This is a genomic window from Arthrobacter sp. W4I7, from assembly GCF_030816215.1.
Taxonomy (GTDB): Bacteria; Actinomycetota; Actinomycetes; order Actinomycetales; family Micrococcaceae; genus Arthrobacter; species Arthrobacter siccitolerans_A.
The window spans coordinates 972159-1201778 of sequence record NZ_JAUSXU010000001.1 but is presented as its reverse complement, the minus strand read 5'-3'; the positions used below and the strand labels follow the sequence as shown (position 1 = coordinate 1201778).

Annotated in this window: 213 protein-coding genes, 4 tRNA genes and 11 pseudogenes (2 of these 228 running past the window's edge); 87 read left to right on the top strand and 141 right to left on the bottom strand. The window is 64.5% G+C overall.

Annotated features, from left to right (window positions below):
- The 6 genes from treZ to glmS form a co-directional block, all read right to left on the bottom strand.
- A protein-coding gene (treZ, locus tag QF047_RS05570; RefSeq protein ID WP_307274716.1) for a malto-oligosyltrehalose trehalohydrolase crosses the window boundary here: on the bottom strand, window positions 1–183 show its beginning. The gene continues 1587 nt to the left of window position 1, outside the view; 183 of the gene's 1770 nt are visible here — the first part of the coding sequence; its start codon is at window positions 181–183; its stop codon lies off the left edge, out of view.
- Window positions 180–2507, bottom strand: a complete 2328-nt coding sequence (gene treY / locus QF047_RS05565; RefSeq protein ID WP_307274714.1) for a malto-oligosyltrehalose synthase — start codon at window positions 2505–2507, stop codon at window positions 180–182. The genes treZ and treY overlap by 4 nt, the downstream gene beginning before the upstream one ends.
- Window positions 2504–4759: a glycogen debranching protein GlgX gene (gene glgX / locus QF047_RS05560; protein WP_307274712.1), complete on the bottom strand. Its 2256-nt coding sequence runs from the start codon at window positions 4757–4759 to the stop codon at window positions 2504–2506. The genes treY and glgX overlap by 4 nt, the downstream gene beginning before the upstream one ends.
- A 66-nt stretch (window positions 4760–4825) precedes the next feature.
- Window positions 4826–6421, bottom strand: a complete 1596-nt coding sequence (locus tag QF047_RS05555) for an NAD(P)H-hydrate dehydratase (RefSeq protein ID WP_307274710.1) — start codon at window positions 6419–6421, stop codon at window positions 4826–4828.
- Between the two features lie 25 nt (window positions 6422–6446).
- Window positions 6447–6794, bottom strand: coding sequence for a holo-ACP synthase (locus QF047_RS05550; protein WP_050054357.1), 348 nt, complete (start codon window positions 6792–6794; stop codon window positions 6447–6449).
- A gap of 120 nt (window positions 6795–6914) precedes the next feature.
- Entirely contained in the window at window positions 6915–8801 is a 1887-nt protein-coding gene (gene glmS, locus QF047_RS05545; RefSeq protein WP_307274708.1) for a glutamine--fructose-6-phosphate transaminase (isomerizing), read from the bottom strand.
- A 97-nt stretch (window positions 8802–8898) separates the two neighbouring features.
- Between glmS and coaA the strand changes: the two genes are divergently transcribed.
- Entirely contained in the window at window positions 8899–9906 is a 1008-nt protein-coding gene (gene coaA, locus QF047_RS05540) for a type I pantothenate kinase (protein ID WP_307274706.1), read from the top strand.
- 10 nt (window positions 9907–9916) lie between these two features.
- Here the strand turns inward: coaA and QF047_RS05535 are convergent, their stop codons facing one another.
- A complete protein-coding gene (locus tag QF047_RS05535) occupies window positions 9917–10120 on the bottom strand; it encodes a hypothetical protein (protein WP_307282132.1) in 204 nt (67 codons plus the stop codon).
- Here QF047_RS05535 and QF047_RS05530 point away from each other — a divergent pair.
- Both QF047_RS05530 and mscL read left to right on the top strand, forming a co-directional pair.
- Window positions 10041–10784, top strand: a complete 744-nt coding sequence (locus tag QF047_RS05530) for a D-alanyl-D-alanine carboxypeptidase family protein (RefSeq protein ID WP_307281776.1) — start codon at window positions 10041–10043, stop codon at window positions 10782–10784. The two genes, QF047_RS05535 and QF047_RS05530, sit on opposite strands and share 80 nt — an antisense overlap.
- Window positions 10785–10807: 23 nt before the next feature.
- Window positions 10808–11212, top strand: coding sequence for a large conductance mechanosensitive channel protein MscL (gene mscL, locus QF047_RS05525; RefSeq protein ID WP_307274704.1), 405 nt, complete (start codon window positions 10808–10810; stop codon window positions 11210–11212).
- 76 nt (window positions 11213–11288) lie between these two features.
- Here mscL and QF047_RS05520 read toward each other — a convergent pair whose 3' ends face one another.
- Window positions 11289–13115 (bottom strand): hypothetical protein, encoded by a 1827-nt coding sequence (locus tag QF047_RS05520; RefSeq protein WP_307274703.1) that lies wholly within the window; start codon window positions 13113–13115, stop codon window positions 11289–11291.
- A 94-nt stretch (window positions 13116–13209) separates the two neighbouring features.
- Window positions 13210–14571 (bottom strand): phosphoglucosamine mutase, encoded by a 1362-nt coding sequence (gene glmM, locus QF047_RS05515; RefSeq protein ID WP_307274701.1) that lies wholly within the window; start codon window positions 14569–14571, stop codon window positions 13210–13212.
- Between the two features lie 147 nt (window positions 14572–14718).
- Between glmM and QF047_RS05510 the strand changes: the two genes are divergently transcribed.
- Window positions 14719–16533, top strand: a complete 1815-nt coding sequence (locus QF047_RS05510; RefSeq protein WP_307274699.1) for a glycosyltransferase family 39 protein — start codon at window positions 14719–14721, stop codon at window positions 16531–16533.
- A 97-nt stretch (window positions 16534–16630) separates the two neighbouring features.
- Here QF047_RS05510 and rpsI read toward each other — a convergent pair whose 3' ends face one another.
- Both rpsI and rplM read right to left on the bottom strand, forming a co-directional pair.
- Window positions 16631–17137: a 30S ribosomal protein S9 gene (gene rpsI, locus QF047_RS05505; RefSeq protein WP_050684362.1), complete on the bottom strand. Its 507-nt coding sequence runs from the start codon at window positions 17135–17137 to the stop codon at window positions 16631–16633.
- Window positions 17138–17175: 38 nt separating this feature from the next.
- A complete protein-coding gene (rplM, locus tag QF047_RS05500) occupies window positions 17176–17619 on the bottom strand; it encodes a 50S ribosomal protein L13 (RefSeq protein ID WP_009358699.1) in 444 nt (147 codons plus the stop codon).
- 303 nt (window positions 17620–17922) lie between these two features.
- Between rplM and QF047_RS05495 the strand changes: the two genes are divergently transcribed.
- The 21 genes from QF047_RS05495 to QF047_RS05395 all read left to right on the top strand — a co-directional run bounded on the left by QF047_RS05495 (window position 17923) and on the right by QF047_RS05395 (window position 34172).
- Complete coding sequence (locus QF047_RS05495; RefSeq protein ID WP_307281770.1) at window positions 17923–18579, top strand: prepilin peptidase; 657 nt, start codon at window positions 17923–17925, stop codon at window positions 18577–18579.
- A 277-nt stretch (window positions 18580–18856) separates the two neighbouring features.
- Window positions 18857–19057, top strand: coding sequence for a Flp family type IVb pilin (locus QF047_RS05490; protein ID WP_307274696.1), 201 nt, complete (start codon window positions 18857–18859; stop codon window positions 19055–19057).
- A gap of 115 nt (window positions 19058–19172) precedes the next feature.
- Window positions 19173–19373 (top strand): Flp family type IVb pilin, encoded by a 201-nt coding sequence (locus QF047_RS05485; RefSeq protein ID WP_307274695.1) that lies wholly within the window; start codon window positions 19173–19175, stop codon window positions 19371–19373.
- A 109-nt stretch (window positions 19374–19482) separates the two neighbouring features.
- Window positions 19483–19875, top strand: a complete 393-nt coding sequence (locus QF047_RS05480) for a TadE/TadG family type IV pilus assembly protein (protein ID WP_307274692.1) — start codon at window positions 19483–19485, stop codon at window positions 19873–19875.
- Window positions 19863–20846 (top strand): pilus assembly protein TadG-related protein, encoded by a 984-nt coding sequence (locus QF047_RS05475; RefSeq protein ID WP_307274690.1) that lies wholly within the window; start codon window positions 19863–19865, stop codon window positions 20844–20846. Before QF047_RS05480 ends, QF047_RS05475 begins: the two co-directional genes overlap by 13 nt.
- A 120-nt stretch (window positions 20847–20966) precedes the next feature.
- Window positions 20967–21653: a Flp pilus assembly protein CpaB gene (locus QF047_RS05470; RefSeq protein ID WP_307274688.1), complete on the top strand. Its 687-nt coding sequence runs from the start codon at window positions 20967–20969 to the stop codon at window positions 21651–21653.
- Window positions 21650–22855: an AAA family ATPase gene (locus QF047_RS05465; protein WP_307274687.1), complete on the top strand. Its 1206-nt coding sequence runs from the start codon at window positions 21650–21652 to the stop codon at window positions 22853–22855. Before QF047_RS05470 ends, QF047_RS05465 begins: the two co-directional genes overlap by 4 nt.
- On the top strand, window positions 22852–24336 hold the full coding sequence (locus tag QF047_RS05460) for a CpaF family protein (RefSeq protein WP_307274685.1): 1485 nt from the start codon (window positions 22852–22854) through the stop codon (window positions 24334–24336). Before QF047_RS05465 ends, QF047_RS05460 begins: the two co-directional genes overlap by 4 nt.
- A gap of 2 nt (window positions 24337–24338) precedes the next feature.
- Window positions 24339–25289, top strand: a complete 951-nt coding sequence (locus QF047_RS05455; RefSeq protein ID WP_307274683.1) for a type II secretion system F family protein — start codon at window positions 24339–24341, stop codon at window positions 25287–25289.
- Between the two features lie 12 nt (window positions 25290–25301).
- Window positions 25302–26177 carry a type II secretion system F family protein gene (locus QF047_RS05450; protein ID WP_307274680.1) on the top strand — a complete coding sequence of 292 codons (876 nt, stop codon included), beginning with the start codon at window positions 25302–25304 and terminating at the stop codon, window positions 26175–26177.
- A gap of 12 nt (window positions 26178–26189) precedes the next feature.
- The gene (locus QF047_RS05445; RefSeq protein ID WP_307274678.1) at window positions 26190–26402 is read left to right on the top strand and encodes a Flp family type IVb pilin; all 213 of its coding nucleotides are present in this window, start codon (window positions 26190–26192) and stop codon (window positions 26400–26402) included.
- A gap of 267 nt (window positions 26403–26669) precedes the next feature.
- Complete coding sequence (locus QF047_RS05440) at window positions 26670–26876, top strand: Flp family type IVb pilin (protein WP_307274676.1); 207 nt, start codon at window positions 26670–26672, stop codon at window positions 26874–26876.
- A gap of 91 nt (window positions 26877–26967) precedes the next feature.
- Window positions 26968–27342, top strand: coding sequence for a TadE family protein (locus tag QF047_RS05435; protein WP_307274674.1), 375 nt, complete (start codon window positions 26968–26970; stop codon window positions 27340–27342).
- Window positions 27330–27965 (top strand): pilus assembly protein TadG-related protein, encoded by a 636-nt coding sequence (locus tag QF047_RS05430; protein WP_307274672.1) that lies wholly within the window; start codon window positions 27330–27332, stop codon window positions 27963–27965. The genes QF047_RS05435 and QF047_RS05430 overlap by 13 nt, the downstream gene beginning before the upstream one ends.
- A 73-nt stretch (window positions 27966–28038) precedes the next feature.
- Window positions 28039–28296 (top strand): hypothetical protein, encoded by a 258-nt coding sequence (locus QF047_RS05425; protein ID WP_307274670.1) that lies wholly within the window; start codon window positions 28039–28041, stop codon window positions 28294–28296.
- Between the two features lie 39 nt (window positions 28297–28335).
- Window positions 28336–29091: a Flp pilus assembly protein CpaB gene (locus tag QF047_RS05420; protein WP_307274669.1), complete on the top strand. Its 756-nt coding sequence runs from the start codon at window positions 28336–28338 to the stop codon at window positions 29089–29091.
- Window positions 29088–30284: an AAA family ATPase gene (locus QF047_RS05415; RefSeq protein WP_307274667.1), complete on the top strand. Its 1197-nt coding sequence runs from the start codon at window positions 29088–29090 to the stop codon at window positions 30282–30284. The genes QF047_RS05420 and QF047_RS05415 overlap by 4 nt, the downstream gene beginning before the upstream one ends.
- Entirely contained in the window at window positions 30284–31780 is a 1497-nt protein-coding gene (locus QF047_RS05410) for a CpaF family protein (protein WP_307274664.1), read from the top strand. The genes QF047_RS05415 and QF047_RS05410 overlap by 1 nt, the downstream gene beginning before the upstream one ends.
- A gap of 8 nt (window positions 31781–31788) precedes the next feature.
- Window positions 31789–32721 carry a type II secretion system F family protein gene (locus QF047_RS05405; protein ID WP_307274662.1) on the top strand — a complete coding sequence of 311 codons (933 nt, stop codon included), beginning with the start codon at window positions 31789–31791 and terminating at the stop codon, window positions 32719–32721.
- A 7-nt stretch (window positions 32722–32728) separates the two neighbouring features.
- Window positions 32729–33613, top strand: a complete 885-nt coding sequence (locus QF047_RS05400) for a type II secretion system F family protein (RefSeq protein WP_307274660.1) — start codon at window positions 32729–32731, stop codon at window positions 33611–33613.
- A 226-nt stretch (window positions 33614–33839) separates the two neighbouring features.
- Window positions 33840–34172 carry an Hpt domain-containing protein gene (locus tag QF047_RS05395; protein WP_307274658.1) on the top strand — a complete coding sequence of 111 codons (333 nt, stop codon included), beginning with the start codon at window positions 33840–33842 and terminating at the stop codon, window positions 34170–34172.
- Between the two features lie 32 nt (window positions 34173–34204).
- Here QF047_RS05395 and QF047_RS05390 read toward each other — a convergent pair whose 3' ends face one another.
- Window positions 34205–34996, bottom strand: a complete 792-nt coding sequence (locus QF047_RS05390; RefSeq protein ID WP_307274656.1) for a response regulator transcription factor — start codon at window positions 34994–34996, stop codon at window positions 34205–34207.
- Window positions 34997–35251: 255 nt separating this feature from the next.
- Between QF047_RS05390 and QF047_RS05385 the strand changes: the two genes are divergently transcribed.
- The gene (locus QF047_RS05385) at window positions 35252–36919 is read left to right on the top strand and encodes a cell wall metabolism sensor histidine kinase WalK (RefSeq protein WP_307274654.1); all 1668 of its coding nucleotides are present in this window, start codon (window positions 35252–35254) and stop codon (window positions 36917–36919) included.
- A 46-nt stretch (window positions 36920–36965) separates the two neighbouring features.
- Here the strand turns inward: QF047_RS05385 and QF047_RS05380 are convergent, their stop codons facing one another.
- The 31 genes from QF047_RS05380 to rpsJ all read right to left on the bottom strand — a co-directional run bounded on the left by QF047_RS05380 (window position 36966) and on the right by rpsJ (window position 55924).
- Entirely contained in the window at window positions 36966–37856 is an 891-nt protein-coding gene (locus QF047_RS05380) for a tRNA pseudouridine(38-40) synthase TruA (RefSeq protein WP_307274652.1), read from the bottom strand.
- Window positions 37857–37888: 32 nt separating this feature from the next.
- Window positions 37889–38473 (bottom strand): 50S ribosomal protein L17, encoded by a 585-nt coding sequence (rplQ, locus tag QF047_RS05375; RefSeq protein WP_307274650.1) that lies wholly within the window; start codon window positions 38471–38473, stop codon window positions 37889–37891.
- A 68-nt stretch (window positions 38474–38541) separates the two neighbouring features.
- Window positions 38542–39552 carry a DNA-directed RNA polymerase subunit alpha gene (locus QF047_RS05370; RefSeq protein ID WP_013601812.1) on the bottom strand — a complete coding sequence of 337 codons (1011 nt, stop codon included), beginning with the start codon at window positions 39550–39552 and terminating at the stop codon, window positions 38542–38544.
- Between the two features lie 131 nt (window positions 39553–39683).
- Complete coding sequence (rpsK, locus tag QF047_RS05365) at window positions 39684–40085, bottom strand: 30S ribosomal protein S11 (RefSeq protein WP_018769149.1); 402 nt, start codon at window positions 40083–40085, stop codon at window positions 39684–39686.
- Between the two features lie 54 nt (window positions 40086–40139).
- A complete protein-coding gene (rpsM, locus tag QF047_RS05360) occupies window positions 40140–40514 on the bottom strand; it encodes a 30S ribosomal protein S13 (RefSeq protein ID WP_275212255.1) in 375 nt (124 codons plus the stop codon).
- 176 nt (window positions 40515–40690) lie between these two features.
- The gene (gene rpmJ / locus QF047_RS05355; RefSeq protein WP_009358722.1) at window positions 40691–40804 is read right to left on the bottom strand and encodes a 50S ribosomal protein L36; all 114 of its coding nucleotides are present in this window, start codon (window positions 40802–40804) and stop codon (window positions 40691–40693) included.
- 70 nt (window positions 40805–40874) lie between these two features.
- Window positions 40875–41096: a translation initiation factor IF-1 gene (gene infA / locus QF047_RS05350; protein WP_009358723.1), complete on the bottom strand. Its 222-nt coding sequence runs from the start codon at window positions 41094–41096 to the stop codon at window positions 40875–40877.
- Window positions 41097–41268: 172 nt separating this feature from the next.
- Entirely contained in the window at window positions 41269–42264 is a 996-nt protein-coding gene (locus QF047_RS05345; RefSeq protein WP_307274646.1) for a P1 family peptidase, read from the bottom strand.
- A gap of 101 nt (window positions 42265–42365) precedes the next feature.
- Window positions 42366–43193: a type I methionyl aminopeptidase gene (gene map / locus QF047_RS05340; protein ID WP_307274644.1), complete on the bottom strand. Its 828-nt coding sequence runs from the start codon at window positions 43191–43193 to the stop codon at window positions 42366–42368.
- A gap of 69 nt (window positions 43194–43262) precedes the next feature.
- The gene (locus QF047_RS05335; protein WP_306639125.1) at window positions 43263–43832 is read right to left on the bottom strand and encodes an adenylate kinase; all 570 of its coding nucleotides are present in this window, start codon (window positions 43830–43832) and stop codon (window positions 43263–43265) included.
- A gap of 5 nt (window positions 43833–43837) precedes the next feature.
- Complete coding sequence (gene secY, locus QF047_RS05330) at window positions 43838–45148, bottom strand: preprotein translocase subunit SecY (RefSeq protein WP_306634832.1); 1311 nt, start codon at window positions 45146–45148, stop codon at window positions 43838–43840.
- Between the two features lie 215 nt (window positions 45149–45363).
- On the bottom strand, window positions 45364–45855 hold the full coding sequence (gene rplO, locus QF047_RS05325; RefSeq protein WP_306634834.1) for a 50S ribosomal protein L15: 492 nt from the start codon (window positions 45853–45855) through the stop codon (window positions 45364–45366).
- Window positions 45856–46062, bottom strand: coding sequence for a 50S ribosomal protein L30 (gene rpmD, locus QF047_RS05320; protein WP_306634836.1), 207 nt, complete (start codon window positions 46060–46062; stop codon window positions 45856–45858).
- Between the two features lie 2 nt (window positions 46063–46064).
- Window positions 46065–46787: a 30S ribosomal protein S5 gene (rpsE, locus tag QF047_RS05315; RefSeq protein ID WP_306634838.1), complete on the bottom strand. Its 723-nt coding sequence runs from the start codon at window positions 46785–46787 to the stop codon at window positions 46065–46067.
- Entirely contained in the window at window positions 46784–47167 is a 384-nt protein-coding gene (rplR, locus tag QF047_RS05310) for a 50S ribosomal protein L18 (RefSeq protein ID WP_079596676.1), read from the bottom strand. The genes rpsE and rplR overlap by 4 nt, the downstream gene beginning before the upstream one ends.
- 2 nt (window positions 47168–47169) lie before the next feature.
- Window positions 47170–47706: a 50S ribosomal protein L6 gene (gene rplF / locus QF047_RS05305; RefSeq protein ID WP_306634839.1), complete on the bottom strand. Its 537-nt coding sequence runs from the start codon at window positions 47704–47706 to the stop codon at window positions 47170–47172.
- An 18-nt stretch (window positions 47707–47724) separates the two neighbouring features.
- Entirely contained in the window at window positions 47725–48123 is a 399-nt protein-coding gene (gene rpsH / locus QF047_RS05300) for a 30S ribosomal protein S8 (RefSeq protein ID WP_104042534.1), read from the bottom strand.
- Between the two features lie 85 nt (window positions 48124–48208).
- Window positions 48209–48790 carry a 50S ribosomal protein L5 gene (rplE, locus tag QF047_RS05295; RefSeq protein WP_163161901.1) on the bottom strand — a complete coding sequence of 194 codons (582 nt, stop codon included), beginning with the start codon at window positions 48788–48790 and terminating at the stop codon, window positions 48209–48211.
- Complete coding sequence (gene rplX / locus QF047_RS05290; protein WP_013601824.1) at window positions 48790–49152, bottom strand: 50S ribosomal protein L24; 363 nt, start codon at window positions 49150–49152, stop codon at window positions 48790–48792. Before rplX ends, rplE begins: the two co-directional genes overlap by 1 nt.
- Window positions 49153–49155: 3 nt before the next feature.
- Entirely contained in the window at window positions 49156–49524 is a 369-nt protein-coding gene (gene rplN, locus QF047_RS05285; protein ID WP_024366126.1) for a 50S ribosomal protein L14, read from the bottom strand.
- A gap of 1041 nt (window positions 49525–50565) precedes the next feature.
- Window positions 50566–50871 (bottom strand): 30S ribosomal protein S17, encoded by a 306-nt coding sequence (gene rpsQ, locus QF047_RS05280; RefSeq protein WP_091415064.1) that lies wholly within the window; start codon window positions 50869–50871, stop codon window positions 50566–50568.
- Complete coding sequence (rpmC, locus tag QF047_RS05275) at window positions 50868–51197, bottom strand: 50S ribosomal protein L29 (RefSeq protein WP_018760452.1); 330 nt, start codon at window positions 51195–51197, stop codon at window positions 50868–50870. The genes rpsQ and rpmC overlap by 4 nt, the downstream gene beginning before the upstream one ends.
- A gap of 2 nt (window positions 51198–51199) precedes the next feature.
- Window positions 51200–51616, bottom strand: a complete 417-nt coding sequence (rplP, locus tag QF047_RS05270) for a 50S ribosomal protein L16 (RefSeq protein ID WP_013601829.1) — start codon at window positions 51614–51616, stop codon at window positions 51200–51202.
- On the bottom strand, window positions 51617–52450 hold the full coding sequence (rpsC, locus tag QF047_RS05265; RefSeq protein WP_307274639.1) for a 30S ribosomal protein S3: 834 nt from the start codon (window positions 52448–52450) through the stop codon (window positions 51617–51619).
- Window positions 52451–52816 (bottom strand): 50S ribosomal protein L22, encoded by a 366-nt coding sequence (gene rplV / locus QF047_RS05260; protein ID WP_306634843.1) that lies wholly within the window; start codon window positions 52814–52816, stop codon window positions 52451–52453.
- 38 nt (window positions 52817–52854) lie between these two features.
- Window positions 52855–53136 carry a 30S ribosomal protein S19 gene (gene rpsS, locus QF047_RS05255; RefSeq protein ID WP_011692805.1) on the bottom strand — a complete coding sequence of 94 codons (282 nt, stop codon included), beginning with the start codon at window positions 53134–53136 and terminating at the stop codon, window positions 52855–52857.
- Window positions 53137–53148: 12 nt separating this feature from the next.
- Entirely contained in the window at window positions 53149–53988 is an 840-nt protein-coding gene (rplB, locus tag QF047_RS05250) for a 50S ribosomal protein L2 (RefSeq protein ID WP_066293289.1), read from the bottom strand.
- 29 nt (window positions 53989–54017) lie between these two features.
- Window positions 54018–54323, bottom strand: coding sequence for a 50S ribosomal protein L23 (gene rplW / locus QF047_RS05245; RefSeq protein WP_011692807.1), 306 nt, complete (start codon window positions 54321–54323; stop codon window positions 54018–54020).
- Window positions 54320–54943 (bottom strand): 50S ribosomal protein L4, encoded by a 624-nt coding sequence (gene rplD / locus QF047_RS05240; protein ID WP_306634846.1) that lies wholly within the window; start codon window positions 54941–54943, stop codon window positions 54320–54322. The genes rplW and rplD overlap by 4 nt, the downstream gene beginning before the upstream one ends.
- Before the next feature lie 4 nt (window positions 54944–54947).
- Entirely contained in the window at window positions 54948–55598 is a 651-nt protein-coding gene (gene rplC, locus QF047_RS05235) for a 50S ribosomal protein L3 (RefSeq protein WP_013601833.1), read from the bottom strand.
- A 17-nt stretch (window positions 55599–55615) separates the two neighbouring features.
- Window positions 55616–55924, bottom strand: a complete 309-nt coding sequence (gene rpsJ, locus QF047_RS05230) for a 30S ribosomal protein S10 (protein WP_043119398.1) — start codon at window positions 55922–55924, stop codon at window positions 55616–55618.
- A 383-nt stretch (window positions 55925–56307) separates the two neighbouring features.
- On the opposite strand from rpsJ, the gene QF047_RS05225 reads away from it, so the two are divergent.
- Window positions 56308–57744: a GH1 family beta-glucosidase gene (locus QF047_RS05225; protein WP_307274634.1), complete on the top strand. Its 1437-nt coding sequence runs from the start codon at window positions 56308–56310 to the stop codon at window positions 57742–57744.
- Between the two features lie 9 nt (window positions 57745–57753).
- On the opposite strand, the gene QF047_RS05220 is transcribed toward QF047_RS05225, so the two are convergent.
- The 8 genes from QF047_RS05220 to QF047_RS05185 all read right to left on the bottom strand — a co-directional run bounded on the left by QF047_RS05220 (window position 57754) and on the right by QF047_RS05185 (window position 71118).
- Window positions 57754–57879: a hypothetical protein gene (locus QF047_RS05220; protein WP_255470686.1), complete on the bottom strand. Its 126-nt coding sequence runs from the start codon at window positions 57877–57879 to the stop codon at window positions 57754–57756.
- A 102-nt stretch (window positions 57880–57981) separates the two neighbouring features.
- Window positions 57982–59172, bottom strand: a complete 1191-nt coding sequence (tuf, locus tag QF047_RS05215) for an elongation factor Tu (protein ID WP_104042541.1) — start codon at window positions 59170–59172, stop codon at window positions 57982–57984.
- 262 nt (window positions 59173–59434) lie between these two features.
- Window positions 59435–61549: an elongation factor G gene (fusA, locus tag QF047_RS05210; protein ID WP_307274631.1), complete on the bottom strand. Its 2115-nt coding sequence runs from the start codon at window positions 61547–61549 to the stop codon at window positions 59435–59437.
- Window positions 61550–61618: 69 nt separating this feature from the next.
- Entirely contained in the window at window positions 61619–62089 is a 471-nt protein-coding gene (rpsG, locus tag QF047_RS05205) for a 30S ribosomal protein S7 (protein ID WP_026531948.1), read from the bottom strand.
- A 1-nt stretch (window position 62090) separates the two neighbouring features.
- Window positions 62091–62465, bottom strand: a complete 375-nt coding sequence (gene rpsL, locus QF047_RS05200; protein ID WP_306634852.1) for a 30S ribosomal protein S12 — start codon at window positions 62463–62465, stop codon at window positions 62091–62093.
- A 333-nt stretch (window positions 62466–62798) separates the two neighbouring features.
- On the bottom strand, window positions 62799–66698 hold the full coding sequence (locus QF047_RS05195) for a DNA-directed RNA polymerase subunit beta' (RefSeq protein WP_306634853.1): 3900 nt from the start codon (window positions 66696–66698) through the stop codon (window positions 62799–62801).
- A 142-nt stretch (window positions 66699–66840) separates the two neighbouring features.
- Window positions 66841–70350: a DNA-directed RNA polymerase subunit beta gene (rpoB, locus tag QF047_RS05190; RefSeq protein ID WP_306634854.1), complete on the bottom strand. Its 3510-nt coding sequence runs from the start codon at window positions 70348–70350 to the stop codon at window positions 66841–66843.
- Window positions 70351–70656: 306 nt separating this feature from the next.
- On the bottom strand, window positions 70657–71118 hold the full coding sequence (locus tag QF047_RS05185; protein ID WP_307274627.1) for a hypothetical protein: 462 nt from the start codon (window positions 71116–71118) through the stop codon (window positions 70657–70659).
- 237 nt (window positions 71119–71355) lie between these two features.
- Here QF047_RS05185 and QF047_RS05180 point away from each other — a divergent pair, with 237 nt between their 5' ends.
- Window positions 71356–72555 (top strand): acetyl-CoA C-acetyltransferase, encoded by a 1200-nt coding sequence (locus QF047_RS05180; protein ID WP_307281767.1) that lies wholly within the window; start codon window positions 71356–71358, stop codon window positions 72553–72555.
- Window positions 72555–73040: an aminoacyl-tRNA deacylase gene (locus QF047_RS05175; RefSeq protein WP_307274625.1), complete on the top strand. Its 486-nt coding sequence runs from the start codon at window positions 72555–72557 to the stop codon at window positions 73038–73040. Before QF047_RS05180 ends, QF047_RS05175 begins: the two co-directional genes overlap by 1 nt.
- A 77-nt stretch (window positions 73041–73117) precedes the next feature.
- On the opposite strand, the gene rplL is transcribed toward QF047_RS05175, so the two are convergent.
- The 9 genes and pseudogenes from rplL to QF047_RS05130 form a co-directional block, all read right to left on the bottom strand.
- Entirely contained in the window at window positions 73118–73492 is a 375-nt protein-coding gene (rplL, locus tag QF047_RS05170; RefSeq protein ID WP_306634857.1) for a 50S ribosomal protein L7/L12, read from the bottom strand.
- 77 nt (window positions 73493–73569) lie between these two features.
- Entirely contained in the window at window positions 73570–74154 is a 585-nt protein-coding gene (gene rplJ / locus QF047_RS05165) for a 50S ribosomal protein L10 (protein ID WP_307274621.1), read from the bottom strand.
- 295 nt (window positions 74155–74449) lie between these two features.
- Window positions 74450–75568: a GNAT family N-acetyltransferase gene (locus tag QF047_RS05160; protein ID WP_307274619.1), complete on the bottom strand. Its 1119-nt coding sequence runs from the start codon at window positions 75566–75568 to the stop codon at window positions 74450–74452.
- 7 nt (window positions 75569–75575) lie between these two features.
- Window positions 75576–76709, bottom strand: coding sequence for a GNAT family N-acetyltransferase (locus QF047_RS05155; RefSeq protein ID WP_307274617.1), 1134 nt, complete (start codon window positions 76707–76709; stop codon window positions 75576–75578).
- 150 nt (window positions 76710–76859) lie between these two features.
- Window positions 76860–77567: a 50S ribosomal protein L1 gene (gene rplA, locus QF047_RS05150; protein ID WP_306634861.1), complete on the bottom strand. Its 708-nt coding sequence runs from the start codon at window positions 77565–77567 to the stop codon at window positions 76860–76862.
- A gap of 130 nt (window positions 77568–77697) precedes the next feature.
- A complete protein-coding gene (gene rplK / locus QF047_RS05145; protein WP_018773647.1) occupies window positions 77698–78129 on the bottom strand; it encodes a 50S ribosomal protein L11 in 432 nt (143 codons plus the stop codon).
- Between the two features lie 129 nt (window positions 78130–78258).
- Window positions 78259–79084: pseudogene (nusG, locus tag QF047_RS05140) on the bottom strand (transcription termination/antitermination protein NusG).
- A 114-nt stretch (window positions 79085–79198) separates the two neighbouring features.
- Complete coding sequence (gene secE / locus QF047_RS05135) at window positions 79199–79483, bottom strand: preprotein translocase subunit SecE (protein ID WP_306634864.1); 285 nt, start codon at window positions 79481–79483, stop codon at window positions 79199–79201.
- 81 nt (window positions 79484–79564) lie between these two features.
- A tRNA-Trp gene (locus tag QF047_RS05130) sits at window positions 79565–79637 on the bottom strand.
- Between the two features lie 278 nt (window positions 79638–79915).
- Here QF047_RS05130 and QF047_RS05125 point away from each other — a divergent pair.
- Complete coding sequence (locus QF047_RS05125) at window positions 79916–81133, top strand: pyridoxal phosphate-dependent aminotransferase (RefSeq protein ID WP_307274613.1); 1218 nt, start codon at window positions 79916–79918, stop codon at window positions 81131–81133.
- A 142-nt stretch (window positions 81134–81275) separates the two neighbouring features.
- Here the strand turns inward: QF047_RS05125 and QF047_RS05120 are convergent, their stop codons facing one another.
- Together QF047_RS05120 and QF047_RS05115 are read right to left on the bottom strand one after the other, a co-directional pair.
- Window positions 81276–81965 carry a response regulator transcription factor gene (locus QF047_RS05120; protein ID WP_307274612.1) on the bottom strand — a complete coding sequence of 230 codons (690 nt, stop codon included), beginning with the start codon at window positions 81963–81965 and terminating at the stop codon, window positions 81276–81278.
- A complete protein-coding gene (locus QF047_RS05115) occupies window positions 81962–83395 on the bottom strand; it encodes an ATP-binding protein (RefSeq protein WP_307274610.1) in 1434 nt (477 codons plus the stop codon). The genes QF047_RS05120 and QF047_RS05115 overlap by 4 nt, the downstream gene beginning before the upstream one ends.
- Before the next feature lie 124 nt (window positions 83396–83519).
- Here QF047_RS05115 and QF047_RS05110 point away from each other — a divergent pair, with 124 nt between their 5' ends.
- The 5 genes and pseudogenes from QF047_RS05110 (at window position 83520) to QF047_RS05090 (ending at window position 87670) form a co-directional block, all read left to right on the top strand.
- Window positions 83520–85136, top strand: coding sequence for a PspC domain-containing protein (locus QF047_RS05110; protein ID WP_307274608.1), 1617 nt, complete (start codon window positions 83520–83522; stop codon window positions 85134–85136).
- A 1-nt stretch (window position 85137) separates the two neighbouring features.
- On the top strand, window positions 85138–85437 hold the full coding sequence (locus QF047_RS05105) for a hypothetical protein (protein WP_307274606.1): 300 nt from the start codon (window positions 85138–85140) through the stop codon (window positions 85435–85437).
- A 3-nt stretch (window positions 85438–85440) separates the two neighbouring features.
- Window positions 85441–85698 (top strand): PspC domain-containing protein, encoded by a 258-nt coding sequence (locus QF047_RS05100; protein ID WP_307274603.1) that lies wholly within the window; start codon window positions 85441–85443, stop codon window positions 85696–85698.
- Window positions 85699–85881: 183 nt separating this feature from the next.
- Window positions 85882–86908, top strand: a pseudogene (locus tag QF047_RS05095) (ATP-dependent 6-phosphofructokinase).
- A gap of 45 nt (window positions 86909–86953) precedes the next feature.
- Window positions 86954–87670: a GNAT family N-acetyltransferase gene (locus QF047_RS05090; RefSeq protein WP_306634876.1), complete on the top strand. Its 717-nt coding sequence runs from the start codon at window positions 86954–86956 to the stop codon at window positions 87668–87670.
- Here QF047_RS05090 and QF047_RS05085 read toward each other — a convergent pair.
- The 6 genes and pseudogenes from QF047_RS05085 to QF047_RS05060 form a co-directional block, all read right to left on the bottom strand.
- Window positions 87632–89141, bottom strand: a pseudogene (locus tag QF047_RS05085) (DHA2 family efflux MFS transporter permease subunit). The gene QF047_RS05090 and the pseudogene QF047_RS05085 sit on opposite strands and share 39 nt — an antisense overlap.
- A gap of 49 nt (window positions 89142–89190) precedes the next feature.
- Window positions 89191–89616, bottom strand: coding sequence for an ankyrin repeat domain-containing protein (locus tag QF047_RS05080; RefSeq protein ID WP_307274601.1), 426 nt, complete (start codon window positions 89614–89616; stop codon window positions 89191–89193).
- A complete protein-coding gene (locus tag QF047_RS05075) occupies window positions 89616–90698 on the bottom strand; it encodes a folate-binding protein YgfZ (RefSeq protein WP_307274599.1) in 1083 nt (360 codons plus the stop codon). The genes QF047_RS05080 and QF047_RS05075 overlap by 1 nt, the downstream gene beginning before the upstream one ends.
- A gap of 101 nt (window positions 90699–90799) precedes the next feature.
- A complete protein-coding gene (locus QF047_RS05070) occupies window positions 90800–91555 on the bottom strand; it encodes a flavodoxin family protein (RefSeq protein WP_307274597.1) in 756 nt (251 codons plus the stop codon).
- A 38-nt stretch (window positions 91556–91593) separates the two neighbouring features.
- A complete protein-coding gene (locus tag QF047_RS05065; protein WP_306634885.1) occupies window positions 91594–92202 on the bottom strand; it encodes an FABP family protein in 609 nt (202 codons plus the stop codon).
- Between the two features lie 168 nt (window positions 92203–92370).
- A complete protein-coding gene (locus QF047_RS05060; protein ID WP_307274593.1) occupies window positions 92371–93138 on the bottom strand; it encodes a permease in 768 nt (255 codons plus the stop codon).
- Between the two features lie 339 nt (window positions 93139–93477).
- Here QF047_RS05060 and QF047_RS05055 point away from each other — a divergent pair.
- The 14 genes and pseudogenes from QF047_RS05055 (at window position 93478) to asd (ending at window position 105057) form a co-directional block, all read left to right on the top strand.
- A pseudogene (locus QF047_RS05055) lies at window positions 93478–94177 on the top strand (winged-helix domain-containing protein).
- A gap of 49 nt (window positions 94178–94226) precedes the next feature.
- Window positions 94227–95195 (top strand): mycothiol synthase, encoded by a 969-nt coding sequence (mshD, locus tag QF047_RS05050; protein ID WP_307274591.1) that lies wholly within the window; start codon window positions 94227–94229, stop codon window positions 95193–95195.
- Between the two features lie 130 nt (window positions 95196–95325).
- Window positions 95326–97576: pseudogene (locus tag QF047_RS05045) on the top strand (RNA degradosome polyphosphate kinase).
- Between the two features lie 11 nt (window positions 97577–97587).
- Window positions 97588–98556 carry an NUDIX hydrolase gene (locus tag QF047_RS05040; protein ID WP_307274589.1) on the top strand — a complete coding sequence of 323 codons (969 nt, stop codon included), beginning with the start codon at window positions 97588–97590 and terminating at the stop codon, window positions 98554–98556.
- 47 nt (window positions 98557–98603) lie between these two features.
- Window positions 98604–99407, top strand: coding sequence for a thymidylate synthase (locus QF047_RS05035; protein WP_307274587.1), 804 nt, complete (start codon window positions 98604–98606; stop codon window positions 99405–99407).
- Window positions 99404–99988 carry a dihydrofolate reductase gene (locus QF047_RS05030; protein WP_307274586.1) on the top strand — a complete coding sequence of 195 codons (585 nt, stop codon included), beginning with the start codon at window positions 99404–99406 and terminating at the stop codon, window positions 99986–99988. Before QF047_RS05035 ends, QF047_RS05030 begins: the two co-directional genes overlap by 4 nt.
- A gap of 7 nt (window positions 99989–99995) precedes the next feature.
- The gene (locus tag QF047_RS05025; RefSeq protein WP_306634900.1) at window positions 99996–100214 is read left to right on the top strand and encodes an NF038396 family protein; all 219 of its coding nucleotides are present in this window, start codon (window positions 99996–99998) and stop codon (window positions 100212–100214) included.
- Between the two features lie 88 nt (window positions 100215–100302).
- Complete coding sequence (locus QF047_RS05020) at window positions 100303–101370, top strand: WXG100 family type VII secretion target (RefSeq protein WP_307274583.1); 1068 nt, start codon at window positions 100303–100305, stop codon at window positions 101368–101370.
- Window positions 101371–101394: 24 nt separating this feature from the next.
- Entirely contained in the window at window positions 101395–102036 is a 642-nt protein-coding gene (locus QF047_RS05015; RefSeq protein ID WP_307274582.1) for a hypothetical protein, read from the top strand.
- A complete protein-coding gene (locus QF047_RS05010) occupies window positions 102033–102443 on the top strand; it encodes a hypothetical protein (protein ID WP_307274580.1) in 411 nt (136 codons plus the stop codon). Before QF047_RS05015 ends, QF047_RS05010 begins: the two co-directional genes overlap by 4 nt.
- A gap of 86 nt (window positions 102444–102529) precedes the next feature.
- Window positions 102530–102973, top strand: coding sequence for a hypothetical protein (locus tag QF047_RS05005; protein ID WP_307274578.1), 444 nt, complete (start codon window positions 102530–102532; stop codon window positions 102971–102973).
- Window positions 102974–102976: 3 nt separating this feature from the next.
- Entirely contained in the window at window positions 102977–103408 is a 432-nt protein-coding gene (locus QF047_RS05000; protein WP_306634910.1) for a hypothetical protein, read from the top strand.
- A gap of 9 nt (window positions 103409–103417) precedes the next feature.
- Window positions 103418–103837 carry a hypothetical protein gene (locus QF047_RS04995; protein ID WP_307274576.1) on the top strand — a complete coding sequence of 140 codons (420 nt, stop codon included), beginning with the start codon at window positions 103418–103420 and terminating at the stop codon, window positions 103835–103837.
- An 89-nt stretch (window positions 103838–103926) separates the two neighbouring features.
- Window positions 103927–105057 carry an aspartate-semialdehyde dehydrogenase gene (gene asd / locus QF047_RS04990; RefSeq protein ID WP_307274574.1) on the top strand — a complete coding sequence of 377 codons (1131 nt, stop codon included), beginning with the start codon at window positions 103927–103929 and terminating at the stop codon, window positions 105055–105057.
- Window positions 105058–105141: 84 nt separating this feature from the next.
- Here asd and QF047_RS04985 read toward each other — a convergent pair whose 3' ends face one another.
- From QF047_RS04985 to QF047_RS04945, 9 genes are all read right to left on the bottom strand, one after another.
- Window positions 105142–106272 (bottom strand): winged helix DNA-binding domain-containing protein, encoded by a 1131-nt coding sequence (locus QF047_RS04985; protein ID WP_307274572.1) that lies wholly within the window; start codon window positions 106270–106272, stop codon window positions 105142–105144.
- Window positions 106273–106298: 26 nt separating this feature from the next.
- Window positions 106299–107366: a UDP-N-acetylmuramate dehydrogenase gene (locus QF047_RS04980; RefSeq protein WP_307274569.1), complete on the bottom strand. Its 1068-nt coding sequence runs from the start codon at window positions 107364–107366 to the stop codon at window positions 106299–106301.
- A gap of 39 nt (window positions 107367–107405) precedes the next feature.
- Window positions 107406–107843, bottom strand: coding sequence for a MaoC family dehydratase (locus tag QF047_RS04975; protein ID WP_307274567.1), 438 nt, complete (start codon window positions 107841–107843; stop codon window positions 107406–107408).
- 2 nt (window positions 107844–107845) lie between these two features.
- Window positions 107846–108307 (bottom strand): MaoC family dehydratase N-terminal domain-containing protein, encoded by a 462-nt coding sequence (locus tag QF047_RS04970; RefSeq protein WP_050054266.1) that lies wholly within the window; start codon window positions 108305–108307, stop codon window positions 107846–107848.
- A gap of 55 nt (window positions 108308–108362) precedes the next feature.
- The gene (locus tag QF047_RS04965) at window positions 108363–108587 is read right to left on the bottom strand and encodes a DUF3188 domain-containing protein (RefSeq protein ID WP_307274565.1); all 225 of its coding nucleotides are present in this window, start codon (window positions 108585–108587) and stop codon (window positions 108363–108365) included.
- Between the two features lie 75 nt (window positions 108588–108662).
- Window positions 108663–109601 carry a DUF2797 domain-containing protein gene (locus QF047_RS04960; protein WP_307274563.1) on the bottom strand — a complete coding sequence of 313 codons (939 nt, stop codon included), beginning with the start codon at window positions 109599–109601 and terminating at the stop codon, window positions 108663–108665.
- A 29-nt stretch (window positions 109602–109630) separates the two neighbouring features.
- Window positions 109631–110494, bottom strand: coding sequence for a CoA ester lyase (locus QF047_RS04955; RefSeq protein WP_306634925.1), 864 nt, complete (start codon window positions 110492–110494; stop codon window positions 109631–109633).
- Window positions 110495–110590: 96 nt separating this feature from the next.
- Window positions 110591–111685 (bottom strand): HoxN/HupN/NixA family nickel/cobalt transporter, encoded by a 1095-nt coding sequence (locus QF047_RS04950; RefSeq protein WP_307274560.1) that lies wholly within the window; start codon window positions 111683–111685, stop codon window positions 110591–110593.
- 12 nt (window positions 111686–111697) lie between these two features.
- A complete protein-coding gene (locus QF047_RS04945) occupies window positions 111698–112210 on the bottom strand; it encodes a cupin domain-containing protein (protein ID WP_307274559.1) in 513 nt (170 codons plus the stop codon).
- A 78-nt stretch (window positions 112211–112288) separates the two neighbouring features.
- Between QF047_RS04945 and QF047_RS04940 the strand changes: the two genes are divergently transcribed.
- Window positions 112289–112936 carry a TetR/AcrR family transcriptional regulator gene (locus QF047_RS04940; protein WP_307274557.1) on the top strand — a complete coding sequence of 216 codons (648 nt, stop codon included), beginning with the start codon at window positions 112289–112291 and terminating at the stop codon, window positions 112934–112936.
- Window positions 112937–112997: 61 nt separating this feature from the next.
- On the opposite strand, the gene QF047_RS04935 is transcribed toward QF047_RS04940, so the two are convergent.
- Both QF047_RS04935 and QF047_RS04930 read right to left on the bottom strand, forming a co-directional pair.
- On the bottom strand, window positions 112998–113939 hold the full coding sequence (locus QF047_RS04935; RefSeq protein WP_307274555.1) for an aldo/keto reductase family oxidoreductase: 942 nt from the start codon (window positions 113937–113939) through the stop codon (window positions 112998–113000).
- Between the two features lie 31 nt (window positions 113940–113970).
- Window positions 113971–115683 carry a glycoside hydrolase family 13 protein gene (locus QF047_RS04930; protein WP_307274553.1) on the bottom strand — a complete coding sequence of 571 codons (1713 nt, stop codon included), beginning with the start codon at window positions 115681–115683 and terminating at the stop codon, window positions 113971–113973.
- Between the two features lie 96 nt (window positions 115684–115779).
- On the opposite strand from QF047_RS04930, the gene QF047_RS04925 reads away from it, so the two are divergent.
- Entirely contained in the window at window positions 115780–116982 is a 1203-nt protein-coding gene (locus tag QF047_RS04925; protein ID WP_307274551.1) for an ROK family transcriptional regulator, read from the top strand.
- Here QF047_RS04925 and QF047_RS04920 read toward each other — a convergent pair.
- From QF047_RS04920 to QF047_RS04875, 10 genes and pseudogenes are all read right to left on the bottom strand, one after another.
- Window positions 116975–117631, bottom strand: coding sequence for an SDR family oxidoreductase (locus QF047_RS04920; protein ID WP_306634939.1), 657 nt, complete (start codon window positions 117629–117631; stop codon window positions 116975–116977). The two genes, QF047_RS04925 and QF047_RS04920, sit on opposite strands and share 8 nt — an antisense overlap.
- Window positions 117632–117700: 69 nt before the next feature.
- Window positions 117701–118507 carry a hypothetical protein gene (locus QF047_RS04915; RefSeq protein ID WP_307274548.1) on the bottom strand — a complete coding sequence of 269 codons (807 nt, stop codon included), beginning with the start codon at window positions 118505–118507 and terminating at the stop codon, window positions 117701–117703.
- Between the two features lies 1 nt (window position 118508).
- Window positions 118509–120224, bottom strand: a complete 1716-nt coding sequence (locus QF047_RS04910; RefSeq protein ID WP_307274546.1) for a multicopper oxidase family protein — start codon at window positions 120222–120224, stop codon at window positions 118509–118511.
- A 201-nt stretch (window positions 120225–120425) separates the two neighbouring features.
- A complete protein-coding gene (locus tag QF047_RS04905) occupies window positions 120426–120983 on the bottom strand; it encodes a dihydrofolate reductase family protein (RefSeq protein ID WP_307274544.1) in 558 nt (185 codons plus the stop codon).
- A gap of 54 nt (window positions 120984–121037) precedes the next feature.
- Window positions 121038–121850, bottom strand: a pseudogene (yidC, locus tag QF047_RS04900) (membrane protein insertase YidC); the annotation flags it as partial.
- Between the two features lie 123 nt (window positions 121851–121973).
- On the bottom strand, window positions 121974–124346 hold the full coding sequence (locus tag QF047_RS04895; protein WP_307274540.1) for a phytase: 2373 nt from the start codon (window positions 124344–124346) through the stop codon (window positions 121974–121976).
- 549 nt (window positions 124347–124895) lie between these two features.
- Window positions 124896–124969: transfer RNA gene (locus QF047_RS04890), tRNA-Met, on the bottom strand.
- A gap of 62 nt (window positions 124970–125031) precedes the next feature.
- Window positions 125032–125103 (bottom strand) — tRNA-Thr (locus QF047_RS04885).
- A gap of 394 nt (window positions 125104–125497) precedes the next feature.
- On the bottom strand, window positions 125498–127645 hold the full coding sequence (locus QF047_RS04880; protein WP_307274538.1) for a DEAD/DEAH box helicase: 2148 nt from the start codon (window positions 127643–127645) through the stop codon (window positions 125498–125500).
- 405 nt (window positions 127646–128050) lie between these two features.
- Window positions 128051–128707 (bottom strand): MOSC domain-containing protein, encoded by a 657-nt coding sequence (locus QF047_RS04875; RefSeq protein WP_307274536.1) that lies wholly within the window; start codon window positions 128705–128707, stop codon window positions 128051–128053.
- Between the two features lie 200 nt (window positions 128708–128907).
- Between QF047_RS04875 and QF047_RS04870 the strand changes: the two genes are divergently transcribed.
- The 4 genes from QF047_RS04870 to QF047_RS04855 are packed head-to-tail and all read left to right on the top strand — an operon-like array spanning window position 128908 to window position 133490.
- Entirely contained in the window at window positions 128908–129570 is a 663-nt protein-coding gene (locus QF047_RS04870) for a Tat pathway signal protein (RefSeq protein WP_307274534.1), read from the top strand.
- Window positions 129571–129572: 2 nt separating this feature from the next.
- Window positions 129573–130781, top strand: a complete 1209-nt coding sequence (locus QF047_RS04865) for a glutathionylspermidine synthase family protein (protein ID WP_307274532.1) — start codon at window positions 129573–129575, stop codon at window positions 130779–130781.
- A gap of 31 nt (window positions 130782–130812) precedes the next feature.
- Window positions 130813–132318 (top strand): APC family permease, encoded by a 1506-nt coding sequence (locus tag QF047_RS04860; RefSeq protein ID WP_306634951.1) that lies wholly within the window; start codon window positions 130813–130815, stop codon window positions 132316–132318.
- Window positions 132315–133490, top strand: coding sequence for an acyl-CoA dehydrogenase family protein (locus QF047_RS04855; protein ID WP_307274529.1), 1176 nt, complete (start codon window positions 132315–132317; stop codon window positions 133488–133490). Before QF047_RS04860 ends, QF047_RS04855 begins: the two co-directional genes overlap by 4 nt.
- A 77-nt stretch (window positions 133491–133567) precedes the next feature.
- On the opposite strand, the gene QF047_RS04850 is transcribed toward QF047_RS04855, so the two are convergent.
- From QF047_RS04850 to QF047_RS04825, 6 genes are all read right to left on the bottom strand, one after another.
- Complete coding sequence (locus QF047_RS04850; RefSeq protein WP_307274527.1) at window positions 133568–134338, bottom strand: SDR family oxidoreductase; 771 nt, start codon at window positions 134336–134338, stop codon at window positions 133568–133570.
- Window positions 134339–134373: 35 nt separating this feature from the next.
- The gene (locus tag QF047_RS04845) at window positions 134374–135684 is read right to left on the bottom strand and encodes an MFS transporter (protein ID WP_307281765.1); all 1311 of its coding nucleotides are present in this window, start codon (window positions 135682–135684) and stop codon (window positions 134374–134376) included.
- A gap of 116 nt (window positions 135685–135800) precedes the next feature.
- The gene (locus tag QF047_RS04840) at window positions 135801–136310 is read right to left on the bottom strand and encodes a helix-turn-helix domain-containing protein (protein WP_307274525.1); all 510 of its coding nucleotides are present in this window, start codon (window positions 136308–136310) and stop codon (window positions 135801–135803) included.
- A gap of 47 nt (window positions 136311–136357) precedes the next feature.
- The gene (locus tag QF047_RS04835) at window positions 136358–137521 is read right to left on the bottom strand and encodes a cystathionine gamma-synthase (protein WP_306634963.1); all 1164 of its coding nucleotides are present in this window, start codon (window positions 137519–137521) and stop codon (window positions 136358–136360) included.
- A 72-nt stretch (window positions 137522–137593) separates the two neighbouring features.
- Window positions 137594–138979, bottom strand: a complete 1386-nt coding sequence (locus QF047_RS04830; protein WP_306634965.1) for a cystathionine beta-synthase — start codon at window positions 138977–138979, stop codon at window positions 137594–137596.
- 20 nt (window positions 138980–138999) lie between these two features.
- Window positions 139000–139404 (bottom strand): VOC family protein, encoded by a 405-nt coding sequence (locus tag QF047_RS04825; RefSeq protein WP_306639128.1) that lies wholly within the window; start codon window positions 139402–139404, stop codon window positions 139000–139002.
- 154 nt (window positions 139405–139558) lie between these two features.
- On the opposite strand from QF047_RS04825, the gene QF047_RS04820 reads away from it, so the two are divergent.
- Window positions 139559–140542, top strand: a complete 984-nt coding sequence (locus tag QF047_RS04820; RefSeq protein ID WP_307274521.1) for a DNA-3-methyladenine glycosylase — start codon at window positions 139559–139561, stop codon at window positions 140540–140542.
- A gap of 46 nt (window positions 140543–140588) precedes the next feature.
- Here the strand turns inward: QF047_RS04820 and QF047_RS04815 are convergent, their stop codons facing one another.
- Together QF047_RS04815 and QF047_RS04810 are read right to left on the bottom strand one after the other, a co-directional pair.
- Window positions 140589–141296: a response regulator transcription factor gene (locus QF047_RS04815; protein WP_307274519.1), complete on the bottom strand. Its 708-nt coding sequence runs from the start codon at window positions 141294–141296 to the stop codon at window positions 140589–140591.
- Entirely contained in the window at window positions 141289–143325 is a 2037-nt protein-coding gene (locus QF047_RS04810; protein WP_307274517.1) for a sensor histidine kinase, read from the bottom strand. Before QF047_RS04810 ends, QF047_RS04815 begins: the two co-directional genes overlap by 8 nt.
- Window positions 143326–143503: 178 nt before the next feature.
- Between QF047_RS04810 and QF047_RS04805 the strand changes: the two genes are divergently transcribed.
- Complete coding sequence (locus QF047_RS04805) at window positions 143504–143971, top strand: hypothetical protein (protein ID WP_307274516.1); 468 nt, start codon at window positions 143504–143506, stop codon at window positions 143969–143971.
- Window positions 143955–145424 carry a multicopper oxidase family protein gene (locus QF047_RS04800; RefSeq protein WP_307274514.1) on the top strand — a complete coding sequence of 490 codons (1470 nt, stop codon included), beginning with the start codon at window positions 143955–143957 and terminating at the stop codon, window positions 145422–145424. The genes QF047_RS04805 and QF047_RS04800 overlap by 17 nt, the downstream gene beginning before the upstream one ends.
- Here QF047_RS04800 and QF047_RS04795 read toward each other — a convergent pair.
- Window positions 145412–147145 carry an AMP-binding protein gene (locus QF047_RS04795; RefSeq protein ID WP_307274512.1) on the bottom strand — a complete coding sequence of 578 codons (1734 nt, stop codon included), beginning with the start codon at window positions 147143–147145 and terminating at the stop codon, window positions 145412–145414. The genes QF047_RS04800 and QF047_RS04795 overlap by 13 nt on opposite strands.
- 114 nt (window positions 147146–147259) lie before the next feature.
- On the opposite strand from QF047_RS04795, the gene QF047_RS04790 reads away from it, so the two are divergent.
- Complete coding sequence (locus QF047_RS04790; RefSeq protein ID WP_306634977.1) at window positions 147260–147538, top strand: putative quinol monooxygenase; 279 nt, start codon at window positions 147260–147262, stop codon at window positions 147536–147538.
- A gap of 81 nt (window positions 147539–147619) precedes the next feature.
- Here QF047_RS04790 and QF047_RS04785 read toward each other — a convergent pair whose 3' ends face one another.
- Window positions 147620–148036, bottom strand: a complete 417-nt coding sequence (locus tag QF047_RS04785; protein WP_306634978.1) for a co-chaperone YbbN — start codon at window positions 148034–148036, stop codon at window positions 147620–147622.
- A 156-nt stretch (window positions 148037–148192) separates the two neighbouring features.
- Between QF047_RS04785 and QF047_RS04780 the strand changes: the two genes are divergently transcribed.
- Both QF047_RS04780 and QF047_RS04775 read left to right on the top strand, forming a co-directional pair.
- Window positions 148193–149116, top strand: coding sequence for an ABC transporter ATP-binding protein (locus QF047_RS04780; RefSeq protein ID WP_307274508.1), 924 nt, complete (start codon window positions 148193–148195; stop codon window positions 149114–149116).
- Entirely contained in the window at window positions 149113–149913 is an 801-nt protein-coding gene (locus tag QF047_RS04775) for an ABC transporter permease subunit (protein WP_307274506.1), read from the top strand. The genes QF047_RS04780 and QF047_RS04775 overlap by 4 nt, the downstream gene beginning before the upstream one ends.
- Window positions 149914–149941: 28 nt before the next feature.
- On the opposite strand, the gene QF047_RS04770 is transcribed toward QF047_RS04775, so the two are convergent.
- A complete protein-coding gene (locus tag QF047_RS04770) occupies window positions 149942–150487 on the bottom strand; it encodes a thioesterase family protein (RefSeq protein WP_307274504.1) in 546 nt (181 codons plus the stop codon).
- 416 nt (window positions 150488–150903) lie between these two features.
- Between QF047_RS04770 and QF047_RS04765 the strand changes: the two genes are divergently transcribed.
- Window positions 150904–151896: a LysM domain-containing protein gene (locus QF047_RS04765; protein ID WP_307274501.1), complete on the top strand. Its 993-nt coding sequence runs from the start codon at window positions 150904–150906 to the stop codon at window positions 151894–151896.
- A 147-nt stretch (window positions 151897–152043) separates the two neighbouring features.
- On the opposite strand, the gene QF047_RS04760 is transcribed toward QF047_RS04765, so the two are convergent.
- A complete protein-coding gene (locus QF047_RS04760) occupies window positions 152044–152475 on the bottom strand; it encodes a CBS domain-containing protein (RefSeq protein WP_307274499.1) in 432 nt (143 codons plus the stop codon).
- A gap of 997 nt (window positions 152476–153472) precedes the next feature.
- On the bottom strand, window positions 153473–154261 hold the full coding sequence (locus QF047_RS04755) for a trypsin-like serine protease (RefSeq protein ID WP_307274497.1): 789 nt from the start codon (window positions 154259–154261) through the stop codon (window positions 153473–153475).
- A gap of 1058 nt (window positions 154262–155319) precedes the next feature.
- On the opposite strand from QF047_RS04755, the gene istA reads away from it, so the two are divergent.
- On the top strand, window positions 155320–156840 hold the full coding sequence (gene istA / locus QF047_RS04750; protein ID WP_307274495.1) for an IS21 family transposase: 1521 nt from the start codon (window positions 155320–155322) through the stop codon (window positions 156838–156840).
- Window positions 156837–157625: an IS21-like element helper ATPase IstB gene (gene istB, locus QF047_RS04745; RefSeq protein WP_307274492.1), complete on the top strand. Its 789-nt coding sequence runs from the start codon at window positions 156837–156839 to the stop codon at window positions 157623–157625. Before istA ends, istB begins: the two co-directional genes overlap by 4 nt.
- 866 nt (window positions 157626–158491) lie before the next feature.
- Here istB and QF047_RS04740 read toward each other — a convergent pair.
- Complete coding sequence (locus tag QF047_RS04740) at window positions 158492–159607, bottom strand: hypothetical protein (RefSeq protein WP_307274491.1); 1116 nt, start codon at window positions 159605–159607, stop codon at window positions 158492–158494.
- A complete protein-coding gene (locus QF047_RS22320; protein ID WP_373427745.1) occupies window positions 159607–160446 on the bottom strand; it encodes an alpha/beta fold hydrolase in 840 nt (279 codons plus the stop codon). The genes QF047_RS04740 and QF047_RS22320 overlap by 1 nt, the downstream gene beginning before the upstream one ends.
- A 207-nt stretch (window positions 160447–160653) precedes the next feature.
- Between QF047_RS22320 and QF047_RS04735 the strand changes: the two genes are divergently transcribed.
- A complete protein-coding gene (locus tag QF047_RS04735; protein WP_307274489.1) occupies window positions 160654–162483 on the top strand; it encodes an ATP-dependent endonuclease in 1830 nt (609 codons plus the stop codon).
- 1956 nt (window positions 162484–164439) lie between these two features.
- Here QF047_RS04735 and QF047_RS04730 read toward each other — a convergent pair.
- The 3 genes from QF047_RS04730 to QF047_RS04720 form a co-directional block, all read right to left on the bottom strand.
- Window positions 164440–164646, bottom strand: coding sequence for a hypothetical protein (locus QF047_RS04730; RefSeq protein WP_307274487.1), 207 nt, complete (start codon window positions 164644–164646; stop codon window positions 164440–164442).
- A 622-nt stretch (window positions 164647–165268) separates the two neighbouring features.
- Window positions 165269–165353, bottom strand: a tRNA-Tyr gene (locus QF047_RS04725).
- Between the two features lie 178 nt (window positions 165354–165531).
- Window positions 165532–165786: a hypothetical protein gene (locus tag QF047_RS04720; protein ID WP_307274485.1), complete on the bottom strand. Its 255-nt coding sequence runs from the start codon at window positions 165784–165786 to the stop codon at window positions 165532–165534.
- A 185-nt stretch (window positions 165787–165971) separates the two neighbouring features.
- Here QF047_RS04720 and QF047_RS04715 point away from each other — a divergent pair, with 185 nt between their 5' ends.
- The gene (locus QF047_RS04715) at window positions 165972–166463 is read left to right on the top strand and encodes a YajQ family cyclic di-GMP-binding protein (RefSeq protein ID WP_050054209.1); all 492 of its coding nucleotides are present in this window, start codon (window positions 165972–165974) and stop codon (window positions 166461–166463) included.
- Window positions 166464–166575: 112 nt separating this feature from the next.
- On the opposite strand, the gene htpX is transcribed toward QF047_RS04715, so the two are convergent.
- Window positions 166576–167445, bottom strand: coding sequence for a zinc metalloprotease HtpX (gene htpX / locus QF047_RS04710; RefSeq protein WP_307274483.1), 870 nt, complete (start codon window positions 167443–167445; stop codon window positions 166576–166578).
- A gap of 33 nt (window positions 167446–167478) precedes the next feature.
- Complete coding sequence (locus QF047_RS04705) at window positions 167479–168750, bottom strand: MFS transporter (protein ID WP_307274481.1); 1272 nt, start codon at window positions 168748–168750, stop codon at window positions 167479–167481.
- A gap of 93 nt (window positions 168751–168843) precedes the next feature.
- Here QF047_RS04705 and QF047_RS04700 point away from each other — a divergent pair, with 93 nt between their 5' ends.
- The 3 genes from QF047_RS04700 to QF047_RS04690 all read left to right on the top strand — a co-directional run bounded on the left by QF047_RS04700 (window position 168844) and on the right by QF047_RS04690 (window position 171579).
- Window positions 168844–169329: a Fur family transcriptional regulator gene (locus QF047_RS04700; RefSeq protein ID WP_306634993.1), complete on the top strand. Its 486-nt coding sequence runs from the start codon at window positions 168844–168846 to the stop codon at window positions 169327–169329.
- 7 nt (window positions 169330–169336) lie between these two features.
- Window positions 169337–170818 (top strand): catalase, encoded by a 1482-nt coding sequence (locus QF047_RS04695; protein WP_306634994.1) that lies wholly within the window; start codon window positions 169337–169339, stop codon window positions 170816–170818.
- A gap of 125 nt (window positions 170819–170943) precedes the next feature.
- Entirely contained in the window at window positions 170944–171579 is a 636-nt protein-coding gene (locus QF047_RS04690; protein WP_307274478.1) for a DUF2461 domain-containing protein, read from the top strand.
- A 21-nt stretch (window positions 171580–171600) separates the two neighbouring features.
- Here the strand turns inward: QF047_RS04690 and QF047_RS04685 are convergent, their stop codons facing one another.
- The 6 genes and pseudogenes from QF047_RS04685 to QF047_RS04660 form a co-directional block, all read right to left on the bottom strand.
- A complete protein-coding gene (locus tag QF047_RS04685; protein ID WP_307274476.1) occupies window positions 171601–173166 on the bottom strand; it encodes an amino acid permease in 1566 nt (521 codons plus the stop codon).
- A 148-nt stretch (window positions 173167–173314) separates the two neighbouring features.
- Window positions 173315–173726: pseudogene (locus QF047_RS04680) on the bottom strand (DUF779 domain-containing protein).
- 3 nt (window positions 173727–173729) lie between these two features.
- On the bottom strand, window positions 173730–175253 hold the full coding sequence (locus tag QF047_RS04675) for an aldehyde dehydrogenase family protein (protein ID WP_307274474.1): 1524 nt from the start codon (window positions 175251–175253) through the stop codon (window positions 173730–173732).
- Between the two features lie 157 nt (window positions 175254–175410).
- Entirely contained in the window at window positions 175411–176751 is a 1341-nt protein-coding gene (locus tag QF047_RS04670) for a GAF domain-containing protein (protein WP_307274472.1), read from the bottom strand.
- Between the two features lie 84 nt (window positions 176752–176835).
- The gene (locus QF047_RS04665; protein ID WP_307274470.1) at window positions 176836–178278 is read right to left on the bottom strand and encodes an FAD-dependent oxidoreductase; all 1443 of its coding nucleotides are present in this window, start codon (window positions 178276–178278) and stop codon (window positions 176836–176838) included.
- Between the two features lie 100 nt (window positions 178279–178378).
- Window positions 178379–179377, bottom strand: coding sequence for a DNA topoisomerase IB (locus QF047_RS04660; RefSeq protein ID WP_306635006.1), 999 nt, complete (start codon window positions 179375–179377; stop codon window positions 178379–178381).
- An 84-nt stretch (window positions 179378–179461) separates the two neighbouring features.
- On the opposite strand from QF047_RS04660, the gene rarD reads away from it, so the two are divergent.
- Together rarD and QF047_RS04650 are read left to right on the top strand one after the other, a co-directional pair.
- Window positions 179462–180529 carry an EamA family transporter RarD gene (gene rarD / locus QF047_RS04655; RefSeq protein ID WP_373427744.1) on the top strand — a complete coding sequence of 356 codons (1068 nt, stop codon included), beginning with the start codon at window positions 179462–179464 and terminating at the stop codon, window positions 180527–180529.
- A gap of 39 nt (window positions 180530–180568) precedes the next feature.
- A complete protein-coding gene (locus QF047_RS04650; RefSeq protein ID WP_307274466.1) occupies window positions 180569–181822 on the top strand; it encodes an NAD(P)/FAD-dependent oxidoreductase in 1254 nt (417 codons plus the stop codon).
- A 124-nt stretch (window positions 181823–181946) separates the two neighbouring features.
- On the opposite strand, the gene gabT is transcribed toward QF047_RS04650, so the two are convergent.
- The gene (gene gabT, locus QF047_RS04645; RefSeq protein ID WP_307274464.1) at window positions 181947–183317 is read right to left on the bottom strand and encodes a 4-aminobutyrate--2-oxoglutarate transaminase; all 1371 of its coding nucleotides are present in this window, start codon (window positions 183315–183317) and stop codon (window positions 181947–181949) included.
- A 56-nt stretch (window positions 183318–183373) separates the two neighbouring features.
- Window positions 183374–184804 carry a gamma-aminobutyraldehyde dehydrogenase gene (locus QF047_RS04640; RefSeq protein ID WP_307274462.1) on the bottom strand — a complete coding sequence of 477 codons (1431 nt, stop codon included), beginning with the start codon at window positions 184802–184804 and terminating at the stop codon, window positions 183374–183376.
- 156 nt (window positions 184805–184960) lie between these two features.
- Here QF047_RS04640 and QF047_RS04635 point away from each other — a divergent pair, with 156 nt between their 5' ends.
- Window positions 184961–186397 (top strand): PucR family transcriptional regulator, encoded by a 1437-nt coding sequence (locus QF047_RS04635; RefSeq protein WP_307274461.1) that lies wholly within the window; start codon window positions 184961–184963, stop codon window positions 186395–186397.
- Between the two features lie 24 nt (window positions 186398–186421).
- Here the strand turns inward: QF047_RS04635 and QF047_RS04630 are convergent, their stop codons facing one another.
- Window positions 186422–187987, bottom strand: a complete 1566-nt coding sequence (locus QF047_RS04630; protein ID WP_307274459.1) for a CYTH and CHAD domain-containing protein — start codon at window positions 187985–187987, stop codon at window positions 186422–186424.
- Window positions 187988–188136: 149 nt separating this feature from the next.
- On the opposite strand from QF047_RS04630, the gene QF047_RS04625 reads away from it, so the two are divergent.
- The 3 genes and pseudogenes from QF047_RS04625 to QF047_RS04615 all read left to right on the top strand — a co-directional run bounded on the left by QF047_RS04625 (window position 188137) and on the right by QF047_RS04615 (window position 191551).
- Window positions 188137–189492 (top strand): CynX/NimT family MFS transporter, encoded by a 1356-nt coding sequence (locus tag QF047_RS04625; RefSeq protein WP_307274457.1) that lies wholly within the window; start codon window positions 188137–188139, stop codon window positions 189490–189492.
- A 6-nt stretch (window positions 189493–189498) separates the two neighbouring features.
- Window positions 189499–190180 (top strand): annotated as a pseudogene (locus QF047_RS04620) (FadR/GntR family transcriptional regulator).
- 123 nt (window positions 190181–190303) lie between these two features.
- On the top strand, window positions 190304–191551 hold the full coding sequence (locus QF047_RS04615; RefSeq protein ID WP_307274455.1) for an AI-2E family transporter: 1248 nt from the start codon (window positions 190304–190306) through the stop codon (window positions 191549–191551).
- Between the two features lie 96 nt (window positions 191552–191647).
- Here the strand turns inward: QF047_RS04615 and QF047_RS04610 are convergent, their stop codons facing one another.
- Complete coding sequence (locus tag QF047_RS04610) at window positions 191648–192184, bottom strand: hypothetical protein (RefSeq protein ID WP_306635030.1); 537 nt, start codon at window positions 192182–192184, stop codon at window positions 191648–191650.
- 154 nt (window positions 192185–192338) lie between these two features.
- On the opposite strand from QF047_RS04610, the gene QF047_RS04605 reads away from it, so the two are divergent.
- From QF047_RS04605 to QF047_RS04595, 3 genes are read left to right on the top strand one after another with little or no spacing between them, the layout of a single operon-like run.
- The gene (locus QF047_RS04605; RefSeq protein WP_142039092.1) at window positions 192339–192629 is read left to right on the top strand and encodes a hypothetical protein; all 291 of its coding nucleotides are present in this window, start codon (window positions 192339–192341) and stop codon (window positions 192627–192629) included.
- Between the two features lie 3 nt (window positions 192630–192632).
- On the top strand, window positions 192633–193460 hold the full coding sequence (locus QF047_RS04600) for a DUF1206 domain-containing protein (RefSeq protein WP_307274452.1): 828 nt from the start codon (window positions 192633–192635) through the stop codon (window positions 193458–193460).
- 29 nt (window positions 193461–193489) lie between these two features.
- Window positions 193490–194797: an SRPBCC family protein gene (locus QF047_RS04595; RefSeq protein ID WP_307274450.1), complete on the top strand. Its 1308-nt coding sequence runs from the start codon at window positions 193490–193492 to the stop codon at window positions 194795–194797.
- A 22-nt stretch (window positions 194798–194819) separates the two neighbouring features.
- Here the strand turns inward: QF047_RS04595 and QF047_RS04590 are convergent, their stop codons facing one another.
- From QF047_RS04590 to QF047_RS04560, 7 genes and pseudogenes are all read right to left on the bottom strand, one after another.
- Entirely contained in the window at window positions 194820–195755 is a 936-nt protein-coding gene (locus QF047_RS04590; protein ID WP_307274448.1) for a TM2 domain-containing protein, read from the bottom strand.
- 205 nt (window positions 195756–195960) lie between these two features.
- Window positions 195961–197428, bottom strand: a pseudogene (locus tag QF047_RS04585) (FAD-dependent oxidoreductase).
- A 98-nt stretch (window positions 197429–197526) separates the two neighbouring features.
- A complete protein-coding gene (gene cobA, locus QF047_RS04580) occupies window positions 197527–198792 on the bottom strand; it encodes a uroporphyrinogen-III C-methyltransferase (RefSeq protein WP_307274446.1) in 1266 nt (421 codons plus the stop codon).
- Between the two features lie 91 nt (window positions 198793–198883).
- Window positions 198884–199330: an SRPBCC family protein gene (locus QF047_RS04575; RefSeq protein WP_307274444.1), complete on the bottom strand. Its 447-nt coding sequence runs from the start codon at window positions 199328–199330 to the stop codon at window positions 198884–198886.
- 112 nt (window positions 199331–199442) lie between these two features.
- Window positions 199443–200510, bottom strand: a complete 1068-nt coding sequence (locus tag QF047_RS04570; protein ID WP_307274442.1) for an ABC transporter permease — start codon at window positions 200508–200510, stop codon at window positions 199443–199445.
- Window positions 200500–201225: an ABC transporter ATP-binding protein gene (locus QF047_RS04565; protein ID WP_050054183.1), complete on the bottom strand. Its 726-nt coding sequence runs from the start codon at window positions 201223–201225 to the stop codon at window positions 200500–200502. The genes QF047_RS04570 and QF047_RS04565 overlap by 11 nt, the downstream gene beginning before the upstream one ends.
- Before the next feature lie 31 nt (window positions 201226–201256).
- On the bottom strand, window positions 201257–202399 hold the full coding sequence (locus tag QF047_RS04560; RefSeq protein ID WP_307281762.1) for an ABC transporter substrate-binding protein: 1143 nt from the start codon (window positions 202397–202399) through the stop codon (window positions 201257–201259).
- A 330-nt stretch (window positions 202400–202729) separates the two neighbouring features.
- Here QF047_RS04560 and QF047_RS04555 point away from each other — a divergent pair, with 330 nt between their 5' ends.
- On the top strand, window positions 202730–203140 hold the full coding sequence (locus tag QF047_RS04555) for an Hpt domain-containing protein (protein WP_306635046.1): 411 nt from the start codon (window positions 202730–202732) through the stop codon (window positions 203138–203140).
- A 15-nt stretch (window positions 203141–203155) separates the two neighbouring features.
- On the opposite strand, the gene QF047_RS04550 is transcribed toward QF047_RS04555, so the two are convergent.
- Entirely contained in the window at window positions 203156–204322 is a 1167-nt protein-coding gene (locus QF047_RS04550) for an RtcB family protein (protein ID WP_307274436.1), read from the bottom strand.
- 86 nt (window positions 204323–204408) lie between these two features.
- Here QF047_RS04550 and QF047_RS04545 point away from each other — a divergent pair, with 86 nt between their 5' ends.
- Complete coding sequence (locus QF047_RS04545) at window positions 204409–204846, top strand: SRPBCC family protein (protein WP_307274435.1); 438 nt, start codon at window positions 204409–204411, stop codon at window positions 204844–204846.
- A gap of 90 nt (window positions 204847–204936) precedes the next feature.
- On the opposite strand, the gene QF047_RS04540 is transcribed toward QF047_RS04545, so the two are convergent.
- The 5 genes from QF047_RS04540 to QF047_RS04520 all read right to left on the bottom strand — a co-directional run bounded on the left by QF047_RS04540 (window position 204937) and on the right by QF047_RS04520 (window position 210775).
- Window positions 204937–206340 carry a sulfate adenylyltransferase subunit 1 gene (locus QF047_RS04540; RefSeq protein WP_307274433.1) on the bottom strand — a complete coding sequence of 468 codons (1404 nt, stop codon included), beginning with the start codon at window positions 206338–206340 and terminating at the stop codon, window positions 204937–204939.
- The gene (gene cysD / locus QF047_RS04535) at window positions 206341–207288 is read right to left on the bottom strand and encodes a sulfate adenylyltransferase subunit CysD (protein ID WP_307274432.1); all 948 of its coding nucleotides are present in this window, start codon (window positions 207286–207288) and stop codon (window positions 206341–206343) included. It abuts the gene before it with no gap.
- Window positions 207285–208010, bottom strand: coding sequence for a phosphoadenylyl-sulfate reductase (locus tag QF047_RS04530; protein WP_307281759.1), 726 nt, complete (start codon window positions 208008–208010; stop codon window positions 207285–207287). The genes cysD and QF047_RS04530 overlap by 4 nt, the downstream gene beginning before the upstream one ends.
- An 83-nt stretch (window positions 208011–208093) precedes the next feature.
- Complete coding sequence (locus tag QF047_RS04525; RefSeq protein WP_306635056.1) at window positions 208094–209839, bottom strand: nitrite/sulfite reductase; 1746 nt, start codon at window positions 209837–209839, stop codon at window positions 208094–208096.
- A 54-nt stretch (window positions 209840–209893) separates the two neighbouring features.
- The gene (locus QF047_RS04520) at window positions 209894–210775 is read right to left on the bottom strand and encodes a sirohydrochlorin chelatase (RefSeq protein WP_307274428.1); all 882 of its coding nucleotides are present in this window, start codon (window positions 210773–210775) and stop codon (window positions 209894–209896) included.
- A 61-nt stretch (window positions 210776–210836) separates the two neighbouring features.
- Between QF047_RS04520 and QF047_RS04515 the strand changes: the two genes are divergently transcribed.
- Together QF047_RS04515 and QF047_RS04510 are read left to right on the top strand one after the other, a co-directional pair.
- Complete coding sequence (locus QF047_RS04515; RefSeq protein WP_307274426.1) at window positions 210837–211505, top strand: trimeric intracellular cation channel family protein; 669 nt, start codon at window positions 210837–210839, stop codon at window positions 211503–211505.
- 13 nt (window positions 211506–211518) lie between these two features.
- Window positions 211519–211944, top strand: a complete 426-nt coding sequence (locus QF047_RS04510) for a hypothetical protein (protein WP_306635060.1) — start codon at window positions 211519–211521, stop codon at window positions 211942–211944.
- Between the two features lie 130 nt (window positions 211945–212074).
- On the opposite strand, the gene QF047_RS04505 is transcribed toward QF047_RS04510, so the two are convergent.
- The 5 genes and pseudogenes from QF047_RS04505 to QF047_RS04485 all read right to left on the bottom strand — a co-directional run bounded on the left by QF047_RS04505 (window position 212075) and on the right by QF047_RS04485 (window position 217383).
- Window positions 212075–212896 (bottom strand): type IV toxin-antitoxin system AbiEi family antitoxin domain-containing protein, encoded by an 822-nt coding sequence (locus QF047_RS04505; RefSeq protein ID WP_307274421.1) that lies wholly within the window; start codon window positions 212894–212896, stop codon window positions 212075–212077.
- Between the two features lie 411 nt (window positions 212897–213307).
- Complete coding sequence (locus QF047_RS04500; protein WP_307274419.1) at window positions 213308–214408, bottom strand: polyprenyl synthetase family protein; 1101 nt, start codon at window positions 214406–214408, stop codon at window positions 213308–213310.
- Window positions 214405–215745 (bottom strand): geranylgeranyl reductase family protein, encoded by a 1341-nt coding sequence (locus tag QF047_RS04495; protein WP_307274417.1) that lies wholly within the window; start codon window positions 215743–215745, stop codon window positions 214405–214407. The genes QF047_RS04500 and QF047_RS04495 overlap by 4 nt, the downstream gene beginning before the upstream one ends.
- Before the next feature lie 3 nt (window positions 215746–215748).
- Window positions 215749–216523, bottom strand: a pseudogene (locus QF047_RS04490) (demethylmenaquinone methyltransferase).
- A gap of 74 nt (window positions 216524–216597) precedes the next feature.
- Window positions 216598–217383, bottom strand: a complete 786-nt coding sequence (locus QF047_RS04485) for an alpha/beta fold hydrolase (protein ID WP_307274414.1) — start codon at window positions 217381–217383, stop codon at window positions 216598–216600.
- Between the two features lie 100 nt (window positions 217384–217483).
- Here QF047_RS04485 and QF047_RS04480 point away from each other — a divergent pair, with 100 nt between their 5' ends.
- From QF047_RS04480 to QF047_RS04460, 5 genes are all read left to right on the top strand, one after another.
- Entirely contained in the window at window positions 217484–218872 is a 1389-nt protein-coding gene (locus QF047_RS04480) for an isochorismate synthase MenF (protein ID WP_307274412.1), read from the top strand.
- Window positions 218873–219041: 169 nt separating this feature from the next.
- A complete protein-coding gene (locus QF047_RS04475; protein WP_307274410.1) occupies window positions 219042–219845 on the top strand; it encodes an ABC transporter substrate-binding protein in 804 nt (267 codons plus the stop codon).
- Between the two features lie 146 nt (window positions 219846–219991).
- The gene (locus QF047_RS04470; RefSeq protein ID WP_306635071.1) at window positions 219992–220783 is read left to right on the top strand and encodes an amino acid ABC transporter permease; all 792 of its coding nucleotides are present in this window, start codon (window positions 219992–219994) and stop codon (window positions 220781–220783) included.
- Window positions 220784–220795: 12 nt separating this feature from the next.
- On the top strand, window positions 220796–221599 hold the full coding sequence (locus QF047_RS04465; protein ID WP_306635072.1) for an amino acid ABC transporter ATP-binding protein: 804 nt from the start codon (window positions 220796–220798) through the stop codon (window positions 221597–221599).
- 291 nt (window positions 221600–221890) lie between these two features.
- Entirely contained in the window at window positions 221891–223117 is a 1227-nt protein-coding gene (locus QF047_RS04460) for an aminotransferase class I/II-fold pyridoxal phosphate-dependent enzyme (RefSeq protein WP_307274407.1), read from the top strand.
- A 63-nt stretch (window positions 223118–223180) separates the two neighbouring features.
- On the opposite strand, the gene menD is transcribed toward QF047_RS04460, so the two are convergent.
- The 4 genes and pseudogenes from menD to QF047_RS04440 all read right to left on the bottom strand — a co-directional run.
- Window positions 223181–224944 (bottom strand): 2-succinyl-5-enolpyruvyl-6-hydroxy-3-cyclohexene-1-carboxylic-acid synthase, encoded by a 1764-nt coding sequence (menD, locus tag QF047_RS04455; RefSeq protein ID WP_307274405.1) that lies wholly within the window; start codon window positions 224942–224944, stop codon window positions 223181–223183.
- A gap of 176 nt (window positions 224945–225120) precedes the next feature.
- A pseudogene (locus QF047_RS04450) lies at window positions 225121–227132 on the bottom strand (PhoX family phosphatase).
- An 86-nt stretch (window positions 227133–227218) separates the two neighbouring features.
- On the bottom strand, window positions 227219–228229 hold the full coding sequence (locus QF047_RS04445) for an o-succinylbenzoate synthase (RefSeq protein WP_307274403.1): 1011 nt from the start codon (window positions 228227–228229) through the stop codon (window positions 227219–227221).
- Between the two features lie 99 nt (window positions 228230–228328).
- Window positions 228329–229620: the 3' portion of an aminotransferase class I/II-fold pyridoxal phosphate-dependent enzyme gene (locus QF047_RS04440; RefSeq protein WP_307274401.1), read on the bottom strand. 172 nt of this gene lie beyond the right edge of the window; the window shows 1292 of its 1464 coding nt (coding positions 173–1464); the start codon falls outside the window, past its right edge; the stop codon is at window positions 228329–228331.

Below are 229620 nucleotides of genomic sequence, written 5' to 3'. Positions count from 1 at the left end.
CAGGTAGCCATAGTCCACGTCGCCGTCGGCGGGGGCGTCCGGGGCGGTCCACCACCCGTCTGCGCCGGGCGCCGTCTCCTTCTTCAGCATGGGATACTGCCGGCCGTTTGCCTGGAGGATCACCGAATGAGCCTCCGGCGCCCAGACGTCGAAGCGTTCGGGCCCAACATTCACGAGCGTCATGCCTTTTCTCCATCCACCGGTACCAGCAAAGCCACCGGGTAGGTACCCAGCACGTCGGCCAACAAAACGGCGCCGGGCCCGTAATCAACACCCGTCAGCTCGTCGCGCATGATTCCGGGAAGTTCGACGGCGGTGTCCCGCCATCCGCCGTCGGCCGCCAGTCCGGCGGGGAGCCGGGTGGCAAGGGTCAGGGCTGCATCCGTCCCGTCCGTACCGCGGCGGAACGCGAGCAGGTGGGCTGCTGCCGGACCGGACGCTGCCACCGGGCTGTAGCCCTGGAACAGTTCGGGCCGGTCACGGCGCAGCCGGAGCGCGCGGGAGGTGACCAGCAGCTTGCTGGTTTCCGTTCCGGCCTCCGGCAGGGTGCCGGCGTCGAGCTTTGCCAGCTCCTCCTGCCGCCGCGCGAAGTCCACTGGCCGCCTGTTATCGGGATCGGTGAGGGACCGTTCCCAGAACTCGCTGCCCTGGTACACGTCCGGCACGCCGGGCATGGTGAGCTGGACCAGTTTGGCGGAGACGGAGTTGGACGCGGCGTAGGAGTCGATCCGTGCGACGAAGCCCTCCACCACTTTTGTGACCCGGGCGTCGTCGAACGCAGCGTCCACGGCCGCCTTGACCGCTGCTTCGAAGTCTTCGTCCGGGGCCGTCCACATGGTGGAGTTTCCGGCTTCCCGCGCGGCCTTTTCCGCGTAGCCCTGGAGCCGCTGCCGGCTCGCGGGCCAGGCACCAACGATGGCCTGCCACAGCAGGTTTTCGTAGGGTCCGTCCGGAATCGGCGCCAGCTCGCGAAGGCTGTTCAGAGTGGCCGTCCACTCCTGCGGCAGCTCTGCGATGACCGAGATCCGGGCCCGGGCGTCCTCGCTGCGCTTGGTGTCATGCGTGGAGAGGGTGGTCATCGAGAGCGGAAGCTCTTCCTGGCGCCGAAGCATCCGGTGGTGGAACTCCTCGGGAGTCACTGCGAACTCCGTCGGTTCGGCTCCTACTTCCGTCAGTGTTCCCAGGCGGGTGTAGCGGTAGAACGCCGTGTCTTCCACGCCTTTGGCCATCACCATCCCGGAGGTTTGCTGGAACCGGACCGCGATCGGGTTGGCCGGGTCCAGGAGAAGCGGCAGCAGCGTCCCCACGGCGACCTCCAGGTCGGGCCGGTGGGCCGCGGCAGACTCGCAGGCTTCCTTGAGGATCCCGGCACCGGTGGGCAGGTATGTCCGGTAGACCGGGAAGGAGGCGATGATTTCCGCGATGGCGTCAGCTGCCTGTTCCACCGAAAGCCCATAGGACACGGGAACCAGGCGGGCCAGCCGCAGCACCTCGGAGCGGAGGATTCCGTCGGCAATCATCCGCTTGGTTCCGCGGATCATCTCGGCGTAGTCCGCCGGGGAAGCGGCCTCCCGGAGCTTTGCGTCCAGGTCGTTGAGCAGCTGCTCTCCGGCGGGGTCGACAAAGATGCGGTCCACATCGGCAAGTGCGTCGTACCCGGTGGTCCCTTCGGTGGCGAAATCCCCGGGCAGAGCTTCGCCCGGCTCGAGGATCTTCTCCACCAGCACATAGGCCCCGCCGCTGAGGTCCTTCAACCAGCGCAGGTACCCTGCAGGGTCGGCCAGGCCGTCGGGATGGTCCACCCGGAGCCCGTCCACGAGTCCTTCGCGGAACCAGCGGCCCACCTCGGCATGCGCTTCCTGGAAGACGTGGGGCGTTTCCACCCTGATCCCTGCCAGTGTGGTCACGGCGAAAAAGCGCCGGTAGTTCAGCTCGGCGTCGGCGCGGCGCCAGCCGATCAGCTCGTAGTGCTGGCGGCTGTGGACTTCCTGGGGGGAGTCACCGTCGGAGTACGTCCCCTCGGCAAGGGGGAACCGGTGGTCGTAGTAGCGGAGTTCCCCGTCCTTGACCTCCAGCTTGTCCAGGTCATCGTCCGAGCCCAGCATGGGCAACCGGATCTTTCCCCCGGCCAGGTCCCAGTCGACGTCGAAGGCTTCGGCGTAGGGCGAGCCCTGCCCTTCCTTCAGGAGGGACCACCACCACGGGTTCTGCGGCGGCGTGGCGACGCCCACGTGGTTCGGCACGATGTCCACGAGGACTCCCATGCCATACTCGCGGGCAGCCTTGGACAGCGCCAGCAGGCCTTCGGCGCCGCCGCGCTCCGGGTCCACGGCGGAGGGGTCGGTCACGTCATAGCCGTGGTCCGAGCCCTGCTCTGCGGTGAGGATGGGCGAGAGGTAGACCCAATCGGCTCCAAGCGATTTCAGGTACGGAACCTGTTCGGCGGCATCAAACAGGGTGAAGCTGCGCCGGATCTGGAGCCGGTAGGTGGAGGCGGGCACCCTCATTTCTTCAGATCCTTCCGCGAGCCCACCTTCGTCGTCTTGCCGGGTTCAGCAACCGGGGGCGTGCTGATGGACTCGGCCTCGCTGCTCGCGGTCTGGGTCAGCGCCGCAAGGGATGCCGCCACGGAGTGATCCGGCTCAACTTCCGGAACGCTGTGGGCGCGCAGGACCACCAGGGACTTGGCCTCCACCGGCAGCAGCTGCCCCGCGTTGACGGGCTCGGTGTCCGCGTTATGCCCCGCGGTGTCGATCATGACGTCCCAGGCGGGCGCGTACTCGTCTGACGGCAGGGTGAACTTGACCGTATCGTCGTGCGCGTTGAAGTACAGCAGGAAGTTCACGTCGGTGATCCGCCGGCCCCGGCTGTCCTTACCCTGGATGCCGTCGCCGTTCAGGAACACACCCACCGACCGGCCAAACCCGGCTTCCCAGGCCTCCGGTTTCATGTTTTCGCCCTCAGGGTCCAGCCATACGATGTCCGGCAGCCGCTCGCCCTCGCCCCGCAGGACGGGCCGGCCGTCGAAGAACCGGCTGCGGCGGAACGTCGGGTGCTTGGCGCGCAGCGCGTTCACCGCGGAGGTGAACTCCACCAGCGGCTGGTCGATGGATTCCCAGTTGATCCAGGTCAGCTCGGAGTCCTGGCAGTACCCGTTGTTGTTGCCCTGCTGGGTGCGGCCCATCTCGTCGCCGTGCAGGAGCATGGGCACGCCCTGGGACAGCAGCAGCGAGGCGATGAAGTTCCGCTGCTGGCGGGCCCGCAGCCCCAGGACTTCGGGATCGTCCGTAGGGCCCTCCACGCCGCAGTTCCAGGAGCGGTTGTGGGATTCGCCGTCGTTGTTGTCCTCGCCGTTGGCGTCGTTGTGCTTCTCGTTATAGGACACCAGGTCCGAAAGGGTGAAGCCGTCGTGCGCGGTGACGAAGTTGATGGAGGCCACGGGGCGGCGGCCGGAGTGCTCGTAGAGGTCCGCAGAGCCGGTGATGCGGGACGCGAACTCGCCCAGGGTGGCGGGCTCGCCGCGCCAGAAGTCGCGGACGGTGTCGCGGTACTTGCCGTTCCATTCGGTCCACTGCGGCGGGAAGTTGCCCACCTGGTAGCCGCCGGGCCCAACGTCCCAAGGCTCGGCGATGAGCTTGACCTGGGAGACCACGGGGTCCTGCTGGATGAGTTCGAAGAAGGTGGAGAGCTTGTCCACGTCGTAGAACTCACGGGCCAGCGTGGAGGCGAGGTCGAAGCGGAAGCCGTCCACGTGCATCTCCGAAACCCAGTAGCGCAGCGAGTCCATCAGCAGCTGCAGGGAGTGCGGCTGGCGGACGTTCAGCGAGTTGCCGGTACCGGTGTAGTCCATGTAGTGCTTCTCGTCGCCCTCCATCAACCGGTAGTAGGCGGCGTTGTCGATGCCCTTGAAGGACAGGGTGGGGCCCAGGTGGTTGCCTTCGGCGGTGTGGTTGTACACCACGTCCAGGATGACCTCGATGCCGGCCTTGTGCAGTGAGCGGACCATGGCTTTGAAGTCCTGGACCTGCTGGCCGGTGTCGCCGGTGGAGCTGTAGGTGTTCTGCGGGGCGAAGAAACCGATGGTGTTGTAGCCCCAGTAGTTGTTCAGGCCCTTGTCCTGCAGGGTGCCGTCATTGACGAACTGGTGCACGGGCATGAGCTCGATGGCGGTGACGCCGAGTTTCTGCAGGTGCGAGATGACGGCCGGGTGCGCCACGCCGGCATATGTGCCGCGCTGTTCCTCGGGGATCTCCGGGTGCAGCTGGGTGAGGCCCTTGACGTGGGCTTCGTAGATCACCGACTGGTGGTAGGGAATCCGCAGGTTCTGGTCACCGTCCCAGTCGAAGAACGGGTTGATCACCACGCCCATCATCATGTGGCTGGCCGAGTCCTCGTTGTTGATGGACTCAGGCTCACCCAGGTTGTAGGTGAACAGCGACGGGTCCCAGTCCACCTGGCCGTGGATGGCCTTGGCGTAGGGGTCCAACAGGAGTTTGTTGGGGTTGAAGCGGTTGCCGGAAGCAGGATCGTAGGGGCCGTGGACCCGGTAGCCGTACTTCTGGCCGGGCTGGATCTGCGGGATGTAGCAGTGCCACACGTACCCGTCCACTTCGTCCAGCGTGATGCGGGTTTCCTTGCCGTCGTCGTCGAAGAGGCACAGTTCCACTTTTTCTGCTCGTTCGCTGAACAGGGCAAAGTTGGTGCCGGTTCCGTTGTACGTGGCGCCAAGGGGATAAGCCGATCCAGGCCAGACTTCCATAATGCTCCTCTTTGTGATTCGGCAGTAGAAGGGCAAGTGCCCCCTGCTGCCGGTGCGAACTACTGCCTACCGTAGCGGCTGGCTGTGACTATTACGTTTCCGGATCCCACCGTTACTAAGCGTGCTTACTTTACCCCAGACATGGGGTAGGGAGTCTGCAATTCCGCCAGCAGCGATCGGCCCGCCGAGGCAGGCGTCCGACGCCGCCCTCCCGGCTTTGCCGTGCAGTGCGGCTCCCAGCGCGGCCACCGCTGCCCAGCGCGCGCCTGGTTCCACGCCAGCCTTACCGAAGTGTTCGACGTCGGAACCCAGCTGTGCGAGCAGCGCGCCAATGACGCCGGCCAGGACATCGCCGCTGCCGGCGGTGGCGAGCCACGGGGTGCCGTCTGACTGGCCGAACACGTCCCCGGCGGGCGCGGCCACCAGCGTAGTGGCCCCTTTGAGCAGGACGGTGGCGCCGGTCAGTGCGGCTGCCCGGCGGACGGCGGCCAGCGTGCCCGCTTCCACAGCGGCCCGGTCCTCGTCGCCGCCCAGCCTCTGCAGGAGTGCGGCGAGCTCGCCGGCGTGCGGGGTCAGGACCACATGCGGAGCCAGAGCGTCGGGAAGGGCGGGCAGCGCACCGGCGTCGGCTACCACGGGCAGGCCGGACTCGACGGCGTCGCGGGCGCGCTGCAGCTGCTCGTGGTCACCGGGCCCCATTCCCGAACCCACCAGCCAGGCCTGCACCCGATTGTCGGCCACGGCGCCGGTACTGCACACAACTTCGGGGCAGGACTGCCGCACCAGGTCCGCGACCTCCGGCGGTCCGAGGTACCGGACCATGCCGACTCCGGCGGCCAGGGCTCCGCGGCACGCGAGGACGGCCGCGCCGGGATAGTCGGCGGAGCCGGCCACCACACCCAGGACTCCTCGCGAGTACTTGTGCGCCCGCCGCTCCGGGTGTGGCAGGAGGGCGGCGATGTCAGCGTCGTCCAGCCGGCGCAGGGCGGGACGCTGGAAGTTTTCCTCGATGCCGATGGGCGCTACTTCCACGCGGCCGGAGAAGTCGGCGCCGGGATCGGCCAGCAGCCCGGCCTTGGCTGCGCCGAACGTCACCGTCAGGTCCGCAGGAAGGACGGGCTGGGCCACCGCACCCGTATCGGCGTCCACGCCGCTGGGCAGGTCGCATGCCACCACAAATCCCGGGCAGGCACCCCCGGTGCGGGCATCAGCAATGGCGGCGATCAATGCGGCGGCACTCCCCCGCAGCCCTCCTTTCGCGCCCGTTCCCAGCACGGCGTCAATGACGACGTCGGCGCGCGCCGCGTCTGCGGCAAGCTCGCCGGGTGCCACCTCAGTAAGGTGCCGGACGCGGCCGCCGGCCCGCTCAAAAGCAGCCAAAGCCTGGGGGTGGGCGGAATCTGAGGTGAGTATCGCCGTCGTACGCATGCCCCGGGCGGCGAGGAAGGCGGCGGCGTAAAGGCCGTCCCCGCCGTTGTTGCCTTTGCCGGTGAGCACCGTAACGGAGGAGCCGTAGACCCGGAGGCCGCGGGCGTTTATTTCGCGGATGACGGCGACGGCCAGTCCGTGTGCTGCGCGCTGCATGAGGACATCGCCGAGCCCGGCAGCGAGGAGTGGTTCCTCGGCATGCCGGACCTGCGTTCCGGTGTAGGCGCTGATCACGGTGTCAGTGGCGGAGTCCGCCGGTTCAGCCTTCGGCCAGGACCGTGGCGGTGGCGATGCCGCCGTCGTGGCTGATGGAGAGGTGCCAGCGCTTGACGCCCTTGGCCTCGGCGACGGCCAGCACGGTTCCCTTGACCTGGACGGTGGGGCCGTTGTGGTCCAGCCCGATCCAGCAGTCCTGCCAGTTCATGCCGGCCGGCGCGCCGAGGACCTTGGCCACAGCTTCCTTCGCGGCGAACCGTGCGGCGAGGGAGCGGATGTTCAGCTCGCGCTCGGCCGGAACGAACAACCGGTCCCGGAGGCCGGGGGTGCGCTCAAGCTGGCGGCCGAACCGCTCGATGTCTACAACGTCTACGCCAATGCCAACAATCATGCGGCTTATTCTACGGTGACGCAGGTTACTGGCCGGACCACCAAGCGGCGCAGGAGACGTTAAAAAGCGGAAACCCCGGGTGGTTAAACCCGGGGTTTCCGCTGTCGGAAGATAAACCGGCTACTCGACCGTGACGCTCTTGGCGAGGTTGCGGGGCTGGTCCACGTCGTAGCCCTTGGCCGCGGCGAGTTCCGCGGCGAAGATCTGCAGCGGGACGGTGGTCAGCAGCGGCATCAGCAGGACCGGTGTTTCGGGGACGTAGAAGACGTGCTCGGCGTAGGCCTTCACGGCTTCGTCGCCTTCCTCGGCGATGACCAGGGTGCGCGCGCCGCGGGCGCGGACTTCCTGGATGTTGCTGATCACCTTGGCGTGCAGCGACTCGCGGCCGCGGGGGGACGGGACCACCACGAACACCGGCTGGCCTTCATCGATCAGGGCGATGGGGCCGTGCTTGAGCTCGCCGGCGGCGAAGCCTTCCGCATGGATATACGCGATTTCCTTCAGCTTCAATGCACCCTCAAGGGCCACCGGGTAGCCGACGTGGCGGCCCAGGAACAGCACCGACTTCTCGTTGGCCATGCTCCGGGCAAGCTCGCGCAGCGGGCCGGCGTTGTCCAGGACGGTCTGGATCTTCGCCGGGATCTTGTTCAGGTCCGCGAGGACGTCCTTGATCTGGCCGGAGAAGATGTTCCCGCGCAGCTGCGCCAGGTACAGGCCCAGCAGGTACGCGGCGGTGATCTGGGCCAGGAACGCCTTGGTGGAGGCCACCGCGATTTCCGGTCCGGCGTGCGTGTAGAGCACGGCATCGGATTCACGCGGGATGGTGGAGCCGTTGGTGTTGCAGATCGAGATGGTCTTCGCGCCCTGTTCCCGGGCGTAGCGGACGGCCATCAGAGTGTCCATGGTCTCGCCGGACTGGCTGATGGACACCACCAGGGTGTTCGCGTCCAGGATCGGGTCCCGGTAGCGGAACTCGTGGGCGAGTTCCACCTCGGTGGGGATCCGGCACCAGTTTTCGATGGCGTACTTGGCCACGGTTCCGGCGTAGGCTGCGGTGCCGCAGGCCAGGACGATGATCTTGTTGACCTGCTTCAGCAGTTCGGGGTCGATCCGGACCTCGTCCAGCGTCAGCTTGCCGTTAATGTCCGAACGGCCCAGCAGGGTCTGCGCCACGGCGTCGGGCTGGTCATGGATTTCCTTCTCCATGAACGAGCTGAACCCGCCCTTCTCGGCGGAGGCCGGGTCCCAGTCCACGTGGTATTCCTTGCCTTCAGCCGGCTTGCCGTAGAAGTCGGTGATCTCCACCGTGTCCGCGGTGATGGTGACGATCTGGTCCTGGCCCAGCTCCACCGCGCGGCGGGTGTAGTCGATGAACCCGGACACGTCCGAGCCCAGGAAGTTCTCCCCCTCGCCCAGGCCCACTACCAGGGGTGAGTTACGGCGGGCGGCGACGACGACGTCGGGCTGGTCAGCGTGGACAGCGAGCAGGGTGAAGGCGCCCTCCAGGCGCTGGCAGGCCAGCTCCATGGCGCGGGTCAGGCCGCCGTTGGAGGTATCGCCGCCGAGCTTGTTGCGGAAAATGTCGCCCAGCAGCGCAGCGGCCACTTCGGTGTCCGTCTCGGAGAGGAACTTCACGCCCTTGTCCAGCAGCTCCAGCTTGAGCTCGGCGAAGTTTTCGATGATCCCGTTGTGGATGACGGCGAGCCTGCCCTCATCGGCCAGGTGCGGGTGGGCGTTCCGGTCGGTCGGCCCGCCATGGGTGGCCCAGCGCGTGTGGCCGATCCCGGTGACGGTCTCCGGCAGCGGGTGTTCTTCCAGCTCGGCAATCAGGTTGCTCAGCTTGCCCGACTTCTTCCGCGATTCAATTACACCCTGGGACACAACAGCGACCCCTGCGGAGTCATAGCCCCGGTACTCCAGGCGGCGCAGTCCCTCAAGGACCACATCCAGCGCACTGTGACTTCCGCCGTTACCAGAACGGCCCACGTATCCTACGATTCCACACATAGGCTCAAGACTATCGGCAGGGGTGCTTGAGATCTAAACCGGGACGCCGTGCACGGGGGCCGCTTTTGTTGCATTGGTCCAGTGTGTTCCAGCGCACATGCATTTCGCTCTCGGCCGGGCTAGGGGCAGAATCTCTAAAGTGACTGTGCAACGCAATGACGCGAACGGCGAAGGTGTCTCCCCGTTCGTTGAGCTGGACCGGCAGACCTGGTCCCGGCTCGCAGATGAGATGGAACAGCCTCTTAATGAGGAGGATATCTTCCGTCTCCGCGGCCTTGGCGACCCGCTGGATTTGAAGGAAGTCCGGGAGGTCTACCTTCCGCTTTCGAGGCTCCTGCACCTGTATGTCGAGGCCGCTGGCCAACTGCATGCCGCCACCACCACGTTCCTTGGCGAACAGACACAGCGCACCCCGTTTGTGATCGGCGTGGCCGGGTCGGTTGCCGTGGGCAAGTCCACTATTGCCCGTGTGCTCCGCGAAATGCTGCGGCGCTGGCCCGGCACCCCGAATGTGGAACTCATCACCACGGACGGTTTCCTGTATCCGCTCGCGGAGCTGAAGCGGCGGCAACTGCTGGAACGCAAGGGCTTCCCGGAGTCCTACGACCGCCGCGCGCTGCTGCGTTTTGTGAGCGAAATCAAGAGCGGCGCCGAGGAAGTGCGGGCGCCCTGGTACTCGCACGTCACCTACGACATCGTTCCCGGCAAGGAAGTGGTGGTCCGCCGCCCTGACGTGCTGATCGTGGAAGGGCTCAACGTCCTGGCACCGGCCCGGCCGCGGCATGACGGCAAGCAGGGGCTGGCGCTGAGCGATTTCTTCGACTTCTCCATCTACGTGGACGCCAAGACGTCCTTTATCGAAGAGTGGTACGTGGACAGGTTCCGCAAGCTGCGCAGCACTGCCTTCGCCCAGCCGGAGTCCTACTTCCACCGGTATGCGAGCCTGTCCGATGATGAGGCTGAGAGCACCGCGCGGGACATCTGGAAGCGCATCAATGAGCCCAACCTGGAGGAGAACGTCCTCCCCACGCGTGGTCGGGCCCAGCTGGTGCTCACCAAGGAGATCGACCACTCGATCCGCCGTATGCTGCTCCGGAAGGTGTAGCACAGGTGTGCTACGACTGCGCTCCCGCCGGACCTGCGCTGGCGGCTGCCAGCAGGCGCAGCTTTGCCCGTTTCCTGGCGGCGGGAGCAGGACTCACTGTCCTGGCTGCCTGCACGCCGGGGGCACCTGAGGCGGTGGCGCCGTCGTCATCCTCCCCTGCCTCCTCACCGTCGACTTCCGTCCCGCCGGTGACCACGACGCCGGAGGGCACCACGGTGGCTCCCCCACCTCCTGAGCCGTCCCCCACGCCGTCGCCGTCCTCCGCCCTGCCGCGGCAGTTCTCCCTCACCGACCCGTCGAGTCCCTGGCTGGTGGTCAACAAGCACCGGCCGCTGGTTCCTGCGGACTATGTGCCTGCTGATTTGGTACAGCCCGCGGTCGCGGCGACTGCGTCCGGGGAGTCCGCGCTGCTGAACAGTACGACGGCGGCAGCGGCCGAGGCGATGTTCGCGGCCGCCGCGCAGGAAGGGGTGGCTATGGTCCTGGCGAGCGGGTACCGCTCCTACGGGACGCAGGTGACCACCTACGGCGGCTACGTTGCCTCCCGCGGCCAGGCCGACGCGGACACGGCCAGCGCGCGGCCCGGCTACTCGGAGCACCAGACGGGCTGGGCATTCGACATCGCCGACGGCGGGGGCGCGTGCAGCTTCCAGCCGTGCTTCGCGGACCAGCCCGCTGCCATGTGGGCGAAGGCGAACGGGCACCGGTTCGGCTTTGTGGTGCGGTATCCGTGGATGTTCCATCCCATCACGGGGTATTACTACGAGCCGTGGCATCTACGGTACATCGGGGTGGAGGCGGCCACGGACATGGTGAACCGCGGCATCAACACGCTGGAGGAGTACTTCGGCGTAGAGGCGGCGCCGGGGTACTTGTGAGGCGATGGGTTAGGTTGGTTCCTATGCTGACTGGATTCAAGAACTTCATTATGAAGGGCAACGTTGTTGACCTTGCCGTCGCCGTCGTGATCGGCACCGCGTTCGGCGCAGTCGTGACCGCACTGGTGAACAAGGTGCTGATGCCCTTCGTTGCGGCGATTGTGGGCTCCCCCAACTTCGACAGCTTCGCGAAGATTGAACTCAACGGCAATGCCATCGAGTTCGGCGTCCTGTTGACGGCGATCGTGAATTTCCTGCTGATCTCTGCGGCCATCTACTTCGTGGTGGTGATGCCGATGAACCTGATGATCGAGCGCCGGAACCGCCGGCTCGGGATCAACCAGGACGTAAAGAAGGACTCGGCGGAGGACCCGCAGATCGCGCTGCTGACCGAAATCCGGGATGCGCTGAAGAGCCGCACGCCTTAGCTTTTGCTGCCTAAACCAGCGGCCCGTCCCCTAGGGGAGGCGGGCCTACTTTTTGGCAGGTGCCCTTTGTCTGGCATTATCGGCCGAGCTTCCACAGGGTCACGGTTTCACTCGATGCTCCGTTGCTATAGGCGCTTTCGCCCACGACAGAACCTATTACTTGCCCCTGCCAGTCTGCCTCACAGCCACTGTCAGTCATCACGTAATCGACGCCTGCCAGTTCAGCGAGCTGCAGATCCAAGACCCCATTCTCCCGTTCTTCGAGCAACGTCCTGTAGGACGGTTCGTTAGTTGGCCACGCCAATCCCAGGTTGTAGTAGGCAGTTGGCGCGCCGGTTAGCGTCTTCAGCCGGAACGGGTCAATGCACGGATCTGGGAGAACGGAACCAACGCCCCTATCCGATAGTTGATCTGCAGTCGCGGAAATGGCACGGGCCTGGCCGTCTTCGAAGGAAGCCGTACCTTGGTTGTGAACGAAGTAGGCAAACCCCACATAGTCAAGGAAACTCAAGGAGACCACGCCCCACAGCAGAATTCCGCCGACCTTCGTCAGCAACGGTGACTTCAATTGCGAAGGCTGCAGCTCTTCCGCCGATTCACCTGAAACCGCTGGCGTGGAAGCCGGCAGAGACGCCTCGGTTGACTTGGAAGATTTCTGGCCCTCAGCGTTGCGCACCAGTACCTGGCCCAGCACCGGCAGGGAAACCGCGGAAGCAAGGAAGAAGCCATCAAGCCAAAGCCGGTAAGGCTCCTGGTTCGCGCCCCACGCATCATTTGTAGCAATGATGGGCCACGCGACAGCGATACCAATGGACAGAGCCAGCCAAACGGGGTTGCCGCTCCTGATGCCCGCCCGGAATATGGTCCACAGTAACAACGCCGGAACTGCAGCAGCTATGATGCCCAACGGAAATGGGACACCTAAATTTTCGGAAGAAAGCGCCCTATATTCGAGGAAAGGGTCACGCTGGGATATACCGGCCAGCGTGGCCAGGATTGTTGGTGCTGCCGCGGCCGCCAGCCCGACTGCCGATGCTCCAACCACTACTGGATGCCGTTTCAGGAGGAGCAACGTACCGGGGACTGCCCCAGCAAGTCCGCAGACAAGGGCAGCCAAGGGGCCAAGGACCTCCGCAATGGAGTGGCCCACGAGGAGAACAACTATGAGCAGCGCCGCGCTGATGATGGCGTACTTGCGCTTGCCCGCCTTCAGCAAACCATATGCGGCTGCTGTATACGACAGGAAGTAGACGGCGGTGAGGAACGAGTAGGTTTGCACATTCGCCAGCATCCCCACGGCGGAACATGCACCTATCACCACAGCCGCCCTAGCGTGCCGTCCTAACCCCGCTCCAACCCTTGATCCCGGAAACGTGAAGCCGATAAGAAGGCAGGCCGCAACGACCGCAACGGTCATGCCAGCCGCTTCTCCGTTCAAAGTGAACGTGGTGCCATACGGTCCCCACAGCACTCCGTGGTTTTCCAGACGGTGGAGCCAGCTGCCGCTGATGGGTGCCGCTAGGACGCCAAAGTTGCTGGGGACAAACCCGAAAAGGCCCAGTAACGCACTGCCGGTCAGGCGGATTAAAAGCCAGCTCACTGTCAGTACCATGGCCAGCTGGAGGGCAATGCCAACAATCTGCCACACTGCGATGACGTCTGCGTCGAACAATCTTGCCAGGTGGCCTAAGAGAACATAATAGAGACGAGGGTAATGGCTCGTTCCGGTTTCAGTGAACGGTTCAACGTTGTCCAGGTTGCCGTTACTGACATTGACCGCAATGGCCAGGTAGGCGTACTGGTCGTGGTCGAAGTACCTCCGGAAATTTGTCCAGCCGAAATCCCTGCTCGTGGCAAGGGGAAGAACATGGAGGCACCAATAGGCAACAACTGATAACAGCATTGACGCCAACGAACTAACGACAAACTTGATTTTCCTGATCTTTATTGCCCTGCTTATATCGGTCCCCTGCGATAGCAACTGGGTGATTCTCCTGTCAGGTCTTGAGCACTGGCTCGGTTAAGCGCGCCTCCACCACAGCGGCAAGGTGCTTGCATATCCTTTCAGCGGTAGGCATATCGGCCGCTTCCACCATGACACGGACCAGTGCCTCTGTTCCGGACGGCCGGAGGAGTACACGACCCGTGTCGCCCAGTTCCGCTGACGCTCGTGTCACAGCATCCAGCACGACTTCATCTGTCCCGGCGCGTGTCTTGTCCACGTTCCTGACGTTGACCATGAGCTGAGGGAGCTTGGTCATTACCGTGGCGAGTTCCTTGAGCGGCCTCCCGGTCAGGGCGATCTGGGCGGCGAGCTGCAGACCAGTGAGGACGCCGTCGCCGGTAGTGGCGTGGTCGGCGAAGATGACGTGGCCGGACTGTTCGCCGCCAAGGTTGAAGCCGCCGTCGCGCATTTCCTCGAGGACGTAACGGTCCCCCACCGCCGTCTCGCGGATGCTGATGCCGGCTTTCTGGAGGGCGATCTTCAGGCCAAGGTTGCTCATGACCGTGGCTACGAGTACGTCGTCCCTGAGCTTGCCGGACTTTTTCAGGGCGACTGCGAGGATGGCCATGATTTGGTCGCCGTCCACTTCGTTGCCTTCGTGGTCCACGGCGAGGCAGCGGTCAGCGTCACCGTCGTGGGCAATGCCGAGGTCAGCGTGGTGCCTGACCACAGCTTCCTTGAGGGGGCCCAAGTGAGTGGAGCCGACGCCGTCGTTGATGTTGTGGCCGTCGGGATCGGCGCCGATCACGACGACGTCCGCGCCGGCGTCCTTGAAGACCTGCGGGGAGCAGCCGCTCGCAGCACCGTGGGCGCAATCGAGGACGACTTTGAGGCCCTCGAGGCTGTGCGGCAGCGTCTGGAGAAGGTGGACAATGTAGCGGTCCTCGGCGTCGGAGAAACGCTGGATGCGTCCGACGTCGGCGCCGACGGGTCGGACGGCCTCTTTGGACATCTGCGCCTCGATAGCGTCCTCCACCTCGTCGGGGAGCTTCTGGCCGCCGCGGGCGAAGAACTTGATGCCGTTGTCCGGCGCCGGATTGTGCGAGGCGGAGATCATCACGCCAAAATCCGCGTCCAGGTCGGCCACCAGGTAGGCCGCCGCCGGAGTGGGCAGGACACCGGCGTCGTACACGTCAATGCCCGAGCTGGACAGCCCGGCTTCCACCGCGGCGGCGATGAACTCACCGCTGGCTCGCGGATCGCGGGCCACCACAGCACGCGGCCGGGACCCGTTAACGTTTCGGTCGTGGCCAAGTACGACGGCGGCGGCCTGGGCCAACTGCATTGCCAGTTCCGCAGTCAACAGACCGTTCGCCAGCCCTCGGACACCATCAGTTCCAAATAATCTAGACATCGACTCAATCTTAGGCGAGACAACGGGCGCGTCCCCGCGCAGGGTTCTCGCACAGACATAGCGGCATCAGGTGGTCCGTCTCCGCCCTATCTGCTGTATCTTCACGTTAGAAGTCTGCGCGTCCGGTGATGAAGTGAAGGTAGGTTAATGACTAATCGGGAAAAACTGGGGTTTTTCGCGTTATTGCTCGGGGCGGCCGTCCTCTACCTGTGGAATCTTTCCGGTAACGGGTGGGGAAATGCCTATTACGCAGCAGCTTCCCAAGCCGGAGCCTCCGACTGGAAGGCGTTTTTCTTCGGCTCCTCAGATGTTGGCAACGGGATCACCCTTGACAAATTGCCCGCCAGCATTTGGGTCAGCTCATTGTCCGTACGGCTCTTCGGGCTAAGCTCATGGAGTCTGCTGGTCCCTCAAGCCCTCATGGGGGTCGGCACCGTGGCGCTCACCTATATGACAGTGCGCCGCCATTTCCACACGACGGCGGCTATGCTCGCGGGCGTCATTACACTTCTGACTCCCGCAGCCGCGGTCCTGTTCCGATACAATAATCCAGATGCTCTGCTGACCCTGCTGCTTGTTATTTCCTTGTATCTGACCTCTCGAGCAGTTGAAGATGGCCGCTGGCGCTGGCTAATATTTGCGGGAATTGCCGTGGGATTCGGATTCCTGACCAAGTCAGCGCAAGCTCTAATTATTCTCCCCGCACTAGGGCTTGTATACCTTTTCGCTGGGCCGGGAAGAACGGCACGCCGGGTGTGGCAACTCCTTGCTTCCTTTGGAATGGTCGTGGTTTCAGCCGGCTGGTGGATCGTGATCGCAGAAAACTGGAACGCGGACAACAGACCCTACGCCGGCGGTTCTTACACCAACAGCTTTGTCGAGGTGATCATTCGACAGAATGGCTTAGGCCGGATCCTCGGAGCTGCTGCTGGTGGTTCTGCACAAGCAGAGGACATCAAAGCAGGGCCCTTGAAGTTGCTGATGTATCCGAGCTTCGGAACGCAGGGATCTTGGTTGCTCATCATCGCGGTGATGGTGCTGGTGACGTCCTTGGTGCTGCTGCGTCGACGCCCCAAGAGCGACCCGAAGCGCGCCGTCCTGCTGCTGGCTGGCGGCTGGCTGCTGGCCTACACAGGAATTTTCAGTTTCATGTCAGGAGTAATCAATCCCTACTACCTGGTTGCGCTGGCTCCTCCTCTGGGCATCGTACTTGGTGCAGGCGCCCAACTATCCTGGGCGGCGCGGCGCTGGGTGGGTTTTCGTCTTGTGCACGCATCAGCGCTCCTCATATCCGCGGTTCTGGCTGCGGGTTATATGGCCATCGGAGGTGGATTTGGCTCGCCTCTAGCGCTCACAGTGCTGATTCTGGGTGCTATCCTCACCGAACTACTGATCTTCCGGATACGAAAACAAGCAGTGGTCCGGGCTACAGCGGCAGCCGCGACCGCCGTGTGCCTGGTTGGTCCCGCACTGTTCACCGTGGCAGGGGTACTCTCCCCCCACTCGGGAATCTGGCCAGCGGCATCCCTACCCGCAACTGCCGTCTTCGATTCGCCACATCCTGAGGCTTGGCCCGAAGGCACACCTCTGGACTTTAGGGGTACAGCAATCGGTCACCACCCAGAAGAGGCTGTGGTCGACCTCCTGGCTGCGGACGCCAACACATCCCGATGGACGGCCGCCACACCCGGGGCGTCAAACGCGGCCCTCTACCAGCTGGAATCGGGAGCTTCGGTCCTGCCAGTCGGGGGCTTCAACGGCAGCTCTCCCTTTCCAACAGTCAACCAGTTCCGCGAATATGTGCGGTCAGGCCAGGTCCACTACTACCTAGTAAGGAGCGATTCCGAGGACATTTCTGCTGAAGCGGACTTCGCCGACGACGTCACGCGCTGGGTCAAGGCCAACTTCAACTCACGCTCTCTCGGGGAGGTCGAACTCTACGACTTGAAAAGTCCTCGGTAACCGGCCGGCAGGGGTACCAGTCCTTCAGATACCCCCTATGAAACAACGCAGAAGCCCGCCCCGCCAATGGCGGGACGGGCTTTCTGTGTAAGCGGATTTAGCGCTTGGAGTACTGCTGAGCCTTGCGGGCCTTCTTGAGACCGGCCTTCTTACGTTCGATGACGCGGGCGTCACGGGAGAGGTAACCGGCCTTCTTGAGGGTGGCGCGGTTGTTCTCGACGTCGATCTCGTTCAGCGAACGGGCGATGCCGAGGCGCAGTGCGCCGGCCTGGCCGGAAATGCCGCCGCCGTGGATACGGGCGATGACATCGTAGGCACCTTCAAGATCAAGGATCTTGAAGGGCTCGTTGACGTCCTGCTGGTGCAGCTTGTTCGGGAAGTAGTTGTCCAGCGCGCGACCGTTGATGGTCCACTTGCCGGAGCCCGGCACCACGCGGACGCGTGCAACGGCTTCCTTGCGGCGGCCAACTGCTGCGCCGGCAACGGTCAGTGCCGGACGCTCCTTCTTCGGCGCAGCGGCGTCAGCAGCTGAGCTTTCAGAGGTGTAGCTGGTCAGGGTTTCCTCAGCCTCGACGGCCTCGGTGGTCTCTTCGTTCTGAGCCACGGTTCTCCTTGTATAGATAAGTTGTTTGGTGGCCAGGACTACTGGGCGACCTGGGTGATTTCGAAAGTCTTGGGCTGCTGGGCGGCGTGCGGGTGCTCAGCACCGCGGTACACCTTCAGCTTGCCCAGCTGCTGGGCAGCGAGAGAGTTCTTGGGAAGCATGCCCTTGATGGCCTTCTCAACGGCGCGGACCGGGTTGGATTCCAGGAGTTCCGCGTAGTTGACGGAGGTCAGGCCGCCCGGGTAGCCGGAGTGGCGGTATGCGCGCTTCTGCTCCAGCTTGGCGCCGGTCAGGGCTACCTTTTCAGCGTTGATGATGATGACGAAGTCGCCCATGTCCATGTGGGATGCATAGGTGGCCTTGTGCTTGCCGCGCAGCAGGATTGCGGTCTGGCTTGCAAGACGACCAAGGACAACGTCTGTGGCGTCAATGACGTGCCACTGGCGGTTGATATCGCCGGGCTTCGGGGTGTACGTACGCACGGTGTTTGCCTCGTTCTTGTTCTGGCGTTCTTGTTTAGGTGTCACTAGCTCGTGCACCTACTGTCTGCGCGCTACCGGAACAGAGGTGAGGGCTCTATGTAACCAGTCATCCTGAGGTTCCGAATGTGCACGTTGAGTAGTCATCCTGCAACCGGATTCTCAAGCGGGCACGCACCATCGGAATAGGACACGCACAACGACTACCAAGATTAGCGCGTAAGGGGGTTCGGGGTCAAAATGGGGTAGCCGGAGGCGGCTCAGCGTCTGCCGGCCTAATGAACGCAGGGGGTCTCGGTGCTTGGAATGGGAAGTCATGGTTCGCCCGACTGGCTCTGGGTCCTTGGTGCCGGCTTCGTGGGATTGATCCTCTCCCCCATCACCGAGATCCTCATCTTCAAGCGCATTCCCAGACTGGGAGCACTGCCCGCCCTTCCCGTCAGAATGACGACGGCGGTACTTACCGCGCTTGTGTGCGCGGCCTTTGGTCTGCGGTTTGGAACGAGCTTTGCGCTGCCAGCTTTCATATTCCTGGGCGTGCTAGGCATGCAACTCGCCAGGATTGACATCTCATTGCATTTGCTGCCGAATCCCCTCGTAATAGCCCTCCTTGCGGGGGGCCTAGTTCTATTTCTAATGCCCGGAGTATTTGATAAGCAGGCTGACAATCTGCTTCGCGCGGTTCTTGGAGCCGTCATTTTGTTTCTTGGCTACCTTATTCTGGGACTAATTTCCCCACGAGGCATCGGGATGGGCGACGTGAAGCTTGCTGCGCCCGTCGGCCTCTTTCTGGGGTACCTAGGTTGGAGCCAACTACTCTACGGGGGACTCCTCGGATTTGTCCTGAACGGCCTAACTACAGTCGTGATTCTCGGCCAAAAAAGCCGGAATAGGGCGACAGAGGTAGCCCATGGGCCCTCGATGCTGGGCGCTACTGCAGCTGTCTGCCTCTTCCTCGTGTAGCTTCCTCCGGCTATATTTCGGGCCCTTGCCTCTGCCAAACCCGCCTTCGCCCAAGTAGTCCGGCTAGTACTCGTCTCCCTTTCTGAGTACTGGCCCGACCCTTCGAGTACGTACTTCTGGCGCATCTTGAGAAAGTCGAGTACCGCTACGCATTGTTGCCTCCACCCCCTGAATGACAATCTCTCCTTAGCGAAATCCAGCCGCTAGAGATTTATGGGGGCAGCTGGAAATTCGTTGAAATCCAATAAACCTATTTCACCGAATTAAGGAAATCACAATGACTTCTCTCATGGTCTCGATGCTCGCATTTGTCGCCGGCGTAAAGGATCGTCTCACTTCCGAAAAGGGCGCAACGGCAACGGAGTATTCCCTCCTCGTCGCGTTCATCGCCTTCATCATCATCGTCGGCGTCACCGCCTTCGGAAACGCGCTCAGCGCTTGGTTCACCAGCCTGGGCACCAAGGTAAGCGGCTGGTAAAGAAGGGGACGCCGGCCGCGATCAGCAGGAGTCTCTACTCCAGTAGTGCATCGCGGCCAGCCAGCCTTATCCCGCCCGGTTGTGGCCGGGCCCACCCTCAACTTAAGGACTGTTAATGTCGACCTTACTGATTTCGATCATCGCAGGCATAGCTGGACTCAGAGACCGGCTGCAACCGGAAAAAGGCGCCACAGCCACAGAATATTCGCTCCTCGTGGCCTTTATTGCCTTCATCATCATCGTGGGAGTTACTGCTTTTGGCAACGCTCTCAGCGCCTGGTTTACCAGCTTGGGGACCACCGTTTCCGGGTGGTAAGAATCGCTCCAGTGTGGCGTGATCTTCCGAAAGTGCGGATCACGCCACATCTGGAAGGGCCGGAAAGGCCGGTGAGATCTTCCAACTTCGATCATCCTTTGGGGAACCCATGACCAGAACCAACAAGAATGAGACGGACAACAAGAGCCGTGGCGCGATCGCCGTCGAGTTCGCCTTGGTCGCCCCGCTACTTCTAGCTCTTATTACCGGCGTCGTTGAGTTTGCAAACATCTTTAACTCCCAAATTTCGGTGACGCAAGCCGCCCGAGAGGCCGCCCGTACGATGGCTGTGAAAAACAGCCAAATCGATGCCAAGGCTGCCGCTGTGGCAGGCGCGCCGGGAATCAACTCTTCCAATTTTGGCTACAGCTTCTCAGCGGCCACCTGCACACCCGATGCGACTGTCAAAATCACCATCACTTACCCAGCACCTACGTTGACGGGGCTCTTTGGCAGCACATTCAACGTGACCGGAGTAGGAGCCATGCGATGCAACGGTTAAGTAAGCCCTCCGACGCCCGGGAACGGGGAGCCGCTGGAGTTTTAGTGGCGGTTATGATGCTTGTCCTCATTGGGGCCGGGGCACTTGCCGTAGACACAGGGCAGATCTATGCGGAGCGGGCTCAGCTCCAAAATGCGGCGGACGCCGGTGCCCTGGCTGCAATGGACCTGTGCTCAGGTTCAGGAGGCTGTACTCAAGCTAATGCAAACGGCGTGGCAACCGCGATTGCCGACGGCAACTCCAATGACGGAAAGTCGACGGTTCAGTCCGTCGACCTTTCTGTCACTGGCCAAGTCACCGTGACGACATCCACCAAGGATGGGGCTACCAGCGCTGGGTTCCTCAGCAAAATGTTTGCTAGCGCACTTAACGCACCGCCGGTAACCGTAGGTGCTACCGCGACGGCCAAGTGGCAGTACATCACTAAGGGAGTCTCCATTCTTCCCCTGGTCTTTGCGCCCTGCGAGTTCCAGAACGACGGGCTGCCGCACAAGATCCTGATCCAAGGCGGCGGGCAGGACTGTAATGGGCTCAATCCGTCAAACCAGGCGTATCGAGGAGGGTTCGCCTGGTTGAAGCCAAACGGGACCCACCCCTGTGAAGTGATTGCCGAAATAGGCTCCTACAGCGATGGCAGCACTGGCGCCGCGGTGCCGTCCGGGTGTCTGGAACTTTTCGACCCAACCATCAATCCCGGCTTGGCCGGAACCACCGTCGCCGTCCCCGTGTACTCGAACACGAACGGTTTAACAGGCAGCAACGCCAAGTACATGATCACGAAGTGGGCGGGATTCAAGATTCAAGCCTGGAATCTAACTGGTCAGGCGAAGTACGACCCAGCCAATATCTTCGGCGGCAGTGAGAAGGGAATCTACGGAACCTTCGTCGGATATTCCGCTGATCCAAGCCTCTTCACCGGAGGTTCAGTCACACCCACCGGCAACGTCATTGTTATCGGCCTTATCAAGTAAGAAAACATCAAAGGGGAGAAATTGAAAACACGCCTACTGGGAGGCATCGCCGCGCTAGTCGTTGCAGTTATCGGCACCGTCCTTCTCATAACATATGTACAAAGCGCAGATCAACGAGCCATGGCTGGGACTGAAACCTCCGAGGTTTTCGTCGTCCAGAAGGCCATCCCGGCGGGAACCCCGGCAAATGAAATCGGGGAATCGGTCGCTAAGAAATCCCTGCCGAAGTCCACCCTCACGGAGGGTACTGTGACTGATCTTGGCGTTCTGGGAACCAAAGTAACCGCAGTATCGCTGGTTCCAGGGGAACAGCTCCTGTTCAGCCGAATGGTGGAAGCGGATTCGTTCCTGGGACCATCAAGGGTTGCAGTGCCTGAGGGCATGCAGGAGCTTTCAATCAAGCTCCCAATAGAACGCGTCGTCGGTGGCAAAATCACGGCGGGCGACACGGTCGGCATCTTCATTTCGCTCGAAGAAACGTCGACGAACGGCGCCGGAGACACATCCAGCCAGTCGGCAGGCACTCAACTGACCTTTCACAAAGTTCTCGTTACCGCTGCTCAGTTCAGCAACGGCAGTGCCGCCCAGCCGGACGCCACACAAGCGAAGCCATCCGATGGATCACTGAATTCGTCAACCAGCGGTCAAAGCGACGGCACATATCTGATTACCGTGGCCCGAAACTCGGTTGAAGCAGAACGCCTTGTTTATGCCGTTGAATTTGGCAAGATCTACCTCTCCAAGGAACCGTCCGACGCGACAGAGGGCAACAACGGCGTAGTCGACAAGACAAAGGTATTCCGATGAGCCGCTTCGTCCTCATTACGCCAAACACCGATTTCGAACGCCGCGTCCGGATGGCTACTGCCGGCATGCCTGGGTCTCTGCAATATTTTCAGGCGGACTACCTACCCCAAGGCCCGGAGGAAGTACTCAAACAGCTTCTTGGTGAACCACCCGAGGTCTTTATCCTCGGTCCGGGACTTCCAGAAGACGACGCCCTGAAGTTCGCGGCAGTCATGGATCTGCAATACCCCGAGATCAGCATGATCCTCGTGGCAGAGGAGTCCTCAGAGGTCGCTATTCAAGCGATGCGGGCCGGTGTGAGGGATCTTCTAGGCTCTGCCGCTGAAGCGGACCATATCCGGATCATCGTGGAGCGCGCCAGCCTTGCCGCGGCAGGTCGTCGTCGGGGGCTCGCTCCAAGCAGTTCCGAGCACCACGAGCACGCTGAAGGCGGACGCATTATCGCCGTAATCTCCCCAAAGGGCGGCGTGGGCAAGACTACCGTGGCTACCAACATCGCCGTCGGGCTTGGTCAGTTCGCTCCCATGGGTGTGGTGATTGTTGACTTAGATCTCCAGTTTGGCGACGTAGCCAGCGGCCTCATGCTCGAACCTGAGCACACCATCACAGACGCTGTTGTGGGGGCAGCCAGTCAGGACTCTATGGTCCTTAAGACCTACCTCAGCGTGCATCCGGCCGGGATTTATGCCCTCTGCGCGCCACGGAACCCGGTTGAAATGGACCGAATCAGTGGGGAGAACGTCACGCATCTGCTGAACCAGCTGAAGCAGGAGTTTCAGTACGTCGTCGTAGACACGGCGCCCGGCCTGGGCGAACACGTCCTAGCCACCCTGGACCTGGCATCGGACGCAGTATGGATCTGCGGAATGGATATCCCAAGCATTCGAGGCCTCCGCACCGGAAGCCAGATACTCGCGGAACTGAACCTCCTGCCGGAACGGCGCCACGTGGTGCTGAATATGGCCGACCGGCGCACAGGCCTGACGTTGCAGGACGTGGAAGCCACCATCGGCGCACCTGTCGACGTTGTCCTGCCCCGTTCGAAGACACTTCCGTTCTCAACCAACAAAGGCGTCCCGCTGCTTCAGGATGGTAGCCGGGATCCCGCTTCCAAAGGACTGCGTCAACTAGTGGACCGCTTCAAGCCACAGTGGGAAGCCAGACCCCATAAAAAACTTCACAGAAGGGCAGTAGTCCAGTGAACCTCTCACGCAGACTAGAAAAAGCGCGCGGTGCAGAGTCTCCCGCCGCTCTGGTCGAAGCCGTTGCATCGAACCCGTTTTCCGGACAGGGTGGCCCGTCGGAGCCGGCAACCCTGGGCCGAATTCACGATGCCAAGGCCGCGGAAACTGCGCACGCAGCGGACGTTGTCGAGCTGACACAAACGGCGGCCGTTGCGAGCGGCGCGCTTGGCGCCCTCAAGGAGCGTGCCAGCCAGGCACTCTATGAGCGATTGGGCGCACGCATCACCGATTCGTCGCTTGAAGAGGCCGAGCTCCATCAGTATGTCAAAGACGAGCTCAAAATCGTCGTCGACGAGGAACAGGTTCCCCTGACTGCGTCTGAGCGCCAACGATTGATCCGTGAAATCATCGACGACGTCCTAGGTCATGGTCCAATCCAGCGTTTTCTTGACGACGCGTCAGTTACCGAAGTCATGGTGAACCGCTTTGACCAGGTTTACGTGGAACGCGGCGGCAAACTCACCTTGGTGGACACGAAGTTTTCATCCGACGATGCCCTGAGGCGGGTTATCGAGCGCATCGTCTCAAAGGTTGGGCGCCGTATCGACGAATCGTCGCCCCTTGTGGATGCTCGCCTCGCTGACGGGTCCCGTGTGAATGCGATCATTCCGCCGCTGGCCGTCAACGGACCCGCACTCACCATCCGAAAATTCGGAGGCGACGCCCTGACTGTCCAGAAACTGATCAGCTTCGGTAGTCTTTCCCCTGAAATGGCTGAGTTGTTGCAGGCGTGCGTACGAGCACGTATGAACATTATTGTTTCAGGAGGTACCGGCACCGGCAAAACCACGCTGCTGAACGCACTTTCGTCGTTCATTCCGGCTACCGACCGCATCGTCACTATTGAGGACGCGGTTGAACTGCAACTCCAACAGGACCATGTGGTCAGACTGGAAAGCCGGCCCGCGAACATCGAAGGCAAAGGCGAAGTTGCCATCCGCGACCTCGTTCGGAACTCGCTCCGTATGCGCCCCGACCGTATTGTGGTCGGCGAGGTCCGTGGCGGCGAATGTCTTGACATGTTGCAAGCCATGAATACCGGCCACGATGGGTCGCTATCCACCGTGCACGCCAACTCGCCAAGAGATGCCATCTCGCGTCTGGAGACCCTGGTCCTGATGGCCGGCATGGACATCCCCTTAAGAGCCGTGAGGGAGCAGGTGGCCTCGGCTGTAAATTTGATCGTCCATATTTCTAGACTCAGGGACGGCACACGTCGCGTGACTCACATCACGGAAGTCCAGGGTATGGAAGGCGACATTGTCACGCTGCAGGATGCATTCGTGTTCGACTATTCAGCGGGGGTAGACGCTAGTGGCCGTTTCATGGGCAAACCGGTCCCGACTGGCGTCCGACCCCGCTTCACAGACAGATTCGCTGAACTAGGCATTCGGATCTCCCCTAACGTTTTCGGCGCCCAGCCTGTTAGGGGACGGTAGCCATGACCGGGGAGATGCCGGTAGCGGCATTCATTGCCGGATTGTTGTTGGTCTATCTCGCCCTTGGCTTGATTTTCGGGGTCGCCCTCCGCGGCAGGGCAGGCGTGCCCTTGTCCCGACGCCGTCCCGGAGCGGTGGAATATTCCTCAAGTTTGACGAGGTTGACTAACCATGCTGTCGGAGCACTCAACCGCGGGCTCAAAAAGCGCCCTACAGGGTTTCTCAACCGCGAAAAATTCGAACAGGCAGGGCTGAACAAGGAACCCGGCGACTATCTCCTCATCGCTGCCGCTGCAACTCTGCTAGCCACTGTTCTTGGGTACTTGCTCGGCGGCCTAAGCATGGGGTTGCTGGCGTTCCTGCTGGCCCCCTTCATCATCTATCTCGCACTAAATTTGTTAGTGGCCCAGCGACGCCGGAAATTCGATGGTCAGGTCCCGGATACGCTGCAGATGTTTGCAGGAGGCCTCCGGGCCGGACACAGTCTCCTTCGGGCAATCGACGGAGCCGCCCAAGAAAGTGAGGCTCCCATGGCGGAGGAGCTCAGCCGGGTTGTGAACGAGACTCGAATTGGTCGAGATCTAGGTGAGTCACTTGCTGACGTCGGACGACGAACGGCCAGTGAAGACTTCTACTGGATTTCTCAGGCTATTGAAATTCACCGGGAAGTGGGCGGCGACCTGGCCGAAGTTCTCGATCATGTCGGCGAAACCATCCGCGATCGAAACCAAGTAAAGGGCCAAGTGCGAGCACTGAGTGCTGAGGGCCGTATCTCAGCCCTCGTCCTGATGGCGTTGCCCATCATCATGTTCATCGGACTCACGCTCTTCAACCCACTCTACGCAAGCGTCTTCACGACTACAGTCATCGGCTTTGTGATGCTTGGCGCAGCCGTGGTTCTTCTTTCCGTTGGCGGATTCTGGCTCAGCCGGATCGTTAAGCCGAAGTACTAGGGGGTAAATCAAATGCAGCCACTTGCGTTGGGAGCAATCCTTGCCATCGTTCTGCCTATCTCGGGAATGATCTGGCTCGCGTTCACGGGTGACAGGGCTGGCCTCCGCAATATTCAAGCCAATCTGGGTCAACGACCACGACAGACCGCCCGGTCCTTGGACGTCAATCAGCAGCTCACGGCCTTGTCCCGCCGTCTAACCCCGCGTAGTTATGAGGCGTGGCTCGACAAGCAGCTCGCAGGAGCTGGCAGACCTAAGCAGTGGCCCCTTGCCCGCGTCATAATGGTCAAGCCGCTGCTAGCCTTTGGCGGGGCTGTTGTTGGACTTCTGGCCTTTGTGGCCGCACCGTCAACAGGGCGATTGGTGCTTTGCATGGCTATACCCGTGCTTTGTTACTTTGTTCCTGACTTGCTTATCCGCAACCGTGCACAGAAGCGTCGCGAGGAGATCAGACTCGAGCTCCCCAACGCATTGGATCAGATGCTCATCTCCGTCCAGGCCGGCCTCGGCTTTGAATCTGCCATGGGCCGTGCAGGAGAAAACGGTCGAGGTCCGTTGGCGGACGAAATGATTCGAACACTTCAAGACATCCAAGTGGGGCGCTCTCGGAAAGACGCCTATCTGGCCCTCTCAGAAAGGGTAGACGTTCCAGATGTCCGGAGTTTCGTTCGAGCTGTTGTCCAAGCCGACACGTACGGCATTGCCATAGCTGGCATTCTCAAGTCCCAGGCCAAGGATATGAGGATAAAAAGGCGGCAACGCGCTGAAGAACATGCCATGAAGATGCCAGTCAAAATGCTCTTTCCGCTGATCTTCTTCATCCTGCCAACATTGTTCATTGTGTTGCTGGGACCGGCCGTGCTCCAAATCATCTCCGCGTTCTCCTAAGGAGCGACCGTCTTGCAGCAATTTGCCGAGTACCTGCAGCGCTTAGGCTCCTTCATCCGCGCCCTCGTATTTGACCAGCGTGGAGCTACGGCAACCGAGTACGGCGTCCTGCTTTCGTTCCTTGCACTCGCAGTGATTCTGGGTGTTACCGCTTTCGGCCAGGCCTTGAATCTGCACTATTTGGGCATGACAACAACCCTTAGAACGGCTCTCGGCATTCCATAACCCGGCAGCCCGCCACACCGCGCCCTCGGCGGCGCCCCAAGAACCGGACCCCCTCGGCACCCAGAACCGAGGGGGTCCGCCTGTGTGCCCGCGCACCCAAGTTCCAGCGTTAACGCAGGGTAAAGCAAGCAAAAGCGCAGGGAAAGTACAGCGGGGAAAGCCTTTACGCAGGATGTCCCAAGATCCGGGATCAGCACCAATTCTGGTTGCTAACTTCGTATCAGTGCTGGTGCAGGGCCAGCCATCCGTCTCGCACAGGAGTCTCAAATGCTTTCTCTATACACCAACGTTATGATCCGCCTTCGCAGCGAAGAGAAGGGCGCGACCGCCGTCGAATACGGCATCATGGTCGCTCTCATTGCCGTCGTCATCATCGTCGCAGTAAGCACCCTCGGCGGCCAACTCGGTACCCTCTTCACCGGCGTTTCGACCGACATCGCGCACCCGGCCACCACCGCAGTCCCCGCTCCATAGTAGCCCCCAGTCCGGTTCCGGACCCCATATCGGAACCGCACCACCCCCCGCTGCAGGGGCAAAACGAGACATTGAAGAGGAGGTGCAGCAGGTGTCACAAGATTCGGAGCGCGGTGCCGCCGCCGTCGAATTTGCAATCCTGCTGCCCCTCCTCTTAATGCTGGTTCTGGGCACCATAGAATTCGGCCGCGCCTACAATGCCCAAATCACCCTTACTAACGCAGCACGCGACGGCGTCCGGGTCATGGCGATCGCCAACGATCCGGCTAGCGCCAAGATTGCGGCCAAGAATGCTGCGGCATCCGTCAGCACCAGCATTCCCACCTCGGACGTCACACTGAGTACTGACGCGTGCAGCACCGGCTCCCAGGTCACGCTCACCATCAAGTACAACCTGTCCACTATCACCGGTATTGCAGGCCCGTTCCCGATGACAGGCAAGGGAGTCATGCTATGCGGCGGTTGACCAGGAAAAAGCAACCCAACGAACACGGTGCAGTCTCTGTTATCGTCGCAATCCTCTTAGTGACCCTCCTCGGCTTCGCAGCGATCGCCGTGGACGTCGGCGTCATCTACTCAGAACGCGCCCAGCTGCAGAACGGCGCGGACGCCTCCGCCATCGCCATTGCCCAGAAGTGTGCAAAGAGCGGGACGGACCCACAATGTTCGAAGACGTCGACCCTCGCTGCAGACCTCGCTAACCAGAACGCCCTGGACGGCATGAGCAAGGTGTACAACATCGAACTCGACAAGACGGCGCGAAAGGTCAGCGTAACAACGTCTGCAAAACAAACCGGCGGAACAGAGAACTCTGTTTCCCTATTCTTCGCCGATGTCCTGGGCATACCCACTAAAGAGGTGGGCACGCGCTCGTCCGCAGTTTGGGGAACGCCTTCGAAAGGTCCCATCATCCTGCCGTTGGCTATCGCACACTGCAAACTAAACATTCCGGCGGGCGGAAACAGCAGGCGCAGAACAAGTACTGGAACAGTCGGTAAATGGATGCGGAGGTATCCCTGGAGGGTTCGGATGGATGGAAACGTCTTCCACGAAATGCTCCATAACCGCAACAGCGGGAGCTTCCAGTAACTCCGGCATCTGGTTCGCCAGCGACACGGGCGCCAGTGTCCCGTCCACATGCACCGCTGCGGACTTCACCCAAATGAATAACCAAACTGTCCTCCTGCCCTTGTACGACATAGCGACAGGGACCGGCTCCAGTGGGAAGTACTACATCAAGGGTTTCGCAGCGTTCCACGTCACCGGCTACCACTTTGCATCTATCAGCTGGACGTCCGGGGGGAATGTTCAAAACAAGGCCATCAGGGGTTACTTCGTAAAATACGTTTCCCTTGCCCAGGGTTTTGAGCTCGGCAACACTACGGACTATGGGGCGTCTGTTGCCCGTCCTGTCCTTTAACCACCAGAACCAGCACCACCCCCTATCCAGGAGTTCAAAGTGAAGTCTCGCCTGCTCGCCGGAACAGCCGCGGTCGCTTTGGCGATTGTGGGAGCCCTCCTCATCGTCTTCTATGCCCAGGGCGCAGACCAGCGGGCAATGGCAACAACGGAACCAGTTCCGGTCCTGGTGGTGAAGACCGCCATCCCGGCCGGCACCCCGGTCAGCGACATGGCGGCCTCACTGGTTGTCGAGAAGATCCCGGCAGCCGGGAAATCAGATACCGCACTCAGCAGCCTAGACAACAAAACGGGAACCGTCAGCGCCGTGGACCTCGTACCCGGCGAACAGCTCCTGGCTGAGCGGCTGGTCGCCCCGGCAGACGTCAAAGCCCAGGGCGCCGTGGAGGTACCCGCGGGTCTGCAGGAAGTTTCCTTCGAGGTGGAACCCAAGCGCGTGGTGGGCGGACGGATCAACGTTGGTGACCATGTTGGCATCTCGCTCAACTTCGAAGCCGGCGCCTACAAGGCCGCCGCCGGTGACGCCACCACCCAGCTCACCCTCCGCAAGGTCCTGGTCACCGCCGTCCAGCGCGCCCCCCAGGCCGCGAGCGCGGAAAAGCCGGCGGACGGAACGGACCCCGCGGACACCACGCTCCCCGAGGGCTCCCTCATGCTGACCGTAGCCGTCAACGACGTCGACGCCGGCAAGATCATCTTCACCTCAATCAACGGCAGCCTCTGGCTCACCAAGGAACCCCTCGACGCCCAGGACAACGGCGCGAAGATCGAACGCAAGGAAGTGGTGTACAAGTGAGCCGCTTCGTCCTCCTCTCCCCCAACGGCGAGTTCGACCAGAAGCTGCGTGCCGCCGTCGCCAACGGCCTCCGCGGATCCGTGCAGACCATCGCGTCGGACATCCTCCCGGCCGGCCCGCAGGAACTGTTCGCCCTCCTCAACCAGGAACAGCCGGAGGTCCTCATCATCGGACCGGACGTCCCCTACGAAGAGGCCCTGCGGTTCGCCAAGGTCTTCGACGTCCAGCTCCCCGGCCTCAGCCTGGTGTTGGTCAGCGACGTGGATCCGGCCCTCCTCCTGCACGCCATGCGCGCGGGTGTCCGGGACATCCTCAGCCCGCAGGCGGACGCCGCCGAAATCAGGGTGCTGCTCGAACGCGCCTGCCAGTCCTTCGCGACCCGCCACCGCGGCCCCGAATCGGCGCAGGTGGAGAACGGCGGCAAGGGCCTGGTGATCGGCGTCTTCTCACCCAAGGGCGGCGTGGGCAAAACCACGCTGGCCACGAACATCGCCATCGGACTGGGTCAGATTGCGCCCATGAGTGTGGTGATTGTGGACCTGGACCTGCAGTTCGGCGACGTCGCGTCCGGCCTGTACCTCAATCCGGAGCACACGGTCACCGACGCCGTCACGCCCGCAGCAGCCCAGGACTCCCTGGTCCTCAAGGCGTTCCTCACCGTGCACCCGGCCGGCATCTACGCCCTCTGCGCGCCGCCCAACCCGGTGGACGCAGACCACATCACGCCCGAACAGGTCAGCCGGCTGGTGGAGCAACTGTCCCATGAATTCCAGTACGTGGTCCTGGACACCGCACCGGGCATGCCCGAAATCGGCCTGGCCGCGATGGAGCAGTGCACAGACGTGGTGTGGGTCAGCGCCATGGACATCCCCAGCCTGCGCGGCCTCCGCTCCGGCCTCGAAGTGCTCCGCCAGCTCGAAATCATGCCCGAATCGCGGCACGTTGTCTTGAACATGGCCGATGCCAAAGCCGGACTCAACGTCCGCGACGTCGAATCCACCATCGGCGCGCCGGTGGACGTGAGCGTCCCCCGGTCCCGGGCCGTGGCACTCTCCACCAACCGCGGTATCCCCGTCCTCCAGGAATCCAAGAAGGACCCCGCCGTGAAAAGCCTCCGCCAACTGGTGGAAAGGTTCAACCCGGCATGGCGCGCCCAGGCCCAACGCAAACTTCACCGAAGGGTGGTCATCTGATGAAGCTCTCCGAACGGATCAGCGCCGTCCAGGACCGCAACCAGCCGCCCGGCAGCAACGTTGCCGTGCTCGAACCGCCGCGCCCCGCCGTCGTGCCCCCCGATCCAGACGGCGAGGCGCGGTACCTTCCCGCGCAGCAGGCTCCTGTAACGCCAACGTACGACGCCGGCACCCCCTCAGTGCCCAAGGCACCCGGTGTGGATGTCTTCGCGGCCATGAAGCTTCGGGCGGCCAGCGCCCTTTTCGAGAAGATGGGGACGCGCTTTAACGACGCGGCCGTCACCGAGAAGGAGCTACGGGCCACCGCCAAGGAGGAACTGACCCGGATCATTGACGCCGAGCAGGTACCCCTCACTCCCGAGGAACGCACCCGGCTGGTCCGCGACGTCGCGGACGATGTGCTGGGCTACGGCCCGCTCCAGCGCCTGCTGGACGATCCCGCCGTCACGGAAATCATGGTCAACCGGATGGACCAGATCTATGTGGAGCGCAAAGGAAAGCTCACGCTCACCGAGTCCCGGTTCAGCTCCGAGGAGCACCTGCGCAAGGTTATCGAACGCATCGTTTCGAAGGTGGGCCGCCGCATCGACGAGTCCTCCCCCTTGGTGGATGCCCGGTTGGAGGACGGCTCGCGTGTCAACGCGGTGATCCCTCCGCTGGCCGTGGGCGGCTCATCGCTGACCATCCGAAAGTTCAGCAAGACCCCGTTGACGGTCCGGAACCTGATCGACTTCGGAACACTGACTCCGGAAATGGCCGAGCTGCTCAACGCCTGCGTCAAGGCCAAGCTCAACATCATCGTGTCCGGCGGTACGGGAACCGGCAAGACCACCCTGCTCAACGTGCTGTCCTCCTTCCTCCCGTCCGACGAGCGGATCGTCACCATCGAGGACGCCGTGGAACTCCAGATCCAGCAGCAGCACGTGGTCCGCCTCGAAAGCAGGCCGCCGAACACCGAAGGCAAGGGTGCCGTAACCATCCGCGAACTGCTGCGCAACTCCCTGCGTATGCGCCCGGACCGGATCGTGGTGGGTGAGGTCCGTGGCGGGGAATCGCTGGACATGCTCCAGGCCATGAACACCGGCCACGACGGATCCCTGTCCACCGTGCACTCCAACTCGCCCCGTGACGCCGTGGCCCGGCTCGAAACGCTGGTCCTGATGGCCGGGATGGACCTGCCGCTGCGGGCCATCCGCGAGCAGATCGCCTCGGCCGTCAACCTCATCGTCCAGATCTCCAGGCTGCGCGACGGTTCACGCCGCATCACGCACGTCACGGAGGTCCAGGGCATGGAAGGGGACATCGTGACCCTCCAGGACGCGTTCGTCTTCGACTACTCCGCCGGCGTGGACGCCCATGGCCGCTTCCTGGGCAAACCTGTAGCCACTGGCATCCGGCCACGGTTCATCGACCGGTTCGAGGACCTGGGCATCCATGTCTCCCCCAGCGTCTTTGCCGGTCCCCAAAACCCCGCAACCCAAACACCCGGAAGATAGGCACCGCCGTGATCCTCGCTGTTGGAGCAGTCATCCTGCTGCTGGCCGTCAGCCTGCTGGGCGTGGCGGTGCTGCTGCCGAGCGCGCCGGAAGTGCCGCTGGACCGCCGCCGTCCCTTTGAACCCGAGCCGCCGTCGTCGATCTCCCGCCTGGCGCTCTCCGGCGTCCGGTCCTTCGAACGGCTCCTGCACGGACGGAACACAACCCTCTTCTCCCGTGCGGAACTGGAAAACGCCGGGTTGCGCCTGAGCCAGGCCGAGTTCTTCCTGCTGGTGGGCATCGGCGCATGCGTCGGAATGCTGGTGGGTGTGGTCACCGTCGGACCCCTGGTTGGAATCCTGCTGGCTCTGCTCGCACCTTTCGTGGGAAAGCTCGTCCTGGGATTCCTGGCCGGAAAACGCCGCACCACGTTCGACGGCCAACTCGGTGATACCCTCCAGCTCCTCTCCGGCGGCCTCCGCGCCGGCCACAGCATCCTCCGCGCCATCGATGCAGCCGCCGCCGAGTCTCAAAAGCCGACGTCGGAAGAGATGCGGCGGGTGATCACCGAGACCAGCCTGGGCCGTGACCTGCTTGCAGCGCTCAACGACACCGCTGAGCGGATGAAGAACGAGGACTTTGTCTGGATTTCCCAGGCCATCCAGATCAACCGCGAAGTGGGCGGCAACCTGGCGGACGTCCTGGACCAGGTGAACGAAACCATCCGCGAGCGCGCTGAAATCAAGGGGCACATCAAGGCTCTGGCGGCCGAGGGCAAGTTCTCCGCCTACATCCTCATCGCGATGCCGTTCGGCATCGTGGCCATGCTCCTGGCGGTGAGCCCGAGCTATATGAACTCGATGTTCACGCACCCCCTGGGCTGGATAATGATCGGTGCATCGTTCGTGCTAATGACCATCGGCGCTCTCTGGATGCGCAAGATCATCGACCTGAAGTTCTGAGGACGCCATGAGCCTGATAGTTCTCCTCTCCGTCCTGCTGGTTTGCGTCCCTGTGGCGGGTCTTGCGTGGTCCATCCTCACAGTGGACAAGCAGGGCCGCGTGGCGGTTACCGATCTCCTGTCCCGCGGCGCCGCGCAGGTGGCGGCCGCGCCCGCTGCCAAACCCGGCCTGCTCGAAGGCATCGGCCGCCGGCTCACTCCTCCTGCCTACGTGGCATTCCTGGACCGGCTGCTTGGCCTCGCCGGCAGGCCCACGTCCATGCCGCTGGGCAAAGTGCTGGGGTCCAAGCTCGGCGTTGGCCTGGCCGGCGTTACCGCAGGGATCTACCTGAGTTCGGTGGGCAGCTCTCCCCTGATGAAACTGGCAGGGCTGTTCCTGCTGTTCCTGGGCTACTTCATCCCGGACCTTCTGCTCTACAGCAAGGGGCTGGAGCGCCAGAAGGTCATCCAGCTGGAACTCGCCAACACCCTGGACCAGATGCTGATCTCCGTTGAGGCAGGCTTGGGCTTTGAGGGCGCGATGGCGCGTGCCGGAGACAACGGGAAGGGGCCGCTGGCGGAGGAACTGGTGCGGACCCTGCAGGACATGCAGGTGGGGCGCAGCCGCCGGGAGTCCTACCTCGCTCTTGCCGAAAGGACCAATATTCCGGAGCTGCGCAGCTTTGTGCAGGCTGTGGTCCAGGCCGACACGTACGGCATCGCTATCAGCCGGGTGCTCCGGGTCCAGGCCAAAGTGATGCGGGTGAAGCGCCGCCAGCGGGCTGAAGAAAAGGCCATGAAGCTTCCGGTGATGATCCTCTTCCCGCTGCTGTTCTTCATTTTCCCGGTCCTGTTCATCGCCATTCTGGGACCGGCGGTCATCAACACCGTGATGACATTCAGCGGCCAATAAGGTCACTTCATAGGATCTTAAGGATCGCTCAAGGTTTACACAGGATCACCTGAAATAGGCCAACCATCGAATTCCAGGAAGTAGCCTTGAAGAATGCAAAGTCCAGATCCCGGCTCCAGCGACAGGAGCGCAGCTGCGGAACCTCCGCAGCCCGGGATCACAGCGCCTGCCAAATCCGCAATCTCACAGGAAGCGGCCGGACTCTTGCCGCTCGTTGACGCCGCCCGTGCTCGAGGAGCTCGAAGACGAGTTGGCCGGCTCCGGCCTCGCCCAGCGTTTCGCCCGCGACTACGCCGCCATGTGGGACCAGCGCTGCGCCCGGCTGGCCGCCGCTGTACACAGCCACGACATGGACTCGGCGCTGGATGCCGCGATCAGCCTGAAAATCAGTTCCGCCATGGTGGGCGGAGTCCGCCTGGCCAAACTGGCGGAGCTGCTGGAGACGCTGATCCGGCAAGGCGACTTCGGCCAGGGCCAGGTATTGATGGAGCGTGTTACCCAAGACGGCGGCCAGACGGTGTCAGAGCTACAGTCCACCTACATCCTCAAAAACGACTGACCCCGGGTAGCGGCGACCAGACGGTCTTGTGGTCAGGCCTGCGCGGCGTCCTGCCTGCTGGGCGCCAGCCGGTACCCCACGCCGCGCACTGTCTGCAGCCAGCGGGGCGTGATGGGATCCTCCTTCAGCTTCCGCCTCAGGTTGCCGATGTGGACCTCAACAGCCCGTTCGTCAGCCTCGCTGATGTAGGTGTCCTCGTCGTAAAAGTCGCCGCGGACTGCCCGCACCAGGTCTTGCCGCGTACAGACTGCCCCGCCGCCGCGGAGGAGCACGTGGAGCAGGTCAAACTCGCTGCGCGTGAGGCCGAGCGGTTCCCCATTGATTTCCACGGTCCGGGTGCGGTGGTTCAGTTCCAGGCCGTTGTGGTGCAGGACCGCTGCGTCGTCGGGACGCACTGCTGCTGCGGGCGCCACCCCCCACCCAGCCAGCGCCGGCTTCTGTCCAGTGATCTCATGCCGCGGCCTGCGCATCATCGCCGCCACCCGGGCCCGCAACTCGCGGGGCCGGAAGGGCTTGGCAATGTAGTCGTCAGCGCCGGCGTTGAGGGCCGACAACAGGTCCGGCTCCTCCGTCCGGCCAGTGAGCATCACAATATAGGCGTTACTGAAGTTGCGGATCCGCCGCAGCACCTCGAAGCCGTCGATGTCCGGCAGCCCGATGTCCAGCGTCACCACGTTGGCCTGCTTGCTGCGGACCACTTCCACGCCGGCACGCCCGTCAACCGCTGTATGCACCTCGAAGCCCGCCTGACTCAACACTCCTTCAAGGAGGTTGCGCACGTCGGCGTCGTCTTCAATAACTACAGCCACACCAAGATCGTCCATTGATATCCCTGCGCCAGGCGGTTATGGCCCCCCATTGACCCAGCGCCAATGCCATACCCGCTCCAACTCTTTATACGCTACAAGTAAGCAGGGCCGATGACACCTGTTTCAAGATTGCATTTGAAAAGTCAATTATTATGACAGAACATGTGGATTACAAGCCGGAGAGGATGCGTGCCAGGTTGCCCTATAGGAATTCGGACGCATCTGCGCCGGAAATTCGTCTCATGGCCCAGTACGGCCAGGGCAGGATTCATGGCTGAGCGCCTTTTTCCCCGCGGATCCGCGCGGGTCTTCCAGCGGCTCGGGCCGCGTTCGCAGGTGGCGCTGTGCCAATTGCCCCTCACCCTTATCGTGGCTGCCCTCGCCGTCGCCACCCCCTTTGCGTGGCCCACGCTGCTGCACAGCCCCCTGTATCTGGCCGGGATCATCCTTTCCGGCGCACTCTTCCTCGGCTGCCTGATGGTCCCGTGGGAACGGCTTGCGCACCGCCCCTACCTGCTGATTCCCATCCTGGACTTTGTCTCCATCGGGCTGCTCCGGAACGGCGCCGCTCCCCTGCTCCCGGGCTTGGCCGTACTCGCCGTCTTCCCGGTCATCTGGCTTTCCGCCTCCGGGATGCTCACGCGAAGCAGCCTTGTGCTGAGTTTCTTTGGCCCCATGTTCATCATGGTTCCCACCCTCGCCGGACGCTTCCCCAACCTGACGGCCTCGGACATCACCAGCACGTTCCTCTTTCCCCTCATGACGCTCGCGGTGTCCCTCGCCATCAGGTTTGCGAGCGCGCACGTCCGGCTGCAGCAGCGTGAGCTGGCAGAGAAGGACAGGGAACTCCGGGAGCTGCTGCGCGAGAGCCGGGAGCGGGAAAAGCTGCTGGAGACAGTTCTGGAAGCCACCGACGTCGGAATCGCCGCCGTCGACCGGTCCGGCCGCTTCCTGGTGTCCAACAGCCGGCAGCGGAATTTCCGCCAGGCCACCCACGCCGACGACGCGGTCCCCGGGCAGGGCCACCAGCTGATCTTCGGCCAGGACAGGCGGACCCTGCTCCCCCCGGAAAAGCGGCCTATCAGCCGGGCCATGGCCGGCGAGTCCTTCGCCGACTATCTGGTGTGGGCCGGGGAGGGAGCCGACCAGCGGGCCGTGACCACAGCCGCCCGTCCACTAATGGGTGAGGACGGCCAGCTGACAGGCGCCGTGGTTGTTTACAGCGACGTGACCGGCTGGGTGGAGGCGCTGGCGGCCAACCAGGAGCTGGTTTCCAACGTGACCCACGAGTTCAAGACGCCGCTGAACTCCATTATCGGCAACGTGGACCTGGTGCTCGACGACGTTGCCGCCTTACCGCCGCAGATAGCCCAGCGCCTCCTGGTGGTCGAGCGGAACGCCGAGCGGCTGCTGGCCCTGGTAGCTGACCTGTCAGCTTCGGCGTCGGCAGCGCTCAACGTCCACCCAAAAAGGACAGACCTCGCCAGCTTGGTGGAAACCAGCATCGGCTCCGCCCAGGCCCAGGCCGAGCTGGCGAACATCCACCTTTCAGCGGACGTTCCCTCGCCTCTGTGGGCCTACGCCGACCCGCTCCGGATCGGCCAGGCGCTGGACAACCTGGTATCAAACGCCATCAAATATTCGCCCGACGGCGGCAACGTCAGCATCAGTGCCCGCAGCAACGAGGAGTGGGTGCAGCTCAGCGTCAGCGACACCGGGATGGGCATCAGCAGCGAGGACAGGGACAGGATCTTCAAGCGCTTCTTCCGGACCGCGTCCGCCAGGGACGCGGCCATTGCCGGCGCCGGCCTGGGCCTGTCCATCACCAAGATGATTGTGGAGCGCCACGGCGGCCAGATTACGTGCGCCAGCGGCGAGGGCCAAGGCAGCACCTTTACGCTGACCCTTCCGGCCGAGGGCCCGCCCCCGGCGTTCTAGGGTCTGGCGGCGGTCGTAACCCCAGGCTCAACCACCGGTGAATAATCTACTCCCGCAGTGCCCGGGTGAGTTCGGCGCGGGCCAGCAGCTCGTCGTCGGACGGGTAGGCCACTTCCTCCAGCACCAGCGGGTGCGGCGCAGCGAGTATGGACTTGGCGTCGCGTTTCCGGGCCAGCAGCCGCTCGTACAGCCAGCCCGGCTCCTCCACGCCCTCCCCCACATACAGGGCAGAGCCGATCAGGGCGCGCACCATGTTGTGGCAGAAGGCGTCAGCCTGGACGGTGGCCACGATGACGCCGTCTTCCATGCGCGCGAACTCGAAGCGCCGCAGCTCGCGAATGGTGGTGGCACCTTCCCGCGGCTTGCAGAAGGACAGGAAATTCTGCAACCCCAGCAGCTTCGAGGCGCCCTCGTTCAGCAGCGAAACATCCAGCGGGTTTTTGTGCCACAGCGTTGAGTACCGGCCCAGGGGATCCCAGAGCGCCGGTCCGTCCGCGATGCGGTAGCTGTACCGGCGCCAGAGGGCCGAGAACCGGGCATCGAAGCCTGCCGGCGCCAGCGAGATCAGGTGCACCTCGACTGCCCCGGTAAGATCCCCGAGAATTCGGCTGAGGGCGCCGCGGAGACGGCGCTGCATCGCGACGGCGGGATCCAGTTCGTGCCCTCGCGGGAGTCCCTGCCACTCGGCGTCTGTCAGGTCCAGGTGCACCACCTGGCCGCGCGCGTGCACCCCGGCGTCCGTTCGGCCGGCGACGGTCACGCGGACCGGGCGCCGGATCAACATGTGCAGGGCTTCCTCCAGGACTCCCTGGACGGTCCGCCTGCCCGGCTGCAATGCCCACCCGCTGAAGGGGCCGCCGTCGTACGACAAATCAAGCCGGACACGCAAAAACCCGCCGCCCCCCAATACGGGGGCCGCGGGTTTTTGGTTGTTCATAGACTCAAGTCTATGCGAAGAAAATCAGCGAATTACTTCGCGTCCTTCTCTTCGGCAGCCGGAGCTTCAGCTTCCTCAGCGGCCGGAGCCTCTTCGGTTGCAGCCTCTTCGGTTGCGGCGTCTTCGGCGGCGGGAGCCTCAGCAGCTTCGGTCTCGACGACCTCAGCCTCAGGGGCTTCCTCGGCAGCCGGAGCAGCCTTGTCCGCATCGCGCTTGGCAGCAGCGGTAGCCTCGGCTACAACAGCCTGCTTGGCGGAAACGGGCTCAAGGACGAGCTCGATGACAGCCATGGGAGCGTTGTCGCCCTTGCGGTTGCCGATCTTGGTGATGCGGGTGTAGCCGCCGTCGCGGTTCTCCACTGCCTGGGCAATGTCGGTGAACAGCTCGTGGACGACGCCCTTGTTGCTGATCAGGCCGAGCACGCGGCGGCGGGAAGCCAGGTCGCCGCGCTTGGCGAAGGTCACCAGGCGCTCTGCGTAAGGCTTCAGGCGCTTGGCCTTGGTCACTGTGGTGGTGATCCGCTTGTGCTCGAACAGGGATGCTGCCAGGTTCGCGAGCATGAGGCGCTCGTGAGCCGGGCCGCCTCCGAGGCGCGGACCCTTAGTGGGGGTAGGCATAATTGTTTCTCCTCATGTGGAAGCCGTGGGCGGCACACCATGGTGCTGCCCGCCGGCCAAGGTCTGGTTTAGAGTTCGTCGTCGCCGAAGGCGGCGTCGTCCTCTTCGATTGCTGCGGCGCGTGCTGCGAGGTCAAAACCGGGAGGCGAGTCCTTGAGGGACAGGCCCAGTTCAACCAGCTTTGCCTTGACCTCGTCAATGGACTTGGCACCGAAGTTGCGGATGTCCATCAGGTCAGCCTCGGAGCGGGCAACGAGTTCACCCACGGTGTGGATGCCCTCACGCTTGAGGCAGTTGTAGGAACGGACGGTGAGGTCCAGATCCTCGATCGGCAGCGCCATGTCGGCTGCCAGGGCAGCGTCGGTGGGCGACGGGCCGATCTCGATACCTTCAGCTGCGGTGTTCAGCTCACGTGCCAGACCGAAGAGCTCCACCAAGGTGGTGCCTGCGGAAGCAACAGCATCGCGCGGGGCGATAGCCTGCTTGGTCTCGACGTCGACAATCAGCTTGTCGAAGTCAGTGCGCTGCTCAACACGGGTTGCTTCCACGCGGAAAGTAACCTTCAGTACCGGCGAGTAGATGGAGTCGACCGGAATACGGCCGATCTCTGCATCGCCGGACTTGTTCTGAGCTGCCGAAACGTAGCCGCGTCCGCGCTCGATGGTCAGTTCGAGTTCGAACTTGCCCTTCGAGTTCAGCGTGGCGATGTGCAGATCCGGGTTGTGGAATTCGACGCCGGCCGGCGGAGCGATGTCCGCGGCGGTGACGACTCCGGGGCCCTGCTTGCGCAGGTAGGCAACAACCGGCTCATCGTGCTCGGAGGAGACCGACAGGCTCTTGATGTTCAGGATGATCTCAGTGACATCTTCCTTGACACCCGGAACCGTGGTGAACTCATGCAGCACGCCATCGATCCGGATGCTGGTTACAGCAGCACCGGGGATGGAGGAGAGCAGGGTACGGCGGAGGGAGTTTCCGAGGGTGTAGCCGAAGCCCGGTTCCAGCGGTTCAATGATGAAACGCGAACGGTTTTCGGAGACTACCTCTTCGGAGAGGGTGGGGCGCTGTGCAATGAGCACTTAGGTTTCCTTTCGGCGAGCATCCGCTATATGACGCAACACAGGTGGTGGAAATTCGGTCTGAAGACTTAACGCGCTGGGCTTGCCCGGACCATCGATGGTCCGGGCAAGCTCAAGCGGCGCTGGAAGCCTTAGACGCGGCGGCGCTTCGGCGGACGGCAGCCGTTGTGGGCAGCGGGGGTGACGTCCTGGATGGAGCCAACCTCGAGGCCGGCGGCCTGCAGCGAACGGATCGCGGTTTCGCGGCCTGAGCCCGGGCCCTTCACGAAAACGTCAACCTTGCGCATGCCGTGCTCCTGGGCGCGCTTTGCAGCAGCCTCGGCAGCCATCTGGGCAGCGAACGGAGTGGACTTACGCGAGCCCTTGAAGCCAACCTCACCTGAGGAAGCCCAAGAGATAACAGCGCCGTTCGGATCCGTGATGGAAACGATGGTGTTGTTAAAAGTGCTCTTGATGTGCGCCTGGCCAAGCGCGATATTCTTCTTGTCCTTCTTACGCGGCTTGCGAACCGCGCCACGAGTCTTCGGGGGCATTATTTCTCCTACAGAAAGTTATTGGGGAAAAGTCCGTTAATCCCGGCGGGGATTTTAACGGGCCTTCTTCTTGCCGGCGACGGTACGCTTCGGGCCCTTGCGGGTACGTGCGTTGGTCTTCGTACGCTGCCCGTGTACGGGCAGGCCTTTGCGGTGGCGAATACCTTCGTAGCTGCCGATTTCAACCTTGCGGCGGATATCAGCTGCCACTTCGCGGCGAAGGTCACCCTCAACCTTGTAGTTGCCTTCAATGTAGTCACGCAGCTCAACCAGCTGGGTATCAGTGAGGTCCTTGACGCGGACGTCAGCGCTGATGCCAGTGGCAGCCAGGGTTTCGTGTGCACGGGTCTTACCCACGCCGTAGATGTAAGTAAGCGCAATTTCCAGCCGCTTTTCGCGGGGAATGTCTACGCCAGCGAGACGAGCCATAGTGGCAGTACTCCTTGATAAACCGGAGGTCGTAGGCAGTACACCCGCACGTTCTGTGCGGCCCCAGCCTCCGACCGGGGGTCAGCTGTCCGGGCTCCATTCGTCCCAGATCAGCTTGTGCTGCCTTTATTTACTTGCGTGGGTTAGCAACCCAGGATTTCCTTCAGGAAAGGAAATTAGCCCTGGCGCTGCTTGTGGCGCGGGTTCTCGCAGATCACCATGACCCGGCCATTACGGCGGATCACTTTGCACTTTTCGCAGATCTGCTTGACGCTCGGCTTGACCTTCATGGCATTCCTTTGCGTGTAACAGTTGGTCAACTGGAGCGGCGTTCAGTTCGCACTGAGGCCGCCCAGCAATTTACTTGTAGCGGTAGACGATACGACCACGGGTGAGGTCGTACGGGCTGAGCTCCACCACTACGCGGTCCTCAGGGAGAATCCTGATGTAGTGCTGACGCATCTTTCCAGAGATGTGTGCCAGTACGATGTGCTTGTTGGTGAGCTCAACGCGAAACATCGCGTTAGGCAGCGCCTCGGTCACAACGCCTTCGATCTCAATGACCCCGTCCTTCTTGGCCATACCCTCCGCTAACTGTTGTTGCCGCAGCCCTGCCGGATTGCACCGGGCATGACCACGAACGTTTTTGTTGGATCGATTGTCAGTTCCAGGCCCCAAAAGGGCGTGGCAGTCCAGACAACCAACAAACAACACTACTCTGTATCGCTGTAAAAGTTAAATCGGCAATAGTAACCTACGCGGCACCGTACGCACCATAATCCCCGGCCGGAGTGCTCACGGCCTCAGCGTTGGCCACGCCATCGAGGATGGCCAGGCGTACGACGTCGGCTGCCGCGCTCTGCAGCGTAATGAGGCTGATCTGCCGGGCAGCTTCGTCCGAGCGGTCAAGTGCCACAGCCTGGGTAGACAGACAGAAAACGGTGTCCCCGTCAGCCAAGGTATGGCTGGGATTGAGAGCCCTTGCAATACCGGCATGGGAAGCAGCAGCAGTCCGCTTACACTCGGCCACATCCAGGAGAGCGTTCGTAGCAACAACGACCAGGGTGGTGTTGAGCGGTGGACCGTGGTGGGCTTCCGCCCCACCAGCCGAAGCCCTCGGCGTGCTCGCTCGTTCCTCGCTTAGATGCACGCTGCCGGGCTCCGCCCGATGGGTCGTTGTGCTGAACGGGAGTCCCAGGGCATTCACCACCGCCAGTGCTCCAACAACAACGCCGTTCTCGAAAATGACGGAGGCTGTTCCGACTCCGCCTTTGTAGGTTCTGGCGATGACTGCTCCGGTGCCGGCACCGACGTTGCCGCGTCCGACGTCGTGCCCTTCCTTCTCGGCAGCGGCGGCGGCAGTTGCCGCGTATCCCATGTCCGCGGTCGGACGCGCTGAAAAGTCGCCGCCCCGGCCCAGGTCGAAGATTGCGGCCGCCGGGACAATCGGCACTACTCCCCCGGGAACGGCGAAACCCCGGTTGTTCTCCTCGCACCAGAGCTGGGCGCCGGACGTCGATGCCAGGCCGTAAGCACTTCCGCCGGTAAGAACCACGGCGTCCACGGCACTGACAAGCGTGGTGGGGTCGAGCGCGTCGGTCTCGTGGGTGGCGGGTCCCCCGCCCTGGACGTCCACCGATCCGACGGTGCCCGGCGGCGGCAGGACCACCGTCACCCCGCTCAGCCAGCCGTCGTCGTTCTTCTGTACGTGGCCAACCCGGATCCCGGGCACATCGGTGATTGCTCCCATGGCACCCATTGTTCCCCCTCCCCCAACTAAGTAGCGCCAAGTGTCGTTTTGAAGGGTCAAAACGACACTTGGCGCTACCTGGTTGGCTGGGCGAGCGGAAACTACGGGATCGGGACCGGGGTGACGCCGAGGGGCACGAGGTGCTCCGCACCACCGTCGGGCGCTGAAAGAACCCAGATGCCCTTCTCGTGGACGGCAACGGAGTGCTCCCACTGGCAGGAGCGCGCGCCGTCGGTGGTGATCACGGTCCAGTCGTCCTCCAGGACCGCTGTCTCGATGCCGCCGCGGACCAGCATGGGTTCGATCGCCAGGCAGAGGCCCGGCCGGATCTTGGGGCCCCGGTGGCTTGTGCGGTAGTTGAGGACGTCGGGGGCCATGTGCATTTCGGAGCCGATGCCGTGGCCCACGTAGTCCTCGAGGATGCCCAGCGGCTTGCCGGGCACGGAGGAAACGTAGTCGTCAATGGCGGCACCGATGTCACCCACGTGCTTGCCGCCGGCCAGTGCCGCGATCCCCCGCCACAGGGCTGCATGGGTCACGTCGGAGAGGCGCTGGTCCTCGGGATCAGCGGTGCCCACGATGACTGTCCGCGCCGAGTCGGAGTGCCAGCCGTTGACAATGGCGCCGCCGTCGATCGAGATGATGTCGCCGTCGTTCAGGACCCGGCTGCCGGGGATGCCATGGACCACTTCCTCGTTGACGGACGTGCAGATGGTGGCAGGGAACCCGTGATAGCCGAGGAAGTTGGACTTGGCGCCGGCCTCGTTCAGGACGGCGGCGAAGACGTCATCCAGGTGCTTGGTGGTGACGCCGGGTACGGCTGCTGCCACAGCGGCGTCCAGGGCGCGGCTGAGGACCAGGCCTGCTTCGTGCATGGTGCGCATCTGGGCGTTGGTCTTGTATTCGATACGGGGCTGGCCGAAGGCCATGGTGCTTCCTTTCAAATGGCTGAGGCTCCTCCCGTGTACCGGGAGGAGCCTCGGAAAAACTTGCCTGGATCAGGCAGCCTGTGCGGCCTTGATGGCCTGCATCACGCGGTCCGTCACTTCGTCGATGGCGCCGATGCCGTCCACCTGGGTGAGGATGCCGCGCTCGGCATACTTGGCCACCACCGCTTCGGTCTGCTCGTGGTACAGGTCAAGGCGGTGGCGGATGACGGCTTCGTTGTCGTCGCTCCGGCCCGTTTCCTTGGCCCGGCCGAGGAGCCGGTGGACCAGTTCCTCGTCGTCGGCAGTCAGCTGCAGGACGACGTCGAGCTTTTCCTGGCCTTTGGCGAGGATCTCGTCGAGGTAATCAACCTGCGCGGTGGTGCGGGGGTACCCGTCCAGCAGGAAGCCGTTTTCGACGTCGGACTCGCTCAGGCGGTCACGCACCATCTTGTTGGTGACGCTGTCCGGAACGAAGTCGCCGTTGTCCATGTACTTCTTGGCCTCAATGCCAAGCGGCGTCTCGCCCTTCACGTTCGCACGGAAGATATCGCCGGTGGAGATGGCCACAACGCCAAGGCGCTCTGAAATCCGCTCCGCCTGCGTTCCTTTTCCGGAACCGGGAGGTCCAATAATCAGCATTCTCGTCATCGCAAAAGCCCTTCGTAGTGACGTTGTTGTAGCTGCGCATCAATCTGCTTGACGGTCTCCAGGCCAACGCCCACCATGATCAGGATCGAGGTGCCACCGAACGGGAAGTTCTGGTTTGCGTTGATCAGTACCAGTGCCACCAGCGGAATCAGCGCCACGAAGCCCAGGTACAGGGCACCGGGCAGCGTGATCCGGGACAGCACATACTGCAGGTAGTCAGCGGTCGGTTTACCGGCGCGGATACCTGGAATGAAGCCGCCGTACTTCTTCATGTTGTCCGAGACCTCTTCAGGGTTGAAGGTGATCGCGACGTAGAAGTAGGTAAAGAAGACGATCAGGATGAAGTAGATCGCCATGTAGATCGGGTGGTCGCCGCGGGTCAGGTTGTTGTTGATCCATTCGACCCACGGCTGGAGCTGCTCGCCCGCCTTCGGCTGGTTGAACTGTGAGATCAGTCCAGGCAGGTAAAGCATCGAGGAAGCAAAAATCACGGGGATCACGCCGGCCATGTTGACCTTGATGGGGATGTACGTGCTGGTACCCCCCACGGTGCGGCGGCCGATCATCCGCTTGGCGTACTGCACCGGGATACGGCGCTGCGACTGCTCAACGAAGACCACCAGGGCCACCGTCAGCAGGCCCACCAGCAGGACAATGAAGAAGGTTCCCGGGCCTTGGGACGTCCAGATGGCGCCCAGCGAGGTGGGGAACTGTGCTGCGATCGAGGTGAAGATGAGCAGGGACATGCCGTTGCCCACGCCCTTCTCGGTGACGAGCTCGCCCATCCACATGATCAGGCCGGTGCCGGCCGTCAGGGTGATGATGATCAGGATGGTGGTGATCACGCTGTTGTCAGGAATGATCGGCAGGTTGCAGCCGGGAAGGAGCTGGCCGGACCGCGCCAGGGATACCAGCGTGGTGGCGTTAAGCAGGCCCAGGGCAATGGTGAGGTACCGGGTGTATTGGGTCAGCTTCGACTGCCCGGCCGCCCCCTCTTCGTAGAGCTCCTGGAAACGGGGAATGACCACCCGGAGCAGCTGGACGATGATGCTGGCCGTAATGTACGGCATGATGCCCAGCGCGAAGATGGATACCTGGAGCAACGCGCCGCCGCTGAACAGGTTAACGAGCTGGTACAGGCCGCCTGCGGTCTGACCGTTCTGCAAGCATTGCTGGACATTCTGGTAGTTCACACCAGGCGAGGGAATGAAGGCACCCAAGCGGAAGATGGTGATGATTCCCAGCGTGAACAACAACTTGCGTCGCAGATCAGGCGTGCGAAAGGCCCGGCCAAATGCGCTAAGCAAGCGTCCTCCTGGTGGTGTGGATATAAGTGTGTGATCGGGATCTAAGAATCCCAACAACCGAGTCTAACGGTTGGATGCGCCATGCGAACAATCCGGGGACACCGGCGTGCGCCCGATGGCGGGAAAAACACGACCGACGGATGTGAAAAACTCCCGGCACCGGGGCCTGGGGCCCCGGTACCGGGAGTTCAACAACGGGCTTTCACCCACCGACTCTAGAGAGCGGTGGTGCTTCCGCCTGCTGCAGCGATCTTTTCAGCGGCGCTGGCCGAGAATGCGTGGACGGTGACGTCTACCTTGACGGTGATGTCGCCGGTGCCCAGCACCTTGACGGGCTGGTTCTTGCGAACGGCGCCCTTTTCGACCAGGTTCTCGACGGTGACAGTGCCACCTTCCGGGAACAGCTCGTTGAGCTTGTCCAGGTTAACAACCTGGAACTCAACGCGGAACGGGTTCTTGAAGCCGCGCAGCTTGGGCAGGCGCATGTGCAGCGGCAGCTGGCCGCCGGCAAAGCCAGCCTTTACCTGGTAGCGGGCTGCAGTACCCTTCGTACCGCGGCCTGCGGTCTTACCCTTGGAACCCTCACCACGACCAACGCGGGTCTTGGCGGTCTTGGCACCCGGGGCGGGACGCAGGTGGTGAACCTTCAGTGCGCTCTGCTTTTCGGCAGCGGCGCTCTGTGCCTTTTCAGGAGTGTTCTCTGCCATTTACTTCGCCTCCTCTACCTTTACCAGGTGCGGAACCGTGTTGATCATGCCAACGGTTACGGCGTCGGCGGTGCGGACAACGGTGTGTCCGATCCGCTTCAGGCCGAGGGACCGCAGGGTGTCGCGCTGGTTCTGCTTGCCGCCAATGGCGGACTTGATCTGAGTGATCTCCAACTGGGCGTCGGAGGGAATCAGGTTCTTAGCCATAACTAGGCACCTGCCTTCGGGCTCAGGAGTGCCTTCACCATTGCCGCCGGAGCGATCTCGTCGAGGGGCAGGCCGCGGCGTGCTGCCACTGCTGCCGGCTCTTCGAGGCGCTTGAGGGCATCAACGGTCGCGTGAACGATGTTGATGGCGTTGGAGGAACCGAGCGACTTGGAGAGGATGTCGTGGATGCCCACGCACTCCAGTACTGCACGGACCGGGCCACCGGCGATAACACCGGTACCGGCGGAAGCCGGACGCAGCATGACGACGCCTGCGGCGGCCTCACCCTGAACGCGGTGCGGGATGGTGTTGCCAATGCGGGGAACGCGGAAGAAGGACTTCTTGGCCTCTTCTACGCCCTTCGCGATTGCGGCAGGAACTTCCTTAGCCTTGCCGTAGCCAACGCCGACCATGCCGTTGCCGTCACCGACGACGACCAGGGCGGTGAAGCTGAAGCGACGACCACCCTTGACCACCTTGGAGACGCGGTTGATGGTGACAACGCGCTCTACGAACTGGCTCTTCTCGGCTTCACGGCCGCCGTCGCGGCCGCCACGGCCACCACGGTCGCCGCGGCCCTGGCCACGGTCGCCACGCTCGCCGCGACGAGCGCCGCCACGGCGGTCGTCGGCAGCTGCGGGGGCAGTGGTCTCAGCGGCAGCTACGGCTTCAGTAGCCTTCTGATCTGCAGACACAGTGTCCTTTTCCTTGTTTGCTTCCGTCACAGTGACAGCCCACCTTCACGTGCACCGTCAGCGACGGCGGCGATCCGGCCGTGGTACTTGTTACCACCGCGGTCGAAGACAACAGCTTCGATACCGGCAGCCTTGGCACGCTCTGCGACGAGTTCGCCAACGCGCTTGGCCTTGGCAGTCTTGTCACCGTCGAATGCACGAAGGTCGGCTTCCAGAGTGGAGGCGCTCGCTACGGTCAGGCCCTTGGTGTCATCGACAACCTGGACGAATACGTGGCGTGCGGAACGGTTGACGACCAGGCGAGGACGTACAGCCGTACCGGAGATGCGCTTACGGATACGAAGCTGGCGGCGGCTGCGCGAAGCAGACTTGCTCTTGTTCGTACGCTTCTTGTTAATTGAGATGGCCATGGTTACTTACCAGCCTTTCCGACCTTGCGGCGGATGACTTCGCCGGCGTAACGGATGCCCTTGCCCTTATAGGGGTCCGGCTTCCGAAGCTTGCGAATGTTGGCAGCAACCTCGCCGACCTGCTGCTTGTTGATACCTGAAACAGAGAGCTTGGTCGGGGTCTCAACTGCAAAGGTGATGCCCTCCGGTGCGGAGACATTTACCGGGTGGCTGAAACCAAGAGCGAACTCAAGGTCAGATCCCTTGGCCTGAACGCGGTAACCGGTACCGACGATTTCAAGCTTCTTCTCGTAGCCCTTGGTAACGCCCTCGATCATGTTGGAGATCAGGGTGCGGGTCAGGCCATGGAGTGAACGGGAGGCGCGCTCGTCGTTCGGGCGGGCGACAGTCAGGGTGTCTGCATCCAGGGAGACCTCGATCGGGCTGGCCACAGTGTGGTTCAGCTCGCCCTTGGTGCCCTTGACGCTGACGACAGAGCCGTCAACCTTGACCTCAACGCCGGCAGGAACGGTGATGGGGAGACGTCCAATACGTGACATTATTCTCTTCCTTTCCCGTTACCAGACGTAAGCGAGGACTTCGCCGCCCACGCCCTTCTTGCCGGCCTGCTTGTCAGTCAGGAGGCCGGAAGAGGTGGACAGGATTGCGACACCCAGGCCACCCAGCACGTGCGGCAGGTTGGTGGACTTTGCGTAAACACGCAGGCCCGGCTTGGAAATACGGCGAACGCCAGCGATTGAACGCTCGCGGTTCGGTCCGAACTTGAGCTCGATGGTCAGCTTCTTGCCAACCTCAGCGTCTTCTTCCTTCCAGCTGGCGATGAAGCCTTCTGCCTTAAGGATGTCAGCAACGCGTGCCTTGAGCTTGCTGTACGGCATGGACACGGAATCGTGGTATGCCGAGTTTGCATTGCGCAAACGCGTAAGCATATCTGCGACAGGATCTGTCATTGTCATGGTGGGCTCTTGCCCTTCCTCATAACGGTTTCCGCGGGCTGGCTTCGGTGTGAAGCCGTACCGCCGGACCTTTTATGTAGTTGGTTTAGTCTTCGGCCTTGAACGGGAAACCAAGCGCTTTGAGCAGCGCGCGGCCTTCGTCATCGGTCTTGGCAGTGGTGACAACCGTGATGTCCATACCGCGGACGCGGTCGATCTTGTCCTGGTCGATCTCGTGGAACATAACCTGTTCGGTCAGACCGAAGGTGTAGTTGCCGTTACCGTCGAACTGCTTGCCGGAGAGACCACGGAAGTCCCTGATGCGGGGCAGTGCGAGGGTCACGAGGCGGTCCAGGAATTCCCACATACGGTCGCCACGGAGGGTAGCGTGTGCACCGATGGGCATGCCTTCGCGCAGCTTGAACTGTGCGATGGACTTGCGGGCCTTGGTTACCTGCGGCTTCTGGCCGGTGATCTGGGTCAGGTCGCGGACAGCGCCGTCGATCAGCTTGGAGTCCTTGGCGGCATCTCCAACACCCATGTTCACAACGACCTTCACCAGGCGGGGAACCTGGTTGACGTTTTCGTACTTGAATTCCTCAATGAGCGTGCTCTTGATGGAATCGGCGTACTTGGTCTTCAGACGAGGAACGATCTTCGTTGCCGGAGTCTCGAGAGTCTCAGTCATTAGATGTCCTTCCCCGAGCTCTTGGCCACGCGGATGCGCACTTCGCGCTGCTTGCCGTTGCGCTCAACGGTTTCAGTGCGGAAGCCGACGCGGGTGGGCTTCTTGGTGGAGGGGTCTACCAGAGCCACGTTGGAGATGTGGATCGGAGCTTCAACAACCTCGATGCCACCGGTCTTGGTGCCGCGCTGCGACTGACCGACCTTGGTGTGCTTGGTGACGCGGTTGATGCCTTCAACCAACACGCGATTGGTGTCGGTGAACACGCGCAGGACCTTGCCCTGCTTGCCGCGGTCGCCGCCGCGCTCAGCCTTGGCGCCAGTGATGACCTGAACGAGGTCACCCTTCTTGATCTTTGCAGCCATGGACTAGAGCACCTCCGGAGCCAGAGAAACGATCTTCATGAACTTCTTGTCACGGAGTTCACGACCAACCGGTCCGAAGATACGGGTACCGCGGGGGTCACCGTCAGCCTTCAGGATCACAGCTGCGTTCTCGTCAAACTTGATGTAGGAACCATCCGCACGGCGGCGTTCCTTCTTGGTACGGACGATGACTGCCTTGACAACATCGCCCTTCTTTACGTTGCCGCCCGGGATTGCGTCCTTGACGGTTGCGACAATGACGTCGCCAATGCCTGCGTAGCGACGGCCAGATCCACCGAGAACGCGAATGGTAAGGATTTCCTTAGCACCCGTGTTGTCGGCGACCTTGAGTCGCGACTCCTGCTGAATCACTATTTACTCCTTGCGTCGCGCCGGTTCTCAGACCGAAAATCTTCCTACGGAATGAGCCTTGCGGAACGGTTGATCGGGGTGTCTCTTGACCTGCCTGGATTTTGCCAGACCAGGCCTAAACGCCCGTGCCAGAAGCAGTTGCTCCCATCCGGTCCAGGACAGGTCCTGGGCGCAAGGGGGCACTATGCCGTGGCACGCTTGTTTACGAGGTTGATGACGGCGCGCGAAAGGCGCCATACAAACTCAATATCCTAGCACGTTTTCCGCCCATCCCCATATCACCGCCAGGGCTCCCCCGCAAGACGGACGACGGCGTCACGCACGGCAACCTTTTAGCCCACTTTTGGTGCCGCTTCCCCCGGAAAGACGCCCCGCCGCCGTCGTCCGTCCCGCAAAAGTTGCGCCACCCTGACCGTCAGACGCGCCATCACCTCCTGCAGGGTTTCCGCCACGCGCCATCACCTCCTGCCGAAAATATTGAGACGCTCTCTCACTCGATGCGCCTTTTCTGCTGACGCTCGCTCACTTTTCTTAGCGAAGTGAGAGAGCGTTGGCCAAAATCCGGTGTTAAGTGAGAGAGCGTTGCGGGGCGGGACGGACGACGGCGTCACGCACGGCAACCTTCTAGCCCACTTTTGGTGCCGCTTCCCCCCGGAAAGACGCCCCGCCGCCGTCGTCCGCCCCGCAAAAGTGGGCCAGCCTGACACCGTCAGACGCGCCATCACCACCTGCAGGGTTTCCCGCCACGCGCCATCACCTCCTGCCACCCCAAAGAGAGGTGATGGCGCGTTCTTCAAAGGGCGACGGGAAGTGATGGGGCGTCCCCTAAAAGGCGACGCGAGGTGATGGGGCGTTGGGGCGGGACGGACGACGGCGTCACGCACGGCAACCTTCTAGCCCACTTTTGGTTCCGCTTCCCCCGGAAAGACGCCCCCGCCGTCGTCGTCCGCCCTGCAAAAGTGGGCCATCGTGACGGCAACCCGGTTAAACGAGGAAGCCCCCGCTCCAAGGGAGCAGGGGCTTCCGGCTAAGCAGCAGGTGCTACTTGGCCTTCTCGAGGATTTCCACGAGCCGCCAGTTCTTGGTGGCGGACAGCGGACGGGTCTCGGCGATGACAACGAGGTCGCCGATGCCGGCGGTGTTCTCTTCGTCGTGTGCCTTGACCTTGGAGGTACGGCGGATGACCTTGCCGTACAGTGCGTGCTTCACGCGGTCTTCAACCTGGACAACGATGGTCTTTTCCATCTTGTCCGAGACCACATAGCCGCGACGCGTCTTGCGGTAACCGCGCTGCTCAGCCGTGGCTGCGGTAGCAGTTTCGGTCACGTTCTGGTCCTTTTCACTCACTTGGCATCCTCCTCGGTCTCAACCGTTTCAGCCTTCTCGGCCTTCTTGGTTGCAGCCTTCTTGGACTTCTTCTCTTCTTTGGCTTCCACAACAGGTGCGGCAACCTCAGCACGAATGCCCAGCTCGCGCTCACGGAGAACGGTGTAGATGCGGGCGATGTCCTTCTTTACCGCGCGCAGCCGACCGTGGTTCTCCAGCTGTCCGGTGGCGGACTGGAAACGCAGGTTGAACAGCTCTTCCTTGGCCTTGCGGAGTTCTTCAACGAGACGCTCGTTGTCGAAACCGTCCAGCTGTGCGGGAGCCAGATCCTTGGATCCTACTGCCATTTCTATTCACCACCTTCGCGACGCAGAATGCGTGCCTTCAACGGGAGCTTGTGGATTGCCAGGCGCAGTGCCTCGCGAGCTACCGATTCTTCGACGCCGGAGATCTCAAAGAGAACGCGACCCGGCTTGACGTTTGCGACCCACCATTCCGGTGAACCCTTACCGGAACCCATGCGGGTTTCGGCAGGCTTCTTGGTGAGGGGACGGTCCGGGTAGATGTTGATCCAGACCTTACCGCCACGCTTGATGTGGCGGGTCATCGCGATACGAGCGGATTCGATCTGACGGTTCGTGACGTATGCCGGGCTCAGGGCCTGGATGCCGTACTCACCGAAGGAGACCTTGGTGCCGCCCGTAGCAGCGCCGGAACGACCCGGGTGGTGCTGCTTACGGTGCTTGACTCGACGTGGGATAAGCATTTAAGCCTGTCCTCCTTCTACTGCCGGAGCAGCAGCTTCAGCGGCCGGAGCCTCTGCAGCAGGAGCTGCGTCGGCGGCCGGACGGTCGTTGCGACGGCGGCGGTCACCACGGTCAGCGCCACCCGGGCGGCCCGGGCGATCGCTGGGGCCACGTCCACGGGACGGGGCGGAAGCGGCCTGCTGGGCCAGTTCCTTGGCGGTGACGTCGCCCTTGTAGATCCAGACCTTCACGCCAATGCGGCCGAAGGTGGTCTTGGCTTCGTAGAAGCCGTAGTCGATGTTCGCGCGGAGGGTGTGCAGGGGCACACGGCCTTCGCGGTAGAACTCCGAGCGGGACATTTCAGCGCCACCCAGTCGACCCGAGCAGGCGATACGGATGCCCTTGGCACCTGCACGCTGTGCGGACTGCATGGCCTTCTTCATAGCGCGGCGGAATGCCACACGTGAAGTCAGCTGCTCAGCAACGCCCTGGGCAACAAGCTGTGCTTCCATCTCGGGGTTCTTGACCTCGAGGATGTTCAGCTGGACCTGCTTGCCGGTGAGCTTTTCGAGCTCGCCGCGGATGCGGTCTGCTTCTGCTCCACGGCGGCCGATGACGATGCCCGGGCGGGCCGTGTGGATGTCCACGCGGACACGGTCACGGGTGCGCTCGATCTCAACCTTGGCGATACCGGCGCGCTCCATGCCCGTGGACATGAGCTGGCGGATGCGGATGTCCTCGCGAACGAAGTCCTTGTACCGCTGGCCAACCTTGGTGCTGTCAGCGAACCAGTGCGATACGTGATCGGTGGTGATGCCGAGTCGGAACCCATGCGGGTTTACTTTCTGTCCCACTTAGCGAGCCTCCTCTTTCTCCGGGGTAGCGACTACCACGGTGATGTGGCTGGTGCGCTTCTTGATCTGAAATGCACGACCCTGGGCACGCGGCTGGAACCGCTTCATGGTCGGGCCTTCATCAACAAACGCTGCGCTGATGATGAGGTCGCCTTCGTCAAACGCCACGCCGTCGCGGTCCGCGAGGACCCGGGCGTTGGAGATTGCCGACTGAACTACCTTGAATACCGGCTCCGAAGCTGCCTGCGGGGCAAACTTCAGAATTGCCAGAGCCTCATTCGCTTGCAAACCACGAACAAGGTTGACGACGCGCCGGGCCTTCATAGGCGTTACGCGGATGTGGCGCGCAATTGCCTTGGCTTCCATTGCTTTCCTTCTCTCGTCTTTGACGTAAGTGCAGGCGCCTAGCGGCGCTTGCCCTTACGGTCGTCCTTGACATGGCCGCGGAATGTCCGCGTGGGAGCGAATTCGCCGAGCTTGTGCCCGACCATCGACTCAGTGACAAACACCGGGATGTGCTTGCGTCCGTCGTGTACGGCGATCGTGTGCCCGAGCATGTCGGGGATGATCATCGAACGGCGGGACCAGGTCTTGATGACGTTCTTGGTGCCCTTTTCGTTTTCCCTGTCCACCTTCACAAAGAGGTGCTGGTCAACGAAAGGACCTTTTTTCAGGCTGCGTGGCATGTGTCCAGGCTCCTATCGCTTGTTCTTGCCAGTACGACGGCGACGAACAATTAGCTTGTCGCTCTCTTTGTTGGGGCGGCGCGTGCGGCCTTCCCGCTTACCGTTCGGGTTGACGGGGTTACGTCCACCGGACGTCTTACCCTCGCCACCACCGTGCGGGTGGTCAACCGGGTTCATGGCGACACCACGGACGGTCGGGCGGACGCCCTTCCAGCGCATACGGCCGGCCTTGCCCCAGTTGATGTTCGACTGCTCGGCGTTGCCCACCTCGCCGACGGTTGCGCGGCAGCGCACGTCAACGTTGCGGATTTCACCGGAAGGCAGACGCAGCTGGGCGAAGCGGCCTTCCTTGGCGACGAGCTGGATGGATGCACCGGCGGAGCGGCCCATCTTGGCGCCGCCACCCGGACGCAGTTCAACTGCGTGGATAACGGTACCCACCGGGATGTTGCGCAGGGGCAGGTTGTTGCCAGGCTTGATGTCAGCGTTGGCACCTGCCTCTACGAAGTCACCCTGGGACAGCTTGTTCGGGGCGATGATGTAACGCTTGGTGCCATCAACGTAGTGCAGGAGGGCGATGCGAGCCGTGCGGTTCGGATCGTACTCGATTTCAGCAACGCGGGCGTCAACGCCGTCCTTGTCGTGGCGACGGAAGTCGATCAGACGGTACTGGCGCTTGTGTCCGCCACCCTTGTGACGGGTGGTGATCTTACCGGTGTTGTTACGGCCGCCCTTTTTGGGCAGCGGACGTACCAACGACTTTTCCGGCGTCGACCGCGTAATTTCGGTGAAGTCCGCTACGCTCGAGCCACGACGGCCCGGGGTAGTCGGCTTGTATTTACGGATTCCCATAATTTATTTCCTCGTTAAAGTGGTCTCCGCTACGCGAGCGGACCGCCGAAGATGTCGATAGTGCCTTCTTTGAGGGTGACAATCGCACGCTTGGTGTTCTTGCGGGTACCCCATCCGAATTTGGTGCGCTTGCGCTTACCGGCACGGTTGATGGTGTTGATCGATTCGACCTTGACGGAGAAAATCTTCTCCACGGCCAGCTTGATCTCGGTCTTGTTCGAACGGGGGTCCACCAGGAAGGTGTACTTGCCCTCGTCGATCAGGCCGTAGCTCTTTTCCGACACGACGGGTGCAAGCACGACGTCGCGGGGATCCTTGATGGTGGCTGCACTCACTTGGCATCCTCCTCGTTCTTTGCCACTGCCTTGCCCGCAACGAATGCTTCGTAGGCAGCCTTGGTGAAGACAACGTCATCAGACACGAGAACGTCGTAGGTGTTCAGCTGGTCTGAGTACAGAACGTGAACACCGGCGAGGTTGCGCACGGACAGTGCAGCAACGTCGTTGGCGCGCTCGATGACAACCAGCAGGTTCTTGCGGTCGGAAACGCCGCGCAGCGTTGCGAGTGCAGTCTTGGCGGACGGCTTGGTGCCCTCAACCAGTTCGGCAACAACGTGGATGCGTCCGTTGCGCGCCCGGTCAGACAGTGCGCCGCGCAGTGCAGCAGCAATCATCTTCTTGGGGGTGCGCTGGCTGTAGTCACGCGGGGTGGGACCGTGGACAACGCCACCGCCGGTCATGTGCGGAGCACGGATGGAACCCTGACGGGCGCGGCCGGTGCCCTTCTGCTTGAACGGCTTACGTCCTGCACCGGAAACTTCAGCGCGGGTCTTGGTCTTGTGGGTACCCTGGCGAGCAGCAGCGAGCTGGGCAACGACAACCTGGTGCAGCAGCGGCACGTTGGTCTGAACGTCGAAGATCTCTGCAGGCAGGTTGACCTGGACAGTGTTAGCCATTGAACTAGGCTCCCTTCACGGCGGTGCGTACGAGGACGACCTGGCCGCGGGCGCCGGGAACGGCACCCTTGATAAGGAGCAGCGACTTCTCGACGTCAACCGCGTGAACCGTGAGGTTCAGCGTGGTGTGACGAACGGCGCCCATGCGGCCGGCCATTTTCATGCCCTTGAAGACGCGGCTCGGGGTGGATGCGCCACCGATTGAACCGGGCTTACGGTGGTTCTTGTGGGCACCGTGGGAAGCTCCAACGCCGTGGAAGCCGTGACGCTTCATAACACCGGCGAAGCCCTTACCCTTGGTGGTGCCGATGACGTCGATCTTCTGGCCGGCTTCGAAGACCTCTACGGAGAGCTCCTGGCCCAGCTCGTACTCGGCAGCATCTGCGGTACGAAGTTCGACGACGTGGCGGCGAGGCGTGACGCCTGCCTTCTCAAAGTGACCAGCCAGCGGCTTGGTGACCTTGCGGGGATCGATCTGGCCGTAGCCGATCTGAACGGCTACGTAGCCATCAGCTTCTGCGTTGCGCAGCTGGGTGATGACGTTCGAATCTGCCTGGACCACAGTGACGGGGATGAGCTTGTTGTTCTCGTCCCAGACCTGGGTCATGCCGAGCTTCGTGCCCAGCAGGCCCTTTACGTTACGGGTTGCGGTCATAGTCTCTCAGCACCTCCCTACAGCTTGATTTCGATGTTCACGTCTGCCGGCAGGTCGAGACGCATGAGCGAGTCAACAGCCTTCGGCGTGGGATCGATGATGTCGATAAGACGCTTGTGCGTGCGCATTTCAAAGTGCTCGCGGCTGTCCTTGTACTTGTGCGGAGAGCGGATCACGCAGTACACGTTCTTCTCCGTAGGCAGCGGCACGGGGCCCACTACCGTTGCGCCTGCGCGCGTGACCGTCTCAACGATCTTCCGTGCTGAAGTGTCAATGACCTCGTGGTCGTATGACTTCAGCCGGATGCGGATTTTTTGTCCCGCCATGTCGCCTGACTCTCTTTCAGTAAATGCTGCTCTGTTTACTTACGTGTTGTATGGCTGCCGAAGCATTTGAAGTCGTAACTACCACCCGCCGCACAAACTGAATCCGGATGAATCCGGGTTCCTCACCTTGCCGGCGCAACCGACCCCCGCGGTCGGGCGTGTCGCGCTTGGCACGCATACAAATCCGCTAATCCATGGGGAGTGGGTTATGTTTGGTCTTCCACTTGGACCCTGACACCCGGCATTATCCGGATCGGGACGCGAAGAAGCGCTTGAACAACTCATCTAGTATGCCGGATATTGGCTCCAGAAGCGAATCGGCCCTATCGGCAGCCGATGGCGGGAACATTGCCAACGGCAACGCCGGAACGGATGATAGGGGCATGACGCTGGAAAGCACCGAATCCGTGACGGAACTGGCCAGCCGCATGCCGCCGTCGTTCACTTTGGGGGTGGCCGCAGCCGCCTTCCAGATCGAAGGAGCGCTGAGCGCCGGAGGCCGGGGACCGTCTGGCTGGGACGCCTTCGCGGAGAAGCCCGGCAGCATTATGGACGGGCACTCCCCCGCCGTGGCCTGCGACCACTACAACCGCCTCCCGGAGGACATCGCCCTGCTGCAGGAGCTGGGCGTGGACTCCTACCGCTTCTCCTTGTCCTGGCCGAGGATCCAGCCGGAGGGCCGGGGAAGCTTCAACGCCGAGGGGCTGGATTTCTATGACCGGCTGATCGACCAGCTGCTGGAGGCCGGGATCTCTCCCATGGCCACGCTGTATCACTGGGACACTCCCCTGCCGCTGGAACACCGCGGCGGCTGGATGAACCGCGAAACAGCCGAACGGTTCGGTGAGTATGCCGCTGCGGCGGGGCAACGCTACGGGGACCGCGTGGCCCAGTGGGTCACGCTCAACGAACCGGTCTCGGTCACGCTGAACGGTTACGCCCTGGGCGTCCACGCCCCGGGCCATACGCTCATGTTTGACGCCCTGCCGTCCATCCACCACCAGCTTCTTGCGCATGGACTCGGGGCGCAGGCGCTGCGCGCTGCCGGAGTCAAGGGGGGTGTGGGTGTCACCAACCTGCACTCGCCGATCCATGCAGCCTCGAAGAAGCCCGGGGACAGGCTGGTGGCCCGGATGTACGACCTGCTGATGAACAGGATCTACGCAGACCCCGTCCTGCTGGGCCGCTATCCCAGCCTGCCGCTGTATGCCAGGCCGTGGCTTCGGTCCATCGGCCGGATCTCCGATGCAGACCTGCGCACCATCCACCAGCCGCTGGATTTCTACGGCCTCAATTACTACTTCCCCGTGAAGGTGGCTCTGGGCCGCGGCGTGACCCCTATTCCGGCTAATACGCACAAGGCCGTGGCCCGGCTCCCCTTCCACGAAGTGGGGTATCCCGAGTACAGCAGCACCGGGTTCGGGTGGCCAGTGGCTCCCGACCACCTTGGCGTCCTGCTGAAGGAGCTGCAGGACCGGTACGGGGAGGCGCTGCCGCCGGTGTACATCACAGAAGGCGGAGCGAGTTTCCCCGAACCTGACCAGGTGTCCGGCCCCCTTCAGGATGAGGACCGGGTGCACTACCTTTCATCGCACCTGCGGGCTGCGCTGGATGCGACGTCTCCCGGCGGCCCCGCGTCAGGGGTGGACCTGCGGGGCTACTACGTGTGGACCCTGATGGACAATTTCGAATGGGCCGCAGGGTACTCCCAACGATTCGGGTTAATTCACGTCGACTTTGAGACGCAGGAGAGAACCCCGAAAGAGTCGTTCTACTGGTACCAGGAGTTGAGCAAGGCCCGGCGGGCCCTTCAGGGTTAGCGTCCCTGCCTACTGGTTTTTGTTCGCCCGGTTGATCCGCTTGGCGCGGTCAATCTCGTGGCGGAAGTGCTTCTTGGCCCAGAACACACCGGCCACCACCGCAACCGCGATGATCAGGAAAATAAGCCATCCCATGATGAACTCCTTTCGGTCCAGCAACAGTATCAGGGGACTGCTTAAACAAAAGGAACGGCCCCGCTGCATAAGCAGCGGGGCCGTCCTTCAGTTCAGCAAGAATTACTTGTTGATCTTGGTAACGCGTCCTGAACCAACGGTGCGGCCGCCTTCGCGGATTGCGAAGCCGAGGCCCTCTTCCATAGCGATGGGCTGGATGAGCGCAACGGTCATCTCAGTGTTGTCGCCAGGCATAACCATTTCCGTGCCCTCGGGCAGGGTGATAACGCCGGTTACGTCCGTGGTACGGAAGTAGAACTGCGGGCGGTAGTTGGAGTAGAACGGGTTGTGACGCCCGCCTTCGTCCTTGGAGAGGATGTAGACGTTAGCCTCGAAGTCGGTGTGCGGGGTGATGGAACCCGGCTTGACGACAACCTGGCCACGCTCGACATCGTCGCGCTTCAGACCGCGGAGCAGGAGGCCACAGTTCTCGCCGGCCCATGCTTCGTCGAGCTGCTTGTGGAACATCTCGATACCGGTAACCGTGGTCTTCTGGACCGGGCGGATGCCGACGATCTCGACCTCGGAGTTGATGGCGAGGGTTCCACGCTCGGCGCGGCCCGTAACAACGGTGCCACGGCCGGTGATGGTGAAGACGTCTTCGATCGGCATCAGGAAGGGCTTGTCGCGGTCGCGGATGGGGTCCGGAACGGACTCATCCACAGCTGCCATCAGGTCCTCAACGGACTTGACCCACTCGGGGTCGCCTTCCAGGGCCTTCAGGCCGGAAACGCGAACAACCGGTGCTTCGTCGCCATCGAAGCCCTGGGAGCTCAGGAGCTCACGAACTTCCATTTCAACGAGGTCCAGCAGTTCCTCATCGTCAACCATGTCGGACTTGTTCAGCGCGACCAGCAGGTAGGGAACACCAACCTGGCGGGCGAGCAGAACGTGCTCGCGGGTCTGTGCCATCGGGCCGTCAGTGGCGGCAACCACGAGGATTGCACCGTCCATCTGGGCAGCACCGGTGATCATGTTCTTGATGTAGTCAGCGTGACCCGGAGCGTCTACGTGTGCGTAGTGGCGCTTCTCGGTCTGGTACTCAACGTGGGAGATGTTGATGGTAATGCCGCGCTGACGCTCTTCGGGAGCAGAGTCGATCGACGCGAAGTCACGCTTCTCGTTGAGAGTCGGGTACTTGTCGTACAGCACCTTGGAAATGGCGGCCGTCAACGTCGTCTTACCGTGGTCAACGTGACCAATGGTGCCGATGTTAACGTGCGGCTTAGTCCGCTCGAACTTTGCCTTTGCCACAGGTTCCTCCTAGAACGTTTTCAAATGACATACCCTTCAACCGCGCTTGTCGCGGCAGAAACTCAGGTAAGTCTACTTGGGGGGCTTTGGATTGGTGAAATTGCAGATTCAGGAACTAATACTAGTCCCTAGAGCCTGTTCGTGCAGATGGCCGGGAACCGGCTTGACCGGATGGATCCGACCGTACCCGGCCACCTGCACCGGCTGTGCTTTCCGTTACCGGCAAGCGCACCCGAATTTGTTCGCTGCGAAAGTCCGAAGACTATTCGCCGCGGGTCTTCTGGATGATCTCGTCGGCAACTGCCTTCGGGACCTCGGCGTAGCTGTTGAACGTCATGGAGTAAACAGCACGGCCCTGGGTCTTCGAACGCAGGTCACCGATGTAGCCGAACATGCCGGACAGCGGAACGTGCGCACGGATAACCTTGACGCCCTGTGCATCTTCCATGGACTGCATCTGGCCACGGCGGGAGTTGAGGTCACCGATAACTTCACCCATGTATTCCTCAGGGGTGCGGACCTCGACATCCATCAGCGGTTCGAGCAGAACCGGGTTCGCCTTGCGTGCGGCTTCCTTGAAAGCCATACGGCCGGCGATCTTGAACGCCATTTCCGAGGAGTCAACATCGTGGTACGCGCCGTCAATCAGCGTGGCCTTGATGCCGACAACCGGGTAACCGGCCAGGACGCCGTCGTTCAGTGCATCCTGGATACCGGCGTCAACCGACGGGATGTACTCGCGGGGAACGCGGCCACCGGTGACCTTGTTCTCGAACTCGTACAGCTCGCCCTCGGAGGTGTCCATCGGCTCGATCGCAATCTGGATCTTTGCGAACTGGCCCGAACCACCGGTCTGCTTCTTGTGCGTGTAGTCGTGGCGTTCGACGGCGCGCTTGATGGTTTCGCGGTAAGCAACCTGGGGCTTGCCCACGTTTGCCTCGACCTTGAACTCGCGGCGCATGCGGTCCACCAGGATGTCCAGGTGGAGCTCGCCCATGCCGGCGATGATGGTCTGGCCGGTGTCTTCGTTGAGGGACACCTGGAAGGTGGGGTCCTCAGCCGAGAGCTTCTGGATGGCCGTGGAGAGCTTCTCCTGGTCACCCTTGGTGTTCGGCTCGATGGCGACCGAGATCACGGGCTCCGGGAAGCTCATGGACTCGAGCACGATCTGGTTGCTGGAATCACACAGGGTGTCACCCGTGGTGGTGTCCTTCAGACCGATGGCTGCATAGATGTGGCCGGCGGTAGCGCCCTCAACAGGCATTTCCTTGTTGGCGTGCATCTGGAACAGCTTGCCGATGCGCTCCTTCTTGCCCTTGGTGGAGTTGACCACCTGGGCGCCTGCTTCCACGTGACCGGAGTACACGCGGATGAAGGTGAGCTGGCCGAAGAAGGGGTGTGCAGCGATCTTGAAGGCCAGAGCGGAGAACGGCTCTTCAGAGGAAGGCTTGCGGGTCAGTTCCTTCTCTTCGTCGCGAGGATCGTGGCCGACCATCGGGGGGACGTCGAGCGGGTTCGGCAGGTAGTCCACCACTGCATCGAGCATGGGCTGAACGCCACGGTTCTTGAACGCGGAGCCACAGAACACCGGGTACAGCTCGGAGTTGATGGTCATCTTGCGGATGCCGGCCTTGAGCTCGTCAATCGAGATCTCTTCGCCTTCGAGGTACTTCTCCATGAGCTCTTCGGAGGACTCTGCAACGGCTTCAACGAGCGCTGCGCGGTACTCCTCAGCCTTTGCCTGCAGGTCAGCCGGGATCTCCTGGATCTCGTACTTGGCACCCATGGTGACGTCACCCTTGGCATCGCCGGGCCACACCAGTGCACGCATGTAGAGCAGGTCCACGACGCCGATGAAGTCGTTCTCGGCACCGATGGGCAGCTGCATAACGAGCGGCTTGGCACCCAGGCGGCTGATGATGGTGTCTACGGTGAAGTAGAAGTCGGCACCGAGCTTGTCCATCTTGTTGACGAAGCAGATGCGCGGAACGTTGTACTTGTCAGCCTGGCGCCAAACGGTCTCAGACTGCGGCTCAACGCCTTCCTTGCCATCGAAGACTGCAACGGCACCGTCGAGGACGCGCAGGGAGCGCTCAACCTCAACGGTGAAGTCAACGTGGCCGGGGGTGTCGATGATGTTGATCTGGTTGTTTTCCCAGAAGCAGGTCACGGCGGCAGACGTGATGGTGATGCCGCGTTCCTTTTCCTGTTCCATCCAGTCAGTCGTCGAAGCGCCGTCGTGCGTTTCGCCGATCTTGTGGTTCACACCCGTGTAGAACAGGATGCGCTCGGTGGTGGTGGTCTTGCCGGCATCAATGTGGGCCATGATGCCGATATTGCGGACCTTACTAAGGTCGGTAAGCACGTCCTGTGCCACGGTGTCTCCCTTTCGGATGGACTACACGTTCGCCGCCGGCCCGTGAGAGCCGGCGGCGTCCGGGAAGTATTACCAGCGGTAGTGTGCGAAGGCCTTGTTGGACTCGGCCATCTTGTGGGTGTCTTCGCGACGCTTCACAGCGGCACCGAGACCGTTGGAGGCATCCAGGATTTCGTTCTGGAGGCGCTCGGTCATCGTCTTTTCGCGGCGGGCCTTGGAGTAGCCAACCAGCCAGCGCAGGGCGAGTGCGGTGGAGCGGCCCGGCTTGACCTCAACCGGAACCTGGTAGGTGGCGCCGCCGACGCGGCGGGAGCGGACCTCGAGGGAAGGCTTGACGTTGTCCATGGCCTTCTTGAGGGCTGCTACGGGGTCGCCGCCGGACTTGGCGCGGGCGCCTTCGAGGGCACCGTAGACGATGCGCTCTGCAGTGGACTTCTTGCCGTCAACGAGCACCTTGTTGATGAGCTGGGTAACCAGCGGGGAGCCGTAAACGGGATCTAGTACGAGCGGCCGCTTGGGGGCCGGACCCTTGCGAGGCATATTACTTCTTCTCCATCTTTGCGCCGTAGCGGCTGCGGGCCTGCTTACGGTTCTTCACACCCTGGGTATCGAGGGCGCCACGGACGATCTTGTAGCGGACACCCGGGAGGTCCTTCACACGACCACCGCGGACGAGCACAATGGAGTGCTCCTGCAGGTTGTGTCCTACACCGGGGATGTAGGCGGTGACTTCAATGCCGCCGTTGAGGCGCACACGGGCCACCTTACGCAGAGCCGAGTTCGGCTTCTTCGGGGTGGTCGTGTAAACGCGGGTGCAAACACCGCGGCGCATCGGGCTGCCGGCAAGCGCGGGAGCCTTGGTCTTTTTGACCTTCGGCGTGCGGCCCTTGCGGACCAGCTGGTTAATCGTAGGCACTCTCGTGTTCTCCGTTGGTTTGATCTCTACCGGCGCATCGAGGCGTCAACCGTCACTGCACCGATTTTGGCGTTGTTCCTGCAGCCTGGATGTCTAGGATTGAACTTAGGCGTGCAAAAGCGTGGCATTCGTTGCGCACCTAGCCCGCAACCCGGAAACAAGCTCACACCCAACATCATGAGAACAAAACCAAAATGATGCTGCGGCGGCCTTCATCCACTGCCACACAAACAATTACATAAATTCTAGCACGGCTTGATCCTGCGGCTTAATTGGGTGTATACGAAAGGCCCCGCCCCCACCGGAGTGGGGACGGGGCCTTCCTAGGGACGCTTAGCGGAAGTCGTTACCCAGGTCGTAGTCATCCAGCGGGATGGCGTGGAACTCAGGAGCTCCGTCGCCGCCCAGGGTGTCGTACGAGAAGTCACTGAACGCGCTGGGGCCGGTGAACAGGTTGGCCTTCGCTTCTTCAGTGGGCTCCACGGTGACCTCGGTGTAGCGCGGGAGGCCCGTGCCGGCCGGGATCAGCTTACCGATGATGACGTTCTCCTTGAGGCCGAGCAGCGGATCGCTCTTGCCTTCCATGGCCGCCTGCGTCAGGACGCGGGTGGTCTCCTGGAAGGAAGCTGCCGACAGCCAGGACTCGGTGGCCAGGGACGCCTTGGTGATACCCATGAGCTCAGGACGTCCGGAAGCCGGAGTCTTGCCCTCGGACACAACGCGGCGGTTGGCCTCCTCGAAGCGGCTGCGCTCGGCGAGCTCGCCGGGCAGCAGGTCCGATTCGCCGGACTCGATGACCGTGACGCGGCGCAGCATCTGGCGCACGATAACCTCGACGTGCTTGTCGTGGATACCGATGCCCTGGCTGCGGTACACGCCCTGGACCTCGTCCACCAGGAACTTCTGTGCCGCACGCGGACCCATGATGCGCAGGACCTGCTTGGGATCGACCGGTCCGTTGATCAGCTTCTGGCCGACGGTGACGTGGTCGCCATCTTCGATCAGCAGGCGTGAACGGCGCAGGACCGGGTAGGCGATCTCTTCGGTTCCGTCATCGGGAGTGATAACCAGGCGCATCTGGCGCTCGGACTCTTCGATGGCGATGCGGCCGGCTGCTTCTGCAATCGGTGCAACACCCTTCGGAGTACGGGCTTCGAAAAGCTCCTGGATACGGGGCAGACCCTGGGTGATGTCGTCGCCGCCGCTGGCGGAAACAGCACCACCGGTGTGGAACGTACGCATGGTCAGCTGGGTACCGGGCTCACCGATGGACTGTGCAGCGATGATGCCCACAGCCTCACCGATGTCCACGGTCTTGCCGGTGGCCAGCGAACGGCCGTAGCACAAGGCGCAGGTGCCGACGCTGGACTCACACGTGAGTACGGAGCGGACCTTGACCTCGGTGATGCCAGCCTTGAACAGTTCATCGATCACCACGTCGCCGCAGTCGGTGCCGGCAGCCGCGAGGACCTTGCCCTCGGAGTCCACGACGTCGACGGCGAGCGTACGTGCGTAGGCACTGTTCTCGACGTTCTCGTCCAGGACCAGCTCACCGTTCGAATCGGCCACGGCGATGGGCGTGACCAGGCCACGCTCGGTGCCGCAGTCCTCTTCGCGGACGATGACGTCCTGGGACACGTCCACCAGACGACGGGTCAGGTAACCCGAGTTGGCGGTACGCAGAGCGGTGTCAGCCAGACCCTTACGGGCACCGTGGGTGGCGATGAAGTATTCCAGCACCGACAGGCCCTCGCGGTAGGAGGACTTGATGGGACGCGGGATGATCTCACCCTTCGGGTTGGCCACCAGGCCACGGATACCCGCGATCTGGCGGACCTGCATCCAGTTACCACGTGCACCGGAGGACACCATGCGGTTGATGGTGTTCATCGGCGACAGGCTGTCACGCATCGCCTGGGCGATCTCGTTGGTTGCCTTGTTCCAGATCTCGATCAGTTCCTGGCGACGCTCGTCGTCGTCGATCAGGCCCTTGTCGTACTGGCCCTGGATCTTGGCGGCCCGCTCCTCGTAACCTGCGAGGATCTGCGGCTTGGCCTTAGGCACCTCAATATCCGAGATCGCAACGGTGACGCCTGAACGGGTGGCCCAGTAGAAACCGGCATCCTTCAGGTTGTCCAGCGTTGCCGCCGTGACCACCTTCGGGTAGCGCTCGGCGAGATCGTTGACGATCGTGGACAGTTCGCCCTTGTCCGCAACGTTCTCAACCCACGGGTAGTCGGCCGGCAGGGTCTCGTTGAAGAGCACCTGTCCGAGGGAGGTCTCGACCAGCGCGGGCTGACCCTGCTCCCAGCCTTCCGGAGCTTCCCATCCGGCGTAAGGGACAAAGCCCTCAAGACGGATTTTGACCTTGGAGTTCAAGTGCAGCTCGTGCAGGTCGTAGGCCATGATGGCCTCGGCTACCGAGCCGAAGACGCGGCCTTCGCCAGCTGAACCGACACGCTTGGTGGTCAGGTGGTAGAGGCCGATGATCATATCCTGCGAGGGCAGGGTGACCGGGCGTCCGTCAGAGGGCTTCAGGATGTTGTTCGAGGACAGCATCAGGATGCGGGCCTCAGCCTGGGCCTCGGGGCTCAGCGGCAGGTGGACTGCCATCTGGTCGCCGTCGAAGTCAGCGTTGAAGGCGCCACACACCAGCGGGTGAAGCTGGATGGCCTTGCCTTCAACAAGCTGCGGCTCGAACGCCTGGATGCCGAGGCGGTGCAGGGTAGGTGCACGGTTGAGCAGCACCGGGTGTTCGGTGATGATCTCTTCGAGCACGTCCCAGACCTGCGGACGGTAACGCTCCACCATGCGCTTGGCCGACTTGATGTTCTGGGCGTGGTTGAGGTCAACCAGGCGCTTCATCACGAACGGCTTGAAGAGCTCCAGCGCCATCTGCTTGGGCAGGCCGCACTGGTGCAGCTTCAGCTGCGGGCCGACCACGATGACCGAACGGCCGGAGTAGTCCACGCGCTTGCCAAGGAGGTTCTGGCGGAAACGGCCCTGCTTGCCCTTGAGCATGTCGCTCAGGGACTTCAGGGGGCGGTTGCCCGGTCCGGTGACCGGACGGCCGCGGCGGCCGTTGTCGAAGAGGCTGTCAACAGCTTCCTGAAGCATGCGCTTCTCGTTGTTGACGATGATCTCCGGAGCACCCAGGTCAAGCAGGCGCTTGAGGCGGTTGTTGCGGTTGATCACACGGCGGTACAGGTCGTTGAGGTCGGAGGTCGCGAAGCGGCCACCGTCCAGCTGGACCATGGGGCGCAGTTCCGGCGGGATCACCGGGACGGCGTCCAGGACCATGCCAAGCGGGCTGTTGTTGGTGGTCAGGAACGCGTTGACCACCTTGAGGCGCTTGAGGGCACGGGTCTTGCGCTGGCCCTTGCCGGTGGCAATGATCTCGCGCAGCAGGTCGGACTCGGCCTGCATGTCGAAGCCTTCAAGGCGCTTCTTGATGGCTTCGGCACCCATGGAGCCTTCGAAGTACATGCCGTAGCGGTCCCGCAGCTCGCGGTACAGGCCTTCGTCACCTTCGAGGTCGGCGACCTTGAGGTTCTTGAAGCGGTCCCAGACCTGCTCGAGGCGCTCGATGTCGGCGTCGGCGCGCTTGCGCACGTTGGCCATCTGGCGGTCGGCGGAGTCGCGGGCCTTCTTCTTGTCGGCAGCCTTGGCGCCTTCACCTTCAAGGCGGGCAATCTCGCCTTCAAGGTCGCGGGCGATGGCAGCGATGTCGCCGTCGCGGTTGTCGATCAGCTGCTTCTTCTCGATGTCGTGCTCAACCTGCAGGTTGGGCAGTTCCTCGTGGCGGGCAGCCTCGTCAACGCTGGTGATCATGTAGGCAGCGAAGTAGATGACCTTCTCGAGGTCCTTCGGCGCCAGGTCAAGGAGGTAGCCCAGGCGGGAGGGAACACCCTTGAAGTACCAGATGTGCGTGACGGGAGCGGCCAGCTCAATGTGGCCCATGCGTTCGCGGCGTACCTTTGCGCGGGTGACTTCAACGCCACAACGCTCACAGATGATGCCCTTGAAGCGCACGCGCTTGTACTTGCCGCAGTAGCATTCCCAGTCCCGGGACGGGCCGAAGATCTTCTCGCAGAAGAGGCCGTCCTTCTCGGGCTTGAGCGTGCGGTAGTTGATGGTTTCCGGCTTCTTAACCTCGCCGTAAGACCAGCCGCGGATGTCTTCCGCGGTGGCGAGGCCGATCTGCATGAGGCCGAAGGAGGATTCGCTGGACATATGGTCCCTGTTCTCTCTTGTTCTCTAAATTCTGAAGTCTTTGCGGCACCGGGGTTTCGACAAACTCAACCACCGGCCGTTTAGGTGCGGGATGAGGAAGGTGAGGTACGACGGCGGGGCTCACCCGCCGTCGTACGCCTCCTTAGACCTCTTCTACGGAACTGGGCTCTGCACGGGACAGATCGATACCCAGTTCCTCCGCAGCCGTGAAGACTGCGTCATCAGAGTCACGCATTTCAATTGTGGTTCCGTCCGTGGAGAGGACTTCCACGTTCAGGCACAGCGACTGCATTTCCTTGATCAAGACCTTGAAGGACTCGGGAACGCCCGGCTCGGGGATGTTCTCGCCCTTGACGATGGCTTCGTAGACCTTCACACGACCGTGGATGTCATCGGACTTGATCGTGAGGAGTTCCTGGAGCGTGTAGGCGGCGCCGTAAGCTTCGAGCGCCCACACTTCCATTTCACCGAAGCGCTGGCCACCGAACTGTGCCTTACCACCCAGCGGCTGCTGCGTGATCATGGAGTACGGGCCGGTGGAGCGCGCGTGGATCTTGTCGTCCACCAGGTGGTGGAGCTTCAGGATGTACATGTAGCCGACCGAGATCGGATCCGGGAACGGCTCGCCGGAGCGGCCGTCGAACAAACGGGTCTTGCCCGAGGAGTTGATCAGGCGTTCGCCGTCGCGGGTCGGGTTGGTGGAGTCCAGCAGGCCCGTGATTTCCTCTTCGCGGGCACCGTCGAACACCGGCGTTGCAACAGTGGTCTGGCCACTTTCGCGCGGCAGGTTCGGCAGCTGCTTGACCCACTCGGGCTCGCCTTCGATCTTCCAACCGGTCTTGGCAACCCAGCCGAGGTGCGTTTCGAGCACCTGGCCCACGTTCATACGGCCCGGGACACCCAGCGGGTTCAGGACGATATCAACGGGGGTGCCGTCGGCAAGGAAGGGCATGTCCTCGATCGGGAGGATCTTGGAGATAACACCCTTGTTGCCGTGGCGGCCGGCGAGCTTGTCGCCGTCGGTGATCTTGCGCTTGGCGGCCACGTAGACACGGACCAGCTGGTTCACGCCCGGGGGCAGCTCGTCGTCGTTGTCGCGGTCGAAGACGCGCACGCCGATGACGGTGCCGGACTCGCCGTGGGGCACCTTCAGGGAGGTGTCGCGGACTTCGCGGGACTTCTCACCGAAGATGGCGCGCAGCAGGCGCTCTTCAGGGGTCAGCTCGGTTTCACCCTTCGGGGTGACCTTTCCGACCAGGATGTCTCCTGCTTCAACCTCGGCACCGATGTGGATGATGCCGCGCTCGTCCAGGCCTGCCAGGACTTCCTCGGACACGTTGGGGATGTCACGGGTGATTTCCTCGGCACCAAGCTTGGTGTCGCGGGCATCGATCTCGTGCTCCTCGATGTGGATGGAGGAAAGAACGTCCTCGGCAACAATGCGCTGCGAGAGGATGATGGCGTCCTCGAAGTTGTGGCCTTCCCATGACATGAATGCCACGAGCAGGTTCTTGCCGAGGGCGAGTTCGCCCTGGTCCGTTGCCGGGCCGTCGGCGATGATGCCGCCAACTTCCAGGCGCTGGCCTTCGTTCACCAGGACGCGGTTGTTGTAGCAGTTGCCCTGGTTGGAGCGTGCGAACTTGTTGATGCGGTAGTTGGTTTCCGTGCCGTCGTCGTTGAGCATGATGACGAGCTCGGCGGAAACCTCGGTGACCACACCGGCCTTCTTCGCGATGGTGACATCACCGGCGTCGACGGCTGCGGCGCGTTCCATGCCGGTGCCCACGAACGGAGCCTCGGAACGGACCAGCGGCACGGCCTGGCGCTGCATGTTGGCACCCATGAGTGCACGGTTGGCATCGTCATGCTCGAGGAACGGGATCAGGGCGGTAGCCACGGACACCATCTGGCGCGGGGAAACGTCCATGAACTCGACGTCGCCGGCGGGAACCAGAACCGGCTCGCCCCCACCACCACGGGCACGCACGAGGACGGTGTCCTCGGCGAACTTCTTGTTCTCGTCCAGCGGCGCGTTGGCCTGGGCGATCAGGACCTCAGCCTCGTCGTCGGCCGTCAGGTACTGGACGTCGTCGGAAACCACGCCCTCCTTGACCAGGCGGTACGGGGTCTCGATGAAGCCGAACGGGTTGATGCGTCCGTAGGATGCCAGCGAACCGATCAGGCCAATGTTCGGGCCTTCAGGAGTTTCGATGGGGCACATACGTCCGTAGTGGGACGGGTGAACGTCACGGACTTCCATGCCGGCACGGTCACGGGACAGACCACCGGGGCCAAGAGCCGACAGGCGGCGCTTGTGGGTCAGGCCCGAGAGCGGGTTGTTCTGGTCCATGAACTGCGACAGCTGGGAGGTTCCGAAGAACTCCTTGATGGCTGCAACCACGGGGCGGATGTTGATCAGGGTCTGCGGCGTGATGGCCTCGACGTCCTGGGTGGTCATACGCTCGCGGACAACGCGCTCCATGCGGGACAGGCCGGTGCGGACCTGGTTCTCGATGAGCTCGCCGACGGCGCGGATGCGGCGGTTGCCGAAGTGGTCGATGTCGTCGATCTCGACGCGGAGGTCAACTTCCTGGCCGTCGCGGGTGCCCTTGATGGTCTTCTCGCCGGCGTGCAGCGCAACGAGGAACTTGATCATGGCAACGATGTCTTCAACGTGCAGGACCGAAGCTTCCTTGTCGCCAAGGGAGCGGTCGATGCCAAGCTTGCGGTTGATCTTGTAACGGCCAACCTTGGCCAGATCGTAGCGCTTGGAGTTGAAGTACAGGTTGTCCAGCAGCGACTGGGCAGCCTCGACGGTGGGGGGCTCGCCCGGGCGCAGCTTCCGGTAGATGTCCAGCAACGCGTCTTCGCGGGTCTCGGTAGCGTCCTTCTCCAGGGTTGCCCGCATGGAGTCGTACTGGCCGAACTCTTCGAGGATCTGGCCTTCGGTCCAGCCGAGGGCCTTCAGCAGTACGGTGACGGACTGCTTGCGCTTGCGGTCAAGGCGGACGCCGACCTGGTCGCGCTTGTCGATCTCGAGCTCGAACCAGGCGCCGCGGGACGGGATGATCTTCGCGGTGAAGATGTCCTTGTCGCTGGTCTTGTCGGCGGCGCGCTCAAAGTAGGCGCCCGGGGAACGGACCAGCTGGGAGACGACGACACGCTCGGTGCCGTTGACGACGAAGGTGCCCTTCTCGGTCATCAGCGGGAAGTCGCCCATGAACACGGTCTGCTGCTTGATTTCGCCCGTGTTGTTGTTCATGAACTCGGCCTTGACGTACAGCGGAGCCGAGTACGTAGCGTCCCGGTCCTTGCACTCGGCCATGGTGTACTTCGGGTCGGCGAACTCCGGATCGGAGAAGCTCAGGGACATGGTGCCCTGGAAGTCCTCGATCGGGGAGATCTCTTCGAAGATGTCCGAGAGACCGGACGTGGTGGCGACGCTAAGATCGTTTTCTTCAACAGCTTTCGCTACGCGTGCCTGCCAGCGCTCGTTTCCGACCAGCCAGTCGAAGCTGTCGGTCTGGAGGGCAAGCAGATTCGGAACGTCAAGAGGTTCGTGAATCTTTGCGAATGAAAGCCGGCGAGTGGCACCATCAGTGCTGTCGGCGGTGTTAGCGGTTTCGTTATTAGAGGTGCTCGAGGCGACCAAGAGGGATCCTTCCACAGACCTTCAGGCGTTTTCAGATCTCCCCCGCTGTGCACCCTGCGGAATGACTCCGCAGTGCTACCATCCGGTTCCGCTATATGACCCGGGGCCGGTGCTGACTATGCTGTGACGTTGTTGACGGCACGTTGATTGCCAGCTGCCAGGCGAAAGCCCACCGCTATATGAAGGCTGAAGGTAAACAGGGAAGACGCAAATATCTACGATACGGCAAAATAACCTACATGTCTATCCCACATCCGGCCCGATTGCAAGCACTGGTTTTCCCGCCTGCTTCCGGCGGTGGTGTGGCTAGAGACGGAGGGTGACGCCTTCCGCGGTGCAGGTCCCGGCATTGGCGAAGACAGCATCCCGGACGGCATCCTTGGATTCCTGCCCCGGCGTTCCGCCGGCTTCCGCTGCCGCAGAGTGGTCGATGGCGAGCAGGCTCAGGGAAGCAAAAAGCCCCTTCAGGTCACCGGGGACAGTGTCCTTGGCGTCTTCAGCCTGCAGGTAGATGTCCTCAAAACCGTCGGCGTCGTCGGCCGGGACCGCCCGGTAGTCCGCGAGGAGGGCGTTGAAGAGTTCGCACGCTTGCCTGGTTCCGCCGGCGGAGGGAGCGGCAGGGGGTTGGCCCGCAGAGGCAGCCCTTGAGGAGGAGGACGACGGCGGCACGGCCGTTCTGCTGCCGGCGGCGGGATCGGCGGTGGGGACGGAGCAGGCGGTGAGTCCCGCGATACCGGCGGCCGCTGCCACGGCCAGGATTTTTTCCACGATGCTGCTCCAAGCGTCCCGGGGCCTGGACCTGCTGCCCCCTGCAAAACTGTCCGCCGTCCAGCCTACGCAGCCCACCGCCGTCGTGCATCCCGCGGAGATGGGGACAACTCCCCTGTGCCAGGGGGCACAGCCCGTGCTGGAATGCCTGTGGCGGTCATGGCGTTGAATAATTGGGTGAGCAGCGTCACGGTAGCCTTGGTGGCCTACCACCGGACCAGATCGGGAGAGATAAACATGGGCAATTCCGCGGACAACACTGACGTTGTCATTCTCGCAGCAGCACGTACGCCACAGGGCCGGATCAACGGGCAACTGGCGAGCTTCACCGCCGTCGAACTCGGCGCGCACGCCATCAGGGCCGCGCTCGATGCGAGCGGCGTGGACGCCGGCCAGGTGGAGGCCGTCATTATGGGCCAGGTGCTCCAGGCCGGTGCCGGGCAGAACCCGGCACGCCAGAGCTCAATCGGCGCCGGCATCGGCTGGAACGTCCCGGCCGTGACCGTGAACAAGGTCTGCCTTTCGGGGCTGACGGCCGTGATCGACGCAGCCCGGATGATCCGCGGCGGCGAGGCATCCGTGGTGGTGGCCGGCGGCCAGGAATCCATGACCCGGGCACCGCATCTGCTGCCCGGCTCGCGGCAGGGCTGGACCTATGGTTCCATCCAGGCGCTCGACGCCGCAGCCCACGACGGACTGACGGACGCCTTCGACGGCCAGTCGATGGGCCTCTCCACCGAAACCCGCAATCTCGCGCTCGGCATCGACAGGCCGTCCCAGGACAACGTGGCTGCACATTCCCATCAGCGGGCGGCGCTGGCAGCCAAGAACGGAACCTTCGACGACGAAATTGTGCCCATCAGCGTCAAGCAGCGCAAGGGCGATCCAATCGTGGTCTCCACCGACGAGGGCGTCCGGCCCAACGCCTCAGTGGAATCAATGGCCGGGCTGCGCGCAGCGTTCGTCACCGACGGCACCATCACCGCCGGCAACTCCTCTCCCCTGTCCGACGGAGCGGCCGCCCTGGTCCTCTCCTCCCGGGCCTTCGCCGAAGAACACGGCCTGGAATACCTGGCGGTAGTGGGCAAGCCCGGGCAGGTTGCAGGGCCGGACAACTCGCTGCACTCCCAGCCGTCCAACGCCATCCAGCACGCCCTGGGACGTGCCGGCTGGACCACCGCAGACCTTGACTTCATCGAAATCAACGAAGCATTCGGCTCCGTTGCGGTGCAGTCGCTGAAGGACCTGGACTACCCCTTGGAGAAGTGCAACATCCACGGCGGAGCCATTGCCCTGGGCCATCCGATCGGGGCATCCGGGGCGCGTCTGGCAGGCCATGCGGCGCACGAACTCAAGCGGCGCGGCAAGGGCAAGGCCGCCGTGTCCCTGTGCGGCGGCGGCGGGCAGGGCGAAGCGCTCCTGCTGTACCGCGACTGATGGGGGACGCAGGAACCGGCGCCGGCAGGGACAGGTTCCTTGCCGACGCCGCGGCGCGCGGGCTGCAGGTGGACGTCGTGGAAAGGCCCGCCGCCAAGAGCCTGGAAGAGGCGGCCGGCATCCTGGGGATCACCCCAGCGGACATCGTGAAGTCGCTGGTGGTCAAGCATAAGGACGGCTCGTTCCTGTTCGCACTGATCCCGGGTGACCGCCAGATTTCCTGGCCAAAGCTCCGCAGCCTTGTAGGCGTCAACAAACTGTCCCTGCCGCCCGCTGACGTGGCGCTCGACGCCACCGGCTACGAGCGGGGCACCATCACACCGCTGGGCAGCACCAACAGCTGGCCCGTCTACGCGGACGCCACCATTACCGGGCGTCGGATTTCCATGGGCGCCGGCGCGCACGGCTACAGCGCCTTCGTGGACGCCGACGCCCTGACCGGCGCGCTCGGTGCCGTGGTCGCGGATATCAGCGACCCCGCCTGACCCGCCGCAAGACCTGCCTGGGCAAGCAAAAAGCCCCGCCCACAAACGTGGACGGGGCTTTTGAGGAAAAGGCGTTGTTACTTAAGGGTAACGGTGGCGCCTGCAGCCTCGAGCTGCTCCTTGGCCTTCTCGGCAGCTTCCTTGGTGGCGCCTTCGAGAACAGCCTTCGGTGCGCTGTCAACCAGGTCCTTGGCTTCCTTGAGGCCGAGGGAGGTGATGGCGCGAACTTCCTTGATCACTGCGATCTTCTTTTCGCCAGCGGATTCGAGGACGACGTCGAAGTCGGTCTTCTCTTCAACCTCTTCTGCAGCAGCGCCGGCGGGGCCAGCAACAGCAACAGCAGCAGCGGTTACTTCGAAGGTCTCTTCGAAGAGCTTGACGAACTCGGAGAGCTCGATGATGGTCAGTTCCTTGAAAGCTTCAATGAGCTCTTCGTTGGTGAGCTTCGCCATGGTAGGCGTCCTTCCTGTTGTGGTGCTCAGCGGCACTGGGCCGTGCGTCGCACCGGAGTCTGGTGGGGTAAAGAGAATTAGTTCTCTTCGGCAGCAGGAGCTTCAGCTGCGGGAGCTTCGGCTTCGGCGGCGGGAGCTTCTTCAGCGGCAGGCGCTTCGGCAGCTGCCGGTGCACCGTTCTCTTCTTCAAGCTTGAGGCGCAGTGCGTCGATGATGCGTGCAGCGGCGGCGGCGGGTGCCTTGAGGACACCTGCAACCTTGGCGAGCTGCAGCTCGCGGGACTCGAGTGCTGCCAGTGCGGCAACCTCGCTGGCGTTCAGTGCCTTGCCCTCGAAGTAACCGGTCTTGATGACCAGCTGCTTGTTGGTCTTGGCGAAATCCGTCAGGCTCTTGGCAGCGGCAACTGCGTCACCCTTGATGAACGCGATTGCAGTGGGGCCGGCAAGCTGGCCGTCGAATGCTTCGACGCCGGCTTCCTTGGCTGCAATGGCGGTCAGGGTGTTCTTGACGACCGAGAACTTGGTGTCCTGGCCGAGAGAAACACGCAGCTGCTTGATCTGTGCAACGGTGAGCCCACGGTATTCGGTCAGGACAGCGGCGTTCGATTCCTTGAAATCGTTAGTGATTTCAGCTACTGCTGAAACCTTTGCAGGCGTTGCCATAACCCTCCTTCCGGGGATAGTGCCGGTATGCGACGGTCCCCGCTCAAGAGAGCTAAAACTAAAAACGCCCCGCGCAGATGCACGGGGCTTGGCTCAACGCGGATTATTCCGTGGAGCTTTGCTTCGTTCACCTGCGCCGGCCGCCCTATGTTAGGGTCCTTCGTCCAGAAATCCACTGCTTCCCCCGCGCACAACTGCAGAATTGAGCGATGCTCGGGAGAGTGGATTTCCAACAACCGACGGTCTTTGGTCCTTCAAGTCTACGGGAGAGCCTTCAGTGCGCCAAATCGGGGCGTTAGCTGGTGCTGGTGTGCAGGTGCGGGAGCTCCTTTTGCCAGATTCCTGTGACCCCGGCCGTCTGGAAGCCCAGCTGCTGGTTGACGGTCAGGAGGTACCGGTTTTCCGGGGCGTTCCACGTGTAGATGATCCGCGCGTCGGGAAACTGCTCGGTGAGCCGCTCCATGTTGGCCACCTTGATGAGCAATCCGAGCTTATTGCCGCGGTGTTCCTGCAGAACCAGGGTGTCGTCCTGGAAAACGACGTCGGCACCGTGCGCCAACACGGTGATGGTGGTCAGGCCCACCAGCGTTCCGGTGGCGAGGTGTTCGACGGCGGTGACCACTGTCCGCCGGCCCTGCGCAATGGCAACCTCTTCGGCCTTACGGAGGATGGCGCCGTCGAACACCATCTCCTGCTCAACGGGCGCATCCAGGGCGGGATCGACGTCGGCCCCCGCCTGGTTCTCCAAGGCTGCGACGGCCTCCAGCCAGCGGTCCGGGCAGGTGTCCGTCCAGTGGTGCAGCCGGTAGCGCCCGTTGTTGGCCTCGTCCGCTTCTGCCTGCAGGTCGGCCACGAGCTTCGAGTCCAGCGGGAGCGCGCACGAGCTGAACTGTTCGATGTGCTGCAGCGTGTACCCGGTGCGCTGGGCGAACTCGACTTCGCGGCTTTCCAGGGGCACGAAGCCCTGCCCCGTACCGGGAACCAGCTGGGCTCGTTCGAATTCATGCAGGGACGCGCCGGGGTGGTTGGTGTCCACGAGGATCATGGTGCGGCCCTCCTCCCGGGCCAGCTGCTCCGCTGCCTGCAGCAGCCGCCGGCCCACCCCCTGGCGCTGGAACTCGGGCAGGATGTCAAGGGTGAACTCCGCCAGGTCCAGGTTGTCGGTGAGGGGCAGGGCGATATCAACGGTGCCCACGATCTCCCCTTCCACCTTGGCGACGAGAATGAGCTGCCGTTCGTAGGGGTCCTGGAACTCGAGCAGCTTCTCCAGGGGACCGTAGGCGAGGTCGTCACTGCCCCAGGTCTGCATTCGGACTTTCCGTCCAACCTCGACGGCGGCAAGGAAGTCCGCTGCGTCCGGCGCGTCCAGCGAGTCGGGAATCCAAAGCTGCTCGATCTTCACGTCTTTTGCCATAGGCGCATCATCCCAGCCGTTTCTGCCACTCGCCTTCAGAACCTGCAGGCTTGAAGCCAAGCGCGATATTTATGGCCAGCATATGTTGGTTTTCGTTGGCATTCCATGTCAGGACCGATCGGGCCGCCGGCCACCTGGCTTGTGCCCGCCGCAGGTTGGCTACTTTGATGAGGATGCCCAGGCGCCGCCCGCGGTGTTCCGACTCCACCAGGGTGTCCTGCTGCCCGATCGAATCCGGGACGCCAGCGCGCCAGTTCAGGACCGTGTAGGCCACCAGTTGACCAGTACTCCTGTGGACGGCAGCTGTCACGGCAGACTGAACCCCGCCGCGTATCAATGCCTGTTCCTCCTCGTGGACCCGGGCGTCGTCCCAGTCCTCGCGTTCCCAGTCCAGCCCGGCAAGGGGAACGTCAGTGCTCATCGTTTCCTTGAGGCGTGCGTAAACATGCACCAGGTCCTCAGGGCAGGTTTCATCCCAGCCGGTAATGGTGTAATCCGCGGCCCGGGGCGCGGCATCGGCCTCCAACCGGTCCAGCACGTCCGGCGGCACGGGCAGTTCAAGGCGGCTGGAGCGCTCAACCTGCTCCAGCTCGTAGCCGGCAGCAACAGCGAAGGCCACAGCCGGCTCGTCCAGCGGCAGTCCCCCTGCCCCGGATTTGGCCGGAAGCAGGGCAGTGCCCTCCGTCCCCCTCAGCGGCACCTCGTGGTAGGCGTCCAGGGAGGTCCTGCCCCGGTTCCGGGCAACTGCTTCCGCATGGTCCAGGAGCGCATGGCCCAGGCCCTGCCGGCGGTGGGCGGGGGCGATCAGGACATCAATTCCGGCGGTGTGGAAGTTCTCGCGCAATGGGAGCGTCACCGAACACATGCCCACGGTTTCCGATCCGAGCCTGGCCAGGTAGAGGTGCCGTTCCTCGTACTCATTGCCCCGCCAATACTCCAGCGCTTCGGGCAGGGTGGGGCACCGGTCCAGGTTGCCCCATACGGCCAGCTCGTGGGCCACCCGCAGGGCATGGCACTCCCGGAAGTCTGCACCGGAATGCCCTGCCCCGGAGGCAATGCCGCTCACTGGCGGGACCTCGACGGCGGCTATTGACAGCCCTGCATTTCCACCCGCGGATGGATCCGGATCCGGTTCGGCCATTTCTACAGCTTAGGCAGGAACCTGCCCCTTCCGGATAGGTGCCAGGAGTTAAAACAAGGCCGCCCGGATAAAACAAAACCGCCCGGCGCGGACGCCGGGCGGTTTTAGTTTGCGGAGGACTGGTCCGCCGCGGAAGCTTCAGACGAGGATTTAGGCCTCGGTCAGAACCTTGGTGACGTTCGGGTCAACGGAGATGCCGGGACCGAACGTGGTGGCAACCGTGGCCTTCTGGATGTAGCGGCCCTTGGAAGCGGACGGCTTCAGGCGAAGCACCTCTTCCAGTGCTGCTGCGTAGTTCTCAGCCAGCTTGATGACGTCGAAGGACACCTTGCCGATGATGAAGTGCAGGTTGGAGTGCTTGTCGACGCGGAAGTCGATCTTTCCACCCTTGATGTCGTTGACGGCCTTGGTGACGTCGGGGGTCACGGTGCCCGTCTTCGGGTTCGGCATCAGGTTACGCGGACCCAGGACCTTACCGAGGCGGCCAACCTTGCCCATGAGGTCAGGGGTGGCAACGGCGGCGTCGAAGTCGGTCCAGCCGCCGGCGATCTTTTCGATCAGGTCGTCGGAACCAACGAAGTCGGCGCCGGCAGCAATTGCCGCCTCAGCCTTGTCGCCCGTGGCGAAAACCAGGACGCGGGCGGTCTTACCGGTGCCGTGGGGCAGGTTGACCGTGCCGCGGACCATCTGGTCAGCCTTACGGGGATCGACGCCGAGGCGGAATGCAACCTCAACGGTGGCGTCGAACTTGGACGGGTTGGTGTCCTTGGCCAGCGTTACTGCCTCGAACGGCGCGTAGAACTTCTCCGCGTCGATCTTGGCGGCTGCTGCCTCATATGCTTTGCTGCGCTTTGCCATGCTGCTTATTTCTCCTTGTGCAGTTGTGGTCTGCGGACCGCGCTGGGCCCTGCCACAGTCGAGGATCCAGTAAGGATCCTGCGACAATCAATGTTTCTGTTACCGGTTGCCCGGTGGTGGAAGGCTGTTATTAGCCTTCGACCGTGATGCCCATGGAGCGGGCAGTGCCGGCGATGATCTTCGCTGCGCCTTCGAGGCTGGTGGCGTTGAGGTCTTCCATCTTGGTGGTGGCGATCTCGTTGACCTGGGCCTGGGTCAGCTTGGCAACCTTGACGGTGTGCGGGGTAGCTGAACCCTTGGCGACGCCTGCAGCCTTCTTGATGAGCTCTGCAGCCGGCGGGGTCTTGGTGATGAACGTGAAGGAACGGTCCTCGTAGACCGTGATTTCCACGGGGATGACGTTTCCGCGCTGGGCTTCCGTCGCAGCGTTGTACGCCTTGCAGAATTCCATGATGTTGACACCGTGCTGGCCAAGCGCAGGACCGATCGGCGGAGCCGGGTTAGCGGCACCTGCCTGGATCTGCAGCTTGATGAGGCCGGTGACCTTCTTCTTGGGAGCCAATGTAGGGTCCTTCTCTCAATAACGTCCTGGGGCACAGGAGCGTGCCTCAGGTTTTTGGCCGCCATGGCGAGGCGGCCGGCCGTTCCGGCGCTGCTAAGCGGGCAGTGCCGGGACGAATTCTTTGGGTTGTCAGATCTTGGTGACCTGGTTGAACGCCAGGGTGACAGGCGTTTCGCGTTCGAAGATGGAAACCAGCACCACGAGGGTCTCGGGACTCGACCTTGATCTCGGAGATGGTGGCGGGAAGGGTTTCGAACGGGCCTTCCTTGACGATGACGGACTCGCCAACTTCGAAGTCGACGTCCACCGGGGCCTGGTGCTGCTTGTTGACCGGCTTGCCCTTCTCGGCCTGCTCTTCTTCGAAGACCGGGGCGAGCATGGAGAAGACCTCGTCCAGGCGCAGCGGCACGGGGTTGTGGGCGTTGCCCACGAAGCCGGTGACGCCGGGGGTGTGCCGGACGGCGCCCCAGGAGGCGTCGGTCAGGTCCATGCGGACCAGGACGTAGCCGGGGATGCGGACGCGGTTGATGACCTTGCGCTGGGCGTTCTTGATCTCAACGACTTCTTCCATGGGCACCTGGATTTCGAAGATGTAATCTTCCATGTCCAGGGTCTGGATGCGGGTCTCAAGGTTGGCCTTCACGCGGTTTTCGTAACCGGCGTAGGAGTGGATGACGTACCAGTCACCTTCCTGGCGGCGCAGCTTGGCCTTGAACTCCTCGGCGGGGTCGACGTCGGCCTTGGCGGCGGCAGCGGCGAGGGCGTCAGCGGACTCTTCCTCGGACCCGGCGTCGTCCGCCTCGGCATCATCATCGGATTCGGCGTCGTCATCGGATTCGGCGTCGCTGGCTTCGGGCGCGGAGGACTCAACCTCAGACTCGTCACCGGCTTCTGCCGTGATGTCCGCGGACTCTTCCAGCTCAGTCTCGGTTACCTCGAGCTCCTGCTCAGACACTTGGTCTCCTGCTTCCTCATTGCCTAACATGCCTATTTAAATGGCTCAATTCCGCACACCGGTGTTTCCCTCCGGTTTTCCCGGGTGGAACACGCAGCTGCGGATGGTTCAGCCTTAGCTGTCCTTGGGGCCGGTACCGCCGAAGATCCAACCGACAGCACTTCCGAAACCGATGTCCAGCAGGCTGACGATGACCATCATGATGGCCACGAATACCAGCACCACGAGCGTGTAATTGATCAGTTCCTTGCGGGTTGGTGCAACAACTTTCTTGAGTTCGCCGATGATCTGGCGGACAAAGAGCGCAATGCGGGCGAAGAAGTTTGCCTTGGCTTCCTTCTTAGCTGGGCGGCCCTTGGAGCTGCTGGCAGCTGTTTCGGTCACCTGGTCCTCGCTCATCTTTGCAATGTTGGATTACCCGGCCCTGATCAGAACCATGGTTGCTGCGCTTGCCCCGGATTTTCACCGGGGCAACTTGCGCAGGGCAGACAGGACTCGAACCTGCAACCTGCGGTTTTGGAGACCGCTGCGCTACCAATTGCGCCACTACCCTATGGATTGAATTTCACCCTGACCGCGACGAACCGCCAGTTTGCACTGGGGCGCACGCCATCATCCGTGTTTTCAACACCGGTGAACCAGTCTACGCAACAACTTCGCGTTCGTCGAACCGGCCCGTTTCCGGCCCTTCATGTTGCCCAGGCGGAACGTTCACTGCGTGGCAGTCACATTCAAAACCGGCAACCCGGAGGGTCCGGTGAACAGCATAGAGTAGAACTCGTCGAATCCCACATTCCAGCCTTCGGGCTGCAAGCGAAGAACGGACCTGCCATGTCTGCCGCCCGCGTTTCCCAGCGCATATCCGCAATTGCCGAATCCGCAACCCTTGCCGTTGACGCCAAGGCGAAGGCGCTGAAGGCAGCTGGCCGGCCGGTTATTGGGTTCGGCGCGGGCGAACCGGACTTTCCCACTCCGGACTACATCGTGCAGGCGGCCATCGAGGCGGCCAGCCAGCCGAAGTACCACAGGTACTCCCCCGCCGGCGGGCTGCCCGAGCTGAAGAAAGCCATTGCCGAGAAGACCCTGCGGGACTCTGGCTACGCCGTCGACGCCTCCCAGGTCCTGGTGACCAACGGCGGGAAGCAGGCCGTCTACAACACCTTCGCCACCCTGGTGGACCCGGGCGACGAGGTCATCGTCCCCACCCCGTTCTGGACCACGTACCCGGAAGCCATCCGGCTCGCCGGCGGTGTGCCTGTTGAGGTTTTCGCCGGCCCCGAGCAGGACTACCTGGTCAGCATCGAGCAGCTTGAGGCGGCCGTTACCGACAAGACGAAGATCCTGCTGTTCGTCTCGCCGTCGAACCCCACCGGTTCGGTTTACTCGCCGGAACAGGTGGCAGAGATCGGCAAGTGGGCCGCTGCCAAGGGCCTGTGGGTGGTGACCGATGAGATCTACGAGCACCTGACCTACGACGGCGTTTCCTTCACCTCCATCGCCACCGCCGCCCCGGAGCTGGGCGACAAGGTGGTCATCCTGAACGGCGTAGCCAAGACCTACGCGATGACCGGCTGGCGTGTGGGCTGGATGATCGGCCCGGCCGACGTCATCAAGGCCGCCACCAACCTCCAGTCCCACGCGACGTCCAACGTCTCCAACATCCCGCAGGTGGCCGCCCTCGCCGCCGTGTCCGGGCCGTTGACCGCAGTGGACGAGATGAAGGTTGCCTTCGACCGCCGCCGCAAGGCCATCGTCGCCGGCCTCAACGCCATTGAAGGCGTGGAATGCCCGACGCCGAAGGGCGCCTTTTACGTGTACGCGGACGTCCGCGCCCTGCTGGGTAAGGAATTCCCGACGGCGTCCGGCACTTCCACGCCGCAGACCTCGGCCGAGCTGGCTGCCTTGATCCTGGATGAGGTTGAAGTGGCAGTGGTTCCGGGCGAGGCGTTCGGGCCGTCCGGGTTCCTCCGCCTCTCGTACGCCCTGGGCGACGAGGACCTCGCCACCGGCGTGCAGCGGCTGCAGGACTTCCTGGGCAAGGCCCAGTAGGACGCTTTCTCACTTAACGCAGGGTAAACCCCAACGCTCTATCACTCTCTTCAAGAGAGTGATAGAGCGTTGGGGTTAAGCCGCATCAAGTGAGAGAGCGTCGGGGAAAAACGGGCGTTAAGTGAGAGAGCGTTTGGCTGGGCTAGAGGAGGCGGCGCTCGGCGGCCCACTTGGTGAGCTCGTGGCGGCTGGACAGCTGGAGTTTGCGGAGCACGGCGGAGACGTGGGTTTCCACTGTTTTGATGCTGATGAAGAGCTCCTTGGCCACTTCCTTGTAGCTGTAGCCGCGGGCAATCAGCCGCATGACCTCGAGTTCGCGGGCGGAGAGCCTGTCCAGTTCGTCGTCGGCTATATCTGCGGGGGCGGTGCCAAAGGCGTCCAGCACGAAGCCCGCAAGGCGCGGCGAGAAGACGGCGTCTCCCCCGGCCACCCTGTATACGGCATCAGTGATTTCGGCCCCGGAGATGGTCTTCGTGACGTAGCCGCGGGCTCCCGCCCGGATCACCGCCACAACATCTTCGGCCGCGTCTGACACGCTGAGCGCAAGAAACCTGGTGGTGGACAACAAGGCGGCCGAGCCGGCGATCACTTCGCGCCCTCCACCGCCCAGGCCGCCGGGCAGGTGGACGTCCAGCAACACCACCTCCGGCCGTTCCCGGGCAATCACGGCAATGGCCTGCTCCACCGTTGCTGCTTCCCCCACCACGTGGATACTCGGATCCAGGTCCGCTTTCAGGCCCGAGCGGAAGATCGCATGGTCGTCGACGATCACCACCCGGACGGGTGTGACGGGCCGGACGGGGCCCGTACCGGCTCCCTGGGTGGTGTTCATGGTTTGCCTTCCGTGGGGTCCGGCGGGGCGGCCGGGTAGCCGAGCCGTACTTCTGTGCCTTCTGTGGTGCTGGTAATAGTGGCCGTGCCGCCGTGGCGGTTCATCCGGCCGATGATGGATTCCCGGACGCCCAGCCGGTCCTCCGGCACGTGCTGCAGTTCGAAGCCCGGGCCCCGGTCCTTGACGAACACTTCCGCCCGGCCGCCGGACACCTCCAGATAAACCGACACCGTCCCGCCACCATGCCGGGAGGCGTTCAGCATTGCTTCGCGGCTGGCCTGGATCAGCGCCTCGTGGCCCTCGCTTACCGTGGTGTCCCCCACACTTACCACCTCCACGGCATGGCCCAGCCGGTCCTCCACCTCGGCAGCAACAGCCTTGATCCGGTCCGACAACTGCCCGGCGTCCTTCTCCGGGTCGGTGAACAGCCAGCCCCGCAGCTCCCGTTCCTGGGCACGGGCCAGCCGGACGACGTCGTGCTCGCTGGACGCCCGCCGCTGGATCAGCGCCAAAGTCTGCAGCACGGAGTCATGGAGGTGGGCCGCAATCTCCGCACGCTCCGTTTCCCGGATCCGGCCTGCACGCTCCGCTTCGAGGTCACGCCAGAATTTCAGCGCCCACGGAAGCAGGACCAGCACCACACCGCCAAGGACAGCCACGGAGGCCAGCAGCGCCAGCCAGGTCTGTTCCCAGGAACCGGAACCGGACACCATCACCAGGACGCCGGCCACTACCAGCGCCAGGCCGGCGGCGAGCCGGGCCCACCCGCCGGCCTGGTCCGCCTTGGTTTTGTCCACGAGCCCGGCGCGGCGTGTTTCGTCCAGCTGCATCCACGCGATGGAGGCCCCGCCCAGAACTGCCGCCGCCGGAATCAGGGTGCCCAGCGGAACGTCCACGCCAAGGATCTGGGCGATCAGGATGCCCGCCACCAGCAGCAGCCCGACGCCGAGCAGGATTTCCTTGCCGTACCGCATGTCCCGGAACCGGAACCAGGGCGGCCGCGGCGCCTCCGGAGTACTTCCTGCGGGGCGCCCCCGTACAGCATCGGAAGGGTCGCCAGGGGTGGGCGCGAAGGGGCTTGGCATACCTGGGGGCGGAACGCCTGGCCCGGCTGCCAGGACACCACCTGGAACACCGGTCCGAACACCGCCACGGGCAACCGCGGGGACAGGCTCCTGGCTCACGGCGGGGGCAATGGGCGACGCCGGGCGGCGCGCCTGCCGCCGCGCGCTTTCGTCCGCCGTGGGCACCATGATCCACAGCCAGGCGTAAAAGACAACGCCGGCACCGCCGGCCAGGCAAGCCAGGGCCATGCCCACCCGGACGTTGCGGACCGGCCAGCCCAGGTGCGCTGCCAGGCCGGAGCACACACCCGCGATAAAGCGGTCGCTGCGCCGGACCAGCGGGGGCCGGATAGGGGCGGTTGTCATGGATCAATCCAAACACGGATCAGGGTCTCCCGGACCCGGTTCCGGCCTGAACCGGGGGCCACTCAGGGACCGTTCAGGGTGTCCCCCAGTAGAGCTGATGCGCTGCGAACGGAAGGATCGAGGTATGAACTCGCAAACCCCCACCCCTGATGACGGCCACCCAACGGAGCCCCTCCCTGAACGGGACAATGCACATCCCACCGAGCCCCTGCCGCCAACCTCCCCGGCGTCCCCGTCCCCGCAGCCGCAGGAACCGGCGCCGGAAGGTGCCAGCGCACCGAGCAGCGGTTCCGCCACAGGATCCAGCAGCGAATCCAGCCAGGACACCCCCGGCGGGGCGTACACCGGCCCGTCCGCCAGTTCCTACTCCGCGCCGAACACCGGCAGCTACGCCTACGCCGGAATGCCCGGCCAGCAGGCCGACTTCTTCGGCTGGGTCCGCAGCCACGGCATCAGCCGCGGCCAGGACCGCTGGATCGGCGGCGTATCCAGCGGTGTTGCCCACCGCATGGGAATCGACCCGCTGATCATCCGCGGCCTCTTCATCGTCCTCACCCTCTTCGCCGGCATCGGCGTCCTCCTCTACGGCCTCGCGTGGGCGTTCCTTCCGGAGCCCGACGGCCGGATCCACGTCCAGGAAGCAGGAGCCGGCCACTGGAGCAGCGGCATGACCGGTTCCCTGATCGCCACAATCCTCGGCTTCAGCGGGCTGGGCGGCGGCTTCTGGGGCTGGGGCAACCACGGCTTCGGCGCCTTCCTCTGGACCATCTTCTGGGTAGGCGGGGCCATCTACCTGATCTACTACCTGGTCCAGCGGAACAAGGCCGCAACCGGGACCCCGGCAGCCGCAGCAGCGGCAGGCACCAACGCCTACGCTTCGGGTACCGCCACAGCAACAACTCCTCCCTACTCCGACGTCGCAGGCACCGGTCCCTTCACCGGAAGCCCCTACGGCGGCACCTCCACCGGAACCCCGTCCGGCAGCGGCTATGACGGCAGCGGGTACGGGAGTGGCGCCTATGGAGGCAGCGGATCCGGCGGCGGCTGGGATAACGGACGGTCCGGCGGCGCCCGGCCGCCCCAAGGTCCCCCACCGGCACGCAGGGTCCGTCCCGCAGGCCCGGGTGCTCCCGCCGTCGCGATCATTGCCGGCAGCGCCCTGCTGGCAGGCGCAGGACTCAAAGCGCTGGATGTCACCAACATCATCAGCCTCGGCGACTCCGCCAATGCCATCGCCTGGGCAAGCGCGGCAGCCGTCCTGGGCCTGGGGATCCTTGCCATGGGCCTGAGAGGCAGGACGTCCGGCATCCTCTCGTTCTTCGCGGTGGCAGCGCTGATCATCGGCGGCATCTTCAACGTGGTGGGCAACAACGGCGACCGCGTCCGCTTCCAGGAAGTCAACTGGACACCCACCACCACGCAGCAGGCGAGCGACGGGCTGAACATCACGGCTGGCCGGGGCACCGTGGACCTTACCGGGCTGGCCCTGGGCGCCCCGCTCCAATCAGAGGTCCTGGTCCCGCTCGATATCACGGCCAGCAACGTCACAGTGGTCATTCCGGACACTGTGCCCGTGGACATCAAGGCCGACATGACCCTCGGCAACCTGAACGAGGGCGGAAGCCAGCGCAGCGGCATCTCCACGCGGCAGAGCAGCTACAACACCGACAAGCCCGGCAGCCACCTGGTGATCCAGATTGACGGCACGGTCAGCAACATCACCATCAAGGAAGGCAACTAAGATGAGCAGCCAAACTCCGGCCCCGGACCCCTACGTTCCGGACCCGTACCTCCCGGGAAGCACGACGGCGGCAGGCACCTCTGCTGCCCCTCCGTCCGGGGCGAGGGTGGGCACCGTGGTGTGGGGCCTGATCGTCCTGGCCCTCGCCGCACTGATCATCATCGCCCAACTGGGAATCGTCACCCTGAACGGGACCTACGTCCTGATCGGCCTGATGATTGGGGCCGGCGCGGCCCTGGTGGTGGGCGGACTCCTTTCCGCCCGGAAACGTGACAACAGCCCCACAACACGGAAGTCTTGAACCATGGACAAGTTTTTCAGCATCGTCAGGGGCCTTGGCCTGAAGCGCGGACCGGAACGCTGGCTTGGCGGCGTGCTGGGAGGAATCGCAGCCAAGGTCAACGTGGACGTGGCGTTCGTCCGGATTGCATTCCTGATCTTCTGCCTGCTCCCCGGGCCGGCCGTCATCTTCTACCTCCTGGCCTGGGTTGTCCTGCCGGACCAGCGCAACGTCATCCCGCTCCAGACCTTCCTCGAGGGGCGGTCCATCAACCGCCCCTGAGCACGCTGGCACGAAAGCTCCCGCTCCATTCCTGGAGCGGGAGCCTTCGCGCGTCCCCGTGACTGCTTCAGCCGGGCCAATGTAACCGGTTTGTGTCGTACCCCACACCCGCCACTAGACTCTATGTGAGCTCAGCGTGGCGCTCTGCCTGTATACCTTCTCCCCAGGATTTGAGCCAGAGACATGAAAATTGGAATTCTCACCAGCGGTGGCGACTGCCCCGGGCTGAACGCCGTGATCCGCGGAGCCGTCCTCAAGGGCATTGCCATCCATGGTCACGAATTCGTGGGTTTCCTTGACGGCTGGCGCGGCGTCGTCGAGGGCGACATCATCGATATCCCCCGCACCATGGTCCGCGGCATCGCCAAGCAGGGCGGCACCATTTTGGGTACGTCCCGCACCAACCCCTTCGAAAACGGTGGCGGCCCCGAGGTCATCAAGGCCCACATGGACCGCCTAGGCATCGATGCGATCATCGCGATCGGCGGGGAGGGAACCCTGGCCGCGGCCAAGCGCCTCACGGACGCCGGGCTGAAGATTGTGGGTGTTCCCAAGACCGTGGACAACGACCTCGACGCCACCGACTACACCTTCGGCTTCGACACCGCTGTGCAGATCGCCACCGAAGCCATCGACCGGCTCCGGACCACCGGCGAATCGCACCACCGCTGCATGATCGCCGAAGTGATGGGCCGCCACGTGGGCTGGATCGCGCTGCACGCCGGCATGGCAGCCGGCGCGCACGCCATCCTGATCCCGGAGCAGAAGGTCAGCATCGAGCAGATCACCGAATGGGTGAATGAGGCCCACGCCCGCGGCCGCGCGCCGCTGGTAGTGGTCGCTGAGGGCTTCGTGCCCGAGCACATGGAAACCCCGCACTCCGAACGCGGCTTGGACACCTTCGGCCGGCCCCGCCTGGGCGGCATCGCAGACCAGCTCGCCCCGGAACTCGAAGCCCGCACCGGCATCGAAACCCGCGCCACCATCCTGGGCCACATCCAGCGCGGCGGCGTGCCGTCAGCCTTCGACCGGGTCCTGGCCACCCGCCTGGGCATGGCCGCCATCGACTCCGTGGTGGAAGGCTACTGGGGCACCATGGTGGCGCTGAAGGGCACGGACATCGAGCACGTGGCCTTCCAAGAAAGCCCTGGGCCAGCTCAAGACCGTGCCGCAGAAGCGATACGACGAAGCCGCCGTCCTCTTCGGCTGAGGTGTCCTGTTCGGCTGCGCCGGCCGCCCGCCCTAGGCTGGGGTTATGACACTTGACCCCGGTTCTGCCGCCATCATCCAGCTTGCGTGGGCCCGGCGCCTGGGACTGGACGACGACGCTTTCGGTACTGCCCTGGCCTCCGGGGAGCGGATTGTCCGTGCCGACGAATCAGCCCGCACCGTGGAGTTCGTGCGGCTCTTTGGCAGTTCAGCGCTGGTGGGTCCGCAGTGGGTCATTGACGCCGCTGCGGACATTCGGGACGAGGAGATGGCCCAGCACGTCACCCTCCTGACGCTGACCCGGTCGCACGGCGGCCACGGGCTCGGCGCCGCGGCGTTGTTCTTCGCGGACGACCTGCCGCTCAAGCAGCCCCCGGAAGAGATGACCGTCTCGCACGGCAACCCGGAAGCCATCGAACTGGAGGGCCGCTGCCCGCCGGATGACGTCAACGAGGTGGGCCTTTCAGACCTCGAGAACCGCTACACCATCGTCCACGAGGTGGAGGGCCGGCGCGTGCCCCTGGCCTGCGGTGCCTACTCTGAATGGGTGGGACTGCTGGCCCACCTTGGCGTGCTGGTGGACCCCGAATGGCGCCGCCGCGGACTGGGCTCGCTCGCCGTGTCCATCGCGGCCCACGAAGCCTTGGCGGCAGGGCTCACGCTGCAGTGGCGCACCGACGTCAGCAACACCGGATCCCTGGCACTGGCCCGGAAGCTCGGCCTGTCAGCCGGCGGAATCCAGACCAGCGTCCACCTTGGCTGAGGGGGCGCCCCAGTGCTGGACCGGCTGGGGTTTGGCAAAGAACAATGCCACGGCGGCGCCCACCAGGATCACTGCGGCGGGCAGCAGGATGGACTGTCCCATCGCCGTCGCGAATCCGCTGTGGAGAGCCTCCGGCAGGCTCCCCGAGAAGCCCATGCCCTCGCCGGCACCCGCCGCCCGGTCCGCCCGAAGGAAGCTCGGCAGCCAGCCGGGACTGGATCAGCACGGCGATGGCAGCGCTGCCCAGCACCGCGCCGATCTGGCGCGTGGTGTTGTAGACCCCTGAGCCGGCGCCGGCCTGCCGCGGCGGAAGGTTGCGCGTGGCGGTGGTGCTGAGCGGCGCCCAGATGCCCGCGTTCGCGAATCCCAGGACAGCACTGGGCAGCAGGAACATCAGGATCGGGGTGTCCGGCTGCATCAGGGCCGAGTTCCAGACCAGCGACACAGCCATCAGGGTCAGGCCGCCAGCGGCAAGATACTTGGGATTGACGCGGTCCACGATCTTCCCCACGACGGGCGCCATGCCGCCGGAGATCAGTGCCATGGGCACCATCAAGAGGGCCGACTGGGTGGGTGTCAGGCCGCGGACCAGCTGATAGTAGAAAATCAGCGGCAGGGTGAAGGCAGTCACCGTGAAGCCCACCAAGGTGATTCCGAGGTTGGCGAGGGAGAAGTTCCGGTCCCGGAAAAGGCCCAGCGGCAACAGCGGTTCGCCCTTGTTGAAGCGCTGCCACAGGACAAACAGGACCAGGACGGCGGTTCCCGCGATGATCAGGCCCCACACGGTGACAGGCCCGGTGATGGTGCCCCAGTTGTACGTCTCGCCTTCCTGGATGCCGAACACCAGCAGGAAGAGTCCGACGGCGCTGAGCAGGACGCCGGGGATGTCGAACCGGTGCGGGTGGGTGCTGAGGACGGGAACATTGCGCCAGGCGAGGATAAAGCCCACAACGCCGACCGGGACGTTGATGAAGAAGATCCATTCCCAGCCCAGGCCGTCCACCAGGACGCCGCCCAGGATAGGCCCGACAAGGGTGGCCATGCCGGCGGTTGCTCCCCATATGGACATTGCCGCCCCGCGGCGGTCCGGCGGGAAGATCCGCGTGATGACGGCCATGGTCTGGGGAGTCATGATCGCCGCGCCAAGCCCCTGCAGCACCCGCGCCGCGATGAGGGTCTCCACGTTGGCGGAAAAACCGCACCACAGCGAGGCCAGCGTAAACACCACCAGGCCGAGCAGATAAAGCTTCCTGGGCCCGAAACGGTCGCCCAGCCTGCCGGTGATCAGCAGCGGCACCGCGTATGCCAACAGGTAGGCGCTGGTCACCCAGATCACCGAGTTGATGTCCGCGCCCAGGCTCTCCATGATCCGCGGGTTTGCCACGGACACGATGGTGCTGTCGATCAGGATCATAAAGAACCCGATCACCAGCGACCAAAGGGCAGGCCACTGCTTTGCTACGTTTTCCACTGGGTCATCTTTCGTCAGGTTGTTGCTGCCGGGCGGGACCCGGAGGTGACTAGCCCAGGAGATCCAGGATCTCTGTCCGGGCGAACATTTGGGCGGCGGCGCGGGCCGACGGCGATCCTGCGTCCGGGTCTGCTCCGGCGTCCAGCAGGACGCGGGCAACCTCGGTGTAGCCCTTGAAGGCGGCTCCCGCCAGCGGGGTCTGGCCCCGGTCGTTGGCGGTGTCCGCCTCGGCGCCGTGTTTCAGGATCAGCTGAACAGTGTCTGCGTGGCCGTGGTAGGCGGCCAGCATCAGCAGGGAATCACCCGCCGCATTCGTCAAAGTGGCGGGAGCGCCGGCGTCGAGATAGGCACGCAGCAGCGCGGAGTCCCCCTCCCTGGCCGCCTGGAAGAGCGTGTGCGCCAAAGCCAGGGCGTCGTCGTCGGGCGCTCCAGCGGCTTCGGGCGGGTCGGACGGTGCAGCGGTGTTGTCAGTCATCAGCGTGGCCCCTTGAGGAATCCGGTCTGGCGCCCCACTACCTGGCCGGCGTCCGGGGCAACAATGAGTTCCTGGGCGGCAGTGTACGGCTCGTCCCCGTCCAGGACCGTCAGTATTTCATCCGCCGCCACGGAACGCTTTATGACCGCCAGGGCAACCGGGCCCATCTCGTAATGCTGGGCCACGGAGGTCACCGTTCCCACCTTCCGCTCCCCCACCAGCACAGGGCTGCCGGCCTGGGGCAGGGTGTGCTGTGATCCGTCCAACTGCAGGAAGACGAGCCGCCGCGGCGGGTGCCCCAGGTTGTGGACGCGGGCGATGGTTTCCTGGCCCTTGTAGCAGCCCTTGGCCAGGTGGACGGCCGTGCGGAGGAGGTCCAGTTCGTGCGGGATGGTCTTGTCGTCCGTTTCCGCGCCGATCCGGGGACGCCAGGCAGCCAGGCGCAGCGCTTCGGCGGCGAGGACCCCGGCCAGCGGTCGTCCTTCCACGGCTTCCTCCAGCTCAGCAGCGGGAATCAGGTACTCGAACCACGGGCGCTCGAACCCGGGATGGTCAGCCGACGGAACAGTGGCGTAGGAGTAGCCGCCGGGCCCGACATTGGGCCAGGGGTCCTGCCAGACGAGCCGTTGCGCCCACTCGGGAATGGCCCTGGTGCTCCCCACCACGGCCCAGCCGGCCGAGACGTCGGCGATCTCCACCCGCAGCATGAACTTCATCCTGTTCAGGAACTCCGCCAGCGGGGCAGCTTCGACGGCCTCCACGATCAGCCAGGTGGTCCCGCCGTCGTCAACCACCCTGGCTTCGAAATCGATCCTGCCCTGCACGCTGAGGAGGAGCAGCTCGCTGGACTCCCCCGCCTGCAGGCCGGTGACCTGCTGGGAGGACAGCGTGTTGAGCCAGCTGAGGCGGTCCGGCCCGGTGACCGTCACCACGCCGCGGTGGGAGAGGTCGACGACGGCGGTTCCGGCTGCGAGGGCGCGCTGCTCGCGCAGCGGCTCGCCGTAGTGGGCTGCGACGCCGGCGTCCGCGCCGGCCGCCTCAACGGCTCCGGGGCGCGACAACAGAGGGCTGGGAGTAGTCATACTGGGGGCAACGTCCTTTGGTCATGGAGTATTCCGGGTTTCGACGGGCTCACTGAGCCAGGGGCCCACGACCGCCGGGTTCCCTGGCCGAGCTTGCGAGGTCAGGGAGCGGTTGGGGAGCGGTATTCCGGATTTTCAAAATCGAAGCGGGTTCCGGCAGCCCACTCCTTGGGGAGGTTGCCGTACGCCGGATAGCCGCCGGCGTCTTTGAGGGTCCGGGCAAGGTGCAGGAGGTTCCAGGTCATGAAGGTGGCGTTCCGGTTGGTGAAGTCGGTTTCGGGACCGCCGGAACCTTCATCCAGGTAGCTTGGACCGGGACCCACGGGCCCGATCCAGCCCGCATCTGCCTGCGGCGGAATGCTGAAGCCGATGTGCTGCAGGCTGTACAGGAGGTTCATGGCGCAGTGCTTGATGCCGTCCTCGTTGCCGGTGATCAGGCAGCCGCCCACCTTGGGGTAGAACGCCCATTGCCCCTTGCTGTTGAGTTCGCCGGAATGGGCGTAGAGGCGTTCGATGAGCTTTTTGGTCTGGGAGGAGTTGTCGCCCAGCCAGATGGGCCCGGCCACCACCAGGATGTCCGCTTCCTGCACCGCCGGGTACAGCTCCGGCCATTCGTCCGTGGGCCAGCCGTACTGCGTCATGTCCGGGTAAACCCCGCTGGCAATATCGTGGTCCACGGTGCGGATCACCCGGGTGCTGACACCCTGCTTTTCCATGATGCGCCGGCTGATCGTGATCAGCCCCTCCGTGTTGGACGTCTGGGGCGACCGCTTCAGGGTCCCGTTGAAGAAGACAGCCTTCAGGTCGCTGTAGTCCTGCGCGTTTCCGGCGGCTTGTGCGGTCTGAGGATCTTCCATGCGGGTGCCCCTCTTTCGTTCCTCCGGACCTGTTGGGGTCAGGAAACTTTTTTGAGGAAAGCAGACGCGTGGGCTTCCAGCCCCTTGCCTTCCTTACCGCCAACGGCCACATCCCAGCGCCAGAGCAGGTTCCCGTCCACCAGGCCGAAGATCCGGGTGGCAGCACTATAGTCCTTGGAGTGGCTCCCGCGCATCACCATGTCCGTGGTGAGCTGGATCTGCGGGCCCTTGATTTGCCCGTAGTACAGCTCCGAAATGCCCCCCGGGTGGGAGATGGACACGGAGATATCAAAGCCGCCCTCGCTGTTGCGCAGGGCTTCCACTTCGTCCGCGCTCTTCAGCACGGGAACTATGTCTGCCGGAATCAGGCCGGGGCCGCCGTCGGCATCCAGCTGTTTGCGCTCCAGTGCCCAGAAGCCGGTCTCGACCGTCAGCGGCCGCAGGCGCGTGCCATCGTCGTCGGTCAACCAGCTCTCCGCACGGTACTGCAGGTACGGCAGCCCGTTGTGTGTGAAGGACACGTGCTGCAGGAAGTGCTCGGAGTCCTCGTCCCCGCTGCCCAGCCGGCCGCGGCCCTCCCACTCACCAATGAGCCAGGAAAGCGGGACAAGTTCTGGAGTCAGGTCTGTGGGAATCTCAATCGGCACAGCAATTACCTCGGAAAACGGCTAGCTCCGGAAAGGGTCTACTTCTGGCCTTTGAAGAGGCGGTAGACCACAAAGCCGGCGAACCAGGCCATGGACAGGCTGGCGATGCCGAGCAGGACAAGGAAGAAAATTTCAAAAGCAAGTACGGACATGATGCCATCCTAACTGTTAGTAGATGAGTAGTTTGTCTATGAAGTAGGCCAGCGAACCCACTGCCGAGACAGGCGCCAGCCCCATGCTAAGGGCAGCGGGGACATTTAGCGGAGCCCCCCGGAGCGTTACAAGGCGGCGGAAGCTCACCAGCACTGCGCCCACCACCACACCAAAGATCGCGGCGGGGAGCACGGCGATGTCGGAGAGAACCAGCCCGGCGAGCGGCCCGGCAAGTCCGGCCAGGACAATTCCCAGGGGCGCCACGATACTGTCGGGCCAGCGGATCAGTCCCGCCAGCAGGGCAACCGCCGCGCTGACGGCTGCCACGAGCAGCATCTCGCGGACGCCGTTGAACCTGGCGCCGGCGATCCATCCGGCCCCCAGGCAAGACAGCAACACACCCACTGAACAGCCGAGCGTGGACTCCAGGCGCTGGGCCTGCCCGGTGCCGCGGATGAGCTGGACCACAAAAACGGCCATGATCCCCAGCGCGATGAAGGGCGGCGTCCAGTCCAGGAACCCGGGAGCCGGGGCGTATGCGGCGGCGAGGGCTGATCCGGCGCCGGCCAGGCCGATCACCGCGGCGAGGGTCTTTTTGGCGGGAATCCTGAGGAAGTGCGGCCAGCCGATGCCGACTCCGGCGGCGATGAGCACGGCCACGGCCACCAGGGCCTCGCGGGACCCATACACCCCGGCGATGATCGCTGCCAGTCCGGCAATGCCCGCCACACCGATGGTCCACGAGCCCACGGAACGCACGGGTGCCTGAAATTCGGCCGTCATTCGGATCCCGGCCGGGGCTTAGTCTGTGCACTCACTGCGCTGCATCCCATCCTGCGTTGACGTTGGAAGGCGGCGCGCGCCCTCAGTGCCAGGGCATCCGGCCCTGCCCCAATCCTGCCTTATGTGAACCGGTTATGTCGCAAAACGTACATTCACCGGGGGCTAATCCATGGCTCCCGCGGACCCGGCGGGTATACTCAAGGCTCAGCTAAGTTCCCTGCTGGGGTGGCCGGATCGTTGCTGTTCGCAGCGGCCCAAAACCGGGGCAGGGAGCCAGTACCGGCCGGTGAGAATCCGGTTCAGTCGCTCAACGATGCGCGGACGGCCCTTGGAGGAACAATGTCGCACATCCTGTTATTGACGAACAGCACCGGTTCTTCGGTGGACATTCTGCCTGCCTTGGAATTGCTGAACCACCGGGTGCACATCCTCCCCGCCGAGCCAACGGCCCTGCTGGAGACTGATCCGTGCGACATCGTGCTGCTCGATGCACGCAAGGACCTGGTGGGTGCCCGGTCCCTCACCCAGCTTCTCAAAGCCACCGGCCTGAGCGCCCCGCTGGTGCTCATCCTGACGGAAGGCGGCATGGCCGCCGTTTCCTCCGCCTGGGCCGTTGACGACATTGTTCTCGAATCAGCCGGGCCCGCCGAGGTGGAGGCCCGCATCCGGCTCTCCGTCGCCAGGGCCGTCCCCGAGCAGGAGGGACACCCCGTCCGAGATCCGGGCTGCCGGCGTCGTTATCGACGAAGCAAGTTATACCGCACGGGTGAACGGTGCGCCCCTGAACCTCACATTCAAGGAATTCGAGCTCCTGAAGTACCTGGCGCAGCACCCCGGCCGGGTGTTCACCCGCCAGCAGCTGCTCACCGAGGTGTGGGGCTACGACTACTACGGCGGCACGCGCACGGTGGACGTCCACGTTCGGCGCCTGCGGGCCAAGCTGGGCGCAGACCACGAAAACCTCATCAGCACTGTCCGCAACGTCGGCTACCGGCTCACCCTGGTCCGGCAGCAGGAAGACGAGCTGACCGAAGCCTGAGCCGCTTCGCCGCGACCGGTATCCGGACGATCCCGTATAGCCTTGCGTCATGACTCCAGCGCACCCTCAGAAGTGGCCCGTCCAGGTATTCCAGGGCGGGGTTGACCAGCAACTCCTCAAAGACTGCCGCAACCTCCTGGCAGCGGCGGAAGAGTCGGACGGCAACCCGTCCATCTCGGAACAGACCCTCATCAGCATGCGGGCCGGGGACTCCTCCGAGCATAAGCTGCTGACCCTGGCACTGTACGCCCCGGACGAGGACTCGGATCCTTCCTCCGGCCAGGACCTGGCCGGGTTCGCCGCCGTGGTGGAACAGCCGGACGGTACCGGCGTGGTGGAGATCGCGGTTCATCCCAGCTACCGCAACCAGGGCGTCGCGGACCGCCTGGTGGGCGCCCTCCAGGACCGGCGCGGGTTCAGCGGATTGAACGCTTGGTCCCACGGCAACCATGAAGCGGCCGCTGACCTTGCCGCCCGTTACGGCTACGTGCCGGTGCGCGAACTATGGAAAATGCGGCTGACGACGGCGGCGGCGGACCTTCCCGACGTCGTCCTTCCGGACGGCGTGAGCATCCGCGCGTTTGTGCCGGGTCAGGATGAGGACGCCTGGCTGGCGGCCAACCGCGCCGCCTTCGCGCACCACCCCGAACAGGGCAGCCTCACCCGGGCGGACCTTGACGCGCGCATGGCCGAATCCTGGTTCGATCCGGCGGGCTTCCTCTTGGCTGTTGACGGGGACGGCCGGCTGCTGGGTTACCACTGGACCAAGGTCCACCCCCGGCACGGCGCCCACCCCGCCATCGGGGAGATCTACGTAGTGGGGGTGACGCCGGAAGCCCAGGGATCAGGTTTGGGCAAGGCCCTCACCGTGGCGGGCATCAAACACCTGCAGGCCCTCGGGCTGCACGCCGTCATGCTGTACGTCGACGCCGACAACGCACCGGCGGTGGCCCTGTACCGCCGGCTGGGCTTCAGCCGCTGGGACATGGACGTGATGTACGGTCCGGCGGCGGGTTAGTCCAATCGCCTGACGCATGCCGGTCCGGGGCACTGAATCAAGGACCTTCCCGCAATGAATGCTTGTAAGGTTGAAACAGAACCGCGCCGGCCGGAAACGGCAGCATCAAGCGCCAGGTAAAGGAGATGCCATGAACCCGGAACCTTCCGGAGCAGCCACGTCCCAAGAGGCGCCAGTCCCGGTGCGTGCGCGCTTCGGCTCCTCGGAGGTACCGGCGTCGCGGGCCACGCAGGACCGGATCGACATCCCCGACTTTGCGCCCAACCTGGAACCGGATGGGGATATCCGGCCGGACCGTTTCCTGGACCGTGAATTGAGCTGGCTCAGCTTCAACTCCCGGGTCCTGGAACTGGCCGAGGACCCTACCCTGCACCTGCTGGAGCGCGTCAGCTTCCTCTCCATCTTCGCGTCCAACCTGGACGAGTTCTTTATGGTCCGCGTGGCCGGCCTGAAACGGCGCATCGCCACGGGGCTCGCTGTCCCCTCCCCCGCCGGCCTGAGCCCGGTGGAAGTGCTGGAAAAGATCGGCGAGGAGGCGCACCGGCTCCAGCAGCGACACGCCCAGGTCTTCGCGGACCAGATCCGCCCGGCTCTGGCCTATGAGCACATTCACCTCATGCACTGGAATGAACTCGATGACGCGGCAAAGCAGCAGCTCAGCCAGATGTTCGCCGAAAAGGTGTTCCCCATCCTGACGCCCCTGGCTGTGGACCCGGCGCACCCCTTCCCCTACATTTCAGGGCTTTCGCTGAACCTGGCCGTGGTGGTCCGGAACCCGGTGAGCGACAAAGAGCTCTTCGCCCGCGTGAAGGTGCCGGACCAGCTGCCGCGGCTCATCTCCATCGACGGCCCGCGTGCCGGTGCTGTGGCCGGCCGGGTGGCCCGCTTCATCGCGCTTGAGGAAGTTATTGCCGTCCACCTGGACAGGCTGTTCGCCGGCATGGAGGTCCTGGAGCACCACACCTTCCGTGTTACCCGGAATGAGGACGTGGAGGTTGAGGAGGACGACGCCGAAAACCTCCTGCAGGCGCTGGAAAAGGAACTCCTGCGCCGGCGCTTCGGCCCACCCGTCCGGCTTGAGGTCACCAACGACATCAACCCCAACATCCGGGCGCTGCTGATCCGCGAACTGGGTGTTGAGGAATCCGAGGTCTACTCGGTCCCCGCACCGCTGGACCTCCGCGGCCTGTCGGTCATCGCCGGCATCGACCGGGCGGACCTGCACTACCCCAAGCACGTCCCGCACACCTCCCGGTACCTCAACGAGTCCGAGACGTCCAAGGCAGCCAACGTTTTCGCGGCCATGCGCCGCCGGGACATCCTGCTCCACCACCCGTACGATTCGTTCTCCACGTCCGTCCAGGCGTTTCTGGAGCAGGCGGCAGCGGACCCCAAGGTGCAGGCCATCAAGCAGACCCTGTACCGCACCTCGGGCGATTCCCCCATCGTGGACGCCCTGATCGATGCCGCCGAGGCCGGCAAGCAGGTCCTCGCCCTGGTGGAGATCAAGGCCCGCTTTGATGAGCAGGCCAACATCTCCTGGGCCCGCAAGCTGGAGCAGGCGGGCGTGCACGTGGTGTACGGCATCGTGGGCCTGAAAACGCACTGCAAGCTCTCGCTGGTGGTGCGCCAGGAAGTGGACGGGCTGCGCCGGTACTGCCATATCGGCACCGGCAACTACCACCCCCGGACGGCCCGCTACTACGAGGACCTCGGCCTCCTGACGGCCAATGACCAGGTGGGCGAGGACCTGTCCAAGCTGTTCAACCAGCTCTCCGGGTATGCGCCCAAGTCGACCTTCAAGCGTCTTTTGGTCGCTCCGCGCTCCGTGCGCTCAGGGCTGATTGACCGGATCGAGACCGAGATCCGCAATGCCCGGGCCGGGCTCCCCGGCCGCGTCCAGATCAAGGTCAACTCGATGGTGGATGAAGCCATCATCGACTCGCTGTACCGGGCATCGCAGGCCGGCGTTAAGGTGGATGTGGTGGTGCGCGGCATCTGCTCGCTGCGCCCGGGCGTTCCGGGGCTCAGCGACCACATCACCGTCCGCTCCGTCCTGGGCAGGTTCCTGGAGCACTCCCGCGTGTTTGCCTTCGCCAACGGCGGGGACCCGGTGGTCTACATTGGCTCGGCGGACATGATGCACCCGCAACCTGGACCGCCGGGTGGAGGCCCTGGTCCAGCTGGCCAGTCCCGACGACATCCAGTATGTCCTTGACCTGATGAAACGGTACATGGCGCCCGAAACCGCGAGCTGGCACCTGGATAACGAAGGCAAGTGGACGCGCCATCATCTGGGCGACGACGGCAGGCCCCTTGAGGATGTCCAGTCCTTCCTGCTGGCATCGCGGCCACGGCAACGCAGCCTGAGCCGACGGTAAGGGCCGCGGTTTTGTCGAGCGACGCACTCGTAGCAGACCAGACAGACCACCCAGGCGAACCGGTAGCCGTCACGGCTGCCGGCGCCCTGCCGTGGCGCCTCAACAAGGATCAGCTTGAAGTCCTGTTGATCCACCGGCCCCGCTACGACGACTGGTCCTGGCCCAAGGGAAAGATTGACGCCGGTGAGACCATTCCTGAGTGCGCCATCCGCGAAGTGCGCGAGGAGATCGGGCTGTCCGCCTCACTGGGCATACCGCTGCCCCCCATCCACTACCACGTGGCTTCCGGCCTGAAGGTGGTCTACTACTGGGCCGTCAGGGTCAACGGCGACAAGCTCGTGCCCGACGGCAAGGAGGTGGACAGTGTGATGTGGTGCGCCCCCGATAAGGCTGCCCGCCTGCTGTCCAACCCGTCCGACGTCGCCCCGCTCGAGTACTTGCAGGACGCCCATGAGCGCGGCGGGCTGAACACCTGGCCCCTCATAGTGCTCCGTCACGCGAAAGCGAAGCCCCGCTCGTCCTGGTCCAAGGCGGAGGGGGAACGCCCGCTCGCTGCCACTGGAAACCGCCAGGCGAAGGCTGTGGGCCGGCTGCTCCAGGCGTGGAAGCCGCCCCGGGTGGTCACCAGCCCGTGGCTCCGGTGCGTGGCCACCGTTGCCCCCTACGCCAAGGCGGCCGGGGCCAAAGTGAAACTGGCGGAAGCGCTGACCGAACACCGGCATGAGCGGAACCCGAAGAAAACGGCGGCAGTCGTCGAAGCCCTGTTTGATAAGCAGCGGCCGGTAGTTGTCTGCACCCACCGCCCCGCGCTGCCCACTGTGTTCGGGCAGTTGACCAAACACATGCCGCAGTCCTTGGCCGCACTCCTTCCGGCGCAGGAACCATACCTGTCCCCGGGCGAGATCGTGGTATGCCACGTGGCCCCCGGCACCGGCAGCAGGATCGTGGCAGTGGAGCAGTTCAAGCCTTTCGACGACTGACCTGTGGCGCGGCTACGCTTTGAATCAATCAAAGTAGACTGGTAGCCGTGAGCATCCCCACGCCTTATGAAGACCTCCTGCGCGATGTCCTGGCTTCCGGCACGCACAAATCGGACCGTACCGGGACCGGAACCACCAGCGTTTTCGGGCGCCAACTGCGCTTTGACCTCTCGAAAAGCTTCCCGCTGATCACCACCAAGCGGGTGCACTTCAAGTCCGTGGCAGTGGAACTCCTGTGGTTCCTGCGCGGTGAAACCAACGTGAAATGGATGCAGGACCAGGGCGTTACCATCTGGAATGAATGGGCAGACGCTGACGGGGACCTCGGCCCTGTCTACGGTGTCCAGTGGCGCAGCTGGCCCACGCCGGACGGCGGCCACATCGACCAGATCGCGGAGCTGATGGAGAACCTGAAGTCCAACCCGGATTCCCGGCGGCACATCGTGTCGGCGTGGAATGTATCGGAACTCCACGACATGGCTCTGCCCCCGTGCCACGCGTTTTTCCAGTTCTATGTGGCGGACGGCAAACTCTCCTGCCAGCTGTACCAGCGCTCCGCGGACATGTTCCTGGGCGTGCCGTTCAATATCGCCTCCTACGCACTGCTCACCTGCATGGTGGCACAGCAGGTGGGGCTGGAGCCGGGCGAATTCGTCTGGACCGGCGGAGACGTCCACATCTACGAGAACCACATGGACCAGGTCCTCAAGCAGCTGGACCGGGAACCGTACGCGTATCCCCAACTGAAGATCACCCGTAAGCCGGCCTCCATCTTCGATTACACGCTGGAGGACTTCGAAGTGGTGGGCTACCAGCACCACCCCACGATCAAGGCCCCGATCGCGGTATGAGCACGGAGAACTCCACCGATCCGCAGTCCTTCACGGAAGAGCTGGCCGCGTCGGTGACCGGCGTGGGCCTGGTGTGGGCGCAGACGCCCGACGGGGTCATCGGCAAGGACGGCGATATGCCCTGGCATCTGCCCGAGGACCTGAAGCACTTCAACCGGCTGACCATGGGCCATCCCGTGGTCATGGGCCGCAAGACGTGGCTGTCCTTTCCGGACAAGTTCCGTCCCCTTCCGGGCCGCACCAACATTGTGGTCACCCGGCAGAAAAGCTGGGCGGATACGCCGGAGGCGGAGGGCGCCGTCGTGGTTCCTTCCCTTGATGACGCCCTGCTTGAGTCGCAGTTCGTCGACGGCGGCGCAACCGTCTGGATTCTGGGCGGCGGCGAGATTTTCCGCCAGTCCACCGAACTTGCGAACGTCGCGGTGGTCACCACCATTGATGTTGATGCCGACGGCGACACTTTCGCCCCCGAGCTTGGCACCGGGTGGGAGGCTTCTGCCTCCGTCCCGCCGGACGGTTGGCTGACAGCTGCCAACGGCACACGCTACAGATTCACCAAATGGTCACGGACTGAGGGCTAGGCTAGGAATGTTGAAGAAACCGGAAACCCTCTTTGTGCTGGGCTACATGCTGCTCCCCCTGCTGGCGCTGCTGTCCGCCATCGTGGGGTTCACCATGATCCTGGGCGGCAACAAGATCGCCGGGGCCATCGTGCTGGTGGTGGTGACGCAGGTGTTCGCCTTCGGTGCCTTCTTCGCGCTGCGGGCGCGTAAGGCTGCCGTACTCGAGCAGTCTGACCGCGGATAGCTGCTTCGGCAGCGCATGGGGAGGACGCCCCATGGCGGGCGTCGGCGGCCGTAGCTAGGCTGGTGCCTGCATCTTGAGGCGCAGCCGTTTGAACATTTGGGGGAATACCTGGTGGCAGGGAATTTGTGGTGGGGCCGACGTCGCCGAACTCCGGACGCTGGCGCAGCAGTTCGGGAAGGCGTCCGATACTTTGCTCCAGCAGTCGGCGCTGTTGAACAACCAGATCAACAACAATCCATCCTGGAAGGGCCAGGATGCTGTTGTGTTCCGGTCCGAGTGGAACGGCAGCCACCGGGCCATGCTCCAGCAGGCTGCCTTCGCGCTCAAGCAGGAGTCGAAGAAGCTGCTGGAGAACGCGAACCAGCAGGAGGAGGCCAGCAGCAACGCTGCGTTGGGTGGCTCCGGCGGTACCGTTCCTGTGGGCCCGGGTTCCCCAGGGCCTGGGGGGTCCGCTGCCCCATCTCCTGCAAATACTTTGGGGCCTGACTGGCTGGCCAAGGGTTCGCCGTTCCGGGACGGATGGGGCCTGCGCAGCCAGGTCAAAGCAGGTTTGGATTTGCCGAGAAACGTCTTTGGGCTGGCCGTCCTGGGACACCAGGGAGCACAGGTCCTTGCGGACGCCAGAGCGTGGAAGATGCTCCCCGCACGAAGCATCACCTACAACCTGTTGGACTCAGGTTCCGACCTTCTGGGTGCGAAAAACCTGTTCAAGTACATCCCTCCACTCAGCAATTACAGGGGCTTCTTTGAAGAGGCGCCCTTGTTGTTCAAAGGGCAGGGCCCTGTCTTGGAGGCCCTGGGCAAGGGCGGCCTCGGCCGGGGGGTGGGGTGGCTGGGCGTTGGGCTGAGCGGTCTCGACACTGCGAGGTACGTGGCGGAAGGCAAAACCGGCGACGCTGCGTGGTCGGCTGTAAAGACCGGCTTGGGCGTGGCCTGCTTCCTCCCGCCTCCTGCGGGAACGGTCTGCCAAGTGGCAAGCGCGGGCATCGCGATCTACGAGATACCCGCAGTTAAGACGTTCGTGAACGGAGCGGTAAAGGATGCTGGTGAAATCGTTGCCAAGAAGGCTGTTGAAAGCGCAGCGTTTGTCACGGAAACCGGAAAGAACCTGGCCGACATGGGCAAGGGCGCAGCTAAATTCCTCGGAATCGGTTAGCTCAAAATCTAAGGAGCTCGAAGGATGACCCCCATAGTGCAAGAGGAAACGGCTACGGATACAGCCGTTGGTTTCGGCTTTGCCGAGATTGCCTACATGCTTAGATTGTTTGGAACGGCTCCCGCTAAGAAGTCGGCTGAAGTCCTTCGCCTCGAAGCCGAAGTAGACGCCGAGCGCCTCTGCGCGGCCGGCGCTTCCTCGCTGATCGGGCGAGGCTTCGCCACCATCGGTGAAGACCTCGAACTTCAAGGACCCGCTGTTGCCGTTGCTTATGCGCTGGCAAAAGCGAACCGCTGGACGGAAATCACCCTCATCACCCCTGAATTCACCGACACGGTGGTCCACGTTGAGTCAGACAGGGTCGCCCTTCTGCTTCAGCCGAGAACTCTCGAGTCATGGTTTGTGTTCGCCCAGGACCCGGCTGTCTCCGGCGCGGAGGCCGAATTGTCCATTGTTGAAGAACACGTCCGCAACCATCAGGAGGGGACCGCCTTAATCCGCGGGCGCATGATCGGCGGCGAAACCCACTTGCTTATTAGGCCCGACAACGGCGGCTGGGCGATTGGCAAAGTCCTTGATCCCACCCAGGACGTCGTTGAGACGATGGGCCTGGACAGCCAGGACCTCTTGGGCCGGATCAGGACTACCCGCGGTGAAGCGGCATGAGTGAGCCGAAAAACCAGGCCCAACATGGCCGCAGGAAAGGCTACTACGCCCGTCAGGTGGAGGCCGAGGCAGCACGCCAGGGTCTTACCGTTGAGGAATACGGAGTCTACAAGGGAGACGTCGGCAGCGCCGTCAAGCCGATTAGCTCAGCTGGCGGCTTACTATTCATTAGCATTCTCATAACAGTGATCATGGCCGTTGCAGCCACCCTCATCGTCAAGTTGTTTGTGGATGGCACAGAGGAACCCAATTGGGGCCAAATCGTGTTTGCTGCTGCCTTCGGCCTTTGGATTGTTCCAACCACTTGGACCTACTACTTCAAGGAGCGCAAGGCAGTACGCCTCCGGAAGGCAGCCGGAAAAACACTTCGACCTCCTACCCGCCGCTCAAGCCAGACGGACTGGTAGCAACTAGTTAGGGAGTGGTTCTCATGGAAACTGGGCAGGCTGCAGGAAGACTGGTCGTCGATCGCCCATACTTTTACGCAACCGGCATGGAGCGCACTGTCCACGCCTATACGAAGGACGAATGGGGCATTGGCGGCTCACAGCCGACCGGCAACTACTCGGTCCACACAGCCACAGGCTTGGTCATCGTGACGATCCTTATGACCGTGCCGGCGCTAGGCGCACCGTTCATGCTGATCATCGGTGCGATCAGCCTCAACGTGATTTTCGCCCTCTTCGGGCTGGTGGCTACAGTTCTCTTCACCGGCGGATGGCTCTTGGCCATCAATAATCTTCGCCGCGAGTGGCGGGCTTCGAGGCAGCGCAAGGCCAGGGGGCTGCCGAAGCCCCGATTCGCGCTGACCGATGACCAGGCCCGCACCTGGTTTGAAGCGAACCCATCAGCTATCGCCATCGCGCGGAAGAATTTTCCCGACAGCACGCGCCCCTTCCCGGGCGAAGACCCGTACGATGCCGCACCCGGGTTCTGACCCATGCAAGAAATAACGGGCAGCAACCCGGGCAGCGGCTCGAACCCGGACGACCAGGTCCGCGCCTCCCACGAGCAGGCGCTGGCGCGCGGTGAAAAACGAATCCTCTACCGCACAGTCGACGGCAGGCTCCACAGTTACGCCAAGGACGAGCTGGGAGTGGTCACGGCCAGTTCCCACCCCCAGGTGCGGTCTGCCGCCGGCTTCCTGGCGATGGCTGTCTTCTTCGCTGCCGTGGCAGTCTTCTCCATCCTGTTGGTCGTCGGGCCCACCGGCCAAGGCCAGGATCCGATGTGGAACGGGCTGTTCCTGACGGCCGCCGGGCTGGGAGGCGTCCTGTACGCCGTGCGGATGGCGGGAGTGGCAGCCAGGGCAAAACGCTTGCGCGCGGAGCGAGAAATCCCCGAACCCACCGCCCGCCAGTTCGACAGGTAGGCTTCCAACGTGGTGGATTTGAACCGAGACCGGGAGCGGCACAACGACGCCGTATACGCCGAGCACAAGGCGGCGATCGCCCGGGGTGAAAAGCGTGTGCTGCGTAAGACTGAAACTGGCGAGCTGCACAGCTATCCTGCAGACGAGATCGGCCTTTCGCCCGGCCGCGGCCAAGTACAAGTCCGATCCTGGTGGGGCATGGGAATCCTCACCACCGTGATGAGCCTTTTGGTCATTCTTTCTCTGGTAATGCTGCTAGCGCCCACGGGCCGCGGCGAGCCGCCCTTTTGGGGCGCATTGTTCCTCACCGCTCTCGGAGGTTTTGGAGCCTCTTATACCTTCGGCATGGCGAGGGACGAGTACCGGGCCAAAAAGTTGCGGCAGGAGCGGCAGGCACCGGAGCCGGGCGCAGGTCATGTCTCGCAGTAACCCCTCGACCAAGCCGCCGTCGTCACCTCTGCGCCCAGGCGTGACGTAACCGACTGCGCCGTACCGGTTCCGAAGTCTAAACTGTACGAATGACTACAGCAGCTACCCCTTCCGTCGGCCTGGTCGGATGGCGCGGCATGGTCGGTTCCGTCCTCATGCAGCGCATGCAGGACGAGGGCGACTTCGCCAACATCAACCCGGTGTTCTTCTCCACCTCCAACGCGGGAGGTGCTGCGCCTTCCTTTGCTGACGGCGCCGGCAAGCTCGAAAACGCGTTCGACGTCGACACGCTGGCTAAGCTGCCCATTATCGTCACCGCCCAGGGCGGCGACTACACCAAGCAGGTCCACGGCGAACTGCGCAGTCGCGGCTGGGACGGCCTCTGGATCGACGCCGCCTCAACCCTGCGGATGAACGACGATTCCATCATCGTCCTGGACCCCATCAACCGCGACGTCATCGACAAGGGCCTGATCAACGGCACCAAGGACTTCATCGGCGGCAACTGCACCGTCTCCTGCATGCTGATGGGCCTGGGCGGGCTGTTCAAGAACAACCTGGTGGAGTGGGGCACCTCCATGACGTACCAGGCTGCCTCCGGCGGCGGCGCCCGGCACATGCGTGAACTCCTCAGCCAGTTCGGCACCCTCAACGCCGAGGTCAGCACCGAACTGGAAGATCCCGCATCCGCAATCCTGGACATCGACCGCAAGGTCCTGGCCCACCAGCGCACCGAAATCGACGCCACCCAGTTCGGCGTTCCCCTGGCCGGCTCCCTGATCCCCTGGATCGACGCGGACCTGGGCAACGGACAGTCCAAGGAAGAATGGAAGGCCGGGGTGGAGACCAACAAGATCCTGGGCACCTCCAGTGAGAACCGGGTGATCATGGACGGCCTGTGCGTCCGGATCGGTGCCATGCGCTCACACTCCCAGGCACTCACCCTCAAGCTCCGTGAGGACCTGTCCGTTGCCGAGATCGAGAAGCTGCTCGACGAGGACAACCAATGGGCCAAGGTAGTGCCCAACAACAAAGAAGCGTCCATGGCAGAGCTGACCCCGGTGGCAGCCTCCGGAACGCTGGACATCCCCGTGGGCCGCATCCGCAAGATGGAGATGGGCCCGCAATACATCAGCGCCTTCACCGTGGGCGACCAGCTCCTCTGGGGCGCCGCCGAGCCGCTGCGCCGCATGCTCAACATCGCCACCGGGAACCTGTAACCCGGATTCTTCACAACTGCGGCCCTGAGCCGTTTGGACGGTGCTTCCCGGCACCGCTCAAGCTGGGCAGGGCCGCTGCTGTGTTCAGGAGACCAGGAACGCCTCGTAGCGTTGGGCGGCGCGGGTGAAGGCAGCCAGCGCCGTAACCCCGAGGGGCTTGCTCTCATCAAAGAGTTCAGGCACGACGGCGGCACTCGCTCTGGTGCCTGCGCGGGCCCACGTGCCGATCACTTCTCCGCCGGCAACCACAGTCTTCTTGAACACGCCGTTGCCGCCGGGGACGATCTTGTTGAAATACTCAGGTTTCAGGACGAGGCTCCGGTCCGTATAGCCCAGCACGAATTCGTCGAAGCCGGGCAGCAGGAGGACGGAGCGCTGGCCGGGCACACCGCGGTCGAGCAAAGACGCCGTCTCCGGGGACAGCCAGTAGCTGGTCCCCTCAAACTCAAGCTCCACCAGCTGGTCTTTGACGTCCTCGAAGGCGGCCCGGACCTCGGTCAGCGGAATCTGCGTCCACCAGGCGAAGTCCCGCACGGTGGCCGGCCCGTGGCTCCGGAAATAGCGCAACGCGAACTCGGCGATCGCCTCCTGCCGCTCAAGCCGGCGCGGGACCGGGATCCAGCTTTCGAAGTCCACCAGCAGCTGCTGGTTTCCCGCCATGGGCCCCTGCACCAACCAGCCGTGCCGGCATAAAGTCCCCAGGATGTGGATGCCCCGCTGGCCCAGGGTGGGCTGCCCGGCAGCGTCGAAAATCTGGAAGAGCTCCGCGCGGCTGACGGAACCGCCGCCGGCCACCCGTTCCAGCGCCAGGTCCCGGCATTTCCCGATGTCTGCCCACGCGATGCCCAGTTCGCGGTGCCGGGCCGCGACGCCCTTGGTAAGCCGTTCTGCGGTGAGGTCGAGCATCCAGTGCAGGTCCTCGGGCGCCACCAGGTGCAACGTTCCGCGCATCGGCCAGGAGCGGACTACCGCACCGGAATCAAGGGCGGAACGGACATCGGCCAGACCCGCGCCGGGAACCCTGACGCCCACGGCCCACATGGCCGCCTGCAGATCCTGGGCCTGCATCGCCGTCATCCAGCGGACAGTTTCAGCTACGGAAGCAGCATTCTGCGGATGCCGTGGAACAGTGTGGAGCGGGAGCAGCCGTTGGGACGCCAGCCGAAGCCTGCCCAGTGTTCGACGGTCAAGACGCTTCCCCACCTTTGCAGCCATGGCCCCATCCTATGGTCCGGGCCGGGCTACAGTTCCAGGCCGATCAGCAGCGGCTCCGGATGCAGTTCAATGCCAAAGCGCCGTTCGACGCCGGCACGCACCTCCCGCGCCACCGCCACCACGTCAGCGGCGTTGGCTGAGCCGCGGTTGGTAATGGCCAGCGTGTGTTTGGTGGACAGGGACGCCCGGCCGCCGCTGACGCTGTCCGGCTCGAGGCCAAAGCCTTTGGTGAAGCCGGATTGATCGATCAGCCAGGCAGCAGAGAGCTTCACCAGCCCGTCCTGGCCTGCCGGATAACGCGGGGCACCTTCCGGCAGAGCCTCGGCCACGTCCGCCGGGACGATCGGGTTGGTGAAGAATGACCCCGTGGAATAAGTGTCGCGGTCCTCCGGATCCAGCACCATGCCCTTCGAAGCCCGCAGCCGGAGCACTTCCCGGCGGACGTCCGTGGCGTAGGCGCGCTTCCCCTGCTCCACCCCCAGGGAACGGGCAAGCTCCGCATACCGGATGGGTGCACTCATGCGCCCAATGGGCAGCTGAAATTCAACCGTCAGCACCACATAACGGGGTGAGCCGTTGACGGTGGTCTGTTTGAGGATGGAGTCCCGGTAGCCGAACTTCAGCTCAGAGTTGGTGAAGGTCTTCACGGCATTCCGCTCACGGTCCCAGGTGCGCACGGCGGCAATGGTCTGCGAAACGTCCGAACCGTAGGCGCCCACGTTCTGGACGGGGGTCGCCCCCGTGGAGCCGGGGATGCCGGCCAGGGCTTCGATCCCGGACCAGGCGTGAAGGACAGCGTGCTCCACGAGCTTGTCCCAATTGTGCCCGGCCTGCACCACCACGGCCACCCCGCCGCACGAATCCTCGGCATTGACGGTGAACCCTTCCGAGCCGATCTTGACGACCGTACCGGGGAACCCGTCGTCGGAAATCAGCAGGTTGGAGCCGCCGCTGATGATCAGCAGCGGCTCCCCTGCCGCGTCCGCGGTACGGACGGCGTCGATAATTTCAGCCTCGGTGCGGGCCTCGACGAAGGTGCCCGCTGGGCCTCCGACGGCGGCCGTAGTGAGCTGGGAAAGCAGGGTGGAAGTCACCAGACAACCCTATCGGGAAAGTACGGTCCGCTTTCCGGCTTAGCTGAGCTTAACGACGGCCTGGGCCTTCATCAGGACCTTCTGGCCCCCCGCAACAACGGTGAGGTCAATACGGGCTGTGTTGGCCTCGGCGTCGAGCTTTCCGATGAGGCCGCTGACCTCGATGGTGGCGCCAGGTGTTTCGGTTCCGGTGGTGTCGGTGACCAGGACAGGCTTGGTGAAACGGGTTTGGAAGTCCACGACGGCGGCCGGGTCGCCCGCCCAGTCGGTGACCAGTTGAACGGCGGAGCCCATGGTGAACATGCCGTGGGCGATGACCCCGGGCAGTTCCACGCCGGTGGCGAAGGCCTCGTTCCAGTGGATCGGGTTGAAGTCACCGGACGCCCCGGCGTACCTGACCAGGTCGGTGCGGGTGACCTCGACGGTGCGGCTGCCGATCTCCTGGCCGGGGCTGAGTTCGTGGATGCTGAGGCTCATGGCTACTGTCCCTCTCCGCGGACCAGGATGGATGACGTGGTGGTGGTGACGGGCTCGCGGGAGTCACCGGCGCCGAGGGCGAAGATTTCCGAGCGGGTGGTGATCATCGCTCCCCCGCCCATGGCCCGGACGCCGTCCACATGCAGCTCCGCCACCAGCCGGTCACCGGCGAAGATGGGGCGGTGGTGGATAAACCGCTGGTCTGCGTGGACCACGCGGGAGAAGTCGATGCCGGCCTCCGGATCCTCGATGAGCTGGGCGTCGGCACGCTGGGCGATGATGATGGCGAACGTCGGCGGGGCAACAAGGTCGGCGTGGCCAAGGCCCTTGGCTGCGTCCACGTCGAAGTGTGCAGGGTGGGTTGCCTTGACGGCGCGGGCGAACTCGCGGATCTTCTCGCGGCCAACGTCGTACACCTCTGCGGCAGGGTAGCTTCTGCCCTGCAGGTCCGGATTGATAGTCATGGGCTCAAGCCTATCGTCAGGCTCTGGAGGGCCCCGAAAGGTTACCGGCCTAAACTTAGCGGCGCAGGTTCTTCCGGATGGCCTGGCCGCGGACCACAATGCCCGTGACGTGCAGGACGAGTCCCAGCCCGATCAGCGGAAGCGACGCCATGGCCAGCGCTTGGTTGCCGGTGGTGTTGCCGATGAGGTTCAGGATGATGCCGACGGCGATGAGTCCCATCGCGCTGAAAACCAGGACTTTGTAGCGGGTTGGCGCGGTGGCCCAGAATTCGTTCAGCACCCTGCCAGTCTACCGGGCGCCCCTGAAGTAGGGTCGATCAGGAGGGGGACCAGGACAGCCGCCGACAACAGGCTCTCAGAACAGCGCTTCCTGGACCGCCGGGACGTCAGAGCGGTGCTCGCCCAGTTCGATGGTACGGCCTTTGAGCCGGCCCAGGTCCAGTACGAATTCCAGGTCGGTGTCATCAAGGGCGGCCAGCACAAAACTGCCGCAGACGGAGCGGATGGTGAAGCCGTGCGCCCCTGAGTCCAAAGCGTGCGGGTAGGTGTGGCGGGCGGTCCCGGAGCACAACCGCCCTGCCAGCGGCGGCCTGCTCCAGGTTTCCCTCACTACCTCAAAGCCGTCTTCATCCGCAGAAGATAGAATCTGGCGCGCCTCTTCGGCCAGCGCCATGTTGCGGGAACTGAGCTGGCTTGCGGGCGCCGGAGCGGCAAGGGCGGCAGCCTTGGCCGCCGACCGCACCTGCTGCGGCAGCCCGCCGTCGCGCGTTACCAGGTCCTCCAGGACCCGCACCACCCGGCCGTCGGCAGCATGTGCAATGTAGCTGGCAGCCACGGCGCCCTGTTCGGCGAGCCGCTGCCACTTCCGAAGATCCGACGCGGTCCCCACCTTGCTGGCCCCGCTGGCGAAGGTCGCCACGTAGAGCCAGTGCGGCTGCATGAGGTAGCTGCGCAGCCCGGGCGGGACGCCGCCGCCGCGATGGAAGTCGTGCATGAGGCGGAAGTCGTCCGCCACAAAGCACCGCTCGCACTGGTGTCCGCGGGCAGCCGGGGACCGGCCTTTGCACAGGATGTGGTCCCGCTGGGCGGGGCCGTGCACCCGGTGGTGGCCCAGGCAGGACTTCCCTTCGGCCGCGAGCCGGAAGCCCAGGCGCGTGCCGTCGTCGAGCGCTGTTTCGGTGAAGGTGCCGTCCATGGCCTGCAGCCGCAGCACAGGAGCAGCTCCAGGCGCCCCGGGAGCCTCAGGCGGCGCAGGCCAGAAGACCCCGTGGACCAGATAGGGCGTATCGGTCACGGGGTCTCCTGAAACGAAATCCGCGGGTGCTACAGCGCGGGCTGCACCCCAAAGGCTACCGCGAGCTTCATGATCTTCTCGGCGCGGCCCAGGCGGGGCAGGTCCGAGCCGTCACGGATGACGCGGCCGTTGGCTTCGAAGTCGGCCATGAAGTCGGTGGCCCAGGCGACGTCTGACGGCGTGGGACTGATGACCTCGTTGATGACGGGGGTCTGGTCGATGGCCAGGCACAGCTTGCCGGTCATGCCCATCATCACGGTGATGCCGGTCTGCTCGCGCAGGATGGGGTGGTTGGTGCCCACGGTGGGGCCGTCGATGGGGCCGGGAAGATTGCCCACCCGGCTGGCGACGACGAGCTTGGCGCGGGGGTAGGCCATGGCCTCGGCGGTGGCGGCCATCCCGGTATCGCGGCGGAAGTCACCGGAACCGAAGGCGAGGCGGAACGCACCCTGGGCCTTGGCGATATTGTTGGCTTCCTCAATGCCCACGGCGGATTCCACCAGCGGAATGACGGGCGTTTTGCCGTCCATGCGGTGGAAGCTTTCGGTGACCTGGTCCGCCGACTCGGTCTTGGCCAGCATCACGCCGAGCAAGCCCGGGGTGCCGCGCAGGCCTGCGAGGTCATCGGCCCAAAACGGGCTGGTGGCATCGTTGATGCGGACCCAGGCCTTGCCGCCGGCGGTGAGCCAGTCGATCACGTTGTTCCGGGCATGGTCCTTCTGCGAGGGGTCCACGGCATCTTCAATATCCAGGATGATCGAGTCGGCGCGGGACACTGCCGACTGGTCAAAAAGCTCCGTCTTCATGGCATTCACAAGGAGCCAGGAGCGGGCGATCTCTGCTGGGATATTGCGTTCCGGCCTTACGGTCTCGGTGGCGATGGTAGACGTCATGTATCTACCGTATCCGTCTTGGAAGCAGCACGAGGCAGAAAACGGCCAGCTCGGGAGGATCAATACGAACTAAACGGGTTATGACCGAAGTTGCTGTCAATCCCCGGGCTTGGCACTGGCAATATCTCCGCTGGCTCGCCCCGCTTGAAGGCCCGGCTTCCTGCCGCCATGGAAGCGGCCGGCGCAGACCGCCGCAAGCCAGACAAGTACGAACAGGCCAACCACCGCATAACCGAGTCCCGTCAGGTCCAGGCTCACAGCAGCCAGCGACGTCATTTGTGCTGTTCCTACCGTCAGCGCGACGACCGCAGACAGCCCGGTGAGTACGGCGTTGTACTTGAGCCGCCGCTCCGGGCTGGAGTATGCCCTCCCGTAGGCGAGATTCATGAACCACCCATCCAGGGTGTCGAACAGGCACACGCCTGCGGCGAAGAGCGTCGGGAGGATGAGGATGGCGTACCAAGGAAGCGCGGTTGCCGCCGTGCCCCCCGCGACGACGAGCAAAGCGACCTCGGTGGCAGTGTCAAGCCCCAGGCCGAAAAGCAGGCCCACCAAATACATCTGCCACGGCTTGGTGATGCTCCGCATGACCGGCCGCAGGATACGGGCCATCAGTCCGGCGGGGGCGCCGTCCCAGGGAGCCGGCGGCCGGCCGTCCCGGGCGCAACGGAGGTCCGCCACGGTGTTGAGCAGGATGAGCACGTTGAGGGCCGCCAGGAGATAGAGGAAAACTCCCGATACCGCGGAGCCTGCCAACCCCAGGGCGTCGCGCAGCGGCGAGGTGTTTTCCCCGAGCATGCCGCCCAGGTAGTGCACTCCCGTGGCCAGCAGAGCGCAAAGGCCGCAGACAATGCTCGAATGGCCAAGCGAGAACCAGAACCCCACCGACAGCGACTGGTGGCCCTCGCCGATCAGCTTGCGTGTGGTGCAGTCGATGGCTGCGATATGGTCGACGTCGAAGGCGTGCCTCATGCCCAGCAGGTACGCGCCGGCGCCGATCCCGACGCCGAAGACCTGCGTGGGGCCGATGTGCAAGTTCTGCGGAACAACGCTGAACACCAGGACACCCCAGCCCACCAGATGCAACACGATGATGGTGACGGCCATGGCGGTGACGGCAGACCCACGTTTCCCGCCCCTGAAGCCGCTGCCGGCGGGTTCCGCGTGGTCGAGTGCAGCCAGGATGCCCATGCCCTGGTCCTGTCAGCGCATCGGCGGGGTGAGCCCGTACCGGGCGATAATGTCCGGCAGCCAGGGCGGTTCACCGAACTGAAGCCCGTATTCGGCGGCCATCTTCCCGATGAACTCGGGATCCGGCGGACCTGCTTCGAAGTGATCCGCCAGTCCCCAGAAGAAGTGCTCGAACCCGGCCGGGCTGATGATCTCGATCATCCGCGCGGGTACTTTGCCGGCGTTCCACATCGTGTGCAGCTCCCCCCGTGGTTTCGTGATGTAGCCACCGGCCCCAAGCACCGCTTGACGGTCCCCGGACCGGAATCCGATCTCGCCTTCAATGACGATTGAGTACTCGTCTTCCCTGGTATGGCTGTGCGGCGGGACCAGGGCCCCGACAGGGAACGGGTGCTCCACAATCGAGATCTGGTCATTGGTGTCCTCGCCAAAGAACTTGAAGACGACTCCGATCGTTCCGAGATTGCCTTCCCGGCCCTGGCCCGGCTGCACGACTGTGAGCCGTGGAGCCTTTTCGAGGTCCATAACAGGCCACCCTTCCAATTTCAATATACAATGGTGTGTACCGAAATTGTCCGCCCGGAAGGGAGCAGAGTCAATACATTGAGTGAACACCATCGTTCATCCAAAAACCGCCGCTACGAGATGGGCAAAAGAACCGAAAAAATAAGCGGTACCCACCAGCGCATTATCGACGCGGCCGTGACGCTGCACGGTTCCATCGGACCGGCCCGCACCACCATCGCAGGGGTCGCGGAAAAGGCAGGCGTCACCAGGTTGACGGTCTACCGGCATTTTCCTGACGACAATGCGCTCTTCTCCGCCTGCTCCTCGCACTGGCTCTCGCAGCAGCAACTGGCGGACCCCGGGGAGTGGTCCCGGCACAACGATCCTCTCGAACGCCTGACCGTCGGATTGTCCGATCTGTACCGGTTCTACCGCGACGGGGAGTCCATGCTCACCCGGATTTATGGGGACTGGAATGCGCTGCCCGAAACACACCGCACAGGTCTCGAGTCCAGGAACGCCCACTTCCGCGATGTCCTGGCGGAGCCGTTCCCCGAGCCGAACAGGAATCCCCTGCTATACGCCACCCTCAGTCATGCCATTTCCTTTTGGACATGGCGGTCCCTGTGCCATGACAACGGGCTCTCGAATGACGATGCGGTCGAGCTCATGGCGATCTTGATTACAACAGCAGCTACGGCAGGCGGGCAGAGGCTGCATTCAGGCGCTTCGACAGTGAAATAGATAGCAGCGGGTGCCCTTATGAGGCTCCATAACGGCACCTGCAGCTAAGCGGTTGGGTGGGTCAGGGGATGTTACTGCCCCGCGCGGTCACCCAGAGCCGGTACCAGTCCGCCCGGCTCATGGCTTGGGCCACGCGCGCGGCGTCGGCACACGCCCGGATCCGGCCGGGATTGACAGTTCCGATCACCGGCGCGATGCCGGCCGGATGCTTCATCAGCCATCCCAGCAGCACCGATTCACCGGAGCAGCTGTACTCCCCCGCCAGTTCCGCTACAAGCTCCGCGGTTGCGGCCTCGGCGGACGTCGGACTGTCCGGCTCCGCGCCCGTGTACAGGCCCCTGGCCAGCGAGCCGTAAGCCTGCAGGGTGATGCCGTTCCGTACGCAGTACTCCAGGGTGCCGTGCGGGAAGCTGTAGTCCAGGTGCTCGGCATGGTTCACCAGCACCTGGCTTTCCAGCCAGGCCCGCTTGAGCAGGCTCATCTCCAGCTGGTTGGCCACCACCGGACTTTCCAGCCGGTCCTGCAGCGCGTCGATCTGCGCCCCGGACATGTTGGACACCCCCAGCTGCCGGACCTTGCCTTCCGCCATCAACTGCCCGACGGCGGCAGCCACCTCCGCCGGGTCGGTCAGGGGGTCGGGGCGGTGTAGCAGGAGGATGTCCACGTAGTCCGTCCGCAACCGCTTCAGGCTTTCGTTGACCCGTTCCAGGATGGCTTCGCGGCTCAGATCGTAATGCGTTTGCAGGCTGCGTTCATTCAGCCTGATCCCGCACTTGGTCTGCAGCCGGATCCGGTCCCGGAGTCCGGGCGTGGCGGTCAGCACCTCGCCGAACACCGCTTCGGACTTGCCGCTGCGGTAGATATCCGCATGGTCGAACAGTGTGATCCCGGCATCAAGGGCGGCCTCGACGGCGGCACCGGCCTCGTCCACATGCTCACTGCCATGCGGCTCGGTGGACCAGCTGCCGCCCAGGCCCATGCAGCCGTATATAAGTTCCTGCATCAGGCGGGCCGGCCCGTCAGGCGTGCCGGCATCAGCGCAGCCATGCGGTGGTGTTGGCGGGCAACTTGCCGTCTTCAAGCGGGGCACTGCTGACCAGGACGCTTCCTGCCGGCAGGTCGACGGCGGTGTCCCCGAAGTTGGTCACGGACTGCCAGCCGTTGGGGCGGCGGAAGTGCAGGACCTCCGGGTTGCCGGTCTCCACCCATTCCAGCTCCTCGTCGGTCTGCAGCTCACGGCGGAGTTTAAGGGCCTTACGGTAGAGCTCCAGCGTGGAGCCATCGGTCCCGTCCTGGGCCTCGACGGCGTACTTGCTGAACCAGTCGGGCTGGGGCAGGTGTGCGCCGCCGTCGCCGAAGCCGAAGGAGGTCCCCTCAACCTTCCACGGCAGGGGCACGCGGCAGCCGTCGCGGCCGATCTCCACGCCCTTGTTGCGGAAGAAGGAGGGGTCCTGGCGCTCGGATTCGGCGATCTCGGCCACTTCCTGGAGGCCCAGCTCCTCGCCCTGGTAGAGGTAGGCCGAGCCCGGTACGGCGAGCATCAGCAGGGTGGCGGCGCGGGCGCGGCGTTCACCGAGCTCCACGTCCAGCTCCTCCTTGGGGCCGCCGGCGAGCAGCCAGTCCTTGCCGTCCTGGCCCTTGCTGTGCGCCTTGCCCTTGGACAGCTGCGGCAGTCCGTAGCGGGTGGCGTGGCGGACCACGTCGTGGTTGGAGAACACCCAGGTGGAGGAGGCGCCCGTGGCTGCCGCCTCGGCGAGGTTGCGGGTGATGATCTCCTTGTACTCCGCGGCGTCGAAGTCGGACTGCAGCAGGTCGAAGTTGAAAGCCTGGCCAAGCCCCTGCGGGCTGGCGTAGCGGGCCCGGCGGGTCGCGTGGACCCAGGCCTCGGCGACGGCGGTGCGCGGCGGGTTGTATTCGTTGAACACCTCGCGCCATTCGGTGTAGATCTCGTGGACTTCGTCGCGGTCCCAGAAGGGGTGCGAACCGTCGTCGAATCCGTCCACACCGGTGTTGGCCGCGCTCAGTTCCAGCTTCGACAGCAGCGGTTCGGTGAGGTCTTTGGTGAGGGCATGGGCCACGTCCACGCGGAAGCCGTCGACACCGCGGTCGGACCAGAAGCGAAGGGTCTTGAGGAAGTCCTCCCGGATCTCCCGGTTGGACCAGTTCAGGTCCGGCTGCTCCTTTGCGAAGATGTGCATGTACCACTGGCCGGGGGTGCCGTCCGGTTCGGTGATGCGCTCCCAGGCCGGGCCGCCGAACACGGAGTCCCAGTCCGACGGCGGGAACTCGCCGTTGGGGCCCTTCCCGTCACGGAAGATATAGCGGTCACGGGCGGGTGAGCCCTTGGGCGAGGCGAGCGCCTCCTGGAACCACTGGTGCCGGTTTGAGGAGTGGTTGGGCACGATGTCCGCGATCAGCTTGATGCCGGCTTCGTGCAGCGCCTTGGCCATCTCGTCAAAGTCCGCCAGGGTTCCCAGCTTGGGGTCCACGTCGCGGTAGTCGTCCACGTCGTAGCCGCCGTCAGCGAGCGCCGAGGGGTAGAACGGGCTCAGCCAGACGGCGTCGATCCCCAAGGACTTCAGGTACGGGACCTTGGCGGTGATGCCCTGGAGGTCGCCGATGCCGTCACCGTTGGAGTCGGCGAAGCTGCGCGGGTAGATCTGGTAGACGGAGGCCTGGCGCCACCAGTTCGGATCGGCCAGGCGGTCAGAATCGGAGAGGGTTGCCAGCGTGGCGGTGGTGGACAAGGGGTGATCCTTTGCTGCTTGTCGACTATATTTATATTGATTCTAAATTTAGTTTCCCAAGTATTATGTGGCTGCATGCGCAGAAAGGTCAACAGCATGGCTGAAACCACCGCCACCCCGCAGCTGTTGCGCCGGGTCAGCGCCGGGGCGGTCCTTGAATTCATGCGCTCCGCCACCATGGTCACGGTCACCGAGGTCATGGAGGCAACCGGGCTGACCCGGGCAACCGCCATCGCGGTGTGCGAGGACCTCAAGGAGCGCGGCTGGATCCGGGAACTGGAAAACCAGCGGGCCTTCGGCGAGTACCAGAAGGGCCGCCCCGCCAGGCGGTTTGAGCTTAATGAGCGCGCCGGCTACGTCCTGGGCATGGACATTGGCTACTCCAAGGTGACGGTGGTCGTTTCAGACCTCCGTGGCGAAACGGTGGGCAGGTCCAGCCAGCCCTTCGACGTCGCAGACATCACTGCCAGCCAGCGCACAGCGTTTATCGACACGGTGGCCATGGCGGCGCTCGGCGGTGCAGGGGCAGGGCCTCAGGACGTACTCGCGGTATGTGCCGGGATTGCCGCCCCCGTCGACCGGCACGGCGATGTGCTGGCCACGCAGAAGTTCTGGGGCCTGTTTGATATCGACTTGCGGGCTGCCCTGAAGGAACTGCGCGGCTGGACGGTGCTGCTCGAAAATGACGCGAACCTGGCGGCCCTCGGCGACCGCTGGCTGGGCGCGGCTGCCGGCGCGGACGACGTCGTGGTGATCCTTGCCAGCGAACGCCTGGGTTCCGGAGTGATTGAAGGCGGCCGGCTGGTGCACGGAAGCCGGGGCAGCGCCGGCGAGCTGGCCTACCTGGACCTGGTGGAAGGCGTGGGCGATACCTTCGGCATCGCCCACCTGGCCAGGAAGTGGGCAGCGGAAGCGCTGGCGGGCCCAGCGGCCAGCACGCTGCGGTCTTTCGCCCCCCAGGAGGTCGAGGCTGAGCACGTTTTTGCCGCCGCCGCCGAGGGGGACGCCGTGTCACTGGAGATCCTCGACCGGATGGCGGACAGGATGGCCCGGGTGATCGGTACGGTAGCCACCATGCTCAACCCGGAACTGGTGGTGATCGGCGGCGCCGTGGCCAACTCTGCCGGCGTGCTGCTCGCTCCCATCAGTGAGCGCCTCCGGGACTTCACTGCGACTCCGCCCCGCGTTGCCGTTTCACCATTGGGGGACGCAGTTGTCACTGTTGGCGCGGTCCGCGGTGCGCTGGACTTCGTCGAGGCGAACTCCCTGGACCTGGACCTGGCCAGGAGCCCTAGCTGAGGTTCCCCAATGCCGCCGAAACCGGCAGCGTGCCGTCACGGAACTCAATGGTGCGGCCCGCGGTCTCGGGCAGGTCCAGCACCGCAGCGGCAACAATGGCCGTATTGGTCCGGGATGTTTCCCCGCTGCCCCCGGGCGAGGGGTTCACGTCGATGCGCCCGGTGCCGGGATTGTCGGTCAGCGAGCCGGGCCCGAGAATGGTCCAGGCCAGGTCCGTGCCGCGCAGGTACTCGTCCGCCGCTGCTTTGGCTTCCGCATAGGCGAAGAAGCTGTTGCTCTCCGGGACGCCGTGGTCCTTGCCGGCTCCACGGTAGGAGACCATCACGTACCGGTTGACCCCTGCCTGCGCCGCTGCATCCATCGACCGGATGGCAGCGTCCCGGTCCACGGCGTACGTCCGGCCCGGGTTCCCGCCGCCGGCGCCTGCGGACCAGACCACGGCGTCGTGGCCCTGCAGCGCCCCGGCGATGGCCGCCGTCGTCGAATTCTCCACGTCCAGGACCGACGGCGTTGCGCCGGTTTCCGCGACCTCAGCGGCCTGGTCCGGGTTGCGGATGAACGAGGTGACGGCGTGCCCCTCTTCCGTAAGCAGGCTGGACAGATGGAGGGCCACTTTGCCGTGGCCGCCGATGATTGCGATTCTGGTCATGGCCCCATTCTGTCCCACCGCAAGGCTGTCCTGCACCCGATGCACCTTCAGTGTTGAAGCTGTCCATGGCTAGCTGCCGGCGTGGGTGTGTTCCTTCGCGGTTCCAAGCAGTTCCGGGTCCCACTCCGGTTCGGTGGCCATGTCCACACCGGTTCCGGTGGTTGCCCTCGGCCCGACAGCAATGGCGGACGCCTCGACGTGGGCTTGCCGTGCGATGCCGGTGCGGACGCTTTCGACGGTTTCGTCGCCCAGCAGGGGCCCTGTGTAGGTGATGCTGATCTGTTGACCCTCCACCGTGGTCTCGTAATTTCCGAGTGCGTCTGAGACGATTCCTTCCTTGTCCACAGCCGCCGACAATGCCGCGGGATCTCCGGTGGTGGCGCTGAAGCGCAGGTCGTGCACCAGTACCGGCAGCACGTAGAAGTTGTCCACGCCGGCCCTGGCCGATTCCCTTCCTTCAGTTGCTTTCTGCACAATGGCGCGGCCATCGTCAACGGTGGCCGTTGCGGGAATGGCCAGGATCAACTCCGGCACCATCCTCTGCAGCAGGGCAGGCTCGAGGACATCGGGCGAAATGCCGGCCAGCGCGGACCCAGTGGCCGCAGCGGCGGATTCGAGGTCAGTCCGGATGCCGGCCAGGTCAGCGTCGTTGCTGGATTCGACGGCGATCACCACCTGACGCCGGACCATCAGTCCGTCGAACGTGACGTGCGGCCGGCCGTTGCCCAGGTCCTGCCCCTCCTCCGCCGGCCCGGCACCCGTTACGGTGGCGGGCCCGCTGGCCGCACTGACGGCGGAGACGCCCCCGCCGTCAGTGCAGCCACCCAAGACGATGGAAAGCAGCACCGCCGGTGCGGCAATCAGGACGCGCCGCATGTCATGTTCCGGCCGGATAGGCAGGCTTGTAAGCGGAAGAGAAATTCCCCTCGGGTAAGGTTTCCACCACTGGCGGGTCGGCGGTGATGGGATCATTGTTCCGCAGGTCTCCGACGGAGAACTGGATCATCATGTCGTGGTCCTCGTGGACGAGGTTGTGGCAGTGGACCATGTAGCGGCCGCCCTCGTGTTTTCCGGTGTCGAATTGCATGAGGACCGTGACCGATTCATTCTCGCCCGTGTAGAACACGTCCTTCGGGCCGCCTTCCCAGGCGAAGGGCTGCCCGTTGTTGGTGTTGCGGCCGATGATCTTTCCATCGATCAGGTGGATATGCACAGGGTGGAACCAGCCCCCGGATTCGTTGACGATGGTCCACTGCTCCACCTGGTTCCTCTGCGGGTTGGCGAAGAGACGGGTGAAGCCGGATTTTTCCACGTCATCCCAGGTCTCGCCGTTGATGGTCCATTCCCCATTCTTGCGCTGCACGCGCAGGGTCCTTTTGGCCACGGCCATCTCGGGCGTAAGGGACATCGTGTCCAGGCCGCCGGTCGCCTTCGTGGGATGTTCACCCGGGTCCAGCGTCGTCGGGATGGAACTGATGGACCGTGACTTCGGATCGGGGGACGGGGAATTGGCCACGACCTGGAACTTCATGACTTTGCCGGTGTTGGCGAAGTTCACATTGTTCTTGTTGCTCAGGTTGCGCAGCTCCACGGACTGCCCCACCTTGTACTTCCGGAAATCGATCAGGACCTCGTAGCGCTCGGCGGTGCCTTGGCGCCAGGAGGATATGGCCTGGACTTTGGGCGTCATGCCGCCATCAGTTCCCACCACGTAAACAGGGTTCCCGTTGGACAGGGCAAAGCGGTACGAGCGCGTGATCGAGCCGACCAGGAACCGGAACCGGTAAATCCGGGGCTTGACCTTCATGGTGGGCCACGGCACGCCGTTGACCATCACGATGTCCCCCCACAGCCCGAGGTGCCCGTTGTCGTTATAGCCCAGCGACCCGTCGGCGTTCAGCATGACGTCCGAGACCAGGATGGGGACGTCGAATTCGCCCTGCGGGAGTTGCGCCTGCTCCTGCTCGTCGGTGAGGGTGTACGTCGCGGCCAGGCCCGAGTACACGCCCTGGGCCGTGAGCAAGTGGTTATGGTCGTGGTACCAGAGCGTCCGGGCTGCCTGCCAGTTCGGATAGTGGTAGTTTTTCACCTTCGACGGCGCCGTCCGGTCGTTGGCGTACCCGTCGTACTGCGGCAGCGACGCCGAGCCGTGAAGGTGCGTTACCGTGTTGAAAGGATCCGAGTAGAGCAGTCCGGTCGCGGGCAGGCGGTTGCTGATCCTCACCTCAGTACGGGTGCCCTGCGGAACCTCGATCGTGGGGCCGGGGAAAATGCCGTTGTACCCCGCCAAGGTGGTGGACAGTCCCGGAGCGATCTGCGCCTGCCCGAGCTTCTGGGAAAGCGAATACTTCGCGAAGGGTTGCCCGTCGGGGTCCCTGCCGGTTTCGTAGGGGATAAGCGTGGGCGGCCGGCGGAACGTGGCGGTGTAGGGCACCGGCGTGTTCTTCGCCGCCAGCGTGCTCGCTGTTGTGGGGTCGGATTCCCCCGACGATGCAGGCACACCGGCAAGTGCGGCACCGCCGTTGGCCCCCAGAAGCGCAGCAGAACCTCCCAGCATGCCCAGTTTCAGCACATTCCTTCTGGTAGCGGACATGGGTACCTCCAAGGTTGTTGCGGGGAGCGATTTAGGCTAGCGAGCCAACTGCTCGTCTCGATTATCAGGACCGCTCCTTGCAAAAAACCTGTGGAACTCCCCCCGCAGCCCTGCCGGAGACCCCTCCTGCTTCCGCCTCGGGCACATGCCTCACAGGGGCGCCAGCAATGCAGGCAGGCACCGGTGCGGTCAGGGACGGAATCAGGCCAGGCAGCGGTAGCGGAGGTACACCACACCGTTGCTGAACCGGCGCTCCTCAAGGAGATCGAGCCGCAAGTTCAGCCCATCGGGAAGAAACCGCAGGCCACCGCCTACCGCCACCGGGTTAAGGAAGATCTGGCATTCGTCCACAAGCCCGGCACGGAGCGCGGCTGCGGCAAGGGTTGCGCCGCCAATGCCGATGTTTTTGTCAGTGCCGTCCTTCATCGCCCGGACGGTCTTGGGGTTGAATGTCCGCTCGATCCTGGTGCGGTCCGTGGACGCGGTGGCGAGGGTGGAGGAGTAGACAACTTTGTCTGCCCCGCGCCAGATCCGGGCGTAGTCCTGGATAACGGATGGTTCACCGGCCGTGTCCCATGTCTCCCAGACCGACATGACTTCGTACATGCGCCGCCCGAAAAGGTACGTGCCGGCGTCGCGCTCCAGGTCGTTCACGAAAGCATGGACTTCCTCATCCGGCGCGCTCCAGTCGAAGTTGCCCTGGCTGTCCGCCAGGTAACCGTCCAAAGAGGTGATGCCGGAGTAGATGAGCTGGCCCATGCGCCCATTCTGCCGGTGCCGGTGGGTTTGCGTAAGGGCTGCCGCTGACTAAGCCGCGGCCGGCCGGCCATCACCGCCGGCGGGCGCCCGGTCCCGGACGAAGAATTGCTGGGCCATCGTCCAGATGTTTGTGACAGTCCAGTAGACCAGGACCCCGATGGGGAAAAGGATGCCGCCCAGGCCGAACACAAGCGGCAAGCTGTAGAGCAGGATCTTTTGCTGCCGCATAAAAGGTGTTTCCGGGGCGCCCCAGGACGCGCTCCGCGCGAGGACCAGCCTCTGGGTGAGGAACTGCGCCGCGGTCATGGCCAGGATCATCAGGACCGTCAACACCACGACGGCGGTCTGGTCACCGCCGCCGTGCAGCACTGACGCGGTGAGCGGGGCACCGAAGATGGCGGACTGGTCGAACTGCGCCACCTGGTCACGGCTCATGGCACCCGCCCCCTCCCCCTGGCTGGCCAGGGTGCTGATACCGGACAGGACCTGGAACAGCGCAAGGAAGAACGGCACCTGGATCAGCAGCGGCAGGCATGCTGAGAAGGGGTTGGTCCCATGCTTCTTGTACAAGGCCATCTGCTCCTGCGCCATCGCCTGGCGGGAGACGGCGTCGCTCTTGCCCTGGTACTTTTCCTGCAGCTTCATGAGGTCCGGCTGCAGGAGCCGCATCCTGCGCTGGGCGTTCACCTGCTGGAGGAACACGGGAATCAGAGCGGCGCGGATGACGAGTACGAGCCCGATGATGGACAGCGTCCACGTCCAGCCACTTGCCGCGGGCATGCCGAGGCTCAGCCCGTCATGGAAGCCAACCATGATCGCGGACACAAGCCACCTGAACGGAACCATGATTTCGTCAAGAAAGCCCATACGTTTCCCCATCCCTCAGATGCCGCAAAGCTACGGCGAAACGGGGAGCTTGTCACGCTGCGGGCTACGGTCAAACAGGAAAGCCCCCGGAATCTCGGGGGATTCCGGGGGCCAACTGTGGAGTCAGGGCGTCTTCGGTCGAAGGGCAACCAGCCAACCGGCCCACTCGCGGGCGGCGCTGAACGTCCAGGTTTTCGCCCCGCTCGATCCCGCGACCGCCTGAATGCCGTCAGCGACCTCGAAGCGGCGCGCGCCGGTCTCGACGGCCTGGGTCATCCCGGCAGGTGAAGTGAGGGTCACGGAGCTGGAGTTGACGCTCATGCATCCGACCAGCATCGCGTTCGCGGTGGTGGTGGTCACCGCTGGGACGGTTCCGGAGGATGCTGCCGCGCCTGCCGCGGACGTGGCAACCGTGTCAAGCCCTGAAGCTCCCGAATACCTCACGATACCCCCGCCGCTCGTCGTCGAAGTTGTTGTCCACGAATAGCTTGCCGACTCTGACGCGGTGGCCACCTTGTAATAGCCGTAGATTTTCGGGTTTGCGATGGTGGTTACCGCTGCCAGCCGTGTCCAACCGGCCGGGGCCCCTGTCGTGGTGACGGTGCCCCCGTTCAGGGAGATACAGCCGACGAGCAGGTCACCTTGGATGACGTTGGCCGGCTTGGGGATGGTGAGCGTGGTGGTTGCCGTGGTGTTCACGGCCTGACTGACTGAACCGCGGACGATGCCGCTGCCGCCGCCGGCGTCGCTGGGGGCGACGGTCCAGGTCTGGGTCGCCGGTGTGGCGTCGGTGTTGCCGGCTGCATCGGTGGCCACGACACTGAACGTGTGAGATGCGGTCGACAAGCCCGTGTACGTCTGGGGCGAGGTGCACGCGGCGCGCGACGCACCATCCAGGCTGCACTGGAACGTCGAATTGGCTTCACTCGAGGTGAATGCGAAGGAAGCGCTGGTGGACGTCGACGTCGCAGGTGGTCCCGAGCTGATCGTTGTCTCAGGGGGGGTAGTGTCCGACGGCGGAGGCGTCGTGCCAACGGTCCACGTATAGCTTGCGGGGGTGGAGTCAACGCCGTTTTGGTCCGCGGCACGAACCTGGAAGGTATGCGTACCAAGGGACAGTCCTGAGTACGACACCGGGCTGATGCAGTTGCTGAATGCTGCTGCGTCGAGCGAGCAGGCGAAGGTCGCGCCGGTCGAGGTCGAGGTGAAGGTGAACTGAGCCGATGTGGAGGTGGTCGGGTTGGTCGGTTGGCTTGTGATGGTGGTGTCAGGCGGAGTGGGGGTAGCGGTCCCAGCCCCGATTTTGCGCGGGTCGTAGGCCGCGTCGACGAGCAGAGCTGGTGCGTATGCAGCAGCAATGGACTGCCATGGCACCGCTTTAAAGTTCTGGCGTACTTCGTTTGAAGTGTCCTGGGTGACGAAGAAGCCCTGGGGGAAGGGACCACCGACGCCGAAGTTGGTGACATCGATCCCGTCCATGCCGGTGACAGCATCGATCCCGTTCCCTGCCGGAATGGCGAAGGCGCCCAGCGGCCGGTTGTCGTCACGGGCGTACGCGTGGAACCGGTTGGAGCCCTGGCTCGCGGCCAGCAGATATCCGCCGCCCCCGCTCCCGTAGTAAATGCTGATGCCCTTGATGTCCTGGACAATGTCACCGCCGTTCTCGGTGGTGCTGACAACTCTCGTTCCGGCGGTCGAGGCTCCGGGTTCGGCTCCGTAGCGCCAGATCCCGCCGATATCCTCCTGCGCGACGTAGATCCGCTTCATCTCATCATCGGCCACCAGGCCCTCAGTATGGGCGGGACCGCTCACCGTCCAACTACGCACGAGCCGGCCGGTGACGGATCCCGTGGAGCCGTCCAGTTCCCACTGCTCCACCTTGCCGATATCCGTGACGTAGGCGAAGTACTTGCCGGTGTCCGGGGAGTGGTAGAACGAGAACCCACGGGGCGTCGCGATGCTGGCGGTGGGCAAGAAGCTGCCGGCCTTCGTCAGCGAGCCGTCCGAATCATTGACTTTGTAAAAGTCAAGGCTCCGTTCCCGGTTCGAGACGCCGACCAAGCCCACGCGGCTGCCGCCGAGAGGGAAGTTGTAGCGGACGTCAACGTTGTTCATCCGCCCGTCGGGGTAGTAGAACAACTGCCGCCCGGACAGGTCGTAGACGACGAGACCGTGCCCGTCCCTGCTCTTGTCCGTGCCGATGATGGTGCTCTTCGACGGGTCGGTGGGATGGATCCAGATGGCCGGGTCGTCCGCGGCATCCGGTGTTCCGGGTATCGGGGCCGTTTCGACCGTTGCGCTCACTTGGACTACAGCCGCGCTCGCGACAGGAGCGGTGAGCCCCACAATTAGTCCGGTTACCGCCAAGACGGCGGCAAACTTCGATGCGAGTGTTGTCCCCCCTCTGCCCTCACAAAGCTTGCTGCCGCCCCTTCGATCTGGACGACGGCGTGTTGGGGAACTAGGCAGCGAGGTCAGTGACTTCAGCGGTTTCATCGCGGTCCAATTTCTAGAAATCCTAAAGATGAGTCAGGGTGCTCTGGAACTTCCGGGCGGGGAAGCACAGCGATCATTGCTGTGCCGCGAAAGGGCGTTTAAGCCCTGTTGGCAGTGTCATACGGCGCTTTGGCTCAAAGGGCAGTGCAGCCACACTACGAATGCTAGTACCGGGACAGGCTCAGGCTGAGGTTCGCAGCCAGTTTAGGGGGCTCGATGCAAGCGCATTACGGGTCATAGGACAAAACGTTTGAATGGGAGGGGCTTGCTTCCGTGCCAGAACGCGGGGAACCGGGGATAGCGCAGCCTTGAAGCTTAGGGTGCCCCGGGAGTTTGCGAGCCGCCCGGCGAGCATCCTGAAGTGACTCTGCCAGCGGAATTGGCGCGTTCCATGAATGGCTGCTGGGCCCGTCGTACCAGTCCGAGGCCGCCTCTATCGCCATCGCCAGGTCCCTCGGGCGCGCATACACACACTTCTTGTCCTATGAGCCGGGGCTTGCTTAACAGGAAAACCCCCGGAATCTCGGGGGATTCCGGGGGCTTAGCCTGTAGCGGTGGGGAGGCTCGATCTCCCGACCTCACGATTATGAGTCGTGCGCTCTAACCAACTGAGCTACACCGCCACGAATGAGAAAAACCTGCGTCAAGCCGGTCAAAAACCGCCTTGACACAGGCCCTCATCCAGAGCCCCCCACCGGAATCGATCCGGTGACCTCGTTCTTACCAAGAACGCGCTCTACCACTGAGCTAGGGGGGCAACGAGTAAATACTCTACCGGAAGATTTCACCACCAACAAATCGGCATCCGCACCGGCCTGGAGGCCGCGACACAGTTGCGCCGGAAGGCTTTTTCGCCCCTGGATTCCCCGGAAATTCAAGGGAAACAACACCATTCGGCGGCAGCTGGAGAGCCTCCGGAACAGGACATTCCCGGGCGGTCAGTGGCGGATGTGTCCATCCCCACACTCCTGCTCGAGGCTGCTCTGCAGGTAGGGGCCCTCATGCCCGGCCAGCGCGGGCGGATTCGGGCAGGAGCTGCGGCAGGCCGCCGTCGTTCGCTTGAACCGGTCGCTTAAACGCCGGTCGCTTAAACACCGGTGGGCCGGCTCGAAAGCCGGCCCACCGGGGGAACGTGTCAGACTAGCTGACGGTTACCACTTGCCCTTGCGGTTGAAGTCGCGCTGGCCGCCCTCGTTGCCGCGGGGCTTGCGGGAGCCGTCGCCGTGGCCGCCGAAGCGGGAGTCGCTGGCCTGGCCGCGGCTGGAACCGCTGTCAGCACTGAAGGAACGCTCGCTGTACGAACGGCCGCCGCGGTCCGCGGAGGAACGCTCGCCGTCGCTCTTACGGAATTCCTTCTTGAATCCGCCGTTGCCCTTGAAGTTGCCGCCACGGTCACCGCCGCGGTTGCCCTGGTAGGCGCCACGCTCGCCGGAGGGCTTGCGGCCGTTGTCCAGCTCAAGGTGGATCAGCTCGCCGCCGATCCGGGTGCGGGACAGGGCACGCAGCTGCTCGGGGCTCAGGTCCGCCGGGAGCTCCACGAGGGAGTGGTCCGAGCGGATATCGATCCCGCCGATCTGGGCGGAGGAGATGCCGCCCTCGTTGGCAATGGCACCCACGATGGAACCGGGCATAACGCGCTGGCGGCGTCCCACGGCGATCCGGTAGGTGGCATTGCCCTCAGTCAGGGTGCGGGTCGGTCCACGTGAGCCGAAGCCGTCCTTGGACCGCTCGCGCTTCTGGAACTCGGGAGCTGCCGGCAGTTCCTTGACCAGGAGCGGCTGACCGCCCTGGGCCATCACGGCAAGCGCAGCAGCGATTTCTGCGGCCGGCACGTTGTGCTCTTCCTCGTAGGAGGCGATAAGGTCGCGGAACGCTGAAACGTCCTCGGAAGCTAGGGTCTCTGTGATCTTCTCGGCGAACTTGCCCAGGCGCAGCGTGTTCACGGTCTCGGCCGTCGGCAGGTGCATCTGCTCCACCGGCTGGCGGGTTGCCTTCTCGATGGAACGCAGCAGGTACTTCTCCCGCGGCGTCATGAACAGGATGGCGTCACCGGAACGGCCTGCACGGCCGGTGCGGCCGATGCGGTGGACGTAGGACTCCGTGTCGTGCGGGATGTCGTAGTTGATCACGTGGCTGATGCGTTCCACATCGAGGCCACGGGCGGCGACGTCGGTGGCCACGAGGATATCGATGCGGCCTTCCTTCAGCGCGTCCACAGTGCGCTCACGCTGCTGCTGCGGAATGTCACCGTTGATTGCCGCGGCCTGGAAGCCGCGGGACTTCAGCTTGTCAGCCAGGTCCTCGGTAGCCATCTTGGTGCGCACGAAGGCGATCACGCCGTCGAACTCTTCAACCTCGAGGATGCGGGTCATCGCGTCCAGCTTGTGCGGGCCCATGACCTGCAGGTACCGCTGGCGGGTGTTGGCGCCCGTGGTGGTCTTGGACTTGACGGAGATCTCGGCCGGGTTGTTCAGGTACTGCTTGGACATGCGGCGGATCTGGCTCGGCATGGTGGCCGAGAACAGTGCAACCTGGCGGTCCGACGGCGTCTGCTGGAAGATCTGTTCCACGTCTTCGGCGAAGCCCATGCGCAGCATCTCGTCGGCCTCGTCCAGCACCAGGTACTGGAGTTCGGACAGGTCCAGGGAACCCTTGGAGATGTGGTCGATCACGCGGCCGGGGGTACCCACAACGACCTGGGCGCCGCGGCGGAGGCCGGCGAGCTGCGGGCCGTAGGCGGAACCGCCGTAGACGGGCAGCACGGTGAAGTCGTCGATGTGCTTGGCGTAGGAGGTGAAGGCCTCGGCAACCTGGAGCGCCAGCTCACGGGTGGGAGCCAGCACCAGGGCCTGGGTCTTGCGGGACGGGCCATTGAGGTCGTGGAGTTCGGCCAGGCGGGACAGTGCCGGTACTGCGAATGCTGCAGTCTTACCGGTGCCGGTCTGGGCGAGGCCAACCACGTCGCGGCCTTCGAGCAGCAGCGGGATGGTGGCTGCCTGGATGGGTGACGGCTTTTCGTAGCCGACATCCTGCAGGGCAGCAAGGACGCGGCCGTCGATGCCGAGATCGGCGAAGCGAACGCCGTCTTCTTCGGATTCCTCAGCCTTGGCTGCGGGTGCGGAAGTCTCGGCTGCGGGTGCCTCTGCAGCGGGAGCTTCGGGCTCTGCTGCGGGGGCAGCGGGCTCTGCTGCGGGGGCAGCGGGCTCTGCTGCGGGTACAACGGCCTCGGTGAATTCGACGGCTGCAGTCTCGACGCCGGTGTTCTGGGCGTCGGTGGTTTCGTTTTGATTTTCGGGCATAGGGAAATATTCCTCATCCATAGGGGGCCAGGCGGCACTACCCGAGGTGAGCGGAGCCGCAGTACGTGTGCCGTGGGTGCCGGGCAAACGTTGACCGGCCGGTCACAGAAGTCCGGCGCTTTCGCAATCCCGTGGCAGGACTTCGCGCTGCATCTCTTGGCTGCTATCCCAGCAGTCTGTACAGCGTTTTCTTTAGCCGGCTCTCCCTATGAAAATGCCCGCATCACAGTTGCGGGCCCCAACACTTGCCAGTCCTGCCTCAAAAATTGGGCAGGAATAAGGGATTTCCGGAGTGGGGGATGTTTCAAGTGTAGGGCACAGACCAGCCCCAGCGGTAATCGAAGTACGACGACGGGCGGTGAGCTTGCGCACATGCCTCGCCTTCGGGCCTGCCCGGCGGTGCCGCTACCGGGCCAGCTGCCGCTCCAGCGCTTCGAACTTTTTCCTGAACTCCGGCTGCTGCAGCCGGATCTCACCACCGGCGTCAGCGTCTTTCAACGCTTCCATGGACTCAAGGTCCGGTGCGCTGAACCACCTGCCCACAGTGACGCCATGCTTCGGGACATGCAGCTTGTGGATGTGGTCGCCGGCGCGGATGGTGCCGACGCGCAGCACCCGGAGATAGGCGCCCACGCGGCCTTCGCCGGTAAACCGCTTCACGAACTGCGGCTCCCCCATCCGTCGCTGGAAGGTGGCGCAGGGCGTCCGCGGCGAGGTGACCTCAACCTCCACGTCCAAGCCGATCTTCCAGCGCTCCCCGATGACGGAGTTAGTGGGTTCGATCCCGGCCACGCGCAGGTTTTCGCCGAAGATTCCGGGCGGGAGCTCGCGCTGGAGTTCACCGGCCCAGTAGTCGGCGTCGGCCTGGGAATAGGCGTAGATGGCCTGGTCCGGTCCGCCGTGGTGGACGCGGTTGGCCTGGATGTCGCCCTGGAGGCCCAGCTTGTGCACCTTCACCGGACCTTTCACCGGACGCTTGTCGATGGCTGTCACTCCCACGTTGGAGGCGTCCGGGAGAAGCTGGTGCACACTGCAGACGGCAAGTACTGAGGCGGTTTCCATTGCACCAGTGTAGGGTCCGGCCCCTTTGCCCCGCCGCAACCCAACTGGGTAGCAGTTAATGTCGTTTTGAGGCGTCAAAACGACATTATCTGCTACCCAGTTGGGCCCACAGACAACCGCAGGGATTACGCTGATTCGAGGATTGCAATTGGGGGTTGCAGCGCTGTGCCCGATTCATGTGGACTACTGAGGGGGACGCCATGGACCCGAACAAGGATCCAGAGCACGAGCCACAAGGCGGCGCCGGAAAATCCCAGGGCGGCTCGGCCAATGACGGAGGCGCTGCGGGTAAGACGCCGGACCAGGCAGGCAGTGCCCCTGGCGAAGGCAACTCCCCCAAGCCACCCCCCTGGCAGGTCCCCAAGCCTGAACTGCGCCCCGACCTCCTGAACCAGCCCGTCACCCCCGTGGACCCGTTCGCCCGGGACCGCGAGAAGCAGCTCAACGAGGCAGCGGCACGTAAAAAGCGCTCCCAGCGGCGGACCGTGGTGGTGGGGCTGGGCGTCACGGCCCTGCTGGCCGGCACCATCACCGCCGTCGTGGCCAGCAACCAGGATGACCCCGAATACGCGCAAGTGTGTTTCAACGACGAAACCGGCGAGCGCGTGGAGGACGCCAGCTGCAACAGCTCGGCAGGGAGGTCCGGCGGAATCTACGCCTGGTACTTCTTCTCCCGCGGCGCCTACGTCCCGCCCTTGGGACAGAACCGCTCCACCGCGCCCAACTACACAAGAACCGTCCCCAGCGGCGCGAAGGCCTCCACCGGATACAGCCCCCAGGGCGGCACTGTCAGCCGGGGCGGCTTTGGCACCACGGCCAAGAGCGGGACCAGCGGCGGCGGCGGCAAAGTTTCGGGGGGTTAGGCGTGAAGCGCTTGTTGAGCGAGCCCAGGCCCGGGTGGAAGCAGAAGATCGAAGAACAGGGCCTGGTGTTCTCCACCACCACCACGGACGACGGAGGCAGGATCGAATACTGGAACGAGTCCGCCTACTACGAATTCACGATGGACGAGGTGGAGACCCTCGAGGTAACCGCCGAGGACATGCACAAAATGTGCCTGGAGGCCGCGCGTTTCCTCGCCACCGGGGCCATGGGCCACATCGGCATCGGCCCGCAGGCCCTGGAACTGGCTGCGGAATCCCTGCAGGCCGGGGATGTAGACGTGTACGGCCGGTTCGACTTCATCTACGACGGGCAGGGCGGCCCGGCCAAGATGCTCGAGTACAACGCGGACACCCCCACCGGGCTGATTGAGGCGGCCGTCGCCCAGTGGTTCTGGCTGCAGGACGTCTTCCCCGAGAAGGACCAGTGGAACGGCATCCACGAGGCATTGATCCGCCAGTGGAAGAAATTCCAGTTCCGCACCGGCATGAGCACACTCCACGTGGCGCACTCGGAAGTTGAGGAGTCCGGCGAGGACTGGATGACTGCCGGCTACATGCGGGACGTCGCCGGCCAGGCCGGGTGGACCACCATCGGCATCAACATGTCCGATATCGGCTGGGACCCCAACCTGAACCGCTTCGTGGACCTGGACAACTTCATGATCAGCACCATCTTTAAGCTGTACCCCTGGGAACTGATGATGAAGGAACCGTTCGGCCACCGCCTGCTCGAACGCGCCCACAACCCCCGGTGGGTGGAGCCGGCCTGGAAGATGCTGCTCTCCAACAAGGCACTCCTCGCCGCGTTATGGCACCTGTACCCGCAGCATCCCAACCTGCTCCCGGCGTACCTCAACGAGCCGGGGCCGCTGAAGGAATGGGTGGCCAAACCGCTGCACGGCCGCGAAGGCGACAACATTCGAATCCACGCCCCGGGCATCAACCTCGAACAGCCCGGCGGGTACGGCCGCGAGGGCTGGTGCTACCAGCAGTACCATCCCCTGCCGGACTTCGACGGAAACCATCCCGTCCTTGGCCTGTGGGTGGTGGACGGCGAATCCGTGGGCTGCGGCATCCGCGAATCGGACGGCCCGGTCACCGACTACTTCTGCAGGTTCGTGCCCAACACCATTGACGCTCCGGCCCCGCTCTCGGCCGCCAACTCCAGCAAGGCAGGTATCGCACTATGAGCCCCCTGACACTACCGGGCCCGGTGACCGTATGAGCGCAGAAACCACGACGGCGGGAGGCCCGGGCGGAGCGCCCGGCGCCGGCGTCCCGGCCAAGGGGCTCCGTGCCGGAATCCTGGACCTCGGCGACTCCGTCATGCTGGGCCTGGCCTCAACCGCGCCCGTCTATTCACTGGCCGCCACCCTGGGCCTGATCGTGGCGGTGAACGGGGACTACACTCCCCTGATCCTGCTGCTGGGCTTCATCCCCGTCCTGTTTATCGCCTACGCCTTCCGGGAACTGAACAGCGCCATCCCGGACTGCGGCACCACGTTCACCTGGTCCCGGCGGGCCTTCGGACCGTGGGCAGGCTGGCTGGGCGGCTGGGGTGTTGCGCTCGCCGGCATCATCGTCCTGGCCAACCTCGCCCAGGTGGCGGGCCAGTACCTGTGGCTGCTGGTAGGTGACGGTTCGCTCGCCGAAAACAAGGTGCTGGTGACCGCCACGGGCGTGGTGTTCATCGCGGTTATGACGCTGGTCAACTACCGCGGCATCCGCCTGGGCGAGCACGTGCAGCGGGTCCTCACCTACGTGCAGTACGTATCGCTGGGCATTTTTGCGCTGGCCATCGTGGTGGGGATCATCCAGGGCTCCGCCGGCGGCGACACAACCATCCAGCCCTTCGATTTTGAGTGGTTCAACCCGGCCGGCGCCTTCGCGGATCCCGGCGCCGTGGTGCACGGTGCGCTGCTGGCGCTCTTTATCTACTGGGGCTGGGATACCTGCCTGGCGGTCAACGAAGAGACGGAGAACCCCTCCACTACTCCGGGCCGCGGTGCGGTGATCTCCGCGTTCGTCCTGGTGGCCATCTATGTCTCTGTTGCGCTCCTGGTGATGATGTACGCCAGCTTGGGCACGGAAGGGATCGGGCTGGGCAACGAGGCGAACCAGGACGATGTCTTCCTGGCCATGAAGGACGTGGTGCTGGGACCGTGGGGCTGGCTGATCGTCGTCGCGGTTTTGGCGTCGGTCCTCTCCTCCACTCAGACCACCATCCTGCCCACCGCCCGCGGCACCCTGTCCATGGGAGTCCACGGCGCCCTGCCCGCAAAGTTCGGCGAGGTGCACCCGAAGAACCAGACCCCCGGCTTCTCCACCCAGGTGATGGGCGGTGCGGCGATTGCCTACTACGTGGCCATGAGCTTCCTCAGCGAAAACCTGCTCTCGGACTCGATCAGCGCCATCAGCCTGTTCATTGCCTTCTACTACGCCCTCACCGGTTTCGCCTGCTTCTGGTTCTTCCGGGACACGCTGCGCCAGTCGGCGCGGAACCTGTGGTTCCGCGGCATCCTGCCGCTCGTGGGCGCGCTGCTGCTGACCGCCGCTTTCTTCATCTCCGCCGTGCAGATGTGGGACCCGGCGTACGGCGATACCCAGATCTTCGGCGTCGGCGGTGCCTTCATCAGCGGCGTCCTGCTCCTGGCGCTGGGCGTTGTGCTGGCCGTTGCCTGCCGGTTCCTGCCCTCCACCCGCGGCTACTTTGTGGGGAAGGCATGACACCAGACCCTTCCGACATACTCGCCCTTGATTCCCTGCTCACCTCTGACGAACTGGCCCTCCGGCAGAGGGTCCGGGACTTCACGGACCAGCGCATCAGGCCGGACATCGCCCGCTGGTATGACGATGCCGTCTTTCCCCTGGAGCTCGCCCCGGAATTGGGTGAGCTCGGGGTGCTGGGAATGCACCTGAAGGGCTACGGCTGCCCAGGCAGATCCGCCGTCGAATACGGTCTCGCGGCGATGGAACTGGAGGCCGGGGACTCCGGCATCCGTACGTTCGTCTCGGTGCAGGGTTCGCTGGCCATGACCGCCATCCACACGTGGGGCACCGAGGAGCAGAAGCAGGAGTGGCTCCCCCGGATGGCTGCCGGGGAGGTCATTGGATGCTTCGCCCTGACCGAGCCGACGGCCGGTTCCGATCCGTCCTCCATGACCACCTTCGCCCGTCGCGACGGCACCGGCGACGACGCCGGCTGGGTACTGAACGGGGCAAAGCGGTGGATCGGGCTGGCATCGGTGGCGGGGGTGATGGTGGTGTGGGCCATGACCGACGACGGCGTGCACGGCTTCCTGGTCCCGGCCGGCACCCCTGGCGTGACGGCCACACCCATCCAGCAGAAACTGTCCATGCGCGCGTCCCTCCAGTGTGATGTGGTGTTCGACGAGGTCCGGCTGGGACCGGAGGCCCTGCTCCCCGCGGCGCGCGGGCTGCGCGGCCCGTTCACCTGCCTGAACGAGGCGCGGTACGGCATTGCCTGGGGCGCCATGGGTGCTGCCCGCGATTCCTACGAGGCAGCCCTGGCGTACTCGCAGGAGCGGCTCCAGTTCGGCAAGCCGCTGGCCGGTTACCAGCTCACCCAGGAAAAGCTGGTGAACATGCTGCTGGAGATCCAGAAGGGCACGCTGCTGGCGCTCCACCTGGGCCGGCTCAAGGACGCCGGCGCCCTGCGGCCGGAGCAGATCTCGCTGGGCAAGCTGAACAACGTGCGGGAAGCCATACGCATCGCCCGTGAAGCCCGGTCCATTCTGGGTGGCAACGGGATCACCCTGGACTACTCGCCGCTGCGGCACGCCGCCAACCTGGAGTCCGTTCGTACTTACGAGGGCACGGACGAGGTCCATACCCTGGTCCTCGGCCAGCACATCACGGGCATCAACGCGTTCCGCTGACCCCCGCAATCCCAACTAGGTAGCGCTAAGTGTCGTTTTGGCGCCCCATAACGACACTTAGCGCTACCTAGTTGGGGTCAGGCCGAGAAGCCGCCGTCGGCCTTGATCAGCTGGCCGGAGACCCAGCGGCCCGCGGGCGAGAGCAGGAACGCCACCGCACCCGCGACGTCGGCCGGAGTCCCGAGGCGGCCGGTGGGCTGCCGGGCCGTCAGGGCCGAGCGGACCGCGTCATCCATCCACCCGGTGTCCACCGGCCCGGGATTCAGGACATTGGCCGAGATTCCCATCGGACCCAGCTCCCGCGCGGCCGCGATGACGATTCTGTCCAGCGCCCCCTTGGAGGCGCCGTAGGGAAGGTTGAATGCTGTGTGGTCACTGGTCAACGCAACGATCGCGCCGCCGTCGTCCGTTGCCTGCCGGGCGAACGCGGCAATGAGCTGCCAGCTGGCCCGCGTATTGACGGCGAAATGCCGCTCAAAGGATTCCAGGCTGGTGTCTAAAACTCCCGAATCAACGGACTCCGCATGGCTGAGCACCAGACCCTGCAGCGGCCCGGCCACCCCGGCGGCTTCCGCCAGCAGCCGCTCCGCAGCAGACGGGTCCTCCAGGTCCGCCGGCAGTGTATGCACGCGGGCCCCGATCGCCTCCAGCTCGGCGGACAGGCGCACGACGTCGTCCGGTTCGCTCCCCCAGGGCATCCTGGCGTCGTAGTCCTGCCAGTACGCCAGGACCAGGTCCCAGCCTTCAGCCGCCAACTGCCGGGCGATCCCGGCGCCGATGGAGGCAAGCCGACCGGCGCCGGTGATGAGGGCGACGCTGCGGACAGGGGCTACCGGTGGGGTTTCCATGGCCCCAGCCTAATGGCGCCCCTGCTGCCCGCAGGCTAGGTGGAGGCGCCGGCGGGAGCAGGTATCCGCGAGCCGGCATGCTTGCGGATGGTGGCACTGATGACCGCCGCGATGGTGCACATCGCCGCCGCCCCGAACCAGGCATACGTGTACTGGCCGGTCGAATCCCGGATGGCGCCGGCGGCCAGGGCGGCAGCGGCAGCCCCGAGCTGGTGGGCCGCGAACACCCAGCCGAACACCACGCTGCCGTCCGCACCGAAATGCTCCCGGCAGATCGCGGCCGTCGGCGGGACGGTAGCCACCCAGTCCAGGCCGTAAATCACCACAAAAACGATCATGCTCGGCTGCACTTCGGCGCTCAGGAGCAGGGGCAGCACCAGGAGGCCGATGCCCCGGAACTGGTAATAGACGGCCAGCAGGATGCGGGGATTGAAGCGGTCCGTCAGCCAGCCGGACGCGATGGTCCCCACGATGTCGAAGATCCCGACGACGGCGAGCAGGCCCGCTGCGGTGGTTTCGGTCATGCCGTGGTCGTGGGCGGAGGGGATGAAGTGGGTGCCGATCAGTCCGTTGGTGGTGGCGCCGCAGATTGCGAACCCGGCCACCAGGGCCCAGAAGGTCCGTACCCGGCTGGCCCGCCGAAGGACCTGCAGGGCACGCACCGCGGCGTTGCTCCGGCGGCCGGGCTCCACGGGAGGGACCTGCGGGACCGGAGCTTGCGCGACGGGCGCCTGCGACGAGGCTTCCGCCGGCAACGTTTCCCCGTAAGGCAGCACCCCGACGTCGGCCGGAGAGTTCTTGAGGAACTTCAGCACGAGCGGGACCACAGCCAGGGCGCCCGCCGCAATGAGCAGTGAAGCCTGCCGCCAGCCCGGGTTCTGGGCCAGCATGGCAATGAAGGGGAGGAAGACCAGCTGGCCGGCTGCGCTTCCGGCCGTCAGGATGCCGATCACCAGGCCGCGGCTCTTGACGAACCAGGTATTGGTGATGGTAGCGGCGAACACCAGCGCCATGGACCCGGTCCCCAGACCGATCAACAGGCCCCACGTCAGCAGGATCTGCCATGACTGGTTCACCAGCACAGTGAGGGCGCTGCCGGCACCGATCAGCACCAGCGCAGTGGCCGTGACCTTGCGGATGCCAAACCGCTCCATCAGGGCGGCGGCGAAGGGGGCCGTCAACCCGAACAGCACGAGGTTGATGCTGACGGCAGCAGACAACACGGTGGTGGACCAGCCGAACTCCTGTTGCAGCGGCACCATCAGGACACCGGGCGCGGCGCGGAAACCCGCGGCTCCTACCAGCGCGAGGAAGGCGACGGCGGCCACGATCCAGGCAGGGTGCAGGCGCCGTCCCGGCGGGGGGACGACGGCGCTGGCTGCGTTGGCAGTTCCGTCAGCAAGGCCCGGGCTGGCTTCCGGGGCGGCCCCTGTGGCGGTTCCGGTTACGGTGTTGTCGGCGCTCACGCGGCTGTTCCCTTCGGGGATGTGGCGGTGGCGAGTGCCACCGGGGACGTCGTCCTGGTCTGGCTGTGCCAGCTCGTGTTGGCCGCGGTCAACCGCTCACCGCAGGCGGTGCACGTATCGGCGGAGCTGGTGCGCTGTCCGCAGCCGCGGTGGATCACATACATATGCGCCTGTTCGGACGGGGCCGGCAGGTGTTTCTCCGACCAGATGGTTACCGCATTCAGCACCGGGAGGACGTCTTCGCCCTTCTCCGTCAGGACGTACTCACTCCTGGGGCGGCCGCCGTCGTCGTACGCCCTTTTGGTCAGCAGCCCCGACTCAACGAGACCTGCGAGGCGCTTGGTGAGCACGGAGTCCGCCACCTCCAGCCGGGACTTCATGGCGTCGAAGCGCCCGTTCCCAAAGAACACCTCCCGGAGCACCAGGATGGTCCAGGGGTCACCCAGGATGTCCAGGCCGCGCGCCAAGCTGCAGTTGCGCCGGGACCAGTCAGATCGAAGTGCCATACCGGCACCCTAGTTGACTTTCTTGAAGAAAGCCAGCGTTCCCCGGCTTAGGGGATGGACGAAAAAGCCTGTTCCAGGTCCGCTACCAGGTCCTCCACGTCCTCGATGCCGCAGGAGAGGCGGAGCAGGTTCACCGGAACAGCGAGCTCGGTGCCCTTGACGGACGCGTGGGTCATTTCCGACGGATAGTTCATCAGGGACTCGATGCCGCCCAGGGACTCGGCCAGGGTGAACACGGAGGTCGATTCCGCCACCTTCCGGGCAGCCGCTTCGCCGCCCTTGAACTGCACCGACACCATGCCGCCGAAGCCGCGCATCTGCTTCTTCGCGAGCTCGTGGCCTGGGTGGGACGGCAGCCCCGGGTACAGGACGGCCTCCACTTCGGGGCGCTCCAGCAGCCATTCCGCCACCGCCTGGCCGTTGAGGCTGTGCCGGTCCATCCGCACGCCCAGCGTTTTGAGGCCGCGGGTGGTGAGGAAGGCATCCATCGGACCGGAGACCGCGCCCACGGCAAACTGCACGAAGCCGATCTTCTCCGCAAGTTCGGCGTCCTTGACCACCACGGCGCCGCCCACCACGTCGGAATGCCCGCCGATGTATTTGGTGGTGGAGTGGACCACCACGTCGGCACCCAGGGCGAGCGGGTTCTGCAGGTAGGGGGACGCGAAGGTGTTGTCGACCACCAGCAGGGCGCCGGCGTCGTGGGCCACGGCGGCAAGGGCCTCGATGTCCGTGATCTTCATCAGCGGGTTGGACGGGGTCTCCACCCACACGAAGCGCGTCTTGTTCGCGGCGACGGCCTGCGCGACGGCGTCGAGGTCGGCCATGTCCACGGCGGTGTTGCCGATCCCCCACCCGCCCAGCACCCGGCTGATGAGCCGGTAGGTGCCGCCGTAGGCGTCGTTGCCCAGCACGATGTGGTCCCCGGGCCGGGTCAGCGCCCGGATGAGGGAGTCCTCCGCTGCCAGGCCGGAACTGAAGCTGTACGCGTGGGTTCCGCCTTCGAGTGCGGCGAGCTGCTCCTGCAGGGCGTCCCGGGTGGGGTTTCCGCCGCGGCCGTATTCATAGCCGTCGCGGAGCCCGCCGATGCCGTCCTGGGCGTAAGTGGTGGCGAAATGGAGGGGCGGGATTACAGCACCGGTGCGCGGTTCAAAGTCTTGGCCGGCGTGCACTGCGCGGGTGTTGAAACCTTGGTTCTGCGAGGCGGACATGATGCTCCTTCTTGTGCGTGGCGGGGTTTCGACAGGCTCAACCATCGGATGGATCGGCTCAACCCGGGACGGTCAGTTGCTGAGGTAGGCCAGGAGGTCGTGCCGGGTAAGGATGCCCACCGGTGCACCGACGAACGTGACCATCACGGTGTCCACGTCCGAGAGCAGTTCCCTGGCGGCCGAAATGGTTTCGAGGGAACCGATAACGGGCAGTTTGGGGCCCATATGCTCGGAGATCTTATCCGTCAGTTTGGCCTCACCCCGGAACAGCTTGGCGGTAAGGGTGCGCTCATCCACCGCTCCCAGCACCTCACCCATCACCACCGGGGGCTCCTGGGACAGGACCGGGATGTGGCTGACGCCGAACTCGTTCATGATGTTGATGACATCGCGGACGGATTCGTTGGGATGGATGTGCACCAGGTCCGGCAGTTCGCCGTTCTTGGACTTGATCACCTCGCCGACGGAGGTCTCCTCGCCGCCGGAGAGGAAGCCGTAGGAGCGCATCCACTGGTCATTGAAGATCTTGGCCAGGTAGCCGCGTCCGGAGTCGGGCAGGATGACGACGACCACGGCGCTCTCGGGCAGGTCCCGCGCCGCCTGCAGCGCGGCCACCACGGCCATGCCGGAGGATCCGCCCACCAGGAGGCCCTCCTCGCGGGCGAGGCGCCGGGTCATGGCGAAGGAATCAGCGTCGGTGACGGCGATGACCTGGTCCGGGACGGACTTGTCGTAGTTCCCCGGCCACATGTCCTCCCCCACGCCCTCCACGAAGTACGGGCGGCCGGTGCCGCCGGAGTAGACCGAACCTTCCGGGTCCGCGCCGATGATCCGGACCAGCCCGCCGTCGGACTCCGGCCTGTCAGCCGAAACCTCCTTGAGGTACCGGCCAGTGCCGGTGATGGTGCCGCCGGTGCCCGCGCCGATCACACAGTGCGTAACCCTGCCGTCGGTATCGCGCCAGATCTCCGGGCCGGTGGTCAGGTAATGGCTGCCCGGCGCTGCGGGGTTGGAGAACTGGTCCGGTTTGTACGCGCCCGGCGTTTCGCGCACCAGCCGGTCCGAGACGCCGTAGTAGCTCTGCGGGCTGTCCGGGGGTACGGAAGTAGGTGTCACCACAACCTCCGCACCGTACGCCTGCAGGACGGCCCGCTTGTCCTCGCCAACCTTGTCCGGCACCACGAAGATGCACTTGTAGCCCTTCTGCTGGGCCACCAGCGCCAGGCCAACGCCGGTGTTGCCTGAGGTGGGCTCGATGATGGTGCCGCCGGGCTGCAGCTTGCCGTCCCGCTCGGCATCCTCGATCATTTTGGCCGCGATGCGGTCCTTGATGGATCCGCCCGGATTCACATACTCCAGTTTCACCAGGACAGTGGCTTTGACGCCTTCCGTCACGTGGTTGAGCTTGATGAGCGGGGTATTGCCGATGAGGTCCAGGACGGACTGGGCGTACTTCATAGGTACAAAGTTACCGCCTACTACTCGCGTGCCTGCCCCGTCTGTTCCGGAGCAAGATTTTCCCACAGCCCCATCACGTTGCCCTCGCTGTCCTTGAAGTACGCAAAGGAGCCCATCCCTGGAATGGTTTCCTTGGGTTTGACCACGGCACCGCCCAACGACGCAACGGTCTGGAGCGTTGCGTCGATGTCTTCCACGTCCACGGTGATGACCGGGTTCTTGAGGTCTGCCTCCCTGGCCATCATGCCGCCGTTGATGGCGCCCGGTTCAGTGGGACGGCCGGTCTCATCCATCGCTGTGGTGACCACCATGTTGTAGTCCATGCCGGGGACGGGGTCGATCCGCCAGCCCAGGGCCTCCTGATAGAACTTCCTGGCCCGTTCCTGATCGTCCGCGGGGATTTCGAAGTGGACCACTCCGCCCATTGCGCTCACCTGGCTCTCTGAGGTCATGGCGCGGCCTTTCCGCGCCACATGGTGGAGTCTAGTCCTGGCAGGAACACTGGATAAGGGTGTTTTTCATACTGACCCGAGCACCTCCGGGGTAACGTTGCCGGCCCCGCGTGGGACGATGGAAGACATGACGATCGCAGAGGCACCCGCGCGGCTGGCGGCCGCCGCAGATGCCTCAGTCCGCTGGTATCCGGGCGGCCCGTATGACCTTGCCCGCACCCTGGGCCCGCTCCTGCGGGGCACCAGCGACCCGTCCTTCAGCGTCCAGGGCGGCGTCATCTGGAGTGCCTTCACCACGGCCGACGGGCCGGCCACCCTGCGCCTCAGTCCTGCAGGCAGCGCGGACCCCGAGTTCCGGGTGGACGTCCAGGCGTGGGGCCCGGGAGCCGGCGCGGCCATCGGCTCAGTCCCCCGGCTCCTGGGCGCGGAAGACGACTGGCAGGAGTTTGACCACCCGGTCTTCCATGCCACACTCCCCCACATGGTCCGGGAGGCCCGACGGCGAAGCCTGGCGCTCCGGCTCCCATCCAGCGGGCGGATGATCGACCAGCTCGTGCCGATCATCCTCGAGCAGAAAGTGACGGTGATCGAGGCCCGCCGGGCCTACCGCTACCTGGTGCACCGCTACGGCTCCCCCGCACCGCAGGCGGGAATATTGGCTCCCGCGGGCCTGATGCTCCCGCCCACGGCGGCGCAATGGCTGCAGATCCCCAGCTGGGAGTGGCACAAGGCCGGCGTGGGGCCGCAGCGCTCGGCCACCGTCATGCGCGCGCTGCGGTCCGCCGCCGCGCTTGAACGCCTGGCGTCCCTGCCGTCCGTCGAGGCCGCAGCGAAGATGCAGACCATCCCGGGCATCGGCATCTGGACCGCCGCGGAAGTGGTTCAGCGCACCCACGGCTGCCCGGACTCGATCTCCGTGGGTGACTACCACCTCGCCGCCTACGTGGGCGCAGCGCTGACCGGCCGCCGGACGGACGACGCCGGCATGCTCAGGCTGCTGGAGCCGTGGATCGGGCACCGCCAGCGCGTGGTCCGGATGATCCAAAGCACCGGCTTCCGCAAACCCACCTTCGGCCCGCGGATGACCATCCAGGACCACCGCCGGCACTGAACCCGCCACCAAGCCCAACGTCAGCCTCGGTCCTGCCCAAACCAAACTACGGCTGCCCGCGCTCTCCGTGAGTCGCTGCGCGGCTGTCGTTTTGCAGGAGGGCGAGCACGGCAGCCACCCTGCGGTGCACGCCAGTGGCAGGGAGGTGCAGCTTGGTGAAGATGGCGTTGACATGCTTCTCCACAGTGGATGAGGAGAGGTACAGGGATTGCTCTATGCCGGCATTGGTCCTTCCCTGTGCCATCTCGCGCAGCACGTCCAGCTCCCGGGGAGACAAGTCGGCGAGCGGGTTCGGTGCTCCCGCGCTACGGCGGCGCACCAGGGTGTCGACGATTTGCGGGTCGATGACTGAACCGCCGGCGCGCACCTCGCGGAGGGCATGAACCAGGTCCTCAAGATCTCCGACCCGGTCCTTCAGCAGGTAGCCAAGGCCGGCCGACCCGTCGGCGAACAGCGCGAGCGCGTAACTCTCGTCTGCATGCTGTGAAAGCACGACCACGCCGGTGTCCGGGTGCACAGCCCGAATGGTACGGGCCGCCTCGATGCCCTCCATATGGTGGCCGGGCGGCATCCGGATGTCGGTAAGGACCGCATCCGGGGAGAAACGGCGGACGGCATCAAGGAGTTCTGTCGCGTTGCCTGTGCAGGAAACAACGTCGATCTCGCCCGAGTCCTCCAGCAGACGGCGGATCCCCTCGCGGACCAGGTAATTGTCCTCGGCGATCACCACCCGCAGCACACCCGGCTCATCCATGGCGGAGTCCCTCGCGCTCGAGAGGAAGGTCCACCAAGACCGTGGTACCGGACGGCTGGTTGCCCGTGACGTCCACCGTTCCCCGCAGGGCAGCCACCCGGTCACGGATATTCGCCAGGCCGCCGTGAGTTGCCGGCAGCAGCACATCAATCCCGCAACCATCATCCTTAATCGCGATTGTCAGATGCCCGTCCTTCCGGACGAGCCCCACCGATGCCCGCGCCGCATTCGCGTGCTTCGCAGTGTTGGCCAGCGCCTCACGCACCACGTAGTACGCCGTCGTCTCCACCTCCTCCGCGAAACGCTCCGCGCGCAGGCCGGCATCAGCGTCCACCGCCAGCGGGATGGGGAACCGCGCCACACTCGACTCAATTGCTGCCACCAGTCCGTTGTCACTCAACACCGGCGGGTGGATGCCGTGGGCGAGTTCCCGCAGATCGGTAAGTGTTTCCCGCGCCTGGTCCTGCAGGGACACCAGCTCCCCCGCCGTTAGCTCGCCGCGCATCAGCCGGTTCCGGGCGAGGCGGAGCCCGGCGATCTGTGCCACCACATTCTGCTGGATCCCATCGTGCAGGTCCCGCTCCAGGCGCTTCCGCTCACCGTCCTGTGCGGCCAGGAGGCGCTCCCTTGATGCAGTCAGGTCATCGAGCTGCCGGGCGAGCTGGGCGCTAAGCCTGACGTTGGCGACGAATGCCGCCGCCTGGCTCGCGACGGTATTGAGCAGCACGCGCTCCGCTTCGCTGTAGTTCCCACCACGGCGCGGGCCGACGTCAATCCGCCCCAGTTTCTCATCAGCCCGCTTGAGCTCACAGGAAGCGGCCGCCGCTCCTTGCCCACTGCCCGCCAAGCCGGTCGGTTCCGGCTCGAAGCCGGAACCGGGCCCGGCAAGGAAGATCCGTACCCAGGTGGCATCGAGGCCATCCCGCACGGCTGCAGCCAGCCGGGTAAGCAGATCGCCGGGCTCCACGGACTGCTCCAACCGGGACCCCAGCTCACTGAGCAGCATGAGTTGGCGGTCCCGGTCGCCAAAAACGGAGCGCTGGATCCACCGCTGCAGCAAGCCGCGCACGGGCAGCAGGCAGACGGCGAGCACTATTGTGAGGAGGACTGCCCCCACGGGACTCAGGGTGTCTGCGAGAAGCACCGCGGGCGTGGCCGCGGCGATCCCGTACAGCACAACAATCAGGAGGCTGGAGGAGCGTGCCGCCAGCCGCCCACGGTCACCCGCGGCAATGTCAAAGGCGCCATAACGGAGGATGCCGTGAATGGCGGCGATCGGGATCGTAATGAGCGAGATGAACACGGCTGCCGTGATGAACGGGTTGGAAGGCCAGTACAAAAACATTCCATAGCTGAGCACCGTGGCAATCACTACCCACGTCATGATCCGTGTTCGGGCACGAACGCCCTCATCCCCGAAGACGGCCCGGCTCAGGAGCACGCCGACCCCGAAGAACACGGACGGCCACTGGAAGGCGACCCAATACACCGCGGGGGCGGCCCAACCGAGCCAGGGCACTGCAATCGGGTTGGGAATCGCGTCGCTGATCTCAAGGAACTGCGGCACGAGGATATGCGGGTTGGTCAGCAGCGAGAGGGGCGTCACTGCCACAGGAACCCACAGGAGGCCGACGGAGATGCGCTGCCACCGCCGTTCCGGAACACCTGTTGGAAAAGTCGCGAACATGCTGACCAGGCCTGCACCCGCCACCGCATCCCCCATCAGCCCTATCAGATTCACGACCGGGAACCAAGGCTCCCCGGTGAACCCGTTGTTCTGGCTCGCGAATGTTTCGTAGGCCGAGCCAACCGCCATGCCCGTTACGGCGGCGGCGACGAAGATCGCGGACCGGGACGATGACACCGTGAGCAGCCACATTCCGAAGACGAACATCGGCAGCACTCCGAGCAGCGGCCAGCTGAGCCCGTGACCGCCCGATTCGACGAACCCGCGAATGATCACGACGTAGAGCAGCGCAGCCGCCCCGATCAGGGCAAGCGCACCAACTAATCCCCATCTGCGGAGCACAGTCCTAATGATCCGCCTCAGGCGCGCTTCCCGGGAGGGGGTGCCTACCAAACCCCCATGGTGGTTGGCCTCCATCTACCCTGGGGCCATCCGCGTTCCAGGGAACTCCTTCCGCGCCTAGCGTCAGACCCACAGCGGATGCCACTGACGGTGGCCGCTCGAACAGGAGGAGGACGTCATGCGCAGAACCTACTCGGTCATCGCCTGGATCATCGCCGGCGGCGTCGTGGTGCAGGCCGCTTCGATCGCCTTCGGCTTCGGCGGGATGGTCCGGTTTGTACAAGACGGCGGCGTGGTCGACAAGGCCCTCATCGAGAGTCAACAAGCGACATTCACGGGTGATCTTGGCTTCCCGATCCACGCCATGGTCGGCGGGATGGTCATCCCGATCGCAGCCCTCGCGCTGCTCATCATCTCGTTTTTCGTGAAGGTGCGGGGAGCACGCCTCTGGGCGGCCATAGTGTTCGGCCTGGTGGCGTTGCAGATCACCCTCGGTTACTCCATCACCGATATGCCCTACCTCGGCCTGATCCACGGTGCAAATGCCCTCGCCGTGCTGCTTACCGCCGTCAACGCGGCGCTGCACGTCAGGCGTTCCGCCATGGTGGGCCCTGCGGTACCCGCCGCCGATGTCACCGCGCCCTGACCTGGTCCGGCGCCTGGCAGCAGGCATCGCGGTAGCCAGCGTCGTTGGCCTCGGCGCCCTCTGGTGGAGTTCTACCCTCCTGGGCGAGTACTCGGTGATGGCCGTGGGCAGCGGGAACGCCGCCCATGTCCACGACTCAGGCTCAGGTGGCCAGGCGGGTGCCGTCAGCGTCAGTGCGCTGGTCGCGGACCCGCTCCGGTCTCCTGACGTTCGCGTCGAGCTCGTCGCGCGCCAAGGGACGGTCAATATTCCCGGGGGGCGCCCGTTCATGGGCTACACCGTGAACGGCACGTCCCCAGGGCCCACAATCCGTGCCCGGCAGGGAGACCTCGTGGAGGCGGCGTTCGTCAACGAGTCGGTGGAGGCCGGCGCTACCCTGCACTGGCATGGCGTTGACGTGCCCAACGCGGCGGACGGTGTCGCTGGGGTCACCCAGGACGCAGTTCCTGCCGGAGGCCGCCACGTTTACCGGTTCGTCGCGAAGGACGCCGGCACCTACTGGTATCACTCTCACCAGATGTCGCATGAGCAGGTTGAAGGCGGCCTGTTTGGTGCAGTCGTCATCGAGCCCGTCCACCGGCCGGCAAACGGAGGCGACATCGACGCCGTCGCACTGCTGCACATTTACGGCGGCCAGCATACCCTCAACGGGGGTTTGCAGGATGAACATCTGCCGGCGGGAGCGGGCTCCACGGTGCGGGTGCGTGTCATCAATACCGACCAGGGCACAGCGGCAGTCTGGTCAGCCGCTCCCTTTCGTGTGGCGGCCACCGACGGGCACGAGGTGAACGGTCCAGCCGCCGTCGAGAGCCGGACGCTGCTCATCCCCGCGGGCGGCCGGGCAGACGTCACCATGCAGGCCCCGGCTGCTGGCTCGGTGCGCCTTCAGGTAGGCGGTGCCCGGAGTGTCACCATCGGTGATCCGGCTGCCATGGCTCCGCCCTCACGCCAGCCCGGCGGGACCGTCGACCTGCTGGCGTATGGAGCCCCAGCAGCCCCTGCATTCGACGCCCGGCAGCCGGACCGCACCTTCGACTACGTAATCGGGCGCCGCTTTGGCCTCATCGATGGCCGCCCCGGCAACTTCTGGACGATCAACGGCCAGCTCTTCCCGAACGTGCCGATGTTCCATGTGCGCGAGGGGGACATGGTCCTGATGCGCATCAAAAACGACACATCCGAAGTGCATCCGATGCACCTGCACGGCCACCACGCCGTTGTCCTCTCGCGCGACGGCCAATTGGCGTCGGGGAGCCCCTGGTGGGTCGATTCGCTGGATGTCCACCCCGGCCAGTCCTACGAGATAGCCTTCCTCGCCGACAACCCGGGGATCTGGAGCGACCACTGTCACACCCTGGCACACGCCGTCGACGGCCTCGTAGCGCACCTCATGTACGAAGGCGTCACCACACCGTTCACCATCAACGGCGCGCGGGGCAATCAGCCCGAGTAGGGCGCAACACGGGGTCGCAGCCCCAGCCGGGCCACCGCCTCTTCGCGCATCTCCACCTTCCGGACCTTCCCGGAGACGGTCATCGGGAAGCTTTCCCGCACATCCACGTAGCGGGGAATTTTGTAGTGCGCCAGCTTGCCCCGGCAGAAGGCGGCAACATCGGAAGCATCCAGCGGTCCGGCCCCGGGCTTGAGGATGATGCAAGCCATGAGCTCCTCCCCGTACTTGGTGTCAGGCACCCCGATGACCTGCACATCCTGGATGTCCGGGTGGGTGTAAAGGAACTCCTCGATTTCGCGCGGATAGATGTTCTCGCCGCCCCTGATCACCATGTCCTTGATCCTGCCCTCAATGACCACGTAGCCGTCGTCGTCCATCCGGGCAAGGTCGCCGGTGTGCATCCAGCCGTCGGCGTCGATGGCCTCGGCGGTTTTGTCCGTCTGGTTCCAGTACCCTTCCATCACGGCGTAGCCGCGGGTGCACAGCTCCCCGATCTGCCCGCGTTCCAGGACGTCGCCGGAGCCCGGATCAACGATCTTACTTTCCAGGTGCGGCATGGTGCGTCCCACGGTTTCCGTCCGCTGCTCCAGGGTGTCGCCGTCCCGGGTCATCGTGGAAACCGGCGAAGTTTCGGTCATCCCGTAGCAAATGGCAACATCGCGCATGTTCATCTCCGAGATGACCCGGTTCATCACCTCGATGGGGCACAGCGAGCCGGCCATCACCCCGGTGCGGAGCGTGGACAGGTCGTAGGAGGCAAAGTCCGGCAGCGCGAGTTCGGCGATGAACATGGTGGGCACCCCGTACAGCGACGTGCCGCCGAAGTCCTGCACCGCCTCAAGCGCGGCAGCCGGATTGAAGCCGCGGCCCGGGATGATGGTGGCCGCGCCATGGCTCAGCGCATTCAGGTTGCCAATCACCATGCCGAAGCAGTGATAAAACGGCACCGGGATCACCACCCGGTCGTGTTCGGTGTACCCCAGCAGCTCCCCTATCGAGAAGCCGTTGTTCAGGATGTTGTGGTGGGTAAGGGTGGCCCCCTTGGGAAAGCCCGTGGTCCCGGAGGTGTACTGCAGGTTGATGGGATCGTGCGGACTGAGTTCAGCCATGCGTGCCTTCAGGGCGGCATGTCCGACGCCGTCCGCCCGCCTCAGCAGCTCAGCGTAAGTAAGCTCCGCGTCGCTGAGCGGGACGGCGCCGTCGGACCCGTCCCCGCCGGTCCCCTCCCAGCTGGAACCTTTACCGCCGGGCAAGGGAAGGAACACGAGCTCACGCAGGTCGGGGCATTCTGCGAGCGCCTTGCGTGCCATGCCCACATAGTCACTGTTCTGGTCCGCGGGCGCCGTGACCAGCATCCGCATGCCGTTCTGCTTCACTACGAACTCCAGTTCGTGGCTGCGGTAGGCGGGATTGACGTTGACCAGGATCGCGCCCACCTTGGCCGTTGCGTACTGGAGCAGCGTCCACTCGGCGCAGTTCGGGCTCCAGATCCCCACCCTTTCCCCTTTGGCGACGCCCAGGGCGAGCAGCGCGCGTGCCAGCCGGTCCACGTCGTCGTTCATTTTGGTGTAGCTCCACCGCCTGGCGTCAGCGCCGGGCACCGGGGCCGCCTCGATCAGTGCGTCGTGGAGCGGGAACCTGGCCACCATCTGTTCGAAGTTCCCGCCGATGGTCTCCTCGAGCAACGGGACGTCAGTGTCCCCGGCTGTGTAAGCGCGCATGAGGGCACGCTACCAAGCGCCTCCCGGCAATAAAAGCATTTGGGCTGCGCAACAGTGGGATGGCCGGCGTAAACAGGAGCGGGGCCGCAGGCGGTGGCCGGTATTGTGAAAACCATGAGTTCTCCCATTGACCTGCAGGCAACGTTCATCCCCAACGACGGCGAGTTTTACCGTGTAAAGCTGGCCCTGGAAATCGCCATTGACGAGGTGGTGAACGAACCCGGCTGCATCCGTTACGAGCTGACGGAAGCCACCGAGGACAAGCTGGTCCTGACCGAGCAGTGGGCTTCGGAAGAAGACCTGGCGAAGCACTCCAAGGGCATCGCCGTCCAGGACCTGAACGAGTCCCTGAGCGCCCTGCTGGCCGAACCCGTCCAGCTGGAACGCCTCTAACACCCCTCACCTCGTTAACGCGGAAGCGGCGCCCTCCTGATGGAGGGCGCCGCTTCGAAGTTTAAGGAAAGGGTATTGGGATCATGCTTCGGGAATCTGGGTGCCGTCCTGGCGGCCGGGCGCGGCCGCAGCGGCTTCCTCCCGCTGGCGTGCCACGTGGGCGTGGACCTCTTCCATGTCCAGGGCCTTCACGGCGTCAACCACCTGTTCCAGCTGCTGGGCGTTCAGGGCGCCGGGCTGAGAGAACACCAGCACCTTTTCGCGGAAGGCCATGAGCGTGGGAATGGACGAGATACCGGCCTCAGCTGCGAGCTGCTGCTCGGCTTCCGTGTCCACCTTGGTGAAGAGGACATCCGGGTGCTTTTCGGATACGGCCGAGTACGTGGGGCCGAACTGCTTGCAGGGGCCGCACCATTCTGCCCAGAAATCCACCAGGACAATGTCATTGCCCTCAATGGTTGATGCGAACTGTTCGCCGGTGATGTCAAGGGTAGCCATGTTTCAACGGTACGCTCGGCGGCGCGGGATGTCGCGGCAGGAGCCCCCTGTTCGCTTCCCGCGTCATCGGGAATAACCCGGCGCCGTCATGTACAGCAGCTCCGCAAAGCCTTATCTTGGGGTCATCAGCTGCTCTGCCGCAGCAAAGGAGGGCCCATGGCCATTGCTGTCTCCGCCCGCTCCCTTGTGAAGAAGTTTGGCCGCCGGGAAGTGCTGCACGGTGTTGACTTCGATGTGGAGGCCGGCACTGTTTTCGGGGTCATCGGGCCGAACGGCGCGGGCAAGACCACCACCATGCGCTGCCTCCTGGACATCATCCGGCCCAGCGGCGGCGAAGTGCGGGTGCTGGGTGTGGATCCCCGGCGGGGCGGGCCGGAGCTGCGCCGCCGCATCGGCTACCTTCCCGGCGAGTTGTTCCTCGAAGGCAGGGTGACTGGGCGCAGGCTGCTGGCCCACTATGAGGCCATCAGCGGCCCGGTTCCGGCCGGCCGCATTGACGCGCTCGCCGAGCGGCTGGGAGTGGACCTGGACCGCCATACACGCAAGCTGTCCAAAGGCAACAAGCAGAAACTGGGTCTGGTGCAGGCGTTTATGCACCAGCCGGAACTGCTGGTGCTTGATGAGCCCACCAGCGGCCTGGATCCCCTGGTCCAGCAGGAGTTCCATGCCATGGTGCGCGAGGCACGGCACCAGGGCCAGACCATCTTCCTCAGCTCCCATGTCCTCAGCGAGGTCCAGCAGACTGCGGACACGGTGGCCATTCTCCGGGACGGGCGGATCATCACGGTTGAATCCGTCACCGGACTGCGCGAAGGCGCGGTGCGCCGCGTCCGGTTCACCGCGCATGGAATAGCAGCGCGCGACGCCGTTGCGCTGCTCACTGGCGTCCCCGGCGTCGGGCAGGTGGAGGTGCTTGAGGCCGACGGCGCCGTCACGCTGTCCGCCACCCTGGAAGGAGCCATCCAGCCGCTGGTCCGGATGCTTGGCCAGTTGGAACTGACGGACCTAGTCCTCGAAGAGCCCGACCTGGAGGAAGCCGTGCTGAGGATGTATGCCGGCCCGCGGGAGGCGCTCCGGTGAAGACGTCCCTTCCACTGTTCCGCCGGGCCTTCTTTGATCCATGGCGTTCCACTCTTGCCTGGGCGGCCGGCCTCGCCGCGGCGGCGTTCCTGTACCTGCCGCTGTACCCGTCCATCGGCGGGAGTGCCCAGATGCAGGAATTGATGGACGCCCTGCCCGTCGAGATGACCAAAGCGCTGAACTATGACCAGATCGCCACGGGTCCCGGCTACACCCAGGCCACGCTGTTCGGGCTTCTTGGCTTCCTGCTGATGACCATCGCATCGGTGGCGTGGGGCGCCGCCGCCGTGGGCGGCGACGAGGAATCCGGCCAGCTGGAGCTGACACTCGCCCATGGAGTACGGCGCGTGCAGGTGGTGCTGGAACGCGCCCTCGCGCTGCTGCTGCGGTTGCTCATTTTGGCAGGCGTGGTCTTTGTCCTCGTGTCCTTGCTGAACGGGCCGTCCCAGCTGGGAATTGAGCCGGACAACCTGGCGGAGGCCACGGTCCTGTTCGCCGGGCTGGCGCTGCTTAGCGGCACCGCTGCTTTGTGCGCCGGCGCCGTCACCGGCCGCCGGACGTATGGCATCTCCGCCGGCTCGGCGGTGGGAGTTCTCGGATACGTGTTCAACGCCGTCGGCCGGCAAAGCCGGGATGTGGAGTGGCTGCTGGACATCAGCCCGTACCACTGGGCCTACGGCAACTCGCCCGTAGTCAACGGAGCGGACTGGGGCGCGGCCGCGTGGCTGTGGGGTCTCTCGGCGGCACTCGTGGCGATTGCCGCCGTCGCGCTTGAACGGCGGGACGTGGGAGTCTAAGCCGCTGGGGCGATTTCCCGCGTCGGCGTTAGCCCCAGACGTGCGGCGCCGGCGTCCGGCTCCCCGGCAGGGCGCTGGAAGCCCGCCACTCATGGACCCATTCGGGAAGGACCAAGTCCGCCGGGGGCTGGCCGAACTCCCGCAGGATCTCCTCCTGGCTGACGGGCCGGCCCCTGTGGACCAGCCGGGTGGCGATGTGGGCACGGGCGTACACCTCGCCGTCGGCCACCATGCGCTGCTCGAAGTAGATGGCCTTGGCATCCAGGCCAATGATCCGCGTTTCAATGGTGTACAGCTGCCACAACTGGAGGGATTTGCGGAACGAGATGGTCTCCGCGGCCACCACCGGACTCCAGCCGCGGCGGCGCATCCGCTTCCACACACCGCTGCGGACCATCAGGTCGAACCGGCCCAGGTCCATCAGGGACAGGTACATCCCGTTGTTGACGTGCAGGGCGATATCGATGTCCGTGGGCAGCACGCGAAGGGGCAACGACGAGTGGTCCCAGACGGCCAGCGGCGGCCGGCGGGAGGAGGTGATGAGCAGCAGGAGGGTTCTCAACAGCAGGTGCATGCCTACATGTTACCTGCGAGTAACATCGGGGCTGCTGAAGGGCCGCCAAAACCGCTGGTATTCCGGCCTGCTGCGGCAGGTAGTACCCACAGCGGTTTTGCGTATCCGGGACAGCACTCCCAAGTACCGGCCCAAAATATTCGGGTAATCATTACTGGTGCCCGCACCTCCGGCGCTTCCTAGACTCGGGATTCCTAGGACCGAACATGTGCTGGCCTGTTCACCGGGTGGCTTCCGGGTGGCAGCGCCTTCTCGCGGAGCTTCCGTATCTTCTGGGTATGCGGACGCCTCCATCGTGCGCCGGCGGCGGCCCGGCTTGAGGCTGGGCCGCCGGTGCATCACACACGCCGATCCGTCCTGCCCCGCTCCCTGCGCCTTGCAGCTGCCTGGGTGAACCGAATCCCGATGGGCTACCCATGAACCAGCCATATCTTTCTTCTCCCGACGCTCCAAGCCGCAGTTTCGCCACCGATGTCCCCCGCTCCGACTTGACGGCTGGCCGCCCCACCATCAGCAACAAACTCTGGGCCGGGATGGCCACCGCCGCCGTTGTGGCGGCAGTGGGAGTGGGGGCGCTTGCGGCACCGGCCACCCTCGCTCCAGCGGCTACCACGACGGCGGCGGCTCCCGTTGCCGAGGCCGTGCCCCAAGCGCGGGGTACTGTCGCTGATGCTGCGGGTGCCGGTTCTGCGGAGTCTGTCCAGGCGCCGGCGGAAGCGCCCGCTGCTGCCCCGCCTGCCGCGCCCGCCGCGGAGGCAGCACCGCCGGCACCCGCCGTCGAGCCTGCACCCGCCCCTGCCCCTGAGCCGGCACCCGCATCCGCCGCCGGCGGAAACGAGTACACCGTGGTTCCCGGCGATACCGTCGGTTCCATTGCGGCCCGGTTCGGGGTGGACACGAACGCCATGCTCGCCGCGAACGGTCTGGGGCAGTACACCATCATCATCCCCGGACAGACGCTGGTCCTGACCGGCCCGGCCGTTGCCGTACCCATCGCGGCACCTGCTCCTGCACTTGGTCCTGTTTCGGCCCCGGCGCCGGCAGTTGTTCCGGCGCCCGCCCCGGTTGCGGCCGCTCCTGCCGTCCGGACCATTTACGTTGCCGGTGCCGGCGGGCAGTCCATGGTTGATGCCTGCATCGGGCCCATCCACTTCACCCCCAACGACGGCTACTCCCTCTTCATCACGGAGCACGATTTCTGCGGCGGCTGGGCACGGTTCTCCGGAATCGGGGTGGGTGAGACGGTGAGCATTCCGGGCTACGGGACTTACACTGCGACGGCGCGCGGGCAGGTGCCCAACCCGGGGACCACCAACGACGTCATCAATGTGTTCGGCGGTTTCCCCCGTGCAATCCTGCAGACCTGCATCCCGGGAACCAGCCAGATGCTCCTGATTGCCCTGAACTGATAGGCCTGTCGCTGCCGGCCACCTGTATTCCTCAGCTTGTCCGCGGCTCCTAACCTTCAAGGCGGGGATCCGCGGACAAGGCCAGGAGCGGGCATAACTAACGCCACGGAGCGGACCCCGTGGCGTTGGGTTAGGAAAACTTGCCGGTTAGGCGTTCATCGGTTTGCGTTCCGAGATGTGCTCCACGAGCTCGCCGATCCGCTGCTCGGAGTAGTTGCGGGCGATGTCTCCCTGGCTGATGATCCCCACCAACTTGTGGTCGGCGATAACCGGAAGACGGCGGACCTGGTGGGTCTCCATCATTTCGATGGCCGCGTCGACGTTCGCATCCGCGTCAACCCAGTAGGGCCTGCCCGAGGCGAGGTCACGGGCCATCATCCCGCGTGGGTCGCGTCCAGCGGCAACACACTTGAGCACAATGTCACGATCGGTGATCATGCCCCTCAACTTGCCGTCGTCACCGCAGATGGGCAACGATCCACAGTCCAGGTCCAGCATCATCCGCGCAGCATCTGCGAGCGATTGGCTTTCCTTAATACACTGTGCGTCCGTAGTCATGAATTCACGTACGGCACTCATTGGTTCTCCTTTATCGATGGCTGAATCGACGCAGGCATCGGGGCACGCGCGCCGATGGTGCCAGCCTACGCCCGGACCCTGCCGGTGTCGACGGCAGTTTTTCTGCCTTTTGGACGCCGCTCCGGCACCTGTAAGAAGACACGAAAAAGCCTCCGGAACCTGTGGTTCCGGAGGCTTTTCCTTGGGTGGCAGATGAGGGATTCGAACCCCCGTAGGCGTTGCCAGCTGATTTACAGTGATCTGACATGGGTAACCTGCAAGAACCGGCCGCACCTTCTAGCCTGTCATCCCGAGGATTTTGCGGTTTGACCAAGCTCGCGATCACTGCCCATGACCAGTGATCACCGGCGTTGTGTGCTCACGTGGTGATCACGTGAGCTGTTCGGGTAGATCCACGCGTCGCCCAAGGCAGTCAAGACATCCGAATATGCCAAGGACTTACAATCCAGCCCGATGGACCATGGGCTTAGACACGTACCGTCGGCAGCTTGAGCGTCATCGAGAATCATGTATTCAGCATTGTCTAGGGCCAGGTTTGGTACTGAGGACGTGGAATAGACCGATACAGCGATAGCTTCTCCATTGTAAATACATGGCGTTTCTGCCTAGTCCACTCCACCGGCGGACCGATCAGTAGTACAGCCGAAATGCCGTAACTTTCCAGACGCTCCCGACATTGCCGCGCGAGCTGCTTTGTGGGGCAGAGGTAGGCTACTCCCTTCTTATTGACCTGTCGTTGGCACTTACTTATGAGCCCTCGGATCGATGTCTTCCGGCACCTGTCGGCAGCTCGTTGGCGACGTCTGATCTAGTCAAGTTATCGGTATGCCAAACCTTGAAAATCTGTGTCTGGCGAGGCCAAAAGGGACTTGAGCGCGCTGAACGTTGCCCACTTTTCTGTCGCGAGCCCGCCCCTGCTAACGAAGCAGGGGCTCCTTTGCGGACACACGTAATAAGAAACATGACCGGCCCGACTTGGAAATCCCGCACCCGGCGGTCAGAGGAAGGAGCGGATAAAGGCCAGCTTCTCCGCTGAGTCGATTCGGAAGGCATATTGGCCGCCGGTGCACTGCCCATTGCTGAAGGAAAGGAGCGCGAGAACGGTATCCCCGAAGAGAATCGGGCTTCCGGAGTCCCCTTGACACGTCCGGATCCCCGCTGCGTGAGACAAGGAGACGAAGTCGGTCGAGATGACGTTCTTATTGGTGATGATCGACCCCATTGCGGTCTGTCGCCGGAAGTTGTAATCAAAAATCTGCTGCGGCGTACCACCACCCGCGGTATACGCAATCACGCCATATCCAACGTAGGTAACCGAGGGGTTCTTCAGTGTGGTCACTTGTCCAACGGTTGGGAGTTGGGCATAGCGCGGAAGCTCGATCGGCTGGTCCAGGACTAGGACCGCCAGGTCGTTCTTGTCGTACCCGGGCAAACCTTTACCACACGCTGCGCAGAAGCCTGGGTAGACGTAAGCCGTTGCCGCTACTTTTCCGTCGAAGCCTTCCAGGCCTGTATCGAAGGTGAAGCCGCTGCCGTCAAGGTCATAGAAGAAATGAATTTCTGTCGGGCCCTCGGTCTCAGTGACGCAGTGTGCGGCGGTGAGTACGACCGTAGGGCTGATGGCGACGGCCGTGCAATATCCTGCCCCTAGGTCGTCAACGACTTGGATGAAGCCGACGTAGGGATGGCGGCTGCCGTCATCTGTGCCTCCAATGATGGCTCCCGCCATAGTTGCGGGAAAAAGAACACCTACAATGGACAGCACCAGAACGATCAGAACACGCATCACGCCAGACCTTGCCGCTCGGCCACCACCGCTCCTCCGTTCGACACGTCCACGTGCCGCTGGACGGACTGAACGCTCGCCTCGACAAGTTTCAAAACTCATTGTCTGTCCCTAACTACTAGTGGAATTGCAGCAGCCCGCAAATTTTGTTCCTGATCACCGAGTAACGTCTAGGCCCAGACGAGACCCAAGCGTGTGCATATACGGTGGCGCAAGACTGGCTGAGCCCATAGTTGTAAGGGCGAACAATATTCATGGGCCCCACAATTGACACGATGTCGGCTTAGTGCCATCATCGACCGCCCTCTGCGGAGCGTCAAGATCTTTTAGGACGATCGACCTACCCCTTAAAAAGGAGGGGGCATGAGTAGGCTCGGAATCCCCTCCCGTCAGACGGCCAGCCGGACCGTCGGGAGGCACCCGGTGTGTAGGTGGTGCCGTCCCGGAGCATGGCGAATACAGGATTCTTCAGCGGAAATGCTCGCGGCATGCCTGAGTCAACGGCTGGCACTATAGTGTCCGAGCGGGCGAGCCTATAACGGTCGCAGGGTCTCGATGGTGAGAAATCCACATCTCCTTTCGGAGGGAATCAATGGCTGCAAGGCTTGCGTCTGTTGCCCTAATCCCGGCTGGTCTTTGGCGCGTCGCGCTCCGCTACCCCACTCGGCACCCCTTCTGAACTAGTAAAGCTTCCGTTGGTTTGGGTTACCTCAAACATAGGCAGGTCAGACGCAATTTTCCTCCGCCCTGTGTCCTGTGGGGCTCGAACCCACGATCCACGGATTAGATGGCGACACCTTTCTCCGGTTTCCACGGGACGCCGTACGCCTTTCATTTGCAGGGGTGTTAGCGGCCATGAAAAACTGCCCGTAGGCGGCCACTAAAATGCCCGCTGACGGCCAGTAGAACTGCCCGCCCGTGGCCATGAGATCTGCCCACTTCCTTACTGAACCGACCGCGTCTTAAGCGGTGGAGGCCTCTCCCTAGGGTTTGATGACGGTGTCTAAGCGCACCAAGCGAACCAGGAAGAGGCCCTGTATGAAGTCTACGGAGAAATCATGGAAATTCTTGCTGCCTACGATCTGACCGGGTCGTTGCGCGCCACCGCGGAGCTCACGGGCTGCTCGCACCACACCGTTGCCAAACACGTCCAGGCCCGCGACGCCGGCCAGCCGATCGGGGAACCCGCGGCCCGCGGCCGGGTCACCGACGCGTTCCTGCCCAAGATCGAGGAATGGATCGAAGCCTCCAAGGGCCGGATCCGCGCCGATAAGGCCCACGAAAAACTCCTCGCCTTGGGCTACACCGGTTCGCAACGCTCCACCCGCCGGGCGATCGCGCAGGTCAAAGCCGCGTGGCGGCTGGGCCACACCCGCGTCCACCGGCCTTGGATCACCGAGCCCGGGATGTGGTTGCAGTACGACTTCGGCGACGGCCCCAGGATCGGCGGGGTGAAGACCATCCTGTTCGTGGCGTGGCTGGCGTTCTCCCGGTTCCGGATCGTGATCCCGTTGCGTGACCGGAGCGCGCCGAGCGTGTTCGCTGCCCTGGACCGGTGCTTCCGGGTCCTGGGCGGGGCACCGACCTACGTGCTGACGGACAACGAGAAAACCGTGACAACCGCCCATGTTGCCGGGGTCCCGGTCCGGAACCAGCAGACTCTGGACTTCGCCCGGCACTACGGGATCACGGTGCTGACCTGCCAGCCCGCGGACCCAGCCACCAAAGGCGGCGCCGAAGCCAGCGTGAAGCTGGCCAAGGCCGACATCGTCCCGAAGGACACGAACCTCCGCGGCGAATACGGCACCTTCGCCGAACTCGAGACCGCGTGCCAGGCGTTCATGAATGACGTGAATGACCGTGAGCATCGGGTGACGCGGCGCAAACCCGTGGCGATGCTCGCCGAGGAAGCCCCAAGGTTGCACCGGATCCCGGACATCGCCCACACGGTTGCGTTCGGCCTGGCCCGCAGCGTTCCGGAGAACACTCCGATGGTGACTTTCGAAAACGCCCAGTACTCGGTCCCGTCCCACCTACTCGGAGCACGCGTGTTCGTCCGCACCCACGGGACCGGACCGGACGAGCAGGTCATTATCGTCCACCACGGCACCGCCGGGCCCGTCGAAGTCGCCCGCCACGATCGGGCCCGGCCCGGCAGCCCCGCCATCAATAATGAACATTTCCCCGGAACCAGGGCAAAGGTTCCCGGCGATTATGAGGTCAGGGCCCGCAGTGCGGACGAGGCCGCGTTCCTGGCCATCGGCGACGGAGCCAGGACATGGCTGATCGAAGCCGCAGCGGCCGGAACGGCGCGGATGAACGTGAAAATGGCCGAGGCCGTCACGCTGGCCAAAATCGCCGGCACCGACCACGTCGACCGGGCCCTGGGCGACGCTGCCCTGCACGGCCGGTTCGCGCATCCGGACCTCGCCTCGATCCTGAACGCAAACATCCGCCGCACCACCACCCATGCGGCCAACGAAGCGACCTCCCTCACCCAGGGAACGGCTGCGTGGGCCGCGATCGGCAACACCGCCCTGAACACGACAGCCAACAACAAGACGGAGGATGCCCGATGAGCCCTGTGACCACGCCGAACACCGCGGCTCCGCCCCTGCCGGCGGACCTGGAGGCCCTGATGCGGTCCCTGAAAATGCCCCACGCCAGGGCACTGGCCCCGGACCTTATTTCGACCGCCCGCGCCCAGCGGTGGGAACCGGTCGAGGTCATCAAAGCACTCTTCACCGAGGAAGCCGCGGGCCGGGCCCGGTCCATGCTCGCCTCCCGCCGCAAGGCGGCGGGCTTCCCGACCGGGAAAACCTTCGACGCCTGGGACCCGGCAGCGTCCTCCATTCCTGGGCCGACCCAACAGGCACTCCGGACCCTGGAATGGATCACCCGCAGGGAAAACCTGGTTGTCTGCGGACCTTCGGGAACCGGGAAGACCTTCTTCCTCGAAGCCCTCGGCCAGCAGGCCGTCGAAGCCGGGATGCGCGTGGCCTGGTTCCGGCTCGAGGACCTCGGCGTCCTGATCCGGGCTCACCGTACCGATGACAGCGTCACCCGGGCCGTGACCAGGATCCTGCGCGCGGAGCTCGTGGTGATCGATGATATTGGTCTGTTGCCGGTGGCCACCGACGCTGCCGAAGGCCTCTACCGAGTCGTGGACGCAGCCTACGAAAAACGGTCCGTCGCGATCAGCTCTAACCTCCACCCGGCCGGCTTCGACGAACTCATGCCCAAAACCCTCGCCACCGCCACCGTTGACCGGCTCCTCCACCACGCCCACGTCTGCCAGACCAGCGGCGATTCCGTCCGCCTCACCCAGGCCCTCGCCGGAAAAGGAGTAACCCGACTGAACTGACCAACCCAACGATGGCCAACCCCGCCGAACCAATCAGTGGGCAGATCTGTTGGCCATCACCGGGCAGTTTTGCTGGCCACCAGCGGGCACATTAACTGGCCGCCCGTGGGCAGAACGTAATGGCCATTGACACAGGGGAAAACGACTTAGCGCCCTTCTTTGGTGTTCGATTTCTTTCTCTGCATTTCAGAGTATTCGTTGGGTAAACGTTGGCTCTAGGGGGATTACGGAGCGTCACCGCTTACCCTGTCCCATCGACAAGTTCGTCCTGGACGACGGTAGGAACTCTCCATCGTGCGAACGAGTTCGCAGCAGTTGCAGCGGCAGTTGCCTGACCCGTTGTCGGTGGTGGTCTGGCTTTCGGAGATCTGGGTCTTGGCCATTGTGGCTCCTGTGATTCTTCTGGCTGTCAAGACGAAAAAATTCCATCGAAACATCAGAAATATCGGAGCCACGATCCCCTGGCTGGAGCGTTCTTTGAATTTGGTTGGTGCAGGAGAATGTCCACAAGCATGCTCCCTTTGGACTTGCCACCCAACCCGCAGCAGCCAAGGCGTGGCGGCCTGAGCGAGTTCACGCTCCGGCGGTGACGGTCCCAGCTGTTGATTCAGAAGCCAGGAAGAACGCTAAAGGCTGCCCCACTGCCTTACCTGCATTGATTAAGCTGGGCCTGATGGACATGACTACCTGGCACCTGCTGACAGCGCGCCACGGCCCCACTTTGAAGCATCCATGACGCCTGCACCCACCCATGGAAATCCCTCCGGATGCCCGGGGGGGGCAGCTGCCTCATGCTGAGGAGAGCCCAGCCCTTGTGGAGCCTCGCGGAGGAGCAGGAACGGATTACGCCCGTCAAGGCACCAGCATCACAACCAATGCTCGTCATCACCGGCAGTTTCTTCTTTGGGCTTCGCCACAGACGCTGGCGGCACCGCCCCAATGGCCTTGCCGGTGGAACCTGCCTCACGTTTCGCCTCCGAGGGCCATCCAAACAGAATTGCGCCGTTCTCTGGTTCGGCCGCAACTAGTCCCTCTGGCGCATTCTTTTGGATGGCAACTATCAGACGGTTGAGCGCATCACGCTGCTGGAGGGCGAGGGTGGCGTTCTCGTCCACGGAAATCTGTTGCGCGGCTATCTCAAGCTGTCGCCGACACTCGTGAACCTCCTTTAGACGCTGAAAGGCAAGCCCCTGTCCCTCCGCCTGTTGTCCCACACCCAACCCATAAGCTTCGCTGGAGGGCAGCTCCATTCGCCATGCCGAGGGCCATTTGGACTCTGGCTGAATACGGCTGAACCGTTCTTCCGGTGGTCCAAGAAATACCCATGCCACGTTTTCCATGACCTCCGGCGGGAGGGCGGCATCCGGTCGGGCAGCCACAGTCGCTGCTAACTTCTTGACCTGTCCTATGCGCGTGGTCCATATATAACGGGGCGCGAACATAACTAGTGTCAGGTACTCCATGCGGTCGTCAGTAAGGTCTTCAATCATTTCCTGCAGCGCGACGCCGAAGGCGTCACCATCATCAAAACCCGGGTCATTCTGTGCTTCGAAATCGGTGACGCCCATGTAGTAGGACTGAAGTTTTCCTTTGTATGCCTCAACAGCACCGAGGCCTTCAATGTCAGTCTCTGGTGCCGCTTCTGTTGGAAAGTAACCGAGCTGTCCGCCAACTATCACCCAATCTTTTGCTTCTGAAAGTAGACACAGATGCAGCAAACCTATGTCCGAAGGTGATGAGGTTCGCAGCTCGAAAAGGCCAGCACCTCCCGGCGGTGGTGTAATTCCGTCGTCTCCTTGCTCGGCAGTTCCTCCCCTGATTTGCCAAGCTCTGTCTTCTACACTCCAATCGAAGACAGCCCACTCCTCAAACCACGCACGCATACTCGAGGCAAGGCCTGGATTTTCAGTGAAAAAGCGGATGTGCGGTTCAATTGCCGCCAACTCGAACACCCGCAACCGGTATTCCTGGATGGCGGTCATCACCGCCGCCCACTGGATGTAAAGCGCAAGGGTAGTTGATAGGAAGGGTTGGGCTTGCAGACTGAACCATGATCCTGACCATCCTCGGTGTCATCGACAAAGTCAGTGTCATACCGTTCTGCAATAACGACATTGTCCGGGTTCGCCCACAGGATTCTTGCCCGGAGGGAACTTTCTCCAGCAGCCACCAGGGCCTCAGTCCTGCGCCGTGTATTTTCTAGGGTTATGGACCCGGGCTGGAGATCCGTAAAGGCCGAGGACCTGGATAAGTACATGAATAGGGCTGGCCAGAACGAGGACGCCCTTACGGCACCAAGAAGTCCGGCTGGCCGGAAACCTGCACTTGCCGGACTAAAAAGTATGAGTCGAGCATCGAGAATTTCCGTAGCTTGGGGCGTCTCGCCAGTCGTCCGGCTGTCATCACGTACCTGCGCGGCGTCGGCCATGGCCCGCCGGGCAATTAGCCCTCCTAGGGAGTGCCCGACAACGATCAACTCCTGATACGGGGACTCTACGTCCTCTCGGGGCCTAAAGCCCCCCACGTCCATGGCCGCTTGATGCGGCTTTGGGTAAAAGTTAGGCAAATTCATCCGAACCCGATCAGCGACCCCGGAAATATTGTCTCGTCGAGAGTCGTAACCAACAAACAGCATGTCGGAACTTCTCCACCATTCGTCTGTTTTGCCACTTGAGGCGAACTCGTTCCATGTGGCGGTTGCCCGCCCACGGAACCCATGGATGAAGACAACGAGCCGAACGGGGCGGGAATGGGCAACGTTCAAAACCCATCTTGCTGGATTTTGCAGATTACAAAGCGTGTGGACTTCAGCGGCCGACATGGCGGCATCATAGTCCTCAAAGACGCCTTTGGACACCCCGGACATTGCTTTCGTCCGTGGGCCAGGCCACGTATTCGAAGGCTCCTACTATGCCCCGCTAACGACGTGGCCTTAAGTCCTCGATGCGAAATGAGGCAAAAAATCGCCCATACGTCGCCTCTCCTCCGGAGTTTGGAGCCAGCTCAGGCGTAAGTGTAAGTTCCGACCATGACTGATCTGCAATTTCGCCATGATGAACTCCTTCAACGAGTGGGGCTAGTTCGAGGCGACGCGGGTAGCTTTGACATGAGGGTTGAGTCGGCGTCGCTCTACAGTGGCTCACTAATAGAATTTGAAGCCAAAGGCGTGACGGCGATTGCTGGAGCCAACAATAGCGGGAAGACAACGCTTCTGAACCAGATTGCTGCAAAGCTGGCGCAGCCCGATTCTGGCGTGAAACCTGAACTGATTGCGCACATGTCCATTGACCTGTCGGGAAACCACGCTGATTTTCTCGATTGGTTGTGTAAAAATGCGGTCTTGGTCGAGCACCCTGATATGCCGGAACACTCAAGTTTTCAACGCCTCGGCCAGAACATCATTCTGACCAACTTCCAGTATTGGTCGACGCAGTTAGGTACAGGCGCTGCCATACCTGCCCCAATATCTGCCGCCGTCCCGTTCCTCGTCAGGCAAATGGGCGCGGGAGAGCGGAACGTCTCCGCTGCAGCCAGAAAGAGCAACGTGTTGGAGGCTCCGAGTCATCCGATCCATTATCTGGCGGAAAGCTCCGAGCTTATGCAGGAGCTTAATCGGCTCACGGTGAGGATTCTCGGCAAGGAACTGTCCCTTGACGACCTGAATCAGGAACAGCAACTGCGTGTCGGCGTCCCGAATGTCCCTTACCCGAATCGCTACGATGACCCTACCGAGTACCAGACGGCGATGAATGCTCTCCCTACCTTGGCTAATCAGGGTGACGGCATGCGCAGCCTCTTAGGCATACTCATCCCACTGGTCACGGCGACTTATCCAATATTCATAATCGACGAGCCCGAAGCATTTCTGCACCCGCCACAGGCTTTTGCGCTGGGCCAAGAATTAGGGCGTATCTCCGGTGAGCGAGGGGTTCAGGTCATTCTCGCCACCCATGATAGAAACCTACTGGCCGGTCTCCTGAACTCGTCCTCGCCGCTGTCCGTTGTCCGCCTGGTGCGGACTGAAGACTCGACCGTAGCGCACCAACTGAAGTCGCAAGACTTGAAGGCAATTTGGGATGATCCTGTCTTGAAGTACAGCAACGTCCTGGACGGTCTGTTCCATGAACTCGTTGTGCTGGCAGAAAATGAGCGCGATTGCCGGTTTTATGAGGCGGCTCTTGATGCTAGAACTTCCAATGCTGGTCTACGGGAAACGCGGACTCTAGCGGTGCCCGCCACGGACGTGCTGTTTGTTCCGACGTCGGGAACGGGCGGAATGCCGAGGGTTGCAAGGGCACTTGGGGCGCTGAAAGTGCCCGTCCTAGCTTGTCCCGATATTGACGTGCTCGACAACGAGGCCGTTCTGAAGAACCTCGTGGAGTCGCTGGGCTGCAAATGGGATGGTATGCACGCCGACTGGTCTACGGTTACAAGCCCCTTAAACCACTCCGGCAATCCGCAGTTGGTGACGCAAGTCTTCCGGAGCGCGACTGAAGAGTTCAACCGGATACTTCAGAATGACCCGATGGCCCTATACGACGCTGGTGCCCGACGCAAAATTAAGGAAGCACTCGGCCTGACCATGCGGCCCTGGGATGAGGCCAAGAACTATGGAGTGGATGGACTGATGAGGGTTTGCAGCGAGCCTGCCGCAGTCACCCGCTTACTGGACGGCCTCGCCGAGCGACGGGTGGTTTTAGTGCACGTTGGTCAATTGGAAAGCTTCGGTCACAGTCTTGGTGTCAAGAAGGGTAAGGATTGGCTGCCTGCCGCCCTGCGCGCAAACCTTCAGGCATCACAAGAGGTACAGGACCACATCTCCCGGCTGCTGGCCGCCGCAGGGCCGATGTTTCACTAAGCCGACCCCCTGACCGATTTGAAAAACTGGCATAGCAGAGGTTACTTTTGCAGCAGCAAACCACGCACGTCCCCCCACTGCGTGGATCAGCTACAGAAAAGACCCCCGCGGATCGAGTCAAGGACGCGGGGGTCTTCTGCTGTCCCCAGGCGGCTACTCCAGGGCAGCGACTTCTTCCAGGCCATGGTGATAATTATTTCTCCTAGGGAGCCAAAGATTAAAGATCCTGCCTACCCAGGCGTCCTCTTCTCCGTCGTCCTTGACCTCCCACATGCTATGTGGGCCGCCCGGGCATCACTATCTGGCGATCGGGGAGCTTATTGGCAGAGAGTCCATACCCCCGCATTCCCCTGGCGTTAGCTCCGTTGCAGTTGGAGTAAGAGTGGCCCGAGGCAGTCCTAGTCCCTACGTTTTTTCCACCACCCCACCCCCGCCGGTAGCGCAGAGTCGGCAAAGTTGGATAGCAGAGATATGAGAATGCTAGATACCGCCCCTAGGAGCACACCTAAAAGCAGCGTTACATTTCTCTCGTTAGCCTCTTGGCCGGGACCAGAGAACGTAGCCGACGTCTACGGAGTCGTAGTCACCTGCGCCGTTCCTGTTTCAGGATGCCTGCCACGTATCTCAGTCATGCCCTGGACATACGTAGGCTCGTCGCTGCTGTGGACCAAGAAAAAGAGGTCATCGGTATAGAGGGAAATCATAGGTAGGATTTCAAGCCTGGCTACCTTACTAGGCAGTGCAGCACTGACGGCGGGGGCTACTATTCTTGGCTGACCTGTGAGGCGGCCCCACATCTTCCGCCCCTCAACGACGTTGCAGGTGTGCGTTGCCGATGATCCAATCACTTCTGGAGATTTTGTAATCCCTCCGAGCTTGGGCGACACGGGTATTTGCACCTCAGTATAAGTATCCCGATGCAAAACTTTCGAGACTTCAGACACATCCACGGTCTGCGATGATGACGGTTGTTGCCCGTCAGAAGAACCTTGTCTTGCCAGGGCCGTAAGACCGATCTTTGCAGGGGCAGCAAGGGCGTCGAAGGGTACGTCTCGATTTATCCGGACATTGAAGTCTGTGCAGTCGCTGAGAATTTCCCCCAACTGTCCGGAAATAGCAAAACTAATGGTCGTGGGGGCTGCGGGCGTCCCTGCAAGCTCATAGGAAAGCCTAATTTCTCCGAGCTCGTCCTTGTCCGACGGGCGAGGGGGTCGCAAATTGAACCAAAAGGTGGCAGATTGGGTAACCGGTACCTCAGAGTAGGCTGCCACAAGGCTGGGGGCGGCAGTGGAAGTATTGGCGGGATCTGGCTCAAAGGTCTGGCTCCATAGCGCACTGCACCATAAGGCGAGACTGCCAGCAAGAATCAGAGCGAGAACACCCTTCGTCCACCGCATCTTCGCCACCCTATCGTCGTCGTTAGATGTGAGGCACTAGTTTAGCTGCCACAGGTGTCGCTGAAGGGGAGACAATTCGGCCGTCAAGTTATGCCGTCAATCTGTCACGAGCATTTGGGAAACTCTTGCGCCTCGTTTGAGCTCTTCGACAGCTTTCGCGATTGTCAGGAAACGGCCGGGGAGTGGTCATCTCCTTGGAGGAGCCGCAGGCGTCCTAAATCCCGTCCTGGCCTCAGTATGGGACAAGCTGTGGACGAAACTCTGATGTTTTGGAGTGTCGAGGCTTACGAGAACCCCCAGATCCCAAATCACACGAGCAGTCTGTTTTTCTTTCATACTGCAGCCCAGGACGCACGGATACCCGCAGGGACGGACGGCCGAGCCGTCAACCCATTTGATCACTACTTACCTGTCGGCCCTCAAGGACCTTGCCGCTGGCGCTCAGGTGAAAAAGGACAGGAGCCGCGGGAAATTGTCGCAGCTCGTGGTATTCAGGGGCAACGCGGGTCCGGCGGCGAGCCCTACCAAATGTCTCCAGCTTCGGTTGCGAGACTTGAACCTACGCTAGCTCGCCGTCGGGTAGGTTCTCCAAGTGCTCCCGCCCGTCCTCGGCTTCAAACTGCGTCAGGCGTTGGCGGTTGTCTTCATTCAGCTCGTCATCTTCAATGGTGTACGTTCCAAGGTCTCGGCGTACCACTTCTATGTAGTCCACCAACCGGATGGCGAACTGGTCCTTGGCCTCCGCGCAGAGCTGCCAGGCTTCCATCTGGTGTCTCCAGCGCCGTTCCTGGTCCGGCTTACTCTCGGCTTCATCCCATTCTGAACATCATCTTCACCGCCACGCGCGGATCTGGCACAACCTCCACCTCGGTTGTTTCCACTCCGAAAACCTCGGCTTCTGCTGCCGCTACCGCCTCGGCAACGCCCACACAGGATCCTGCCGTTGCAGCGGCTGAAGCTGATGCCGCCGCCAAGGCCCAGGCTGACGCTGACGCCGCTGCAAAAGAGAAGGCTCAAGCTGATGCGGCGATTAAGGCGAAGAATGAAGCCGACGCCGCTGCCAAAGCCCAGGCTGACGCCGACGCCGCTGCCAAAGCCCAGGCTGACGCTGACGCCGCAGCGATAGAGAAGGCAAAGACTGAAGCCGACGCCGCTGCCGCTAAGGCGCAGGCTGACGCCGACGTCGCTGCCAAAGCCCAGGCCGACGCTGACGCCGCAGCGATAGAGAAGGCAAAGACTGAAGCCGACGCCGCTGCCGCTAAGGCGCAGGCTGACGCCGACGTCGCTGCCAAAGCCCAGGCCACAAGTGTGATCACCGGGCATGAAAAAAGCCCTTCCGGAACCTCCTAAAAGATCCCGGAAGGGCTAAATCCCTTGCCATTACTGGCTGGTGGCAGATGAGGGATTCGAACCCCCGTAGGCGTTGCCAGCTGATTTACAGTCAGCCCCCTTTGGCCGCTCGGGTAATCTGCCGAACTTCAAAAGAAGTACCCGTAGATGCAGTCTTCGGAGCGTCCGTTTCCGGGCCGTTCCGCTTCCAGTAACCGCGGGCAAGACAACTTTACAGAACTTCCGCCGAAGAATCGAATCGGCGCGCAAGAGCCCGGAATGGCGCGGATTTCAGGCCCTCAAGGGCGCTTTGGAGCCACGCTCAGGCCTCACCCAGAATCCTGCCGGCCAGCTTTGCCTCGAACTTCACGGCCTGCTCCTCGGTGATCTGGTTCAACTGCACCGCCCGGCGCAGGTCCTCGCTGACACCCTCCATCCGGGAAGAGGCATCCGCTACCGGGCTGAACATGATGGAGGCGGCCACCGCCACTGCCGCCACCGAGGTTGCTGCTGTTGCTACCGCACCGGCTGCAGCCGAGGTGGTTCGTGTGACGTAACGGATGGCTTTGCGGTGCATGGTGTTCCCTTCGTGCGCTTTCCTACTCCTTCAACCCTGGCCGGGGCTCCTGCGTTCCCTCCGGGTGTCCGCTTTGAGGGAACTGTGAATACCGCCCCTACCAACGCGGGCATCCGTATTAGGCTTGAATGCAGTGATCCAGGCCCTGCCCAGTGCGCAGGGCTCCCACCAGCAGAAGGAGAGTCATGGCAGGCGAGTCAACGTTCGACGTCGTAAGCAAAGTCGACAAGCAGGAAGTGGCGAACGCGCTGAACCAGGCGCAGAAGGAACTCGCGCAGCGGTACGACTTCAAGGGCGTGGGCGCCGAGGTGGACTTCAGCGGTGAGAAGATCCTAATGAAGGCGAACTCCGAGGAACGTGTCCTGGCAGTGCTGGATGTGCTGCAGTCAAAGCTCATCCGCCGCGGCATCTCACTGAAGTCCCTGGACACCGGCGAACCCTATGCCTCCGGCAAGGAGTTCCGCCTCGAGGCTTCCATCAAGGAGGGCATCGCCCAGGACCTGGCCAAGAAGATCAACAAGCTGATCCGCGACGAAGCCCCCAAGTCAGTCAAGTCCCAGATCCAGGGCGACGAACTGCGCGTCACATCCAAGTCCCGTGACGACCTGCAGGCCACCATGGCACTGCTGAAGGACTTCGACGAGGCCGACCTGCAGTTTGTGAACTTCCGCAGCTAGCAGCCCCCGCCGGCGGTTGTCGACGCGCAAAATTTCTGCCGCCACGCAAAGAGGCCGGCGCACCCGGAATACGGGCAGCGCCGGCCTCTTTGCGCGTCGAGGGGAACTTGAATCAGCGCATCGGCTGGCCTGCCATCCGCTCCAGCCTCGAAATCCGGTCCCGCATGGGCGGATGCGTCGCGAACAGCTTGTTGATGGCACCGCCGCGGAACGGGTTGGCGATCATCAGGTGCGAGGCGTTGACCAGCCGCTGGTCGTGCGGAAGCGGCGCGATCCTCACGCCCTGCTCAATCTTGCCCAGGGCTGAGGCGAGCGCCAGCGGATCGCCGGTCAGCTCGGAACCGTCTTCGTCGGCGTCGTACTCCCTGGTACGCGAGATAGCCATCTGGATCAGGGATGCCGCAAAGGGGGCGAGAAGCGCCATGGCCAGCATCGCCAGCGGGTTCGAGTTGCGCCGGTCGCCGCCGCCAAAGAACAGCAGCATCTGGCCCACCGAAGTGATAACGCCTGCGACGGCGGCGGCCACTGATGAGGTGAGGATGTCGCGGTTGTACACGTGCATGAGTTCGTGCCCCAGGACGCCGCGCAGTTCGCGGGCGTCCAGGAGCTGCAGGATTCCCTCGGTGCAGCAGACGGCCGCATTCCGCGGGTTCCGGCCGGTGGCAAAGGCGTTGGGATTCATGGTGGGCGAGATGTAGATCCGGGGCATCGGCTGGTTGGCGCGCACGGACAGCTCCCGCACAATCTGGTACAGCTGCGGCGCCTGTGCTTCAGTGACCGGGTAGGCCTGCATAGAGCGGATGGCGATCTTGTCGCTGTTCCAGTAGCCGTAGGCGGTGGTGGCGACACCGAGCAGCGCCATGATCCAGATGGGTGCGGAGCTGCGGGTTCCGGCGCCCATCAGCGCCCCAAGGCCCAGCAGGACCGCCCACAGCACACCGAAAAGCGCTGCCGTTTTCAGGCCGTTGTAGTGTTGGTGCATGTTTCCTCCTCGCTCTCCTATGGGAACGGCTTTCTAGGGAGCCGGGTTCCGGGCGTCGTATTTTCGGAACCCCGGCTGCAGCCTCGCCGCCAGCCACGCCCCAACGATGCACAGCACGCCGCCCAGCAGCAGCACCCAGCCCTCGGCCGTCATTCTGGTGGCGCCGCCGGCCAGCAGGTCACCGATCCTGGGACCGCCCGCGACCACCACGAGGAACACGCCCTGGAGCCGCCCGCGGAGATGGTCCGGTGCGGCTGCCTGCAGGATGGTGTTGCGGAAGACGCTGCTGATCGAGTCCGCGATTCCCGCCAGCGCACAGCACAATGCCGCCGGGAGCAGCCAGAACGTGGCACCCCCGTCCGGGGAGCGCCCGGCCAGCAGCACCACCATGCCGAACGCGGCGATGGACGCGCCCCATCCCATGACCGAGAAGACCACCGCGCTCCCCTGCCACCGGACACCGCCCAGCGGACCCGAGAACAATCCGGCCAGAAACGCTCCCACCGCGGTTGAAGCCAGGAGCACGCCCACCGTCGCTTCCCCGCCGCCGATCATGAGGGCGCCAATGGCCGGCATCAGTGCGCGCGGCTGGGCCAGGATCATGGCAATCAGGTCGATCACGAAGGTCATCCGGAGGTTCGGACGGGTACCGAGGAACCGGAACCCCTCCACGACGGACCGGATGCCTGCCCTGCTCCTGCTTCCCGACGGCGGCAGGGGCGGCAGCCGGTAGACGGCCCAGAGCACAAACGCGAAGCTGGCGAAGTCGATGGCGTAGGTCCAGCCGAAACCCAGCCATGCCACCAGCACGCCTGCCAGCAACGGGCCGACCGTCAGGGCGAGGCCGAAGGACATCATGCTGAGGGCGTTCGCGGCGGGCAGGAGCTCCTGGCGGATCAGCATGGGAAGGATGGCGCTGCGGGCAGGTTGGTTGATGGCCTGTGCGCCGCTCTGGACCGCCACCAGGAAGTACAGAACCCAAACGTTGCCCAGGTGCAGCCACGACTGCAGGGCGATCAGGCCGATGGTCAGCCACAGCACGGTGGTGGCCAGCAGGGCGACGCGGCGCCGGTCGTGGGAGTCGGCGATGGATCCGCCCAGGAGGCCGGCGATGACAAGGGGTACCAGTGCGAAGACGGCCAGTAGCCCCACATAGAGGCTGTCCTGGGTCAGCCGGTAGACCTCCAGGCTCACGGCCACCAGGGTGAGCTGGCTCCCGACGGCGGATACTGCCGAGCTGATCCAGAGCCGGCGGAAGGCGGGGCTCTCCTTGAGCGGCGTGATGTCAGCGAGCAGTTTCCCCACTCTGCAACCCTAATGTCGCCGGGATGCTTACCGCTGACCGAGGTTAGCCAAGCCTTATTGCGAGAAACTCAAAATAAGTGTTTCAATGGATCCATGACGGAGCACTTTGACGGCCAGGAGGCATGGGCTGGCGCCCTGCGCGCCCACGGCCGCAGGGTGACCAAACAGCGGCTGGCGGTCCTCGCCGCCGTCGAACGGCATCCGCACTCCCCCGCCGAGAGCATCCTGGCCGCTGCCCGCGCGGAGCTGCCCGAACTGACGGCACAGTCCGTTTACGTGGTGCTGGGGGACCTGACGGACCTGCACATGCTGCGCCGCTTCGAGCCACCGCACTCGCCCGCGCTGTATGAAACCCGCGTCGGCGACAACCACCACCACGCCGTCTGCATCAGCTGCGGCCGCGTTGAAGACGTGGACTGCGCCGTGGGCCACGCGCCCTGCCTCACGCCCCACTGGGACGAAAACGCCAAGCCGATGACCATCCAGATCGCCGATGTTATGTACCAGGGCATCTGCCAGGACTGCCAGCAGTCCCAACAACTTCCTTCCAATCGTCCCTCGCAAGAAACAGAGAAATAGGAGAACAATGACTGCCATTTCAACAACCCAGTCAGGTGCCCCCGTTACGTCCGACGCGCACTCGAAGGCAACCGGTGCCGACGGTGCGATCATCCTGACTGACCACTACCTGGTGGAAAAGCTCGCCCAGTTCAACCGCGAGCGGGTGCCGGAGCGCGTAGTGCACGCCAAGGGCGGCGGCGCATTCGGTACGTTCAAGACCACCGAGGACGTCTCCAGGTACACCAAGGCAGCCTTCCTCCAGCCCGGCGTCGACACCGAGATGCTCATCCGCTTCTCCTCCGTGGCCGGCGAGAACGGCTCCCCGGACACCTGGCGCGATCCCCGCGGCTTCGCCGTGAAGTTCTACACCTCCGAGGGCAACTACGACCTCGTGGGCAACAACACCCCCGTCTTCTTCATCCGCGACGGCATCAAGTTCCCGGACTTCATCCACTCCCAGAAGCGCCTCCCGGGCACCCACCTGCGCGATGCCGACATGCAGTGGGACTTCTGGACCCTGTCCCCCGAGTCCGCCCACCAGGTCACCTGGCTGATGGGTGACCGTGGCCTGCCGGCTTCCTGGCGTGAAATGCAGGGCTACGGCTCGCACACCTACCAGTGGATCAACGCCGAGGGCGAGCGTTTCTGGGTCAAGTACCACTTCAAGTCCAACCAGGGCGTGAAGTCCATGAGCAGCGAGCAGGCAGAGCAGCTGGCCGGCTCCGACGCCGACTTCTACATCCGCGACCTCTCGGAGAACATCGAAGCCGGCAACCTCCCGTCCTGGGACCTGCACGTCCAGGTCATGCCGTACGAGGACGCGAAGACCTACCGCTTCAACCCGTTCGACCTGACCAAGGTCTGGCCGCATGCTGACTACCCGCTGATCAAGGTGGGCACCATGGAGCTGAACCGGAACCCGGAGAACTACTTCGCGCAGATCGAGCAGGCCACCTTTGCGCCGTCGAACTTCGTGCCGGGCATCGCCGCTTCCCCGGACAAGATGCTGCAGGCCCGCATCTTCTCCTACGCGGACGCACACCGCTACCGCGTCGGTACCAACCACGCGCAGATCCCGGTGAACCAGCCGAAGAACCAGGTCAACAACTACAGCCAGGACGGCGCCGGGCGTTACCACTTCAACGCCCCCTCAGTGCCGGTCTACGCCCCCAACTCCGTTGGCGGCCCGGCTGCTGTTGAGCCGCAGAACCCGGCCGGCGGCTGGGAGAACGACGGCGAGCTGACACTTGCCGCGCACTCCCTCCACACGGAGGACAGCGACTTCATCCAGGCCGGCACCCTGTACCGCGAGGTTTACGACGACGGCGCCAAGGCCCGTCTGCTCGAGACCATCACCGGTGCAGTGGGCGGCGTCAAGAGCCCCGGCATCAAGGAACGCGCGATCCAGTACTGGACCAACGTTGACGCCGAACTCGGCGCCAAGTTGCGCGCCAACCTCGGCGCAGTTCAGTTCTCCGAGGCAGAAGCGGCCAACAAGATCGGCTGATCCAGCCCCTTCCTGAGTTGCCGAAAACCACCCCGTCACGGTTTACGTGGCGGGGTGGTTTTTGCTTTTCCACATATCCGGTTCTGTTCATGGCAGCCGCCGGCCGGTGTCCCTAGGATCGACGCATGACAACTTTCCAGGGCATACCTGCCGGCGCGTTCGAGTTCTACAAAGAGCTCCAGGACAACAACAACCGTGAATGGTGGCTGGAGCACAAGGACAGCTATGAGGCGCTGGTCCGGGAACCGGTCACGTTGCTGCTCGCCGAGCTGGAGCCCCGGTTTGGTCCCGGCAAAATCTTCCGGCCCAACAGGGACATCAGGTTCTCGCAGGACAAGTCACCCTACAAAACAGCCCAGGGCGCTTTCGCGTCCATCCAGGAAGGGGTGGGCTACTACCTGCAAATCAGTGCGGAAGGGCTCCTGGTCGGCGGCGGCTACCATTCCCACACGCCCGCCCAGCTCGCCAGGTACCGCAATTCAGTTGATGCCTCAGGAACGGGCGAATCACTGCGGCACATTGTGGAAGCCGTGGGCGCTGCCGGTTTCATGGTGGAGGGCGAGAAACTCAAGACCGTCCCGCGCGGGTATCCCCAGGACCATCCCAGGGCCGAACTCCTGAAACACAAGTCCCTTTCCGCGGCCACCGACCTGGGGCAGCCCGCATGGCTGGCCACCCCCAGCGCGGCCAAGGAGATCGCCGCGCTCTGGGATGAGCTGCGGCCCCTGGTGGACTGGGTTGGCCGGCACGCGGCACCGTAGCTTCAGCCTGGCGCGGCCGGATCAGGCGCGGGAGAACTCGTCCTCGTCGTCCCCGGCCGCCCCAGCAGTAGCTCCGGCCGCAACGGGAGCACCGTTGACGGCCGTGCTGGCGTCACCGAAGCGCTCGTTGAGGCGGGAGTGGCGCTGGCCGTAGGAGAAGTAGATGGCCAGGCCGATCGCGAGCCAGATGGCGAAGAAGATCCAGGTCTCCACGGCCAGGTTGGTCATCAGGTAGAGGCACAGCACTGCGGACACGATCGGCAGGACCTTGCCGAAGGGCACACGGAAGGCGGGCTTGAGGTCCGGGCGCTTCTTGCGCAGCACCAGGATGCCCAGGCTCACCACCACAAATGCGGACAGCGTACCGATGTTGATCATTTCCTCGAGCAGGTCCACGTTGGTCAGTCCCGCCACCAGGGCAACCGCGGCGCCGCAGATGATCTGGAGGCGGACCGGCGTCGAGCGCTTTTCACTGGTCTTGGACAGCGCACGGGGCAGGAGTCCGTCGCGGCTCATTGCCAGGACCACGCGGGACAGGCCCATGAGGAGCACCATGATCACGGTGGTCAGGCCCACCAGGGAGCCGAAGGCAATGACCTTGGCGGCGGACGTGTCGCCCACTGCTTCGAATGCGGTAGTGAGGGTGGGGCTCTTCGCCTCGGCCAGCTGGGTGTAGGAAACCATGCCGGTCAGGGCCAGGGATACCAGGATGTACAGCAGCGTCACCACGGCGAGGCCACCGAAGATACCCCGGGGCAGGGTCTTCTGCGGGTTCTTGACTTCCTCCGCGGACGTGGCCACCACGTCGAAGCCGATGAACGCGAAGAACACCAGGGCAGCCCCGGCGAAGATGCCCAGCGTGCCGTACTGTGCCGGGGCGGCCCCGGTGAGGAAACCGAAGAACGACTGCTTCAGGACGTCGGCCGCGCCAGCACCGCCGGTCGGCTCGGCGGTGGGAATAAACGGGCTGTAGTTTTCGAGCTTCACGTATGTGAAGCCCACAACGATCACAAAGAGGACCACGGCGATCTTGATCAGCGTGAAGATGTTGCCCACGCGGGCGGAGAGCTTGGTGCCCAGCACGAGCAACACGGTGAAGACGGCCACGATCAGGAAGGCACCCCAGTAGAGGTCCACCCCGCCCAGGGAGATTGCCGGCGGAATGTCGGCACCCATCAGCGCGAACACCTTGCTGAGGTAGATGCCCCAGTACTTGGCGATGACGGCTGCGGCGGTGAAGAGTTCGAGGATCAGGTTCCAGCCGATGATCCAGGCAAGGAGCTCACCCATGGTGGCGTAGGTGAAGACGTAGGCGGAGCCTGCCACGGGGATGGCAGTGGCGAACTCGGCGTAGCACATGATGGCAAGGGCGCAGGTGACGGCGGCGATGGCGAAGGACAACGTCACGGCAGGGCCGGAGAAGTTGGCTGCGGCCTTGGCGCCGACGGAAAAGATGCCGGCACCGACGGCCACCGCAACGCCCATGATCATCAGGTCCCACGTGCTGAGGGACCGCTTGAGCTTGCGTCCGGGTTCATCGGCGTCGGCGATGGACTGCTCGATAGATTTGGTCCGGAGAAGGTTCATAGGGGGATCACAATCCTGATTTCTGATGGAAACAGACCTATCAACGATAGTGTCCATCCACTGGACGGTCCCAATTGTTCCGAATGGTGAGACGGGAAAAGCCCGGCCTGATGTTCGGGCCGGGCTTCTCCGCACGAAATTTATGCTCCTACACTTGCCAATCCATCAGCGTGGACCGCGATGAGGAACCGTTTGCCCTCCGGCGCTTCCACCGAGAATCCGCTGCCCCTTCCGGGGACCACATCAACGGTCAGGTGCGTGTGGCTCCAGTAGTTGAACTGCTCCCGGGACATCCAGAACTCCAGCGGCCGTGGTTCCAGCCCGTCGGACACATCGAACAGGCCCAGCAGCACATCCGAGTCGCCGGTGAGGAAGTCCCCCACCGGGTAGCACATGGGCGAGGACCCGTCGCAGCACCCGCCGGACTGGTGGAACATCAACGGCCCGTGCCGGAGCCAAAGCTTCCGCAGGAGCTCCACGGCCGGCGGGGTGAGCGCCACCCGGGAGAAGTCCTCCCCGGGCAACACCGCCGCCGCGTTGATCGCGTTTGATGGAACCATGGCCTAGAAGAAGCCCAGCTTGTTTTCGTTGTAGCTGACCAGCAGGTTCTTGGTCTGCTGGTAGTGGTCCAGCATCATCGCGTGGTTCTCACGCCCGATGCCCGAGGACTTGTAGCCGCCAAAGGCAGCACCTGCCGGGTAGGCGTGGTAGTTGTTGACCCAGACGCGGCCAGCCTGGATCTCGCGGCCGGCGCGGTAAGCCACGTTGCCGTTGCGGGACCAGACACCGGCACCCAGGCCATACAGCGTGTCGTTCGCGAGGCCCATGGCGTCGGCGTAGTCGCTGAACTTGGTGACTGCCACCACCGGGCCGAAAATCTCCTCCTGGAAGATCCGCATCTTGTTGTGGCCTTCGAACACCGTGGGCTGGACGTAGTAGCCGCCGGCCAGGTCACCGGGAAGCTCGGCCCGGCCGCCGCCGGTGAGGACCTTGGCGCCCTCCTGCTTTCCAATGTCGATGTAGGAGAGGATCTTTTCCAGCTGGTCGTTCGACGCCTGTGCCCCCACCTGCGTCGCCGTATCCAGCGGGTTGCCCTGGATCATTTTTTCCACGCGGGCCACGGCGTCGGCCATAAAGGACTCGTAGATGTCCTCCTGCACCAGCGCCCGGGACGGGCAGGTGCAGACTTCGCCCTGGTTGAAGGCGAACAGGGCGAAGCCCTCCTGCGCCTTGTCGTAAAACGCGTCGTTGCTCTCGGCCACATCGTTGAAGAAGATGTTGGGGCTCTTGCCGCCCAGCTCCAGCGTGACCGGGATGAGGTTCTGGCTGGCGTACTGGCTGATGAGCCGCCCGGTGGTGGTCTCCCCGGTGAACGCGATCTTGCGGATGCGCGGGCTGGAGGCCAGCGGCTTGCCGGCCTCGACGCCGAAGCCGTTGACCACGTTCAGCACACCGGCGGGCAGCAGGTCGCCGATGAGTTCCATCAGGACCAGGATGGACGACGGCGTCTGCTCCGCCGGCTTGAGCACCACCGCGTTGCCGGCGGCGAGCGCGGGAGCGAGCTTCCACACGGCCATCAGGATAGGGAAGTTCCAGGGGATGATCTGGCCCACGACGCCGAGCGGCTCGTGGAAGTGGTAGGCGGTGGTGTCGTCGTCGAGCTGGGACAGCCGGCCCTCCTGCGCCCGGACGGCGGAGGCGAAGTAGCGGAAGTGGTCGGCGGCGAGCGGCATATCCGCGTTGAGGGTCTCGCGGATGGGCTTGCCGTTGTCCCAGGTTTCGGCCACGGCGAGCATCTCAAGGTTCTCGTCGATCCGGTCGGCGATCTTGTTCAGGATGGCAGCCCGCTCTGCCACAGACGTCTTGCCCCACGACGGCGCGGCCTTGTGTGCGGCGTCCAGCGCCAGGTCGATGTCTTCGGCCGTGCCGCGTGCAACCTCGCAGAAGGCCTTGCCCGTCACCGGCGTGATGTTCTCGAAGTACTGCCCCTTCACCGGGGCCACCCACTCCCCGCCGATCCAGTTCTCGTAACGGTCCTTGAACGTGACCTTCGAGCCCTCGGTTCCGGGCTGTGCGTAAACAGTCATTGCTAGCTCCTTTGCTGTGCAGAGGGCGGCGCTTGCTGCTGGCCGCCGCCGTTGGAGCAAGCGTAGGAGTGCGCAGGTTGCAGCCAGGTTGCACGGCCGCTGTGTGGTCAAGGGCCAACCACCGGAGGTACAGGCCCAACACCGGAGGGGCGGTGCCCTAGGCGCGCAGTTCGGCTTCCAGCCGTTCCAGATCTGCGACGACGGCGGCCCGCTTGGGTGAGCGGGCCGGCAGGAGGCGGAGGGCGGCGCGCCGGACCCCGACGTCGTCTCTTGCCTCCGGAAGTTCGGCGTACTTCAGCAGCGACTCGGCGCTGCCATCGGTCAGGACTGCCTCGCGCAGCAGCAGCGAGACCTTGTTCCGCAGCTCCACGATGCCGGGGGCTTCAGACCGCGGGAGGACGGCACCCCGGTAGATTTCCAGGGCGATGCGGTGCGCGCCGCGCTGCAGGCAGCTCAGCACCTGGCCGCAGTCCGGCACCATGTCCACGGGCAGCCGGTACGGCCGCGAACCTGGAACAGCGTCCGGGTTGAGCTGCTGCAGGACCTTGCGCAGCCGGACCATCTCGGCCCGGAGCGTGATGGCGGAGCCGTCCCCGGGGTAGAGCAGGAGGCTGAGTTCTTCCGCGCTGAGCCCGTCCGGGTGGGTGCTGAGCAGCGCAAGAATTTCGCTGTGCCGGGCGGACAACACAACGGTTTTGCCGTCCAGGCTGAGCAAAGCCTGGTCGCGGCCCAGCAGCTGCAGGCTGTTCCGGTAGAGGCTGCCTTCCTTGGCGCCCGCCCCCGGCGCGCGGGAAGCGGTGGCCGTGGCCCGGCGTCGTGATGACCCGCGGGCCAGCTCCGCGGCCAACTGGAGGCGCTCGACACGCAGCTGCGCCTGGGCGGCCGCCACGGTTGCCTCCACGAGGGACAGGGTGTGGGGCGCCACCGCGGTGGCCGTGCCCGTGATGTCCACGACGCCGAGCACCGCGCCGGAATCGGGGTCGTGGAAGGGCACGGCAGTGCAGCTCCAGGCGTGCACGGCCCGCTGATAGTGCTCCGCGCCGGCAATCTGGATCCCCCGGCCCAAGGCAAGAGCGGTTCCCGGAGCGCTGGTGCCCACAGTCGCCTCGGACCAGTCTGCGCCTGCAACAAACATCATGCCCTCCGCGCGCCGCTGCAAGGCGGGATCACCCTCCACCCAGAGCAGCCGGCCCACTTCATCACCCACTGCCACCAGCAGTCCGCTGTCGTGGCTGGGCTGGACCAGGAGCTTGTTGATGACGGGCATGATGGCGGCCAGCGGGTGCTGGCTGCGGTAGTCCTCCAGCTCATCCCGGTCCAGGGCCAGCGGGGCGGCAGGGCTGTCCGGGTTCGCCTTGAAGCCGGCCGAACGCTGCCACGACTCGCGGATCAGGCTGCGGAGGTTGCCGGGAGCATCCGCAAGGGAGCCGCCGTCGAGCTGCTCATGGGCGGCCAACGCGCCGCGCTGCAGCGGTTCCGGCTGAATCAGGTTCTTCATCGAACTCCTGTGCTGCCTGAAGGCACGGCGTCATAATGCCGGCCTGGGGATGGTCGCCATTGTAACGCGGCCTCCCTCCCCCACCTAGCCGCGGGAAATCCGGATCATGTCCTCGCGCGGGACCACCTTGATCCGTTCGCGCACCACGTGATCCAAGCCGTCGGGGCCGGTCCAGGCGGCGCCGAGGCCGGCTTCGTGGGCGTCGAGCTTGTTCCAGCCTTCCCAGGTGGTGTATTCGATGCCGCGTTCTTCGAGCAGGTCGATGATGGCCTGCGGGTCAGGGTTCCGGGCGGGCGGCAAGGTGAGCCGGTCCTCGAGCAGGAAGCCGATGGTCTCCAGGGCGTCCCCCTTGGTGTGGCCGATGAGGCCCACCGGGCCGCGTTTGATCCAGCCGGTGGCGTAGATCCCGGGCACCGGGTTGCCTTCGGCGTCCAGCACGCGCCCGCCCTCGTTGGGAATGACACCGCGCTTCGCGTCGTACTCCAGCTCGTCCAGCGCCGAACCGTGGTAGCCGATGGCGCGGTACACGGCCTGCACGGGGTACTCGATGAACTCCCCCGTGCCCTTGGCGTTGCCGGTGCCGTCCAGCTGCATGCGTTCAAACTTGATCCCGCCCACTTTGCCCGTGCCGCTTTCCCCGCCGTCGGCAAGTATTTCCACGGGGCTGTGCAGGAAGTGCAGGTGCAGCCGGCGGGAGGACGGGTTATCGGACTCGGTGTGCTCTTCCACCAGCCAGTTCGTGAGCGTGTTCACCATGGTCTTGATCTGGTTGTTGCTGCGGATGGCGTCGTCCGAGGCTTCATCGAATTCGAAGTCCTCGGGGTACAGCACGATGTCCACGTCGTTCATGTGGCTGAGCTCCCGGAGCTCCAGCGGGGTGAATTTGACCTGGGCGGGGCCGCGGCGCCCGAAGACGTGCACGTCCGTGACGGGCGAGGCCTTCAAACCCCGGTAGACGTTGTCCGGGATCTCGGTGGTGAGCAGCTCCTCCGGGTGCTTGACCAGCATGCGGGCCACGTCCAGCGCCACGTTCCCGTTGCCGATCACGGCGATTTCCTTCGCCTCCAGCGGCCATTCCCGCGGCACGTCCGGGTGCCCGTCGTACCAGGAAACAAAATCAGCGCCGCCGAAGGAGCCCTGCAGGTCGATGCCCGGGATCGCCAGGTCGGCGTCCTTGACGGCGCCGGTGGAGAAGATCACTGCGTCATAGAAGGCACGGAAATCGTGGAGGGTGAGGTCCCTGCCGTAGGTGACGTTGCCCAGGAACCGGATGTCGCCGCGGTCCAGGACCTTGTGCAGCGCGTTGACGATGCCCTTGATCCGCGGGTGGTCCGGGGCCACGCCGTACCGGATCAGCCCGTACGGCGCCGGGTAGGCCTCAAAGAGGTCGATGCTGACCTCAAAGTCGCCGTCCTTCACGCCGCTGGACTTGGTGAGGATGTCCGCAGCGTAGACTCCCGCCGGCCCTGCGCCCACGATGGCTACCCGGAGCGGACGTGATGGGGTGGTTTCGCCGTGGTTGGACACTCGGAGCCCTTCTAACCGATGAGGATGCGCGGTAAGAGCAGCGCACAGTCACTTATTCTAATTGGCCGCCGCTGCAAGGCCTCGCCTCGGGAAGCAGGCCTCACCCGCTTTTGGCCAGCGGGACCACGTTGCCTTCACGGTAGAGCAGCGCGCGGAGTTCGGCCTCGGCCGAGTCCGGCCGCTTGGGATCGATGGTTTCGCCCTCGTGGTAGTGGTCCAGGACGCGGGGGTCCACATAGCTTTTGCGGGCGATCGAGGGCGTGTTCCCCAGCACCTCGGCGGCGTCATACATCGCCCGGCTGATGGCCCTCTTCCGCTTCGCGGCCGTTCGCTGGGGGCCGGTCCTGGCCAGGCTCGCTGCCGCCGCCACCGTACCCCGCAGGGTCCGGAAGTCCTTGGCCGTAAAGTCCGAGCCGGTCCGCTCCTTCACGTAGGCGTTGATGTCCGCGCTGGTAACGGGCCGCCACTGCCGGCCGTCCTTGTACGCCAGAAGCCGGGCGTTGGGGCCCCGCCGCTTGAGCAGGCGCAGCAGGGCGGCAAGGTCGGGGTCGCGGATTTCCGACTCCCAGTCCTTGCCGCTCTTGGCGGGGAAGCGCAGGTGGATGCGGTCCTTGCGCACCTGGACGTGGGCGCAGAGGAGGGTGGCCAGGCCGCGGCTGCCGTTTTCGTTGGTGTAGCGCTCAGACCCCACCCGCAGCGAGCCGCTGTCCAGCATCCGGAAGGCCGCCGCGAGGACGCGTTCGCGCGAGAAACCTTCACCGCGCAGGTCCATGGTCACCCGGCGGCGGGCCGCCGGCAGCGATTCGGCCAGCTGGAGGGCGCGGTCGAATTTCACCCGGTCCTTCCGCTCCCGCCATTCCGGGTGGTAGATATACTGCCGCCGGCCCACTGCGTCCACGCCAGTGGCCTGGATATGCCCGTTCTCGAAGGGGGCAATCCAGACGTCCGTCCATGCCGGCGGTATTCCGATACTTTCCAGCCGCTCACGGACAGGACCAGGGGGCAGGGTGGAGCCGTCCAGGTCCCGGTAACTGAAACCCTTGCCCGCTGCCACCCGGCGGTAGCCGCGCCCCGAAGCGTTGCTGCGCCGGAGCCTCATGGGGTGGTCTCCAGCCGGTCGGCATTTGTCATAAAAGCAAGCCTACTGACTATTTGCCGGAATACCTGCCCCGGAAGTGATGTTATGGATGTCGTGCCCTCTCCCGATGGATCCTTCTCCCCCGCCCGTGTTCCCGCTCCGTCCGCGCCAGGACCGGCAATGTCCGCGCAGCCGGTGCCGCCAGGTCCGGCAGGAAGCACCAAAGGGGCGCCGCCCAAGGCCGTGGACAAGGAGACGACGGCGGGAATCCTCTTCGGCATCGGCGCGTACGGGCTGTGGGGGCTGCTCCCGCTGTACTTCTTTGTGCTGATGCCGGCGGGCGCCGTCGAAATCGTGGCCAACCGGGTGGTGTGGTCGCTGCTGTTCTGCGCGCTCCTCATCACGGTGACCCGCTCGTGGTCCGCCCTGGGGCGGGCTTTGCGGAATCGCACCGTGTTCGGCTCGCTGGCCGTGGCCGCCTTCCTGATCGCCATCAACTGGCTGACCTACACCTATGCAGTAACTACGGGCCAGGCCGTGGAGGCCTCACTGGGCTACTTCATCAACCCCCTGGTCTCCGTCCTGCTGGGCGTCCTGGTGCTGAAGGAAAAACTGCGCCCGCTGCAGTGGGCGGCCGTGGCCATCGGCTTCATCGCGGTGGGAGTACTCACGTATTCCTATGGCAAGCTCCCGTGGATTGCGTTGACGCTGGCCTTCAGCTTTGGCCTGTACGGCTTCGTCAAAAAGCGCGTTGGGCCCAAGGTGGACGCCGCCACCAGCCTCAGCGTGGAAACCATGGTGCTTGCTCCCTTCGCTGCCGCCACCATGATCTACCTGGCCACCGCAGGAACCGCCACCCTGACCACGCAGGGCCCAGGCCACTTCTGGCTGCTGCTGGCTTCCGGTGTGATCACGGCCGTGCCGCTGCTGTTCTTCGGGGCCTCGGCCCGCAGGCTCCCCATGACCACCATCGGGTTGCTCCAGTACTTCGCACCGCTGCTGCAGTTCATCCTGGCGCTGCTGGTGTTCAAGGAAGCGATGACCCTGGACCGCTGGATCGGGTTTGGCGTGGTGTGGCTGGCATTGCTGGTCCTGACCGTGGACATGCTGCGCACCGCGCGGAAGACTTCGGTGGCCCGGCGGAGGACCAACGCCTCCCTGAAATCGTCCTGACCCCTGTTGCCGGGAACCCCGGTGGAGTAGGTTGCTCGGATGGAGGACTCATATCAGGTCATCGTCATCGGGGCCGGATTCGCCGGCATCGCCGCCGCCAGGGAGCTTGGCCGCAAGGGCGTTCGCGTACTGCTGATCGATTCGAACAACTACCACCAGTTCCAGCCCCTGCTGTACCAGGTGGCCACCTCGCAGATCGGTGTCTCGGCCATTGCCCGGCCCATCCGGTCGGTCTTCCGGCGGCACAGAAACGTGCGCGTCCTGACGGCGGAGGTGGCCGCCACCGACGCCGCAAACCACACCGTCACCACCGCCGAGGGCGACACGTTCCGGGCCCGGATCCTGGTCCTCGCCGTCGGCGCCGTACCCAACTTCTTCAACACCCCCGGCGCGGAGGAGCATGCTTTCCCGCTGTACTCGGTCACGGACGCCACCCGTCTCGGCACCAGCGTGACCCGGCTGCTGGACCGGGCTGACCGGGAGCCAGGCGCCATGGTGGATATGGTCGTGGTGGGTGGCGGGCCAACCGGCGTGGAGACTGCCGGCGCCCTGGCGGAAAACATCAAATTCGTGGTGACCAAGTACTTCTCCCCCGAACTCGCCGCCCGGTGCCGCGTGCACCTGGTGGACATGGTGCCGAACGTCCTGGCCATGTTTTCGTCAAAGTCGCAGGAGTACACCCGCAAACGCCTTTCCAGGATCGGCGTCCAGCTGCACATGGGAGTGGGCGTTACCGAGGTCCGGGCCGACGGCGTGACGCTGGCTGACGGGACGGATATCCCGGGCGGAATCGTCGTCTGGGCCGGCGGCCTTAAAGGCGGCGACCTCCTGGCCGGCTCCGGCCTGCCGCAGGGGAAAGGTGGCCGGATCGACGTCCGGACGGACCTGACTGTTGCTGACGCGGAAGGCGTGTACGTCGTCGGCGATGCTGCCAACATCACCGATTCAACCGGGGCCAAACTGCCCCAGCTTGGCTCCGTGGCGCAGCAGGCCGGCAAGTGGGCTGCCCGCAACATCCACGCCGACCTCAACGGCGGTACCCGGCAGCCTTTCCATTACGTGGACAAGGGGTACATGGCGATGATTGGGCGGGGTGCCGCCGTGGCCGAACTCGGCCGCAAACGCGTCCAGCTCCAGGGGCCCCTGGCTTTTGTGTCCTGGCTCCTGGTGCACCTTGCGCTGCTGTCCGGATTCCAGCAGAAGGTCCGCGCCCTGTTCTCCTGGCTCAACGGGTACGTCCTGCACAGTCCGGCGCAGGTGGTCATCGGCGGGCCGGACAACGAGATCAGGTAGGAGCGCTCAATAAGAGCCGCGCCAGCCGTGACTTAAACCCCTGTTGCCCCGGAACAGAAAGTTCCGGGGCAACAGGTTTTTGTTCGCGCCGTTGCGAGGGGGCGCTAACTCTGTGCGGACCGCGTTACGCGTTGGCCTTGATGGCCGCGGCCAGGACCTCCAGGCCGTCGTTCAGCAGTTCATCGGTGATGACCAGCGGCGGCAGGAGGCGGATCACGTTGCCGTAAGTGCCGCAGGTGAGGATGATGACGCCTTCCTTCAGGCAGGCGGCAGCAACAGCCTTGGTCAGCTCCGGGTTGGGTTCCTTGGACCCTGCCTGGACCAGTTCGATGGCCAGCATGGCGCCGCGGCCGCGGACGTCGCCGACCACGGCAGAACCTGCAGCGGCCAGCTCGCTCTGCAGTTCGCGGAGGCGGGCGGTGGCGAGGGATTCTATGTGGCGGGCACGGCCGTTGAGGTCGTATTCCTCCATGGATCCCATGGAGGCCAGCGCGGCGGCGCAGGCTACCGGGTTGCCGCCGTAGGTACCGCCCAGGCCGCCCGGGTGGACGGCGTCGAGCAGGTCTGCGCGGCCGGTGATGGCGGACAGCGGCATGCCGCCGGCGATCCCCTTGGCCATGGTCAGGATGTCCGGGATAACGCCTTCGTGGTTGACCGCGAACCATTCACCGGTGCGGCAGAAACCGGACTGGACCTCATCGGCGATGAAGACGATGCCCTTCTCCTTGGCCCAGTCGGCCAGCGCCGGCAGGAAGCCCTCGGCCGGGACGATGAAGCCGCCCTCGCCCTGGATCGGCTCGATGATGATCGCGGCCACCTGGTCGCCGCCGATCTGCTTCTCGATCATGGTGATCGCCCGCTTGGCTGCCTCGGCACCGGTGATTTCCGGGTTTTCCTCGCGGTACGGGTAGCTCATGGGCATGCGGTAGACCTCGGGCGCGAACGGGCCGAAGTTGGTCTTGTAAGGCATTGCCTTGGCGGTGAGTGCCATGGTGAGGTTCGTGCGGCCGTGGTAGGCGTGGTCGAAGGCGACGACGGCGTCACGCCCTGTGGCCAGGCGGGCCACCTTGACCGCGTTTTCCACTGCCTCCGCGCCCGAGTTGAAGAGCACGGTGCGCTTCTCGTGGTCCCCCGGGGTGAGCCGGTTCAACTGCTCGGCGACAGCTACGTAACCTTCGTACGGGGTGACCATAAAACAGGTGTGCGTGAAGTGCTCCACGGCTTCCTTCACGGCACCGACGACGGCGGGATCGGATGCGCCCACGCTGGTCACGGCGATGCCTGAGCCCAGGTCGATAAAGGAGTTGCCGTCCACGTCGTGGATGATGCCGCCGTCGGCGTCCGCGACATAAACAGGGACGGTGGAGGCGACGCCGGCAGCAACTACGGCTTTCCGGCGCTCGGTCAGGGCGACGGACTTCGGACCCGGGAAGTCGGCCTGGACGCGGCGCTTCTGCTCCAGGCGGAAGGTGATGTCTGATGCGGTGGTGGTCATGGGATGCCTTTCAGGAATGGCGGGGAAGTGTTGGGGCGTGTTGCTGTGGCGGGGCGCTACGCGTCAAGCGCACTCATCACGTGCTTGATGCGCGTGTAGTCCTCGACGCCGTACATGGAGAGGTCCTTGCCGTACCCGGACTGCTTGAAGCCGCCGTGGGGCATTTCGGCGGTGAGCAGGATGTGGGTGTTGATCCAGACGGCGCCAAAATCCAGGTCCCGGCTGAGCCGCATGGCGGTGCCGTGGTTGGACGTCCAGACGCTGGAGGCCAGGGCGTAGTCCACGTCGTTGGCCAGCTCCACCGCTTCCGCCTCCGTGCTGAACCTCTGCACGGTGATGACAGGGCCGAAGGTTTCCTGCTGGACGATGCTGTCCGTCTGCTTCGCACCCGTGATGATGGTGGGCTCGAAGAAGAAGCCCTTCTCCCCTGCCCGGTGTCCGCCGGTTTCGATCCGGCAGTTCGCGGGCAGGTTCTCCACCACCGACGTGACCTGGTTGAAGTGGTTCACATTGTTCAGCGGGCCGAAGTAGTTGTCTTCGTCGTTCTGGGAGCCGGTGTGCAGGGTCTTCGTGTGTTCCACCATGGCGGCCACCACGTCGTCGTGGACTGAGTCCTCCACCAGCACCCGGGTGATGGCGGTGCAGTCCTGGCCGGCGTTGAAGAAGGCGAATTCGGCGATGGCGGCAGCGCTCTTCTTGATATCGGCGTCCTTGAACACGATGGCCGGCGCCTTGCCGCCGAGCTCCAGGTGGGCACGCTTGAGGCCCTTCGCCGCACCGGAGGCGACGGCGATGCCAGCGCGGACCGAGCCGGTGATGGACACCAGGCCGGGGACCTTGTGGTCCACCATCATGGCGCCGGTCTGGCCGGTGCCCAGCACAACGTTCAGGACGCCGGCCGGCAGGATGTCGCCGGCGAGGCGGGCCAGCACCAGGGTGGACTCGGGGGTGGTGTCCGAGGGCTTCAGGACCACGGTGTTGCCGGCGGCGAGCGCGGGGCCGATCTTCCAGATGGCCATCAGGAACGGGTAGTTCCAGGGGGCCACCTGCGCCACGACGCCGATGGGTTCGCGGCGGACGTAGGAAGTGTGTCCCTCGAAGTACTCGCCGGCGGACTTGCCCTCCAGGATCCGGGCGGCCCCGGCGAAGAAGCGCAGCTGGTCCGCGCCGGCGGCGACTTCCTCAGAGGCAATCAGGGAGCGCACCTGGCCGGTGTTGCGGTGCTGCGCCTCCACCAATTCGTCGCTGTTGGCCTCGACGGCGTCAGCGAGCTTGAGCAGCATCAGCTGCCGCTGGCCCGGCGTGACGTGCTTCCAGCTCTGGAAGGCTTCCTTTGCTGCGGCCATGGCCGCGTCCACATCCTGCTGGTTGGAGATGGGCGAGAGGGCCACTACTTCACCGTTGGTGGGGTTCACGATGTCCAGCGTGCCGCTGCCGGCAGGCGTGACAAAAGAACCGTTGATGAAGTTCTGCAAGGTTTGGACCACGGTGTGCAACCTCTTTCCTGGGGGCCATCGGCGTCGAAACAGATGGATCTGACTGCCTTGAGCCTATGCCAGCACCCCTGCCCCGTGAATAGTCACCTGCACACCTTTTCTGCTGCTTTTTAGTGCGGTTGACTAGCGCCCGTTTATCCTTGGTTCATGGCCATTTCCCTTGCCGCCCTCCTGGGTGTCCCATCCCTGAACCTGTCCAAAGTGGGGGTCGCCGAGACCACCTGGCACCAGGACATCAACTGGGTGGCAGTGACCGAGCTCGAGGACCCGCAGCGCTTCATCAACGGCGGCGAACTCATCCTCACCACCGGCCTGCGGCTGAAATCGGCCCCCGAGCAACGGCGTTTTGTCCGCCAGGTGCAGCGGGCCGGCGCCGTGGGCATCGGCTTCGGGGTGGGGCTTTCGCACGAGGCAGTGCCCCCGGCCCTTCTCGCCGAGGCCAACCGCTGGGGCCTGCCCGTGGTGGGGGTCCCCTACGAGACGCCGTTCATCGCCATCGGCAAGCTGGTGGCGGATGCCCAGTCCGCGGACCACTACGCCAAGCTGGAACGGCTGATCGCCGGACACCAGGTGCTGGCGCGTGCACTGCTGACGGGCGGCGGCCTGGCCGAGCTCCTGAAACACCTGGGCGGCATGCTCCGGGCGGACATCGCGCTCACGCAGTTCACGGCCCAGCTGTACAACAGCACCAGGGACGCTCCGCAGGCCGATACCTGGGCTTCCTACCCCATCCCCACCGGCCGGCGCGACGCCTGCACCCTGTGGGTCCGCAAGCCCTTCGAAGACTCCGGCATCATCGGGTACGCACAGAACCTGATCAGCGTGGAGCTGAACAACATGGTCAAGCAGCGCCAGGCCGAGCGTGCGCTCTGCGGACAGGTCCTGGAAGACGTGATCCACGGAGCCCTTGAAACCAGCGAGGCCCAGCGCCGCCTGGCCGGTGTGGGCGTCAACAGCACCCGCAAGAACGTGGTGCTGCTGGCCGTCTCGGCCGCCCACCACAAGGCCCTGGTGAGCACCTCCGTGCCGCGGGAACTGGAGAAGTGCGTTGCCGCCGTCGTGGGCAAGGATCTGGTGCTGGTGATGAACGACGACGGCGGGGCGGCACCCTCGCTGGCACGGAAGTTGAGCGACCACCTGGCGGAGGCGGGGATCCATGCGACGATCGGCATCGGCGGGGCGTACACCAAGCCGAACGGCCTGCGCTGGAGCTACTTCGAGGCGCGCGACGCCGCCAGCCACGGGCTGCCTGTTAACGAGCCGGAGCGGCTGAGCCTGACGTCGCTGCTGCTGGCCAGCGAGGACGTGCCGCTGGCGGATATGGCCCACGAGTCTTTGAACCCCCTCCGGACCTTCGACGCCGCCCATGGTGCGGAGTTGATGACCACGCTGGAAAGCTACCTGAACAACAACGGTTCCGTAGCCGCCGTCGCCGAGGAGCTCACGCTGCACCGGAACACGGTCAGGTACCGGCTGGCGCAGATCACCGAACTGACCGGCTATGACCCCGCGGTTACCACGGACAGGGTGCAGCTTTGGCTTGCACTTGCGGTGGCCCGGCTGTCCGCCCGGCAGGGGAAGTAGCGCCAACCGCAACGCATGTGGGGACTAGATAACCCCGCGCCGCAGCAGGGCGCGGGACTTTTTGCGGGCCTTTCGGTACTTGGCCTCGGCGCCGTCCATCAGTTCCGCCTGACGCTTCCCCAGCTCAGCCAGGGCCTGCGCCGCGGACTCAGGCACGCTGGAACCCGCTTCGATGTCGTGCAGCAGGTTCCGGGCAATCAGGGCATCGCGGAAGTCGCCCAGGATCTTCTGCTGCCTATGGGCGGCCTTGACCACTTTCCCGGCGCGCTTGCCGGTCACCAGCGCCGCCGACTCGGCCACATGGCGCAGCCGCTTGGCGTCCTTGCGCACCTGGTGGAGTGCGTCTTCGTGGTCAGCGCCGCGCCGGGCATTGCGGGCCGCCTTCTGCGAGCGCCGCAGCCGGCGGGCGGACTTGTCCACCGCCTTCCCGGCAATTTTACGGCCCGGGGCCACCGCTTCCGCCCGCACCGGCGGGTGGTCGCGGAAGTCCTCCAGGTTGTCCAGCAGACGGAAGTAGCGCTCTGACTTGAGGGCCTCCTGGGCGCGCCGGTAGCCGGCGTCGAATGCCCCACCGGCCTTGCGCTCCACCTGCTCCTTGACGGCGTCTGTGGCGTCCCCCGGCGGGAGCTCGTCCAGCTGCCCCCGCAGCCGTTCCAGCACCACCTGGGAGTCCCGCGGATCACCGAGCAGCACGGCCAGCCAGTCGAGCTCATCCCGCAGGCGCGTGACCGGCATGGCCCGGTAAAGCTTCCGGTACGCCACCAGCGCGGAGCGGAGCCGCCGGATGGCGGACCTCATGTTGTGGATGCCCTCAGGTTCCTCCAGCCGGACCGCGGCATCCTCGGCGAGGAGCCGGCGGAGTTGCTCCGCCACATAGACGGTAACGACGGCGGCTGCCGGAGCCTTCTTGCCGGCAAGGAGCGCCGCCGGGCCTTCCCACTCCTCCGGAGCTGCGGCACCGCCCGGGTCACGGCCGAGTGCGCGGGCCAGCTTCGATGCGTGGCCGGCGGGGCGGGCGCCCGCCGCGGTGAGGACTTCCTCAGCAGGGGCAAACAGGTCCGGTCCGCCATGGACGAGTTCAAGCTCCCATTCGCGCCAGCTTTGCCGGTGTTCCGCCGCCTCTCCGTGGTGCAGGCGGGTGGCGTCCACCTGGTCGTCAGCCAGGTCCGCCAGATGGACTCCGTTCTCGCCATACAGTGCGTGCGTCGTGCGCCGGGTTTCGAGCCGGACTACAGGCCTCACTTCGTCTCCCCGCAGGTACGCCTGCACGCGCGCCAGCAGGCTGTCGGGAACGACGCCGGGCTGGCCCAGCGGTGCATGCACCTCCCGGCGCTGCTGCGGTTCTGTTTCCGCGGTGGCTTCCGGCGGCAGCTTCAGGTGCCACCCGGCGTCGGTTCCACCGGTGCGGCGGCGCAGGGTGATGCGGCGTGCGGCGAGCGTGTGCTGGTCCGTATCGAAATAGACGGCCTCCAGGACGGCTGACCGGGGAGTCCCGACGCGGGCCACCCCCGGCAGTTCTTCCAGCGCGGGCACTGTGGCGTCATCACCGACGTCGTACTTCTTCTCGATCTCAATTCCCTGGGAAGCCATCACAGCCGTCCTTCCGCGTTTGGTCCAGCGCGGGCCTGACGGATTCGCGTCCCGGCCCCCGCAGGCAGTCTATTGCCCCGGCGTGATGGGCCGGGAGAGCTTGCCCACAAAACCCTAAACATCAAACGTCTAACCTTTAGGCTGGAGGGATGCCCGCCACTCCCCCTTCTCCTGCCGCCCTGTTCACCGCGCCCTCTTCGGCACCCGTCACTGCTTCCGCTCCTGCGCCTGCCAGTGTTCCCGCGCCTGCTGCCGCAAGGACTCCGGCACAGAAGCCGCGCTCCGCCGTCGTGTTCGGTGTTATTGCGCTGGTGCTGATCGGGCTCAACCTGCGCGCGGGCATCACCGGCGCGTCCGCCCTGCTGCACGACCTGCAGACAGTGCTGGGTTATGGGCCGCTGGTGGCCGCCATCATCCCGTCGATCCCCACGCTGTGCTTTGCCCTGGCGGGCGCGGCCACGTCCTGGCTGACGGGCAAGCTGGGCGTGGAAAAGGCCATCCTGCTGTCGCTCTCCATGCTGGCCGGCGGCCTCCTGCTGCGGGGCATCCCCGCCACCGGGATGCTGGTGCTGGGCAGTGTGGTGGGAATGTCCGGACTGGCTGTCTGCAATGTGGCCATGCCGTCCTTCATCCGCGAGCACTTCGCGCACCGGACCTCCCTCATGACTGCCGTGTATACGGTGACGATGACCACCGGGGCTACGGTCACCGCCGTCGCCGTGGTACCGCTGGCGCAGGCCCTCGGATCGCCGTCCGCCGCCGTCGGCGCCATTGGCATCACTGCCGTTGCCGCATTCCTGGGCTTCATCCCCGTAGTCCTGCACGCACACCGCAACAGCACGCGTGCGGCAGCACGGCATGTGTCCCCCTGGCCGCTGCTGCGGACCCGGAAAGGGCTGCTCCTGACCGCCATCTTCACGCTCCAGGCCCTGCTGGCCTATGCCCTGCTGAGCTGGTTCCCGTACATGCTCACCACCATGGGAATGAATGCCTCGGACAGCGGACTGATGTTCGGGCTGATGCAGCTGGTCTCGGTACCCGCGGGCATGCTGCTCATCGCCATTGGCTCCCGTCCCGGAATGCTGCGCCCGGCCTTCTACCTGGTGAGCCTCACCATGGCGGCCGGTCTGGCCCTGCTCCTGGTCCTGCCCGTGGGGCTCGCTGTTGTTCCCGCCGTCCTGCTGGGGTTCGGCCTTGGCATCTTCCCCCTGGTGATGGTGATGATCAGCCGCAGTGGAGCGAGCACGGCCGAAACCACCGCGCTGTCCACGCTGGCGCAATCCAGCGGTTACCTGCTGGCCACCGCGGGCCCCTTCGGCATGGGATTGCTGCACAGCGCTACCGGCGGCTGGATCCTGCCCCTTGCCCTGCTGCTGGCCCTGTCGCTGGTCCAGATTGTGGTGTCGCACCTGATCACGGGCAAAGCGATGACCCGCGGCATGGCCCACCCCGCATCCCCCGCCGCTGTCCACACTGCCGGATCCCCCACTGCCGAGGGGAAGTAGGACGCCATGGCCCTGAGCCCCTCCCGCCGGCCGCCGCTTGCCGAGGAAGTCACCGCCAAGCTGCGGAATATGATCCACTCGGGCGAATGGCCCCTCCACCAGCGGATCCCCTCCGAACCCGGCCTGATGACCGATCTGGGCGTCTCGCGCGGCACCCTGCGCGAGGCCATCAAGGCCCTGGCGCACAGCGGCATGCTGGAAGTCCGCCGGGGTGACGGCACCTACGTCCGGGCCACCAGCGAGATCTCCGGCGCCGCCCGCCGTATGTACCAGGACCATACCGAGGCACACATCCTGGAAGTCCGGCTGGGCCTGGACACGCAGGCAGCGCGGCTGGCGGCCCGGAATGCCACCACCGGGCGACGTGGCTGCCCTGCGTGCCCTCCTCACCGATCGAACCCGCGCCTGGAACAGCGAAGACTATGAGGGTTGGGCGCGCGCGGACTGGGGCTTCCATGAGCGGGTGGCCCAGGCGTCCGGCAACCCCCTGCTGCATGAGCTCTATGTCAGCTTCGGCGCCGCGGTCCATGGGGATCTGCTTAAGCAGCTCCGCCGGCCGGGATTCGACGGACTCCAGCATGAGGGGCACGAACTGCTGCTGGCGGCCATTGAACAGCGCAATGAGGACACTGCCGTGGCCACCGTCAACCGGAACCTGAACTCCTGTGCGGAGTGGCTGGCGGCATAGTCGCGCTGGCCAGGGGTTTCGCTCCTCCCCAAACGATCAGTAGGCTTACTATCTGACGAAGGTTGTCTCCCTGGCGTATGCACCCGCGAAGCCAGGGCATCCGCCGACAAATGAGGAGTTCCCATGGCGCGAACACGCCTGACCGAACAGGTGCCGGGCACCGACACCGTGCAGCCGGCACCGGCGGCAAATCCAAATGGGCACGGCCCCACCGCGGCAGTCGAGCGGACGCCGCACGTCCCGGCCCCGGTCGCTGCTGCGAAGAAACGGGAAACCAAACAGCCCGGCGCACTCTGGACAGACGGGCTGGGCAGGGTGGGCAGCCGCTCGGCCCAGGTCCTGCTGATCCTCACCGTTGCCGCGGTGTCCGTTTACGCCCTGATGCAGATCAAGCTCCTGGTCATCCCGGTCCTGATAGCCCTGATCCTGGCTGCGGCGATCGGGCCTTTCGTCAACATGCTCCGGCGCCGCGGGCTTCCGGGCGGAGTGGCCACCGGCATCGCCTTCGTGGCATTACTGGCATTACTCGCGGGCATCGCCACCGTGATCTACTTTTCGGTCCGCAACCAGTGGGGCGAGCTGGCCCAGCAGGCGTCGTCCGGGCTGGACGAGCTGGAGCAGTTCCTGCTGACCGGCCCGGTTCCCGTCGAGCAGGAACAGCTGGACCAGGCACGTGAGGGAATCGTGCAGTTTGCCAGCAGCAGCCAGGTCCGCTCCGGCGCCATCACCGGCCTTTCCGTGGTCACCGAGTTCATCGCCGGGGCCAGCCTGGTGGTGGTCATCCTGTTCTTCTTCCTCAAGGACGGCGCCAAAATCTGGAACTTCTTCCTCCGGCCCTTCAGCGGGAGCCGGGAGGCAAAGCTCCGCCGGGTGGGGAGCCGGACCCTCGAGGTGCTGGGCGGGTATGTGCGCGGCACCGCCATCGTGGCACTGGCGGATACGGTGGCCATCGGCGCTGCACTGCTGATCATGCAGGTTCCGTTGGCCTTTCCGCTGGCCATCATCGTATTCATCGGCGCGTTCATCCCGCTCGTGGGCGCCACCGTGGCCGGCATCCTCGCCGCCCTGGTGGCCCTGGTGGCGAACGGGCCGGTGGTGGCCCTGATTGTGGTGGCGGTGGTGGTGGCCGTCAATCAACTCGAAGGTGACCTCCTGCAGCCGGTCGTGATGGGCAAGTCACTGCAGCTCCACGCCCTGGTGATCCTGATGGCACTGACCGCCGGCACCATCCTTGCCGGAATCGTCGGTGCGGTACTTTCCGTACCCCTGGCCGCGGTCGCCTGGGCCATCATCCAGGTATGGACGGCGGAGGACCCGAACCTGCCGGACATGAACCCGGAACTGCCGCCGGCACACAGCCAGCCGGTCTAGTGCTTCGCATGGATCGAAGGACGACGACGGTCCGGCACCTGGGTGCCGGACCGTCGTCGTGCGCTGTGCGTTACCGCCGCTGCGGAAGGGTGATAACTAACCCCGCAGGCCCGCGAATACGTTCTTGGGCCGCTGCATCTCGCCGTGCTTTGCGCCGAGGATGACCACCAGGCCGGCGAACGCGGGGATGACCCACTGCAGCACTTTGAGCTGCTGCTGCGCCGCTTTCAGTTCGTCCGAAGCATCCGGCCGCGGCTCCGTGGCGCCCTCGGCGCCCTGGTCCGCGAGCTTCTCCACCTTCTTGCCGAGAATGCCGGAATACAGCGTCACCGCGGCGCCCACCACTGTCACGGCAGTCTTGATCACCGTGTCCCGGGCGACGCCTTCCTGCTTGGCGATGCGCTCCTTGTTTTCCCAGGCGATAGCAAGGTCCGCCACCAGGTGGGACGCGAACGCAGCCGTCTGGAAGGGTGCCCACTTCATCCATCCGGCGCTGGAGAGCCGCGTCCGCTCGGACGAATCCCTGGCCGCCGCCGCTGCACCGTTCAGTCCGATGGCACCCATCAGGGACCCACCGAACCATGCCGCTGCCGTCAGGTCGTGAACTGACCGGGCAATAAGATTTCCTGCCATGATGTGCATTCCTAACGTTGAACTTGGTTGAGATGCCGTGCCTGCGGACGTTACTTGCCGTGTCCCATCAAGGTCATGGTCCGCCCATGGTAAGCACACTTACTAATGTTACGAAAGCCCGTCTTGCTCGGGCGGACCGCGTAATATCAACGGCATGGGAACTACTGGGAGTTTGTTCGGCTGGGCCTTTGGTGACCCCGCCCGTGAAGATGAGGGCAGGTACGTGGAAGGGCTTCAGCGCGAGGCGTTCGGCAATGCCCGGGCCACCGCGGAAGCCAAGGGAGTGGCCGTGGTGCCAGGCTCCGAGGTCTTCACGGTGCTGAGTGGACACGATTCCCTGGTGGAGCTGGAGAATGCGCCCGGACAACTGGTGGTCCGCTGCACCGTCCACGTGGAGGGACCGGGCGCGGAGAAGATCCGCGCCGAAGGGCCCATGAACGGCTGAGTGATGTCGGACAGCGATTCCACCCTCAGCCAGGCCGCGGACGCCGTCGAGGAGGCCTCGAACCATCCGGCCCTCGACGTCCTTGCACGGGCCGGATTCGCCGTCATGGCGCTGTTGCACGTCATTATCGGGGCGATAGCCGTTGCTGTGGCTTTCGGCCAGCCCGGGGAGGCGGAACCAACTGGCGCCATTGAACAACTCGCGGCCAATACATGGGGGCCGGCCGTGATGTGGGCCTGCGTGGCCGCCTGCATGGGCCTCGCCTTGTGGCAAGCCAGCGAAGCCACGCTGCGTGTGCGCCGCAAGTCCGGCAAGGAGCGTTTGTCCAAGCTGATCTCCTCCGGCTTTCTCGCCATCGCCTACGGCAGCGTGGGCCTCAGCTTCGCCGGTTTCGCCGTCGGGCTGCGAGGCGACTCCAGCGAGAGCACGAAAGATTTCAGTGCCTCACTGATGGCCACCCCCTGGGGACTGTGGGCGCTGGTGGCACTGGGCTTGACCGTCATCGGGATCGGCATCTACTTCGTGTTCAAGGGCATCCGCCGTGGTTTCAAGGATGAGCTCTTCCACTTTGACGGGACACGGCGCGGCCGGCTCATCGACGGCCTGGGCGTTTCGGGCCACATCGCCAAAGGGGCGGCCCTGGGCCTCACCGGGCTGCTTTTTGTGATCGCCGCCGCCAAGCACGATCCCAACGAATCAACCGGACTGGACGGCAGCCTCAAGGCCCTCCGCGACCACCCGTTCGGCCCGTACCTGCTGGTCGCCATCGGGGCAGGGTTCATCGCCTACGGGATTTTCGCCCTCATCCGGTCACGGTTCGGGCGGATGTAGTTCCAGGTATTTCCGGGTAGGAAGGAAGCATGACGCACTTGCTGCAGGACCCCCCACAGCGCGGCGGCTCCGTGCCGCGGGACGTCGCCCCCGCCGTCTCGGAGGCTGCGGGACATGCCTTGGCCCGCCTGTTCCAGGTCCTCAAAGCCGTCCGGCCCGTCCGGCCCATCCATCTGAAGGGCGTCGGCCTCACCGGAGAACTGACCCGGACCGGGATCTCCGGCAGTCCCAGCGGCCTGGACTGGCTTGATGCTCCGGGCACCGATTTGGTTGAGGCACGCTTCTCGCGATCACTGGGGTTGCCGTCCCGGCTTCCAGACGTCCTGGGCCTCGCCCTTCGTCTCACGCCGTCCGACGCCGGGGCACGCGGCACAGCGTCCGACGGCGGCACGGCTTCAGGTGCGCCCGGCGGCGGAACGGCCGACGTGTTGTTTTCCTCCACGGGCTGGCAGCTCCCCGGAAGGTTCCTGCTCCACCCCAAACTCGACGTCACCACCGCCGCCCTGACAACGCTCATGCCCTACCGCGGCCGGAATGGACCGGTGCTGCTCGGGCTGCGGACTATCAGCCTGGCCGGCAGGTCAGTGGCATGCGGGCATTGGGTTCTGGGGCTGTACTGGGCCAAACCGGCAGGCCCGTGGCAGCAGTGCGGCGAACTGAGGCTGCAGGCCGCCCCGGAACCGGCCGATACTCCCCTGCGCTTTGACCCGCTCGAAAACCAGCCGCGGGGCGCAGAGGCCTACGCGTGGACGCGCCGCCTGCGGGAGCGCTCGTACCGGGCAGCGCAGCAGCCCGCGCCGCCCGGTGCCATCCGTGCCGCCGTAGGGTCCGCCGCCGTCGAACGTCCGGGAACCACAAGCAACCAGCCCGCACCAGCCACCACAGGAAGGAACGCCATGTCCACCGTGTCACAGCTGTTCAACACCCCCGCCGCAGACGTCTGGCAGGTCATTGCCGACGGCTGGCTCTACTCCGGCTGGGTGGTGGGTGCCTCACGGATCCGAGCGGTGGATGACACCTGGCCGCAGGCAGGATCGCGCCTCCACCACTCGGTGGGCGCCTGGCCGCTGGTAATCAACGACAGCACCCGCGTGACAGCCGCCGAACCGGAGAAGTCACTGGAACTTGTGGCGCGCGGCTGGCCGCTGGGTGAGGCCAAGGTGGTGATCACCCTCCAGGACCAGGGCAACCAGTGCCTTGTCACCATGGCCGAGGACGCCATCCGGGGGCCTGGCAAGAGGCTGCCTAAGATCCTGCGGGACCCCATGATTACCGTCCGCAACCGCGAGACGCTCAAGCGACTGGAGCTGATGGCAGCAGGCGGGGCCGGGAAGTAGCGCGGCCGGGTTAATTGATCGGCTACTGGGCGGTCAAGGTGAAGGTGGATGCCTGATCACCGTAGTCATCGGTGACCACCACCTTCACCGGCCCCTTCTTGACATCAAACGCGATGACGCCCTGGCGGCCGTCCCCGGCACCCACTTCCTCACTGGGCAAGCCGCCCATGCCGTCCTCCACATAAATCCGCTCGCCCTGGTTGCCCTCCGCGTCGTAGACCTCGAAGTTCATCGGCGCGGCGGTGCTGGTTCCGGTGAGCGTCTCCCAGGAAACCTCGAGCAGCAGGAATCCTCCGTTCGCCGGCTTCAGGTAGGACATGGCGGGAATCTCGGTGGTGTACAGCGAATCGAGGACGCCGATCTTCACAGTGTTGCCTTCGGACACGGTGACCACGAACGAGTTCTCTCCGATAGCGGCTCCCGGTGACGGAGCGGGCGCCGCCTGTGAGGCCGAGGGAAGCGGCGGCGGAACGGGGATATTCCGGCCCTCAGATGCTTGGGCTGTGATGCTGATGGACACGATGGTCAGCAGGATTCCGGAGATCATGCTGGCGAGCCAAACGATTCCCGTGATGATCCAGGCCTTCTTCCTGTTCTCCGGGTAGCCTTCGAGCTGACGGCCATCCTTGTCCCTGGCGTTACCTGTCAGAGTGATGATCAGGTCCACGATGGCCCAGATACCGAATCCGCCCAAGGTCAGCAGCTTGGCCACGCCGGAGCCAATCTTGCCCAGGTAGAAACGGTCCACACCCACGGTTCCCAGCAAGAGGGACAAAATCCAGGTGGTCACGAAGGATTTTCCTGGCCCGCCGGCGAAGGGGGCCTGGCCGTAGGGTCCCGGCTGGTGTCCGCCCTGCTGCCCTCCCTGATACTGGCCGCCAAAGGTGGACGGAGCAGGCGGAACCGGCGGAACCGACGCGCCGTTTTCGGGTGCGTGCGGGTAACTGGGGTGACTCATGGATCTTCCTTAAGTGGGGGCAGGCAGGATGGGACGGGCTGGCCTCAGCCCGCAAAGTATTTCTCCATCGAATTTACTTCAAAGGGCATAAAAGTGGGATGGGCAGAAATGCCCATCCCACGAATTTGACTTGCACCCGCACCTGCAGCGGCACGCCCTGCCTTCATACGGTAGGACGATGGACGCTCGGCGGCCCGGAAAAGCGTTAGACCTGCGCGGCCACACCATCGCGGGAAATAGTCACCATATCCTCGCGCGGCACCACCTTAATGCGTTCGCGCTTGACCTCAACACCGTGCGAGCCGCCAGCTTCCGTGGCTGCTGCGCCGAGGGCGAGCTCGTGGGCGTCCAATGCCAGCCAGCCTTCCCAGCTGGTGAACTTCACGCCGCGGGAGTCGAGGAGTTCCACCACGGCGTCTGCCGCGGGAACGGCGGCGACCGGAAGGTTTTCGCGGTCCTCCAGCAAGTAGGTCACGGTCTCGAGGGCGTCGCCCTTGGTGTGGCCGATCAGGCCGACGGGTCCACGCTTGATCCAGCCCGTGGCGTAGATGCCGGGCACGTGGGTGCCCGAGGCATCCAGGACGCGGCCGCCGTCGTTCGGGACGACGCCCTTCTTGTGGTCGAACTCGATCTCCGGCAGCGCGGAGCCGAAGTAGCCGATGGCCCGGTACACGGCCTGGGCCGGGTAGTCGACGAATTCGCCGGTGCCGCGGGCGTTGCCCGTGCCGTCCAGCTCGGTGCGCTCGAACTTCATGCCGGCAACCTTGCCCGGCGTCTCGGCGTCATCGTAGATCTCCACCGGGCTGTGCAGGAAGTGCAGGTGCAGGCGGCGGGAAGCCTTCAGCTCGGAGAGGTCCTCGGGCTGCTCGGCGATCCAGTTGGTGAGGGTGCCCACCATGGTCTTGGTCTGGTTGTTCGTCTGGATCTGGCGGTCGGATTCCTCGTCGAACTCGAAGTCCTCCGGGTACAGGATGATGTCCACGTCCTTGGAGTGGGACAGCTCGCGCAGTTCCAGCGGGGTGAACTTGACCTGTGCCGGGCCGCGGCGGCCGAACACGTGCACGTCGGTGACGGGCGAGTCCTTCAGCCCGGCGTAGACGTTGTCCGGGATCTCGGAAACCAGGAGGTCGTCGGCGTGCTTGGACAGGACGCGGGCCACGTCCAGGGCGACGTTGCCGTTGCCGATGACGGCGATTTCCTTGGCCTCCAGCGGCCATTCGCGCGGGACGTCAGGGTGGCCGTCGTACCAGGAGACGAAGTCGGCGCCGCCGTAGGAGCCGTCCAGCTCGATGCCGGGGATGTTCAGGTCCGCATCCTTGATGGCGCCCGTGGCGAAGATGACGGCGTCGTAGTGGGTGCGCAGGTCCTCGATGGTGAGGTCGGTGCCGTAGTCCACGTTGCCGAAGAAGCGGATGTCGCCGCGGTCCAGGACCTTGTGCAGGGCATTGACGATGCCCTTGATGCGGGGGTGGTCCGGGGCCACGCCGTAGCGGATCAGGCCGTAGGGTGCCGGATAGCGGTCAAAGAGGTCGATGCTCACGGTCAGCTCGCCGCTCTTGACGGCTTCGCTCTTGGTGAGGATGTCCGCGGCGGTAGACGCCTGCCGGGCCGGAACCCACGACGGCGACGCGCAGCGGACGGTCGGCAGAACCTACGGTGGTGCTTGATGACACGGCTGTGTTCCTTTTCTTCGTTCCGTCCCAACTAAGTAGCGCTAAGTGTCGTTATGAGGGCTCAGAACGACACTTGGCGCTACCCAGTTGGGTGGGGGCTAGGTGGTGAGGACGGTCTTGCGGGGGCTGTTCGGGGTGGTGGTGCCGTAGTCAGCGGTTTTGAAGTGCGCCGGCGCAAACGGGCTCACGCGTACCACGTCACCGATGACTATGACTGCCGGGTTGGCCACACCGGCGGCTTCCGCCTGGTCCGCAATGGAACCGAGCGTGCCGATGGTGACGCGCTGGTTCGGCAGGTAACCGTTCTCCACGATACCAACCGGGGTGCCGGCAGGCAGGCCGGCTTTGCCCAGGGCGGACGCGGATTCGCGCAGCTGGCCCACACCCATCAGCAGCACCACGGTGTGGTCCGGGCGGGCCGGAACCTCGGAGAGTTCCTCGTGGCCGGTCACCACGCTGAAGCCCTTAGCCAGGCCGCGGTGGGTCACCGGGATACCGGCGGCGGCGGGAACGGAGATCGCGGAGGTGACACCGGAAACCACTTCAACCTCGACGCCGTGCTGCCGGCAGTATTCGGCTTCCTCGCCGCCGCGGCCCAGGACGTAGGGGTCGCCGCCCTTGAGCCGGACCACGCGGTGGCCCTTGAGGGCTTCCTCAACGAGGATCCGGTTGATCTCCGACTGCGGCACGGGGTGGTGGCCCGGAGTTTTGCCAACCTCGATGACGCGGACATCCGGTGCGAGCTCATTCAGCAGTTCGCGGGGGCCCAGGCGGTCTGCGACCACGACGTCGGCCTGGCCCAGGAGCCGGCGGCCGCGGACGGTAATGAGGCCGGTATCGCCGGGGCCGCCACCCACGAGGGCAACAGAGCCGCTGCGGGCGGCACGGCGGCGGCGGAGCGGCAGGTCCCCGGTTTCGAGGGCGGTGGCGACGGCATCGCGCACGGCCATGGCGCGGCGCGGATCTCCCCCGGCGTTCACGGCGATCTTCACATCGTCGACTTCTGCGACGGCGGGGGTCCAGGCGGCGGACGCTTCATGGTCGGAGGCGTTGACGCACCAGACGCGCTGCGCCTCGGCGTCGGCGGAGACCTGGGCGTCCACGGCGGAATCGCCGGTGGCGGTCTGGACGAACCAGACGCCGTCGACGTCGGACGGACGGTAGGTGCGCTGCTCCCAGGTGAGGAGGCCGGCGTCGGCCAGTTCCTGGAGTGCGGTGGAGGCAACCGGAGCCACGACGGTGACCCGGGCACCGGCGTCGAGCAGCCCCTTGGCGCGGCGCGCAGCCACCGGGCCGCCGCCCACCACCAGCACGGCGCGGCCCAATAACCGCAGCGCTGTGGGGTAAATATCCTGAATTGCCATGAATCAACGGTAGGGCCGCGTCACAATGGCGTACAAAGGCCGAGCAACAACAGGTCACGTAAGGTAACGCTGCGTAACGTACCGCGGACCCTCACTCCAGGTCCGACAGGAAGCGCCCGCGCTCCCGGATGAGCCCCTGCAGGTAGCAGCCCAGGACCAAACGTTCGGCAAGGCGACCCAGGAGGCCGAACGGCGCGGTGAACTCCACCCGGTCGGTCATGATGCTGCCGGCGGGAGTGGACTCAAACTCGTGGACGTGGCGGAAGGACTTAAAAGGTCCGCGGGTCTGTTCGTCCGTGAAGCTGCAGGGGAATGTGAATTCTGTGATGCGGCTGGTCATGGTGAGTGGGATTCCAAAGTGCCGCGCCCGCCAAGTCACGTCCTGGCCCTCGCCGATAAGGCCCGAGGTCACACCGCCGACTGCACGCTCTCCACTGTGCTCCTGCGAGTCCAAGTGGAGGTCGATGCTCCGGGCCAGGTCGAATAGCCGCTCCGGCGGCAACGCCGACTCGGTACGGCACACGAAGCTGACGGTCATCGGGCCAGTCTGCCAGACGATTCCTCTTCGTTCGTCAGACTAAAAGGCGTCCGCGAACAGCAAAGCCCGACGTCGGGAGTCGCCGTCGGGCTCTACAGACACTGTGTTGGGGCTAGCGGGTGCTGCCGGAGAGAAGGCCTCGGCTGCGCAGGAGGCGCTTCTCAATGGGCGCGAAAACCAGCAGTTCAATGAGGATGCCGACGGCGAGGATCAGCAGGATTGCCGCCATGACCACGGTCATGTCGGACAGCACGCGGCCCTGGTCCAGCAGCGAGCCCAGGCCGAAGCCGATGGTGCCGCCCACCGCGATGATTTCCGCAGCCATGAGCGAGCGCCACGAGAAGGCCCAGCCTTGCTTAAGGCCACTCAAGTATCCCGGCAAGGCGGCGGGCAGGATGATCTGCAGCGCCATCTGGAGCCGCGATGCACCCAGGACGGTACCAACCCGTCGGTACTGCGGCGGGATCTGGTCCACGCCGGAAATGAGCCCGTTGATGATGGAGGGAATGGCGCCCATAAAGATCACGAAGTACACGGTGGCGTCGGTAAGGCCGAACCAGATGATGGCCGCCGGAACCCACGCCACGGAGGGCAGCACCTGCAGGCCGGATATCAGCGGTCCAAAAGCCCGGCGCAGCGGAGCCACCTGGGCCAGCAGCAGACCCACCGGCGTTGCGATGGCCACGCTGATCAGGAACCCGACAACCCCGCGCTGCATCGAAGTCCAGACGGCTTCCTGCAGTTTGCCGTCACTCCAGAGCACGCCCATCTGGGTCACCACGTCCAGCGGACCGGGCACCAGGTCGCGGCGCTTCACCCCGAGCGAGACGTAGAACTGCCAGATCAGGACGAGGGCCACCAGGGCGGCGATGGGCAGGAGCACGCGGCTCCAGTCGACCCGGTGTTTGCGGTCAGCGTCGGACTGCAGCGAGTCCAGCCCGGACTCAAGTTCCCGCAGGTCCTCATGCCCGGTGGAAGACCGGGTCAAAGCGGCATGAACGTGCCTGGTCTGAGGAGTGGCATCTAAGGCATCGGCCGCGGGACCCGACGCGAGCTTGCGAGCTTCGGGAAGGCCGGTGCCGCTGCCTGAGCCGGCCGCTTCGTCCGCAGGACGAAAGCGGTCCGGCGAAGGGGCGGGGGCGGCATCGGGCGCGGAGCCGGAGAGGGACTTACTTGGCATGGCGGCGAATCTCCTCACGCAGCCGGGCGGTGATGACCCCGGTCAGCTGGCCGGCAAGCCCGGCGTCGGTTCGGTGTTCCTCGGTGACTGCCCATTCCTGGACCACGCGGCCCGGGCGGGAGGACAGCAGCAGCACGCGCTGGCCCAGCCGGACAGCTTCGCGGACGTTGTGGGTGACAAAGACGATGGTGCGTCCGGTTTCCTTCCAGATGCGTTCCAGTTCGTCGTGCAGCAGGTCGCGGGTGATGGCGTCCAGTGCGGCGAACGGCTCGTCCATCAGCAGCAGCTGCCGGTCCTGGGCCAACGACCGGGCCAGGGACACGCGCTGGCGCATGCCACCGGACAGCTCGTGCGGGCGCTTGTCCCCCGCGGTGCCAAGGTGCACCAGCTCGAGGAGCTCCTGCGCCTTGGCCTTGCGCTCGGCCTTGCCCATGCCGCGCAGCTTCAGGGCCAGTTCGATGTTCTCCCGGGCCGTGAGCCAGGGGAACAGCGCGGCGTCCTGGAACATAAAGGCGGCACCGTCACTGGGCACTTCGAGGGCGCCCGACGTCGGCGCCTCGAGTCCCGCGATGATGTTCAGCAGGGTGGATTTGCCGCAGCCGGAGGCACCGAGGAGGGCAACGAACTCGCCCTGGCCGATGTTGGCGTTGACGTCGTCCAGCACCGGGGCGCCGTCGCCGAAGCGCTTTCCCAGGTTTTCCAGTACGACTGGCATGGTGCCGTCCTTAATTAGGTGGATGAGGGGGTCAGTATTGGCCGAGGCCGGCGTCTGAAACCGGATCCGTAACGCTGCCGCCGTCGTCGATGACGTCGTTCAGCGGCCGGAGGTCGAAGAGTCCGTTGATCTCGGCCTGCTTGGTGGTGCCGGCCTCCACACCGTCCTGCAGCAGCCGGGGGTAGCTTCCGGCCAGCGGGTCCAGGGTGAAGGTGATGTTGCTGAGGGACCGCGCGAGGACGTCGTCAGCAAGGGCTGCGCCGGCAGATTCCTGCAGGCCAGCGTTGATGACGGCGGCCTTCTGTTCAGCGGGGGCTTCGTTCAGCCAGGCCACCGATTTTGCGTGGCCGGCCAGGAGCGCCTTCACGGTGTCCGGGTGGTCGGCTGCGAACTTCAGGTTCACGATCAGAACGGTGGTGGGGAACTCGCCGGGTTTGCCCGTACCGGTGCCGTCCCACAGGTCCTTTTCGTCCACCAGCACCTTCGCTCCGGCCTGGAGCACCAGGCGTGACGCCCAGGGCTCAGGCAACCACGCGCCGTCGAGCTTTCCGTCCTGGAACAGCTTCAGCGTCTGGGCGTTCTCCGTGGGGTTGATGGCGACGTCGCCGCTGCCGTCCACGTTCGTTTTGTAGCCCTGGTCCGCGAGCCAGGCGCGCAGGGCAACGTCCTGCGTACCGCCCAGCTGCGGGGACGCCAAGGTCTTGCCCTTGAGCTCCGCAGCCGAGCTGATCTCCGGCCTAACCACCAGCTGCGCGCCGCCGGCAGCAGCCCCGGCGATGATCCTGACGGACTCGCCCTGGCTCTTGACGAAGGAGTTGATGGCCGGGTTGGGACCGATGTAGGCGGCGTCGATGGCGCCGGCGTTCAGTGCCTCGATGGCCGCCGGACCGGCGTTGAAGGTCTCGGTGCTGAGCGCGGTGCTGCCCAGGGCCTCGGCCAGGAAGCCCTCCTTGATGCCCACCAGTGCGGGGGCGTGCGTGACGTTGCCGAAGTAGCCCAGCTTCAGTTCTGCGGCGGCCGTAGGTTCAACGGCCTGGGCCTCGGTGTTGCGGGAAACAGTGGATGCCACCACGGCGCCGAGGGCGATCAGCAGGACCAGCCCAATGGCCAGGGCAGCCTCAATGGCACGCTTGCGCTGGGGGACCGCGCTTTCGCCTGCCACGATGCGGGTCATCCCGGGCTTGGAACTAGTCATTGTTTCACCATAGGGAGTGACCCAAACCCGTTCAATGAAGCGGAAACGGGGGGTCACGCAGGTTCATCTAGCGTCACATTCGGCCAACGCCGGCCGCAACACTTGGAGCCCGCCTTGCCCAATGTGCACAACATTCGAGTACTCACTACTCGTGCTTCCCGGTCGCCTCCCCCGTACCGTCCATAAAAAGTCCTGCTGGGAGGCTCATGGATGGATTGACTTTCAGGGGATTGTCATGGGTATCGAGCTTTGCAGGCATTTGTGCCGGATCGTTGCGCCGGGCGGGCAGCCTGATCGCGGAGGGCAGCCGTGATCCAGGGCAACGGATACGCGCCCCTCCTGGACCCATCCGTCCTGGAAAAGCTGCGCGAAGAACTCGAAGACGACGAGGGCGTCTGGAAAGTGTTCGTGCAAAACTTCATCGGACAACTGCCGGAACGGAATGAGAAGCTGCGGCAGGCCCTCACCACAGGTGATGTCAACGGAGCCATGGATGCTGTCCTCAGCCTCAAGACTTCCAGCGAAATGGTCGGGGCCGAACGGCTGGCAGGCCTGGCCATCAATCTTGAGCAGGCCCTGCGGTACGAGATCCTCAACGCTGATCCGGCCGTGGCGCTGCCCCATCTGGCCGCGGCCCACCTCCGGCGGATCAACCAGTGCAGCCGGCAGACGGCCTACCTCCTGCAGGCGGCCCTGCGGGGGAAGCCTGACCGGGATTGAGCGCCGGGGGCGGCTTCAGTTGCCCTTGACGTTAATCAGTTGCCGAAGCTTGTGCCGGACCTTAACGAGGTCTGCGGCATCCTGCATCACTTGGTCGATGGGTTTGTAGGCGGCCGGGATTTCGTCGATGAACGCCTCAGAAACCCGGAACTCGATCCCGCGCATGGCCTTCTTCAGCTCGTCCAGCGTGAAGGTCCTGCGGGCGGCGTTGCGGGAGTACTCCCGGCCGGCCCCATGCGGCGAGGAGTTCAGGGATGCGGGGTTCCCCAGGCCTTCCACCACGTACGACGCCGTCCCCATGGAACCGGGGATCAGTCCAGGATCGCCGGGGCCGGCCTGGATGGCGCCTTTCCGGGATACCCAGACGGACCTGCCGTAGTGGGTCTCCTGCTGGGTGAAGTTGTGGTGGCAGTTGATCCGTTCGCGTTCCTGCACGCGGCCGCCCACCCAGTGGCCGAACTGGGCGATGACCCGGTCCATCATTTCCTCCCGGTTCAGGAGGGCGAAGTGCTGGGCCCAGCGCAGCTCCGCCATGTAGCGGTCAAACTGCGGCGTGCCCTCGTCGAGGTAGGCGAGGTCCGGGTGGGGCAAGTGGATCTGGTTTTTCCGTGACACGTGCTGGGCGACGCCGATGTGGTGCTGGGCAATTTTATTGCCGATGCCGCGGGACCCGGAGTGCAGGAACAGCCAGACCGCATCGGCCTCATCGGCACAGACCTCGATGAAGTGGTTGCCCGAGCCAAGGGATCCCAGCTGCAGCTCCCATTTGGCCACGTACTCGGCGGGGTTGAACCCGGATTTGGCGGCCAGTTGCTTCAGTTCGGCGATCCGCGGTTCGGCGGTAGGCTGCACAGTCCTGTTGTTGTGGCCCGCGGACAGCGGAACAGCGCGCTCGATGTTTTCACGGAGTTTCTTCCGGTCCTTCGGGAGGTCCGCCAGCGAGTACTGCGTCCGGACGGCAATCATGCCGCAGCCGATGTCCACCCCCACCGCCGCGGGGATGATCGCGTGCAGCGTGGGAATCACTGAGCCCACCGTGGCGCCCCTGCCCAGGTGGGCATCGGGCATGAGGGCCAGGTGCGGATAGATAAACGGCAGCCCGGCGGTCATCACGGCCTGCTCCCGCGTCAGGTCATCCAGGATCGAAGCCCAGTTCAGGAGCTTCGGGCTGAGGGTTTGCATGCTTCGCCTCCGCGCAAACGAGGACTAACGTGACTCCTAGGCTAACCCCGTGGCGTCACATCGGCGCAGAAGAAGGAGACGCAACCGTGGTGAACGTCCAGACCCAGATCCATATCAACCGATCGCGGACCGAGGTGGCGGACTACGCGGCCAACCCCGACAACGCACCGAAGTGGTACGTGAACATCCACAAGTCCCAGCGGCTGACCACGGGCCCTGTTGGCACAGGCTCAAAGGTGGCGTTCACCGCGAAGTTCCTGGGCCGGGAGATCAACTACACCTATGAGTTCGTGGAATACGTTCCGGGCGAGAAGCTGGTGATGCGCACCGCCCAGGGCCCGTTCCCCATGCAGACCACCTACACCTGGACGGACGACGACGGCGGGACCCGCATGAGCCTCGGCAACACCGGGAACCCCGCCGGTTTCTCCAGGCTGGCCGGGCTGGTCATGGCACCAATGATCCGCCGCGAAACCCGCAAGGACCTGCAGAAGCTCAAGACGATTCTCGAGGGGCGCGCTTAAGTCCGCCCTTAAACGTCAAAATCGCCGGAGGGCTGCCGGATCGCCGTCTTGAGACGGCGACCTTGCAGCGTTCCGGCGATTTCGGCGGGATCAGATCGAGTAGCGCTCGTCCTCGTGGTCGCCGGGGTGGTCCTTGACCAGGCCGGCCGCCAACGTGTTGCCGTCCAGAGGGTCGATCACCAGGAACGCGCCGGTGCGGCGGTGGTGCAGGTAGTTTTCGAGCGGCAGCGGCGCGGCGAGCCGGAGCTGGGCGTTGCCGATGTCGTTCAGTTCCAGGGTGGACGCCGGTTCCAGCTTGAAGGTTGCCAGGTCCAGCTTGCCGCCAACGCTGCGAACCAGGGCCTGCACGGTACGGGTGCCGTGCTTGACCAGCACCTTCTGGCCTTCACGCAAAGGCTTCGGGGACAGCCAGCACAGCGATGCGTACAGGTCGGCCGAAGCTTCCCGCACTGTGCCGGCAGCGGCGATAGTGTCACCGCGGGCGACGTCGAACTCCTCGGCCAGGCGGATGGCCACTGACTGCGGGGCGGCGCCTTCCTCCAGCGAGGCGCCGGCGAAGTCGATGCCCACTACGGTGGTGGTGCGGGGATCCTGGCCGGGGGTCAGGACGGAGACCTTGTCCCCCACCTTGACTGAGCCTTCGGTGATCTGGCCAGCGTAGGCGCGGTAGTCGCGGTAGGCCTCTACATCCAGGCCGGCGGCCACGGCGTCGGGAGCCAGGGCGCCCTGCGGCCGGATGACCAGCTGCACCGGGAAGCGGAAGCTTTCCAGGTGGCTTTCCAGTTCGTCGGCGGCCGGCAGGGTTTCGAGGACCTCAAGCAGCGCCGGTCCCGTGTACCAGGGGGTGCGCTCCGAGCGCTCCACCACATTGTCGCCGTCGAGCGCGGACACCGGGACCACCAGCAGGTCCGTGATGCCGTCTGAACCGAGACCCAGCTCGCGGCCCACCTGCTGCACGTCGGCTTCGATGTCCCGGAACACGGACTCGCTGAAGTCCACCAGGTCGATCTTGTTCACAGCCACAATCACGTGCGCCACGCGCAGCAGCTGCAGCACGGACAGGTGCCGGCGGGTCTGCTCCAGCACACCCTTGCGGGCGTCAATGAGTACGACGACGGCATCCGCAGTGGACGCGCCGGTCACCGTGTTCTTGGTGTACTGAACGTGCCCGGGGCAGTCGGCCAGGATGAAGCTGCGGCGGTCCGTGGCGAAGTAGCGGTAGGCCACGTCGATGGTGATGCCCTGTTCGCGTTCCGCGCGCAGGCCGTCGGTCAGCAGGGCGAGGTCGATGCCGCCCTTTTCGCCGCCGAAGCCACGATCCGCTGAGGTGCGCGCCACGGCGTCGAGCGTGTCAGCCAGGATGGCCTTGGAATCGTGAAGGAGGCGGCCCACCAGAGTGGACTTGCCGTCGTCGACTGATCCTGCGGTGGCGAACCGGAAGAGCGTTGTGGGCAGGGCTGTCTCCAGCTCCGAAGCCAAAGTGTCGGTGCTCATTTAGAAATACCCGTCCTTCTTGCGGTCTTCCATGGCTGCCTCGGAGATGCGGTCATCTGCACGGGTGGCGCCACGTTCGGTGAGGGTGGAGGCAGCGACTTCAACCACGACGTCGGACACGGTGTACGCGTCAGACTCCACTGCGCCGGTGCAGGACATGTCCCCCACAGTGCGGTAGCGGACGGTCTTGGTGATGACGTCCTCGTGCGGGAGCGGCTGGGAAACTTCGCCCACCGCACGCCACATGCCGTCGCGGGCGAAGACCTCGCGCTCGTGGGCGTAGTACAGGCCGGGCAGCTCGATGTTCTCGCGCTCGATGTAGCGCCAGATGTCCAGCTCGGTCCAGTTGCTGATGGGGAACGCGCGGACGTGCTGGCCCACGGTGTGACGGCCGTTGTAGAGGTTCCACAGTTCGGGGCGCTGGTTGCGCGGGTCCCACTGGCCGAATTCGTCACGCAGGCTCAGGATGCGCTCCTTGGCGCGGGCTTTGTCCTCGTCGCGGCGGCCGCCGCCGAACACGGCGTCGAACTTGTTCTGCTGGATGGCGTCCAGCAGCGGGACGGTCTGCAGCGGGTTGCGGGTTCCGTCGGCGCGCTCGGCGAGCTCGCCGCGGTCAATGAACTCCTGAACGGAGCCGACCACGAGCTTCAGGCCGAGCCGCTCAACCGTGCGGTCGCGGAAGTCGAGGACCTCCGGGAAGTTGTGGCCCGTGTCCACGTGCAGCACGGGGAACGGGACCTTGCCCGGCCAGAAGGCCTTGGTGGCCAGGTGCAGCATCACCACGGAGTCCTTGCCGCCCGAGAACAGCAGCGCGGGCTTCTCGAACTCCGCAACAACCTCGCGGATGATGTGAATGGCCTCGGACTCGAGGGTATCCAGGCTGGAGAGGCGCGTGGAAACGGCAGCTTCAGTCACCTGGGAGGTCTCCTCGGTTAGGTAGGTGCTCATACGTGTAGTCCGCATTCTGTCTTGTCGGAGCCTGCCCAGCGGCCGGCGCGGGGGTCATCGCCCGGCGCCACCTTGCGGGTGCAGGGCTGGCAGCCAATGGAGGGGTAGCCCTGGGAAAGCAGCGGGTTGACGGGCAGGAGGTTGTCGTCCGAGTACTGCACCAGTTGGTCGAAGGTCCAGGCAGCCACCGGGTTGACCTTGACCAGGCCGTTGGCCTCGTCCCAGGTGACCAGCGGGGTGTTGGTGCGGGTGGGCGCTTCGTCGCGGCGGACGCCGGTAAACCACAGTTCGTAGCCGGACAGGGTGCGGCGCAGCGGAGCCACCTTGCGGAGGGCGCAGCACTGCGCGGCGTCGCGGGCGAAAAGGTCCTTGCCCAGGAGCCGGTCCTGCTGTTCCACGGTGTTCTCCGGGAGCACGTCCACCACGTTGACGCGGAGGTTGGCGGCCACCTCGTCGCGCGTGGCGTAGGTTTCCGGGAAGTGGTAGCCGGTCTCCAGGAACAGGACGTCGACGCCGGGCAGCTGGTCCGCGACCAGGGCCGGCAGGACGGCGTCGGCCATGGAGCAGGCGACAGCGACCGCGGGCAGGTCGAAGTTGCGCTCCACCCAGGCGATCACGTCGCGGGCAGGGGCGTCCCAGCCAAGCTCGGCAGCGCCTGACTCGGCGAGGGCCTTCAGTTCTTCCTTGCTGCGAAGCTTCCGGGTTTCGACGGGCTCAACCACCGGGTCTACCCCGAGTGCATGCTTGGGCCCACGGCCACTGGGGTCCCCGGCCGAGCTTGCGAGGTTGGGGTGTGGCTGGGGACTCACTGGAGTGCCTCCTCGTCTGCTGCGTGGGCCCACTCGGCGAAGGTCTGGCCTTCGGCGCGCTGGGCTACGAAGGTGCGGACTACGCGCTCCACGTAGTCGGGCAGGTCGTCAACGTAGACCTTGAGGCCGCGGACGGTGCGGCCCAGGCCCGCTTCCTCACGGTCGTTTGACGCCAGCCCGCCGCCCAGGTGGACCTGGAAACCCGGGGAGGGGTCGCCGTCGGGCGTTGGCAGCATCATGCCCTTGAGGCCGATGTCCGCGGTCTGGATGCGGGCGCAGGAGTTGGGGCAACCGTTGATGTGCAGCGACAGTGCCTGCGGCAACTGGCCCGAGCCCGCGAGGTCCGCGAGGCGGCGTTCCAGTTCGGCAACCGCGGTGGCGGCCGTGTGCTTGGTCTCCACGATGGCCAGCTTGCAGTATTCGATACCGGTGCAGGCGATGGTGCCGCGGCGGAACACGGACGGGCGGGCGGACAGGCCCAGGGCGTCCAGCTCGGCCACCAGGGGCTCGACCTGGTCCTTTTCGACGTCCAGGACAACGAGCTTCTGGTGCGGGGTGGTGCGCAGCCGGTAGGAGCCGCGGGCCTCCAGGGTGTCGGCGAGCTTGACCAGCCCGGCGCCGGAGAGACGGCCGGCCAGCGGGGTGGCACCGATGAAGAACTTGCCGTCCTTCTGCTCATGCACGCCCACGTGGTCACCGGGGGTGGCCGGTTTGGGGGCGGCGGGGCCATCAGCCAGCTTGTAGCCCAGGTATTCGTCCTCCAGGATCTGCCGGAACTTCTCCGGACCCCAGTCGGCCAGAAGGAATTTCAGGCGGGCCTTGGTGCGCATGCGGCGGTAACCGTAATCGCGGAAGATGCTCGTGACGCCCAGCCACACATCGGCGGCCTGGTCCGGCTTCACGAACGCGCCCAGGCGCTTGCCGAGCATCGGGTTGGTGGACAGCGCGCCGCCCACCCACAGGTCGTAGCCGATTCCCAGTTCGGGGTGCTCAATGCCCACAAAGGCGCAGTCATTGATCTCGTGGACCACGTCTTGGCTGGGGTGGCCGGTGATCGCGGTCTTGTACTTGCGCGGCAGGTTGGACAGCAGCGGGTTGCCGATGAACCGCTCCCCCAGCTCGGCGATGAGCGGGGTGGGATCGATGATCTCGTCCTTGGCGATGCCGGCCACGGGCGATCCCAGGATGACGCGGGGAACGTCGCCGCAGGCCTCGGTGGTGGACAGGCCAACACCTTCCAGGCGGGTCCAGATCTCGGGGATGTCCTCCACGCGGATCCAGTGCAGCTGGATGTTCTGGCGGTCCGTGAGGTCGGCCGAGTCCCGGGCGAAGTCAACGGAGATCTGGCCGATGACGCGCAGCTGCTCGGTGGTGAGCGCACCGCCGTCGATCCTCACCCGGAGCATAAAGTACTTGTCCTCGAGCTCGTGGGGCTCAAGCGTTGCCGTCTTGCCGCCGTCGATCCCGGGCTTGCGCTGGGTGTAAAGGCCCCACCAGCGGAACCGGCCGTGCAGGTCCTGGCCGGGGATGGCGTCAAAGCCCTCTTTGGAGTAGATGGTCTCGATACGCTCGCGCACGTTAAGGCCGTCGTCTTCCTGTTTCCAGGTTTCGTTGGCGTTCAGCGGCGTCTTGCCGTCCACTTTCCACTGACCGTGCGGTTTTGCGGCGGGTCGGGACGGGCGGGCCGGGCGCTTCGGGGCGGCGGTGTCCGCGGACGCTCCGGCTAGAGCTGTATCAGTCATGCATCGACTGTAGGTCCCGTCCGAATAGCGTCACAAAGGCCCGGAAACGTTGAGTCACCTAGGGAAATATTTCGTCACGAAACGCCGGACGGCCTTGAAGATGCCCACCTCCTGTGTATCGGAAGGTGGTGCTGCAGGGGCCCCGGTTGGTGCTTCCCCAGGGGCTCCAGCGGGTGTTCCAGTGGGGGCAGAAGCGGCGGCTTCACGGGCCTTCGCGACGGCGGCGTCGTACCGCTCCAGCGCTATCTCCGCGAGCACGGGTGACGGCAGCAGGGGTTCCGTAACAACGTCGGCCCCCGCCTTGCCGAGCTGGTCGTGGAAGAAGCCCGGCGCCAGGAGGTAGGAGGCAATCACCACGCGCCCGCCGACGTCGACAGCCCCCGCGGACTCCCCCGCCCCGGCACCTCCTTCCAGTTCCTCGCGAAGCATCGCGACGGCGTCGGGCACTGAAGGCTTGGCGGAGGCACCATAGGCGGCCACCATCCGGTTGGGCCGCAGCTCCTGAAGCTGGGCCAGCAGTTCCTGGACGCTGACGGCGGCCTTGGGGTTGGACGAGCCAGCGGCGGCCAGGACGATCACGTCGCGGTCCGTGACGCCGGCCTCGCGTAGCCGCTGGTCGAGGAGGGCGGCGAGGCGGGGATCAGGACCCAGCGGCGCCGCGGCCGCACTGCCGGGCCGGCTCTTCACCGCCCGCGCGATATCCACCTTCACGTGATAGCCCACGCTCAGCAGCAGGGGCACAACCACGGCGGACTCCCCCGCCGGCAGCGCCGCCACCACGTCCACCAGGTCCGGCTGCTGGACGTCCACGTAGGCTTCGCGGACGTCGAGGCCGGGGCGGAGCGCGGCAATGCCGTCGCGCAGGGCGTTGACCTCCGCGGCGCCTTGTGTGTTGGACGTCCCATGGGCGCAGGCGATCATGATGGGGCTGTTCATAGGGGCTAGCGTAACGTTGGAGCCGCCCTGTCCGCCCTCTTTGAAACTGCCGGGACGCTCCATGACAATCGCCTTTGACAACGCGCCGGTGTGGCTGGATCTGCTGGGCGTTTTCTTCTTTGCCGTCTCGGGTTCACTGCTCGCGGCGCGCAAGCAGATCGACATCGTGGGATCCCTGTTGCTGGCCTCCCTGGTGGGCCTTGGCGGCGGCGTCATCCGCGACATCATCCTTGCTGTGGTCCCTGCTGCCTTCACCAATCCTGCCTACCTGGTGCCGCCGCTGCTGGCCACGGTCCTGGTGTATTTCCTGTTCTCCAGCGTCCAGCGCTACACGTCGCTGCTGACCCTGTTCGATGCCGGCGGGCTGGCCTTGTTCTGCATGACCGGCACACTTAAGGCGCTGGCTACCGGACTGAATCCGGTGGCGTCAGTGCTTCTGGGAGTGACGACGGCGGTGGGCGGCGGCCTATTGCGCGACGTCACCGCCAACGAGGTTCCTCAGCTTTTCAATCCCAAGGACATCTACGCCCTGCCGGCCTTCCTGGGTGCCGCAATGACGGCCGTACTGTGGGTCCTGGGCGTGTTCAACGTGCTGACGGCAGCAATCATCGCGGCCGCAGTGTTCACGTTCCGGGTCCTGGCCTGGCGCCGCTCCTGGCAGGCCCCGCTGGCCGTTCGCGGGTGGCACCGGGCAGGGGCTGGCCCCGGCGAATCGGCGGGCCGGGATTAGCTAGGATATGAGCATGACTGACATGTTCCTCGAGAAATTCCGTGCGCTGGTTCCGAAGTATCTCGAGGATGAATGGCAGGAAGAGGACGGCCTGTCCGCCGAAGAGCTGGACAAGGCCCTGGCCGACCACCAATTCCAGATTCCCCTGGTCCTGCGCGAGTTTTATCTGGCCATCGGCGGCTGCGAGGACCTCATGGAGGCGTACCACTACTTCTGGGACCCGGACGAGCTCGAAGTTGATGACGAGGGCTTCCTGATGTTCCTCGAGGATGAGGAAGAGGAATACACCTGGGGCTTCCGCGTGGGCGACCTCAGCGTCCCGGACCCCATTGTCTACCGCCGCAACAACGCCCGCGGGCAGTGGAAGTCCGAGGAAGGCACGTTCTCGGAGTTCGTGTTCGACATGTTCGAGTGGGCCTTCGAGGACGCCGAAGACTAGGTTTCCCTGCCTGTCTCATTGCCTCCGCGCGCCGCGTCCCGCTGAGTTTCCCCACCTTTTGGGCCCTACGACGGCGTGTCACCGATTTTGCCCGGGTGTCGCCGGGGTTCCGGTCAAAACCTGGGGAATCTCAGCGCACAACCCTGCCCCGCAGCACCTGCCACACCTCGTCAACGATCTTCTGCGGGTTGTAAACGACGTCCGCGTAGCCATATCGGAGCACCGCATAGCCGGTGAGGGTGCTCGCGTTGTTCCTGACCCGGTCCTTCTTGACCTGGCGGGGCTCGAGGTGCGTGCCGCCGTCGATCTCCACAATCAGGAAGCCCTCCAGCAGGAAGTCCACGATGCCGATTCCCGGCAGCTCCACCTGCGTCTCGGTGTGGATTCCTTCGCTGCGAAAAAGGATGCGGGCCACTACCTCGATCGCGGAGTCGGCGGTACCGTCCACCAGGTCCAGCGCCCTTCTGGCGCCACCATTCCGCTTACCCGGCAGCCGTTCCCGCAGGTAGCCAAGGGTGGTCACGCCTTGCCGCGCAGCGCTTTCCACCATGACGGCGGCTTCCACCGGCGGAAGGCAGCGCAGGCTGTGGATGAGGACGTCGGTGGTACTGGCAACCGGCCGCGGCCCATTGTGCGGAACCAGGGACTCCCGGTGAACCACCGCATCCTTGGGGCCAGCATGGCGGCACAACAAGTGCAAGGCCTGCGGTTCATGCAACACCCAGAGCCCGCGGTGAACGGCAGCAGAGGCGCACGTGAGCACGCCGTTCCCCAGGACCGCACCGACCAAGTCCGCGGGAGCGTCCGGCAGAGCGACCACTCCATGCCGAAGACGGCGCATTTCGCCCGCTGCCACTGCATTGCGGATGCTGCGGTCCGTGAATCCGGCCTGCAGGAGGGTGGCGGTGCGGGCCACGGAGCCTGCGTGTTTAAGGAAACGGGTGAGGTCCATGGAGCCAGCAGACCCAATCTGCGGCAAAGGCGGCAGGGCGGCCGAGGGCTATGTGGACAAAGAACCGCTGAATCTCCCCGGCTTTTGAGGCCCCCGCCGGTGTGTGGCCGCGACCCGCCGGGTGACTCAAGGATGACCGGCCTAAAGGTGGGGAAATCCAGCGGGAAAAGTTTTTGACAGGAACAGTAACAAGGGACTTGCCTCTTGTGACAAAGCTGTCATAGACTATTCACGGATCCGCTAAACGCCTCCGGCGGGTCTGATGCGAACGGAGAGATAGCCTCGGTTCACAGCAACGTATGACTCGTATCGTTGCTGGGGACCGGGGCTATCCCGTTTAACGCAGCCACCGTACGCAGCCACAAAGAAGCCCGGCTCCGTCCACGGAGCCGGGCTTCCACAGAAAAAGGGCTAGCTGGCGCGGTCCACCACAGCCACCGCGAAGTTGGACAGCGATTCCTTGACCACGCCGTCGGGCAGCGGGGCCAACGCAGCGATGGCTTCGTCGGACCACCGGCGCGCCACTACCCACGATTCGGCAGTGACCGGGTGCTCGCGCAGGCCCGCAACGGCCTCGGCCAGTGCTTCGTCCGAGGTCAGGTCCCCGTCAATGAGTTTCAGAAGTTCGACGGCGGACTGGTCACCATCGAGGGCAGCCTTGCGCAGGAGCAGCACCGGCAGGGTGGGAACCCCTTCGCGCAGGTCCGTGCCCGGGGACTTGCCGGACTTGACCTTGATGCCCGTTACGTCAATGACGTCGTCGGCAAGCTGGAAGGCCACACCCACCTTCTCGCCGTACTCCACCAGCACGGATTCGTAGGAGGGGTCGGCCCCGGCGAAGATGGCACCGAGCTGCCCGGAAGCAGCAACCAGGGAGCCGGTCTTGTCCGCGATGACCGACAGGTAGTGCTCCACCGGGTCCTCGTCCGGCCGCGGCCCTACGGTTTCGTGAAGCTGGCCCAGGCACAGCCGCTCGAAGGTGCGGGCCTGGATGCCCAGTGCCCGGGAGCCGAGTTCGGACACCAGGATGGAAGCACGCGCAAAAATCAGGTCGCCGGTGAGGACAGCCACCGAGTTGCCCCACACCTCGTGGGCCGTGGGCGCACCGCGGCGGAACGGAGCGGAGTCCATCACGTCGTCGTGGTAGAGGGTTGCCAGGTGCGTCAGTTCCACCACGACGGCGGCCTGCACCACGGCGGGAAGGGACGCGTCACCCAGGTGTGCGCAGAGGAGCGTCAGCAGCGGCCGGATCCGCTTGCCGCCGGCCTCCACCAGGTGGCGCGACGTCGCGTCAGCCAGCGGGTCCGAGTTGGCGATGGCTTCGCGGAGCTTCTTCTCCACCCGGGCCAGGTTGTTGGTGATGGCCGGCCCCAGCTCGGCATCCCCGGCGATGGCGGCGAACCCCGCGGGCAGCTGCAGGCCGGTGGCGATGGCGGTGGTGTTCAGGCTGGGTTCGGAGTCCGGCAGGCCGTGTCCGGCGTGCGTCCAGCTGTGGTCTGCGGGGTTGGTCACGGGTTAACCCTAACTTTTTGTTGCGGATACCGCTGATTCGAAGCCGACGGAGTGGCGGATGTATTGGATGTGGCCGGAACCAGCGACTCCAGAACCCGGATCACCCGGTCCTCGAAGCCCTTGGCGGCGGGGTCCGTGAGGTTGGCCAGGAGCCGGACCACGAACCGCATGAGTACCGGGATGGGCATGCCGGTACGCAGCGCAAGCTTCATAACGGCTGGCTTGCCGATCAGGGCGGCGAACGCCCGGCCCAGGGTGAAGTGCGAGCCCCACTGCTCACGCACATAGTCCGCGTAGCGCGCGAGGTGCGCGTCGGCGTCGTACGTTCCGCCCGAGGAGGCACGGCGCGAGGAGGCGTCGATAATGAACTCAGCAGCGAAGCGGGCCGACTCCATGGCGTAGGAGATGCCCTCGCCATTGAACGGGGAGACCATGCCGCCCGCGTCGCCCAGCAGGAGCATGCCCGGCGAGTAATGCGGGGTGCGGTTGAAGCCCATAGGCAGCGCGGCCCCGCGGATCTCGCCCACCTGGTTTTCCGGCGTGAAGCCCCATTCGGCCGGCATGCCGGCGGTCCATTCGCGCAGGACCTGCTTGTAGTCGAGCTTGCCGAATTCCTTGGACGAGTTCAGGATGCCCAGGCCCACGTTGGAGGTGCCGTCGCCCACGCCGAACACCCAGCCGTAACCGGGCAACAGTTTTCCGTCGCGGCCGGGAAGCTCAAGCCAGCCTTCCATCCAGTCGTCGTCAGTGCGCGGCGAGGTGAAATACGTACGCACCGCCACCCCCAGTGGGCGGTCGTCGCGCTTCTGGATGCCGAGCGACACGGCGGTTCGCGTGGAGTTGCCGTCAGCGGCGAGAACGACGTCGGCACTGAACTCGTGCGTCTGCCCCGTCTTGCGTCCGGACTCGTCCAGGACGGCGGCCCGGACGCCGGTGACCCGGCCGTCGTCGTCCCGCAGCGCTTCGGTGACGCTGTGGCGCTCAAGGATTTCGGCGCCGGCCGCCTGGGCGTGGCGGGCCAGTTCCTCGTCGAAGCCGAGCCGGGTGCGGATCAGGCCGTACTGCGGGAAGTCGGACACCTCGGGCCAGGGCAGCTCAACCGTGCGGCCGCCGGCGATCAGGCGAAGGCCCTTGTTGCGGCGCCAGCCGTCGTCTTCAGGGTGCGGCAGGCCCAGCTTCTGGATTTCACGGACGGCCCGCGGGGTGAGGCCGTCGCCGCAAACCTTCTCACGCGGGAAGCTCGTCTTCTCCAGGACGGTGACGTCGAGGCCCGCCCTGGCAAGGTAGTACGCGGCGGTGGAGCCGGCCGGGCCCGCGCCGACAATCAGTACTGTCACAGGTCAGCGCGTGATGTTGCGGCGCAGCTTGGCCACCGGGCCCTTGTGCGCGGCGATGGCAGCAGCGCCGCCATTGGACGCCAAAGCGGGCTTGAAGGCGCGCGTGGACGGCCACGATGCCGCCGGTCAGGTTGCGGTAGGTGACGTTGTCCCAGCCGGCATCCTGGAGCCAAGCGGCCAGGTGGTCCTGGTCCGGCCAGGCGCGGATGGACTCGGCGAGGTAGACGTAGGCGTCCGGATTCGAGGCGACCTTCACGGCGATGGCCGGCAGGGCGCGCATCAGATATTCCGTGTACATCGTTCGCCAGAGCGGGACCACGGGCTGTGAGAACTCGGCGATGACCAGACGGCCGCCGGGCTTGGTGACGCGGAGCATCTCCTGCAGAGCCTTTTTGGGCTCGTTGACGTTGCGCAGGCCGAAGGAGATGGTGGTGGCGTCGAAGGTATTGTCGGCGAACGGCAGGTTGGTGGCGTCACCGGCGATGAAGTCGATGTCCGGGCGGCGGCGCTTGCCGACCTTGAGCATTCCGAGGGAGAAGTCGCACGCCACCACATCTATGCCCGCATCGGCATATGGCTCGCTCGACGTGCCGGTGCCAGCCGCCAGATCCAGGACCCGCTGCCCCCTGGAGACTTCCATGGCTTCCACCACAACCTTGCGCCAGCGGCGGGTCTGCCCCATCGACAGGACATCGTTGACCACGTCGTATTTAGGTGCGACGTCGTCAAACATCGTGGCTACTTCGTCCGGACGCTTATCCAAGGATGCTCGGTTCACCATGACATTGTCTCAAATGTTCAGGAGGGTCCGGACCAAGGCGGACTTCGCCGCACCGGCGCTGACCTGCGGCGCTACTGCAGGAAAGCGTTTGTGTCCGCCGCCACCTGCTCCGGAACCTCCCAAAGCACCAGATGGCCGACGCCGGGATAGGACTTCAGGATTGAGCGCGGGATCCGAGCCGCAAGGGTTTCGTGACCTGCACGCGGCAGGAATTCGTCCTGTTCACCCCGCAGGATCAAGGTTGGAGCGGTGACGGCGCCTGCTTCCGTTGGCGGTGTTGCCTGATAGAGCCCTTGGAGTACGCCCTTCCAGACGTGTGCCGGCATTTTTACGCCATCCCGCACCCGGTCCTCGAGATACCAATCCGGCACCGGCCTGCCCAACGGAAACCACTGCAGCGACCGCCGCACCCAGTCCTCATCGACCGGCCCGGCCAGGGCCTCTATCTCCTCCGCAACCGCCGGCCTGCCGTGGAGGGTCAGGGGTGCGCCCACCAGCACGAGGGCGTCCACGCGGTCCGGGTCACCGACCGCCAGCTGCTGTGCCACGTAGCCGCCACTCGAGGACCCCAGCACGGCTGCGGACTCCAGCTGCAGGGCATCGAGGATGGCTGCCGCGTCCGCGGCCTGGTCTTTTAGCGAGTAGCCGTTCCCTGGTTTGTCTGCGTCTCCCTGGCCGCGCAGGTCCGGCGCTGCGATCCTGAATTCCGGAAGGAGCGGGACCAGCCGGTCGAAGCTCCGGCGCGATTCGCCCCACGCATGCAGCAGCAGCAGGGGCTTCGCGTGGGGGTCGCCCTGCAGCAGGCACGGTACCGTGATCCCGGTATTGAGCTGAAGGATGCGGACCTCGGAGTCCATAGCTGAAGGCTACGCCGGCGGGCAGTCCGAGGGTATGCACAGCTCAAGGCATCAGGGTCTACGCTGCCCGTTCAATAAAAGGGAGTACCGTGGAGCAATCATGACCAGCACGTTCCGCACCTTGACAGTCCCCCTTGATGGCCAACAATTCGGCGGGGGGCTGCCGTCGTTTTTGGTCCGGGACGACGTCCTCTGCTGGACCCGCCGGGAGGCCGGACTGGTGGGATTCGGCGAGATCGCCCGCTTCACCGCCACCGGCCCCGAGCGCTTCCTCGAGGCGGACATCTGGTGGCGCCACCTCGTCCTCGAAGCCGAGATCTCGGACTCCGTGGGGCTTCCGGGCACAGGTCCCGTAGCCTTCGGCTCTTTCGCTTTCTCCAAAACATCGGCCCACGAGTCCCGGCTGATCGTGCCCGCCATTGTGGTGGGAGTCCGCGACGGCCAGGTCTGGCTCACCCAGCTGACGTTCGACGACGGTCCCCTCACCAGGGAAGGCGCCCTCGCCGCCCTGGACCACTGGCTGGGCGGCGGTTCCGCAGCCGGCAGCACGACGGCGGCAGCGGACGCTGCGGGGGACGGCACCTCCGGAGGTCTTCCCGCCCGCGCGGGCGGCGCCGTCGTACGTCCCCTGCCCCTGGCTGCCGGGGCAACCCTGCATACGGGCTCGCTCAACGAGGAGGACTGGAAGGCGGCGGTCGCCGCGGGGGTGGCCGAGATCCGGACCGGGGCGCTGGAAAAGCTGGTGCTCGCGCGCGACATCGTGGCCACCGTGCCCACTGGCGTCAATGCAGCGAAGGTGCTGCGGGAGCTCGCCGGGCGGTACCGCGAATGCTGGACGTACGGCGTGGACGGCCTGGTGGGCGCGACGCCGGAGATGCTGATCCAGGTGGAGGGGCGGACTGCGCAGGCCCGCGTCCTGGCCGGCACTTTGGACCGCCGTGATGCCCACGGCGAAGACGGGCTTCCCATGGACTACGCCACCCGGGTCCTGGCGGGGTCGGAGAAGCAGCGGCACGAACACGAGATCGCCATCCAGTCGTTGACCACCCAGCTGGCGCCGTTTTCCGAGGCAATGAACGCCCACGACGAGCCATTCATCCTGGAGCTGCCGAACGTGTGGCACCTGGCGTCGGACGTGAAGGCCGAGCTGGCTGAGGTGGAAGGCCACGTGCCCACCTGCCTGGCGCTGATCAACGCTCTGCACCCGACGGCCGCCGTCTGCGGCACTCCCACCCAGGTGGCCGGCGCCCTGATCCGCAAGCTGGAGCACCTGGACCGCGGGCCGTACGCCGGGCCGGTCGGATGGCTGGACGCCGCCGGAAACGGTGAATGGGGCATCGCGCTGCGCGGCGCCGTTATCGAAGGGCCGGACACTGTCCGTCTATATGCCGGCTGCGGAATAGTCGATGGCTCACAGCCGGAAGCCGAACTCGCCGAGACCTGGGCGAAGTTCCGCCCGATGCTCGAATCCCTGGGAATCAAGAACTAAACCAGCGAGTCCGGTATCTGAGACAGCGTTGCTTCGCCTAGGCTTGAAAACAGGAGTAATTTAGTTATCCAATAGTGAAACTAAGTTTCCTGTGATGCACATCTCTTATTGGGCGCTACACTATGAACCGATTTAGTACCGCATACTCCTGCAACAAAAGGTAAGAAACATGCAGCTCAAGTCCCTGGCCACGGCCAAAATGACCGCCAAGGCAGCAGCACTCTTCGCCGTTGGCGCCCTCACCCTCACGGCCTGCGGCGGCGGAAGCTCCACCCCGGCAGCGTCCCAAGGCGGCGTCCAGCTCATCAACTCCGGCAAGCTCACGGTCTGCTCTGATATCCCGTATGAGCCTTTCGAGTTCGAGAAGGACGGGAAGACAGTCGGCTACGACGTGGACATTGCGAACGAGGTGGCGAAGGACCTCGGCGCCGAACTGAGCATCGTGGACAGCTCCTTCGAGGCCATCGAAACCGGCACCGCCCTGACCCAGTGCGATCTGGGCATCTCCTCCATCTCCATCACGGACACCCGCAAGTCCGTCATGGACTTCTCCAGCCCGTACCTGGATGACGACCTGGCCCTGGTTGCCAGCGACAGCTCCGGCATCAAGAGCCTGGACGATGCCAAGGGCAAGAAGGTCGGCGTCCAGCAGGCCACCACCGGCGCCGACTACGCCAAGGACAAGGGAATCGAAGCCCAGCAGTTCGAGGACACCGGCCTCCTGGTCCAGGCACTGCAGGCCGGCACCATCGACGCGGCACTTGGCAACCAGTCCGTGCTGGGCTACGCCATCAAGGACAACCCCAAGTTCAAGAGCGTTGAGGACTTTGCCACCGGCGAGCAGCTTGGCATCTCCATTAAGAAGGGCAACACCGCTATGGCGGAGAAGGTCAACGGCACCCTGAAGCGCCTGACCGACGACGGCACGCTGGAGAAGTTCAAGACCACCTGGTTCGGCGAGACCGCCAAGTAGCCACCGCCCTGTAGTCGCCGCGCAGGCCTGAGGCTTCCCCGCCTTGGCTCCTTCACGGCCCTCAGAACTACGCAGCTGGGGCCCCGGACGGGCTGTACCGCAGTCCGTCCGGGGCCTCTGCCACGCACAACGAATGTGAGCGCCCCATGGCAATGACCGCACGTCAGCGAGCCAGAGTAAGCCTGTATGTCCAGGCCGGAATCTTTGTTGTGGCCATCGCCGCGCTGATCCTGGCCACCGACTGGAAGACCATCGGCAACAGCGTCTTCAACTTCGCCAAAATCGGGCCGATGTTCCCCGGCATCTTCACCACCGGCCTGGTCAACACCCTGATCTACACGTTCCTCGGCTTTATCGTGGGCCTCTCCGGCGGCCTGCTGCTTGCCCTGATGAAGCTCTCCAGCTTCCCGCTGTACCGCTGGATCGCCACCGGGTACATCGAGTTCTTCCGCGGCATCCCTGCCCTGCTGGTGTTCATCGCCTTCGGTTACGGCGTGCCCCTGGCGTTCGGCGTCTCGTGGAACATCACCCTGGTGGTCATGGTGTCGCTGGGCATCGTGGCCTCCGCCTACATCGCCGAGACCCTCCGGGCCGGCCTGCAGGCAGTGCCCAAGGGCCAGCTCGAAGCCGCCCGCTCCCTGGGCATGCCGCAGTGGCGCGCCATGGTGACCATCGTGATTCCGCAGGCCTTCAAGATCGTCCTGCCGCCGCTGACCAACGAGGTCATCCTGCTCACCAAGGACTCCTCGCTGATCTACGTCCTGGGCCTCACCGCATCCCAGTACGAGCTGACTAAGTTCGGCCGCGACGGCATCTCCAGCCTGGGTGCCGGACTGACCCCGCTGCTGGTGGCCGGCGCCTTCTACCTGGTGATCACCATCCCGCTGAGCCTCCTGGCCCGGAAGTTCGAAAGCCGCTCCGCGCGGACCAAGCGATAGGCAGGGAAGACCATGAACGACGTCGTCAACAACCCGCGCGGTGGTACGGCCACCGTGCACGCCGCCGGGGTGTCCATCAAGGACCTGCGCAAGTCCTACGGGACCAACGAGGTATTGAAGGGGATCAGCCTGGACGTGGCGCCGGGCGCGGTGGTGTGCCTGATCGGGCCCTCCGGTTCCGGCAAATCCACCCTGCTGCGCTGCGTCAACCTGCTGGAGCAGCCCAACCAGGGCAGCATCCACGTGGGCGGCTTTGAAGCCACCCACCCTGACGTGGACATCGACAAAATGCGCCGCAAGGTGGGCATGGTGTTCCAGCAGTTCAACCTCTTCCCGCACCTGGATGCCAAGCGCAACTGCTCCATCGCCCAGACCAAGGTCCTCAAGCGGTCACAGGCTGAGGCGGACAAGGTGTCCATGCACAACCTTGAGCGCGTCGGGCTGGGACACCTCGCCGACCGGTTCCCGGACCAGCTGTCCGGCGGCCAGCAGCAGCGCGTGGCCATTGCCCGGGCGCTCAGCATGGACCCCGAACTGATGCTCTTCGACGAGCCCACGTCCGCCCTGGACCCGGAAACGGTGGGCGATGTCCTCTCCGTAATGCGCAACCTCGCCAAGGAGGGTATGACCATGCTGGTGGTGACCCACGAGATGGGCTTCGCTCGTGAAGTGGCCGACCGCGTGGTGTTTATGGACGGCGGCGTGGTGGTGGAGGAAGGCGTGGCCGAGCAGGTCATTTCCGCCCCTACGCAGCCGCGCACCAAGGAGTTCCTGCGCCGCGTGCTGGATCCAACGCACATCGAGATCGAGGAATAGGCGCACCCGCGACCCCCTGATTCGCTTTCGACGCACAGATGCCCTGTCGCTACCGGAATTCCGGCAGCGACAGGGCATTTGCGCGTTATATCGAGTTCTGTCTGTCAAAAGGCAGCAGAGCAGCGTACGACGGCGGGACGCGCCAACCGATGCCGGCTTTCGTTCCAGCCGGCCCTTTACTTCGCCGCGTGCGGGAGCCCACAATGGTCCCTCTACAGCCTCCACTGGCTCAGCAGCGCGCTGCCCATCCGGCTCCGTCCATCCCGGCCGGTCATTAAGAGGAGCGCTGCTATGACAGATCGGACAACCACATCCCGGGCCACGTCTGCGGTATCTGATCGAGCTGCAGGGCTGGCATCAATTCCCTCATTTCAGCGGGTGGACGCCTACATCACGGCGGCCAGCCTGCGCCGGAAGGGCCAGTCCGACGTCTGCGATTTCACGTTCGGCAACCCGCACCAGATGCCGGCCGACCGTTACGTCAGTACGTTGCGGGACGCCCTTACTCCGCAGAATGACCAGTGGTTCGCCTACCAGACCAACGGCGAGGCCGCCCGGGAGGCTGCCGCGGAATCCCTGCAGCGGCTGCTGGACGTGCCATTCCGGATGGAGGATATCTACCTCACCACCGGCGGCTTTGCCGCCATCGCCTTGGCGCTGAAAACGGTCGCCGATCCGGGTGATGAGGTTATATTCAGCCTGCCGCCGTGGTTCCTGTACGAGCCGCTGATCCTTGAGGCCGGACTCGTTCCCGTGAAGGTAAAGGTCAACACCACGACGTTCGACCTGGACCTCGACGCCATCGGCGCTGCCATCACTGAGCGCACCAGGGTTGTGATCGTCAATTCGCCCAACAACCCCACGGGACGGATCTATCCTCCCGAACTGCTGCTCCGGCTGGCGGAACTCTTGGAGGCGGCCTCGGCCAGGATCGGCCAGCGGATCTACCTGGTCTCGGACGAGGCCTACAACCGGATTGTGTTCGAGGGCGTCCGCTTCCACAGTCCGGTGGAGTTTTATGCGCACACGCTGCTTGCCTACTCCTACGGCAAAACCCACCTGTCCCCCGGCCAGCGGGTGGGCTACCTGGCGCTGCCACCGGCGATGCCGCAACGGGAGGAGATGCGCCCGGCCATCACCGGCCTGCAGGTAGCGATGGGATGGGTGTACCCGAACGCCCTGCTGCAGCACGCGCTTCCCGAACTGGAGAAGTTCTCCATCGACGTCGGACAGCTGCAGCGGCGCCGGGACCGGCTTGTCGATGCCCTGGGTGGCATGGGTTACCTCGTCCACCGGCCGGAGGGCACGTTCTACCTGTATGTGACGTCCCCGATTCCGGACGACGAGGCATTCACGGAGGCACTCGTCCGCCGGGATGTCTTTGTTTTCCCGGGCGTGCTGTTTGAGACGCCGGGTTTCTTCCGGATCTCCCTTACGGCCAACGAGGGCATGATCGAACGCAGCCTGCCTGCCTTCGAAGCGGCGATGAAGGAAAGCGTGAACAGGAACGGGACATGAGCCAACGGACCTACCCGCAGGGTGTCCCATGTTGGATCGACACAGCAGCCTGACGTTGACGCGTCACCGCGCCAGCACTCCCCCGACGGCCACGGCAACGGCCTCCTTGATCCGGGCATGCAGGGCGCGGAGGCCGCTGCGATCCGTGCGGACTTCGATGATGCTGCGGCCTTCCACCGGCCGGGCGAGCGCTTCGGCGAGTGCCGCCGTCGTACTGACCGGGCTGTGCCCGACGCCGTACGCTGCAGCGAGTGCCGCAATGTCCACTGAGTGCGGGGTACCGAAGAGGCGTTCGACGGCGTCACCGTACGTTCCGGCCTCACGCACCGCGCCGTGTTCCAGCAGGTCGAAGATGGCCCCGCCGGAATCGTTGAGGACCACGATCCGAAGCTGCGGCTGCTCCTCCCCTGCCCCAACCAGCAGGCTCCCGGCGTCGTGCAGGAACGTGACGTCGCCCAGGAGGACAGTGGTTTCCTGCCGGCCGCCAAGGGCGATGCCGGTGGCGGTGGAGATGGTACCGTCGATCCCTGCCAGGCCCCGGTTGGCGTAGACGGTGGCGGCGGGCTCGGGCGCGGGCAGACCGGCCAGGTCCACGTCCCGGATGCCGTTCGAGGAACCCAACATCAGCTGCCCGCGGGTGTGCTTCCAGACGAGTGACCCTACGGACGGGCCGGTGGCCGGCGCGTTTTCGGCGAGGACAAGGTCCAGTGCGTGCTGGGCTGCCGAACCCGCGAGCAGCCAGGTGTCCAGCCAGTCGGACGGGCCGCGGCCGGCGAAGTCTGCGAGGTCGGCGAGGTTTTCCAGGGGCAGTTCGGTGCGCCTGCCGGGCTCGTACCAGGCGACGGGAACCGGCTGGTACAGAGCGGACGGCACGTCTGCGCGTGCAAGGAGGGCCGCCACCGGCCGGGACAACGTGGGCCGGCCGAACAACACGACCCGTTCGATGGGCTGCGCTGCACCAGGCCCGAAGTGCTCCAGCAGCAGCCGGTACGGTCCCACGGCGTTCGGCCCGAAGCGGGCATTCGAGGAAGGCTCCGCCAGCAGCGGCAGGCCGTGGGCGCGGGCGAAGGCCTCGGCGACCGGACCGGCGTCGTGGCCGGCTACCACCACGGTCCGGCGCTCGGGCAGGTCCGTGGAGGCGGGCGGCAGGTTCATAATGAGCGGCTCCGTGCCGATGCGGTAGCGCTGGTGTTCAGCCGGCGCGGATAACCGGTCGGACGGCTCCGGAACCAGCGGATCACGGAAGGCAAGGTTGAGCTGAACAGGCCCCGGGGCCAGATCCGGGAACGCGCCGGTGGCGGCGGAGAGACCTGTCTGGACGGCCCTTTCCGGGTTGGAGCCCGCGGGAACGTCGACGGCGAACCGCACCTGGTCGCCGAAAATGTCGGGCTGGACGGTGGTCTGGTTGGCGCCGGTTCCGCGGAGCTCGTCAGGCCGGTCCGCGGAGAGGACGATCAGGGGGACCGCGGCGTGGTTGGCCTCCATCACCGCCGGGAGCAGGTTTCCGACGGCGGTCCCGGACGTGGTCAGGACGGCGGCCGGCGACCCGGTGGACAGGGCCAAACCAAGGGCGGTAAAGCCGGCGGAACGCTCGTCGATGCGGACCAACAGTTCCATCCGGCCCTGCGCCGAAGCCTCAGCCAGCGCGTATGCCATGGGCGCCGACCGGGAACCCGGCGAGACCACCACGTGCTGCACGCCGCCGTCGACCAATGCCCCTACGGCGATCCGCGCCGCAGCCAAGGCCGTCAGCGAGGGTTCCGCGTCGGAAGAATCTGCGTCGGAAGTGTGGGAGGCGTCGGGGGCAGGTTCGTTCAGCGAAGTCACCAAACCAGTCTGCCACCCCACGACGCCCCATCACCTCCTGCACCAAAACCCCCGACGCCCCATCACCTCCTGCCGCTGTGGACCGAAAGGTGATGGCGCGTCGCGGGAAAACCCGCGAAAGGTGATGGCGCGTCACGGGAAAACCCGCGAAAGGTGATGGCGCGTCCAGGGAAAACCTAGCTGCGGAACACCTGGACCACGGCGGGACGCGGGGCACGCACCTGGCCCGCTGCCGGCATCGTACCTGCGGCAACGTAATCCGGGAAGTAGGAGTTGGGCTGGTCGAAGGTGCCTTCCTCACCCGGGTGCTGAACCGCGACGAACACGGTGCGTTCCTCGTCGTGGATGATGGGTCCGCAGGTCTCGGCGTCGCGCGGAACGGCGAGGAACTGTTCCACCTTGCCGCGCTCGGCGCCATCCAGCGTGACCTTGAAGAGGCCGTCGTTGTAGCCGATGGTGGAGGGGGCGCCGTCGGTGGAGATCCAGAGGTTGCCCACCGAGTCGAACGCTAGGTTGTCCGGGCAGGAAATGGGTGAGACCTTGTCCGCCGGGAACCCGGAGAAGTAGGTGGCGCGGGGCAGGGCCGGATCGCCGCAGACCAACAGCAGGTTCCAGTTGAACCTGGTGGAAGCCTGGTCGCCGGTCTCGGTGATTTCCACGATGTGGCCGTCGCGGTTCTGGTTGCGCGGGTTCACCTCCGTGGCGGCTTCATTGGTACCGGTTCCGCGGTTGGTGTTGTTGGTGCAGGCGACGTAGACCTTGCCGGTGTGCAGGCTGGGCTGGACGTCCTCGCAGCGGTCCATCTTGGTGGGGCCAACCTTGTCCGCGGCCAGGCGGGTGTACACGAGGACCTCTTCGACGGACATCCCGTAGACCGCGGACTTGCCGCCGACCACCAGGGGCAGCCATTCGCCGGAGCCGTCGAAGGCGCCGTCTGCCGGCACAGCCCCCGTGCCCGTGATGTCGGCTGCCGGCGAGTTGCCGGTGAACCTGGCGACGTACAGGTCGCCCTCGGAAAGCAGCCCCATGTTGTGCTTGCGGTCACCCTCACGGTAGGTGTCCTTGGAGACGAATTTGTAGAGGTAGTCGAAGCACCCTCGTGCTTGAAGCGCCCCATCGCAGAGTGCTTGCGGGGCGTGGAGGTGGGGTCGAACGGGTCCACTTCAACGATCCAGCCAAAGCGGTTGGCCTCGTTCTCATAGCCCGCGTTGCGGGTGTCGAAGCGCTTGTCGTCGAGTTCCCACTGGCGGGCTGTCGGCTTGGACGTCAGGCCGTAGCGCTTGTCGGAAGTGGACGTGCCGGGGGAAACAAAGTAGCCGTTGAAGTTTTCTTCGCCGGAAAGGATGGTGCCCCAGGGGGTGGTGCCGCCCGAGCAGTTGCCGAACGTGCCCTTGATGGCCTTGCCGGCGGGGTCGGCCACGGTCTTGACGAGGGCCGAGCCGGCAACGGGGCCGGTCAGTTCGTAGGTGGTGTCGGAGAGGAAGCGGCGGTTCAGCGGCGCGCCCTTGATGTAGGCCCAGGGTTTGGTGGTGTTCTTGCGTTCCAGTTCCACGACGGCGAGGCCATGGGCTGCGCGGCCGATGGCGCGGGTCTCCGCGGCGTCATATCCGGCCGGGACCATGATGTTCTCGTTGGTGTACTCGTGGTTGGTGAACAGGACAGCGCGGCGGCCCTTGCTGTCCGGGATCTCCAGGATGTCCGTGTAGTCGTTGTTGTAGCCGAACTGGCGGGCCTGGGCCGCTGCGGTCTGCTTGCCCAGGTCGAAGTCCGGCGAGTCGTTGAAGAGCGGGTCACCCCAGCGGATGATGGGCTGCCAGGTGAATCCTTCGGGAACGGTGAAGGCATCCACCGCCTTGTCCACCGGCGCGATGGCCGTGAACTGCAGCTTGGACTTGCCGAAGCCCTCCTTCGCCGCCTTCGACAGACCGGCTGCGGAGGCTGGTTCAGCGGAGGTCACCGCGGAACCGAGTACGACGGCGAGGGCACCCGCGGCGCCCAGGCCCAGGGCGGCGCGGCGGGACATCGTGGCGGAGGCGATGTCGCGGAAGTAGCTGTTGGAGCTGGTGTTGCAGACGTCGCCGGCGCAGGCCTTGTCGCACTTGAGCGCACAGGTGACAGCACTGCGCTTGCCCTTGGTATGGCCGAGCATCGGCAGGAGCGGAAATTTGCGGGCAGTCGTTTCAGACATGGGGGCCTTCCAGGGTGTTTCTATGAGGTCCCGCCCACCCTGTCAGCCGATTTCTACGTCAAGTAGTCAGCAAGGTGAAGTTCCGGTTAACCGCTTGTGACCTGCAGTAATGCGTGGACGCGGCGGAGCCGGGCCAGCCACCAGTCGCGGCGTTCCCGGGACGCTGCATACTGCTCAAGCAGCCCGGCGTCGGCGCTGACGTCGCGGAGGCGGATCGCGCCGTCGTCGGCCACCAAAGGATCCGTGGTGACGTCCGATTCGAACAGGGATACCGTCCCCAGCCCGCACGCATACGGCAGCTCGGGAAGGGCGGCCGCCAGCGCAAGGCCCGCGCGGATCCCCACCGACGTGTCCAGCGCCGAACTGACCACGGCGGGAAGCCCGGCCTGCGCCACGATGTCCAGGGCGCGCCGCACTCCCCCGAGCGGTGCCACCTTGACCACGATCAGGTCCGCCGCTCCGGCCCGGGCCACCCTCAGGGGGTCGGACTCCTTGCGGACGCTTTCATCGGCCGCGACCAGGACCGGTGTGCCCGCCAATTGCAAAGCGCGCCGCACCTCGGCCAGGCCCTCGATGGTGGGAACGGGCTGCTCAGCGTATTCAAGTCCGACGCCGGCCAGCCGGGTGAGTGCCTTGACGGCAGTGGGGACGTCCCAGCCGCCGTTCGCGTCCACGCGGATGGCGGCGTCCGGAAGCGCGGAGCGGACAGCGGCGAGGCGGGCGGCGTCGTCGTCGAGCGTCTGGCCGCGCTCGGCGACCTTCACCTTGACCGCGTCCACCCGGCCAAAGCGGGCAAGGACCTCCGGCACGCGTTCAGCCGCAACTGCCGGAACCGTGGCATTGACCGGGATCACCGACCGCAGCGGTTCGGGAAAGCCTGCCCAGCCGGCCTCGATGGCTGCGGCCAGCCAACGGGACGCTTCGGCGTCGCCATACTCGGGGAAGGGGCAGAACTCACCCCAGCCGGCCGGACCGCGCAGCAGCAGCGACTCGCGCTCCATGATGCCGCGGAACTTCACGCGCATGGGCAGGCTGACCACGTGCGCACCGGCCACGAGTTCCTCGATGGCGGGCAGGTCAGGCGGCGCTGTAGGCATGGACCCACTGTACAAGCGGCCACTGACAGGGCCCCTGCGGGGAGGAGCGGGGGCCGGGCCGCGGAGACTGGCTTGAGCGGCCGCGGCCAGCCTCGGCTGCTACTCCTTAACCACCCGGATGGTGCCCAGCGACGGGTCGGCCGGATCGGGCAGGACCATGCCTGCCTTGAGGCCGGACTCGAGATACTCGATGACCGCCTCGTTGATCCTCTCCCCCGGGACAATCACCGGGATCCCGGGCGGGTAGGGCGTGATCTGCTCGGCAGCCACCCGTCCTGCCGCTTCCCTGGCCGGAACGTCCTCCCGGGGGCCGAAGAAAGCGTCCTGCGGGAGGGCCACCGTCTCCAGTTCCAGCTCCGACGGCGAGGGCAAGGAGATGCGGGCAGGTGCGGGAAGCGTCGGCGCAGCTTCGATGAGCGCCTGCAAGGCCTCCAGAAGCCGCTGCGCGGAGGCGTCGTCGTCGGCCATGGACAGTGTTGCCATGATGCGGCGGTGGTCGCTGAGGCCCATGTCCAGCCGGCGGTGTTCGCGCAGCCAGTCGGCCCCCTGGTAACCGCTGATGCCCAGTTCGGAGAGGTCCATCAGGATCTGCATGCGGTCCAGGTCGTGCGAGGACTCGGCCGCCAGAAGCTCATCTTCGAGCACATGGATTCCCGGAAGCGCGTCAATGTCGCGGCGCAGCCTTCGGGCCAGGTCCAGCGCATTGCCCAGGAGTTCGGTCCCGTGCTGGACCATTTGGCGGCGCCAGCCATCCATGGCCGAGTACAAAATGACGTTCGGGCTGGTGGTCATCAGCAGGTCCGCGCACTCGGACAGGTGCGCCGGGTCCACGAGATCGCCTTGGACGTGGTAGACCGAGCCCTGCTCGAATCCGGCACCCATCTTGTGCACGGACACCACGCAGACATCCGCGCCGGCACTCATCGCCCAGGTGGGAAGGCCCTCGTGGAAAGGCAGGTGTGCGCCCCACGCCTCATCGACGATGAGGGGCTTACCCCGGTCATGGCAGACCTTCGCGATGCCGGCGATGTCCGCACAGGTCCCGTAGGGCGTGGGGCTGACAATCAGCGCTCCGGCAGCCTCCGGATACCGTTCCCACATCTCCTCCACATCCGCCGGTGACGGCGGGTGGGCCAGGTGCAGCTTGGTGTCCCAGCGGGGCCGGATCCAGCGCGGCTGAACGCCAGAAAACACCAGCCCGGCCGTGATCGACTTGTGCGCGTCCCGGCTGACCAGCAGGTCACCTTTGCCAGCGGCCACGGCAAGGACTGCAGCCTTGACCGAAAGGGAACTGCCGCAGGTGGAGAAGAAGGCCTGCTGCGCGCCCACGGCATCGGCCATGAGCTGCTCGGCTTTCTTGAGGTACCCGCCGGAGGATGAACGGTCGTCCA

Bases quoted from the DNA above. Each gene is read 5' to 3' on its own strand.
- QF047_RS05225 (WP_307274634.1), top strand. From the start codon at position 56,308: ATGACGCTGGAAAGCACCGAATCCGTGACGGAACTGGCCAGCCGCATG.
- QF047_RS04910 (WP_307274546.1), bottom strand. From the start codon at position 120,224: ATGTCCGCTACCAGAAGGAATGTGCTGAAACTGGGCATGCTGGGAGGT.
- QF047_RS04820 (WP_307274521.1), top strand. From the start codon at position 139,559: ATGACGATCGCAGAGGCACCCGCGCGGCTGGCGGCCGCCGCAGATGCC.
- QF047_RS05455 (WP_307274683.1), top strand. From the start codon at position 24,339: ATGACCGGGGAGATGCCGGTAGCGGCATTCATTGCCGGATTGTTGTTG.
- QF047_RS04925 (WP_307274551.1), top strand. From the start codon at position 115,780: ATGGCTGAAACCACCGCCACCCCGCAGCTGTTGCGCCGGGTCAGCGCC.
- QF047_RS05070 (WP_307274597.1), bottom strand. From the start codon at position 91,555: ATGGAAGATCCTCAGACCGCACAAGCCGCCGGAAACGCGCAGGACTAC.
- infA (WP_009358723.1), bottom strand. From the start codon at position 41,096: ATGGCCAAGAAGGACGGGGTCATTGAGATCGAAGGCGTTGTGACCGAG.
- rplV (WP_306634843.1), bottom strand. From the start codon at position 52,816: ATGGAAGCCAAGGCAATTGCGCGCCACATCCGCGTAACGCCTATGAAG.
- QF047_RS04465 (WP_306635072.1), top strand. From the start codon at position 220,796: ATGAACGACGTCGTCAACAACCCGCGCGGTGGTACGGCCACCGTGCAC.
- QF047_RS04800 (WP_307274514.1), top strand. From the start codon at position 143,955: ATGTCACCGCGCCCTGACCTGGTCCGGCGCCTGGCAGCAGGCATCGCG.
- QF047_RS04955 (WP_306634925.1), bottom strand. From the start codon at position 110,494: ATGACGTCTACCATCGCCACCGAGACCGTAAGGCCGGAACGCAATATC.
- QF047_RS05080 (WP_307274601.1), bottom strand. From the start codon at position 89,616: ATGACTGACAACACCGCTGCACCGTCCGACCCGCCCGAAGCCGCTGGA.
- istA (WP_307274495.1), top strand. From the start codon at position 155,320: ATGGAAATTCTTGCTGCCTACGATCTGACCGGGTCGTTGCGCGCCACC.
- rplD (WP_306634846.1), bottom strand. From the start codon at position 54,943: ATGGCTAACACTGTCCAGGTCAACCTGCCTGCAGAGATCTTCGACGTT.
- rpsS (WP_011692805.1), bottom strand. From the start codon at position 53,136: ATGCCACGCAGCCTGAAAAAAGGTCCTTTCGTTGACCAGCACCTCTTT.
- QF047_RS04550 (WP_307274436.1), bottom strand. From the start codon at position 204,322: ATGCAAACCCTCAGCCCGAAGCTCCTGAACTGGGCTTCGATCCTGGAT.
- rplJ (WP_307274621.1), bottom strand. From the start codon at position 74,154: ATGGCAACGCCTGCAAAGGTTTCAGCAGTAGCTGAAATCACTAACGAT.
- rplA (WP_306634861.1), bottom strand. From the start codon at position 77,567: ATGGCAAAGCGCAGCAAAGCATATGAGGCAGCAGCCGCCAAGATCGAC.
- QF047_RS04445 (WP_307274403.1), bottom strand. From the start codon at position 228,229: ATGCCTACAGCGCCGCCTGACCTGCCCGCCATCGAGGAACTCGTGGCC.
- QF047_RS05115 (WP_307274610.1), bottom strand. From the start codon at position 83,395: ATGACAACCGCCCCTATCCGGCCCCCGCTGGTCCGGCGCAGCGACCGC.
- QF047_RS05125 (WP_307274613.1), top strand. From the start codon at position 79,916: ATGTCTGCCGCCCGCGTTTCCCAGCGCATATCCGCAATTGCCGAATCC.
- QF047_RS05550 (WP_050054357.1), bottom strand. From the start codon at position 6,794: ATGATTGTTGGCATTGGCGTAGACGTTGTAGACATCGAGCGGTTCGGC.
- QF047_RS04510 (WP_306635060.1), top strand. From the start codon at position 211,519: ATGACTGACATGTTCCTCGAGAAATTCCGTGCGCTGGTTCCGAAGTAT.
- cysD (WP_307274432.1), bottom strand. From the start codon at position 207,288: ATGAGCACCTACCTAACCGAGGAGACCTCCCAGGTGACTGAAGCTGCC.
- QF047_RS05175 (WP_307274625.1), top strand. From the start codon at position 72,555: ATGGGGGACGCAGGAACCGGCGCCGGCAGGGACAGGTTCCTTGCCGAC.
- QF047_RS04830 (WP_306634965.1), bottom strand. From the start codon at position 138,979: ATGAAGTACGCCCAGTCCGTCCTGGACCTCATCGGCAATACCCCGCTC.
- QF047_RS04460 (WP_307274407.1), top strand. From the start codon at position 221,891: ATGACAGATCGGACAACCACATCCCGGGCCACGTCTGCGGTATCTGAT.
- istB (WP_307274492.1), top strand. From the start codon at position 156,837: ATGAGCCCTGTGACCACGCCGAACACCGCGGCTCCGCCCCTGCCGGCG.
- rpmC (WP_018760452.1), bottom strand. From the start codon at position 51,197: ATGGCAGTAGGATCCAAGGATCTGGCTCCCGCACAGCTGGACGGTTTC.
- QF047_RS05480 (WP_307274692.1), top strand. From the start codon at position 19,483: ATGACCAGAACCAACAAGAATGAGACGGACAACAAGAGCCGTGGCGCG.
- QF047_RS04610 (WP_306635030.1), bottom strand. From the start codon at position 192,184: ATGGCAGGAAATCTTATTGCCCGGTCAGTTCACGACCTGACGGCAGCG.
- QF047_RS04850 (WP_307274527.1), bottom strand. From the start codon at position 134,338: ATGGAAACCCCACCGGTAGCCCCTGTCCGCAGCGTCGCCCTCATCACC.
- rarD (WP_373427744.1), top strand. From the start codon at position 179,462: ATGGATGTCGTGCCCTCTCCCGATGGATCCTTCTCCCCCGCCCGTGTT.
- QF047_RS04795 (WP_307274512.1), bottom strand. From the start codon at position 147,145: ATGCGCGCTTACACAGCCGGGGACACTGACGTCCCGTTGCTCGAGGAG.
- rpmJ (WP_009358722.1), bottom strand. From the start codon at position 40,804: ATGAAGGTCAAGCCGAGCGTCAAGCAGATCTGCGAAAAGTGCAAAGTG.
- QF047_RS04565 (WP_050054183.1), bottom strand. From the start codon at position 201,225: ATGCCAGTCGTACTGGAAAACCTGGGAAAGCGCTTCGGCGACGGCGCC.
- rpsK (WP_018769149.1), bottom strand. From the start codon at position 40,085: ATGCCCCCGAAGACTCGTGGCGCGGTTCGCAAGCCGCGTAAGAAGGAC.
- QF047_RS04905 (WP_307274544.1), bottom strand. From the start codon at position 120,983: ATGGGCCAGCTCATCTACTCCGGCATCACCTCTTTGGACGGTTACCTG.
- rplE (WP_163161901.1), bottom strand. From the start codon at position 48,790: ATGACTGAGACTCTCGAGACTCCGGCAACGAAGATCGTTCCTCGTCTG.
- glgX (WP_307274712.1), bottom strand. From the start codon at position 4,759: ATGGAAGTCTGGCCTGGATCGGCTTATCCCCTTGGCGCCACGTACAAC.
- QF047_RS05105 (WP_307274606.1), top strand. From the start codon at position 85,138: ATGAGCAGCCAAACTCCGGCCCCGGACCCCTACGTTCCGGACCCGTAC.
- QF047_RS04755 (WP_307274497.1), bottom strand. From the start codon at position 154,261: ATGCGTGTTCTGATCGTTCTGGTGCTGTCCATTGTAGGTGTTCTTTTT.
- QF047_RS04715 (WP_050054209.1), top strand. From the start codon at position 165,972: ATGGCAGGCGAGTCAACGTTCGACGTCGTAAGCAAAGTCGACAAGCAG.
- rplC (WP_013601833.1), bottom strand. From the start codon at position 55,598: ATGACCGCAACCCGTAACGTAAAGGGCCTGCTGGGCACGAAGCTCGGC.
- QF047_RS05005 (WP_307274578.1), top strand. From the start codon at position 102,530: ATGGAGCGCACTGTCCACGCCTATACGAAGGACGAATGGGGCATTGGC.
- QF047_RS04740 (WP_307274491.1), bottom strand. From the start codon at position 159,607: ATGACCGCCATCCAGGAATACCGGTTGCGGGTGTTCGAGTTGGCGGCA.
- gabT (WP_307274464.1), bottom strand. From the start codon at position 183,317: ATGACCACCACCGCATCAGACATCACCTTCCGCCTGGAGCAGAAGCGC.
- rplL (WP_306634857.1), bottom strand. From the start codon at position 73,492: ATGGCGAAGCTCACCAACGAAGAGCTCATTGAAGCTTTCAAGGAACTG.
- QF047_RS04480 (WP_307274412.1), top strand. From the start codon at position 217,484: ATGACCAGCACGTTCCGCACCTTGACAGTCCCCCTTGATGGCCAACAA.
- QF047_RS04805 (WP_307274516.1), top strand. From the start codon at position 143,504: ATGCGCAGAACCTACTCGGTCATCGCCTGGATCATCGCCGGCGGCGTC.
- QF047_RS04695 (WP_306634994.1), top strand. From the start codon at position 169,337: ATGACTGCCATTTCAACAACCCAGTCAGGTGCCCCCGTTACGTCCGAC.
- QF047_RS05010 (WP_307274580.1), top strand. From the start codon at position 102,033: ATGAGTGAGCCGAAAAACCAGGCCCAACATGGCCGCAGGAAAGGCTAC.
- rplO (WP_306634834.1), bottom strand. From the start codon at position 45,855: ATGGCAGAGAACACTCCTGAAAAGGCACAGAGCGCCGCTGCCGAAAAG.
- QF047_RS04690 (WP_307274478.1), top strand. From the start codon at position 170,944: ATGACAACTTTCCAGGGCATACCTGCCGGCGCGTTCGAGTTCTACAAA.
- QF047_RS05510 (WP_307274699.1), top strand. From the start codon at position 14,719: ATGACTAATCGGGAAAAACTGGGGTTTTTCGCGTTATTGCTCGGGGCG.
- QF047_RS04945 (WP_307274559.1), bottom strand. From the start codon at position 112,210: ATGGACCTCGAAAAGGCTCCACGGCTCACAGTCGTGCAGCCGGGCCAG.
- rpmD (WP_306634836.1), bottom strand. From the start codon at position 46,062: ATGGCTAAGAACCTGATTCCCTCCGACGCCCAGTTGGAGATCACTCAG.
- rpsH (WP_104042534.1), bottom strand. From the start codon at position 48,123: ATGACAATGACAGATCCTGTCGCAGATATGCTTACGCGTTTGCGCAAT.
- QF047_RS04880 (WP_307274538.1), bottom strand. From the start codon at position 127,645: ATGCCCGAAAATCAAAACGAAACCACCGACGCCCAGAACACCGGCGTC.
- QF047_RS04560 (WP_307281762.1), bottom strand. From the start codon at position 202,399: ATGACCCGCATCGTGGCAGGCGAAAGCGCGGTCCCCCAGCGCAAGCGT.
- QF047_RS04470 (WP_306635071.1), top strand. From the start codon at position 219,992: ATGGCAATGACCGCACGTCAGCGAGCCAGAGTAAGCCTGTATGTCCAG.
- QF047_RS05425 (WP_307274670.1), top strand. From the start codon at position 28,039: ATGAATAACCAAACTGTCCTCCTGCCCTTGTACGACATAGCGACAGGG.
- QF047_RS04855 (WP_307274529.1), top strand. From the start codon at position 132,315: ATGACACCAGACCCTTCCGACATACTCGCCCTTGATTCCCTGCTCACC.
- QF047_RS04770 (WP_307274504.1), bottom strand. From the start codon at position 150,487: ATGCACCTGCTGTTGAGAACCCTCCTGCTGCTCATCACCTCCTCCCGC.
- coaA (WP_307274706.1), top strand. From the start codon at position 8,899: ATGCATTTCGCTCTCGGCCGGGCTAGGGGCAGAATCTCTAAAGTGACT.
- QF047_RS04765 (WP_307274501.1), top strand. From the start codon at position 150,904: ATGAACCAGCCATATCTTTCTTCTCCCGACGCTCCAAGCCGCAGTTTC.
- QF047_RS05075 (WP_307274599.1), bottom strand. From the start codon at position 90,698: ATGACTACTCCCAGCCCTCTGTTGTCGCGCCCCGGAGCCGTTGAGGCG.
- QF047_RS04630 (WP_307274459.1), bottom strand. From the start codon at position 187,987: ATGGCTTCCCAGGGAATTGAGATCGAGAAGAAGTACGACGTCGGTGAT.
- QF047_RS05155 (WP_307274617.1), bottom strand. From the start codon at position 76,709: ATGGCCGAACCGGATCCGGATCCATCCGCGGGTGGAAATGCAGGGCTG.
- QF047_RS04860 (WP_306634951.1), top strand. From the start codon at position 130,813: ATGAGCGCAGAAACCACGACGGCGGGAGGCCCGGGCGGAGCGCCCGGC.
- QF047_RS04675 (WP_307274474.1), bottom strand. From the start codon at position 175,253: ATGACTGTTTACGCACAGCCCGGAACCGAGGGCTCGAAGGTCACGTTC.
- QF047_RS05440 (WP_307274676.1), top strand. From the start codon at position 26,670: ATGCTTTCTCTATACACCAACGTTATGATCCGCCTTCGCAGCGAAGAG.
- QF047_RS05015 (WP_307274582.1), top strand. From the start codon at position 101,395: ATGACCCCCATAGTGCAAGAGGAAACGGCTACGGATACAGCCGTTGGT.
- glmS (WP_307274708.1), bottom strand. From the start codon at position 8,801: ATGTGTGGAATCGTAGGATACGTGGGCCGTTCTGGTAACGGCGGAAGT.
- rpsM (WP_275212255.1), bottom strand. From the start codon at position 40,514: ATGGCTCGTCTCGCTGGCGTAGACATTCCCCGCGAAAAGCGGCTGGAA.
- treY (WP_307274714.1), bottom strand. From the start codon at position 2,507: ATGAGGGTGCCCGCCTCCACCTACCGGCTCCAGATCCGGCGCAGCTTC.
- QF047_RS05410 (WP_307274664.1), top strand. From the start codon at position 30,284: ATGAAGCTCTCCGAACGGATCAGCGCCGTCCAGGACCGCAACCAGCCG.
- QF047_RS04790 (WP_306634977.1), top strand. From the start codon at position 147,260: ATGAGTTCTCCCATTGACCTGCAGGCAACGTTCATCCCCAACGACGGC.
- QF047_RS04985 (WP_307274572.1), bottom strand. From the start codon at position 106,272: ATGGCTGCAAAGGTGGGGAAGCGTCTTGACCGTCGAACACTGGGCAGG.
- cobA (WP_307274446.1), bottom strand. From the start codon at position 198,792: ATGGCAATTCAGGATATTTACCCCACAGCGCTGCGGTTATTGGGCCGC.
- QF047_RS04590 (WP_307274448.1), bottom strand. From the start codon at position 195,755: ATGAGTCACCCCAGTTACCCGCACGCACCCGAAAACGGCGCGTCGGTT.
- QF047_RS04835 (WP_306634963.1), bottom strand. From the start codon at position 137,521: ATGTCCGCCTCGCAGAACCAAGGTTTCAACACCCGCGCAGTGCACGCC.
- asd (WP_307274574.1), top strand. From the start codon at position 103,927: ATGACTACAGCAGCTACCCCTTCCGTCGGCCTGGTCGGATGGCGCGGC.
- rplF (WP_306634839.1), bottom strand. From the start codon at position 47,706: ATGTCACGTATTGGACGTCTCCCCATCACCGTTCCTGCCGGCGTTGAG.
- QF047_RS05180 (WP_307281767.1), top strand. From the start codon at position 71,356: ATGGGCAATTCCGCGGACAACACTGACGTTGTCATTCTCGCAGCAGCA.
- QF047_RS05495 (WP_307281770.1), top strand. From the start codon at position 17,923: ATGGGAAGTCATGGTTCGCCCGACTGGCTCTGGGTCCTTGGTGCCGGC.
- QF047_RS05470 (WP_307274688.1), top strand. From the start codon at position 20,967: ATGGCTGGGACTGAAACCTCCGAGGTTTTCGTCGTCCAGAAGGCCATC.
- QF047_RS04700 (WP_306634993.1), top strand. From the start codon at position 168,844: ATGACGGAGCACTTTGACGGCCAGGAGGCATGGGCTGGCGCCCTGCGC.
- QF047_RS05385 (WP_307274654.1), top strand. From the start codon at position 35,252: ATGGCTGAGCGCCTTTTTCCCCGCGGATCCGCGCGGGTCTTCCAGCGG.
- QF047_RS22320 (WP_373427745.1), bottom strand. From the start codon at position 160,446: ATGTCGGCCGCTGAAGTCCACACGCTTTGTAATCTGCAAAATCCAGCA.
- QF047_RS04950 (WP_307274560.1), bottom strand. From the start codon at position 111,685: ATGGGCATCCTGGCTGCACTCGACCACGCGGAACCCGCCGGCAGCGGC.
- QF047_RS05090 (WP_306634876.1), top strand. From the start codon at position 86,954: ATGACACTTGACCCCGGTTCTGCCGCCATCATCCAGCTTGCGTGGGCC.
- QF047_RS04575 (WP_307274444.1), bottom strand. From the start codon at position 199,330: ATGACCGTCAGCTTCGTGTGCCGTACCGAGTCGGCGTTGCCGCCGGAG.
- QF047_RS04650 (WP_307274466.1), top strand. From the start codon at position 180,569: ATGGAGGACTCATATCAGGTCATCGTCATCGGGGCCGGATTCGCCGGC.
- QF047_RS04785 (WP_306634978.1), bottom strand. From the start codon at position 148,036: ATGGCTACCCTTGACATCACCGGCGAACAGTTCGCATCAACCATTGAG.
- QF047_RS04720 (WP_307274485.1), bottom strand. From the start codon at position 165,786: ATGCACCGCAAAGCCATCCGTTACGTCACACGAACCACCTCGGCTGCA.
- QF047_RS04870 (WP_307274534.1), top strand. From the start codon at position 128,908: ATGGACCCGAACAAGGATCCAGAGCACGAGCCACAAGGCGGCGCCGGA.
- QF047_RS04935 (WP_307274555.1), bottom strand. From the start codon at position 113,939: ATGCAGGAACTTATATACGGCTGCATGGGCCTGGGCGGCAGCTGGTCC.
- mscL (WP_307274704.1), top strand. From the start codon at position 10,808: ATGCTGACTGGATTCAAGAACTTCATTATGAAGGGCAACGTTGTTGAC.
- QF047_RS04760 (WP_307274499.1), bottom strand. From the start codon at position 152,475: ATGAGTGCCGTACGTGAATTCATGACTACGGACGCACAGTGTATTAAG.
- rpsG (WP_026531948.1), bottom strand. From the start codon at position 62,089: ATGCCTCGCAAGGGTCCGGCCCCCAAGCGGCCGCTCGTACTAGATCCC.
- QF047_RS04570 (WP_307274442.1), bottom strand. From the start codon at position 200,510: ATGCCAAGTAAGTCCCTCTCCGGCTCCGCGCCCGATGCCGCCCCCGCC.
- QF047_RS04895 (WP_307274540.1), bottom strand. From the start codon at position 124,346: ATGAAACCGCTGAAGTCACTGACCTCGCTGCCTAGTTCCCCAACACGC.
- QF047_RS04475 (WP_307274410.1), top strand. From the start codon at position 219,042: ATGCAGCTCAAGTCCCTGGCCACGGCCAAAATGACCGCCAAGGCAGCA.
- QF047_RS04920 (WP_306634939.1), bottom strand. From the start codon at position 117,631: ATGACCAGAATCGCAATCATCGGCGGCCACGGCAAAGTGGCCCTCCAT.
- QF047_RS05345 (WP_307274646.1), bottom strand. From the start codon at position 42,264: ATGGGAGCAATCACCGATGTGCCCGGGATCCGGGTTGGCCACGTACAG.
- QF047_RS05220 (WP_255470686.1), bottom strand. From the start codon at position 57,879: ATGGGATGGCTTATTTTCCTGATCATCGCGGTTGCGGTGGTGGCCGGT.
- QF047_RS04735 (WP_307274489.1), top strand. From the start codon at position 160,654: ATGACTGATCTGCAATTTCGCCATGATGAACTCCTTCAACGAGTGGGG.
- QF047_RS05335 (WP_306639125.1), bottom strand. From the start codon at position 43,832: ATGCTGATTATTGGACCTCCCGGTTCCGGAAAAGGAACGCAGGCGGAG.
- QF047_RS05120 (WP_307274612.1), bottom strand. From the start codon at position 81,965: ATGAACACCACCCAGGGAGCCGGTACGGGCCCCGTCCGGCCCGTCACA.
- rplQ (WP_307274650.1), bottom strand. From the start codon at position 38,473: ATGCCTACCCCCACTAAGGGTCCGCGCCTCGGAGGCGGCCCGGCTCAC.
- QF047_RS05450 (WP_307274680.1), top strand. From the start codon at position 25,302: ATGCAGCCACTTGCGTTGGGAGCAATCCTTGCCATCGTTCTGCCTATC.
- QF047_RS05025 (WP_306634900.1), top strand. From the start codon at position 99,996: ATGTTGAAGAAACCGGAAACCCTCTTTGTGCTGGGCTACATGCTGCTC.
- QF047_RS05465 (WP_307274687.1), top strand. From the start codon at position 21,650: ATGAGCCGCTTCGTCCTCATTACGCCAAACACCGATTTCGAACGCCGC.
- rpsJ (WP_043119398.1), bottom strand. From the start codon at position 55,924: ATGGCGGGACAAAAAATCCGCATCCGGCTGAAGTCATACGACCACGAG.
- QF047_RS05390 (WP_307274656.1), bottom strand. From the start codon at position 34,996: ATGGACGATCTTGGTGTGGCTGTAGTTATTGAAGACGACGCCGACGTG.
- QF047_RS04505 (WP_307274421.1), bottom strand. From the start codon at position 212,896: ATGGACCTCACCCGTTTCCTTAAACACGCAGGCTCCGTGGCCCGCACC.
- QF047_RS04540 (WP_307274433.1), bottom strand. From the start codon at position 206,340: ATGAGCACCGACACTTTGGCTTCGGAGCTGGAGACAGCCCTGCCCACA.
- QF047_RS05160 (WP_307274619.1), bottom strand. From the start codon at position 75,568: ATGGCAAAAGACGTGAAGATCGAGCAGCTTTGGATTCCCGACTCGCTG.
- QF047_RS04975 (WP_307274567.1), bottom strand. From the start codon at position 107,843: ATGAGCCTCAGCATCCACGAACTCAGCCCCGGCCAGGAGATCGGCAGC.
- QF047_RS05430 (WP_307274672.1), top strand. From the start codon at position 27,330: ATGCGGCGGTTGACCAGGAAAAAGCAACCCAACGAACACGGTGCAGTC.
- mshD (WP_307274591.1), top strand. From the start codon at position 94,227: ATGACTCCAGCGCACCCTCAGAAGTGGCCCGTCCAGGTATTCCAGGGC.
- QF047_RS04875 (WP_307274536.1), bottom strand. From the start codon at position 128,707: ATGGAAACCGCCTCAGTACTTGCCGTCTGCAGTGTGCACCAGCTTCTC.
- QF047_RS04915 (WP_307274548.1), bottom strand. From the start codon at position 118,507: ATGCGGCGCGTCCTGATTGCCGCACCGGCGGTGCTGCTTTCCATCGTC.
- glmM (WP_307274701.1), bottom strand. From the start codon at position 14,571: ATGTCTAGATTATTTGGAACTGATGGTGTCCGAGGGCTGGCGAACGGT.
- QF047_RS04730 (WP_307274487.1), bottom strand. From the start codon at position 164,646: ATGGAAGCCTGGCAGCTCTGCGCGGAGGCCAAGGACCAGTTCGCCATC.
- QF047_RS04615 (WP_307274455.1), top strand. From the start codon at position 190,304: ATGGCGCGAACACGCCTGACCGAACAGGTGCCGGGCACCGACACCGTG.
- QF047_RS05060 (WP_307274593.1), bottom strand. From the start codon at position 93,138: ATGACGGCCGAATTTCAGGCACCCGTGCGTTCCGTGGGCTCGTGGACC.
- QF047_RS04595 (WP_307274450.1), top strand. From the start codon at position 193,490: ATGACGCACTTGCTGCAGGACCCCCCACAGCGCGGCGGCTCCGTGCCG.
- QF047_RS04515 (WP_307274426.1), top strand. From the start codon at position 210,837: ATGACAATCGCCTTTGACAACGCGCCGGTGTGGCTGGATCTGCTGGGC.
- QF047_RS04660 (WP_306635006.1), bottom strand. From the start codon at position 179,377: ATGAGGCTCCGGCGCAGCAACGCTTCGGGGCGCGGCTACCGCCGGGTG.
- rplP (WP_013601829.1), bottom strand. From the start codon at position 51,616: ATGCTTATCCCACGTCGAGTCAAGCACCGTAAGCAGCACCACCCGGGT.
- QF047_RS04670 (WP_307274472.1), bottom strand. From the start codon at position 176,751: ATGAAGAACCTGATTCAGCCGGAACCGCTGCAGCGCGGCGCGTTGGCC.
- secE (WP_306634864.1), bottom strand. From the start codon at position 79,483: ATGAGCGAGGACCAGGTGACCGAAACAGCTGCCAGCAGCTCCAAGGGC.
- rplX (WP_013601824.1), bottom strand. From the start codon at position 49,152: ATGGCTGCAAAGATCAAGAAGGGTGACCTCGTTCAGGTCATCACTGGC.
- QF047_RS04525 (WP_306635056.1), bottom strand. From the start codon at position 209,839: ATGACTGATACAGCTCTAGCCGGAGCGTCCGCGGACACCGCCGCCCCG.
- QF047_RS05490 (WP_307274696.1), top strand. From the start codon at position 18,857: ATGACTTCTCTCATGGTCTCGATGCTCGCATTTGTCGCCGGCGTAAAG.
- QF047_RS04825 (WP_306639128.1), bottom strand. From the start codon at position 139,404: ATGGGCGGAGTGGTCCACTTCGAAATCCCCGCGGACGATCAGGAACGG.
- QF047_RS04605 (WP_142039092.1), top strand. From the start codon at position 192,339: ATGGGAACTACTGGGAGTTTGTTCGGCTGGGCCTTTGGTGACCCCGCC.
- map (WP_307274644.1), bottom strand. From the start codon at position 43,193: ATGGCCTTCGGCCAGCCCCGTATCGAATACAAGACCAACGCCCAGATG.
- QF047_RS05000 (WP_306634910.1), top strand. From the start codon at position 102,977: ATGCAAGAAATAACGGGCAGCAACCCGGGCAGCGGCTCGAACCCGGAC.
- QF047_RS05380 (WP_307274652.1), bottom strand. From the start codon at position 37,856: ATGAACAACCAAAAACCCGCGGCCCCCGTATTGGGGGGCGGCGGGTTT.
- QF047_RS05485 (WP_307274695.1), top strand. From the start codon at position 19,173: ATGTCGACCTTACTGATTTCGATCATCGCAGGCATAGCTGGACTCAGA.
- QF047_RS05030 (WP_307274586.1), top strand. From the start codon at position 99,404: ATGAGCACGGAGAACTCCACCGATCCGCAGTCCTTCACGGAAGAGCTG.
- QF047_RS04635 (WP_307274461.1), top strand. From the start codon at position 184,961: ATGGCCATTTCCCTTGCCGCCCTCCTGGGTGTCCCATCCCTGAACCTG.
- QF047_RS05100 (WP_307274603.1), top strand. From the start codon at position 85,441: ATGGACAAGTTTTTCAGCATCGTCAGGGGCCTTGGCCTGAAGCGCGGA.
- rplB (WP_066293289.1), bottom strand. From the start codon at position 53,988: ATGGGAATCCGTAAATACAAGCCGACTACCCCGGGCCGTCGTGGCTCG.
- QF047_RS04970 (WP_050054266.1), bottom strand. From the start codon at position 108,307: ATGACTATCAATCCGGACCTGCAGGGCAGAAGCTACCCTGCCGCAGAG.
- QF047_RS04840 (WP_307274525.1), bottom strand. From the start codon at position 136,310: ATGGCACTTCGATCTGACTGGTCCCGGCGCAACTGCAGCTTGGCGCGC.
- QF047_RS04815 (WP_307274519.1), bottom strand. From the start codon at position 141,296: ATGGATGAGCCGGGTGTGCTGCGGGTGGTGATCGCCGAGGACAATTAC.
- QF047_RS04485 (WP_307274414.1), bottom strand. From the start codon at position 217,383: ATGGACTCCGAGGTCCGCATCCTTCAGCTCAATACCGGGATCACGGTA.
- QF047_RS05475 (WP_307274690.1), top strand. From the start codon at position 19,863: ATGCAACGGTTAAGTAAGCCCTCCGACGCCCGGGAACGGGGAGCCGCT.
- QF047_RS04520 (WP_307274428.1), bottom strand. From the start codon at position 210,775: ATGAACAGCCCCATCATGATCGCCTGCGCCCATGGGACGTCCAACACA.
- QF047_RS04600 (WP_307274452.1), top strand. From the start codon at position 192,633: ATGTCGGACAGCGATTCCACCCTCAGCCAGGCCGCGGACGCCGTCGAG.
- QF047_RS04685 (WP_307274476.1), bottom strand. From the start codon at position 173,166: ATGAACCTTCTCCGGACCAAATCTATCGAGCAGTCCATCGCCGACGCC.
- QF047_RS05110 (WP_307274608.1), top strand. From the start codon at position 83,520: ATGAACTCGCAAACCCCCACCCCTGATGACGGCCACCCAACGGAGCCC.
- QF047_RS05195 (WP_306634853.1), bottom strand. From the start codon at position 66,698: ATGTCCAGCGAATCCTCCTTCGGCCTCATGCAGATCGGCCTCGCCACC.
- QF047_RS05520 (WP_307274703.1), bottom strand. From the start codon at position 13,115: ATGCTGTTATCAGTTGTTGCCTATTGGTGCCTCCATGTTCTTCCCCTT.
- QF047_RS04625 (WP_307274457.1), top strand. From the start codon at position 188,137: ATGCCCGCCACTCCCCCTTCTCCTGCCGCCCTGTTCACCGCGCCCTCT.
- QF047_RS05400 (WP_307274660.1), top strand. From the start codon at position 32,729: ATGAGCCTGATAGTTCTCCTCTCCGTCCTGCTGGTTTGCGTCCCTGTG.
- htpX (WP_307274483.1), bottom strand. From the start codon at position 167,445: ATGCACCAACACTACAACGGCCTGAAAACGGCAGCGCTTTTCGGTGTG.
- rplR (WP_079596676.1), bottom strand. From the start codon at position 47,167: ATGGCCATCTCAATTAACAAGAAGCGTACGAACAAGAGCAAGTCTGCT.
- QF047_RS04780 (WP_307274508.1), top strand. From the start codon at position 148,193: ATGGCCATTGCTGTCTCCGCCCGCTCCCTTGTGAAGAAGTTTGGCCGC.